Genomic DNA, 230,686 nt, shown 5'->3' with positions numbered 1-230,686 from the left:
GTTTAATTTATTTACCCAAGGCTTTTGCAAGATACTTGCATTATTATGTACAGATTGCTTCATTTTTTCTAATTCATCTTTATTTAATTGATGCCACTTCCAGTTATTCATTTTAATCCCTACTTATTAGATAAATTTGTTCATAGATTTACTAAATCAATGCCCGGATTTAATCGTTTTAAAACATTTACATTTAATAGAAATGTTTTGATCCTTTTAAAACGGGTATAAAAGATAAATAAATATAGCTTTTCCTTAAAGTAATTTTTAAAAAGAGGAGTGGTAGTAATGAAACGAACGATAGGTATGAAATCAATTGTGGCTTTAGGGATGGGAACTTCTCTTGTACTATGGGTATCATCAAAACCAAATAGAATTAAATTGGAAAATACATTTAGAGATTTGAAGCGAAAGGTTAAGCCTTCTGCGATTGACAAGAGTAATAGCCTTCCTGTTGAAAAAGGAGGACACCCAGACCCGCAGGATATAGAAGATAATAAGATGGTGAGTGAGGGTGCAATGTACTCGGTGAAATTTTACAATGAGAAAAAACAGTAATGGTTTAATAAAATGGTTGGGACTCTCAATGTCCCAACTATTTTTTTCCCTTCTTAAGGGGCAGTAAAAACTTTACTTCAAGATTCAAGATAAGCTAAGAAGAATAAGTGAGGAATAATTGTCTGTTGAAACTAATATATCTCAGCACCACCATCAGTGGAGGATGGACGTCCAGCTTCACCAAGTCCTTAAGTGAAATCGGCATTGTACATCCAGTATTTCGAAATCCCACTGATGGAAGTCTCACTTATGTTAAGAACAATCAAGGAGGGAGCAGGTTGGCTTTATTATTTTTACTAATCTATTTTGCGATCATCATGACGGTAATTGAAATCCACGTAATTTTATTTCAATTAACAGGACTCAAAAAGAAAGTATCAAGGTTTCAGGTCATTTCCATGATGACAGGCACAGGATTTACGACAGGTGAATCAGAATTCATCTTATCTCATCCATTTCGCAGAAAGCTTGGTATTTTTCTCATTTTATTTGGCGCCTTTTCCTTAGCGGTTATTATTTCTTCGGTAAGCAGTTTATTGGAGGATGAATTAAGAACAAGTAACATGATCTATATAGCTGTGTTTTTAATTGGTATCTTATGTATATTAAAACTGCCAATCATACAAAAATATTTGTTAGCTAGGCTGGAACATAATCAGGAAGAAGTTGAGACTTCTTATCCTTTGCCAATAAGGGAGGTAACCTTAAAGGAGCTAGATGGCCAATTAGTAGAGTACCAGATTAAAGCAGATTCTCCGCTTATTAACAATACGGTAACACAAATCATGGATAACCACGTATCCTCTGATTTTGTTATTTTAATGATTAAAAGAGGAGATGTAAGAATACGTAAAAATTTAGCAGAAGAGCAATTTCAATCAGGTGATCGGCTCTATTTCTTTGGACATAAACCCGACATTGAGGAAGCTATAAAAAATGAGATTGAATGATTGATTGAAGAAAAATAAGAGAATAAATAGTTTAGGTTTTCTAAGGAGGGGTAAATAAAGATCAAACATCATTAAAAAAAATCATTAAAAGGAGTGTTATAAAATGGAATTTCTTTGGGCTTTAATTATTGGAGGTATCATCGGATGGTTAGCAGGATTGATCGCAGGACGAGATGTTCCAGGCGGTGTAATTGGAAATATTATTGCAGGATTCATTGGAGCATGGCTTGGATCACTCATATTCGGTCAATGGGGACCTGAAGTTGGAGGATTTTATATCATCCCTGCGTTAATCGGTGCTATCATTTTAGTGTTCATCGTAAGCTTTATTATGAAGAACATGCGAAAACATGCATCATAAATGAATGAATGAATGATTGAAAGATGGGGAAGAGTTATTACTCTTCTCCATTTTTTTAATTCGAAAATTGCAGATAATCTGCGAAAATGGACAATTTATCTTCGAAATAAAGTGTACCTCTTTTCCGCTGCCCTACAATATTTCTTCTGCACACCTTCACGAATATCTGCAAAATCCACTATTCGACATAATACATCATTTTGTTGAAATATCAGGTAAAGAAATAAGGGAAATGTATATTTTTGCCGAAAAATGAAAGATTTATTCGGAAATTGCTATTGTAAGCACTTACAAAAAAAGTTTACAAGGCTAATTATTCGGAATATAATTAGTTTAATTGTTAAACTTAATGGGAGAAAAGGGGGAATTGCATCGTTTTTTTAATGTTTAGTAACATTTATTTGTTGCGTTACCTGAGGGTTCTATTAAACATTAAAGCTTGTGGAGAAGGAAAAGAGAGTATGTTTGCTCTTTTCCTCTTTTTTTACGTTTAAGGATGGATAAAATTAGTCTTTAGTTTGATTTTGGAGGTGAATAGCAATCAATACGATTGTTGAAATAAAGGACGTTGAACGAGTATATGGCAATGGCACTCAAAAGGTACGCGTATTAAACCAAATCAATCTTTCAATTAAAAAAAATCAGCTCATTGCTTTAAAGGGGAGGTCTGGTTCAGGGAAAACAACATTATTAAATTTAATAGGTGCACTTGATCGGCCTACGAAAGGCGAAATTTATTTTCATGGTCAGCCGCTAAGTCCGTTGACTTCTAAACAACAATCAGAATATCGGCGGACAAAGCTTGGATTTATTTTTCAGTCACATGGCCTTGTACCTTTAATGACGGTGGAAGAAAATGTTGAGTTTGGGCTTAGAGTTGCTGGTGTTCCAAAAGGAGAGTGGAACACAAGAGTGAAAGAAGCGATTGAAGTAGTCGGTTTAACAAACCGAGCAAAGCATCGTCCTTTTGAACTTTCTGGAGGAGAACAACAGCGAGTGGCAATTGCCCGGGCAATTTCTGCCCAGCCACCGCTTATTTTGGCAGACGAACCTACAGCTGAATTAAATAGTACAATGGCGTTTCAGATTGTGCAGGTATTTAAAAAACTGGTAAAAGAGAAAAAAACGACTATGATTTTGACGACCCATGATCCAGCAATTATGGAAATGCTTGATCATGTGTATACATTGGAGGATGGAAGAATTGAATGAAAAGAAAACATCTCGTTATGCTGCTTATTCCTTCTTATCTATTGCTTTAGTAATTCCTTTGTCAGCTTGTTCTTTACTTCCGCAAGAGGAACCTGTTCTTGCTCCTCCATTAGTTGAACCTGCAAAGATTGATTACGAGGTTGTAGAGGTGAAAAAAGGGGATGTTATTAAGCGGGTAAAGGGCTTAGGAACCGTTGAACCTGCAGAAAACAGACCGCTAGCATTTTCGCAGTCAGGCACCCGATTAAAAAAGATCAGTGTTAAGAAAGGAGAGCTTGTTAAAAAGGGTCAGTTAATTGCAGAAATAGAATCTGGCAGTCTTGCATTTGATTTGGAATTAGCGGAGATAGACTTAAAAAAAGCAGAGATTAAATTAAAGCAATTAAACGCGCAAAATGCTGATACATATTCAATTGATTTAGCAGAATTAGATCTTGATAGTTTACAATTGCGTGTTGAACATTTAAAAAATGAACTGGAGAAAACGAGAATTACTTCTCCGATTAATGGCATCGTTACTTTCATTACCGAAAAAAATGCCGGAGATGCCATTGAAGCATATGAATCCATTGTTCATGTTGCAGATACTTCAAAGCTTCAACTTGTTTACTCTGCCATTAGCGGAAATGAATTGGTTGATACCAAAATAGGGATGAAGGCTGAAATTACGATAAACGGGAAGAAAACTGCGGGCAAGGTAGTACAAACTCCATCAGAAGTTCCAGTTGAGAAGATTGAAGAGAATCCAGATCTATATCAAAGAAGTATTTTTATTGCCATTGAAAATCCACCAAAGGATGTTAAAGTAGGAGATTCGATTGACTTTGAAATTATTACAGGTAAACGGGAGAATGTGCTTATCATTCCGAAGAGTGCTTTAAGAAGTATGGCAGGCCGTGATTATGTACAAGTTTTAGAAGGTGAAGCAAAGCGTGAAATTGATATTGAAAAGGGGCTTGTATCAGATACTGAAGTTGAGGTTATAAGAGGATTGGAAACAGGAGACACTGTCATTTTAAAGTAAGGAGGTGAGAGAGTGTGGCACTTTTTAAGATCATCGTTCAAAAAATGCTGAATAATAAATGGTTGACTTGCAGCTTATTCCTCGGACTTATAATGACAGTTTCCCTTGTTTCAAGTATACCTACTTATACCTCAAGCGTGCTACATAAGTTGTTAGTAAAGGAATTAGAGCAGCATCAGTTAGATCATGATCAATTTCCGGGGGAATTTTCCTTTCTAACTAGTTTTTCTGACGGAAATGGCTCAGTTGAAACAACGGGAAAAATTGAAAAGATTAATCAGCAGCTAACATCTGATATCAACCTGCCTAAACTGGCGAATGCAACCGTTATAAGTACCGTCCCTTTTTCGATTTATAAAGAAAATGCAGAGGAAGCTGAAGAGGAGCATGGCAGATTCGTCAGTCTTACAAATATTAAGGAGCATATGACTCTTACAGATGGGCGGCTTCCAGAAAACAATAAGCAGGGAATTATTGAAGTATTAGTACCTGAAAGAACATTGAAAAAAAGGGGAATTGTTTTAAATAACCGTTTACGTGCAGTGGAAGAAAATCAAACCATTACCGTCATCCCAGTTGGTACCTTTCGGGCAAAAGACCAAAATGACCCTTATTGGTCTATTCCTCCAGAACGTTACACCGATGATTTTATTGTTTTGGAAGATTTGTTTCAAAGGGAGCTGTTAAAGGATGAGTTTCTTGGTTCTGTCCGCTTTTATACAGCATGGGATTATCATGCCATTGAAAATCATCAATTCACTGATTTGCTTCAGTTAGAGGGAAGAATAAAAGCTGAAATAAGTGACGTCATTGACACGGATGTTATCTCCAGCTTTCCAATTGCCGATATATTAATATCATACGACAAAAAAGAGGAACAATTAAAAACAATGCTTTGGTCCTTAAACATCCCTGTTCTTGTTATGCTTTCGCTATACCTCTTTATGGTATCCCGTTTAATTGTCAATCGGCAGCTAAATGAAATCGCCGTTCTATCAAGCCGCGGCGCTACAAGAATGCAAATTATGAAAATCTATCTTATTGAGATCGGGATATTAGGGGTCATTTCGTTTTTTATTGGTCCCCAGCTTGGGATACTTATGTGCAAGCTGCTGGGGGGAACTAATGGCTTTCTTCAGTTTGTGCAAAGGGAAGCATTGCCTATCCGTGCAGGAGCTGATTCCTATTTCTATGCTGCAATTGCATTATTAACTTCAATAGTGATGGTGATGATCCCAGTTTATCAAGGATCGAAGCAAAGTATTGTTCATCAAAAACAGAAGTCAGTTAAAGCCATGACAAAGACCAACTGGATAACGATGATTATTGGTGCCATTCTGCTTGGGATCTCAGTCTATGGGCTGTATGTGTTTTCTAATCGGAAGCAATCCTTGAATCAAGATGGATTTGTTGATCCTATGTTATTTTTCATTCCAGCTCTCTTTATTATTGGTCTCGGAGTAATATTGCTTTATCTATATCCATTTTTATTAGGCATTATTTATAAGCTTGGTAAAAGGTATTGGAACCTGTCGCTTTACAGTACATTTATTCAAGTAAGCCGGTCAATATCGCAATATCAATTTCTTATGCTGTTTCTTATCATGACGATTGGTGTCGGGGTGTTTAGTGCAAGTGCAGCAAGGACATTAAACGAAAATTTTGAGCGGCAAATACGCTATGAAAATGGAGCCGATCTTACCTTAGATGTGAAGTGGGAGAGCAATGAAGTACAATCTCCTCCTAGTGGTGCTGCGGCCGTACCGCCAACGGAATCTGCTCCATCATCAGGAGCGGCAGAAACGCCTGTTGCTGCAGTAGAGAAAGAAATTGTTTTTACTGAACCATCATTTGAACCATTTTTAAACATTAATGAGATCGAGCATGCAGCAAAGGTGCTGCGCGTAGATGGTGTTAAGGCTGAAGCGAAAGGAAAAAGTCTATATTCCTATGAACTGATGGGAATTGAACCGAAGGAATTTGGACAAACAGCTTGGTTTCATCCTTCATTGTTGCAACATCATTGGTATAGTTATTTGAATTTGCTCGCAAAGGAGCCTAGCTCTGTTTTGATCTCAAGATCTGTTGCCGCTTCACTCGGGGTGAAGGAAGGTGATTACATCAAGCTTAATGGCAATTCTTCAGTGACGATGGAGGTTGTCGTTTATGGAATTATTGATTATTGGCCAGGTTTTTTACCCGAAAAAGAAGAAGAGGATGAGGAGAAGCCAGCACTAATTGTTGGAAATTTACCTTATTTTCAAAATGCCATGGGATTAGAACCGTATGAGGTATGGCTAAAAATAAAGCCTGATGCCTCAAGGGCATCTTTATATAAACATTTGCAACAAGAAGGGATTCCTGTTCTTACCATGCAGGATGTTCATCCACAGCTTGTAGAATTAAAAAATAGTGCCTTTCTATTAGGATTAAATGGTTCATTAACCTTAGGGTTTATCATTTCTATTATGATTGCCTTTATTGGCTTTCTATTATTCTGGATTTTAACCATAAAGGCGCGTGTTCTTCAATATGGTGTCTACCGTGCAATGGGAATTCCGCTTCGGAAATTAATCGGCATCCTGTTATATGAACAACTATTTACTTCAGGTTTTGCCTGTTTACTAGGTTTGTTCATTGGGGGATTGACAAGCATTTTATTTGTTCCTTTATTTCATCTGTCTATGGATAGCCAGCTTCCATTCCATGTCTTGTTTGATGTTAGTGATGAACGGAAAATCTACTTCTTTGTCTCATTCATGTTAATAGTGGGATTAACGATATTAGTTATGCTTGTGAAGAAAATAAAAATCTATCAAGCAATTAAGTTGGGTGAGGATTAAGATGATTCAATGTAAAGATTTAGTGAAAATTTATAAGGTAGACGAAGAAAATGAAGTGATGGCTCTGCAAGGGCTTGACTTAGATGTACAAAATGGAGAATTAATGGGGATCATCGGATCAAGCGGCAGCGGAAAGTCAACATTATTAAATATGCTAGGCGGCTTAGATCGGCCTACAGCGGGAAAATGTCTCGTTGACGGTAAGGATTTATTAAGGATGCAATCGAATGAGCTTGTCAAATATAAGCTGGAAACGGTCGGGTTTGTCTGGCAAAATAATGCACGAAATTTGATCCCATATTTATCGGCAATTGAAAATGTTGAGCTTCCAATGCTGCTAAAAGGACGACATAAACGAGAAAGAGCAAAGGAATTACTGGAATTAGTCGGGATGGGGCATCGATATAACAATAAATTAACGATGCTTTCAGGTGGCGAGCAACAGCGGGTTGCGATCGCGATCGCACTTGCGAATAATCCTAATCTTCTATTGGCAGATGAACCGACTGGAAGCGTAGATTCAAAAACAGCTGATGTGATCCTCGGGGTTTTTAGGGAGTTAAATCAGTCTTTGGGAAAGACGATCGTGATTGTCTCCCATGATACGGAATTAACGAAAAAACTCGATCGTGTTGTTGCCATACGAGACGGAAAAACGTCCAGTGAGATTTTGCGGAAGACCTATTTTGAGGAACAACATAATAAGGAACAAGCAATGGAAGAGGAAGAAACACATGTTGAGCTTGCTGTTATTGATCGTGCTGGAAGAATTCAAATCCCTCGTGATTATCTAGACTCGATTGAGCTAGGAGACTCAAATAAGCTTAGAGTTGAGCTTGAGGATGGAAAAATTGTACTGGTAAATCCAAAGAATGTCGAGATGATCAAACAATGAATGTAATGAATGGCAAGTTTGGTATTTATCTTGTTTTAGTGAAAGCCAATGACTATATTTCTTTCTCAGCTTTAGTGCTGGTGGGTACTTTATTTTCATCTTGTGCCAAAAGGTTTTAAAAGGAAAGATTTAAGTAAATAAATGTAGAAAATAAGGCTGTTTTAATAGATTCATTAATCTCTTAAAGCAGCCTTTATTGTTGTGTTTTTTTAATGTAAAATTTGGAATAAAATCCATTTAATAGTAACATAGTTTATGAGAATTATTATTTGTATCAAAAGGAGGTAGTGTTGTTGAAGAAAATTTTGCTACATCGTTTACTTTTGTTTCTTTTAGGGGTAAGTCTATTTGCTGGAAACAGTACATATGCACTTGCTGGTGAAGAAGCAAAAAATGAAGAGAACTTTTATGTCATAGCATTTAAAGATGAATTGCCAAAGGATTATAAACAAATCATTCAAAAAGCTGGTGGAGTAGTTACGAAAGTGCTCCCCGAGGTTAGTGGATTGGAAGTGAAATCAAATCAGGCATCCTTCCTTTCTGATTTGGAAAAAATACCCTCTATTGTGGCAGCTAATAGAGAAATATCTTTGCAGATTAAACCGTCGGGAGCGATTCCTTATAATAAACAAATAACGATCATCAAACAGAGTGAAAAGGAAAGCTACTGGGAATCTCAATGGGATATTCAAAGAGTTACGAATAATGGGAAATCATATGCGATTGAAACAGGAGGATATATAAATGATGACGGAGAGATTACACATCGTGCAGTAGTTGGGGTAATTGATACCGGAATCGATCCATCCCATCCAGATTTAAAGAATAATCTAATTGGCGGACGTAATTTGGTTCCAGCTGGAATGGATGCAACTGAAACAGGTGATCCAAATGATATAAAAGACAGAAATGGGCATGGGACGCATGTGGCAGGGATTATTGCAGCAAATGGAAAAATAAAGGGCGTAGGACCAGATCTAGGGATTCGTGCATATCGTGTACTTTATTCGGAACTAGCTCTTGGTCAGCCATCTTGGATCATTGATGGAATTATTGCTGCGACAAACGATAATGTTGATGTCATCAATATGTCTTTGCGATTCTATTACAATACGAAAATGATCATAGAAGGTGAAAGTGAAAAAACGGTGGCCGAAACATTACTTTGGAAACGTGCGATCCAGTATGCAGTGAATAATGGAGTGACCTTAGTAGCAGGAAGCGGGAATGAAAGTTTAAACCTTGCTGACAAAAACGAGGTTAATGATTTCTTAACAAAGCTCTATGAACCTTACGGAATGAAAATCAAAGGTCCAGCAACTGTTGTTCCTGCACAGTTGCCAGGAGTTATTAATGTGTCTGCCTCAATAAAATGGTCAGATCAAGAGCTCGCTTTCTATTCAAACTATGGGAATGGAGCGATAGATGTTGCTGCCCCTGGAGGAGATTATGGCTCAAAATATGCTGAAACAAATGATCCTGCAACCGCCGATCCAAGCTATTTGATTATGAACACATGGCCATCCTATTTAGGATCTTTATATGCTTATAATGCCGGTACCTCAATGGCGACTCCTCAAGTTGCTGGTATAGCGGGTGTCATTAAAGCGGCAAACCCTGAATTTAAGCCTTCACAAGTTGCTGTACGTATTCAACAAACTGCGCTTGATTATGGAAAAACCGGGAAGGATCCTTTATTTGGTGCGGGAGAAGCGAATGCCTATCGCGCTTTGATGAATATTAAAAAGTAACAGTTAACTAAAAGTGATGGTGTCTCAAAAAGGGCTCTGCCCCTTTAACTTCAAAAAACACAATTTTGAGAAGGATGAACCTTAATATTGAGACAAAATGTTTTGGGGAGAGGTCAAGCTAATAAAGCACACAAAGTCAAAAATAAATTTCATTTTACCTGATAGGGATGATAAAGATGAAAGAAAGTCCAAAAGTAAGTGAATATGATGCCTATTTTGAAAAATATGTAAATCTTGTTCCTAAGGGGGATATCGTCCAGCAGCTAGAGGAGCAGCATAAGGAAACGGACAGCTTGCTTAACGAACTGACGGATGCTCAAGGATTATTTCGCTACTCTCCTGAAAAATGGAGCATAAAAGAAGTGATTGGTCACTTGATAGATACAGAAAGGATTTTGACTTACACTCTTCTTTGTACTGCGAGAGGTGAGCCAGTTCCCCTTCCAAGATATGATAAGGATGTTTACATTCAACATGCAGAATTTGATAAACAGTCGATGAAAGGTCTTTTAGCTCATTTTGCAACATCTCGAAAAGCGACAATGCATTTACTGCAGAGCTTACAATCAAAGGATTGGGTAAGAACAGGGATCGCTTTAAACTCTAAGGTTACTGTCCGTGCCTATGTATATATCCTTGCCGGTCATGAACTCCATCACCGTAAGATCATAAAGGGATTATATATCGGATCTTCAAGCTTTCCAGAATAGTGGGATCTTATAGATGTTTTAGTAAATTTACATGAATTTCACATTAACGAAATAACGATTTCATATTGATTTTCTATGATTATTTTGTATGCAAAAAATAATAAGGAGGAATTGATTTATGAAGAGGCCAGTTAAACAGCTTTTTTTCGTCATTTTAAGTTTAGTGTTTATTTGTAGTGGATTTATTGGATCATCAGAGATTTTAGCTACGGAAAAAGATGGACACGCTGAACAAAATGCTGTGTTCAAAAACGGTAAAGACAACAATGACTTAGTTCAACTTCAATTATTAAGTATAACGGACTTACATGGTTATCTTCAGCCATTCAATGACAAGGCAAACGGTCAAATCATAACAACAGAGGGACCACTTACTGTTGGAGGAGCTGCCTATTTGGCAACTCATATTAAGAAACTGAAGGACGGACATGAAAACTCATTGTTGTTTTCGGCCGGTGATGATTTTAGCGGCTGGCCTTTCGAAATTGCCTCTCACAGAGATGAGCCTACGATTGAATTTCTTAATGCTATTAATTTAGACTTTTCCGTTGCGGGCAACCACGAGTTTGATGTTTCAAAAGAGTTTTTAACAAACCATATGATGCAGGGCAAGTGCTTTGGGGTTCGTGATGTTGATAGCTGTTTTACTGATTCAGCAGGGAAGAAATTTAAAGGAGCAGATTATGACTATCTTTCTGCCAATATACGTGATGAGAACAAAGGTGAGCTTGTATTAAAGCCATACATAATCAAAAAGGTCAGCGATGGAAAAGGCGGCAAGATCCCTGTTGGTTTTATCGGCCTTACGACACCTACAACAGTAAAGGGGTCCACATCGTTTCAGGATGGAACATTAATAAATGATCCTCTTGTTGAATCTGCCAACCGATATGCAAAAGAATTGCAGGAAAAAGGGGTAGAAACAATTATTGCGGTTGTTCATGAGGGAGGTTCAACACAAAGTGACAGCTATGACATCAACGGTTGTGTCAGCCCTTTTGGTCCTATCTTTGATTTTGCAAAAGAGGCTTCACCAGCCATTGATGCCATCATATCAGGGCATTGGCATGCAAAATTCAACTGTTCCATTGACGATCCTGCAGGTAACCCAAGACCTGTAATAGAAGGTGCTAACCACGGACGTCTCCTTAGTGAAATAAATCTATCGATTGATCCTGAAACGAAGGACGTTGTTCGTCATTTAACAGCAGCAATAAATCATCCAGTCACACGTGATGTTCCTGCTGATAAAGAGATAGAAAAAATGGTTTCCTACTGGGTTGACCGGGGACAAAAGCGATGGGCTGAGCCGGTTGCAAAGCTTTCAGGTGATATCACTCGGGCACGCAATGCAAATGGTGAAAGTACACTTGCCAATCTTGCTGCAGATGTACATTATGAAGCAGGGAAAAAAGCAGCGAATCCAGCTGAATTCGCTTTGACCGCAGCAAGTCCTTTGCGAGGTGATCTACTATATAAAAAAGGAACAAATCCAGCCGATAGTGATGGTAAGATCCTATTTGGCGAGCAATGGCAAGCACATGGCTACGCAAACCCTGTCTTAGTTGTATCATTAAGCGGCCAACAAATAAAACAAATCCTTGAGGAACAATGGAGAAAAAAAGCAGACGGAACAGAAAGCTTCCATCCGCTCGCCGTTTCAAAAAATGTCTCCTTGCGTTATGATGACAGCAAACCGATAAATAACAGAATCGACCCGCAGCATGTTATGATAAACGGCAAGCCTCTTGATGTTAACAGATCCTATCGAGTTGCTGCATTAGCCTATTTGGTTATTGGAGCTGACGGATACCCGACTTTTACACAATATCGCGATCCAGTCAGGGTTGAAGGAGATTACTGGGCATTCTTACAGTATTTAAAGGAACAGAAAGTTATTGAACCACCAGCTTTAAACCGAGTATCATTGCAATAAATCAATGAACTTGAAAGGCACCATTCACTTATTAGGAATGATGCCTTTCTTTTTTTATTACCTGTAAAGTGAATAAACAATGTCAGATGGAACATTCTACATAGTAAAAAGCACAATAAAGGAGAAAGCATGTTGAAGCCGTACCGTATAACAGACATGATTATTGATGACAACTTTGATGGAGAAGAATCGGTAACAGTAGATTTTACCCTAAACAAAGATGTTCATAGTATTACTTTTAAGAAGTCAGATTTTGAAATCCTAAACTCCTGGATTTTTAAAAACGGAACTTCATTACCTGCGAATTTGTCAGAAAATATAGTAGAATCACTAAGAGAAGAGGTAAAAAATAAAATTTAGTCTATTAACGACTTCTGATTTTTTAGGCGTGGATTCTTAGGGGATTCACGCTTTAATTTTGTCTGTTGCCCCCCCTTTAAGTGAACCCCTTCCTTTCCGTTATTTTTTTTGTAAAGTATTCATTGCTTGGATTGAACTTAGAAGAAAGGTACAATTAATATATATATTATTGAAGAATGAGGTAGGAAACAATGATTGCAAAAACTGAAGAAGATTTTAGTGGTTTAAAGGAAATTGGCAAAATTGTTGCCAGTATTAGAAACGAATTAGTGCAAAGAACAGTACCTGGTATTACAACAAAGGAGCTTGATGAAATTGCCGGAGAGCTTTTTGAAAAGTCCGGTGCTATTTCTGCTCCTAAAGGTGAATACAATTTTCCAGGTTATACATGCATTAGCGTCAACGATGAAGTGGCACATGGCATTCCTGGAAAACGGGTAATTAAAGAAGGGGATCTTGTCAATATAGATGTTTCTGGTTCAAAGAACGGTTATTTTGCAGATACAGGTATTTCCTTTGTCGTAGGTGAAGGAGAAGAAATCAGCAAGAAAGTATGTGAAGTAGCACAACTGGCATTTGAAGCAGGTCTCAAGAATGCCAAACCAGGCTCTAAAAAAAGCAGAATTGGTAAAGCTGTTTTTCAAACGGCTAAACAGCATGGACTAACGGTAATCAAAAACCTGACAGGACATGGGGTTGGCCGTACAATTCATGAAGCGCCTGATCATATTTATAATTATAATGAAACCTTTGATGATGAGCTGCTAAAGGAAGGTATGGTCATCGCATTTGAGCCTTTTATCTCGAACCTGGAAGAGGAAGTATTTCAAAAAGAAGACGGCTGGACTTATGCTACCAATGAAAGCTATGTTGCCCAAGTTGAGCATACGATTATTCTTACAAAAAATGGCCCGATTATAGTAACCAAGTAAGTAAATCTATATGAAAAAAAGATTCATTCAAAGAAGAATGAGTCTTTTTTCATGTTTAATATCTAATTTAAACCCTTTCGTTTTATTAGGAATGAGAAATCTGATGCGTTGAATCATCAGCAATAATGTTTTACTTGATGGAAATGTATGATAAATATTAATTTATGTATAGATCACATGCCTGTTATTATTTAATTATTACCTGATGAAGGATCCAATTATTTATTCTATTAATTAGAAATATTTCATTGTAATTTCTGTGTTTATAATTGTTATAATAGGTAAAATGGCAGCGTATCCAAAATGTGCTTAAATTTAGGAAGTAGGGTCTTTTACTAGATTACTAGCTCCTTTTTAGACTACGTTATTATCGTTTTATTTGTGCTCTGCAAAAGCAACATTCATTTAAGAGGATTTCTTCAAAAGGAGGTTGTCAATTTGAACTATTCAAGTTCACCGAAGGCTCCGCTTTTTCGTGATCCAATATATGACGGTTCTGCTGATCCAACGATTATATGGAACGGTGAGGAAAAGGAATGGTGGATTATTTATACGAATCGTCGTGCAAATATACAATGTGAAGGGGTTTCATGGGTTCATGGCACAGATTTGGGAATTGCTTCGTCATCAGATGGAGGAAAAACATGGAACTACAGGGGTGTTATTCAGGGGCTTGATTTTGAAAAAGGCAGAAATACGTTTTGGGCTTCAGAAGTTCTGTACCATGGTGGCATCTACCATATGTATGTAAGCTATATACAAGGAGTTCCATCTGAGTGGAAAGGACATAAAAGACAGATCATCCACTAGACAAGTAAAAATCTCTGGGATTAGACGTTTGAATCAATATTAACATTAAGCTCAGATTATGTGATTGACGCTTGTGTACATTCATTACCTAATGGCCGTTTTCGTATGTGGTATAAAGATGAAGCTAAAGGTTCTCATACATATGCTGCCGATAGCGATGATTTATACAATTGGGAGTTTGTAGGACCAGTCATTACGGATTTTCCACATGAAGGACCAAATGTTTTTAATTATAAAGATTCCTATTGGATGATTATTGACAAATGGTCTGGTCAAGCAGTCTATCAATCTTCAGATTGTGAAAAATGGGTTCTTAATAATACTATTTTAAATAAGCCAGGTATTCGAAAGGATGATGGAACTATCGGTCTTCATGCAGATGTCCATGTTCAAGGAGACAATGCGTATATTTTTTATTTTACACATCCTGAACGAACTGAAAGTCTAAATGAAACATCATATGAATCTAAACGAACATCTATTCAGGCGGCAAAGCTGGACTTTGTAAATGGAAAGCTGATATGTGACCGGAATGCATCTTTTGAATTAAGCTTAAAATATGAGAGTGCCCAACAATGCTAAATGGAATAGTTATCGGTAAAAGTAGTTAGAATGAATAAACTCAAAATCCCGCCGGTTTTATTTAAGGGTTTTTGAGTTTTTTTATGCCCATTTGAATGTGATGTAAAACTGTCATTCAAATGGGTACTTTTTATTTAAGTAGTAACAAGGTTACTGGATAGTCAATACAATTTTCAATTCGTTGCAGAGCGTTTCATTAGGAAGAAACTTTTATTTCTCTTTACAATTATTTACCGATTCTTTACGTATTGAAAAAACTCACTTAACATTTCATCTTTATATTATTAGTTGTATACAAGTTGGATACCACGTGGAGTTAAAGAAAATCCAATCTTAGTTTTTAATTAGGTGAGAGGGAATTAGTAGGGTTGCTAATAGTTTAATGAAAGAAGCTAAAGATTTTTAGGTTTAAGAAGAGTCCAAGTAAGTACTCATTTAACATTTTTTATTAACTCTATGAAGGAGACAAACAAAATGATGAAAAAATTATCTAAATTCTTTTTAACAATAGGACTTGTATCCACTTTGGCAGCGTGTGGGAATGAAGCGAGTTCATCATCTGCAGCTTCTGAAGGAACAGAACACAAAGGGTGGCCGGAAGAACTGACATTGGTTCAAATGCCAAATGAAAACAATCCAAATGCAGCTTCTATGCATACAGCTTTGAGAGATCACCTATCTGAGGAATTAGGTATTGAAGTGAAAGAATTCGAAGGAGGAAGTTACGCTGTTGGAATTGAGGCCCTTGCAAGCGGGAATTTAGATATTATGCTCGCTAGTCCAATGAGCTATTACCAAGCAGACAAAAAAGCTGGAGCGGAATTGTTAGTTACTCCTCAAGTAGAGGGCTTTGAGTATTATACGGCTTTTATTACAAAAAAGGATAATAAAGAAATCAACAAAATGGAGGATTTAAAAGGAAAGAACTTTGCGTTTGTTAATGCAGCATCTTCTTCAGGCTATCTTTATCCAAAGGGAACCTTGGTTCAAGAGTTTGATTTAGATCCAGATTTGATCGAACAGTCAGGCTACTTTTTTGAAAATGTAACCTTTTCCGAATCCCACGCAAATAGTGTCATGGGTGTACAGATGGGTGACTTTGACGCAGCAGCAGTAGCTCAAGGTCAGCTTGATAGTATGATTGAGGCAGGAACGATTAAGGAAGATGAATTTAAAACGATCGGACGTACAGATGATATTCCTGATGCTTCTTATATTGTTCGTGAAGATTTACCAGAAGATTTTAAAGAAGCATTAAGAGATGCGTTTGTATCATTTGACGATGAGAAATATTTTGAAGCGGTCCATAATGATACAAAGGCTCGTTTTGTAGCGACTGAACAAGATTATTATGATCCTACGATTGAAATGCTTGATGCTATTAATGCTTTAGAGGAAGAAGCAAAATGAATCCATTATTATCAATAAAAAATTTAGTGAAGGTATATGGAAAAGAAACACGTGCTTTGAATGGAATATCTTTAGATTTTTACCCAGGTGAATTTATCGTTGTCATTGGCCCATCTGGTGCTGGAAAGTCCACTTTTATCCGATGCATCAATCGCCTTGTGGATCCGTCTGCAGGGGAAATTATTTTTGATGGGCAGCATTTGGAGAAACTGAGCGGGCGGAATCTACGAAAAGAAAGGTCCAAAATCGGGATGATTTTCCAGCATTATAACTTAGTTGGCAGAACGAATGTGATTAAAAATGTTCTCCATGGCCAATTAAGCAACATTCCTTTATACAAAAGTTTGCTCGGGCTCTATCGTTATGAAGATAAGAAAGAAGCGGTGGAACTTCTAAAAAAAGTGGGTCTTCAAGACCAAATTTATAAACGAGCTGATGAGTTTTCTGGAGGGCAAATGCAGCGGGTTGGCATTTGTCGAGCAATCTTGCAGCGGCCGAAGCTGCTGCTTGCGGACGAGCCGATTGCATCGCTAGATCCGCTTTCTGCCAATATTGTGATGCAGCAGCTTCATACGATTTCTCATGAAAAGAAATTAACTTGTATTGTAAATCTCCACCAAGTGGACTATGCCAAAAAGTATGCCACACGAATTATTGGGATTAAAAAAGGCAAGGTTGTTTTTGACGGCGCTCCCTCACGATTAACAGATGAATTGATTCTAGATATATATGAAGGAAAAGAATCGCAAATGACGCTTCAAGGTGTAAGCGGAACACAGTCAATGCAATTGGCGGTAGGACAAAACGATGAGTAAAAAAACGATTCCTAAGATCCCGCTTGATCATCGAGATTCTAAAAGAATCTATGCAGTTGTTGCAGCCATCCTTGCCGTGTTGATATTTTCCGTTTTTTATTTAGAGATTTCTTTTATAGAGATGCTGATGGGCTTACCAAGTTTTATTATGTTTTTCTTTGAAAAGTTCTTTCCGCCAAACGCAGATAATTTACAACGTTATATTCCAGCGGTGGTCGATACGCTAGGTTATGCGGTTATCTCAACCTACATTTCTACGATTATTGCCTTTATTTTCGGGATATTAATCTCGGAAAATACGAACAAATTTAAAACCTTGCGGGTGATTACCCGCGGTTTTGTATCAATCTTACGAAATATCCCTTTTATTATTTGGGGAGCCTTATTGGTTTATATTTTTGGAATAGGCGGGATTGTTGGCGTTTTGGCGTTAATTCTTGTGACTATCGGATTTTTAAGTAAAAGTTACGCAGAATCGATCGATGAAATTTCTGGAGACAAGCTTGAAGCGTTACGGGCGAATGGTTCCTCTTATTTTCAAATCTTGTTTCATGGAGTCATCCCCCAGTTTGTTCCAGCATGGATTAATTGGACATTATTTGCCTTCGAAATTAATGTCCGTGCGTCAGCTGTTTTAGGTCTAGTTGGAGCTGGCGGGATTGGCGTCTTAATTGATACAAATATTAATTTATTTAAATATGGAGAAGCGATTACGATTATTGCGGTCGTTGTCATGATTATTTTATTAACAGAGTTAGTAACCAATTCGATTCGTAAACGTTTCGTTTAATTAAAGTAAGGAGATTGAAGACATAATGGAGCACATTCGAGTCACTTCAAAAGGAAGTGTCGGCAAGTCGATTCTTCTTGTTCTTATATTGGGTGGTGTGTTTATTGCAGCTGTGAAGCTTATCAACTTAAATATGCAAAAATTTTATGAACGGTTAGAAAATGTTCCCGACGTCTTAAGTCGAATGATGGCTGTCGATTTTTCAATTGTTCCAGATGCTCTTTTGAATATTGTGACTAGTTTAGCATTGGCTTTGTTAACATTGGTTGTGGCTGTTTTTTTAGCTATGTTTTTAAGTTTTTTAGCAGCAGCAAATATTGCACCGAATCGTTATTTAGCGATTTTCATAAAAGGTTTTTTTGCCATCATTCGCTCCGTCCCTTCATTGGTATGGGGGTTAATGGTGATTGCGAGTCTAGGATTTGGCAATGTGTCAGGCTTTGTTGCCATTCTGATCTCTGCTGTCGGCTATCTGGTTAAAACGTTTACAGGGAGTATTGAAGAAACAGGCGGCGAGATTATTGAAGCGATGAAGTCAACAGGGGCATCATGGTTCAAAATTGTATATCACGGATTAATTCCGCTTTGTATTACCGCTTTTGTAGCTTGGATTACCGTTTGCTTCGAATCCAATGTTTCTGAATCCATCGGATTAGGAATCATCGGGGTTGGCGGCATTGGTCTTTTATTGACACAAGCAATAAATACGTATAACTATGCACAAACAACGACGATTGTCATTATGATTTGTTTCCTTATGGTGGTACTTGAACTGGTGATGACGAAAATTAAAAATAATATAAAATTTGGGAACTATTGATTTAGGAGGATACGTGGATGATGAAGAATGCAAAATTAAATTGGGTACGCTTGCCCATTAATAGTCTAGAAAACTGTCGGGAGTTAGGGGGGTACAGTACTGAATTTGGGCAACAAACAAAATGGCATTCCTTTTTAAGATCAAGTGATATGAGCAATCTCTCTAAAGAGGACATCGTCTTTTTAAAAGAGTATGGGGTGAAAACGGTCATTGATCTGCGAGGAGAAGATGAAATTGAAACACATAAAAATCCACTTGCAGAAGAGAATTTTTGCGGATACTATAACATCCCGTTTATAACCGAGCGCGTTTCTGATATTACTTTAACTTCATTTGAGACTACTATGGGAGACTTTTATATTGATTTAATGGAGCAAAACAATGATTCGATAAAGAGAATTTTTGATGTGATTGATCAGGCTGAAGAAGGCTGCATCGTCTTTCATTGCGCGGCCGGAAAAGATCGAACAGGGATCTTAGCCATGCTGCTGTTAGGCTTAGCTGGAGTAGAAAAGAAAGATATTATCTCAAATTATGAAGTAACCTATTCCAACTTGGAGTCAATTCATCAGATGAAAAGTCCGTATGGAAATATTCCCAAGGAGTACTTGTATTCAAATCGAGAATATATCCTAAGAGCCTATGAGTACATCCTTCATACCTATCATAGTATCGATCAATATTTGATGGCAAAAGGTGTAGGGCAGGATGTAATTGATCGAGTGAAGCGACGGTTTTTAACAATAGGTGAAACTGTTGCATTATAGAGATATTTATAAGGTAGAAGGAGAAGTGTTAGAGCACTTCTTTTTTTGTTCTCTCTATGTTGAAAATGATGAACAACAATATTCTAATGATGGTTTTAACCATTTAACTTACTATAGACAGCTAATTACTTTCCATTAAACCCGCTATGTAAGGGCAATTGTTCTTGCGGATAACTGTAGGGTAATTTAGAATTAGTGTGTGTAATTCTGTTTGAAAGGAATTGTAAAAATGACCCAAAACTCACTTGTTGACATAGCTTATACGACAATCCGTGAAAATTTAATTACTGCTAATTATATGCCAGGTCTGCTTCTATCGGAAAATGTATTAGCAAAAGAACTAAATATGAGCCGTACCCCTATTAGAGGCGCAATCTCCCGTTTAGAGTCAGAGGGATTTGTCACATCTATTAAAAACCGTGGAATTATTGTGAAAGAGATTTCTATGAAAGAATTGCTAGACATTTCGCAAGTGATCTTTTTTTTGCAAGAGTTTTCTGTTGATGAAGTAGAAGCAAGGGGACACAGCTTCGATCTTGATAATTTAAAAATGTATTTAGACCTGCAACTTGAGGCAGAAATGAATGATGACTATTATAAGTATATTCAATACCATCTTCTTTTTACTCGGTGTATGATTTCATCTGCAAACAATAAAACAATGCTAGAATTCATGGATTCGTTGAAAGATAAATTTGTACGAATGGCTATGGTGAATTGGAAATTAACCCCGAACCAAAAGCATTATTCTGCAAATCAATTAAATAAATTAATTTATGAAGCAATTTGTTCGCAGAATTACTCCGGCATTAAGCAGATTTGTAAAGAAACATTCTTAAAAAACCGAGAAAGAATCATATTGTCCACAGCATTTTAAGACGTTTTTGTCACAAAAAAGTTGATAGGGGCTTATATCCCCCTCTAAGACTATCTGAATGAATCAACCATGGTTCTTTTGTTAATGATGAAGCAAACACGGTTTGATTTTTAACTAAAATAACAAGTGATTAAAAAGGTATCAAAGCAATTCTCTAAATAGCTTTGGTGCCTTTTTTATATGTATTAATATTTGCCTTGATCGAAATTTTGGGAAGAGGTTTTAATTTTTTCGGAATTGCGTGAAATCAGGTAGTTACAATCATAACAAAGTTATATGTCGTTTATTTGATTAGAAAAGAATCGTTATCATTTGGTTAAGGCGTTTTTTATTATATCAAGAACTTACAATAAGGAAAAATATGTTAAACTAATGAAGGTAGTAATTAGAAAGAGACGCACTTCCTGTTCTTAATGGATGCTGTGAATGGAATATCTATTTGCAGATTGTATGAGATAAAATTCAATTAGGGGGAATTAGGAAATGAAAATTAGCAGCAAAAATATATTTGTCAGAACATTAGAACCCGATGATGCTAAGGCCTCCTTGCATCTTGAGCTGAACAATCGAGAATTTTTTCAAAAGTTTGCTTCACGCCGGGAGGAATCTTTTTATACGTTAGACGGCCAGCTGACGAGAATTAAGAAAAATAAAGAACTGCAGGAACTTGACCAATATTATTTTTTCGGAATCTTTTTAAATGAGTCAGAAAAACAAATTGGTTCCATCATGCTATCAGAAATATTGAGGGGGGCTTTGCAGAGCTGTTATGTCGGTTATTTTTTAGACCGAAACCATAATGGAAAGGGATATATGACAGAAGCCCTCCGTTTAATCGTAGATTTTGCATTTAATCAATTAAAGCTACATAGAATTGAAGCTGGTGTGATGCCGCATAATATTGGCTCCATCAGGGTTTTAGAGAAAGCAGGCTTTCACAAGGAGGGCGTCGCTAGGAAAAACGTTAAAATCAACGGGAAATGGGAAGACCATCAAGTACTGGCCATTATAAATGAGGATGACACAATTTAATTATCTATAAAGCAAGAATGAATAGAAAACGAAAATGAGATAAATGATGTTATACCCCCTTTTTCTTTTCATATACATAAATGAAGAATAAAAGGGGGTGTGCTGTGAGGACAAAAGATCTTTTCTTATTTAAGATTTTCTATGTTCCCGCATTGACCGTGATTTTTGTTTTCTGTTTAATTGGCCTTATTATTACGTTAAATGTGAGAGTTGATTCTAAAAATATTCAAAGAACCATTGGTGATTTTAGCACAGAGCAATTATTTGTTCATTTTCTCCAAGCTGAAAATCAATATTTCTACCAAAATCCCGATAACCCCTTATTTACCGCATCTAATATGTCAGCATTAGCTATCCAATTAGCAACAAGGATAAAACCAACGGATGTAAGAACGTTTTTAGGTAATGAATTGCCGGGATTGAAATTGTATGAAACAGAAATAGCTATTGCAGGGGAGGGGACAAATCTTAGTAATCTTCCCTATGAATCACCCCCGCCGACTGAGATTTTACTAAAGGAAAGACAAGTTGCGGAGGAGAAGCTTCAGGATAACCAAAGCCCAGAAAAAGATCAAAAACCTGTCATAAATCCTGAGCATAAAACCGTTTTTATTTATCAAAGCCATAGCTGGGAATCATTTTTACCGTTATTAAAGAATGCAAATAACCCAAATGATGCTATAAGCTCTGATCAAAGGGTAAATGTAATCGGTCTTGGAAATCGATTAGCGGAAAATCTCATGAAAAGAGGAATTGGTATCATTCATGATAAAACCAATATGACACAGGAATTGAGTAAGAAAGGGTGGAAATCGACCAAAGCTTATGCAGTTTCAGGTGTAATTGTTGAGGAAGCTGCAGCTGCGAAAAATGCCAGTCTAGACTTTTTTATAGATATTCATCGTGATTCCGCTCGAAGAAACATCACAACAAAAACAATTAGTGGAAAAAATTATGCAAGGGTTTATTTTGTCGTTGGTAAGGAACATGGGGATTATTTGGAAAATCTCGACTTAGCGAAAAAGCTGCATCAAAGACTTGAGGCTAAATACCCTGGGATAAGCCGAGGTGTGTTTCTTAAGTCTAAAAGTGACGGAAATGGAGTTTACAATCAGGATGTTTCCAATAATGCCATGCTTTTGGAAGTTGGCGGTGTCGATAATAACTTAGAAGAGTTGGGAAGAACAGTTGATGTTTTTTCAGATGTTCTCGCTGATTTCTATTGGGAGCAAAATGAAGCTAAAGAGGTAAATGGTGATGGGAAATGATTTCTCATCATCTTTATAAAGCTAAAGCCATTTATAAAAGGAACTTTTCTAATTTTTTTAAATAGATTCTTTCATGAAATCTGTTCCGAAAGCAAGCTTCTGTAGCGGAAATCAACCATTCTGCATTAGTGGTAATGAGCAATTAAGTATGCAAAAACAGCTGGTCAACCAAAAAATAAGGCTGACCAGTCTATAGGAAAACCTAATAATAACGAATCTTATTCTCAGGCTTCTTCCACCCTTTTTTCATTTTTAAGCAAACAAGGGCAATGATCACGACAAATAATATACTGACAAAGAAGCCTGGTCTAATGGCCTTTTCTAGTAAGGTTCCGCTGATAGCTGCAATAATTAAAACCATCCCCAAATAAGCAAAGATTTTATTCCATATTTTCAGCTGTAAATTTCGAAAGGCAGAAATGATAATAAAAAACCAGTTATATAATAATAAAATTCCGGCTGCAGTTGTAATATACTCATAAATTTTGCCTGGCAATAACAGGGCTGTAATAATGGATGCAAGCAAGCCCAATATTGCAAGCCCCAAAGAGGGGAGGGGAAGGCTTTTAAACTTTTTAAGCTTTTTTGCAAAGAATGAGGGTGCATCACCATCCTTTGCTAAGGTGACGAGTAAATTTGTTACTCCGTATAGGGATGCGGTCATGGTTGAAAATCCGGCAATGATGATGGCACCATTAAAAACATGCGGGAAAAATGCAAGGTTATAGTCCGCCAATGCGGTCACAAAGGGACTTTCTTTTTCATGGAAAACATTAACCGAAACCATTGTCGTAGCTAAACCCAATGATGCAATATAAACGAAAGCTAAAACAAAGAGCATAACAGATCCTGACTTAGGGGCATCTTCTTTCTTTTTAAGCTGCATCGCCATGATCCCGATGACTTCAATTCCTCCGTACGCATAAAAGGCATAAATTAGCGACGCCCAAAATCCTTTAAATCCTCCAGTAAATAGTTCATTTCCTGAGTTTGGAAGCCCGGGTGGATTTGCTTTTTCGCCATTTATCCATCCAAATAGGGCAGCAACAGCTAAAATAATAAACATCACAATTGCTGAAAACTTGACAATTGCTAGTAAATTTTCAATTTTATCAAACCCTTTTGTTCCGGAAATAACCACTAAAATTGAAAGAATGGCATAGCCTGCTGCGAAAATCCATAACGGAACCTTTGGGAACCAAAACTGTGAAAGGATGGCTAGTGCCGTCAGTTGACTGCCCATAATAAGAATATTAGAACACCAATAATTCCATCCGCAGCTAAATTCCGCCCATTTTCCAAAAGCCTTGCCGGCATAATAACAAAATGAACCTTCTTGAGGATCTTCAGCGGTCATCTTTGCCAAAACATTAAAAACAATATATGTTCCTAAGGCTGCTAAAAGAAAGGAAAAAACAATAGAGGGTCCTGTTATTTCTACACCAATACTCGAGCCAAGAAAATATCCGGTACCAATTGTGCAGCCAATACCAATCAACGATAGCTGCCACCATTTTAAATTTCCTTCTTTAGAACCTGTATTTGATCCTTGGTTGGAACCGCCCGGATTATTGCAACTTACATTACTCATTTTCTACCTCCTCTATACCCTGGTTATTATTGTTCGAAATGGATGCCGTGAATATGTATGAAATGTTAAAGGAGAAGAGGTATTCTTTTACATATCAAGTAAAAAAATCCCCAAACAATTTGGAGGGGATTTCCTTTTTGTAAAAATTAACTAAGTGAATCAAAAGAAAAGCCATCGATTGATGAAATTCTGCCTCTCCACCAGGTGCCATTAGGTGGTTGGTTTGCTTTACTATGATACTTGGCATGTTTTAAGTGAATGAAGGTTTTAGTACTTCCCTTCTGCTCCTGCTCGGCTTCCTCTTGTTTTTGTTTGGCGTAAGCTTCTTTTAAATCACCGAATTTTTTTGAAATGATTTTTGACATTGTGCTGTCAGGCAAGTTTTTGGATGCTTCTGTTACGCCTTCATAATAGGCGCTTGCTCCAATAAGTGTCCCAGAAATAATCGCACCTTGGATATTGAGGGTTACATCTACTTCGATTCCATCTTCTTCAACCAGATCTAAAAACATAAGAATAATGGCATCATCAGTGCCAGTTTGTTTTTCCTTATCGGCCATAACATCCACCTCATTATTGAAATTCGTATGTATATCATGCCCTTAATAGAAAAATTAAACCTTAGACCTATTCTTCGGAGTATTCTGTGAATAGAGTCAATTAGTCATAGCGGACAACTCTTCTCATATAATGTACAAGTTAAATAAACGGTGAAAAGAGTGGTTCTTTGAGTATCAGCATATTAATCAGTTATATTTTTTTAGGATTATCTTTAGCGGCACCTATAGGGCCGGTTAATTCCGCTCGGCTTGATAAAGGTCTTAAAAATGGATTTTGGCATGCGTGGATTGTGGGGGCAGGCTCAATGGCGGCTGACGCCTTATTTATGTTTTTGGTGTACTTAGGGATGGTTCAGTTTTTAGATATTCCAGTGGTGCAAATCTTTTTATGGCTGTTTGGCGGTTTTATCCTTATTTATTCAGGAATAGAAAGTATTTTGGGAGTACATAAGATTAATCTTACCTATAGCAGGAAAAAAGAATCGTTATCAAAATGCTTTTTAACAGGATTTTTCATGTCAAGTACGAGCCCGTTGTCAATCTTATTTTGGCTGGGGATTTATGGGTCAGTATTAGCGAAAACCGCCCAGACCAACAGTGCAAGTATGCTTTTGATTTACAGCTGCATGATTTTTGTTGGCTTAGCAGTATGGGATTTATTTGTCGCAGCTTTAACAACCGGTTTTCGCAATTTTTTAGATGATACAAGTTTAAAGGTTATTTCTATCATTTCAGGGGTTTCGTTAATTGGATTTGGAGTTTACTTTGGGTATCAAGGGTTAATGGCGTTACTAGGTAAATGATCATCCAGCTAACAGCTTTTTCTATTGTTTAATGATTCATGTGCTCGATAAATTCAATTAATTTCTCTTCGTTGATTATTTTTTGGTTGCATTCCATGCTATCTTGGCATATATATCTTCCCTTATTAATGTAGGTACCCTTTACAGAAGGTTTAGATTCAGTAATAAACATTCCTATTTGTCCAAGGGAATTGCATAATGAACAAATTCCTTTTTTATTGCTGTTTTTAAATGCCCCTTTTATTCCTACAAACTTATTTTCTTTTACAAAAACAAGATATTTTCTTTCCGAAGCTTGATCTGTCCAACCTAAATAGGAGATTTCTCTAAAATCGATTATTTCGAGATTTGGGAGCTTTAGCTTTTTTACCTTCGGAAATAAATTTTTCAAGAATTTATCATTTATGTCTTTAAAAGGAATAACATAAGGCTTTAATTCAAGTAAAAATGTTTCTGCTTGTTCTCTTTCTTTTATACTCTGAATGAAATTGAGTATTTGTTCTTGTTCCTTATCTATGTCAGGAAATAATTCAAATACTTTTTCGATTGCCAATAATTGAAGAGCATATAAAACATTAGGATCTTTTGTACTTACTTGACCATTCAAAAGTATTTGGGTTTGTTTTTTGATAAAATGGAATTGATAACTTTTTATAAAGGGTTCCATTGTTATCACTCCTTCTGTAAAAATATTAATGATATTACCTTTAATTTTAAAATCTTAGTCTGCAAATTAATAGGTGAAAAACAATTTAGAAATGAAATAGCCATATAAAAAAGCACTGTTTATGAATCAGTGCTTACGAATGGTATTCATTTTAATAGACTATTTTTTTTATCGTTTCGATAGAGAGAAAAAATTCATCAGCTAATTGGTCAATCGCATTCCCATTTTTGAATGAATTTTTTATTTTTGTATTTCGGTCATCAATTAATTGTCTACTGCCCGAGTTGGATCCCCATTTTTGATGATTCCTTTTTGGTTTAGGAATATAAACGGTTTCTCCTTGTACATACTTTTGGATTTCTTTAATCAATTCTTCAGGCAACACATGATTTGCATTAACATATTTCATTTTCCGCTCAGCTCCTTATTTTTTATAAAACAAAAAATAAGTGCAAAGCCGAAATATTAGTCAAGCATTTGATAAGTCTGGGGCGATATTTAATAATAAGATCGGCCCATGCAAAGAATCGCCTTCCTAATACCAGGCTTTGCATGGGCGTTTGAAGTCTTAGGTGAAGGTTTCATATTCACCATTTGAAATCACCTCTTTAAATCTTTTTATTCACTTACAACAGCTATTTTCCTATATTTGGTGAAAAAAATAAACAACAATTTTCTTTTGCTTTAGCAAAAATATATAGGTTCATAAAAAAGAGGCAATCAAATGATTGCCTAAAGTTTAACGAGAGTCATTATATGGTTCTTCCGTATTCTTACTTTCTTCATCATGTGTTGGATGTGCACCTGGGAATTGTCTTGGCATATCTTCGTGTAAGATACGGTTTTCGTATGCAAAATTACTATAATATTGTTGCCCATGCTGCCAAGGAGTATTTTTGTTTTCGACCTTTTTATTCTTGCCAATTGGTGAGCCGAAAGACCCTTCCGGGAATTCTTCAGCTGATAAGAAGTTTCTTTGGGTTTCAACGTTTGAAAAATCAGTATACTCTTCATCATTCGTTAACATTTTTAGCACCTCCATGATTTCTTTTTGGTTAGTTTGACCGCTATGGGAGAAATTATCCCATTCAACTATGCTCACTGATTGAGTCTAAAGAGGAGGTGGAAAAAGTGATAAGTCATGCTTTATGGAGCAGCTACATTTCTTGAGGCGCTTGAATACCTAGCAATCTAAGCCCCTCGTCTAATACGATCGTAACCGATTTTACTAAAGCAATACGCTGCGGTTTCTGAGCATCCTCTGCTAAAATTCTTACCAGGCCGTAGTATTTATTGAACTCTTGAGAAAGGTCAATCAAGTATTTGGCGATTTGTGATGGTTCATAAAGATTCATGCTCTTCTTAATAACATTTGGGAAGTCCATCAGCAGTTTAATTAATTCCCAGCATTCATCTCCGTCCAACCCTACAAAAGGAAGATTTGCCGCTTCATGAACCTTTCGCAGGATTGAACAAGCTCTTGCGTGCGTGTATTGTACATATGGCCCTGTTTCACCTTCAAATTTCAGCATATCTTGCAGTGAAAATTCAATATTATTTAATCGCTCATTTTTTAAGTCATGAAAAATTAATGCTCCAATTGCAACTTGCTTTGCTACCTTATCTTTATTTTGCAAACCTGGATTTTTTACTTCAATGTTCTTTTTAGCTAACGAAACTGCTTCACCAATGACATCCTCCAAAAGGACAACCTTGCCTTTTCTTGTCGACATTTTCTTGCCATCCTTTAAAATGAAGCCGAATGGAACGTGGACTAAATTCTTTGCCCAGCTGTATCCCATTTTTTCTAGAACGAGAAATACTTGTTTAAAGTGCAGGCTTTGTTCATGACCGACAACATAGATTCCTTTTTTGAAATGGTAGGTTTCTTGTCTATATAACGCTGCTGTTAAATCCCTTGTTGCATAAAGGGTTGCACCATCTGATTTTTTTAATAAGCATGGCGGTAGTTCATATTCATCTAAATGGACGACTTCGGCACCATCAGAGGATGAAAGTAATTCTTGAACTTTGAGTAATTGAATGGTTTTCTCCATTTTATCATTATAAAAAGCTTCACCATGATAGGAATCAAAGGTAATTCCTAATAACCCATAGATTTTTGAAAATTCCTGAAGCGATTCTGATCTAAACCATTCCCATAGCTTGGTTGCTTCTGCATTTCCATCTTCTAGCTTTTTAAACCAAATTCTCGCTTCCTCTTCGAGGTGTTTTTGCTGTTCAGCCTCATCATGAAATTCTACATAAAGGCTTAGCAGCTCCTTTATTGGGTTCTGTTTTACGCGCTGCTCATTTCCCCAAAGCTTATAGGCAACAATCAATTTACCAAACTGAGTTCCCCAGTCACCTAAATGGTTAATTCTAACGGCTTTAAAACCGCATTTTTCAAAAATATGAGCAAGAGAATTTCCAATAACCGTTGAACGCAAATGCCCCATTGAAAAGGGCTTTGCAATATTTGGCGATGAGAAGTCGATGGTAATGTTCTCGCCATTGCCAATCTGTGCTGAACCATAGTGCTCTCCCTGGTCAATAATGGAGGTAATCACTTCTTTACTGATCAGTTTCTTTTGAAAGAATCCATTGACATAAGGTCCATCTGCGACAACTTTTTCAAACATTGGATGATCGAAGCCGGTTGCAAGTTCATTGGCAATTTTATTTGGTGGTTTCTTTAAGATTTTTGCCAAAGTGAAGCATGGGAATGCGATATCACCTTGGCTGGCATATCTAGGCTTCTCGATTAGCTTGATAATGTTTTCATATGAGAGAATACCGTCTAAGCTTTTCGTTATTTCTTCTGCATAAATGGTTTGTAAATCCATCTTTATCACCTTTCTTTTTAAAATAAAACTGTTTTCGCAAGACTTGTTGTTAATAAGGCAAAGAAGTGATTTTAAGATTATCCTTGAAATACGAGGATAAAATGTTAGCTATAGTCTGCAAAAAACTGATTGTGCCTACGTAAACAGTTCTATGAACGTGACTGGGGAGACCAAGCAGACGCTAAGCGCTGAGGAGGCTCCCGGACCACTCTTAGTAAGCAAGCGCCTATAGGGGAAAATCAACAGACAAGTTTGACGTCTCTTACGTAAAAAACAACATTCTTTTAGATCAGACCAAAAATAAAAAAATCCCGCCTCTAAATTAGAGACGAGATTTGCCCGCGGTACCACTCTTGTTGTTCAACCTGAACCTTCTTTGCCCTTGATATCGGGGAGTACCCCGGCTGAACCTACTATGAATTCAGAACAGCATCTCAGAAGTGCGCTTCATTTTACATAATCCATTAGGCTCCCACCAACCCTAACTCGCTTTGGAATTTTTGTAAAATTACTCTCTTCGTCATCGAACGAAATGATCTTTTAAGCGATTATAAAGAATTTAGGAAAAGAAAGCAATGAAAAATTTACAAAATTAGGAGAAATATATTTAGTCATTGCTTTTCTATAACTAAAGTCCATTATTGAAGACATATGGTCATTATAGTAATATTTGCTTATCTTTTTTAAGTACATATGTCAGAAAAATCTAAAGATAAATAACTTAATATGAATATAGATTTAAAAGCGGCTCTAAAGGTCGCTTTTAAATTATGAAACATCAGTATATAATGTTTGTAATTTATAGACATTAAAGAAAAGGGGGAGGCAAATGTGTCAGCAATAATTGAACTTTCTAACGTATCGTTAAAAAGAAACGGACACTGGCTTTTAAAAGAAATAAATTGGACCATACATAAACATGAAAACTGGGTGCTCTACGGATTGAATGGTGCAGGAAAGACAGCGCTTTTAAACATGCTTTGTGCATACTATTTCCCTACAACAGGAAGTGTAACTGTTTTAGGTAAAGTGTTTGGAAAAGATTATTTAGCAGAAAAGCTGCGTCAGAAAATTGGATTGGTGTCTTCGAATTTACAGCAAAAGCTCTATCCCTCTGATACGGCATTTCAAATCGTTTTAAGCGGGGCTTTTGCTTCTATAGGTTTATATGAGGAACCTACAGATGAAATGAGACAAAAAGCAATTGGACTTCTGGAGGAACTTCATTGTTTGTCCTATGCTGACAGAGCCTATGAAACACTTTCACAGGGGGAGAGACAGCGGGTACTAATTGTCAGAGCATTAATGGCTGATCCTGAGCTATTAATTTTAGACGAGCCGACTACAGGCCTGGATTTTCTAGCACGTGAGCAGCTGTTGGCAGCATTAGAGACGATAAATAAACGTGAAAATGCCCCGACTTTCTTGTATGTCACACATCATATAGAAGAAATTCTACCCATTTTTTCTCATACGCTTTTGTTGAAAAACGGTGAGGTGTTCGCTTCTGGGTGTACGAATGAGATGATATCAGAAGAAAAGCTCTCACAGCTTTTTGAGCTTGATGTTTTCGTAAATTGGGAAAATGGACGAGCTAGTTTGAGGAGAAAACAGTAGATTCATTCTTAATAAGTTTTAGGAGTTGCAGAAATGAAGATTTATCTGGTAGCAAAAGATGGACTTGAAGCACAAGGGATACGCTGGATTATACAATCACATGTAACTGGAATCCAATTGACGTCATTTGAAGAGGTAAATGAACTTTCAAATGCAATTAAGCATGAGAAGCCAGACTTTGTCATCATAGATATGGATAAATGGGCTTTGAATGATGATCCTTTAAAAGAAGTGCTGCATAATAAACAAATTCGCTGGTTAGGGATCTCTTCAGAGAGAGTGTTTCAGGTTGCCTATCGCGGCCTAAGACTGCATGCGGAGGATATTTTGTTCCGGCCGTTTTCTCCTGCAGATTTAATTAAACAAATCCAGCAATTACGTTTTCAAATTCGTAATCATAAGCAAATTCCTGTTAGCAGTAATAAGGAGAAGGCTGATCAAGTTTATATCGATTATGCTGATTTTTTCTTGACTGACAAAATCCATCCGAAACCGGTTATCATGTCGGCATTTATAACTCCAAATGGGCATACATTGCCTTATGTATATGAAACACTCCAAGTGTTTCCGTTTACTGGAAAGTTTCGTTTTTTTGCCTTATCACAATCGATATTAGGGATTCATGAAACAGAGGAGCTGTCTTATTTTAAGGAGGAGTGTCGAGCATTTCTCGCAAGCTGGAAGGATCAAATGGATGAGCCCCTAGCCCTTGTGTTGAATTCGCCTGCTGGTAAGAGTACGTTAAAAGAAATCTATCGACAAACAATGGAATTAACTGAGCAAGTTTTTTTTGAAGGGTATGACATTATTTTGTCGGGAGATGAACGAGTAAGGTGGCGGGACATGGATCCTTTTCTGACACCGCTCGAACAGCGCCAGTGGATTGAAATGCTTGAAAAAAGGGATACTAAAGCGATTCGCGAATGGGTAGAGCATGAATTTTTTACCTATAAAAAACCTTATCCAAGCCCTGACATGGTACGAATCAGATTGACAAGTGTTTTGGCTCAAATCCGCAGGTATATGAAGGCATATAAAACAGATGAAGCGGACTGGGAAATAGCCTACCACAATGTCTTTCAGCAAATTATTCGAAATCCGGTCATGTATCAAATTGTTTCTGAACTGCTTACATTTGTCACTCATCTGCTTGCAGCAAGGAATGACAGTCTCCAGAAAGGTACAGAGACACTTGTCGAAAAGGTAAAAGACATGATGGAAGCAAATTTTTGGGATGCACAGTGGAATTTGGCTGCATGTGCTCAAGCACTCAGGATAAACAAAAGCACACTGAGCAGGCGCTTTGCTGCAGAATCTGGACAGTCGTTTCGAGACACACTGCATCAAATGCGGATTCGAGAAGCAAAACGGCTTTTGCACGATACCGAACTTTCGATAGAGGAAATTTCTCGGTTAACAGGCTATACACATCAAACATATTTTAATGCCAAGTTCAAACAGTTGGAACGCTGTACACCATTTGCCTATCGTTCAGGCATACAATAATTATTATCTGCATCTTTCACAAATACTGAGTCTTTTTCATATCATAGTGGAAGATATGGCACTTTAATCTTACCAGTTGTTAATAAGTCTCTGCACAACATGCAGCGGAATAAAAACCTCCCACAGAAGGAAGTCTCGATAGATCCCATCTAAACGGGCAATAAACCTGACTTCATAATTCAAGTAAAAGAACTGCCCGTAAAGATCTGATAAGACTCGCTTTACAAAAATATGGTTGACACTCTATTTTCAAGCGCTTACAATGAAACTAGTTATTAGCTATTAGAATATGTTAGATAAGTAGTAAGTGAGAAAGAGTTGTTTATATGGCATTGAATAAAGATCGTCGTATCGGTCGGCACGCCATACTTCTTTTACTATCCGATGATTCAACTGAACAGCTGGCAAAACTCGAGCAGTCGAATTGGAAGGGTTGTGTAGGGAAAGTGGGGTCGATGGATGCACATAAAGTAGTTGCTGCTATTGAAACAGCAGCAAAGAAAAATGAGATCATCCAGTCTGATGTTTATCGAGAATCACATGCATTATACCATGCAATAATCGAGGCGCTTCATGGTGTAACAAGAGGCCAGGTTCAATTAGGGTCCGTACTGAGAACGGTTGGCTTATCTTTTGCGGTATTGCGGGGGAATCCGTATGATAATGAGCAAGAGGGAGATTGGATTGCTGTTTCCTTATATGGCACAATTGGTGCACCGGTTAAGGGATCTGAGCATGAAACCATTGGTTTAGGCATTAATCATATATAATTTGCCCATAGTATTTTAGTAAATAGGGGGCTATATCTTGAAATCATGTTTGATTTCATTGATATAGCCCCCTTTTCTATTGCCTCTTTACTTAAATAAAGGATGTTGAAGGGAGAAATAAAGATGGTTATATTAACTGGTCAAACACTTACATTTTCTGAGCTTAAGAAAGTTCTTTTTGATGGTGAAAAGGTTGTGTATTCGGAAGAAAGTATGAGAAAAGTGCAAGAAAGCCGTAAAGCGGTGGATAAAATTGTTGCAGAAGGAAGAATTGTCTATGGGATTACAACAGGTTTTGGAAAATTTAGTGATGTTCTTATTGGCAAGGAAGATGTAGAGGCTCTGCAACTAAATCTCATTCGTTCCCATGCTTGCGGAATTGGCAAACCGTTTCCAGAGGTCGTTTCACGGGCGATGATCCTGCTTCGTGCCAACGCATTGCTAAAAGGCTTTTCTGGTGTCCGTCCAGTTGTGATTGAACGGTTATTAGACCTATTAAACACAGGGATCCATCCTGTTATTCCTCAGCAAGGATCACTTGGAGCAAGTGGTGATTTAGCACCGCTTTCCCATCTTGCCCTCGTTTTAATTGGCGAAGGTGAGGCTTTCTATAAAGGCAGGAGAGTACCTGCGATTGATGCCTTAACAAAAGAGTCGATTTTTCCAATCACATTAACAGCAAAAGAGGGGTTAGCCCTGATCAATGGAACACAGGCGATGACAGCAATGGGGGCTTTAGCCTATATAGAAGCTGAAAAACTAGCTTACCAAACGGAATTAATTGCCTCATTGACCATCGAAGGGCTCCGAGGAATTATTGATGCCTTTGATGAAGATATCCATCTTGCAAGGGGCTATAAAGAGCAAGTAGAAGTTGCAGAGCGAATTCGCGGACTTCTTAGTGATAGTCATCTAACGACAAATCAAGGAGAACTACGTGTCCAAGATGCCTATTCAATTCGCTGTATCCCTCAAGTACATGGAGCAACATGGCAAACGTTAAATTATGTAAAAGAAAAATTGGAGATTGAAATGAATGCAGCAACAGATAATCCATTAATCTTTGACAATGGTGATAAGGTTTTATCAGGGGGAAATTTCCACGGACAGCCGATTGCACTAGCAATGGACTTTTTAGCGATTGCAATGTCAGAGCTGGCTAATATTTCAGAACGACGAATTGAACGTTTAGTGAATCCGCAATTAAATGATTTGCCGCCATTTTTAAGTCCGGAGCCTGGTCTCCAATCAGGAGCAATGATCATGCAGTACGTTGCAGCATCACTTGTTTCTGAAAACAAAACATTGGCGCATCCAGCAAGTGTTGATTCCATTCCTTCCTCAGCAAACCAAGAGGATCATGTCAGCATGGGGACAATCGGTTCGCGGCATGCCTATCAAGTCATTACAAATACACGCAGAGTATTGGCGATTGAAGCAATTTGCGGGATGCAGGCAGCTGAAATACGCGGTATAGATAAAATGGCAACAGCAACAAAAGCATTTTTAGAAAAAGGCAGAAAGATCATCCCATTTATTAGTGAAGATCGAATTTTCTCTAAGGATATTGAAGCAATGAACGAATGGTTGAAAGAGGGAATTTTCCACTTTGATTATTTAGGAGAAAAGAAGACTCAAACAAAAAATTAAGTAGAGATATCAAGGGGACAGATCCATTTATTGTTAATGTGATGAGGTAAAGCTCTGTTCCCTTTCCATATAGTAATAACTCAAAATGTAATGCATTCGAAACGTTAGAAAGGATGATCAAATGGTAAGTGCAGTAGTAGTTTCAGTCATTGTAATGTCTGCATTGAGTCTTCTAGGTGTAAATGTCATGTTTGCAATTTTAATTGCAGCGGGTATAGCTGGTTTGATGGAAGGGCTGTCATTAGTGGAAGCGACAAATATGCTGATTTCGGGCATGGGAGGCCAGGCGAATACAGCATTAAGTTATATTATGCTAGGTATTTTTGCTGTAATGATTGGTTATTCGGGAATTACAGGCTTTCTAGTGAAAAGTCTTGTAAGCGCTTTAAATGGTAAACGCTCCATTTTGCTGTTGACAATCGCAGGAGTGTCTTGTTTATCTCAAAATATTGTTCCGATACATATTGCGTTTATTCCGATCTTAATTCCTCCTTTACTCCATTTATTTGACACGATGAAGATCGATCGCAGAGGTGTTGCTTGTGCATTAACGTTTGGAGTAGAGGCGCCTTATATTATGATTCCAGCCGGGTTTGGGCTAATATTTCATGGGATTATCGCAGACGAAATGAAAGCAAGCGGTATGGACATCCCGCTTTCATCTGTTGCATACTCAATGCTATTACCAGGACTTGGCATGATTATTGGAGTGTTAATTGCGATTTTTATCTCTTATGGAAAGGCTCGTGGAATCCCTGAACGTGATCATGTGTTCATTAATGAGGCAGCAGCGTCCGTAGAGAGCGGATTATCATTTACGAAACGTCATTTCTTTACAATTGTCTCTATTATGTGTGCGCTGATCGTCCAGCTAGTTTCCAGCTCCCTTGTATTGGGAGGCATAACAGGGATTATTCTCATGTTTCTGTTCACGGTTGTCCCATTTAAAGAAGGAGAAAATGTTGTTAATGAAGGGATTAAAATGATGGGAATGATTGCATTTGTTATGTTAATCGCTTCAGGATATGCGACAATTTTAAAGGAAACTGGTGCTATTGATGAGCTTGTGAAATACTCAACAGGAATATTGGGTGACAATAAATTTGTTATTGCTGTCGTAATGCTGCTAATTGGCTTGCTTATTACTATGGGAACTGGCTCTTCATTTGGAACAATCCCAATTATTGCTGCACTGTTCGTTCCGATTTGTGCAACAGTCGGATTTTCTCCAATGGCGACTGCTGCATTAATTGGAACTGCTGGTGCACTTGGGGATGCTGGCTCACCAGCATCAGATAGCACGCTAGGCCCAACCTCAGGGTTAAACGCAGATGGAAAACACCATCATATTTGGGATACATGTGTGCCAACCTTTTTGCATTTTAATATCCCTTTATTCGTCTTTGGCATTATTGCCGCAATGGTGCTTTAACTAAATTCGAACCAGGTATATCTGTGTAATAGGCCAGATACCTGGTTTTTCTATGATGTAAATACTCCCTACCCCACCTCGTTTTATGGCAAATAGGTTATATCCTTTATGCTCTCTGTCATATTTCTAAGTAAGAATTTCATTACATTAATATGAATCAAAAAAAGGAGGAAGATCCATGGTTTCGAATTTCTTTCAACCTACTTTAGATTTTGCAAAACATTTTGACAAAGAAGATAGTCTTCAACGGTTTCGTGAGGAGTTTTATGTAAAGCCTAACAGCATTTATATGGACGGGAATTCATTGGGCCTTCTTTCAAAAAGAGCTGAACGTACTCTGCTTGAATGTATAGACGATTGGAAGGAGCATGGAATCGATGGCTGGACTCAAGGGAAACAACCTTGGTTTTATTTATCAGAGAAACTAGGTAAAATGTGTGCCCCGTTAGTAGGCGCTTCTCCTGAAGAAGTGATTGTAACAGGCTCCACTACTGTAAACCTGCATCAGCTCATTGCAACTTTTTATAAGCCTAAAGGAAAGCGTACAAAAATTTTAGCTGATGAACTAACATTCCCTTCTGATCTATATGCCCTTCAAAGTCAGCTTCGCATTCGTGGATATGATCCTGATACCCATCTCATTTGTGTAAAAAGCAGAGATGGCCGATTTTTAGAAGAGGATGATATCATCGAGGCGATGACAAATGAAATTGCGGTCATGATTATGCCTACGGTACTTTATCGCAGCGGTCAAATCCTTGATATGAAACGGTTAACAGCAGAAGCGCATAAAAGAGGAATTCTAATTGGATTTGATGCATGTCATTCGGTCGGTGCCATCCCGCATTTGTTTAGTGAATGGGGAGTTGACTTTGCTTACTGGTGTCATTATAAACATATAAATGGAGGACCAGGCGCTGTTGGCGGTTTATATGTCAATAAAAAACATTTTGGAACTAATCCTGGACTGGCGGGGTGGTTCGGATCTAGAAAAGATAAGCAATTTGATATGGACCATATTTTCACTCCAGCTGAATCGGCAGGAGCGTATCAAATTGGAACACCACACATATTAAGCCTAGCCCCATTAATAGGTTGCTTGGAACTTTTCGCTGAGGTCGGGATAGAAACGATTCGGAAAAAGTCGCTAAACATCAATCAATATTTAATGGATTTAATTGAATATGAATGTGCAGATTGCGGTTTTTTTATTGGAAATCCAAGAGAGGATGAACGACGAGGAGGCCATGTATGTCTTGAACATAATGAGGCTGCCCGCATTTGCAAAGCTTTAAAAGATAACGGTGTCATTCCAGATTTCAGATCACCAAACATCATTCGGCTAGCACCTGTGGCCTTTTATACGTCATACGAGGATGTTTGGAAAGTGGTGCAAATTCTTAAGAAGATTATGTTAGAAAAACAGTATGAAAAATACGAGAATAAGCGTGAAGTAGTTTCGTAAAGGGAATATTTTTTACAAACCACTTTAAAAATAAATAGGAGAATGATTGGTTTTGAGATTTAGCAGGTAATCGGAGCATAGGTATGACAAAGGGGGAATCCAAAATGAGCGATAAAAAAAATGATTCAAACAGTGGAAAGGAGCTGGAAAAAGGAATTCGAACGGATTTCCAGCATGCAATGTCATATGGAGATTATCTGAAGCTTGATCAAATCTTAGCAAGCCAACATCGATGCTCAAGTCATCATGATGAAATGCTGTTTATTATTATCCATCAGACGAGTGAACTTTGGATGAAGCTCATTTTGCATGAGTTATCAGCAGCTATTCACTGCATCAGCAAAAATGAGTTAGAACCGTCATTTAAAATGCTGTCGCGTATTTCGAGAATTCAGCAGCAGTTGATTCAATCATGGAACGTACTTTCCACGTTGACGCCTGCAGAGTATATGGAGTTTAGAGATCAATTGGGGAGCTCCTCAGGATTTCAATCTTATCAAAATCGATTAATCGAATTTGCGCTGGGAAATAAGAATGCTCACACACTATCAGTCTATCAACATCAGACAGACCTATTTAAGAAAATGCAAAAGGCTCTTCAGAAACCAAGTATTTACGATGTGGCCATTCAAGCACTTGCTGCAAATGGATTGCCTGTCGATAAAAAAGTAATCGAAAGGGATTTCGCACAAAGCTATGAACCGAATGACAGCGTTGAAGCGGCATGGCTGACTGTTTACCGCAATGTTGATCATCATTGGGATTTATATGAGCTTGCTGAGAAACTTGTGGATATTGGCTATCATCAGCAAACATGGCGCTTTCACCATATGAGTACGGTAGAAAGAATAATTGGCCATAAAAAAGGTACGGGCGGTTCATCTGGCGTAACGTATTTAAAAAGAGTGCTGGAACAACAGTTCTTCCCTGAACTATGGAGTGTAAGAACGAAACTATAAGTGGAGATGGAGACATGAATAAATGGATTGATATATCACAAGCCTTGGATGAAAAGGTGCCAGTTTGGCCAGGTGACACACCTTTCTCTAACAAATTGATAACCAATAAAGAAGAAAGTGGATCAGTGAATGTTGGTCAACTTAATATGAGTACACACACGGGAACCCATGTTGATGCCCCTTTTCATTTTGATAATGACGGGAAAAAAGTGATTGACTTGGATGTAAACATCTTTATTGGAAAAGCAAAGGTCATTCACCTCCCAAATAAAAGTTATATTGGAGTAAAAGAATTATCTGGTTTAGACCTTAAAGGTGTCGTTCGTCTGTTAATACGTACGGATGCTTGGAAGGACCGGCAGAAGTTTCCTCAATCAATTCCTTATTTCCAGCCGGAGCTATCTGATTACCTTTCTGAAGTCGGAATTCGTCTTCTTGGTGTTGATTTGCCCTCAGTTGACCCATTGGAAAGTAAAGAATTGTTAATCCATCATCAACTTTCTGCCCATGGCATTCATATTTTAGAGGGGCTTGTCTTAACAAATGTGCTCCCTGGTGATTATGAAATGGCGGCTCTTCCCCTGCCGCTTGTTGAAGGAGATGGAAGTCCAGTACGCGCTGTCCTTAAAAAAATGACCTAGGGGTTATTCAACTAAAATTAAGCGGCCCTTTATCTTTTGATTAAAAATTGACAAGGTCGCTTTTTCTATGTTTTTTATGTGTGTTGAACATACCATGAAATAATTTATAAGAAATATAAATTAATAAAATATAGTGAAACAATTTATAAAATAATCAATAAACTATAAATTATTTTAAAGATGACTCAGTATAAAATGATAGTAACAACAAAAGAGGAGGAGAAAGAAATGAAGGCAATAACAAATAACAAGATTACACGTTTAAGAGGTTCAGATTTAAATACAAAAGGATGGCAGCAAGAGGCGGTACTTCGTATGCTGATGAATAATTTAGACCCTGATGTTGCTGAAAAACCGGATGAGCTTGTTGTATATGGGGGAATTGGAAAAGCTGCACGAAATTGGGAAGCGTTTGATGCCATTGTTCAATCAGTCAAGGAATTAGAAAATGATGAAACATTGCTTGTTCAATCAGGTAAACCTGTAGTAGTTTTTAAAACCCACAAGGATGCACCGCGTGTTCTTATTGCAAATTCAAATCTTGTGCCGGCCTTTGCTAATTGGGAAACCTTCCATGAACTTGATAAAAAAGGACTGATGATGTACGGCCAAATGACAGCAGGAAGCTGGATTTATATTGGTTCACAAGGAATTGTTCAAGGTACCTATGAAACGTTTGCGGAGCTGGCGAAACAGCATTTCAACGGTACTCTAAAAGGCACAATCACTGTAACAGCTGGTCTTGGCGGAATGGGTGGTGCACAACCGCTTGCTGTCACAATGAACGGTGGTGTCTGCATCGCAATTGAAGTGGATGAGACAAGAATTGATCGTCGAATTCAAACACGCTACACAGATGTGAAAGCGCAAACATTGGATGAAGCTATTCAATTGGCTACTGAAGCGAAACAGTTAGGGAAACCATTATCCATAGGTTTGTTAGGGAATGCTGCTGATCTTCTTCCAGAAATGATTGAAAGAAACTTTATTCCTGACGCTTTAACAGACCAAACATCTGCACATGATCCGCTTAATGGCTATATTCCATCAGGTATGTCGCTTGAAGATGCTGAAGCCCTGCGAAACAATGATCCTAATGAGTATGTACGACGCTCAAAAGCATCAATGGCAAAACATGTTGAAGCAATGCTTATCATGATGGAAAAGGGTGCTGTCACGTTTGATTATGGTAATAACATTCGCCAGGTCGCAAAAGATGAAGGAATCGAAAATGCATTTGCTTTCCCTGGTTTCGTTCCAGCATATATTCGTCCGCAATTTTGCGAGGGAAAAGGACCGTTTCGCTGGGTGGCCTTATCAGGTGATCCAGAAGATATCTATAAAACAGATCAAGCGATTTTACGAGAATTCAGTGATAACGAGCATTTATGCAACTGGATCCGATTGGCCCAACATAAAATTCAATTTCAAGGCCTGCCTTCCCGTATCTGCTGGCTAGGATATGGTGAACGTGCCCGTTTTGGAAAGATTTTAAATGACATGGTTGCAAGCGGTGAATTAAAAGCGCCGATTGTGATTGGACGCGATCACTTAGATTCAGGCTCTGTTGCATCGCCTAATCGTGAAACAGAGGCAATGAAGGATGGATCAGATGCTGTGGCAGACTGGCCGATATTAAATGCTATGGTAAATGCTGTTGGCGGCGCTACATGGGTTTCTGTGCATCACGGCGGCGGTGTCGGGATGGGCTACTCTCTTCATGCTGGTGTGGTCATTGTAGCGGATGGAACAAAGGAAGCGGAAGCTCGAATAGAACGAGTACTTACTACCGATCCAGGCATGGGAGTCGTTCGGCATGCTGATGCCGGATATGAGCTTGCCAAAAAAACAGCACGTGAAAAAGGTATTAAGATGCCAATGCTAGATAAAGGGGCTGATCAAGAATGAGTAGGCCAATTTGGGTAAAACATGCTGCTCAACTGGCAACATTAGCTTCTGATGTAAAAGGACCGCGTTCGAAAGAAGCAATGTCTGAACTTGGTTTAATAGAGGATGGCAGCTTATGGATTGAGAAAGGTGTGATTCAGGCTGTTGGTACAACAGAAGAAATAAAGGAAGCGTATGCTCACAAACTTGATGAAGCAGAAGTTGTGGATGCCTCGGGCCATTTGGTTACTCCAGGACTTGTGGATCCTCATACACATGTTGTTTACGGAGGAAGTCGGGAACGTGAATTTGAAATGCGCCTTGAAGGTGCTGCTTATATGGAGATTATGAATGCGGGTGGGGGAATTCATGCGACTGCCCGCATGACAAGAGAAGCTTCTGAAGAACAGTTAATGGAACAAACAATAGGCAGACTTGATTCCTTTCTCGCACATGGTGTGACAACGATTGAAGGAAAAAGCGGCTATGGAATGAACTTAGAAACAGAGCTTAAGCAGCTTCGAGTCATGAAAAAACTGCAGGAACAGCATGTGATCGAAATCGTGCCTACATTTATGGGGGCCCATGCTGTTCCTCCAGAATTTAAAGGCCGTGAAAATGAGTACGTTGAACATATAATTTTAGACATGCTCCCTGTGGTAGCAAAAGAAAAATTGGCAGAATTTCAGGATGTTTTTTGTGAAAAAGGTGTGTTTACACCTGAGCAATCAGAACGACTGCTGGAAGCAGGAAAACGTTTTGGGTTCATCCCTAAGATCCATGCCGATGAAATCGAGTCTTATGGTGGTGCTGAATTAGCTGCGAAAATAGGAGCCATATCTGCTGAACATTTATTGAAAGCCTCAGAGGCAGGCATTAAAGCAATGGCTCAATCAGGAACAATAGCTTGCTTGCTCCCGGCAACTGCCCTTTATTTACGAGAAACAGCAGCAGCGGGAAGAAAAATGATTGATGCGGGTGTGGCAGTGGCCATTTCAACGGATTGTAACCCAGGTTCTTCACCAACAACCTCCATGCCTCTAGTGATGAACTTGGCCTGTATCTCAATGCGTCTTACACCTGCCGAAGCATTAACAGCAGCAACTTATAATGCTGCATGTGCGATTAACCGCCACGATAAAATCGGTTCACTTGAGGTTGGAAAGCAGGCAGATATCGTCTTATGGAATGTGAAAAATTATCAGGAATTGCAATATTTATTTGGTGTCAACCATGTCAATTCGGTGTGGAAAAAAGGTGTAAAGGTGGTGTAGCAGCTTGAATGAACATTTTTTAAAGCAGCCTGAATGGTCGTGGAATGTACCGTTGAATGAAAAGCCGACATATGTTCATCATTGGGTTAAACCACTTAGCGAACATGACCAACCATTTGATTTTATCCTATACGGAGCACCAATTTCCCGGTCTTCAATCAGTGTATCAGGAGCTTCTTTATACCCAACAGAATTTCGCAGGATGTGGAAAAGTTTTGCAACTTATAATTTAGATGAAAATGTGGATTTGAGCTTCTTCCATGTAGGTGATGCGGGGGATGTTATGATGCATACCACTGATATTCTTTTATCACATCAGCGCATCCAAAGGTCAACTGCTTTTCTTGCCGAACACTATCCAAACACACGAACATGCATGATTGGCGGTGACCATTCAACAACAGCCTGTGCGGTTCGCGGGATAAAAGAGGCATTTCCAGAAGAGACGATTGGGGTGTTACAGCTTGATACGCATCTAGATGTAAGGGATCCAAACGAATTAGGACCAGCAAATGGAACACCGATCCGTCAACTCATTGATGGCCGCCATGTCATGGGTGAGCATGTTATCAATATTGGCCTGCATGGCTATTTTAATGCAAAACCGCTAATCGATTATGCAAATGATCATGGAATACAAATGGTAACTCTTAACCAAGCGCGCAGGCAGGGGTTAATAAAAACAATAAAGAGAGCATTAGACGACTTAGCAAAAAAAGTTGACCGAATTTATGTGACGGTTGATATGGATGTATTGGATATTTCTGTTGCACCTGGTGTACCTGCATCCACACCAGGAGGAATGTCTGCGATTGAACTTTTTGAAAGCTTATTAGAAATTGGAAAACACTCTGAAGTTAAGCATATTGATTTTGTTTGTTTAGACCCAAGCAAAGACTCGCATGTTTCTGAAACAGTAAAGATCGGTGTATATGCATGGCTGCAATTTATTACGGGCTCTATCCTGAAAACGAAATAAATTCCAACGTCTATTCGGTCGATGAAAAAGGGTGATAAAAAGCTTGTCATTTATTATGCTTGCTAAATAAAATAAAGAATAGTTTAATAGACTGTGTAGTAAAGATTAAAAGTGCCCACAAGTTAATTGCCTTTTAAGATAGTAGGGAAATCAGTGAGAATCTGATGCAGCACCTGTTACTGTATGTGTCGATGAAATTGTCATGCGATTGGAAAATAATTCAAGGAAGGGACAAAAGTAAGTTTTAGACACAAGTCAGGAAGATCGCTTTTAATTGTTTGCTTCCGACCTTCGGAGTGCGATGCAAAGAGAGTTTATGAAAATAGAACTGAAGAAGTCATGAAGAAAAAAAACATCATCACGCCCATCATTCTAGAAAAAATCAGTGTAATGTCTAATAAATTTTACTAAATAGAAGTTATCAAAAAATTCAAATTGGAAAGACGAGAGCTTTTGCAAGGCGTTCTAGATGAACGTCTTTTTTAGTCTGCCCTTTCCGAATTTATTAAAAAAAGGCAAATAAGAGAGGAGTTAATGTTTTTGCAAATATCTTATTTTTAAAAAAACATTATTAAAAATCCAAAAAGTCCGGTGGTGGTTTTCCTATGTTCACAAATGAAGAAAAAGAAGCGCTATTTAAGGTTATTTCAACAAGAAGAGATATTCGCACTTTTTTAACTGATCCCGTACCACAAGAGGCAATAGTAAGAATATTAGAAGCTGCTCACCATGCACCTTCTGTAGGATTCATGCAGCCATGGAATTTTATTTTGATTGAATCGAACGAAATCAAAGAGCAATTAGCATGGGCAGCAGATAAGGAAAGAAGAGCTCTTGCTATTCATTATGAAGCAGATAATCGGGCATCGAAGTTTCTGACACTAAAGATTGAAGGATTAAAAGAAGCCCCATTGACGATATGCGTAACATGTGACCCGACAAGAGGCGGGGCACATGTATTGGGTCGTAATTCAATTCCGGAAACGGATATCATGTCAACTGCGTGTGCCATACAAAACATGTGGTTAGCAGCTTGTGCTGAAGGATTAGCCATGGGATGGGTTAGTTTCTATAAAAAGTCAGACATTCGAGAAATTTTGACGATTCCTCCCCATATTGAGCCAGTAGCTTTATTATCCATTGGTTATACAAATGCATACCCAAAGGCTCCTTTGCTTGAAACAGCAAATTGGGAAAAAAGGAAGTCATTAAAAAGTCTAATTTATAAGGATAAATGGGGAGAATTGGCTGAAAAATGAATATTGAAAATAAAAAAAGTTCAATAGTTTTATAGATTAGATAGGTTAATTTCTTAATTATTAAAAAAGGATTTTTCAGATTAAGAATTTCTATACCCCTTGTCTTTTTCCTCTAGTTTAAGTAAACTACCTGTAAAATCAATTTTTTTCGGGTGCTGGTGGAAACCGGCTGAGATTGCAGTTATACCGCTGCTGACCGTTTGGAACCTGTTGGATAATGCCAGCGTAGGGAATGTGATTAGGGAAACTAAGAGCACTTTGCGTGAAGGCAAAGTGCTCTTTTTGTATGATTTTACACTTGTTATGAATCGATGGATCATGTGAAGGGAGCAAATTGAATTGAATAACGAGCAAATCAACACTGCGTTAGGAGCAGTAAGACAGCAAAATCCGCTTGTTCATAATATAACAAATGTTGTTGTTACAAACTTTACAGCAAACGGGTTATTGGCATTAGGTGCATCACCTGTTATGGCTTATGCGAAGGAAGAAGTTGCCGATATGGCAAAACTGGCAGGTGCATTAGTTTTAAATATTGGGACATTGACATCTGATGAAGTTGAGGCGATGGTGATTGCTGGGAAGTCAGCAAATCTTTATGATGTACCAGTTATTTTTGATCCAGTTGGTGCAGGGGCTACTGTCTATCGAACAGAAACTGCCCAGCGAATAGTCAAAGAATTAAAGATTTCAATTTTACGAGGAAATGCAGCTGAAATTGCCAATGTTATTGGGGAAACATGGACGATTAAAGGTGTTGATGCAGGAGAAGGTGCTGGCAATACAATTGAATTGGCGCAAATTGCAGCTCAAAAATTAAAAACACTTGTCATAATAACTGGTAAAGAAGATGTCATAACAGATGGACACCATACTTTTGTTGTATACAACGGTCACCAGCTGTTAACAAAAGTAACGGGAGCTGGCTGTTTATTAAGCTCAGTCGTTGGGGCATTTGCGGCAGTTGAAAAGGACTTGCTTCAGGCTGCAGTTGCAGCACTTGCGACATATGGGGTGGCTGCTGAATTAGCAGCTGAAAAAACGGCTCAAGCCGGACCTGGAAGCTTTCAAATTGAATTTTTGAATCAATTGGCAAATGTTTCACCAAAAGATGTAAATCAGTTCGCTAAAATCGAAAAACTGTAAATTAAGTTAAAGGAGACTTTGGAAATGGCTATAAAAAAAGCTTTAACTATTGCTGGTTCAGATAGCGGAGGTGGTGCCGGTATTCAGGCCGACCTAAAAACCTTTCAAGAACTAAACGTATTTGGCATGTCAGCCATAACCGCGGTTACCGCACAAAATACCCTTGGTGTTCATGGGGTCTATCCATTATCCGTTGAAGCCGTTGTTAATCAAATTGAAGCAATTGGGAATGACTTAGGAACAAATGCAGTAAAAACAGGGATGTTATTTAGCAGTGAAATTATCCAGTCTGTTGCTGAGGCAGTGAAAAAGTTTCAATGGGAGCATGTTGTGGTAGATCCTGTTATGATAGCTAAAGGCGGTGCGTCTTTATTGCAAAATGAGGCTGTAGCTGCGCTTAAACAATATCTTATACCATTAGCGATGGTCATTACTCCAAATATTCCTGAGGCAGAAGTTCTGGCTGATATGTCGATTCGAACTATGGAAGACCGGTTAGAAGCAGCTAAACGCTTGTATCGACTTGGTGCAAAGTATGTTGTAATCAAGGGCGGTCATGATGATGGGGAAGAATTAGTCGATGTCTTATATAATGGCAAAGAGTTTACTTATTATAAAGGCTTGCGTATTGCAACAAAAAACACTCATGGTACAGGCTGTACATTTGCTGCCGCCGTCACGGCAGAAATTGCAAAAGGTAACACGGTTGAACAAGCTGTTCAAACAGCCAAAAGCTTTATCCAGGCTGCAATTGAAGCGGATTTAGAAATTGGAAATGGCCATGGTCCTACAAACCACTGGGCTTATCAACAACAGCACGCAAAGATTCGTCAGTAAAGGGGAGATCGTGTTTGAACAGAATTTCAAGAATACAAATGAATGAGTTATTGCGTTTATATTTTATTATGGGAAGCAATAATTGTAAAATAGCCCCTCAAGCAGTGCTTGAACAAGCGATTAAAGGGGGGATTACACTATTTCAGTTTAGAGAAAAAGGATCAGGTTCTTTTACCGGTGATGAAAAAGTTCTCCTCGCTAAACAATTACAAGCTATATGTAAAAACTATTCTATCCCTTTTATCGTGAACGATGATGTTGAACTAGCCCTTGCCCTTAATGCTGACGGTGTTCATATTGGACAAGATGATGCATCAGCAATGGAAGTAAGACAGAAGATCGGAAACAGAATTTTAGGTGTATCCGCTCATAATCTTGAAGAGATTGAAAAGGCGATTGTTGATGGAGCAGATTATGCAGGGATTGGACCGATCTACACGACAAAAACAAAAGAGGATGCAAATACAGCCCAAGGAACAACACTTATTAAGGAGATCCGTGAAAAAGGTATCGATCTCCCAATTGTTGGAATTGGAGGGATTACTTCTGAAAATGCAGCACCAGTTATCAATAGCGGCGGTAACGGTGTTTCCGTCATTTCAGCGATTAGTCTTGCAGAAAATCCAACAGAACGTGCTAGCGAGCTAAGAGCTATTGTAGATCAGTTAATATAAAAAGATTAATTTATCATGATGAGGTTGTCTCAAAGAAAGCGGACTGCCCCCTCAAACATATCCATTGGTGGTTTGAGGGGGCAATTTCTATTGAGATTTCCTCATTTTTTTATGGAGGAATTAGATAAGTTAAGTAGAAGAATGATGAGGTATAAATACTTGATCTATATAAAAAAAGGGTGGAGCAATACTATGGAGTTATCTGCAATGCTACTAGATATTATTAAGAACAGTTATGGAACTGGAGACATTGTCGAATTCCACCGTTTAGAAGGCGGTTATTGGAATGACGTTTTTTCCCTTAAAGTGCAAAATAAAAGGTACGTATTACGAATAAGCCACCGTTCCACGAAAAAAGAAAGCATAGTATATGAACATATGTTATTGCATTATATGAACAAGCAGATAAAGGAAATTCCCGCTCCAATTATGCTCGTCGACGGGACAACATTCTTTTTCCATGAAGGGAGAATCATATCCTTATACCCCTTTATGGAAGGAGTAATTCCCGAAATAACGAAAGCAACAAGACACGCAGCCGCAGAAATGCTGGCAAAATTGCATATGGCAGCCCAACGATTTCCAAATAAAAAGAAAAATCCAGCTCATACATCAATTAAAAACCTCAATTGGAATCATAATCATATGTGGAATTGGGAAAAGCTTAAACAACAGTTAGAGAAGCATTCACAACAGCTTTTTACATCCCATCTTGATCATCCAGACCAGCATGGTTGTATTGCCAAATTGATTAAGATGAAAAACGAGATTGAACGACTAAAGGGTAACATTTCACAATGGACTGTTCAGCTAGCCAATGCAAATCCTGATTTACTTTTTGCCCCAACACACGGTGACTATTATCGCGGCAATTTATTAGTAGTAAATGATCAGATTTCTGCGGTAATAGATTGGGATGAGTGCAGACCAGATTGGCTGTCTTATGAACTGGCACGAGCGACCTGGGAACTTTGCAAGGATAAAAAGCTCCATACTCTGAATAGAGAATGGGCAATTGAATTTGTTCAAACGTATAAAAATGCAGGAGGTCCTGTTCCGGCAAATGAACTGCAGCTTCTGATTCCTTTTATTCGTTCAGTAAGAATGATTGAAATATTGTTTTATTTGGATCAAGGCTTTCAAGGCGAAGAGTGGGACCCGGAATATACCTTGCATAATTTGTACTCTTTGTTAAACCTGGCTAGTTACCAAGAGTTGTTTTAATTTAAAGCATCTTTTTAAAGAGGAAGGGATGAACACAAATGAAACTGCCAAACAAAATAGCTGAACTTGTTGAGGGCTGTACCTGGGAGAGAATTACGATTGGACAGTCAGAATCGAAAACATTTGTATTGCAAAGCGATAAAACAAATCAGTATCTAAAAATTCAATCATTAGCTGCAATTGAATGCTTAGCAGATGAAATGGAACGGTTAAAATGGCTGCAAGGAAAATTGCCGGTACCAGCTATTCTTTGTTATGAAAAGGACGTGGAAAATGAATACTTGCTTATTTCAGAAATAAGAGGGAAGGATGCCTCAAACAAAACCCATATAAGTGACCTTTCTAATTTAATGAAGCAGCTGGCTGCCGGTCTTAGAATGATGCATGAAATAGAGATAAAAGAATGTCCGTTTGATGAAAGAGCAGACAAAAAAATAGCTGAGGCACACAGACGAGTAAAAAATGGACTTGTGGATTTAGAGGATGTTGATGATTGCAGAAAGGAAGCATCTGCAGAGGCATTATTTAAACAACTTATTTCAAGTAAGCCAAAAAATGAGGATTTAGTCTTTACCCACGGTGACTATTGCCTGCCAAATATTATCATCGACAAAGGGCAATTTAGCGGATTTATCGATTTGGGGAGAGCTGGGATATCAGACAGGTATCAAGATTTAGCTTTGGCTGTTCGAAGCATAATTTATAATTATGGTGAGGAAATGGTGCAAATTTTCCTACAGGAATATGGGGTAGAGAAAGTGGATGAGGAAAAAATAGAATTCTATCAGTTATTGGATGAATTTTTTTAGTAGATTATTAGACGATCGTCGTAACTTAATAGAGTACATTTTTATCAGGTAAATAGAGATCATAACAAAGGAAATTGTTGAAGAAAGTTTACTTTAGGAAACTCTTTTGCCTGAGCATTACTAGTATAGAATAGTGAAACAAGATTGCTCTAGACTCACACGATTATTAATTGTTATGATGTTCAAGGAATTGAATTGTGGAGGCTAGATTGAATGGAACAAAAATATAACGACTTAAAATTAGGAGAACGAGGGGTTATCATAAGCATTATTGCTTATATATTCTTATCCTCGCTTAAATTATTTATTGGATACATAGCAAATTCAGAGGCACTAAAGGCTGATGGTTTAAATAATGCCACAGATATCATTGCTTCAGTTGCCGTATTAATAGGTCTTAAAGTATCACAAAAACCGGCTGATAAAGATCATCCATATGGACATTGGAAAGCTGAAACAGTCGCTTCTATGGTTGCATCATTTATCATGATTGTTGTTGGTATTCAGGTTTTATTTGGAGCGTTTCAATCTGTATTTGATAGCAAGCAGGAGGCACCAGATTTAATTTCCGCATGGACAGGAATCTTTTGTGCCATCATAATGTTTTTGGTTTATCGATACAATCGAAATTTAAGTAAGAAAATTAATAGTCAAGGGCTGATGGCAGCAGCAAAAGATAATCTTTCAGATGCGTGGGTTAGTATTGGCACTGTGATAGGGATTATCGGTTCACAATTTGCCTTGCCATGGCTGGATCCGTTAACTGCTTTTGTTGTAGGTTTGCTTATTTGTAAAACAGCATGGGATATATTTAGAGATGCTTCACATCATTTAACAGATGGATATGATACTGAAAAAATGGATGCTTACAAAGAAACCATATTATCTCAGTTCGGGGTAAAGGGTGTAAAGGACATTAAAGCAAGGAATTATGGGAATAATGCCGTGGTCGATGTTGTCATTCTCGTCAATTCAAACCTAGGGATTCGTGATGCACATGATATATCTACAGAGGTTGAAGAGGTTCTTAAGGATAAGCATGGAGTTTATGATGTGCATGTACATGTTGAACCAAATTAACTACATTATTGGAAAGTGGGAACTTGTGTTAAGTTGGTGCAAGTACTATTTATAGCTGGCATAAATTTTTAAGAAATGTGCACGATATGGATTAGGAATATTATTCATAATCGGAGGCTAGCATGTATGGAACAACAAAAAAATTTACAGCAAGCTCAGCAAGAGGTTCAAAAAGCACATCAGCTACTGCAAGCTAAAAATCAACAATTGTTACAAGCCCAGCAACTGGTACAAACGGAAATACACCAGTTAAAACAAGCCCAACAGAAAGTTGAGAAAGCACAAGAGGATGTCCAAATTGCTCAACAGAAACTTCAGGAAGCACAAAATGCAGCAATGATCTATCAAAATAATCTCCTATAGACGAGTAATATAACAAATTGTATGGATGATGAAGGGGCAATCCAGAATAGAGGATTGCCCTTTTTTACTTAAAAGGAAACCACAAGGTATTTATTTCATCTTTCAGTCAGCCTTTTTTACTAACCACCTTACCTTTTTTAAAATTTAGCTTCATACGAAATGGATATATATAGTTACAAACAGTAGTTATAAAAAGATATGATAACCTTCAAAAAGCAGTTTAGATTTTCGGTTTACCTTTTGAATTGGCTAGGGGAATAATATGAAAAATAAGTGTTTTTAAGTAACAGATATATGCAATTTGAATGACTGCTGCTAAATGCGTTTGTCATGCCCCTTTTTTACACTCCTTTCCTTATCGCATGTAACAGATTTACAAGTAAACTTGATAACAAAACGATCGTTGAATGAAAAAGGGTCAAACTTAAAAAAGCCTTTTGTATTTAAGAACACTGTTAACTTGGTCAAACATTAAGCAGGTATAAAAGCCTTTTTGTGGAATACATATAAAAAGGTCCCTGAGAGGTCGATACTTATTGTAAAATGTAAAGGTATAAAACAACAAGAGAAGGGAGGAATGAACATGGAAAACAAGGAAGCTCCTGCTCTTTGGACAAAATCATTTCTTTTACTTATCATAGGAAATCTCTTTTTATTTATGAGTTTTATGATGTTAATGCCTACAATGCCACCACAAGCAAAAGCACTTGGTGCATCTGATGTGCAAATTGGATTGGTCACATCGTTATTCGCCGTTGCTGCCATTATCGTACGGCCTTTTATTGGCTTTATGCTGGAATCCACCAGCCGTAAATGGCTTGTTGTTGTCGGGGCTGTTATTTTACTATTTTTAACAATCAGCTATACATATACATCGGTCATCTTGCTTTTCCTAGCTGTCAGATTTATTCACGGTTTTGCATGGGGGGTATCAACTACAGTTAATGGAACTGTTGCCGTTGAACTGGTACCGCAAAAGCGAATTGGTGAGGGAATGGGCTACTTCGGCTTATCGGTAACCATTGGAATGATAGTTGCACCGAGCCTAGGAATCTTTTTGTATCAAAACTTTGGTTTTGGAACACTGATCATTGGTTCAGTGATTTTAGGACTGATTGCTATTATCACTCTAGCGATGGGAACGTATCATACACCTAAAGCCGTTTTGGAAAAGCCTTTTAATCCCAAGGAATTTTCTTTCTTTAAATCATTAATCGATAAGGATAGCTTGTATCCCGCAGTCGTTACAATTCTTTCAACCTTTGGCTATGGTGCAATTGTGACGTTTATTGTCATTTTTGGCCAAGAACGGGGAATTGATCAAATCTTTCTATATTATTTCTGTAATGCCGTAATGGCCACCATCGTCCGTCCAATTTCAGGAAGATGGTTTGATGCAAGAGGACCTTGGTCATTGATTGTGGTTTGTGCCTTGCTAACGATAGCGGGCCTATGGGTTTTATCCTATACATATTCTGTTGGGATGCTTATTTTAGCCGGATCATTATTCGGAATAGGCTACGGCTCAATGATGCCTGCACTTCAAGCTTGGGTATTATCCAAAACAAAGCCTGAGCAGCGCGGGATTGCCAATGGGATGTTTTATTCATCGATTGATTTAGGTTTAGGTTTAAGTGCCATTATTTTAGGAGCGGTATCGGCATTTGTCGGGCTGGGTACTGTATTCCAGTTTTCAAGCATCTGCTTTGTTATCGTTATTTTTATGACACTGGTAGATTTTCGTAAACAAAGACAGGGGAAGAAAAAACAATCATCGATTGCCGTCTGAAAATTGTTTTTATGAAATGAGAGGATGATCAAGGAGATCATCCTCTCATTTCGTTTTATTACTTTTTTAATCAGGTATATTCCGAAGAAACTGAATGTTTTACGATTTGTTTAAACAATAGCTCTCTATTTATCTTAGGTGGATAGTAAGATTATTTGCTATTAAATCGTTAAAGGAAATGTACACAAAGAGAAAGAAATCAACATCGTTTATTTCAAATCTATGTGGTACAAATAAAAAACAGTCGAGCGACGTAATGACAAAAGAGAGATATTATGAATATTTTTAGGAGATATAGGATGAAATGCAAATATATTGTCTATTTTGAATGACAAAAAAACTAAAATTGGTTTAAAATGGCCAATCCAGTAATTTCGACCTGTTTTATCCCAATTATTCATTTTTCTGTGAAAATTTACATAATATTTACAATGGCTAAATATTATTATAGTAAGTTTAGACTAGATTGATAAACAATGAGGAGGAGAAAAATGGGTCACAAATACGCTAGGAGGATTTTATCCTTATTTTTGATTTTATCGTTGGTATTTCCTAGTATTCTATTAAATTTTACACAAAAAGCAAAGGCGCAAGAAGTGCCGCTAACTGTAGCCGAAGCAATAGCTAAAAATAATAGTGGAGAGAATGCGACGGTAGAAGGATATATCATAGGGCATACGGTCAGCTCTGCCTCAATTGATTTTGAAGCGCCATTTACTAATGATTTTAATTTTGCTATTGCAGATTCACCAAATGAAAAGGACGGAGAGAAAATCATGCCTGTTCAGTTACCATCTTCGTTTCGTTCCACATTTGGTCTTGCAGCAAATCCTGGTATCATCGGGAAAAAAGTAAGAATCGCTGGTAGTTTAAATGAATATTTTGTGAAACCTGGAATAAAATCTCCAACTGCAATTGAATTCACAGAAGGTACGGGCCCAGTGGATCCTGATCCCGTCATACCAGGTGACCCAATTTCTATTGCAGATGCGCGAACAAAATTAGGACAAGAGGTAACGGTTGTTGGGACGGTAACTGCTGATAACTCTGCTATTGGTGGCGGAAGATTGTCTACCTTTATTCAAGATGAAACAGCCGGTATTAATCTTTTTTCTATTTCTGCTGCCGGTTTTCCAGATTTGAAAGAAGGTCAGCAAATTAAAGTGACAGGTACGATTACATCTTATCGAGGCTTAACCGAAATTGAACCGAACACAGATGGGATTGAAGTCCTTTCAGAAAATAACCAATTACCTGCTCCGGCAGAAATGAGCTTATTAGATTTATCGAACGCTGAACTTGCAGAACCAAAAGAAGGCCAGCTTGTTAAAGCAAGCGGTTTTGTTCAAAGTGTTCCAAGCTCACCAGCAGGCGGGGGTTACAATGTAACCGTGATTGATGAAGCGTTTAACAGTACAACCATTCGCATCATGGAAGCAACAAATGCGATATCTGCTGTTGAAGCTGGAAAATGGTATGAATTTACCGGAGTATTGAGTCAATACGATTCCTTTCAGGTTATGCCACGCAAAACGAATGATATTAAATTACTGGATCCTCAGCCTGAAGCACCTCAATCTGCCGGGGAATATATCTCAACTGTAGCAAGTGTAGTTGACGGCGATACCATCCATTTAAAAACCCCAGTATTAGGGTCAACAAAAGTTCGTTATGTCAATATTGATACACCTGAAACCTATCATACACCCCAAAATGAAGCAGATCAAAACCAGTTAGATCATGGCAATAAGGCTAAAGCGTATCTGAATGAATTATTAAAGCCTGGTGATGAGGTAATTGTAAAACTTGGGAATAAAGCAACGGATGATTACGGCCGTTTATTGGCACAAGTTATTCGTAAACATGATGGTTTGAACACGAATTTAGAAATGGTGAAAAAAGGATATGCATCAACCTACTTCATTTGGCCGGTAGGTGATGAAGCAGATTATAACAAGTTCCAGGCTGCTGTTAAAGAAGCAAAAGATGCCGGACTCGGAATTTGGAATCCAGCCAATCCATTAATGGAGCTGCCTTTTGCCTTTCGTGCCAGAGATGAAGGGAAAGGCTTTACTAGATTTGTGGGGAATTCAGAAACAAAAACGTATGTAACTCCAGAAGAGTGGGAAGAGGTTCCTGTAGAAAAGAGGATTTTCTTTGCTAGTGTAAAAGAGGCGGAAGATAATGGCTATACCGCAGCTGGCATTATAGAAACTGACACAATCAGCGTTCAGTTATTAGGAGTAAATGACCTTCATGGAAAAGTGGACGTAACCGGAACTGTAAACGGAGTGAATTATGGACGTATGGATTATCTTGCTGCATACTTACGCGAGCGAGAAGCAGCAAACCCGAATACACTGATTGTTCATGCTGGAGATATGGTTGGCGGCAGCTCACCGGTTTCTGCTTTATTACAGGATGAGCCAACAGTTGAAATGATGGAATCAATCGGTTTTGATGTCGGAACTGTGGGTAACCACGAATTTGATGAAGGTGTTGATGAAATGCTCCGCCTTATAAATGGAGGAGATCATGCAAATGGAACACCGAATTATGACGGAATTGATTTTCCGATGGTTGCGGCAAATGTAGAGTATAAGAACTCAGGAAATTTAGTATTAGATCCATACGCCATTAAAGAAGTAAATGGTGCAAAAATTGGTTTTATTGGTGTAGCAACAACGGAAACCCCAAACATGATTATTGCAAAGGGTAATGAACATATCCGTTTTACCGATGAAGCAGAAGCCATTAATAAATATGTTCCAGAGCTTCAGGAGCAAGGTGTTGAAGCAATTGTTATCCTTGCTCACGTACCAGGGAACCAATCAGGGGATTCCGCTTCAGGTGACATTGCCAGTATCGCAACAAAAATAAATGATGCAGTTGACGTTATTTTTGCTGCTCACAATCATGTAAAACTAAATGCAGTTGTCGATAATAAATTGATAGTACAAGCTTGGGAATATGGAAAGGCATTTTCTGATGTTGATTTACAGATTGACCGTATTTCAGGTGACATTGTAAAAAAATCAGCAGAAATTGTTGATGTCATCCAAACAGAAACAGAACCGGATCAAGAGGTAAAAACAATTTTAGATCAATACCTGGATGCAGTTGGACCAAAGCTTAATGAAGTTGTTGGCGAAGCAGGTTCAGAAATGACTGGCGGTTATACACAAAAAGGATTAATTGGTGATAACGCATTAGGTAATTTAATTGCAGATGGTATGGCTGCTGCGATGGATAGTGATTTTGCTTTAATGAATGGCGGAGGAATTAGGGATGATTTAAACGCTGGAGATATTACATGGAATGAATTATTTAATATTCAGCCATTTGGCAATACATTAGTCAAGCTTGAAATTTCAGGCGCTGATTTGAGAGCTATTCTTAACAGCCAATTTAGCAGTTATGGTCCTGATGTTAGTATCTCAGGATTCAGCTATACATGGGACCATACAAAAGGTACGTATGGTGAAGTAATTGATATTTATTTACCAGACGGTTCAAAAATTGATCCCGGTGACACATATACTGTAACTGTTAATAACTATATGTACCCTCATAGCAGTGATAAATATCTTCTAGGCGAACTTGGTGTAAACACTGTTCAAGGACCAGAGGATTTACAAGCAACTGTTGATTTTGTAAAAGGATTTGATCATGAGATTTTCTATACAGCAGAAGGGCGAATTTCAGAGGATTTCACTGCTCCAGTCACAAATCACACTTTGTCACAGCCTGATAAAACAAATGGCGAGTACTCAAAGGAAGTCAAAGTCACCCTTTCTGCAACAGATGCAGGTGTTGGGGTCAATTATATTGAGTATAAGCTGAATGATGGTGAATGGCTGAAATACGAGCAGCCTTTAACTATTGCAAATGAAGGTGAATACACACTATCTTACCGAGCGAAAGATAAAGTTCATAACGTAGAAGAATTGAAAACAGTTCCTTTCACAATTAAACAATCATCTATAAAGGATATAGTAAACTTAATTTTAGAAAAGGACTTAAATAATGGTCTTAAGCGCTCCTACAAAAATCATCTTGAAAGGGCTGAAGGAACTCTTCCTGTTAACCCTAAACAAGCGATTTCTATTCTAAATGATGTGAAAAAGAAAATTGAACAACTTCCGAGTAAACAGGTGACAGATCAAGACAAGCAGGAGATAACAAAGCTTATTGAAGAAATCATATCTGGAATTAAGGTGAATTAGTATGTAATATTTGGCTGCTAGATTATGTCTAGCAGTCTTTTTGTTTTATAACAACTTTTAACAGTCTGAAAAAACATAATCGGCGTAAGGGGAGCTATGAAGATAAGATGGGATAACAGCCTGTAAAGATCCGAAAAGTCTCGCTAACTATCCTCAGATGGAGTCTCGCTTTATCCCATCTTAACGGGCAGTAAACGTTTCTTTAGATTCAAGGTAATCTAACAAGATAAGTGTTGTTAACTGTCCGTAAAGATCCGATAAGTCTCGCTAACCATCCTCAGATGGAGTCTCGCTTTATATCTGAAAGAATAGTTATGATCAAGTTTTAATAACTATAAATAAAGGGCATTTACAAAATGGAATAACCTTGCTTGAAAACGAGGTGGACTAGGGATGTTTTTGGAATCATTTGAAACAAAACAGATGTTAGAAGCGATTTTGGGAAGTATTGATGAAGCAATTCATGCTGTAAACTCAGAAGGGATTACGATCTATTATAATAATGTTGCAGCAATGCATGATGGAGTTGAAATTAATGAGGTGCTTGGAAAGCATGTTCTTGACGTATTTCCATCATTAACAAGGCAAACCAGCACCCTTTTGAAAGTGATTGAAACAGGCAAACCGATCTATCAACAATCCCAAACCTATAAAAATAGCAAAGGACAATTGATTGATACTGTCAATACAACGATTCCAATAAAAGAAGGAAATCGGATTGCAGGAGCGGTTGAGATTGCCAAGGATTTAACAAAAGTAAAGCAACTTTCAGAAAAACTGCTTGAGCTTCAGCAAAAAATGAATAATAAAAAAAGAAAACCTGTATCGTCATCTGGCGCTAAATATAATTGGGATGACCTCATTACAAATTGTGATTCAATGAAAAAGGTGATTAATCAAGGTAAAAGGGCTGCCATTAGTTCTTCACCTGTGATGGTTTATGGAGAAACCGGAACAGGAAAGGAGTTGCTTGTTCAGTCTATTCATAATGCCTCTTTACGTAAATCTGGTCCATTTATTGCTCAAAACTGTTCATCTTTGCCGGAGTCATTATTAGAGAGCATTTTATTTGGTACGACAAAGGGAAGTTTTACTGGTGCAGTTGATCGAGCAGGGTTGTTTGAACTTGCCCATGGAGGAACGCTTTTTCTTGATGAAATTCATACGATGCCCTTGGATTTTCAAGCAAAACTATTACGTGTTCTTGAGGATGGCGTTATCCGCAGAGTTGGTGGTACAGAGTCATATATTGTGGATGTTAGAATTATCGTTGCCATGAATGAACATCCTTACCACTGTATGGAAAAGAAGTTGCTGCGCTCTGATTTGTTTTTCCGTCTAAATGTCTTTTTTATTGAGCTTCCCCCATTAAGAGAGCGGGATGGAGATATCCCATTATTAGTCGGTCATTTTATTAAAAAATATAATTATTTATTTAATAAACTGGTCATCCATATCGATGATCAGGTGCTATCAAGGCTTGTAAAACATCAATGGCAAGGGAATGTACGTGAATTAGAACATACAATTGAGTATGCGATGAATATGGCTGAAGGTGATATCCTCACAATAAAAGATTTACCTGTTTTTTTAAAAGAAACATCGCAAGAAGAAGAAATAAACCTAAAACCATTAAAAGAGACGGTAGAAATGATAGAAGCAAAGTTAATTCAACAGGCATTAGTGCAGACAAAGGGGAATGTCCTCAAAGCCTCAGTAATCTTAGAAATTCCCAGACAAACACTTCAGTATAAAATGAAAAAATATAAAATAGTAGTAGAACCGACATCGTGAAAGGAGGATAAGAATGAATCCACCCTATGAAACGATAAACAAAAAAACCCCTTATTACACTCTCCAGTTTTATCTTGATTATTTTAATGAGCGCCTTCGTGTCGATCATTATCAGGGAAATATGTCACTGATTTTAGAAGAGCTTGATCAGCTGGTAAATAAGAACACGTTTACCAAGGTGATTTTTTTTGCAAGGCCTGAGCATTGGCTGCAGCTGTTATCAAAAGGGTTCGAATTAGAGGCGATTATAAAGGGTTATTTCAATGGCACTGACAGCTATATTATGACCTGTTATAAAGATGTCGAACGAAGAACTAGTAAATATTGGATTGAAGAGAATGAGGTTCTTCAAACGATCAAGAAAAAAAGTCCGAAAGATGCTGAAGTAATCCCTGAGCGATATCACTTCCGGAAAGCAGCTGAGCTGGATGCTGATAAGCTTGCAAAATTATATGGGACTGTATTTGCCATTTATCCAACACCTATGAATGACTCGGAATATGTCAAAAAAATGATTAGGTCAGGCACCATTTTTTATATTGTCGAATGTGACAATCAGCTAGTTAGTGCTGCCTCTGCAGATATCAACAAAACTTTCTCACATGCAGAACTTACAGATTGTGCGACATTGCCGAATCATAGAAAGTATGGATTGATGAAAAAACTCCTTATTCAGCTTGAAGATGAATTAAGGAATAACGGTATATTTTGTTCTTTTTCGATTGCCCGTGCCCTTTCTTTTGGGATGAATGCCGCTTTTTATCAGCTTGGTTATGAATACAACGGCAGATTAACAAACAACTGCTATATATTTGACAAGTTAGAGGATATGAATGTATGGGTAAAGGATTTATCAAAAAAGTGAAGTAACACATGATCTGCCGGTTTTTAAGCATAGTGCCGATTTCCTGGCGGGAGAAAGACAGATTCATCTTTTAGATATGCCAAAAATTCAGCAGTGAAACCAAGAATTATATCTGGTTATTGAAGATAATTGTAAAAAAGCATGAAGTAGCAATATTCCTAAAGGCCTTGCCCCCTTATATAGCTGTTGGCACGAAATTTGCAAGATAAATTGTGAACAGCAAAAAAGGGGGAATAATCATGCTACATGATTTATATAAACCGCAGCGCCATTGGAAAGACATTGAATTGTGGAAAGATGTACCCGAAGAGAAATGGAATGATTGGATATGGCAGCTTACTAATACCATTCGTACACTGGATGACTTAAAAAAAGTTATTGACCTCACACCTGAAGAAGAGGAGGGGGTGAGGATTTCTACAAAAACAATTCCGCTAAACATTACTCCTTATTATGCAGCCTTAATGAATCCCAATGATGTAAGATGTCCAATTCGGATGCAATCCGTTCCAATTGGAAAAGAAATTTACAAAACAAAATATGATTTAGAGGATCCGCTTGAAGAAGATGAGGATTCCCCTGTTGCAGGCTTGACACATCGCTACCCAGATCGCGTGTTATTTTTGGTTACAAATCAGTGCTCAATGTATTGCCGTTATTGTACGCGGAGACGTTTCTCAGGTCAGATTGGAATGGGCGTTCCTAAAAAGCAATTAGATGCAGCCATTGACTATATTCGAAATATACCTGAAGTTCGTGATGTGCTGCTCTCAGGCGGTGATGGGTTATTAATTAATGACAATATTCTTGAGTACATTTTAAAAAATCTCCGTGATATTCCTCACGTAGAAATTATCCGGATTGGAACAAGAGCACCGGTTGTTTTTCCGCAACGTATTACCGAAAATCTTTGTAATATCTTGAAAAAATATCATCCTGTTTGGTTGAATACACACTTCAACACGTCGATTGAAATAACAGAGGAATCAAAACGGGCTTGTGAAATGCTTGTTGATGCAGGAGTTCCTGTAGGAAATCAGGCCGTTATTTTGGCGGGGATCAATGATAGTGTTCCGATCATGAAAAAGTTAATGCATGATTTAGTAAAAATAAGGGTCCGCCCTTACTATATCTATCAATGTGATCTCTCCGAAGGGATCGGCCATTTCCGTGCACCGATTTCCAAAGGGCTTGAGATCATCGAAGGTTTACGCGGACATACAAGCGGCTATGCAGTACCAGCCTTTGTGGTTGATGCACCTGGTGGCGGCGGGAAAATTACCTTACAACCGAACTACTTGATTTCTCAAAGTCCGACAAAGACAGTTCTTCGTAATTTTGAAGGGGTTATTACCACCTATCCTGAACCGGAAAATTACGTTCCAGGTCGGGCGGATGATTATTTTCAATCCATTTATCAATCCCATGATCTAAAGCCATCTAAAACAGGAATCAGCGGTTTGTTAAACGATGAAAAATTTAATCTTGTACCAGAGACACTTGATCGTTATAACCGCAGAGAAAGCTTTAAACAAAGCCCAACCTTTTCAACCTTAAAAGAAAAACGGGAAAAGCGTGATGAACTGAAAGAGAAAAAATATCAGGCACAATTAAAAAAGGAAAATAGCAAAGAATGAATGAGCCGGTAAGGGGGTTTGTAAATGAATTGTGAATGGTGTGAGAAATCGGATGCTTTTGAAATCACCTGTACCGTCTATTGGGAGTTGCCAGACGGTACCCGCGCGATTGAAATAACAGAAACACCGGGGATGAAGTGTACGGCATGCGGAATGGAATATCAAACAGAAGAGACGATTCAGCAGCTCGAAGATCAACTCTTATTAATTGATACAACAAAGATTGGCAAGGGAATCACATACGAAGCATTAATGGCGCAGCCGAAATTTTTAAAAAGGAATTATTTTCGGTTTTAGCTAAGTGACATGGCCCGTATTAAAACGAAAGGAATCGGTGACTTGGATGAAACGTTCGTTGTTGATTAAACCGATGATGAAAGAGGCTTATCCAACTGCCACCCATGGTGATGGCATTTATTTATATGATGACACTGGTAAAAAGTATATCGATGGTTCCTCAGGTGCTGTAACAGCAAGTATTGGCCATCGGGTACCGGAAATCATTGAGGCCATGCAAGTTCAAGCAAAAAAAGTTTCGTTTGTGTATCGTTCACAGTTTACCTCGGAGCCTGCAGAGATGCTGGCCCAAAAACTAAATGAACTTGTAGATGCTGATGAAGATTACTGGTCATTTTTTGTCAATAGCGGATCAGAGGCAACAGAAACAGCGATGAAGATAGCGATTCAGCATTGGCAGGAGCAAGGAGATTACAGAAAAACAAGAATCCTTTCACGATTCATCAGCTATCATGGTATCACCCTAGGTGCATTATCAATGTCAGGCCATGTCAAGCGCAGAGAACGATTTGTACCGCTGCTGGAAGACTTTCCAAGTGCAGCGGCTCCATATTGTTACCGCTGCCCGTTTAACAAGACTTATCCTGACTGCCAGTTAAGCTGTGCCAATGATTTAGAAACAGCAATAAAGCGGATAGGTGCCGAGCATATAGCAGCCTTTATAGCTGAGCCACTCGTAGGTGCTGCAGGCGGGGTTATTGTACCGCCAGAAGGGTATTATCAACATATCTCAAAAATTTGTAAACAATATAATATTCTATTTATAGCCGATGAAGTGATGACAGGAATTGGGCGCACAGGGAAAATGTTTGGGATGGATCATTGGGGCATCAAGCCGGATATTATTGCACTTGGTAAAGGAATGAGTGCAGGCTATACCGCGATGGCAGCTGCCATTGCAAGTGAGAAGGTGATGACCCCAATATTAAAAGGGTCCGGTTCGATTATGAGCGGTCATACCTATAGTGCAAATCCTCAGTCTGCAGCTGTTGCTTTAGCAGTATTAGATTATATTGAAAAACATAGACTGATAGATAAGGTGAATGAAAACGGCAATTATTTACTGCAGAAATTGGATGGGATTTCCAAAGAACTTGACATAATAGGGGATGTGCGAGGAAAAGGGCTGATGATTGGTGTAGAGTTTGTGGCCAACCGAATGACGAAGCAATCATTCAGCCCAACTGAAACAGTCACAAGCCGAATTGTTGACAGAGCACGGGAGAAGGGATTGCTAATTTACCCTGCTTCAGCGGGTGATGGAGGAGTACATGGTGATGCAATTATTATTTCTCCGCCTTTTATTATAACAAAACAGGAAATTGATCAGCTAGTACATCTTTTAAAAGAGACAGTAGCAGAAATTCAAAAAGAATTAGGTTGATAGGGGGAAAAGACAGTGACAACTCCAAAAAAATCAATCAATAAAATAGCGTCCCTCCAAGAAGCATTATCACATATTCATAGTGGCTGTACCCTCATGTTTGGCGGTTTTGGAGGAATTGGGAATCCGCCATCATTAATCAATGGTATTCTCGATAAAGGGATAAAGGATTTAACTTTGATCGGAAATGATACCGGATTTCCTGATATCGGTATTGGACGTCTGGTAAGCCAAGGCAGAGCCAAAAAAATAATTGTATCCCATATCGGCTCAAATCCAATCGCAGGACAATTGATGATGGAAGGAAAATTAGAGGTTGAATTTTCTCCGCAAGGAACGTTAGCGGAACGAATTCGAGCTGGTGGTGTTGGTCTTGGCGGGATTTTAACCGATGTGGGCCTTGATAGCATGGTAGAGGAAGGCAAGCAAAAGGTAATGGTGAATGGCAAGGAGTTTTTACTGGAAACCGCGCTGAGAGCCGATATCGCCATCGTAAATGCTAAAAAAGCCGATACCTTTGGCAATCTTATTTATGAAACAAGTGCAAGGAACACAAACCCTTTAGTTGCCATGGCAGGAAGGTTTACAATCGCAGAGGTGGAAGAAGTCGTTGAGATGGGTGAAATTGATCCGGAAAAGATTGTGACGCCAGGGATTTATGTAGATCTTGTTGTTCAAAGCAATGGAGTTGATTGGAAGTGGGCTTGGGAGTAGCGAATTGTTGGAAAAGTGATGAGAAAAGAAACGATAACTTTTTGAACTAACTCCAAGGGGTATAGCTTCAGCAACTGCCTCTCTAGGGCTAAGCCACTCATGAGTTGAAAGCAAAGATCGCCTTCTATTCATGAGCGTTTAATTTGCCAAAGGCTAATCAAGGAGCTTGCGCTTTTATTTAATGAGGTGATTAGAGTGAGCATGGATAAAGAGATTAGAAACCGAATCGCTAAACGAGCTGCGCAGGAAATTCAAAATGGGATGATCGTTAATCTTGGAATTGGAATTCCCTCTTTAGTACCCAACCATCTCCCTGAAGATGTACATGTCATGTTTCATGCGGAAAATGGTATTCTCGGCATGGGAAAATCACCAGAAAAAGGAGAGGAGGATCCAACTTTATGTAATGCAGGAGGTTTTCCTGTAACCATAACCCCTGGAGCATCCTATTTTGACAGTGCTGCAGCATTTGGAATGATACGTTCTGGTTACTTGGATATTACGATTCTTGGCGGACTTGAAGTAAGTGAAAAGGGCGATTTAGCCAACTGGATTGTACCTGGAAAAAGAGTACCGGGAATAGGCGGAGCAATGGAACTGGCAAAAAAAGCGAAGAAAGTCATTGTTATTATGAATCATTGTAACAAAAAAGGAGAACCAAAAATTTTACAATCCTGTACATTGCCCTTAACAGCCAAGGAATGTGTCAGCATGATTATTACGGATATGTCTGTAATAGAAGTGACAAATCATGGTCTGCTTTTAAAAGAGGTGATGGCTCCGTTTACAGCAGAAGAAGTTGCTCAAAAAACTGGCGCCGCTTTAAATATTTCTGAAAATCTCATCGTGGTGAAATAAAAAGATAAGGGACATATAAAAGGGGATGAGTCGGTTGAGTGAGGAACGTAAGATGCTGAAATACCATATAAACCAATGGTTAACTGCTAATCGTGAACAAGGAATTAGGCTATTGCAAAAATTAGTAAAGGCCGCCAGCACACAAGGAAATGAGGTTCAAGCGCAAAAAATTGTCATGAAAACCTTGCATAAAATTGGCTTGAAGGTTGATGTTTGGGAGCCAGAAGGGGATGAAGTAATAAAGCATCCCTATTTTACTTCGCCGCGCAATGAATTTAAAGGGAGTCCAAATGTTGTAGGTTTGCTAAAAGGCATCGGCGGAGGGCGTTCCCTCATATTAAATGGTCATATTGATATCGTACCTGAAGGAGATCACCAGCAATGGGAATATGATCCGTTTAGCGGTGAAATCAGCAATGGAAGATTATATGGACGAGGAGCAACGGATATGAAAGGCGGTAATGTCTCTCTTTTATTAGCTTTGTCAGCTCTGCGTGCACTTGGAATTCCTTTGAAGGGGGATGTTATTTTTCAAAGTGTCATTGAGGAGGAAAGTGGAGGCTTGGGAACATTAGCTGCTATTTTACGAGGCTATAAGGCAGATGCGGCCATTATTCCTGAGCCCACAAACATGAGAATCTTTCCAAAGCAGCAAGGATCAATGTGGTTTAGAGCTCATGTGAAAGGACGCTCAGCTCATGGAGGTACAAGGTATGAGGGAGTTAGCGCAATAGAAAAAGCCCTGCTTGTTGTTGAACATATAGGAAAGCTGGAAAAGCGAAGAAATGAACGTATTACCGACCCGCTTTACAGTAAAATCCCAATACCGCTGCCCATAAATGTTGGGAAAATTGAGGGAGGAGATTGGCCATCATCTGTTGCAGATCTTGTTAAACTAGAAGGGCGGATGGGGATTTCTCCAGAAGAAACAATGGAGGAAGCAAAGCATGAGTTAGAAAGCTGGATGGACGAACTTAAGGAAATCGATTCCTGGTTTTCTGAGCATCCAGTTACAATTGAATGGTTTGGTGCAAGATGGGTTCCAGGTTCCATTGATATCGAGCACAAATTAGTCAAGTATTTATCAGCAAGCTTTCGTGAGGTATTGGGCCATGAACCTGTGATTGAAGCTTCTCCATGGGGGACAGACGGGGGATTGCTAACAAAGGTCGGATCTACCCCAACGATTGTATTTGGTCCAGGCGTTACAGAGAAAGCTCATTTCCCAAATGAGTATATTGAGATTGATAAGGTGTTTGAAGTCGCAGAAATTATTGCGCTAACGATCGTGGACTGGTGTGGAACACCTCCTGATTCTTGCAAAACATTGTCCCAAGCTAACGACATTAGTTCATAATAAAATAGGTTAATTGTTATTCCATCCATCTTCAAAAAGGAGGATGGTTCATTTTTTTGTTTCTCTTAAGGAATTTGTTTATTTTTTCAAAAAACAATCGATCTTCAATATTTCTTTCCAGTTCCACTTCTTATTTCCAAAAAATAGAGCAATCCCCTCATTTCATATCATGTTGATATTTTTGTGACATACCTTTTTCCTACTTTTAATGGATGAAAATAGTACTTATCATGTAAAGGGATTAAGGAAAATTGGTCCATATGTTGAATGGAAATACCCCTGTATAATATTACCTAAACCTAGTTAAATTTTAATTACCTAAAAAAATGAAAAATGTATAAGTATAGAAGGGAAAGGTACCTGTGAGGGTTTTTGAAGCAAAAAAATTAATTGAAGCAATGGAAGCAAGGGCCAAGCAGTACCAGGAACTTCGCGATAACCTTGAACAAGTAAAAAAGCAATGCTGGAATGTCGTGAATTTGGGAGAACATTTTAAGGGGGAAGGCGCTGAGGCCGTTAAAGGGTTTTATCAAGCTCAAATCGATGTAATAGAAGCGTGGCTGCGTCTTATCAATAAACGGATTGCTTTTTTTTGGGGTATTGAAGGAACGATAGAAGACCTAGATTTAGCAGGAAACACGGTCATCCATGTTCCATTTCTTGAAAATGAATTGCCAAACGGAGCAAATCTCTCTGAAGAAATTGTCTTAAACCAATATGTTGAATTAACAAAAATTCTTAAAAAGATAGAGGATTTAATTGAAATAGATGCATTCTCAAACAATCGTTTTGAAGAAAGTCAGGATCGTGCTGAAAAGCAGCGAAGAGAAACACTATCTTCATTAGATAACTTGGATCGTGAACTTATGAGCGAATACCATTTAATAAATGGAGACGAAGAATATGTGACTTCGCTTTTTCGGCAGCTCCAACAAGCCTCAAGTCAAGGAGTTCAGATCTCTCCCATACATTTCAATTCTAAAGCATACAAAGCAAGCAATGTATTCCAGTTAAAAAAAGATACTGAACAGCAAGCAAAGGAGTATCTCTCCTATAAAGAAGAACTGACCAATTTCAGGGATCAGTTAAAAACAGAAAAAGAAAAATGAAAGTAAAACCTTGAAAAGCTAATACTTTTTAAGGTTTTTTTCTATTTATGAAAAATAATGAGAAAAAGATCTTGAAAAGCGCTTACATCTATTTTATACTGTTTATAAACCGATTTACTAAACCGATTTATAAACAAACTGAAAGGAATTGCCCATGAATAATGTAATTGTTCCATTAAATGCTTTTAATAGAGATGAAGTGATTCAGAAAGGCCAGGCAGCATTTGTTAAAGATATTGCACACTCTGGTGCATACGGCATTGAGATCCGAAGAGAATTATTTCTTGAAGGGAATGGAGCCTTTGAACAAATAAGAAGGGAAATTGAAAACGAACAATTATTTACTGTTTTCTCTGCTCCTGTAGAAGTATGGAAAGCAGACCATACGTTAAATAAACTGCTTCTTCAAAGAACAATTGAGGAGGCGAAGCTTCTAGGAGCCAATTGGGTAAAAGTCTCATTAGGATATTATTCCCCTAAAAAATCGAACCTTAGTGATTTAAAGAATCTAGTAAGAAATGAATCTATCCAACTATTTGTTGAAAATGACCAAACGGAGCATGGAGGCAGAGTTGAAAGATTAAAATCCTTTTTTGAAAACGCTTTGAATCAAAATATATCAGTAAAAATGACATTTGACAGCGGAAATTGGTATTATGCAAAACAATCGATTCCAAAAGCTCTTGAACAGCTATCTCCATATGTAGGTTATCTGCATCTAAAGCATGTTGAAAATCATGGAGGTTCTCTCGTGACATTGCCGCTTATCGATACAAATGACGCAGAGTGGCGAAAAATAGTAAATTTTTTCCCGAATCATTTGCCAAAGGCATTGGAGTTTCCAATTGATCCAGTTTCAAAAACAAAGGATTTTATTAACTTGGTTCAAGAAGCAATATTTAGAGAAAGCGGGGTTATCATATGAATCAATTTGATGTTATTACATTTGGTGAAGCAATGGCCATGTTTATGGCTGATGAAAAAGGTCCGCTTCATGAAGTAAATCATTATACGCGAGGTCTTGCCGGTGCAGAAACAAATGTTGCGATTGGCCTTGCTAGATTAGGCCTTCATTCAGGTTGGGCCAGCAAGGTTGGCAATGATTCGTTTGGAAAATTTATTATTCAACGATTAAAAGAAGAGCATGTTAATATTGATCATGTTCTCGTAGATGAAATTCACCCAACAGGTTTTCAAGTGAAGTCAAAGGTAGCAGAAGGAGATCCTGAAGTACAATATTTTCGTAAAGGATCTGCAGCAAGTCATATGAGTGTAAATGACCTTCAGGAAGATTATTTTTTAAAAGCACGGCATTTGCATATGACCGGAATTCCGCTTGCATTGTCCAGCGAGACAAGGGAGTTTGCAAAACATGCACTTAACATAATGAAAAGCAATAACAGGAGTGTAACCTTTGATCCGAATTTACGACCGTCACTTTGGCAGTCTTCAGAAGAAATGGTGAAGGAAACAAATAAAATAGCGTTTCAAACAGACATCTTTTTACCAGGGAAATCTGAAGGTGAAATTTTAACCGGTTACAAGGCCCCTGAAGATATTGCTTCTTATTATTTAGATAAGGGCGTCAAGTTAGTCATAATAAAGCTTGGTGAAGAAGGGGCTTATTATAAAACAGCAAGCGATGAAGGAAAAATAAACGGATGTAAAGTTGAACAAATAATTGATACGGTTGGCGCCGGCGATGGGTTTGCAGTTGGGGTAATCAGCGGATTATTAAACAATACTTCAATCCCTGAGGCTGTAAGAAGAGGGAATGCCATTGGCGCTTTGGCTGTCCAATCACCTGGGGACAATGATGGTTATCCAACTAGTCATCAATTAGAGAAATATATGAAAAACCATTTACAGGGAGTGAAGTAAAATGGAGAACAAATTAGCCAAACAAAGATGGATTCGATTAATTCCTGTTGTTTTTATTACGTACAGTCTTGCTTATTTAGATCGTGCAAACTATGGCTTTGGTGCAGCAGCAGGTATGGCAGAGGATTTACAAATAACACCTGCTATCTCCTCATTATTAGGCTCCTTGTTTTTCCTTGGCTACTTTTTTTTCCAAATTCCTGGAGCCCATTATGCGGAAAATAAAAGTGCGAAAAAGCTGGTTTTTTGGTCACTAATTTTATGGGGCGGACTGGCAACTGCCACCGGCCTTGTTAGCCATATTGGTTGGTTAGTTGTCATTAGGTTTACGCTAGGTGTTGTTGAAAGCGCAGTGATGCCAGCTATGCTTGTTTTTCTTAGCCACTGGTTTACAAAAGCAGAGCGTTCTCGTGCAAATACCTTTTTAATATTAGGTAATCCGGCAACAGTTTTGTGGATGTCGATTGTTTCCGGCTACCTTTTGGAAGCATATGGCTGGAGATGGATGTTCATTATTGAAGGTCTCCCAGCAGTCATTTGGGCGTTTATTTGGTGGAAAGTCGTCAGTGATGAACCAAAAGAGGCAAAATGGCTTTCAAAACGTGAAAAAGCATTGCTTCAAGAAGAGCTTGAGAAAGAACAGCAAGGATTGAAACCGGTTAAAAATTATGCAGAGGCATTTAAGTCGAAAGCAGTTATTCTATTATGTGCTCAGTACGCGTTATGGAGTGTCGGAGTATATGGTTTTGTCATGTGGCTGCCATCCATTATTAAGGCTGCACCAAATATGGATATCGTTAAAACAGGCTGGCTTTCATCTGTCCCTTATATTTTGTCCATAATCCTAATGTTAACGGTTTCGCACTTCTCAGATAAATTGCAAAACAGAAAAGCGTTTGTTTGGCCGTTTTTATTAATTGGAGCACTGGCTTTCTATGGTTCCTATTTAGTTGGAACAAGCAACTTCTGGTTATCATTCGTCTTATTAATTATCGCTGGCGGTGCAATGTATGCTCCATACGGTCCGTTTTTTGCGATAATTCCAGAAATACTGCCGCGAAATGTAGCTGGCGGAGCAATGGCATTGATCAATAGCATGGGTGCACTTGGTTCGTTTGCTGGCTCCTATTTTGTCGGATATTTAAATGGAGCAACAGGAAGTTTTGGCGCATCATATATCTTTATGGCAGGATCGCTGTTGCTTTCATCACTGTTTACCATATGGGCGGTAAATGCGGCAAAAAAGCCACAGGATACAAAAAGCGGTAAGATAGTCGCTTCATAATCGACTAAAAAGGAATAGCAATTAAAAGAGGATGACCCAAAATGAAACTGTACCCCGATTGTTAGATGTATTTTACAATTGGGGTGCAGTTCACAGACGGATATCCTCTTTTTGTTTCTTTAACTTGCTTTACTATTAAAAGGATATAGTGCGGCTTGTCCGGTTTTTACGGCCAGTAATCCCTTTTTCCTCTTCGCTGTTCTAGAATCTGGAATTGGGGGTTTTACTGCCCGTTAAAGATGGGATAAAATAAAAGAATAAAAACAAAAAGAGGACGATTTCATGGCGATAACAATGGCGGATGTTGCGAAACATGCAGGAGTTTCAAAAAGCACGGTTTCACAATTTTTAAATAAACGATATGAATATATGAGTGAGGAAACTAGGTATAAAATTAGGGATGCAATTAAGGAGCTTGGTTACCAGCCAAATTATGTGGCAAGAAGCCTAAAGCAAAAACGAACATCGATGATCGGCATCATTGTCGCCAATATTATGCACCGTTTTTCAACTGAAGTTTGCAGGGCTTTGGAGGATTTTTTTAATGATTATGACATGAATGCGATCATTTGCAACGCAGATAATGACCCTGAAAAGGAACGTAAATATATTGAGATGCTTCGTGCCAAACAGGTAGATGGGTTAATCATTTTTCCAACCGGTCAAAATATAGAACTGTATCAGGAAATGATAAATGCTACATATCCAGTTGTTTTTATGGACAGGAAAGTAAAGGATCTAATCGTTCCAACAGTTGTAGTAAATAACAAGGAAGCAACCAAGAACGCGGTAGAGCACTTAATCCAGAATCAATATACAAAAATAGCTATTGCCACAGAAGAATTAACAATATCCACAAGACATGAACGGAGGCAAGGTTATATTGAAGCACTTCAGGACCACAATATGCCGATAATAGAAGAATATATGTTAAGTACTCCAATTCAATCGATGGCAAAAGAGCTTAAAAAGCTGTTTTCATTAGAAGAACCTCCATCTGCACTTGTTGCAGCAAATGACTTAGTATTTTTAGAAGTGCTTAAATTTGCGAAAGAAAACGATATCAATATCGGGAAGCAACTCGGATTAATTGTGTTTGATAATATTCCTTTTGCAAACCTGGTTAGTCCAACAGTTACAACCATCAGCCAGCCTGCTTATGATATGGGGAAAAAATCAGCAGAGCTGTTATTAAAGCTGATTAATAAAGAGGGAATAAACTCTCAGGATACTGTTTTTTCGTGTGAACTGTATGTAAGAGAATCGACAAATGGTCCAGGTGACTCCCGATAATTAAATAAATGAAAAAGCAGTGGATTCCATTTTGGAATTCACTGCTTTTATTTTTTTAGAGTTACTTTTTCAAATTAGCAGAAAAGTGAGTGCTATTAAAAAAATTTTATTAATTTACAAAATGTGACAAAATATCCATTTAATTAATAGTAAAATATAATCAATTTTGAGAATCTATTTTTTCTTAACGAGTAAATAATTCTTATTTCTGTTTTTGGAACACACCTAAAGAACTAGAATTTACTAAGGTGGGGGAATAGTAATTCTTATTTAAGTAAATAGTTAAATTATGTATATCTATCCCCTGCTATAAATGGAGGTGATTGACAATGGAAGGAAAACCGATGCATTACGATGGAAGTGTTCAACATGCTGAAGCTTCAAATGACTCAACAACAGAACCGTTTCTATTGACGGATGAAATGAGAAATGTAATTAGCAGTAACCCTTACTCTATGGAAAATAATCAATAGTTTGGAAAAAGGATTTGTCCAAATATGGGCAAATCTTTTTTTTGTTTATTGAATAATTGGCGAATAACCGATTAAATAAACGTAAACATTTTTATTAAAACTATGTTAAAACTTCTTTTTCTTTGTATATGTTGACTAGTATGGAGAAGAAGTGTGCAAAAAAACAAGGTGGTCCGAGAGCGGTGGAAAACAAAGCCTTCCTATTAAAAAACAAAAATATATAGAAGAAGCTTAAGCATAAAATTTGCTTGGAACAGCAATCTTTTATAAAATTACTTCGAATTAAAAAAATATTAATTCAATGTATTGAATAAACCATCATTTTTTGTGAAAAATATGATGGTCAATTAATTTGAAAGGAAAGGTATAAACATGACAAAAGTATTGTACATTACGGCTCATCCTCATGATGATACACAATCTTACAGTATGGCAGTAGGGAAGGCATTTATTGACACATATAAAGAGGTAAATCCAGATCATGAAATTGTCAATCTAGATCTTTACAAAGAAAATATTCCTCAAATTGATGTCGATGTATTTAGCGGATGGGGTAAACTTCAAACTGGAAAAGGGTTTGAGGAGCTTTCAGATGAAGAAAAAGCAAAGGTTGGACGTCTTTCAGAACTATGTGAGCAATTCATTACCGCAAATAAATATGTATTTGTAACTCCTATGTGGAATTTTTCGTTTCCTCCAGTTATGAAAGCATATCTTGATGCCGTGTCTGTAGCAGGTAAAACATTTAAGTATACGGCAGAAGGTCCAATCGGTCTTTTAACTGATAAAAAAGCCTTACATATTCAAGCACGTGGAGGCATTTATTCAGAAGGGCCAGCAGCTGAAATGGAAATGGGACACCGCTACCTTAATATTATGATGCAATTCTATGGTGTGCCATCATTTGAAGGCATATTTGTTGAAGGCCATAACGCAATGCCTGATAAAGCACAAGAAATTAAAGAAAATGCAATTGCACGCGCAAAAGATGCAGCTCATACGTTTTAAGGATTCTGAGAGTCAACCTTGATGGTTGGCTCTTTTTTTGTGTTATTGGATAATAGGAGGGCGTTGCAAGAGGGGATCACGCTGGGGAGAGGAAAAGCGTTTCGAGGAAGATAATCAGCGTTCCAAGGTAGAATAACAACGGCTTTCCAGTGCTAGCATATTGACTTTCACATTTCTTATTGTAAAGCCCTTTCATCTGCTATATAATAGATTCATAAATCGGTTTAGTAAAAGTTTTAATAAAGCTTTAGAGGAGAAAATATGTATATTCAACTAGCGTTAGACCGTTATTCCATTGATGAGGCGATTGTTATTGCAAGGACTTCGGAGGAATTTGTGGATTGGATTGAAGTGGGAACTTCCTTAATCAAAGAGTACGGAGTGGAAAGTGTAAGTAGGATAAAAAAAGCTTTTCCACATAAGGTGATTGTTGCCGATATAAAGACAATCGATAATGCATTGTACGAATTTGAGATGTGCTTTCGTGCAGGGGCAGATGTTGCCACAGTAATGGGAGTATCTCCAAATGCAACGATTAAGGCATGTGTCGAAACAGCTGAAAAAATGGGCAAGAAGGTAATGATTGATTTACTGAATACAAATGAAGAACAAAAAGAAGATTTGCTTAAATACAAACAAGCTATTTTTTGTGCACATGTCAGTAAAGATGAGCAGGAGATGTCTGGTAAAGCAGCAATTGATATTAGCCAAATGTATGACTGGACTGGAATGCTAGCGGTAGCAGGGGGAATAAATTTAGAAACAATTGAAAAATTTAAAGAATTACAGCCTGATGTAATGATTATAGGTTCAGCGATTACCAAGGCGCAGGATCAGCGCTTGGCTGCGGAACTGTTTAAGAATAAGATCAATCAATGGAGGGAGCAAGGATGAAAACAGCAGAAAGCATTTTATCAGAAATACAAGGTGTCATAACTCAAATCAGAGAGGAAAGCCTGAAAAGTATTGCTGTAAAATTAGCCAATGCAAACAGAATTTTTGTAATTGGTGAAGGGCGTTCAGGCTTTATGGGAAAATCATTTGCCATGAGACTGATGCACCTGGGTGCAACGGTTTATGCTGTAGGAGAAACAATTACTCCTTCTATTGCTGAGGGAGACCTTCTTGTTGCCGTTTCAGGATCTGGGAAAACAAAGAGTGTAGTTTCGACAGCAGAAAAAGCGATTGAGCTAAATTGCCAGGTTGTAACTCTCACAACAAACCTAGAGTCACCGCTTGCCCTTCATTCAACAAATGTGCTTCATATACCGGCATCAACTAAATATCGGGCGGAAGGGGAAACTCGATCCATACAGCCGCTTGGTTCTTTATATGATCAATCAGTTCACATTGTGTTTGATAGCATTTGCTTGCTTTATTCTAACTTGAAAGAGCGTGGTCATCAGGAGGCGTTTCGCCTTCATAGCAATTTAGAGTGAAAAAATGAGGAGGCTGTCTAAGCCTCCTCATTTTGTTATCGTATACTAGATAGGTCTCTTAATGGCTTAAGTAAATATTCATCAAAGATAATAATTTTCGAGGAGTAAGAAATATGCTCATTGTATGATAGCAGTAATTGATGATAAAAAGCCACCAACCGTTCAGCATGGTGCATATTCTCTTTTGTAAACAAACCTGAACGATTGATTAGTACATTCTCATATTTCTCAACGATTCTTCGTATTGGTTTAAATAATTTTTTTGCATCTCTCATTTGATAGACTTCCCGAAGCTGTTCTGCTAACAGTTTGGCATCTTGTTTTAAATGATACTCGAGTTTTTTATTGATAAGATCGGCATCATGTGGGAGCTCTTCTTCAAAGATAAATTGCTTCAGCATAATTAAATCTGATTGTACCGGCTCGTTTAGAAAGCTCAAATAAATCCTCAGGGTATTATAAGCATCATACATTGGGTGATGCTTTTCCCCGACAAATTTTAATCCATAGAAAGCTAAAGCATCTTCAACAGATACATTTTGTTTGGCAACTCTTTTTTTAAATATCTCCTGAAAATCAATATAACGTTTTTCAATCTTAGTAATGGTACGAAGAGGGATGTCGTGTTTATCTGCATCGATTTTCAAGCGAGATAAATCGCTTGGAGACCACGAAAAATAACGTGATTTTTTTACACCGCCGACCCAGTCAAGAAAATCTGCGAAAACGAGTTTAAAATTGCTAGCATTTTCTAAGTCAGCATCTTCGATTCCAGTAAGTGCTTTGCAAAATTCCGATAGCGGCTCCTGACTTTCCGGTTTAATCATACGATCAAAATAACTGATATCTTCAGTTTCAAGATCATATTTTACAGCACCTAAACGGATAGCTTCCATATTTTCAAAAGCCATACCGAAATTAGAACAAAGCATTTCAAAATCAAAAAAGACATATTGCTTTATTTCTGCCATGTTATTTCACCCTCCCCAACAGGTTATTATAATAGGGAATGAGTGAAAGGGGAAGTTCCAATTACTGGTTCCTTTACTTTTAGTTTCTGGATGTTCTTTTTATTAAGAATGAAACTCCTTAATTCAGCTTTAGATTAAGGAGCATTTTCTTGCTTTTATATTATTTCAAATTTGTATTCAACCGGAACGGGAGTTTCCCTTGAATGTTCAATAGCTAAAGTATCATGCCGTTTAATTTGATACACACTTGCTCCATTGAGAAGTTTGTCAGAGCATTCCAAAAAAAGGCTAAATTTGAAATTTGTCCTCTTGATGTTTTATGATAAAAGAAAAAGCTTTTATGGGAGACAGCAGTGATAAATTGTATAGCAGTAAGTCATAATCTAGAATTAATCATGAATTGCCCGCTAGATGAACTTAATCAAGAGCATATTAAATGGTTTTGGATTGATTTTAATAAACCGACTGATCAGGAAATCGAAGAGCTCGATCGTTCTTTGCATTTTCATCCGTTAGCAATTGAGGATTGTATTCACAAACTGCAAAGACCAAAATTGGATTACTATGAGGATTATTGTTTTTTTGTCACACATAGTTTAAATCCATATGAGATTGAGAAGGAGGAAATCAACTTTTTTCTAGGAAAAAATTATATTGTATCATTTCACCATCAAGAATCCAAGCCAGTCTATGATGTATGGGAACGTTTAAAAGCTGCTAAAAAGATAAGCAAATGGGACCAAATCCTCGTCCTTTATCATATTATTGATAACTTGGTTGATAATTATTTTCCAATCGTCTATCAATTGGAGGAAGCATTGGATCAAATTGAAAACAATACTGCAGAAAAATCGATGGAGCAGCTGCTTGAACAATTATTTAACACAAGGCACTACTTACTCAAGCTCAGGCATACTGTTATACCAATGAGGGATTTGCTTTATAGGATGTTAAATTCACATCGTTTAAAGGGAATCAAGCAAAAGCAGGAGTATTTTGCAGATATTTATGATCACTTGTTAAAGTTAACGGAAATGATTGAAGCAAATCGGGAATTAACAAACGACATTAGAGATAGCTACCTTTCATTAAATTCACATCAAACCAATCGAATTATGAGGGTGCTAACGGTTATTACAACGATTTTCATGCCCCTTACGTTTATTGCAGGGGTGTACGGCATGAATTTTGAAAATATGCCTGAATTAAGATGGGGTATTGGCTATTTCGTTATACTGTTTATCATGTTCGGCATTGGCATTGCTATGTTCTTTTGGTTTAAAAAGAAAGGCTGGTTTAATTAAAAAAAGGATGACACCATAAGTGGGTCATCCTTTTTTTATTAAAAGAACCGCTTCTTCCAGAAGATTATGGCTGTAATGCTTGATAAGACAAAAGAGATGGTAATCGCTACAAAAAAGGAGAATGGGTAATTCTGAAACGGTATCGGTACATTCATTCCGTAAAAGCTTGCCACCATAGTTGGCAATGCCATGATAATCGTAATTGATGTCAAAAACTTCATGACAATATTGACATTATTTGAAATGACTGATGCAAAGGCATCCATCATTCCACTTAAAATGGTCGTATGGGTTTCCGCCATCTCAATAGCTTGTTGATTCTCAACAATGACATCCTCAAGTAATTCCTGATCATCCTCATACATTTTTAAATAATTGCTTTTTAGCATTTTCTGCATCACTATATTGTTTGATTTAAGAGAAGTTGTAAAATAAACTAAGCTTTTTTGCAAATTTAATAAGGAAAAAAGTTCTTTATTTTTCATCGATTGGTGCAGTTCATTCTCAATGGTATCTGTCTTTTTGCTGATTTGTTTTAGATACTTCAAAAAGGATGTTGCCATCAAGTAGAGGATTTGCAGTGAAAATCTAGTTTTTTTGTATGTGAAGAATTGTTTCACTTTATTTTGTTCGAATAAATGAAAAATCGGATTGTCCTTTAAACAAACAGTAATAAAGCATTGTTTCGTGATAATCATTCCTAATGGAATCGTGTCATAGATTGGAATATCATTTTCATCCTGTGTTACTAATGGAATATTAACAATAATTAGCATATTGTCATCGTCTTTTTCGATTCTTGAACGTTCCTCTTCATCTAAAGGGTCTTTTAAAAAGTCCAAAGGAATCTGTAATTTATTAGCTACCTCACTAATTTCCTGTTCGGTTGGCGATACGAGATTTACCCAGCATCCATTGCAAATCTCGTTTGTTTCTTGATGAACTCCGTGTTCATTCGTTAAGTAAATTTTAATCATATAAACCTCCTCAATTTTTAGAGGAAGTCAAAAAAGGCCCTGTCATACATAAGGAGTTGAATTTTTATCAGCATTCACCCTTAAGAGGATTGGTTCGTTCATGACTTCCTCATTTGTCGATCCGGGCTCTGGTTCATTACAACATTGACTACTCATAAAATTTCAACTCCTTGTCGGGAAAATAATAATAAGAATCCCTTACATATCATACTCCGACTGCTCAAACTTGTAAACTTGAAGTTTTTTTGCCAAGCATAAAAAAGACTGTCTTAATGAAAAAATAACTTAAGACAGCCTTCATTATGGTTTTATCCAATCAAATTTTAATTGCTCTTGCTAATGCAAAGGCGGGAGTTAGAGGACCAACCCGCCGATAAGTAAAAAAGACACCATCCACAGCAGAATAGCATCTATTTTAGTCATTTTTTAGAGAAGAGCCATTTAATTAATGGATGAAGTTCCTTATCAACGATTTTTAATTCATCCATGATTAGTTTCTCTTCGTTGTCTGTAATCCAAGTTTTTAATTCTTTTTTATTATTAAATTGGGTATAGTATGTTTCTCCACCTTTTCCAACTGCATTGACAACATACCTGCAAGTATTCCCCATAGTGCTCACCCTTAAGATAATGTAATGTACTATATGCATTATAACAAGGTTATAAATTATTTCCAGTCTTTTTTAAAAAATAATTAGCCCCAAACTGCACATTTACAATTTGTTAAAAAACTTAATAAATATGAAAAATATAAGAATCTTAGAAAAAGTTAGAAGGATGTTATGCTAAAATAGTTGGAGAGAAGATTGGACAAAGGATGTGGCGTCATGAACCGCTTAAAAATCGTTATTCCGACTATGATTGCTGTTTTGATTATGGCTTAGTGGTTACTTGAAAAGGATCATTCAACTATACCAATACATTTACGTTTTTTCATTGCACTTGGAGGGGCGATTTTATCAGGTGCGCTAACCTTTATACTTATGAAGCAGGATGTTAGTCGCAATGATAAGTAACCTTATTAATAAAAATGGATTCGTTAAAAAGGAGGGATAATATGAATGTCAAAATTTTATTTATAAGTTTACTCATAACAATTATCATTTCTGCATGTTCAGGAAAAGAAAAGGTTGATGAAAAAGAGGACGAGCATACAACTCATCAAGAGCATGTGATTCATGATATACGTGAGGAAACAAAAAATAGTGATGAAATGCCGAAATTTTTAAAAGATAAACCAGAGGATATGCAAGTTCTCTATTTAGCAGCAGCAAAAAATAGAGAACTGCTTGAAAAAATTCCATGCTATTGCGGATGCGGTGAAACGGCAAACCATAAAAATAATTATGATTGTTTTGTGTATGAGAACAAGGAGAATGGTGCCGTCGTCTGGGATGATCATGGAACAAAATGTGGAGTTTGCCTTGAAATCGCTGCCCAATCCATCTTAGATTATCAAGATGGAAAAAGCATAAAAGAAATTCGCTCAAACATAGATACTATGTACAAAGAGGGGTATGCAAAGCCTACTCCAACTCCAGAGGTGTAAGGTATAGGTGCTGTCTTAAGCTTTAAGGCAGCACCTATTTTATTGGGTTTTTTAGATAGGGGGAATGATAATATTCATTGCTTATACTCGGCATTGTAGGAGTTCTCGCCTGAATGAACAGATAATAGGGTATCGGCATAGCCGACTAAGCGATTGACAATTTCATCTGCTAGCGCATAAACAAGACGATGCAATTTGCTCTTATGTAATGCAGGATCATCGAAAATGATCGTCGTGTTTATGAAGATATGTTTTGTATCGTAAAGATTGTAGTGAATAATCGTTTTCCCGGGAGCGCCTCCTGTAACTGGATCCTTAAAACTGGGCAAAAAAACATACCACTCTTCAGCGGTAGGAGAACGGAAATTTTTTGTAAAGATCATTCCTTTGATTTCTTCATCAATTTGTTTTTTTAATTCTTCATCGATAACATCAATAATTTTATCACTCATTCTAGTTTTCCTTTCTGTTTAATCTGCAGGATTTGCATCTACAGCAATTTCGTATGCATCAAGTAGTAATTTTGTTTTTTGAGGATCATCTATTCCTACGAGATACTGGCCGTCATCCTCATTTTCAACTTGCATGAGAATCGCATTAGTAAGATCATTTTTCGCTCTTAGTAATGCATATGTGCATTCCTCCATCGTTAATAGAGCCTCAACAGAAAACTGCATTTCAATGCCGTTTTCATCTTCTACGCTTATAACATCCCTTGTTTTACTATTATACATTTCTATACCCCTTTTCAGTTGTTAATGTTATTGTTACCTAAAAGGGAAGGAGAATGTACAATGATAAAACTCAGTTATTTCGAGCATTCCGATTTTAAACAGTTAATATCATGGATTGATTCACCAGAGTTTTTACTTCAATGGGGAGGACCTGGTTTTGATTATCCCTTAACAGAAGGGCAGTTAGAAACATACATAAAGAACGTGAATAGTGAACATGCCAATATGTTTGTGTATAAGGTCGTACAGGAGGAAACATCTGCTGTTCTTGGCCATATTTCATTAGGCCAAATTGATATGAAAAATAAATCTGCAAGAGTAGGAAAGGTGTTAATAGGGGATAAGCAGGTTAGAGGACAAGGATTCGGGCAACAAATGATGAATGAAGTTCTGAAAGTGGCGTTTAATCACCTTCACTTACACAGAGTGAGTCTTGGTGTTTTCGATTTTAATACAGCTGCGATTGCCTGCTATGAAAAAGTGGGATTTAAAAAAGAAGGCTTACTTAGGGATGCAAGAAAAATAGGTGATGAATATTGGAGTTTATGGGAAATGAGTATTCTTGAGGATGAGTGGTTTACCAGGAAAAATAAATAAGTGAGGGATGGTGAAACCCCCACTTATTCTGAGTTGCCTGTTAATTTTCTTTCCTAATGACAAGATAATCGCCGAAATGTAATTTTATTATATCTGCTTTAAGAGATATGGCGATATCTTGTGCCATTGCTTTTTGCTCTTCCTCATTTTGTGCTAATAATGATAATTGCTTTCCGCCCAGAATGCGGTCTTTATTTAAGGTGACGATTGCGAGGATATCTACTTTGTACAGACTGCCTTTATTTCCGCTCATTTTATTCTCTCCCAAACATGTTTGACTTTAAGACATCTTTATTCTTTTTTACACTTTCCAAAAGTGGGGTTTTTTTGACAGCTTCAATTAATTTATCAACATCACGGATAATCGGGACAAAAGTGATCACAACTCTTCCATTTTCAAAATCCTTTCGGGTAAAATGATAGCGTTTGAGACCGAGGGTTCTTGTCGCTTCAAATAATGCAGCCTGCCGCTGGCCGAAATGATCTAATGTAATCCGAAATCGTTGTTCATTAGGGGAAATCACCACAGCCAGGCCTTCATTTTGAAACAAATTTGCGGCTGTTTCTGAGCCAAGCTCATTTGTGACAAATAGTCCGTCTACATAAAGATCTGAATCTTTTACTTCAATCATTCCTTGTTCTACCTTTGCTATGTCACCGATTGTTTTGCCTTTTGAAAATCGTTTTAGAAAATAAAGAATAATTCCTCCAACGAATAATCCAGCGATGATATCGATATATATCTGTTTGCTATGTACAATTTGCATGGTAAGGGCAGAAAAAAAAGCTACAATTAGAGCAAAGTAATTTCTTGCTTCAAATGTTTTCGCGATTCCATCAATATAAGCATCTCCACGTTGAGCATATTCTGATTTTTCAAGGTCTTTTAAACTTTCTCTTTCGGCCTTCCTAACATCTCTGAATTGCTGGATGGCTAGGGTTAAAAAAGTCACGGCTACAAAATTTTTGGTCATGAGGGCAGGAATAGCAACAGCTCCTAATGCTGCAGCTACAAATCCTGTAACCAAATTTGTTAAATAGCCATTAGGATAGCTGGGATACTGCCTAAAGTCTTCTTTAACAGTCAAAATCCGCGCCAATGTTCCAATAATAATAGCCGTTACAATCATGACAATATGCTCAGTTGAAATCAATTCTGTATTCATAGGGACACATCCAACTTTTTTTTTCCAATCTATTATTTGTTATATTTTCATTTTGCATGCAATTATTAACCAGCTTTTCTTAACTCGTAATTTTAGCCTTTTTCAACTAGAAAATTAAGATTAGTTATAGGATATTTGTTACTCAAACAGAAGTTTACTAATTGTCTTAGTGAATTAATTTGTCTAGTGGTTATAGCATAAATCCAAACATCTCTGGAAAACGCAGAGAAAAATCTAATATTTATCATTTTGGAAAAACTTAACACTTTTAATAGACGGTTTACATTTTCCCGTTACCATTTTATATGAGTAAAAAACGATATAAGAGAGAATTCTGACACTGTTTTCCTAAAAACAGGTGGTAGAAAATGACTGGGAAAGGGAATGTAAAAAGGGTAAAGATAGAGGAACTCTAAGAATGAAACGGCACAGAAATTTACGAAACTCCTTTTACTTTACCAACTTTTTTAGCAGGAAGCATCATGTTCTGATAGGGCAAGAAAAAGTGCAAAGCTTTGTCATTTTCATAACAAGCTTTACACTTTTAAATGAGGAGTTAAAATTTTGATCTTATCGAATTCGTTTTTTACAAGGTTCGCATTCAACCTTTTTTTTCTTAAGTTTCTTTTTAACAGGTTCCACACATTCTAATTCTTCCATGATTTCACATGGATCACATAGTTCACGTTTCTTTTGTTTCATCTCAACTCGTTCTACACACTCACACGGGTCGAAACATCTGCAAAAATCGTTTACCATATTTGGTCGACAAAAATTGTTAAAATTACGATTCATGTTATTGTTTATAAAGTTTAATCTACAAAAATCGCAGCAAAACATAAAATGCCCTCCTTCTCTATTAAATTGTCTTACACTATACTATATGAATAATCTAGCAAGTAGTTTGGACATATATAATAGATAAAAAGTTGATTTTAGTGAGAGCACTTGGTTTTTCTGCTTATTTTGCCTGATAATAAATCTTCACTATGTCTTCTTGGTGCAGCTTTAAAAAGTTTCCTAATGGTCCGTTTTCTGTTCCTTTTTTAGCCATTTCTTCAAAATGTTCAGTATCGATATTAACCTCATGCAATCTCACTGGCATACCGATCGTCTGAAAGAAATGCTCAGTTTTATAAATTCCTGCTAAAGCTGTCTTTTCTAAATCATTTAAATCAATTTCAACATCCCATACACGATTTGCAAATTGAACAAAACGATTAAGATTATGTTTATAAACGTATTTCATCCATGCGGGGAATATAATCGCTAAGCCGGCGCCATGTGCAATGTCATAAATGCCGCTTAACTCATGCTCAATATCATGACTTGCCCAATCACCAATTCTTCCCGTTCCTAACAAGTCATTATGGGCAATTGTTCCTGACCACATAATTTCAGCCCTTGCTGCATAATTCGTTGGGTCTTTGATCACCGTATGTGCATTGCTAATGATTGTTTTTAAGGTTGCCTCACATAAGCGATCAGTTAAGTCGACGTGTTGTTCGTTCGTAAAATATCTCTCTAAAATATGTGCCATCATATCGGTAATCCCGCAGGCTGTCTGATAAGATGGCAATGTATATGTAAGCTCAGGATTTAAAATTGCAAATTGCGGCCGCATTGTTATATGGCCTGTTGCTCTCTTATACCAGCCGTCTTCATTTGTAATAACCGTCCCTGAGCTTGATTCGCTTCCGGCAGCAGGAATTGTTAGGACAACACCGAGCGGCAAGCAGTTTTTAACATTGCTTTTTCCATCAAAAAAGTCCCATACATCTCCATCATAATATACTCCTGCAGCAATCGCCTTTGCAGAGTCAATGACACTGCCTCCGCCCACAGCGAGAATTAAATCGATATGATGTTCCTTACAAAGTGAAATGCCTTCTCTCACAAGACTCACGCGGGGATTTGGCTTTACTCCTCCTAATTCAAAAATTTCGATCTGCTGCTCACGCAATGAGGAAATAACCCTATCATATAAGCCGCTCGTTTTTATACTTCCTCCACCATAGTGCAAGAGAATTTTTTTTCCGAATACGGCAGCCTCTTGTCCTACTAATTGTTCTTTATCTTTACCAAAAATGATTTTAGTACTGTTATGAAAGACAAAATCTTGCATAAAAATATCCCTCTCTCCCTAAAAGATCATACAGTTTTATTATAATCTTTTTTATCGGAAAGAAAAGTAATCGCTTTCAGGTCCTGCTTTTATTTTTTACAAATTCCCCTCTAAAGTATGATAAAATTCACAAAATATGTAACAAAGGCAAACCTTATTTCGTTATAAAAGTATTAAACTATTTTTTGACGATGATTAAAGGTGGAATGGGAGAATGAATGGGGAAAACAACATGAAAAGATCAAGGGCTCATCGAAAGAGGAGACGGTTAAAAAAATCTGTCAGACGCTTTGTGCTTGTGCTTTCATTATTCATTATCGGCAGTATGATATACAATTTAGTGGAGACTGAACCTGCTTCACAAGAGATACCTGAAAAGAAGGCCAAAACGGACTCATTAAAGGTTGCTAGTATGAGAACTCAATCAAAAGTATTGACTAAGGAACCTATAAAAGAAGCAGTGATAAAAATTAGTGCTGCCGGGGATTTTACCCTTGGGGCAGATGAGCGGTTTCAATATACCGATTCCTTTGTTGATGAAGCTTCAGCAAATGGCCTTGATTATTTTATAGAAGGATTGAATGGCATTTTTCAAAAGGATGATTTAACAACAGTTAACCTGGAAACGACGTTAACAAATGCAACTACAAGAGCTGATAAGAAATTTACATTTAAAGGAGACCCATCCTATGCCAAAATACTAGAGCAAGGAGGAATTGAAGCTGTAAATCTAGCAAACAATCATATTTATGATTATTTAGAAGAGGGATTTGAGGATACAATATCATCGTTAAACAAGGAGAAGATCGGTTATTTTGGCTATGATCATCAATTTGTTACCACGATAAAGGGTGTAAAAATCGGTGCATTAGGTTATGAAGGCTGGGAAGATACCCCTGAAATCCGTAACAAAGTTGAAGCAGATATAAACTCAATGCGTGAAGATGGGGTTGAGCTTGTTCTCGTTCATTATCATTGGGGAACGGAAAGACAGTACGTGCCGAATGATTCACAAAAGTCGCTTGCCCGCTTTACGATTGATAGCGGGGCTGATTTAATTCTTGGTCATCATCCACATGTTGTTCAAGGAATTGAAGAATATAATGGGAAATTTATTGTTTATAGTCTCGGAAACTTTATGTTTGGCGGAAACAGAAATCCAAGTGACAAGGATACATTTGTGTTCCAGCAAACCTTTTATTTGGAGAAGGGAGAATTGACGGATAAAAAAGAGATAAACATTGTTCCTTTTTCAATCTCTTCCGTGTCTGATCGTAATAATTACCAGCCAACCTTATTAAGTGATTCCGAATCTGGTCGGGTCATGCAGAAAATCATTAACGTCTCTAATGAAATTGAAGATTCCAGCTGGCTTGTTTATGAAAAGGATTACCAGGAAGCTAGTAATAATCAATAATACGATAAGAAAAATATCCCCATCACAAGCTTATGAAGCGATGATGGGGAACAAACAATTTAATTTACTTCAATCTTTCCGCTGCTAACATTTAAATTTAGAGCATGTTTATCGGAACCATGAATTCCTTCTAATTTGTTTTTTTCCTTTTTAGAATTGGTTAACGTAAAGCTAGTTGTAATAACTCCGCTGCCAATCTCTCCGTTTAATGCAAAGTCGGCATCTGATGGTAAATCAAGTGTTGTAAAGCCTGATTTCACGACAAGATCGATATCATCATTTAATTTTTCAAACTGCATATCTACTCTTCCTGACGATACTTGTGCAGAAACTTTACCTGAATAACCTTTAATATCTAATTTGCCTGAGCTCATGTTAAATGAAGAAGTGTTTGCTAGAAAATCATTGATTCCTATATAGCCGGAAGAGCCGACTTGTTCAAAATAATCAGTTGATATGTTGCTTAATTGAACATGTCCAGAAGTCATGTTTAAAGATAAGTTTTCAAGTTTAAAAGGCTCTTTTTTTGATTTTCCAGAAAAGGTAAGTCTGCCAGATCCGCTATTGATCAATATATCCCGATTATAATCCTCCGGTATAAAAATGGTTAAGTCTTTCTTTTTAAAAAGTGAAGGAAGGTTAAGCCAATTTTTTGAGGTGAACTCGACTTTTATCTTATCACCGCTCTCCTTCACAGTAACTTTTCCTTTTCCATTATATTCTGTGCTAACACTGCTTCTATTTTCAGGGATAATGGTTGTCCTTACTCCAGATACATCTATTTCTATAAGTTCGATTTTATCTGTCACTTTTGTTTGCTCTTTCTTTAGGCCAAATGGTAACCAAGACGTGTTTGTAATAATTAACAGAAAAAGACCGACAATAAAAAATAAAAGAACTAAAAGTTTTTTCAATGTAATACCTTCTTTCATCCTTGTTTTTACTAAATCCTTATTAATGGATCAACATAAATTGATTTTAGGTAATTTATGGTCTTCATACAATGAACTCAAGGTTTAATTGTTTCTAAGGCTTGAGACGTAATCTGTTTTGAAATACAGGAGATGTACCTCATAGTTCCTAATTAATAGAATTAGATAGTCTGGTCCAAGCCAAACTTTTAAATTTTCATATGCTAGTATGGAAACATCATCATTACTAGATTGGAGGAAGTATGTAGTGGTTAAAATTTATTTGGATCCTGGTCATGGGGGTACAGATCCAGGAGCACAAGGTAATGGACTAAGAGAAAAGGAAATCACGTTGGATATTGCCCTTAAGATACGAACAATTTTATTAAATCGATATCAAAATGTTGAAGTGAGGATGAGTCGAACAAGTGATACGTCAGTTAGCTTAGCACAACGAACAAGTGATGCGAATTCGTGGGGGGCTGATTTCTTCTTATCAATTCACTGTAATGCATTTAATGGATCTGCTGGGGGTTATGAGGATTATATTCATAATAGCCTCCAAAATACATCGACAGCTGCAGCTTATCAAGATGTTATTCATGCTGAAGCGGTAAAAGTCAATCAGCTGCAGGACCGAGGGCAGAAAAAGGCAAATTTTTATGTATTAAGAGAAACGGCCATGCCTGCGCTGTTAACGGAAAACGGGTTTATTGATAACAGCCATGATGCTGCTTTAATGAAAGATCACGCATGGCGTCAGAAGGCTGCGCAAGGTCATGTAAACGGATTGGCAAAGGCATTTAATCTTAAACCTAAACAAACAGAGAATCCTGAAACAGTTTATAAGATTGTTGCCGGCTCATTTCAGTCAAGAGAAAATGCTGAGGAACGTTTCGCCTATTTACGATCAAAAGGAATTGAGTCATTTGTTGATACGGTCACCATATCTGATGCTACTTGGTACCGTGTACAAGCCGGCGCTTTTTCGAATAGAGAAAATGCGGAGCAACGTCTAACAAAGGTTAAAAATGCAGGAATTCAGGATGCTTATATTGTTACTGAAGGCGGAGGCGCAAATCAAGTAACCGGATATACGGTCATGGGTGATATAGCTTTATCTGCAGAACAAATGAATCAATTTGCCAAATCCATAAACCCTAATGCATTAGAGCTTGCTCATTTTTATGCAAAGTATGGAGAGGTTTATGGTATAAGAGGAGACCTTGCCTTTGCTCAAGCATTGCATGAAACAAATTTTTTCCGCTTTACTGGTGTTGTTAAAGCAGGACAAAATAATTTTTGCGGACTGGGAGCTACAGGTCCTGAACAACCAGGGGCAAGCTTTGCTTCACAAAGTGATGGAGTATTAGCACATATTCAGCATTTATTCGCCTATGCGACCACTAACTCATTACCAAATGAGTACCCGCTGGTTGACCCGCGTTTTAATGTGGTAAAGAGAGGTATTGCTCCAACCTGGATTGCATTAAACGGTAAATGGGCTGTTCCAGGTACAAATTATGGACAGTTAATCTTAGAGGTCTATAAAAAGATGGTGAACTATACGATTCAACAATTAGAGGGGATCATTGAAGAAATTTAAGACTAATCTATCATTTTATTAGACCTTCGCCTTTTTTGCTAGTTTCTATACGTATTCATCATTCGCTCTCTTAATGTGTTGCGTACGATAAAGAGAACAATAAACTATTAAGAGAGGATGAATGTTATGTTAGGTTTATCCATGATTCAGCTCGTCCGCCGTATGGGCGGAAAACTTGATCGTGATATGCGCCAGGAGCTCGTTCAATTTTACCGTCCCTTTCGTAAAATCCCTTGTTTTTTACAGCGTCCCTATGAGTCGATGAAGAAAAAAACGAAAAGGCTGCCGGTGATTATTGAGTTTGAGCAGGATGCGTTTGATATTGGTATCAATGATGTGAAAAACACGAAATGCCGCTCCCTTCATCAATTCCCTTCGATGTCTAGTTGTTCTGCAAAGCTATCACTTGAAAAAATAGAGAAATTACTAGATAACTCACTTCATATCAAGAAAATTTACTATGATAAAAAGATTACAACACTTCTTGATACAGCTACTCCATCTATTCACTCAAACCAATTGCAACAAACCGGCCTAACCGGAAAAAATGTGACCATTGCGGTTGTTGATACAGGGGTGCATCCCCACCAAGATTTAGAAGGAAGAATCACCGGTTTTAAAGATTTTATTAATAATCGCACAGCTCCTTATGATGATAATGGCCATGGAACCCATTGTGCAGGAGATGCTGCTGGAAATGGTCTTTTATCTGGCGGAAAATATAGAGGGCCTGCACCTGAAGCAAACATTGTAGGAGTAAAGGTTCTTGATAAAATGGGCTCAGGTTCCCTTTCTACTGTCATTGCCGGAATTGATTGGTGTATTCAAAATAAAACTCAATTAAATATCAAGATTCTTTCATTATCATTAGGTTCAACAGCTACACAGCCAGCTTCTGAAGATCCAGTAGTAAAAGCTGTTGAAAAAGCATGGGATAATGGGTTGGTCATATGTGTTGCAGCAGGAAACTCTGGTCCTTCGCAAGGAACTGTAGCTAGCCCGGGAATAAGCCCTAAAGTAATTACTGTAGGGGCTGCAAATGACCATAATACCGTTGATCGTGCTGATGATGTGGTGGCAGACTTTTCTAGTCGCGGACCTACAATTGACGGGCTGGTAAAGCCAGATTTAATAACACCCGGAGTCAATATTATTTCGTTAAGGTCACCGCGTTCTTTTATTGATAAAACAAATGCTGGCGCTCGTGTCGACACAAACTATTTCTCACTATCTGGTACATCAATGGCCACACCTATTTGTGCGGGTGTTGCTGCACAACTTCTTCAAAAAGAACCTACATTAACTCCGGATCAGGTAAAACAAAGACTAATAAGCGCTTGTGATGATTTGGGACAACCGCCTAATATTCAGGGTCATGGCTATTTAAATGCCGCTAAATTGTTATAGGCAGTTTCTCTAGGGGGAAAGACGGTAACATTTTTTATGATGTTGCCGTTTTTTATTTAGGCTCTTTTATATGAGTTTATTGTTTTAAACAGGTTCAATGGCGAAAGCTGTTTAAGGTTGATTGGAGCTGGTTGCGAGCCCCTTGCTAGCAGCAGCGCAGGTGAAACTCATGCAGTCGTTTACTGCGAGGAAGCTCCCCGCACTACTTGGTAAATGTCATAAAGTTTGAAAAAACTGTCTTTATTTAATGAATGCACGCTTATAATTCGATCAATACTAATTAAAAAGGGAGGTGGAAAAATTGGATAAAAAGAAAAAAGGAAATAATAAAAAAGAAAAAAGGTCTACATCATACAGCTCAGCCAAGCAAGAAATGGTACATGAATTTTCAGAGGAACTGGCTGATGGGGGAGAACGAAACGAAATAATCGAAGAACAACAGGACTAGTGATCAGATTCTAAATTTAATAATATGACCTTGACAATGTTTTTCATCTAACATATTATTTATTTATCGATCAATAAATAAATAAAAAAGGATGATACTGTTGGCTGTCAAGGAAGATAAAAAAGAACGAATCATTGATAATGCTGTAGGGGTTTTCGCAGAAAACGGATACTATAAGGCAACAACTGCTATGGTGGCAAGAGCTGCTGGAGTTACACAGCCATATGTTTTTCATTTTTTTGCTAATAAGGAAGAATTATTTAAGGCTGTGATTGATCGTGCGTTTAGCCGGATTTATAAGACATTTGCAGAAGTTAATGCACCAGCTGATCAACTAATTAAAACGATGGGCCGTGCCTTTACGCAAATTATTCAAACCCACCGTGCTGAAATTTTGATGGTCATGCAAGCTCATGCGATATCAGAGACAGGTATAAGGGAACATGTACGCAGCTTATTTCACACCATTTTTGAATCATTAACATTAAAATTTGAGCGTGCTGGAATAACAAACGCAAAGGAAACAGCAGCAAATTTTATTGGCACAGGGTTACTCATTACGGTTTCAGAGGTGTTGAATTTACCGGAACTATGCCATGGGAAAGAAGCTGAAAATTGAAAAGAAAGTGATTAGGCTTTCTTTTTTTGCCCCGTTATTTATTGATTGATAAATAAATTAAAATGGAAGAGAGGGAATATTATGTTAAAAACCAGAGATTTTGATCATCAGTCAACTGAATATTTATTCAAAGGGGAAAGATACCTAATCATTACGGGGGTGCTCGGTTTTGTCCTTGCAGCAGGGATAGCCATTTATCTCTGTTTTCATGATCCAATTATTTTGCCAGAAGGAAATGTAAGGAATGCTTTTTCATTTAATGCGGCAATCGGAATCTTTATTTTATCAATTGCAGCTATTTTGCCATTTGCAGGACTAAGAAATCAAAATCGAAAGCTGATGAGGCGGTTATTAATTACAGCTTCTCTCTATTCTTATGGAGTTGAAACCATTCAAAACTTTCGGGGCCTTAATCCTCGTTTTTCCCAATATGGTACTGTTTCTGACAGCATTTCAGGAATGTTATTTGCCCTCGTCTCCTTGTTGCTTATCATCTTAACATGTTTGATGATGCTTCAATTTTTTCGAATAAAACCTCCATTTGAACGGCCATTACTTATTTTAGGGATTCGTTATGCATTTTTATCTGTTTTTATTGCCAATTTAGCTGGTATATGGATGATCCTGCTTCAAGGCAGATATACAGGTGATGCAGGGAATATCATTATTCTTCATGGAATAAGCTTTCACGCTTTACAAACTTTAGTTTTACTGGGGTGGCTTTTGGACAGAGTACAAGGTAAAACCACAATGAAAAAAGTGCTTCTCCATTCTGGCAGTATAGCTTGGATGCTGTCAATTATTATAATAGGCATTCATACTGCATTTGGCCATTCTGTTTTTGAGCTGACTCTGCTTCCGATCCTTACAGGAATCCTGTTACTAATATGGTTGGCTGCAATGATTATTGCTTTCATGCTATTTTTAGGGGAAACGAGGACATCTCCTTTGCAAGTTAATCAAAAAATAATTCAAAAATAGAGATTGCTCCAAGAAAAGATAAACGATTTAGATTTGGTCAAAATTCAATCCACAATTGACTCTTCCGCAAGCAAATGAGACTTGGCCTTTTTAACACACTTTAACGGAATGTACAACCTAAATCAGATTTAGAGAAACTATAAAGATAAGAATAGGACTAATTGCACGTAAAGTTCCCAGAAAGGCCAGGTTTTCCAAGTCAGGAGAGACATAAGGATATGATGGTATAAGTATGATAAGTCTGAGCTCAACCTTAAGTGGCTGCCGGCAAACTTTATCATTAGTATGTGGCAAAGTCTGCGCTTGAAGACCAATATTTCTAGAAAACCACCCGGAATCTCACTTTCATTCCATTATTTAAATAATTTATTGATTTCTTGTAAAGAATAAAAATCATAACGAAAATGTATCCCTTGGAGGAAGTATATCTATGACAGAGAATCATAAAATGCTGACATCTGCTGAAATTGCCTGTATTTGGACTGCTTTTATGAACGATAGTATGTCTAAGTGTATTCTAAGTTATTTTTTAAAACATGTGGAAGATGCGGAAATTCGTTCAATTGTTCAACTTACATATGACCTTTCATCAACCCATATTGAAAAATTAACAAGCTTATTTCAGGAGGAAGGAATTCCGTTACCGACCGGGTTTACAATTGAAAAGGACATAAATCATAATGCTCCCAGGCTTTATACCGATTTGTTTATGCTTACTTATATTAATCATATGGCAAAAGTAGGCTTATTTGCATATAGCGGATTTATTTCCATGAGTGCGAGAAAGGATATTAGATCCTATTTTAGAGAGGGATTACAAGAAACATCAAATTTGTATGATGAAAGTACAGATGTTTCCCTTTCAAAAGGAATATTTATACGTGCTCCTTATATCGCTTATCCATCCCAAACTGATTTTGTCGATAATAAAAAATATTTAAGCGGGTTTACAATATTTAGTAAGCAACGTCCGTTAAATACAATTGAAATTTCTCATTTATTCATGAATATCCAAACAAACGTGATTGGAAGTAAACTAGCCCTTGGCTTTGCCCAAATCTCTTCAGAAGAAAAAATTCAAAAATGGATGATCAGAGGCAGTGAAATTTCCAAAAAACATGTTCAAATATTTACAAAAGCCTTAATAAATAATAATATCCAACCACCTATTTCATCAGATATATCAATAACAGATTCAACCATAGCACCATTTTCAGATAAGCTGGCCATGTTTCATATGTCCCTGTTAAGCACTGCTGGAATTGGCAACTATGCAACAGCTGCTTCTGCAAGTCAAAGAAGCGATCTTGTTTTAAATTATGAACGTTTATCATTAGAAATTGCTCAATATGCCAAGGATGGCGCTGATATAATGATTCAAAACAATTGGTTGGAACAGCCGCCAGGAACGTTAGATAAAGAAAAACTTTCGAAAAAGAAAGAAGTATAAACTATTGATCTATTTCATATGTCGTTTTTTCAAATTCTAAGATAAAACGTACATTGATATTTGTTTAAGCAAGCATCTAGAAGATTGCCTTTTATGTTCTCTGTTGTATAATAATAGTAATTAATACAGAATACAATAAAAAGACCGCTGGTGCTGGAACACCGAACGGTCATGCAATAGACGGTTCCTTTTTTAAAGGAGTCGGCCAAATTGGTAGAAGAATCCACCTGAGCCACTAACTCAAGGGTGGATTATTTTTTTGAGTCAAATGATAGGATCGCTACGATTAGACTTGCAAACGCAATCGAAAACATCAATGATTCAAAAATCGTCAATCGGCCTCACCCCCTTTACTAGGAGTGTGCCGACACCCTTGAGAAAAACCTTCTATTGTCTATTTATTGTAACATGATAATGGATAGGGATGTTGTTCATTTGGACAATAAGTCTTTCTATCTACATAGCGTAAATTGAAGGAGGATTTTAGATGAATCCACATGAGTATGATGTTGATCAATTATTTCGTAAAAGAATCAGTTATCCAGAAAATGAAATGATTACCTTTGAAAAATTGGGTGAAATCCTTGAGAAAACAGCTACAGCTATCCCCTTTGAAAATTTATGTATCATTGCAAATGACACGAGCCAAATAACAAAGGAATCCTTGTTGAAAAAAATTTCCATAAAAAACGAAGGTGGTCTTTGTTATGAGCTAAATGCTTTTCTTTATTTCTTTCTTTTAGATAATGATTTTAATATCCGGTTAATTCGTGGCGTTGTCTATAATGATCATAAGAATAGCTGGAATTCTGTAGGACGAACTCATGTTGCAAACCTGCTTGAATATAAGGGGGAGACATACTTAATTGATACCGGCTTCGGGGGGAATTTGCCGTTAAAGCCCGTTCCGTTAAAAGGCAGGAGTATAGCCTCTAACAACGGGGAGTTTAGAGTAAGAAAACTAGTTACTGAGCATGGTGATTATGTTTTTGAAATGAAACGAAAGCATAAAGATCAAGAGTGGACATTCGGGTATGCTTTTGATTCTAACCAAACAGTTCACACCTTTTCAGAATTAAATGAGATCCAACAAACGATTCTTGAACATGAGGAATCGCCATTCAATAAAAGAAAGCTTGTGACAAGGTTAACGAAAAATGGAATGAAAATATTGACAGACACTTCATTAACAGAATGGAATGATGGGGTAATGAAAAAAACTGAAGTTGATGAACAAGGATTTAAAGAAGCAGCAAAGGAGCATTTTGGATTATTCAGATCTTGATTGTGTAACGAATAGAAAAGGAGGAAATTGGGGTGACAACTGAATTCATAGGAAAAGGTTCTTCGACACTAGTTATTGTTCTTCATGAAATTTATGGTATGAACCAATTTATGAAGGAAACATGCAGGTTGATATCAGAGTTAGGTTCAGATGTTGTTTGTCCTAATTTAATTGATCGTAAAGTTCCTTTTGATTATTCGGAAGCAGACGAGGCTTATCATCATTTTACTGAGAATATTGGATTTAGCACTGCAATCAAGAAAGTAAATTCAATTATTATGGACCACAACGCAAAATATGAAAAAATCCTTATAGTAGGGTATAGCATCGGTGCCACTATTGCTTGGCTTTGCAGTGAGGATGAAAAGATTGATGGAATCATTGGCTTTTATGGTTCCAGAATAAGAAATTATACAGAAATATCACCAAAAAGCCCAACATTGCTTTTGTTTCCGGAAACGGAGCATTCCTTTCAAGTGGATGAGTTAATAAAAAAATTAGAAAAGGAAAATGTCGAGGTCCTTAAACTCGAAGGATTGCATGGATTTAGTGATCCTTATTCTCCAAACTACCATCCAGTTTCTGCACAGGAGGGTTTCGACAAATTACTGGATGTAGTACAAATGGCAATAGATGGCTAACTCTCTGGATTTGCTTCAATCTATTCAAAGATAGGAGAACGTAACGTTAACGGCTCTATTAAAAGAGGCCGTTTTTTTATGTCGATAAAAATAATCGATATATATCTTGTATTCCTTCGATGTATCGATTATGATTATTCGTAATAAATCAATATGGAGGTTTTCATGGTGTCAGTTTTTAATAAACAGGATATTCTTACTATCCTAATACATATAAGCCGTGAGGATATGAGCAGGGAAAGATTACAAGAAATTTTAAAAAATGACATACCTATTGTAGATGAGGTTATTGATTTTTTGCTTCAGGAAGAAATCATCTTATCAAAGAAGAATATGTTGTCCTTATCTGAAAAAGGCTTGAAAAAGTCACGTCACTTTTTTGAAAAGCCAGCCCATTTAAGAGACAAAATGAAATCAAAATTTGCAAAAAGACGGGGGCTGATCCAACTAGCGATTCTCCAGCTTCTAAAGGAAGAGCCGAGACATGGTTATCAAGTAATGAAACAGTTGGAAGAGCGAAGTGGCGGGTTGTATTCCCCCAGTGCAGGTACTGTGTATCCTGCTTTACAGGATTTATTAGATAAAGAGCTGATATCAGTAAATGAACATGCTGATAAAAAGGTGTATTCCCTAAAACAGGAAGGCTTGAAATTTCTGGAAGATCTAGTTCAGGACGAGGCTCATGTATTTTGGGAGGAATGGCGGCTCCGTTTAATGTGGAAGCAGTCAAATGAAGCAGCAATGGTCAGAGAGGAAATGGATAAATTTCAGCTTGAATTTCATTATGCGATGAGAACTGTTTTAACAAATCCAGCATTAGCAAACGAGCTCGTAACAATTATTAGGAAGGGAAGAAACGAGCTCATTCAATGGTCAAAAGAAACCGATAAAAAGGAAAACTGATTGGTAGGAGTATAGACTATGAAATCTGTCAAAAAACTGTTATCGTTCACAAAGCCATATAAACTATTTGTCTTGTTTGCTCCGTTATTAATGGCATTGGAGGTCACAATGGATCTCCTGCAGCCAATGATCATGCAAAAGATAATTGATAATGGGATTGCCAACGAAGATATGAATTATGTCATAAGTATGGGCATCCTTATGATTGGTGCTGCGGTAATTGGTCTAGTTGGTGGTGCTGGCTGCACAATTTACAGTACACGCGCTGCGGTCAATTTTGCTTCTGATATTAGAAGAGATGTATTTAAAAAAGCAACATTCCTATCTAATGAAAATCGTGATCAGATTGGTGCTGGAAAATTAATCACGATTTTAACGAGTGATATTTCAGTTGTTCAGACAGCATTGATGATGACGCTCCGTGTTTTTGTCAGGGGTCCGCTGCTTTTTATAGGGAGTATTATCATCGTTTTTTTTCAGGCACGAGAGCTTTTTCCTCTTTTGTTAATTCTAGTCCCGATTCTGCTGTTTTTTATCATCTTTCTTTCAAAAAAGGCCGGTATCTGGTTTAAGCGGGTTCAAGAAGGAATGGATCACCTTAATACAAAGCTGCAGGAAAACATCGCAGGAATACGGGTTGTCAAAGCGTTTGTCCGTAAGGATTATGAGATTAGCCAGTTTAAGAGAGTGAATGATTCATTGACAAAAACAACAATACAAGCTGATCAAATCATTACTGTTCTTATGCCGATTTTGCTGCTCATCATTAATATCGGTATCGTAATTGCCCTTGTACTAGGTGTCATGCCATTCTATGGAGGAGGTCTTCAAGTTGGTGTGATCCTTGCGTTTATTAATTATTTGAACATTATCCTTATGGCTTTAATGTCAAGCAGTATGGTGTTAATGCAGCTAGTCCGCGCTGTCCCGTCGGCTGATCGGATTCAGCAAGTGCTGGATACAGAAAATAAGCTTGAAAACAATACAGCATTTAATAATGATTATCTAATTAATGGATCAATTGAGTTTAAGAATGTTTCATTTTCCTATAGTAAAAATGGCGAAAAGGTTCTTAGGAATATTTCCTTTGTTGCTCATGACGGGCAAAAGATAGGTATTATCGGTCCGACTGGCAGCGGAAAATCGACGTTCATGAAGCTTTTGCCAAGATTATACGACCCAGATGAGGGAGAGATTCTAATAGATGGAAAAAACATTAAAACAATGAATCTAGAAAATTTACGTGCTTCCATCGGATATATTTCTCAAAAACCATTTTTATTTTCAGGAAGTATCAAAAGTAACCTCAAATTTGGGAAAACATCTGCAACGTTTGAAGATTTAACAGCCGCATCAAAGGATGCATGTGCAGCTGAGTTTATTGAGAAATTAGATGGAGATTTTGACCACCAGTTAACACAAAGTGCGACAAATCTTTCAGGCGGGCAGAAGCAGCGGCTTTCGATTGCAAGAGCATTTATTCGGAAACCGGCAATTTTGATTTTAGATGATGCTACTTCTGCAGTTGACGCACGTTCAGAAGCCAGTATCCTGGAGGCATTGGAAATCGGATATCATCAAACAACAACCTTTATCATTGCCTCAAAGCTTTCATCAGTCATTCAAGCAGATAAAATTATTGTGTTGGATGAAGGGGAAATCGTCGGACTTGGAACACACCAAGAATTGCTTAGTAATTGCACTGTTTATCAAGAGATTTACCACACACAAGTACAGAAGGGAGGCGTAGTGAGTTGAGCAGTCAAGCCAACAGCATATCACGAATACAACAATCAACTGGTACAGGGCCAAAAGGAAGAATGACAGGACCAGCTGTTAAAACAAAGGACCCGAAAACTACCCTTTTGCGCGTGTGGAATTATATGGAGAGGCATAAAGCAGGATTGCTATTATCAGGAGTTTTCGTTATCATTTCCTCCTTGTTAAGCTTATTAGGTCCTTATTATATTGGTGTGATCATTGACCATTATATTATTCCTGTGGATGTGAATGGGACAATAAGGATAGCAGTGATGCTGTTAGGGATTTATATTGGTGCATCCCTTTTTACATGGCTGCAGGCGTATATGATGGTCAGTGTATCGGTAAAAACAATCGGGAACATGCGCGAAGATTTATTTACGAAGCTTCAGACGCTTTCCTTACATTTTTTTGATCGTCATAAGCATGGTGACTTGATGAGCAGGTTTACAAATGATATTGATAACCTGAATCAGGCATTAAGTCAAAGTGTAATCCAAATTATCTCTTCTATCTTAACTATAGCAGGAGTGACGATCGCCATGTTTTCATTGGATTGGATACTAGCGCTTGTATCCTTTGTGACGATTCCGCTTATGCTGTTTGTAACAAGGAAGATTATCGGGTTCAGCCGTGAAAATTTTTCAAGACGGCAAAAAGATATAGGGGAGCTGAACGGTTTTATAGAGGAATCGATTAGCGGCGGTGATGTGATCACATTATTCGGTAAGGAGGAAGAAACATTTACACAATTTCATTCAGTGAATGAACGGTTACGCCAATCAGCGATGCGAGCCGATATGTTCTCAGGCTTTCTTGGTCCGCTTAATAACTTTTTAAGTAATTTAGGATTAGGGCTAGTTATCGGAGTGGGGGCAATTATGGCATTAAAAGGGATGACAACGGTTGGGATTATCGCTTCATTTGTCACCTATTCAAGACAATTTACTCGGCCAATTAATCAGTTGTCAAATCTGCTCAATTCGATTCAAGCTGCTTTAGCAGGTGCCGAACGTGTTTTTGAAACAATGGACGAAGTTCCTGATCTAAAAGATAAGAAAGATGCACGATCAGTAAATCGATTTTATGGGGATATCTCATTTATTGATGTTGATTTTAGCTATCATAATGAGAATAAAATTCTTTCGAATATTAATTTTTCCGCAAAAGCAGGTGAAATGGTCGCCTTAGTTGGACCAACAGGTTCTGGAAAAACAACAATCATAAATCTGCTTATGCGCTTTTACGATATTCAATCTGGGGAAATTTTCATTGATGGCCGGAATATTAGGGACTATAGATTAAGAGAATTACGCAAAAGAATAGGAATTGTTTTGCAGGATCCTTATTTATTCTCTGGTACAGTGATGGAAAATATCCGCTATGGCAAATTAGATGCGACAGAGGAAGAGGTTATCAAGGCGGCGAAAACAGCATCAGCCCACGGGTTTATTAGACATTTGCCAGATCAATATAATACGGTGATTACATCAGGAGGATCAAATATTAGTCAAGGGCAAAAGCAGCTGCTTTCTATCGCAAGGGCCATTCTGTCTGATGCCGATATATTAATTCTTGATGAAGCAACGGCAAATATTGATACTCGAACAGAGGTAGAGATACAAAAAGGGCTTCGCAATCTGACTAAAGGAAAAACATGCTTTGTGATCGCACACAGGCTTAAGACAATTGAGCAGGCTGATCGGATATTAGTCATCAAGGATGGGGAAATCATTGAGCAAGGAAATCATGAGGAATTGCTGAATCAATTCGGGTTTTATCATGATCTATACGCAAATCAGTTGAAAATTTAAGTTTTTAAGATTTCTTGCATCATATTTTATAAAAAATTGAAAGGATGAAAGACATGTTTGTTAACACTGCAGTTTTTGAAATTGAACATGCTTATGAGGAACGACTTGTAAGAAAGCATGAAAAAGATAAATTAGAGCTTGGAAAGGCAAAAGGACTGCTTAACTTTGAATGCTGGCGCCGAGAAAACAAGGATACCGTAGAATTTGTTTATGTATCAAAATGGGAATCTCAAGACGCTTTTAAAGCTTGGATCTCACGGGAAGAACATGTGAACGAACACAAAGAAATAAACAAACGCAAGAAAGAAAACACACTAAAAGAACAAGTGAAAATGAAAAAAACAATACGGGGATACGAACTTTATGAAGGGGACAGTTCCTCACCAATTTAAAGTGGAGGGGGACTGTCCCCTCCGTTAAAAACCTTGTATACTAGTAAATAGTAAGAATATGGATTGAAAAGAAAAATAATGTATAGAAAGGTTTTTGTGAATGGAACTAGAAACAGTACAACAGGTTCGTCCAGGAAGGCGATACATACCACTCCCTTTTCTCGTGATTTTTATTGGGTATTTAGTCTTTGGCTTTTCTGAGAATATTAAGGGACCGGCAATTCCGAGAATACAAACGGATTTTGCGATTGATGAATTGCAGATCGGCATGCTTTTGGCGTTTAATTCACTTGGATTTTTGCTCGCATGCAGCTTTACAGGGATTTTAACTTCTAAGTATGGGATCAAGCTTTCGAGCTTATTAGCTTTTGGTTCAATGACTTTATCTGGATTTCTCATTTATTTTTCAAGTCATTATGCTATGTTTTCGCTTTCTTATTTCTTAATGTATATTGGCAACGGAATGCTTGAAATCGCTTTAGCGATCTTGGCTGCAAGGGTTTTTACGAAGAATACCGGATTTATGATGAATTTATCTCATTTCTTTTATGGATTAAGCTCAACCGCTGCTCCAATCATGGCTACAGGCCTAATGGGGATGCATCTTTTTGGCGGTGAATTAGGCTGGCGCGGGATGTATGTGCTAATGCTGTCCCTTTGTCTAATTCCAATGATTCCAGCTATTTTCAGCAGGTTTCCAGAGGATCATGCGAAAATTGAGGAAAGAATTCCCTTAAAAGTGTATATAAAAGACCCTGCAGCATGGTTAATCATCACAATCCTCTCCTTAGGGGTGATTGCTGAGTTATCAATTGCCGGCTGGCTTGTCAATTTTTTAGAGAAATCTTATCAGTGGAGCGCAACCTCTTCATCTGTTATGTTATCAGTATTTTTCCTATGCTTTATGCTGGGAAGGCTTTTGCTTGGGTTTGTGACCGATAAGATTGGCTTTATGACTTCACTGATCATCTTTTCTGCCCTTGCAGGACTTGCAACAATTCTTGCAACGTTAATTGGTTCAACTGCAGTATGGTTATTTGCCCTTGCAGGTTTCGGAATTGCACCTATCTATCCTACTGTGATGGCATTATTAGCAAAGCGCTATCCAAATGGTATTGATGCAGCGATTTCCTTTACAGTAACCCTTATGGGTATTGCAGTTGTAGTGGGGAATTTTCTGATTGGCGTCATTATCGATTTTTTCAAAGAATGGTATAGCGGCATCTATGGTGCGAAAGTTGGTTTAACCATAGGATTTCAGGCAGGTTTTATGTTTATTGGATTTTGCGCTTTACTTTGTTCAGTAGCGAGTGTGATATTATTTCGTTATTTGCAAAAAAGAAACGAAGTGTTGTAAAAAATTGATCGCACATGTGCTTTATTCCATCGTCAAATATTTATGAGAGGTGTTCATGATGAAGGTTAGCAAGGCCAAGTCAATTGCAGCTGAATGGGTCTTACAGAATACCAGTAAGGAAAAATGGTTTATGGGAGCGTATTTCAGCGGATCAACGGTGGTAATGTCTGAAGATGCAGATATGTCACCGTATTCGGATGTGGATGTTGTCGTGGTTACTTCCCAGGAGGAAATACCGCTTAAGCTAGGTAAATTTGTATATAAGAATGTATTGTTGGAAGTCACCTACTTATCATGGGACTTATTTGCTGCAGTCGAGGAGGTCTTAACCTCTTATCACCTTGCAGGCAGTTTCAGAGTGAATACAATTATTGCTGACCCAACAGGACATTTTCATAAACTCTATGCTGAAGTGGTTAAACAATTTGCTAAAAGGGAATGGGTAACAAAACGTTGTGAAAATGCGCGAAGTAAAATTGAAAATGGTCTTCGTGGGTTCGATCAATCTGCCCCCTTTCATGATCAAGTGACATCATGGGTGTTCCCGGCTGGTATCACTACGCATGTTATTCTTGTTGCAGCCTTAAAGAATCCAACAGTCCGACTTCGTTACCTTGCTGCACGAAAAGTCCTTATGGAATATGGATTTACCGATGTCTATACTGAATTATTGGAATTGCTCGGTTGTGCCCGTTTAACTCCGCAGCAAGTTGAAGGACACCTAGATCAGCTTGCTCAAACATTTGATCTAACAGCAGCAGTTTCAAAGACACCATTCTTTTTTAGCTCTGACATTACTCCTTCTGCCAGACCGATTGTGATTGATGGAAGCCGCCATCTTATTCGTACTGGCTATCATCGTGAAACGATTTTTTGGATCATAGCAACTTTTGCGCGGTGTCATAAAATTTTAGCCGCAGACGCACCGCCAAGTTTGCAACGTGAACAAACTCCAGCCTTTGAAGCACTCCTTGCAGATATCGGTATAACATCTACAAGTGATCTTATTCGCAGAGGAAATGACGTAAACCAGTTTCTTCCCAAGCTTTGGAAGACAACCGAAAGAATAATAGCAGCAAATAAATCTGTCTTTTAAAATAGAAAAGTTGAATAATTGGCCGTTAAAGATGAAATACTTTTTAGCGGCTTTTCAGTATGTAAAATTGAAATAATTTTAGGGGGATAATATTAAATCCAGCTTATCATAGACCTTACTATATAAAATGGGAGCATGGTACGTTCAATTAATTACTGTATTTTGATTGAATTTTACAAATATTTAATGAATCATTCTCATTTCGTTTATATTATGTTAAGATACTTTTGTGGAAGAGATATGGAAAAAAACTATCATTTTCATGTTGTCTCCTTATGTAAGCGGTTACAAATATATCCTAAATATATGTATGAACAAAATCAATCGCTAGTTTAAAAGATAACAATTTAGAGATGGGAATAATGGAGGGTCAAAAGGATACATTTTATTATTTGCCTTCGTCTTTATTTACATTGTTCAGCTAAAGTTCAGCAAATAGGAAGTATGAATTTGGCGCCCTAGAAAATACTGAAAGGCAGCTGCTTTTTTAGTTAAGGTTATTTAAAATTTGCAGTAGGTAGAGAATTAGAATAAATCAAGAGGATTCACAATCTGTGAAAAATGTTGCATAAACTACAAGGGGGGAGAACGAAATGAAATATAAATCTGCTTTTGATATTATCGGTCCGATTATGATTGGGCCATCGAGCTCACATACTGCTGGAGCAGCACGCATCGGCCGTGTTGCAAGAACATTATTTGGCTGTGAACCAAAGCGAGCAGTTATTTCTTTATACGGATCTTTTGCAAAAACATACAAAGGACATGGGACAGATGTAGCAATTGTTGGGGGGTTGCTTGACTTTGATACATTTGATGAAAGAATTCCCCAAGCTTTGCAATTAGCGAAACAAGCAGGAATTGAAATCGAATTTATCGTTGAAAATATTGTGACTGATCATCCAAATACAGTGAGAATTCAATTAACAAAGGGAGAACATATGCTAGATATCGTAGGGATTTCTATTGGCGGCGGTTCAATTGAAATTACAGAGTTAAATTCCTTTAAACTCAAATTGTCTGGCGAATATCCTGCGATTCTCGTTGTACATCAAGATCGATATGGAGCGATTTCAGGAGTAACAAATATCTTAGCAAAATATCAATTAAATATTGGACGGATGGAAGTATCCCGTAAGGAAAAGGGAAATATGGCGATGATGGTCATTGAAGTGGATCAAAAGATCGAAGACGTTGTCATACAGGAGATTGAAAGCTTGCCGAATATTACCCAAACGATCCGCATGGTTGAATAATGATAATTCTTTGGAGGGATTATAATGTTTAGGAACGCAGCAGAACTTGTTGCGCTTGCAGTAAGCAAACAAGTGAAAATAGCAGAAGTGATGATACAGCAAGAAATTGAAGTGACAGGTCTCTCAAGAGAAGAAATTATTGATAAGATGGATCGAAATTTAACGGTTATGGAGCAGGCAATTGAACGCGGACTTAAAGGTGTTCAATCCTTTTCAGGTCTTACAGGCGGTGATGCCGTCTTACTTCAAAATTATTTAAAAACCGGAAAAGCCTTGGCAGGGAATATTTTATTGGATGCGGTAAGCAAGGCTGTTGCAACAAATGAGGTCAATGCAGCAATGGGAACAATTTGTGCAACACCTACAGCTGGATCAGCAGGTGTCGTTCCAGGTACCTTGTTTGCCGTTAAAGAAAAGTTAAATCCGACACGAATGGAAATGATTGAATTCTTATTTACAGCAGCAGCCTTCGGGTTTGTCGTGGCAAATAATGCATCAATTTCAGGTGCAGCTGGCGGCTGTCAGGCGGAAGTGGGCTCTGCAAGCGGAATGGCAGCAGCAGCGATTGTTGAGCTTGCTGGCGGAACCCCTGCGCAATCTGCAGAAGCGATGGCGATTACGTTAAAGAATATGCTTGGTTTAGTCTGTGACCCTGTTGCTGGTTTGGTTGAAGTGCCTTGTGTGAAACGCAACGCGATGGGTGCTTCAAATGCAATTACAGCAGCAGATATGGCATTAGCTGGCATTAAAAGTAAAATACCTTGTGATGAAGTGATTGATGCGATGTATAGAATCGGCCAAACGATGCCGACTGCCCTAAAGGAGACAGCGGAAGGCGGGTTAGCAGCGACTCCAACAGGGAAGCGTCTCGCCAAAGAAATTTTTGGCTAAATTAAAAATCTGTCAACAATAAAACCAACTGTAATGATAAAAAAGCAGTTGGTTTTTTGTATTCTAACGAAATTTATTTTTTGTCAGATTTTTTTAGCTCTGTAAAATCTTCTTCTTCACCAAATTCTGTTCCAAACGCTAAAGAAGGATTTATCCCAGTATTTCTTCTTTCTGGAAGCGATCCTGAAATACGTTCCTGTAAAAATAAGTGAACAAAAACTTCAGCAGCTGTAATAATCACGGCAGATATAATGCTCCCCCAAGCAATTTGCATGTAGTTATCTAAGAGGATACTTCCGAAAATCCAAACACTTAAGTAAGTTAACACGAAATCTGCAACTGTTGCGGCTCGTCTCCCTATTTGCGGCAAAATAATACGATCTCCTAATACATACGAAACAATGGTAACAAATAAACTAAATGAAACGATATCCACCATTGTTGCATCAAAAAATAAATCTAAACCAAGCCCAAAAGCAATCATACATGTAACAAACTTTATAAGTAAAATCGTTAATTGTTTCATTTACATTACCTCCCTTAAGTTTAGTTTAACTAAAAACTAAATTGTTCATACATCTAAACATTAATTTGTTCTTGAAAAAATCAAGGGTAACCTGATGAAAAGCTATACTGTGAGGGCAAAATAAAGGTCAAAAACGCAATAATTTATTTAGTAAATTCGGTAATGAATTATATTGAATAAAATTGAAAAATATAGGAGCATTTAACTATAATAAAGTTAAAATTTACTTGACTAGAATACAATAAGATAGGAGGAATTTATTAGTAAAAAATAAAAAAAGTAGTTGTAAGCGTTTGATTTTTCTGTTAATCTCTAAGTATGAAGTAAAAATTAGTTAATAAATAGTAAAAAACATTAGTATTTAAGTTAACTTGTTAACCAATTTCATAACTAAGCATTTAAAGTGAATTTTTTGAAAAAAGGAAAAAATAGTATTGACTTGTTTCTCACCTTCGATTATATTCTTAGTTAAATAGATTAAAAGAAAACGTTTTCTCGAAAGGTGAAGAAATGAAATCAACGATAAAAGAAGTGGCTAAAAAGGCTGGTGTTTCTATTTCAACCGTTTCTCGAGTATTGAATAACAATCAAAAGGGTTATTCAATAAAAACAAAAGAAAAAGTTTTAAATGCAATTGCTGAATTGCAATTTTCACCAAATGCCATTGCCAGGGGACTTGTTAGGAAAAAGACGCAAACAATAGCTGTCATTATGCCTGAGCTCTCTTCTTTATTTTCCACAAAGGTCCTGCATGGGATTGAGGAAACAGCTAATGAGCATCATTACAGTGTCATTATTTGCAATACATCCCTGAACGGTGAAAGAACACTAAGATATGTTGAATTTTTAAAAGAAAAACAAGTAGATGGCATCATTTTTTTAAGTCAGAAATTAACGGATCATGTACACCAGGCACTTGAAAAAACAGACATACCAGTCATTCTTGTATCATCAATAAGTGAGGAATTTCCTTATCCATTTGTAAAAGTTGATGACTATCAGGCTGCTTATGATGCAACAAGCTACTTAATCAAAAAAGGTCACACTTCTATTGCCATGATAAGCGGAACGTTAAAAGATGCAATTGCTGGCAAGCCGAGGTTAAAAGGTTATCAACAGGCATTGGCTGATTATAAAATAGAGCTGAATGATGAGTTAATTGAATTTGGTAATTTTTCGTATCAAAGTGGAAGCGATTGCATGGAGGTATTATTGAATAAAAATAGTAAATTTACAGCTGTTTTTGCGGCAAGTGATGAAATGGCCGTCGGTGCTCTAAATAAAGCACATCAATTTGGCATAAGCGTACCAGAACAGCTTTCAATTATCGGCTATGATAACACACAGCTTGCCGAAATGTCGTTTCCGAGGCTAACAACGTTAACGCAATCATTAGAAAAGATGGGAGAAATAGCTGTAAATCATCTTATTGCCATCATGAAGGAAGAATCATTTAATCAAACCTGTATTCTCCCGCATTCGATTTTTGAAAGAGAGACTGTAAAATCTTTAGTTTAGTAGATTTATTTGTATGGTTTTATATGTACGATATGTTCGGTCTCTTTATGATAATTTACTAAAAATGAAAACGCTTTCCGTTGTTAGTAGCAGTTTAGGAGGTGAGGCACACTTATACATAAAGACTGAATCAACCTTGGAATGTTTCCAGAAAGTATCTAATCAATAGCTACCGAATGATAAAATAGGGGGTAAATGTATGAAGAAAACAAAACTTGCATTTTTATTTCTTGTACTATTGCTTGTAATGGTACCGGTTCTACAAGGGTGCAGTGATTCTAGCAGTTCTAGTTCATCTGATTCAGGCTCAAATGGTTCTGGTGATACGGTTAATTTGACATTTTCTGCTTGGGGAAATCCAGCGGAGATTAAAGTTTATCAAAAAGCTGTTGATGGTTTCATGAAAGAAAACCCAAACATCAAAGTGAAACTTGTACCAATCCCAAGTGATGGGTATATTCAAAAATTACAGACACAACTTCAAGGAAGTCAAGCCCCGGATGTTTTCTACGTGGGTGACGGTGATATTTCAAAAATTATTGAAACTGGAAAATTAGCTCCGCTTAGTGAATATATGAATAGCTCTGAAAGCTATGCAAAACCTGATGAATTTGCTGAAGGTTTATGGGGAGCTGCGAAAAAAGACGATGAGATTTATGGTATTACTGTTGACTGTAACCCAATGTTACTCTACTACAACAAAAAATTATTCTCTGAATTAGGTATTAAAACTCCACAAGAATATTTCGATGCTGGTGAATGGAATTTTGCCGCAATGGAGGAAGTTACGGATCAATTACGTGATGGCGGGAAATATGGATTTATCGCAGATAATGGCTGGGCTTCTTTATTTAGCTGGATTTGGGCAAATGGCGGAGAAATTTATAACAAAGAAACTGGTGACTTTGTTTTAGATCAAAATCCTCAAGGAATGGAAGCAATGGAATTCCTTGCAAAAATGGTTAAGGACAAAAACTTTACGTATACTGGATCTCTTCCAAAAGGTCAAGGTGCTGAAGCCATGTTTATGTCTGGCCAAGTAGGTATGGTTGCTGCAGGCAGATGGTTTACTCCATTGTTCCATGAAAACAAATCTTTAGAATGGGATTATATTTCTTGGCCTTCAAATACTGAGAACAAGACTGAGCCAGTGGGAATTCCAACAGCATATATGGCTGTAAATAACGATTCAAAAAATAAGGAAGCAGCAATGAAGTTTGCATCTTACTATACTTCTACACTTGGACAAAAAGATCGTCTGTCTGGTATCGGTAATGCGATTCCATCAATCAGCGGTATTGATGAAGCTGTGACTGAATCAAAAGTTCCTGAACACGTGGACGTAATCATTAATGCTCGTGAGCAAGGGTATGCGAACGCAATCCAATCTACTATACCAGGATTAGATAAAGAGGTTAATGACATTATGGACTTAATGTATCTTGGTAAGGACGATGCTCAATCAACAGTGGACAAACTATCTGAAAAAGCAAAATCAATGATTTCTGAACACAAAGGTGAGTAATTAGTCAATTAAGGTGGAGAGAACATTCTTTTCTCCACCTTCTTATCAATACAGAAGAAGGTGATACCATTGAGAAATCGTCAAAATCTCTGGGGTTATACATTTCTGGCACCTCAGTTAATTGGTTTATTAGCATTCTCATTAATTCCAGTTCTTTTTACATTAACGTTGAGCTTTATGAAATGGGACGGATTTGGAGCAAAAGAATTCGTCGGTCTGGCAAATTATAAAGATCAATTCACAGAACCTGATTTTTGGAAAGCATTAATCAATACTGCATACTACACAATTCTTGTTATTCCTTTTAGTATTGGAATATCTTTAGCTGTTGCCATTGCTTTAAACAAAATTAAAGGAAAAGACTTCTATCGTTTGTTTTATTTCATGCCAGTAGTAACAAGCTCTGTATCAATCGGTGTCATTTGGATGTGGATTTTAAACGGTGACTTCGGTATCCTCAACCAACTATTGGCAAATATTGGAATTGAAGGGCCGAAATGGCTGACAGATACAAAATGGGTTATGCCTTCAATTGCTTTATTAAGTATATGGTGGGGATTAGGTCATAACATGGTTATTTTCTTAGCGGGGCTCCAAGGGATTTCAAGATCCTATTATGAAGCAGCTGAAATTGATGGTGCAAATAAATGGCAGCAATTCTGGCATATCACATTGCCACTATTATCACCAACAACATTCTTTATCACAATCATGGCGATTATTTCATCCTTCCAAGTCTTTGACCAGGCGTTCGTCATGACAAGTGGTGGACCGGCTAAATCGAGTTATACATTCGTATATCACATTTATGAAGCGGCATTTGTGGACTTTAAAATGGGCGTGAGTTCTGCTGCTGCAATGATTCTATTCGTTATCATTTTATTGTTTACTTTATTCCAGTTTAAGATGTCACAAAGGTGGGTTCATTATGAAGACTAGTGATGTTCAAACGAAAACAGTTGTAGATCGAAATGTTTCAGTGAGCCTTGGTAAGAAGATTAGACCAACAGCGATTTTGCTTCACATTGTGTTAATCATCGGTGCTTTTTTAATGGTCGCGCCATTTTTGTGGACAATTAGCAGTTCACTTAAGGATATGTCACAAATTTTTCTTGTCCCGCCAAAATGGCTCCCAGACCCTGTGACATTCCAAAACTATCCGAATTCATTAACTGCCATGCCATTTGGTAAAGCGTATTTTAATAGTTTCTATATCACAGCTCTTGTCGTATTTTTAAATATCATGACTTGCTCTATGGCAGCGTATGCTTTTGCAAAAATTCGTTTCCGTGGATCAAATGTTTTATTCATCTTATTTTTAGCGACGATGATGATTCCAAAGCAAGTCACAATGGTTCCGCTTTATATTATCATGGATAAACTTGGATGGATTGATACTCACTTGGCTCTAATTGTACCTGCAGGATTATTTAATGCATTTGGTGTGTTCTTATTACGTCAATTTATTAAAGGGATACCAAATGAGTTGGAAGAAGCTGCTGTTATAGATGGGGCAAATCCATTACGTATTTATTGGAGTGTTATTTTACCGTTAATACGTCCAGCTTTGGCTGCGTTTGGTATCTTCTCTTTCATGGGGATTTGGAATAGTTTCCTGGAGCCTTTAATTTACTTATCAACACCTGAAAACTTTACAGTCCCATTATTATTAAATACATTTAAAGGTCTATATTTCACAGACTGGTCATTAATGATGGCAGGAACAACTATTTCCATTATTCCGGTCCTAGTCGTGTATGTCATTGCGCAAAGACAAATTATTGAAGGTATTGCTTTAACAGGTTCGAAGAGTTAATAAGGAATTATTGTGGAATGGGGTGGTTCATATGAATAAATTAATGAATATTTTTGATTGGATTTATCGCTTACTCTACCTAAATGCTTTGTGGGTTTTATTTACCATTGCGGGTTTGGGTGTATTCGGACTTTTCCCTTCCACAGTATCAATGTTCTATGTTGCAAATGAATGGGTAAGCGGAAATAAAGATATCCCAGTTTTTAAAACATTTTTCATTAAATTCAAGGAAGAATTTTTTCGTTCACAGCTGCTGGGGATTATCCTAACTGCAGCTGTTGGACTCCTTTATTTTGATCTTCAGTTCTTTTTTCAAAAAGAAGGAACATTCTTTTTCTTGCTTCGTTATCTTATGCTTACTGTAGGGTTTTTATTTGTGATCATGGTGCCGTTTATGTTCCCGCTTTATGTGCAAGCAAGATTATCGTTTGGAGAATTTTTTAAAAATGTTTTATTTATGAGTATTACAAGAATCTTTCAAAGTGCTGTAATGGTTGTTGGATGCATAACAATTTTTGTTGTATTTTCTAAATTTGCCGGATTGTTTATTTTTTTCTTAGGAAGCACTCTTGCTTTTTGGTTAACATGGAACACAAAGATTGCCTTTCATAAAATCCAACAAAAGCGTTCGTTATTTTCCAATCCTGAGGGGAAGAAAAAATTCACAACTTCCGAAAACTAAAAGTATAGACTCGTCAATTTGGCGGGTTTTTTGTTTGTCCAGTATTCATAAAATATTAAGCACAGACAAATAATGAAGATATAAAGAGCTTGAGAAGGGGCCATATAATGAAGGTATTCATTACTATCATCTTTGTCTTATTTCTATCGATTTCAACAAACATCATAATTGATTTGCTCTCAGGTTTTAAGCTTTCAAAAACAATGCTCAACCTGTTAAATCCGTTCTGGGTCATTGAGACTGGAGAGTATGTCATGCTTGTGATGATGTGCTTGATAATAATTGTTCAACAAATTTTTATGGTTATGAAAAATAAAGCTGATAATCAAAAGGGTTCTAATTAGCCTTATGTTTGAAACGGTTTCTAAGAAAAGTAACGGTCATCATGATGAAAGGAAAAATAATAAAGAAGAGGAAGACGGGATAGCGTAATCCTTTTTTTGCCTCTTCCATATATTCTGAAAAATTGGGGGTGATCATCATTGATGAAATGACAATAATTCCTCCGATCGGAAAAACGATTCGATGATGATTTTTTAGGTTAAATAGATCTACAATTCCAATTAGTGAAGCATACAAAAAGAGAGACGCTTTAAAGTATACTGTCATTAGCATAGTAAACACAACAATGGCATCGAGCCGTTGGATAAACTCAAGTAAATTTACCTTTCCAATTGTTGTTAATGTTGGAAAAGTAGCTCTTTCCATAACATTTACACCTAAAACCGTAATATTTAAAGCCGCTGTCCAGCTTAAGACAAGTCCGCTAAAAATGACGGCAGATAACCAGACTTTTTTTACAGACTTTTGTTTATTTAAATAGGGAAGGAGCATTGTAAACACAATCATTTCACCGAAAGGAAAATGCAATGTATCATAAAACGCTGTTGATATGATTGGCTTCCAACCATGCTCTAGAAATGGGCGTAAATGATTGATCTCAATATTCCCTGAAACAAGAACAAAAAAGTTTGCAGCTGCTCCAAATAAGAGTAAAATAACGATAAATACTTCCCCTGTTCTTCCAAGTACTTCAATACCAAGATAGAGTACATAACAGATCACTAACACAAATGATATGTGAATAGCTAATATAGGTGTATCCGTCATAGTGGAGGACACGAGCAATTCGCTAAAATCACGAACTTGTCTAGCAGAAATATACAAAAAATATTGGAGGTATAATATTCCAATAATCCAGCCAATGTATTTACCGAATATTTTTCTGGCATATCCTGTTAAAGGCAAATTTGGAAATTGACGATATAAATAATAGTAAATATAAAATAAGATAATAGCCATACACATACTAAGTAAGATGGCCAGCCAAGCATCCTTTTTGGCAGAAATTCCATAACTTACGACGATAGAGGTACCCATATTAAACATAAACATCAAAACAAATAGCTGAAGACCGCTAAGTTTTGCCTTTTCCATCCATAGAAGCCCCTTCTTATTTTATATTTTGTCTTATTTTATATAAGATTTTGACCTCATTCCACTGCGCCTGATTGCTGCATGCACATTAATGTTAATTTCCGTCTCAGGAAAAATTTCATTTTCCCATTTGTTTTTATTTTTTTTCCAATAAGCTTTATCTTCAATGTTGACATATTCGCCAAAACCAAAAAGATCACTTTTTTCTTCTTGAGTGGCTTTAATTGTTGAGAAAACCTCTTCTTTTATCTCTTTAGCAAGCTGTTCCTCCATTTTTTCAATGATATTACCTTTATCAAGCTCAATGGGACATTGAGTTTCTAATACCGATCCTTCAGCCTCAATGTCAATAAAAATAACAGGCTTTTCATTTTTTATTTGGACTTTAATATCTGATTGGGCACGCGCAACCTCGATGGCAAGAGCATCCTTTCTTTTTTTACAATCAAGGCTTATAACGGTTCGGCTTATTTGATCATTAATCCACATGAATCCACGGGCAGAATCTCCTTCCATCCATTTTTCAAGTTTCCCATTTTTTATAACGGATAATCCAATAATTTCTAATTTACTTTTTTCAGAAACCTGTTGTATGTTTGTTGTCTTGTTTCCGTTTTCTACATCTCCTATAATTTGGATTCCTGTTATTGCTAAACTTCCTTCTCCCAACTTTGCTATGGCCTGATCGGCACGAGTACTTGGATATTCACCCCATATTTTTTCAGCAGATTGAAGACTCTGTAAGACTTTTTGGGAAGGGATGGCAATTAATGGAGTTGTGATCTTAAGGGCATTCTCAGCCGTTTGCCCTTTTACAATCAAAACCGGAAACAGAACCCGGAAATGAGAATCGCGTTCGATCACATCAAAAATCTCCATAATCCCTTCCTTTGCGATTTCCTCACCGATAAGCATAACCTGGATATGTGGAAAAAAAAGCTCAGAAGGAGCCTCATGAGAAATTTTTCGTAATGATTCTGAAATCGTACTGCCAGTTGATGTATAGGTTGTTACAGGAGATGCTTGGACTTTACTCCCTTGTTGTCCGCCGGCTACTTGGCTGGGATTAATAATTTGGACGGTTGTTTGGTATCTGTTTTCGACATCATCACTGCCTTTGTCGATGCCAATACCCGAAATAATGCTAAGGTCCTGAAGCTCAGCACTGTCCCAGCATCCTGATAAACTAAAGAGAATAAAGAATAAAAAAAAGATCATAAATGGTTTATGTTGCATTTGGATCCCTCTTTGTTTTTTTGTTCTTTTTAGTGGCTGTTCTGTTAGTTCGATTTTGACTGATTAAACGCGGACGTTTAGACAAAAAAGGCTTAGGCAAACGTAAAATCGCATCCTCTTGATCTGTGATTATAAAAGGAGCAAAGGGAGCCAAATAAGGAATTCCAAAGGAACGTAAACTGACGGTGTGCGCAACCAATATAATTACCCCCAGCCCAATGCCATAAAGCCCAAATGTACTTGCTAATATCATCATAAAAAATCTTAGTAAACGGGAAGCATCTGTTAATGAAAAATGGGGGAGAGTAAAGCTGGCGATAGCTGTTGCTGCTACTACAATTACCATAGCACTTGAAACAATTCCTGCCATAACCGCTGCTTCACCTAATACAAGAGCACCAACAATTGAAACAGCTTGGCCAACCGGACGAGGCATTCGTACCCCCGCTTCCCTTAATACTTCAAAAGTTAACTCCATTAATAATGCTTCGACGATGATTGGAAAGGGAATCCCTTGTCGCTGTGCTGCCAGATTAATCAGCAAAGGAGTAGGAATTAATTCTGGATGAAACGAAACAAACGCTATGAAAAGTGATGGTCCAAGAAGTGTAATTAAAAAGGAAACTATTCGTAAAAATCTTAAAAAGCCAGCTACACTCCACCGCAAGTAATAATCCTCAGCCGTTTGCAAAAATTGGTTCCATGTAGCTGGTACGATCAAGGGAATTGGAGTTCCATCAACAAAAATGGCCACACGTCCTTCTAATAAATTCCCTGTCACAACATCTGGCCTTTCGGTTAAAAAAACAGTCGGCCAAGGTGTTAGATTATCATCGCTAATCCATTCTTCAATCGTATTAGAACCAATAACTTCATCCACTTCGATCCGATCAATTCGTTTTCTTACTTCTTCTAAGATTTTGTCATTAACAATCCCATTTAAATACATAATGCCAATCTCTGTTTGGGTAATCTTGCCAAGCTTTCTTGTTTCAAGCCATAAATTAGGACTTTTAATTCTTCTGCGAACCATCGCAGTATTTGTAATGAGTGATTCAGTAAAGCTGTCTTTTGGCCCGCGTACAGAAGGTTCTGCAATAGGTTCTGTAATGGACCGCAGCTCTCCGCCTTGTGAGGCGCATGCATACGCTTGGGCTAATCCATCAACTATTACAATGGTTTGACCTGACAAAAGAAATGAAAAAAGCTTATTTAGTTCCGTGACCTCCTCAACATGAGTAGTCGATAAAATACCATCTAAAATATATTGACCTAATTCAACTGGTGACCAAGGCTTTTCATGTTCAAGAACGGAAGCTTTATTGATTAGCTTTTCAATAATGAAGTTACCCATCAATTTTTTATCTGTTAATCCATTTATATAAATCGTTGCAACCTTTTGGTGAAAAGGCTCTCCCATATTAAACTGACGTATAATTAAATCACCGCTCCTGCCTAATGCTTCTTTAATTTTATGGATGTTACTTTCTAAAGTTTGGACAAGCAGTTGTTTGTTAAAAGCATCATCGGTATTATCATAAAATACCTTATGCTGCTCCTTTTTCTGTATATTAAATAAGCGGTTCCATGCACTCTTCATGTCTTATTCTCCATTTATTTAGGGGCTCTGATCTTGCAAGTTGTTTTTATACTTTCCTTCTTTATGGTTTTCATACACTATTTTCCTCTGACACAAGCTGAAAAAATCACATATAAAATGAAGGCAAATTATTTTTAGTCATGAACATACCATAGTAGAATGTTAAGTAACCGCCGATTGAATGCGTTTGCAAATATTAAATACAGTTATGAAAAAGGAGTTGTTACATATTGATTGAAGTGGAAAGCATTCACCATGTCAGTCTTTCAGTTACGAATTTGGAAAAAGCAAAGCATTTTTATGGGGATATGTTAGGTTTTAAAGAACTTGATCGTCCTGATTTTGATTTTCCAGGTGCCTGGTATCAAGTGGGAAATCAGCAGCTTCATTTAATCGTACAGCAGGAGTCTTCAACATTCCGATCTGATCCTGAAATAAATTCAAAGGAAGGCCATTTTGCAATTCGTGTAAAGGATTATGAGAAGACTTTGAAACACCTTAAAACTCTAGGGATAAAAATAATCGAAAAGCCAAATAGTATTAGTGGTTTTGCGCAAATATTTTGCATGGATCCTGATTTGAATTTGATTGAACTTAATGTCGATCAACAGGATCTTAAGTAGATTAGATGAAGTGTGATATTAATGGAATCGGGGTGGGGTAATTGGTGCCGATTAATTCAGAGGCATTGTTGGAGAAACTCAGGCAATGGATCGGAAGGAAGATTTATCTGCATCATGAGGTAAATCCTGGCGGTTATTTTCGTAACGGAAAAGCTACGTTATTTGATGTTCATGTAAAAGGAGATCAAATCTATAGGGTGTATTTAGAACTTGATCAGCAGCAATCAATTATTCAAGTTGATGGTTTAACACATATGATGTTGTCAGAGGAGTTAGTGGTGATCAGCAGCTTTGACCATGTTGACCGCTTAGCCCGGACACTAGAAATCAGCACTTCACCTTTTTCAATATGAGGATCTTTAAGGGGGGTACATATGGGGACAATTTTAGCGGTTTTTGCACATCCTGATGATGAAACATTTATATGTGGGGGCACGTTGGCAAAGTATGCAAGTGAGGGTCATCGTGTTGTGCTGTTATGTGCAACAAAAGGGGAAATGGGAAGGAGAATGGGCGTTCCTCCTGTTGCAACGAGGGAAAGTCTTCCTGTGATTCGGGAACAAGAATTAATCGATGCCTGCAAGGCTTTAAAAATAAGTGATTTACGTTTTTTAGGGCTTCGAGATAAGTTATTGGAAATTCAACCTATTGAAACACTTAAACAAATGGTTTTATCTCATATGACCGAGGTTATGCCTGATGCAATTATAACATTTCATGAAATATTAGGTGGTCATTCAGATCATTGTGCTATAGGACGTGCTGCGAAAGAAGCTTATTCTGTTTATAAAACGGAAAATCCTAGGGCCGACCTGTTTTACGTTTGCTGGTCAAATGTAGCTCAAGACCCAACGAGTTACGGCTTCTCCCAAGATCAGCTATTAAAGATTACGATTCGAAAATATTTTTTAGAGAAGCTATATGGTTTTCGAGCACACCAAACGCAATCTGCTATGGATGAATGGGTATGGGGAAATGACCAAAAAGCAATAAACCAATTTTCAGAATATGAATACTTTATTCAGGCAAACGGGCCATTTGGTATCAACAAAAACTCTATTATTTAGGCAAAGAAAGAGGCTGTCTAAAACCAAGGTTAGAACCTTCTTAGACAACCTCTTTCTTTAAGCTTACAATGTGAGTTTTAACATCTTTTAAAAATGATTATCACTTAGCAATAGTTGGAGCGGTAAGCAGCCAACTTAGTTTGTGCATTAACATACGTAAACGCTTTAAAGTTCGATAAACGTTAATTGTTAAAGACGGGCTTAAGTGAAAAAGAAACATTTTCAAAGTATATCCCTCCACATTGAAGTTTGTGGTGTCTTCCACCACTTTTATTATTCCCTCATTATCTACAGTTATTTCATTCATGACTAAATAAGTTGAATAGTTTTTTTAATAGAATAATAGAAAGAAGAAAAAGAATTCTCCAACGTTTTCAATCTATAAAAGTAAAAAGTTATGTGATAAATTAGTAGAGATAATAGTAGAAACTTTTATCATATAGTATTTGAAAGGTTGAATGTATATGTGGTTAAAGCTGGGAAAATACAATACATTGCGCAATCAAATCTTACTTGTTTTTTTAACTGTCATGATTATTGTCCTATGTTTTGTTGGGATTATGACCTATCACATTGTATCAAATTTATTAAAAGGCAACGCTGAAAAGCAAATTCAACAAACCGCTATCGAAGCAAGCGGAAGGATGGAATCATTATTTCAACAAATTGATATGCTGACTAAACAGGTGGCAACAAACTCTTATGTTCAACAGCTGCTTTTGGCTGAAACAAAAGGTAAGCTTGCAAGCTTTAGTGAGAGGCAAGCATTAATGCAGGTTGGTAACACCTTTCAAGTGTTTTCAAATGGAATAAATGCTTTTGAAATCTATTCTAAGGATTTTCGAAAACTCACCCCGCTAGATGGTGATGGGCTGTTTTCTCGGATTGATTATAAATGGATTATTGAAGCAGATCGTGCAGAAGGGAAGTTGGTATGGATTGGACAAGATCCAAAAGAGCCTGAGTTTCTTCTGGCAATCAGGCGGGTTAGTTTAGTGGATCGCTGGTTTTCAAATGGCGGTTATCTATTAATACAAATCCATTCAAAGTATTTTGAGTTTAACGACACCGGTAAGGCTAATGAATATATGATTTTGGTTGATCAAAATCGTCATCAAATTACATCAAATTATGAAGGAGATATCAGGCCGATTATCTCAGAAAAAACGAGTGTCACACCCATAAATGGAAACGATTTCATGCATGTTAAGGAAAAATCAGAGGTTACCGGATGGACGCTGCATATCTTAACACCTGTTGACACATTGATGAAAGGGACTCCAGTATTACGAACGGCTATCCTTTTATCTGGTGCACTTGGTTTTTTCATTTTTCTCATATCGTCCATCTTGTTATCTTCGATGATTACTAGTCCAATATTAAAATTAACCACGACGATGAAAAAGGCAGGAGATGGTGAGCTTAAGCTGAATCCAGAGATTGCCTCGACAATTGAGATTAATGAATTAAATAAAACCTATAACCAATTAGTAGAAAATACAAATCATTTAATCCAAGTTGTTTATGAAAAAGAAATCTTAAAGGGGCAGGCTGAGTTAAAAGCATTGCAATCACAAATTAATCCTCATTTTTTGTTTAATACATTAGATGCTTTATATTGGTCACTTGATGAAAAAGGAGAGGACGAATTAGCAGATTCCGTTATTGCCATGTCTGAGTTATTCCGTTACACAATCAGCAGAAATCATCAAGATGAATGGGTGATGATAAAACAGGAACTTGAGCATGTGGAAATGTATATGCAGCTTATGAAAATGCGCTTTGGAGATCGCTTTACTTGGAGCGTTGATATACCAAAACAATTTGAACATGTTAAAATTCCTAAACTATTAATTCAGCCAATAGTTGAAAATGCTATTTTACATGGAGTAGGAAACAAAGCGGGCAAAGGCTATGTACTAGTCAGTGTCCAGCCTTCAAGATCATCAGGCAATTTGGTCATATCTATAAAAGATAACGGTCCAGGGATGGATCAAGAAACGATTGACCGGATTATGACTGTCATTGATTCGGGAAAGGTGTCCTCTATTAAGGGAAATGGAATGGCTATTGCTAACGTAAACAAACGGTTACAGCTTTACTATAATGAAAATAATCTAGGGAAAATCGTTATTTCAAGTGAAGTAAATAAGGGAACTTGTTTAACATTTGAGGTGCCAATAAATGGGGGTAGCAGCTAATGCAAAAAAAGACGATTTTAATTGTTGATGATGAACCGAAAACACGGGAAGGATTAAAAAAAACACTTGAAGGATGGGCAAGTGTCAATTATGAAGTGATCAGTGCAGAAGGGGCAAATGAAGCCATTTCAATCCTGAAGGAAAGAGAGATTCATATTTTACTAACTGATATTTCAATGCCTGAGATAAACGGACTTGAAATGCTGAAGCTCTTAAAAGATCATCAGCAAAATCCAGTTGTGATAATCATTTCCGCTTATTCAGAATTTGAATATGCCCAGGAAGCTATACGATTAGGTGTTCTCAATTATTTATTAAAGCCTTTGAATAAACGAAAACTTATAGAAGCCGTAGAGCAAGCAGTTGAGGTAAAGGAACAAAGAGAGCGTGAAGGCAGAATCTATAAATTTGTTGATGAAAAGCTTGTTGATGTAGTAAAACAGGGGGACCGCAAGGAGGACACTCCTATTCAAATAGCATTGGTTTATATTGATAAACATATCGATCAGCAGCTCACGATGAAAGATGTAGCAAATTATGTACACTTAAATTCAAGTTATTTTAGTGTTCTGTTTAAGGAGCAGGTCAATATGACCTTTAGTGAATATTTGACAAGAAGCAGACTGCAAAAGGCAAAGAATTTATTATTAGAATCAAATTTATCTGTTACGGAAATTGCAGAGAAGGTTGGCTATAATACGTCAAAATATTTTATTAAACTCTTTAAAGAGTATGAAGGGCAGACACCAAGCCGCTTTCGAAAAACTAGCACAATTAGTGAGAGAGAAAACTAAAAAAAGTAGAACTTTCCCCAATCAGTGTTACCTTATTTCAGCATTATGCCGATGCTATAATGAGCTTGTAAATGCGAATACAGCATCTTGTATCAATTCAAAGGGGGATTTTTATATGAAAAGGAAAGCGATTACACTGCTATTTGCTCTAACCATGATCCTTGGATTAGTATTATCTGGCTGTTCAGAATCAAGTGAGACAGGGGGTGCAGGTGATTCAGGTGACAAAGTAACCGTTAAATTAATGCATTTATGGCCTGCTGGAAGCTCTAAACAGCATAATCAGATCGTAAACGATATTGCTGCAGAATATGAAAAGGAGAATCCGGGGGTCAAAATTGAGCAGGAAATTTTAAGTAATGAGCAATACAAGGAAAAATTAAAGGTATTATCAGCATCAAATGAACTGCCTGATGTCGGTATGACGTGGGCTGCCGGTTTTATGGAGCCATATGTCAAGGGAAATAAGTTTGCTCCGCTGGATGATTTGCTTGAAGGCGAGCTGGGAGATCAATTTATTTCTGGAACAACAGAAGCATTTGCAGTCGATGGTAAAACATATGGGTTACCGCTTGAGTTAAATATTGCTCCAGTCTATTATAATAAAGCTATTTTTAAACAATATAATTTAGAAGTACCAAAAACTTATGAAGAATTTAAACATGTTGTGGAAACACTTGCTGATAATGGTGTAACACCAATTACATTGGGAAACAAAGATCGCTGGACAGGATCTATGTGGTATATGTATTTAGCAGACCGTATCGGTGGTTCTGAAACATTAACAAATGCAATAAATCGTACAGGAACATTTGAAGAGCCTGCATTAACAAAGGCTGCCGAAGAGATTCAGAATTTAGTAGGAATGGATGCTTTTGTAAAGGGTTTCAATGGATTGTCAAATGATGAAGCGAAAGGCCCGTTTATGAACGGACAAGCTGCCATGTACTTAATGGGATCATGGGAATTACCAAACTATACAACGAACGAAGATGTTCCACAAGAGTTTAGAGACTCAGTTGGTTTCTTTAAATTCCCAACAGTTGAAGGTGGGAAAGGGAACATCAACAGCTTTGTTGGCGGTCCTGGTGTAGGATTATTCGTTTCAGAAAAATCAGAGGTTAAAGAAGAAGCGAAGAAATTTGTTGAATTCTTTGTGAAAAAATGGGGAGAACGCTCTGTAACAGATGCTGGAGTTATTCCTGCAACAAAGGTTGATACATCTAAAGTTGATTTACCGCAAATGTACATTGATGTATTAAATGAACTAAATTCTGCTAGCAATATTACGTTATATGCAGATGTTCAAATGAGTGCATCTGTTGCACAAGAACATTTGAATTTGATCCAAGCTTTGTTCGGAAAGGAAGTAACACCTGAAGAATTTACAAGCAAGCACGAAGAAGCGCTTGCAAATGAGGAGTAATATCTCAAGTTATCTTGTAAGGATGTAAAGATGAAAAGGACATATCGATAAATAAGGTGATATGTCCTTTTCTATGCCTAAAAAGATGAAAGTGGAAAGAAAGGGGGGGTCATCATGGATAAAGTGATGTCCAATAAACTGGTTATAACCTTATATGTATTACCTGCACTTCTATTAATCATGGTTTTAATCTATGTACCCATTCTATTAACTGGCTACTACGGCTTAATGAAGTGGGATGGAATTGGAGAAATGACTTTTATCGGTCTTGAAAATTATACAAAGCTCATTAAGGATGCGGAATTTTGGAAAAGTGCTTATCATTCGTTTTTACTTGCAATTTTTTCTGCAGTTAGTTTAATCGGTTATTTAGTTATATCGTTAATTCTTGCCGGAAAAATAAAAGGGGCAAATTTTTTAAGAAAGATTTATTTAATACCGATGCTGTTATCGTCAGTGGCAATCGCCCAGCTTTGGCTTAAAATCTACCACCCTTCAAACGGATTAGTAAATAGTTTATTACTATCTTTCGGCACAAAAAATCCGCCTGCATGGTTAGCAGAACCGAATCTTGTCTTAGCTGCGTTATTCGTACCAATTATCTGGCAGTATGCAGGCTTCTACATTTTGATCTATTATGCAGCTTTAAAGAATATTCCTGAGTCATTAATTGAGGCTGCTAGAATTGATGGTGCAAATGCGTTTCAAATTGCGTATAGAATAAAGGTGCCATTAATTGCAGGTGTAATTAAAGTGACGATTGTCTTAGCGATTGTTGGATCATTAAAATATTTTGACTTAATTTACGTCATGACAGGCGGAGGACCAAATGGCGCCAGTGAGGTTATGGCATCTTATATGTATCAAAAAGCCTTTGGAACCTATAACTTTGGCTACGGAAGCGCGGTTGGTTTCTTCCTATTATTAATTTGTCTTATTGTCACATGGCTGATCCGAAAATTAACAGCAACTGACGAAGAAATTCAATATTAAGAAAGGAGTAATAAAACATGAGTGTCATACAAAATCACCAAGCACAATCAAACATAACTACTCCTCTTTCAACTGGGAAGCAATCGAACAAAATGATAACTAGAATCGGATTTGGACTGCTCTATATAGCCTTAGGCTTGATTGCCATATTTCAGGTTTATCCGCTTATTTGGTTATTTTTTTTCTCATTAAAAGATAACCAGGAAGTGTTCAATAACTCTCCGTTTGCGTTACCGGTAAATCCAAAATGGGAAAATTATCTAAAGGTTTGGACGGAAGGAAATATTAGTCTATATTTTTTAAATAGTGTCTGGATTACTGTTTTATCGGTTATATTGACAGTGCTTTTAGCTAGCTTTGTCACGTTTGCAATTACGAGAATGAAATGGAAGTTAAGCAAACTGGTCCTTGGCTTGTTTATGGTAGGATTAATGATTCCAGTGCATTCTACCTTAATTCCATTGTTTAGCTTTTTCCAAAAAATTAATTTGATTGATCATCCTTTATCGGTTGTTGCGTCTTATACAGCCTTTAACCTTCCTATTACAATCATGATTTTGATAGGCTTTTATTATACGCTGCCGCGTGAGGTAGAGGAAGCAGCAATCATCGATGGGTGTTCAATACATCGGATCTTTTTTCAAATTACGCTGCCAATGACCACTCCAGTTTTGTCAACAACAGTGATTATCAATATGATTTACAACTGGAATGAATTTGTGTTCATCAATACCTTTATCAGTTCTGATAAGTATAAAACATTAACGGTCGGGATTCAAAACTTTATTGGTCAGTATATGACTGAATGGGGAGCAATCGGTGCAACGCTTATGATCAGTATCATCCCAATTTTAATTGCCTTCTTCTTCTTTAGTAATCGAATTGTTGAGGGAATTGCTGCTGGTTCTGTAAAAGGATAAATCATTCATTACCATATTAATATGGCAGAAAGGGGTAATATGATGGTTATAAATCAATTTTTTAATGCACATCACTCACCGATTGGAGCATTTTCCAGCTTCACACTAGGTTTTCCAGGGAACGGAGGCGGCTTGGATTTGGAGCTGGGTCGCCCACCCCGAAAAAATATCTTTATCGGTGTAGAGTCGTTACCTTATGAAGGAATCTATGAAGCACTTCCATTTTTTGATTATAGTGAAGACGAAAGTAAACGCTATGATATTGAAAATCCAGATCCGGACCCAAATAAGCCAAAAATCATAATTCCATTTGCAAAAGATGAGATAGTCCGTGAGTTCAAGCTTGGTACAGATACATGGAAAGCAGGGGATTTGACCTTTACTATTTATTCACAAGCACAGTCTGTACCAGATCCTTCATCTGCTTCTATAGAGGAGCTTATGCTAACACTTGTACCATCGGTCATCGCAGAGGTTACGGTTGATAATACAAAAGGAAGTAAAAGCAGGCGAGCTTTTTTCGGCTATGAAGGAAATGATCAATATAGCTCAATGCGAAGATTGGATGATACATGTGAAGGAATTTCCGGTGTTGGTCAAGGAAGAATCACAGCAATAGCATCTGCCAATCCTGATGTAAAGTCAGCATTGCACTTTAGTATGGAAAATATATTAACAACACCATTTGAAGAGAACTGGACGTTTGGTTTAGGGCCAATTGGGGCGATGATGATGGAGGTGCCGGCTGGAACATGCAGGACTTATCAATTTGCAATCTGTTTCCATCGTTCCGGGTTTGTAACTGCAGGATTGGATACAACTTATTTTTATACTCGTTATTTTAAAAATATTGAAGAGGTGGCCGCCTTTTCATTAGAGAACACTGAAGAAATCATTAAACGAGCACAAAAAGCAAATGAATTAATTGAACATGCTGACCATTTATCAGAGGATCAACGTTTTATGATGGCCCATTCCATCCGAAGCTACTATGGCTCTACACAACTGCTCGATGTGGAAGGAGAACCATTCTGGGTTGTCAATGAAGGTGAATATCGAATGATGAACACATTTGATCTTACTGTTGATCAGTTGTTTTTTGAAATGAAAATGAATCCATGGACAGTTAAAAATGAATTAGATATGTTTGTTAAACGTTTTAGCTATGAGGATGAAGTTCGTTTTCCAAATGACGAAACTGTTTATCCTGGAGGAATCAGCTTCACCCATGATATGGGTGTGGCGAATACGATCTCAAGACCTCACTTTTCCTCTTATGAATTATATGGTCTTGATGGCTGTTTTTCACATATGACTCATGAACAGCTCGTAAACTGGGTGTTATGTGCGGCTGTTTACGTAGAAAAAACAAATGATACTGATTGGCTGCAAAATAACCTGACGATTTTCATAAGCTGCTTTGAAAGCATGCTAAATCGGGATCATACGGATCCAAATGAACGAAATGGCATCATGGGTCTAGATTCATCACGGGTAATGGGCGGTGCAGAAATCACCACATATGATAGTTTAGATGTCTCACTCGGCCAAGCACGAAATAATATATACTTGGCTGGTAAGTGCTGGGCTTCCTATGTAGCATTAGAAAAACTATTTGCTGCAAATGGGTATCAAGACTTATCAAAACAAGCAGGTGTTCAAGCAGAAAAATGTGCAGCTAGCATTGTCAGCTACGTAACAGAAGATGGTTATATCCCTGCGGTTGTAGGAGAAAACAATGATTCAAAAATTATCCCTGCGATTGAGGGGTTGATTTTCCCTTATTTTACTAATTGTCAAGAAGCCCTTGACCAAAATGGACGTTTTGGTCCTTATCTCCAAGCATTGAAAAAGCACTTGAAAACGGTCTTGGTTGAAGGGATTTGCTTATTTGAGGATGGCGGCTGGAAAATCTCATCAACAAGTAATAACTCCTGGCTAAGTAAAATCTATTTATGTCAGTTCATTGCTCGAAAACTATTAGGAATTGAGTGGGATGAAAAAGGGGAAAGAGCAGATGCCGCTCATGTTGCCTGGTTAACGCACCCTACCTTATCAGTTTGGAGCTGGAGTGACCAAATTATTTCCGGTAAAATAACTGGTAGCAAGTATTATCCTCGAGGAGTTACTAGCATTCTATGGCTGGAGGAAAAAAAGGAAACCTTGTTATCAATGGAAAATGCTCAAGTAAGTAGTCGTTCTTAATAAGAGGATAATCCTCCTGCATGAGGATTATCCTTTTTATTATTTTCACGGAGTTAAAAAGGTTGATAAATGAAAGGTTTAGGAGAGCTTTTATGTGGAAACAATGAAAACAATTTCAATAAGTATAAATTTAAATAGATACATAAGAGCAAATAAAAAAATCTGAGGTGATGACATGGTATTCAAAATCTGTGAAGTTTGCGGAAAGATTGAAGAACATGATGAAGTAAAACACGATGTATATGGAATTTGTGAAGAATGCATTAAAGATGGAGAAAATAAGGACAACATAGTGTAGGATCTCTACAAGTTATCCTGGCTAGGAGGGGGTACTTGAATCTGCCGAAGAATTAGGTACCCGTGTTTTTCGTAAATAATGATGAAATTTTGAAGAAACACCATTCCCACAACACTGCGTATGGTAGCTGATATTGCTTTGTCCCATAAGACGGGGGATTGAATAACTTTAACAGTAATTAGATTTGTATTTTAACACCTGTTATGCAAAAATAAAACCTTGTTTAAAATTTTTATATAGGGACCTTAATTTATTTTTATTATTAATAATACCATCATATTATTTGAAAGATAATCATTTGACATATGTTCTAATCTATCGTATGATTATCTCGAATTAAAAATATATGGAATTGAGATTTATGGATCTATCTTGAATTAATAATTATTTAATTACACGCAATTGGTTTACTTAGGATGGAATAAGGGATAGATAGAAATAGATACGATTTATTTTAATAAGAAAGACAAATAATAGGAATGTAAACTGGTTCAAGTATTTGTTTTCTTAAAAAAGGATATGACCACCGTTAAGGAGGTGAAGTTCATTCCGTTAGAAAGATGAAATATGAGGTGAAAAAATGGGATTCTTAGATAAGTTATTTGGCAAAAACACAAATGAAAAGGAGTCGAATCAAATGGCAAATGTAAAATTAGCGGTAATTTACTATAGTTCTTCTGGTACAAACTATCAATTAGCGCAATGGGCAGAAGCTGGAGCAAAAGAAGCAGGTGCTGAGGTAAAAGTATTGAGAGTTCCTGAAACAGCACCCCAAGCAGCAATTGAATCTAATCCAGCTTGGAAAGCACATGCAGAAGCAACAAGCCATGTCCCTGAAGTGACGCTAAATGACTTGGAATGGGCAGATGCAATTATCTTTAGTGTACCTACTAGATTTGGGAATATGCCTTCGCAAATGAAAGCATTTTTAGATACAACAGGTGGCTTATGGTTTAACGGAAAGCTTGTGAACAAAGTAGTAAGTGCGATGTCTTCAGCACAAAATTCTCATGGCGGGCAAGAGGCAACGATTTTATCTTTATATACCACCATGTACCATTGGGGTGCTATTGTAGCTGCTCCTGGTTATACAGATCCAGTTACTTTTGGTGCTGGAGGAAATCCATATGGAACAAGTGTGACAGTTGACCAAAATGGAAAAATGGTTGAAGATGTTGAAGCTGCAGTTAAACACCAGGCGAAACGAACAGTAACTGTTGCTGAATGGGTGAAAAAAAGCAATCAATAAATAGAGACTTTTTCGAGAGAATTTTTGAATGCTTATATTTGAAGGGCTGCCTTTGTTTTGAGGCAGCCCTTTCCGTGATTATTACTATCTTATCCATTCGTTTACAGTGTGCAAAGCCCCTTTAACATCCTGTATAGATGCGCGCTTATTTCATGATTATACGTATAAAAACTTTACACAAACCGGATCTGGTACAGAAATCTCGGATTGTAACAATGTTAGCTTACCTGTTTCTCCATCTCTAGAGAATAAGACAAGATTTGAGCTTTCCTGGTTAGATGCAACAACAAATTTACCTGTTGGATCAATTGCAAAGTCACGCGGCCAGCTTCCTTCTGTTGATGTGTATTCAACAAAGGATAGCTCACCGTTATCTTGATTTACACTGAATACTGCTATACTGTCGTGACCGCGATTTCCAGCATAAATGAATCGACCGTCAGAAGAAATATGAATCGCGCTTCCTTGGCTGTTTTCGGTGAAATCTGCTGGAATCGTTGGGATGTATTGAAGTTCAGTGAAAATTCCATTCTCACCATTATAGCTTAACGCAATGACCTCATTACTAAGTTCTGTCATCACATAGGCAAACTTTCCATTAGGATGGAAGGCAATATGTCTTGGACCGCTGCCTGCTTTAACTAATAAGCTATGTGCTTCCGCCAATTCTCCGTTTGCATTTTTATAGGTAATGACCTTATCTATTCCTAAATCAACAGCAACTACATATTTTTCATCAGGAGTAAATCCTGAAAAATGTGTATGCGGTTTTTCCTGTCTTTCGTGTGGACCATTTCCGCTATGCTCAATAATAGAAGCAGGAGGATTTAGTGTGCTGTCTGGATTTACTAAGTAAGATTCAACTGTTCCTTTGTGGTAGTTTGCTGAAACAACTTGACGGTTTTGACTGTCAACACTCACATGGCAAGGTGATGCACCTTCAAGTAATTGGTGATTCAGCTTTGTTAAGTCACCAGTTTCATGGTTTATTGTGAAGGAAGCAACACCGCCATTAGAACCTTCTTTTACAACTGCATAAAGAGTACTGTTATCTTGACTAATGTTTACATAAGTTGGGTTATCCAATTCAGCAACAGCTTTTACATCGCCAAGCTTGGCATTATCAGTATCAAGTGTAAAGCTGTAAACACCTTTGCTATCACCTTTTGTGTATGTACCAATATATCCGATTAATTTTGACAAGAGTTTTGCTCCTTTCCTATTCGATACCTTTCATTATATCGTTTGTAATAAAAAATCAACAACATTTTCATATATTTTATTTCGTAATGCGAATATAATAGAATTTAAATAAAAGCTTTGTTAAGCCTTCTTGTTGTTTTTTTCCGAGATGTTAAATCAGAAGGGAATTTAACAAATAGTTTACCAGAGCCTAAATAATAAAAAGGAGAAACAAAAATGCTCAGGCGATTTTTTTCGTATTACATACCACATAAAAAGCTTTTTATTATTGATTTTAGCAGTGCTATCATTGTAGCTGTTTTAGAACTGGCATTTCCGCTTGCCGTCCAATGGTTTATTGATTCGCTGCTGCCGAGTGAAAATTGGTCTGCTATTGTATCTGTAAGTATTGGACTGCTGCTGCTTTATGTTTTTTCAACATTCTTACAGTTTATCGTCAACTATTGGGGGCATATGCTTGGTATTAATATTGAGACAGATATGAGAAAGCAGCTGTTTCACCATGTTCAGAAGCAATCATTTAAGTTTTTTGATAATACAAAAACAGGTAATATCATGAGTCGAATTACTAATGATCTTATGGATATTGGCGAGCTTGCCCACCATGGACCTGAGGATTTATTCATTTCGGTCATGACGTTCATCGGCGCTTTTTGGATTATGTTTTCCATTAATGCAAAGCTGGCATTAGTGGCATTGATTATATTGCCATTTCTTGGTTGGCTGATTGTCGTCAGCAATTTGAAAATGAATAAAGCTTGGAAGAGAATGTATAGTGAAATTGCTGATGTTAATGCAAGGGTCGAGGATAGTGTTTCAGGTGTTCGTGTCGTCCAGTCGTTTACAAATGAGAAATTTGAAAATAGCAGATTTCAGAATAATAATCAAAAGTTTCGTAAAGCAAAACTTGGCGGTTATAAGGTCATGTCCTTTAGCTTGTCAGGCATTTATATGATGACACGTTTTGTAACACTGGCTGTCCTTGTTGTCGGAGCATGGTTAAGCTATAAAAATCAGCTTTCCTATGGGGAACTTGTTGGTTTCGTTCTATATATTAATGTTTTGTTTAAGCCGATTGATAAAATTAGTGCATTAATGGAGCTGTACCCAAAAGGTATGGCAGGCTTTAAGCGATTTACAGAGCTGATGGATATGGATCCAGATGTTGTAGATGTAAAGGATGCTGTTGAAGTGGCTGAACTCCGCGGGGATATCGAATTTTCCGAAGTGACCTTCGGTTATGATGAGCATAAGCGGGTACTTGAAGGAATTGATCTTACTATTAAGGCAGGGGAAACCGTTGCATTTGTTGGTCCTTCTGGTGCTGGGAAAACAACGATATGTTCGCTGATTCCTCGTTTTTATGATGTTGATGCTGGTTCGATTAAGATTGATGGGATCGATATTCGCAATATGTCAAAGCAATCGCTTCGGAAACAGATCGGTATCGTGCAACAAGATGTGTTCCTGTTTACAGGAACATTAAGAGAAAATATTGCCTATGGCAAATTAGATGCAACACAAGAAGAAATAGAAGCAGCTGCAAAACGAGCCCATTTAGAGGGCTTCATTGATTCTCTTCCATTTGGGTATGAGACACAGATTGGTGAAAGAGGTTTAAAGCTGTCCGGAGGCCAAAAGCAACGGATAGCTATTGCAAGAATGTTCTTAAAGAATCCTCCTATCCTAATCTTGGATGAAGCAACATCAGCATTGGATACAGAGACAGAATTGATCATTCAAAAGGCATTGACAGAGCTTTCTAAAAATCGTACAACACTTGTGATTGCACACCGATTGGCTACAATTCGCAATGCAGACCGGATTGTGGTTGTAACCGAAAACGGTATAGCTGAAGAAGGAAAGCACGATGAACTAATCGAACAAAATGGTATTTTTGCAAACCTTCATCGCGTACAATTCCAAAGATAAGAAATGAATAAGAGGCTGTCTCAAGAGGATTACTGACCCTATTACACAATATATTCTAATCTAATTATTAGATCTGATATATTGTGTTGTGGGGTTTTTTCCCTTTTTACAGACAGCCTCTTTCTTATTCTTTATTTTCAATCTCTTCTACTTCGAGCCAGGTTTGGGACCATTTTTCAATATCACGCAATAGTGGTTCTAAAGATAACCCTTTCTCTGTTAGGGAATATTCGATTCGCACGGGTGTTTCTGGATAAACTTCCCTTTTAACGATGTTTTGATTTTCAAGATCCTTTAATCTATCTGAAAGAACTCTGCCTGTAATTCCTATTGCAGCTTCAATTTCGGAGAATCGCTGGGGGCCATTAAGCAATTGATAAATAACGAGTCCGGTCCATCTCTGGCTTAAAATGCCCATTGCCTTTTCGAACCTTGGACAAATTAGAGATTTATTCATGTAGTATCACTCCTTGTTTAAATGATATTATACCAAATTATTTCAAATAATATAATTGTGAAAGAACAATTAATTACTAAAAGTTATATATTTACAATAGTATAGTAACTTATGAAATAAGTTAAAGATTGAGCAATTTTGAACGAAAAAAATTTTTCTATAAGAATAAAAGAGACAACTGACTTTTTTGTTGGAACGAAGTTATAATAAGAAAATAAAAAATAAGATTAAAATATAAATATTGTTTATTTTGTTAGGGTGTTAAATGAAAAATTTATATTTTAGTAAAATGTTTTCTGAATAACTGTGAATATTTATACGTAAATATGTTCAGTTGAGTCATCCTTTAATCGTAAGATACAATTGTGTCATCAGCAAAGGGGGAAAATCACATGAGAAAAAAGCATATTTCAATTATTGGCGTACCAATGGATCTAGGACAATCAAGACGCGGGGTAGATATGGGGCCTAGTGCAATGAGGTATGCTGGAGTTATAGAGAGGCTGGAAAAGCTAGATTATGTGATTCATGATAAAGGAGATATAGAGATTGGCAGACCTGGTAAAAATGAAGAAGCTTCTGATGGAAATTTAAAATATTTGAAAGCGGTAACAAAGGCGAGTGAGGAACTTGCTGCTGCTGTAGATAATGTTGTAGAGGCCGGGTCCTTTCCTCTTATTCTAGGAGGCGATCATAGTATTGCAATAGGAACATTAGCAGGGGTTTCAAAGTATTATAAGAACCTAGGAGTAATCTGGTATGACGCACATGGCGATTTGAATACGGCTGAAACCTCGCCTTCTGGAAATATTCACGGAATGCCTTTAGCTGTAAGCATAGGGCTCGGCCACCCGGCATTAACAGCTATTGCGAACTATTCTCCAAAAGTGAAGCCTGAAAATATTGTCATCATTGGTGCTCGGTCCTTAGATGATGGAGAAAAAGAGTTAATTCGTGAGAAAGGCATTCGAGTATATACTATGCATGAGATTGATCGTCTGGGGATGGCGAAAGTAATGGAAGAAACGGTAGCCTTTTTAAAAGATAAAACGGACGGAGTTCATCTTTCTTTAGATTTAGATGGGCTTGATCCGAGTGATGCTCCGGGTGTGGGAACGCCTGTAATAGGCGGAATTAGTTACCGGGAAAGCCATCTGGCAATGGAAATTTTGGAGGAGGCAAATATCATTACTTCAGCTGAATTTGTTGAGGTAAATCCGATTTTGGATGAAAGAAACAAAACAGCTTCCGTTGCAGTCGCACTAATGGGCTCATTATTAGGAGAAAAATTATTATAAAGCGAGACTTCTAACAGTGAGGGGGGTACTTTATTTCCCACTGCTGGTTAGCGAGAATAATAGGATTTATAGTGGCAGTTATCTCAAATAATCTACTTAGTGAAGGTATACTGCCCATAAAGATGGGATAAGCGAGACTCCCTATATTGAGGCCTTTCTGTCTGCTAAGTTAGGTTAATTATCAAAGAAGGAGGAAATGTTGGATGAAGAATAAAACAGTAAGCATCATTACTCAAACGGAAAAGTATGGTGCAAATAACTATAACCCGCTTCCAATCGTCATTTCCAAAGCAGAAGGTGTATGGGTTGAGGATCCAGAGGGCAATCGCTATATGGATATGTTAAGTGCATATTCAGCGGTTAACCAAGGACATTGTCATCCGAAAATCATTCAGGCGCTAAAGGATCAAGCAGATCGGGTAACACTTACATCGCGAGCATTTCATAATGATCAATTAGGACCATGGTATGAAAAAATTACCAGAATAACTAATAAGGAAATGGCGTTGCCGATGAATACAGGAGCTGAGGCAGTTGAAACAGCGATAAAAGCAATAAGGCGCTGGGGCTATCAGGTAAAAGGGATTACTGACAATCACGCAGAAGTTATTGCATGTACAGGTAATTTCCATGGCCGTACGATGGCGGCTGTTTCCTTATCATCTGATCAAGAGTACCGCAAAAACTTTGGCCCTATGCTACCGGGCATCAAATTGATTCCATATGGGGATATAGATGCTTTAAAGGCAGCTATTACACCGAATACGGCTGGATTTCTTATTGAACCGATCCAAGGTGAAGCGGGAATTTTACTCCCGCCGAAAGGATTTCTGAAAAAAGCGTTTGAGTTATGTAAAACCAATAATGTTCTCTTTGTTGCAGATGAAATTCAAGCGGGTCTTGGCCGAACTGGAAAGATGTTCGCCTGTGATTGGGAAGATGTTGTCCCTGATATGTATATTTTAGGAAAAGCTCTGGGCGGTGGTGTGTTCCCTATCTCTTGTGTTGTTGCAGATCGTGAAATATTAAATGTGTTTAATCCTGGTTCACATGGTTCAACGTTTGGGGGAAATCCGCTTGCATGTGCCGTATCAATAGCTGCACTCGATGTTATTGAAGAAGAAAAGCTTGTGGAGCGATCACATAAATTAGGTAAGTTATTTTTAGACAGCTTAATAGAAATCAAGAATCCAAAAATAAAAGAGATTAGAGGAAGAGGATTATTTATTGGTGTAGAACTGACAGAAGCTGCAAGACCGTACTGTGAAAAGTTAAAGGAAAATGGGTTATTATGTAAGGAAACACATGATAATGTTATTCGTTTTGCGCCGCCTCTTATTATTACGGAAGCGGAGGCAGCTTGGGCATTAGAACGGATTAAGCGGGTTTTGGAAGAATCTGAACAATAAAAGGAAAACAATTTTGATATCCCTTGTCATTATAGAAAACCATACACAAAGTGTGTGGTTTTTTTATTGTGTAGCGTAACTATTAAATTCTCGAACTGTGGATAAGCGTTTCCGGTTCCAGCTACTGCGCCTAGCCCCTCTAGTAGTCGATATAGAATTGAAGGCAAAGAGCGCCTTCTATTCTATATCGACTAGTAGAACCAGAAGGCCTATTGAATAGATCGATAGAACCATGAGTGGTTGAACAAAGAAAATTTATCTTAGGTAAATATCATTAAATTTGCAAACAGCAATTGACTATGATAATCATTATCAATTAACATATCTTTGTAAAAGAAAATGAAAATCATTATCAATTATAAATTTTAATCATGATAAAGGAGCGGATCAAAATGGAAGCAGTTTTGACGACATCGATGGATAATCAATCATTATTGACTATGCAGGAAATAAGAGAATCAAATGCAAGGTCGTATCCAAGAAGATTGCCATTGGCCATAAAACGGGCAGAGGGAGTTTTTGTAACCGATATGGATGGCAAAACCTATATTGATTGTTTAGCAGGAGCAGGGACATTAGCTCTTGGTCATAATCATGCCGTAATCAGGGAAGCAATTGAAGAAGTCCTTGAATCATACTTGCCATTGCACACCCTTGATTTAACAACTCCGGTAAAAGAGGCATTTGTTAATGAGGTGTTTGAATCACTGCCAAAAGCTTTTGCAGAAAAAGCAAAAATTCAATTCTGCGGTCCTACAGGCGGTGATGCAATCGAAGCAGCTTTAAAACTAGTAAAAACAGCAACTGGAAATCGTGCGATTTTGGCGTTCCAAGGAGGCTACCATGGATCAACGCATGGAACCTTAAGTATAAGCGGTACATTAAGTCCTAAACAAAAGATTCACGCTCTTGTTCCAGATACGCATTTTCTGCCATACCCATATGAATACCGCTGTCCATTTGGAATTGGAAAGGATGGTCACAAAGTCAGCAGTACATATATTGAGAATTTATTAGATGATCCGGAAAGCGGAATCGTTCGTCCTGCGGGAATTATTGTCGAAGTCGTACAAGGTGAAGGGGGCTCGATACCCGCACCAATTGAGTGGTTAAAAGAACTGCGCAGGATCACAAAAGAACGAAATATACCTTTGATCATTGATGAGGTCCAAACAGGAATTGGCCGTACAGGAAAAATGTTTGCATTCGAACATGCAGGAATTGAACCAGATGTACTTGTTTTATCAAAAGCGATTGGCGGCAGTCTCCCGCTCTCTGTAATGATCTATGATCGCCGCCTTGATCAGTGGGAGCCAGGTGCACATATAGGAACCTTCAGAGGCAATCAAATGGCGATGGCAACAGGACAGGCAACATTAAAGTATATAAAAGAAAATCAATTACCAAATAAGGTTGAAGAAATTGGAGCCTACTTAAAGCAGCAATTACACTCGATACAAAAGAGTATGTCTTCTATAGGAGATATTAGAGGGCGCGGATTGATGCTTGGGATTGAAATCATTAACCCTGCAAAAACAGCCAATCATCTTGGAAGCTACCCGGCATTTCCTGAGCTTGCAAGTAAAATTCAACAGGAATGTTTTAACAGAGGTCTCATTTTAGAGGTGGGCGGCAGATTCAGTACAGTGATTCGTTTGCTTCCGCCGCTTATTATAACAAAAGAGCAGGTAGATGATGTACTCCAGCGGTTTTACGATGCAATAAAATGCGCGGAAGACCATTTCGGATTGCGATAGAAGGTGATAGATATGAAAAATGAATTTCAGCAGTGGTTCCTAAATTCCAGCGAGGAAAGTCAGCAGTTGTTTATGGATTTAATGGTTAGGACAGTAAAGCTACTTATTGAAGAAACTAACAGGGCCACCAATCCGTATTCAGGTGCAATTCGTAAAGACATCGAAGCAAGGGTAAAGGAAATCACGAATATAACCACTGGCGGCCAAAAGACAGAGGCTGTCTTGACCGAAATCCAAAAGACAGTCGTCAGAAACTCTTTATGGATTTCCAATCCTGCAGCGATGGCACATCTTCATTGTCCGCCTCTTTTACCCGCCATCGCTGCTGAAGTACTGATAAGCACGCTTAATCAATCAATGGATTCATGGGACCAGAGTCCTTCAGCTACCTATGTTGAAGAAGAGGTTCTGCAGTATTTCATAAAGAAAATCGGTTTTACGGAACATGCTGATGGCGTTTTTACAAGCGGAGGAACACAGTCTAATTATATGGGACTTTTGCTTGCAAGAAACCAGGCTTGTCAAAGGCATTTCTCAATAAACGTTCAGGAGCAAGGGCTTCCTTCTGATGCAGGGAGATTGAGGATTCTTTGTTCAGAGCATGCTCATTTCACAGTTCAGCAATCTGCGGCACAGCTTGGCCTTGGCATCCAATCAGTCGTCACGATAAAAACCAATGAAAAAAACCAGATTTGCCTGAAGGACGCACAACAAAAGCTAGCAGAATTACATGCGCAAGGACTTCTTCCATTTATGATCGTTGCTACTGCGGGAACGACTGACTTTGGAAGTATCGATAACCTAACGGAAATAGCTATGCTGGCACATGATTATCAATTATGGCTTCATGTTGATGCCGCATATGGCGGGGCTTTGTTGTTTTCCCAGCAATACCGGGATTTGCTTCATGATTTATCGTTAGCGGATTCTATCACAATTGATTTTCATAAGCTTTACTACCAATCGATTAGCTGTGGAGCATTCTTTGTAAGAGATCGTAAGTCGTTTCGTCATATTGCCTATCATGCAGAATACTTAAACCCTGAAGAGGATCGGAAGGATGGCATTATCAACCTGGTTGAAAAAAGTGTTCAAACGACAAAACGGTTTGATGCGCTAAAGGTTTTAATGACCTTTAAGCTTATTGGAACGGAGGTCTTTGGCAATATGATTGATTCTACCATTCAGCTTGCGAAGAATACTGCTGAGCTATTTCAGCGCAGTTCACAGTTTGAGGTCCTGAATGAACCGGTCATAAACGCTGTCTTATTTCGTTATCTTCCTGATCGGCATGCAGAAGATCACCTCTTTGTTGATGAAATCAATCTTGAGCTTCAGCGTTATTTTTATCAAAGTGGTGAGCTGATCATGGCTAAAACAAGGCAAAATGGAAAAGTTTTTTTGAAATTTACGATGTTGAATCCGTTAAATACACTTCGCAACATGGAGGTTCAGATCGAAAACATGAAAAAGATAGGCGAAATCATAACAAAGAAGAAAGGAGAGAGAAGCAATGAATATTCCGTTCATTTCTAATCATCTTACTATGCAAAATCTGCTTAATTGTTACATAAAGGAAACGGGTAAAGGTGTGCTGAAAGAAGCAGCAGAAATCCCTTTTCTTTTAGATGATCCTGAATGCAAGAATGTATTTGTCATTACCTTGAAAAGTCAGGCGGTTACCTTATACGTTCCTGTTCGCTATTACTCTATTACAGGAAGGCATTTATTTTCACATTCTCTGTTTTATCAATGGAAAAGTGATGAAGTTAAGTCGCTTGATTATTTAACATTGGTTATTTATTTGCAAAAGGATTTAGTTGAAGCAGCCGAAAAACCTATCGATTCTGAAGAGCTTATTCTAAGAACGATCTTAAGCTATCAAAATATGAAGGGCATCCTTTCGCACCATATTGAGGATTATGAAGAATGTTATCAAGCGGAAAAGAATTTTTTGCAATCTGAACAGTCCCTTTTAATTGGGCATCAAGTTCATCCTACTCCGAAAAGCAGGCAAGGGATTGATAATGAAGAGGAGCATATCTTTGCTCCTGAAAGAAAAGGATCGTTTCAGCTTCATTATTTTCGAGCAATAAATGACATTGTGGAAGAGGACTCGATCCATTCCAAAACGGCAGCAGCACTTATCAAGGAAGAAATGAAGAAAGATCCTGATGTGTCTGAATCCTTTAAAGTGAAGTATTGCCAGGAAGATGGTTATTCTTTGATTCCTGTTCATCCATTGCAGGCAAGAAAGCTGTTGGGAAAAGAAGCTGTTTGTCAGCTGATTCAAGCTGGCAAACTAACCTATCTTGGTCCGCACGGCAGAAACTATTACCCAACGTCTTCAGTGCGTACTGTTTATCATCAAGATGCTGACTTTATGTATAAATTTTCGATTCCGGTGAAGATCACAAACTCACTAAGGATCAATAAACGAAAGGAGCTTGATCGCGGAGTGGAGGTTAGCCGTATTTTAGGGCTGGTGCTAAAGGATAAACTATCAGCTCTTCACCCTAACTTTCAAATTGTTCAAGATCCTGCCTATATCACGGTTAAGCTTGACACAGAAGAATCAGGTTTTGAAGTGGTTATTCGTGAAAATCCATTTCAGCATAACGAAGGAGCAAGAACAACTTTGCTTGCAGGTTTATGTCAGGATCATATTAACGGAGGTGCATCCCAACTTGTAAATCTCATTCATGCCTTAGCTGAAGTTGAGCAAAAGACAGTTACAGATGTGTGTGAAGAGTGGTTCCGCCGTTATTTGACCATTAGTCTGCGGCCGCTTTATTGGATGTATACGACATATGGTATTGCCCTTGAAGCACATCAGCAAAATTCACTTGTTACTTTCGATGAAAAGGGATATCCTGAGACGTTTTATTACCGTGATAACCAAGGATATTATTTCATGGAATCGAAAGCAACAGAATTAAGGAAAGTGCTCCCGGATTTAAACGAAAAGAGCAACACCATATGTGCGGATGAAGTTGCAGAAGAACGTTTTCGCTATTATTACTTTTTTAACCACTTATTCGGTCTGATTAATGCTTTTGGCGTCAACCGTTTAATTGATGAAGAACATTTATTGCAATTGCTTAAGAATGAATTACAAGGTTTACAAAATGAGTATGGCGATTCAACAAATTTATTGAACTCCTTATTAAACAAGGAAAACCTGCCGTGTAAGGCCAATCTGTTAACTAGGATTCATGATTTGGATGAACTTGTCGGCTCCCTTGAAACACAATCAGTATACACTAGGGTACAAAATCCTTTGTTCAATATTGTAGGTGAGCTGCATGGTGTCTAAACTAACAGCTAAACCTTCCTACCCATTTATGAACAATGATCCTATTACTAACAGAAAGTTTTCTTTTCGCCATGTAAGCTATAACGACGATGTTGCTTTACTGCATTCATGGATGCATGAAGAGCATGTCATCCCTTTTTGGAAGCTTAATATTTCATTAGAAGCATATAAGCTTCATTTACAGAATTTTTTGAATGATCAGCATCAAACGTTATTAATTGGCGAGGTCGATGGAGTACCTGTTAGTTATTGGGAGTCATATTGGGTGGAAGGAGATATTATTGAAAGATTTTATGAGTTTGAACCTTTTGACCAGGGTATTCACCTGCTCATTGGAAATAAGGACTATCTGGGAAAAGGGTTTATTTATCCCTTGCTGTTAACGATCTTATTTCATAAATTTCAAGTTTATCAAACAAATAAGGTAATAGCAGAACCAGATATCCGTAATGAAAAAATGATTCATGTCTTTAAAAAATGCGGCTTTACCTCAATAAAGGAGGTAGTGCTTCCTGATAAAACAGGACTTTTGATGTTCTGTGAACGGGAAAATTTCGAAAGGAGATGGGCCGATTGGCTTCAAAACAAATTTTAGATGTGATTGGCATAGGGATCGGTCCTTTTAATCTTGGATTAGCGGCATTGCTTGAAAAAACTGATTGCCAAGCATTGTTTTTTGATAAAAAGCCGCGATTTGATTGGCATCCAGGTATGCTGATTGAAGGGACGACCTTACAAGTGCCTTTTATGGCTGATGCTGTAACAATGGTTGACCCAACGAACCGATTTAGCTATTTAAATTATTTACATGAGCATAAGCGATTATATAAGTTTTATTTTTTAGAAAGATTTCATATACCGCGCAATGAGTATAATCATTATTGCCAGTGGGTTGCTGAACAGCTGCCACATCTTCAGTTTGATCATGAGGTGGAAACGATTGAAAAAACGGAAGAAGGCCATTATCGGGTGACGGTCCAATCTCAAAGTAATGCTATCAAAAAAACATATGAAACGAAGCATGTTGTTATAGGAATTGGAACAAAACCGTATATGCCAGAAAGGTTTTCTGGTGTTAGCGATCGAATCATCCATTCTTCTCACTATTTAACAAGACGTGAAGATGCCCTGCAAGCTAAATCAGTAACCATAATCGGATCGGGACAGAGTGCTGCGGAAATATTTTATGACCTGCTCTCAAGGGAGCCTGATCATAACTATCAATTGTCATGGTATACAAGATCAAAAGGGTTTTATCCAATGGAATATTCTAAGCTGGGTTTAGAGCATTTCTCGCCAGATTATACAAATTACTTTTACCATTTGCCTGCAGAAAAGAAGAGAGCAGTTCTTAAAAATCAGGCATTGCTTTATAAAGGGATTAGCTTTTCAACAATTGAGGATATTTATGATCTATTGTATGAACGATCCATTGGCACAAACAAACCTAACGTACATTTGCAGGCATTAACTGAGCTTGTGGCAATCGAAGGTTGGGAGGATACTTTGCGTCTATCACTCTATCAAATTGAACAAGAAGCAGGCAAGCAGACAGAGAGTGATCTTGTTATTCTTGCTACAGGATATCAGCCATATATACCTAAATGCTTAAAAGGGATTGAGGCATTGCTGGAATGGGATGATAACGGACAATTAATGATTGAGGAAGACTATAAGCTGAAGACAAAGAATAACACCAAGAACCATGTATTTATTCAGAACGGTGAGCTTCATACACATGGTGTAGGTGCACCGGATTTAGGGCTGGGTGCATTCCGAAGTGCGGCAATCATCAATCAGCTTGCAGGAAAAAAGGTATACAAAACTTATGAGCATAATGTATTTCAGAATTTTGGAATGTAGCTAATAACGAAAAGGAGTTGGATATCGTGAAAATTTGTGATACACCATTAACCATGTTAACAAAGGAAAATTGGAAACTAGCTGATCAGCAATTAATCGCAAAGATGCTTCAAGAATTTATGTATGAAGAAATTATTAGCCCTCAGCTAAAAACTGAACAAAACGAAATTGGGCACTATGAATGGAAAAGTCGTGATGGAAGAATTTATCGATTCCAAGCAAAGAACCGGCTATTCGATAGTGTTTCTGTCATCCCTGAAACGATTGTTGTAATCCCGTGTGAAGAGCGCATCCCTTTATCGCTTACGCTTTTAATCAGCATCCAAGGCGAAGGGAATATGTCGGGATCAACGGCGGGCCATTTGGTTCGGGAATATTTGCACACATTGGTTGCAGATACACATATACAAGAACGCTCAAATTCATCTGAGGAGTTAGTTAAGCTTGATTATGCAGAACTTGAAGGAGAGATGACAGGCCATCCATGGATTACCTATAATAAAGGACGGATTGGATTTGGCTATGATGATTATACCCAATTTGCTCCCGAGCAAAAGAAGCCGGTGAAGTTATCCTGGATTGCTGTACATAAAAATTTGGCAACCTTTCATTCTGTGGAAGAATTGAATTATCACAAGGTGATTGAGCAGGAGCTGGAAGAGAATGCTCATACTCAGTTTATTAATCGTATAAAATCGTTGAATCTGCAGTCTGAGGATTATTATTTTATGCCAATTCATCTATGGCAGTGGAATCATTCAATTGTCACCATGTTTGCCGCAGAGATTGCAAAAAACGAGTTAATTCCGTTAGGGGAAGCAGATGATCTTTACCTCCCGCAGCAATCGATCAGAACCTTTGTGAATGTCACAAATAAAGAGAAATATCATGTGAAATTGCCGATGAGCATTTTAAACACATTAGTCTATCGCGGATTGCCTGGCGAGCGAACGGTCATTGCACCTGAAGTAACCGCATTTATGAAAAACATTCTCGACAAAGATCCGTTTTTAAAGGATGAATGCCGCCTAGGGTTATTAGGAGAAGTAGCAACGATGAATGTTGATCATTCAGTATTTAAGAATGTTAAAGGCACACCATATCAATATCTTGAATTACTTGGTGTTGTCTGGAGAGAGAGTATTTATAATCAATTAACGAGTCGTGAGCAAGCCATCACACTTGCAGCATTAGTGCATGTCGATCATGAGGGAACGCCATTTGTCTCAAAGCTTATTGAAAAGTCAGGTTTGACGGTCGAAGAATGGGTGAAAAAATTAGTAAAAGCGATTCTGCCGCCATTGCTTCACTACATGTATCAATATGGGACTGTCTTTTCACCACATGGACAAAATACAGTGCTTGTTCTGAAGGACTATGTACCAGAACGTACCATTATGAAGGATTTTGTTGATGATGTAAATATTAGTGATCAACCGCTGCCAGAGCTTTCTGTTCTTTCAAAGAATCTGAAAAGCGTGTTGCGCAGTGAACCTCCGGAAGGGTTGACACAGTTTATTTTTACTGGCTTATTTATTTGCCACTTCCGTTATTTAAGCAGTCTTCTTGAGGATAAAGAAGCATTTAGCGAACATCGTTTTTGGGAAATTGTCCGCGAGGAAATCATATTGTATCAGCAAAGATTCCCGCATTTAAAAGAACGATTTAAGCTGTTTGACCTTCTGCGCCCGACATTTACGAAATTAACACTTAATCGTAACAGGATGTTTGATTATGGTTATGATGATGGAGAAGATCGTCCACATGCAAGTGAATATGGGGTGGTTTCCAATGCTCTTTATGCAGTAACAGCTGAGAAAACTCTATCGGATTGAAGAAAAAACTAAAGGAGAGGCTGTCTTTAGGGGAATGCCCCTTTGCGGACAGCCTCTTCCTTTTGAAAGAATCAATCATTTCTAGACTTTCTTTATGTTAACTTAATTACAAAACTAGTTGACATATAATCTTTTTTGCCTATAAAATGAACTAGAAACTTGTTGTGCTAAAAATAATTTGGAGGTCTAGAATGAAAGTACATGAAATGACATACATAGCGTTATTTACAGCCGTAATGGGGGCGTTAGGACTTGTTCCGCCGATCATGCTCTCGTTTACACCGGTTCCAATTACCCTTCAGACATTAGGAGTCTTACTTTCTGGCGGAGTGCTAGGTGCTAGATTAGGAGCTTTGAGTCAAATTTTATTTTTATTGCTCGTTGCTGCAGGTATACCGCTTTTATCAGGTGGACGCGGCGGAATTGGTGTTTTCTTTGGACCAAGTGCCGGATACTTGGTGGCCTATCCTATAACAGCGTTTATCATTGGCTATTTGCTCACTAAATTCCGAACGCAATCAATACAATCGATATTATTTATTAATCTTACAGTAGGGATTTTATTGATTTATTGCATTGGCATACCCATACAAGCGTTTATAATGAAACTCTCACTTATTCAAGCAATAAAACTAAGTCTTATCTATATTCCAGGTGATGTTTTGAAGGCAATCTTTGCTTCCTATTTGGTCTATCAATTAAGGAAATCCCCAGTCATTTCCAGGAAACTAGCTAAATCTAGTGAGACACTTTAATGTCTCACTTTTTTAGTATATAGAAAGGAGTAGAAATATGTCAATCACCGCTGCCTATGAAAAGAATGCACAACAATTTCCGGAAAAAGTTGCGTTACAAACAGAGGATGAAAGCATAAGTTACCGAAATTGGTATCAACTTATTTGTCAAACTGCTAATTGGCTTGCATCTATAAAGAGGCCAAATAATGTTGTTGGGGTTTTTATGCAAAATGGCTTGCCCTTTTTACAGCTTTTTTCATCTGCATCGGAAGCAGGGCTAGTGGTCGTCCCTTTTGATGTAAAATGGACAACGACAGAAATTAAACGACGTATAAAACTTTCTCAGCCATCCATGATCATTACAATGAATGATAAATACCAAAAGATAAAGGAAATCGATCAAAATGTCATAGTATGGGAGGAGTGTTTAGGTGAGATTAAAAGGATGCCGGTTTATCGAGAAACAGAAATGAAGGAAGATTTGCCCTTTTATATGGGCTTTACTTCTGGATCAACAGGTGAACCGAAGGCTTTTATTCGCTCTCATGAATCATGGGTTCAAAGCTTTGCCTGTACTCAGTTTGATTTTCACATCAGTAAGGATGATCATGTACTTATTCCAGGATCACTGATCCACTCGCATTTTTTATTTGGCGCAATCAGTACGTTATTTTTAGGTGGCTCTGTCTATTTACTAAGTAAATTTTCACCTGCACAATCGCTAGAATTTATCGAGACTAAGCCGATTACCGTTATTTATGTCGTTCCTACCATGCTGGAGGCGTTTTTAAAGGATGGATGTCAGACGAAAAAACAACTAAAAATAATCTCCTCTGGTGCAAAGTGGGAGGAATTCACAAAACAGAGGATTAAGGAAATGTTCCCAAATTCATTTATGTATGAATTTTATGGTGCAAGTGAGCTAAGTTTTGTGACGGTCTTAACAGATGATGACAATAAACGAAAACCTGGTTCAGTCGGAAAGCCATGTCATAACGTAGACGTTCAAATACGCACATCAACAGGCGATGTTCTTGCACCAAATGAAATTGGAAAAATTTTCGTCAGAAGCAACATGCTGTTTAGCGGTTATCTTCAGGCGAATAAGTTAGGCATTCACCCATTCCTGACTGAAAATGGCTGGATGACGGTTGATGATATGGGATATATTGATGCCGAGGGTTTTTTATATATTATTGGACGAGAAAAAAACATGATATTATACGGAGGAATAAATATTTACGCTGAGGAGGTTGAGGCTGTACTGGCTTCACACCCTGAAGTTTATGCTGCAGCTGTAGTCGGAACTTCTGATCCATATTGGGGACAGGTCGTTTCAGCTGTGATCCAGGGAAGAGCAAAAAAAGCGGAATTAAGAAGGCTATGTAAAATGAAATTATCGCCATATAAGATCCCTCGGAAATGGTATTTTCTAGATGAGCTTCCTCTGACAACAAGCGGAAAAATTGCCCGGCCGAAAATAATCGAGATGTTGGAAAGGAAGGTGAATGGCGATTAACAAAGCGGTCATCGTAGAAGCGAAACGAACTCCTATTGGCAGGAAGAATGGGATGCTGCATCGGTTTGGACCACATGAATTACTTATCCCCCTCCTTAATCATGCAGCAAAGATGTCAAATAATAAAATAGATGATGTGATCATCGGAAATGTGGTTGGACCAGGGGGAAATGTATCGCGTTTAGCTGTCTTAGAGGCAGATCTCCCCGTTAGCATTCCAGGACTAACCCTTGACCGGCAATGCAGTGCTGGATTAGAAGCTATACGAATTGCCTGCTGTTTTATTCAAGCGGGAGCTGGTAAATGCTATATTGCGGGTGGAGTAGAAAGTACGAGTACATCTCCATTTCTATCAAGAGCAAGGTTTTCTCCTGATAAAATAGGTGATCCTGATATGGGAGTTGCCGCAGAAAATGTTGCCAGAACATATGGTATTACGAGGGAACTCCAGGATGAGTATACACTATTAAGCTATGAACGCAGTTTTCATGCATTTAAACAATCTCTGTTTGCAAAAGAAATCCTTGCTGTAAACGAATATAACCAGGATGAGGAATTTTTGAAAGAGCGTGACATCGAGAAACTGGTAAGGCGGGCGAGACCGGTTTTTAAAAAAGAAAGTGGAACTGTTACAGCTGCGAACAGCTGCGGCATTAATGATGGAGCAAGTACAGCATTAGTAATGGAAGAAGGGCTAGCAAGAGAAATGGGCCTGCAGCCTGTACTGCGTTATTTAGATAGTGAAGTATGCGGGGTACACCCATGTTTTCCTGGAATTGGTCCTGTCCCAGCAATTCAGCAATTACTTGAACGAAATAAATTAACAATAGCGGAAATTGATTTAATTGAATTGAACGAGCCCTTTGCCGCAAAGATTGTCGCTTGTTCAAAAGCCTTATCAATTCCGTATAGCAAGCTGAATGTCCATGGCGGTGCATTAGCAATTGGACATCCATATGGTGCATCTGGTGCAATATTGATTACCCGATTGTTTTATGAAGTGCAAAGGAGAAAAAATTGTACTTATGTTTTAGCTGCGATTGGCAGCGGGGGCGGAATTGGTCTGGCGATTTTGTTTGAAGTGATAGGAGAAGACTAAGAAAAAGAGAATTAATTAGTGGGGCTTCTAAATTTATAGGGCTTGCAACGCGCTGATCTAAGCCTCAATGATCAATAAAACAACAACCAATTGGATCTTCAAAAAAGATAGGTTGACACTTACAACTTATCAATCTACTCTTTTTAGTAAGGAATACATAATTATTAGAAGGATGTGAATAAGCGTGCAAAAGCTTTATAGAAGCGGTAAAGCTTTAATGAATGAGGTTTTAGAAACAAAGTTAATGGATCAAACCATTGCATTTTGGAGCCTAGGACAAGCAGGAGTCTTAATAAAAGGGCAACAGGAAGATGGTTGGATTTGTATAGATCCATATTTGACAGCAATTATTGAAGAAGCAGAACCACAATCGGAGTTTAAAAGAGCATTTCCTCCTGTTATTGAACCTGCTATGTTAAAAAATATTGATGGGGTGCTTATTACACATGATCATGGTGACCATCTTGATTTAGGGACATTAAAGGAACTTGACCTAGTGGCTGAAAAGACTAGCTTAATTGTCCCGGCACCTTGTAAAGCTTCTGTTACTAATGAAGTGGGACAAATGAAACTTCACTTAGCTAAAGCAGATGAGCCCTTGACAATTAAAGGTTTTACTATTACACCAGTTCCGGCAGCACATACAGAATATGTAGTAGATGAAAATAATGATCACGCTTTCTTGGGTTACTTTATTGAAGCTAATGGTGTCAAACTATACCATAGCGGTGACACAGTTATCACTCCTTTGCTTATCGAAAAGGTAAAAGCGTTTAAACCGGATGTTGCATTCCTGCCCATTAATGGGGGAGATTACTTTCGGACGTCAAGAGGAATTGTTGGCAATATGAGTTTCCGTGAAGCTGCTGACTTTTCAGCAGCTGTAGGAGCAGACCTTGCCATACCGATTCATTTTGATATGTTTCCAAATAACAGGGATAACCCTGCTTATTTTGTTGATTATCTCTTTCATCATTATCCAACACAAAAATTTCATATGATGGTTCCAGGTGAAAGGTTTATTTATTTTAAGTAAATAGTTAAATTAAATTCTGCTAGAATAAAATAATGATTATGGATTCCTAGTGAATCGGCATTCCTCGAAATATAGAATTTTCCATGTACGTATTTATTTGAATGAAATATACGTACATGGAAAATTCGCAAATAATTTATTCGTAACTACTAAACGATTTTCTAAGAAAAATTCTCCTATTCTACAACTGACATTTCTTTCCTTTCTGATTCAACCTTCTCTTTATCGTTAGAATAATAGAGTCTAAATATGATATCTTGATTGTAATTTCCAAATCCGGAGCCAAATAAAGTTACTCCACCAACATGCTCTGCATCTTTTTCAACAGCAATCCGGAATGTCCATTGCTTTTCACGAATTCCAACCTTATCAATTGTTACTTCAGATATTTTATTTCCATCTAGATAGGTGCCATTTGCAGTAATTCGCAAAGATTTTAATATGCCATATTGATTGATTTCACTTGGCCACCAGGCGGGGGTAAATTTCCCCTTATAATCACCAAAATCTCCAGGGCTGGTCCATATCCCTAAAAAAACGTTATTTAAATAAAAAGAGATATCAGATGGCCAATTTTTGTTAAATTCAGGGGCTTCTGAAGACAATTCCATCGAAATTTCCAGATCTTCTGGACAGTTGCTAGTGTGTAAAAAATTTGGAACCTTATATTCGATATAACCTTTACCAAACCACAGAATATTTGCATTAACTCTTTCAGAATCAAGAAAATACCTGGGTTCATCTAATTCTCCAATAAATTTCTTTGTTGTTGCCAGACCGCATGTTGGTTCAACATGAAAATCTGTATAGTGACCTATCGAAACATCGATTTGTTGAAATTCCCTAATATGATTTTTAGTAGGAAATTTGATTTCAATTCTATCTATATTAAGTACACATAATTTCTGCAACCCTGCTTTCCCAGGAATAAGATCAGTACGGATAAGTCCAGCCTTTTCAAGTTTTTTCACATGCTTTGTCATGATTGCGCTGCTTAATTCCGCTGCTTCCGCTAATTCACTAACATTCATCGATTGTTGTGCCAATAATTGTATAATTTTAATTCGAACCGAGCTTGCAAGTGCTTCATAAATAAGTAAATGTTCTTTTGATGTGTTGATATTCATCTAAAATAATCCCCCATATTCCGATTCGCTTTACTTATAATATATACTTTTATTAATAATTAAACAAATATATTAACAACTTTAGTGAAATTTGTTGATTTTCTTAAAGAATTAGGATTATAAACATATAATTAATGAAAAATCTTCAGGGAAACATGATTGAAATCCCTTATTTCCGTCTAGTGATTAAGAAATAAATTAATGATAATTTCTTTATATTGATTAAAATACATAGTTATTTCCATAATTTGTTGATTTTAGGGCATGAAAACGGATAAATCCTGCTGATTTAATTTTTAATGTTTATATTAATAAGTTAACGAAAAAGTATTGACAGGTTGTTCGATCATAAATATACTATCAATTAGTAATATAATTATTAATCACCGGCAATTATATTAATAATTATGTTAAGGATAATAGAAAAGTAATTTTGTTAAAATTGGCTAGAGAATGATTAGGAAAAGTGATGTGGTTTTTATGTAATAAGTCATATGGTAGATCAAATGTTTTGTAGAAAAAAATTTTTTTAATTTGATTGAAAGCGCTTAATAACTAAATCATGAGGGGGATTACTATGTTTATTAAGAAAATAGCTACACTTTCGCTTGCTCTTTTACTTATTGTAAGTTTAATCGGATGTTCAGCATTTAATGGATCTGCACCTGAAACACAATCAGGAAAAAATGAAGATGGAACAACAACAATCGGAATCTCAACTTGGGGATCTCCAGACGAGGTGAAAGTATTTAAAGAGCTGATTAGCAATTTTGAAAAAGACAACCCGGACATTAAAGTGAAAATTACTCATATCCCGGATGATTATGCTGGAAAGATGAACACTATGTTAGCTGGAGGAACAGCACCTGACGTCGTTTTTGCAACTGATGGAGATTTTGGTCGCTGGGTATCTGCAGACCTTTTCTTAAATATGCAAGAGCTAGTAGATAATAGTGATATTAATACGGAAGATATGTGGGAATCAGCATTAGGCAGATATAAATATGATGGAAAAGTTTTAGGACAAGGTGATTTGTACGCCTTGCCAAAAGATATCGGACCTTCTGTTATTTATTACAACAAAGAGTTATTTGATAAAGCTGGAGTTCCATATCCATCACCTGACAAGCCAATGAGCTTTGACGAGTTTGTAGAGACGGCTAAAAAATTGACGATCGATGAAAACGGCGATGGAAAACCAGAACAATATGGAGTAGGTTCTATTTGGTGGGAAGGATTATTATGGTCAAATGGCGGAAACGTTTTAAGTGAAGATAAAAAGGAATTTGTCCTAAATAGCCCTGAAGCAGTAGAAGCAATGCAATATGTAGCTGACCTAACAAATGTCCATAAAGTTGCTCCTGACTCAAGAGCCTTAGAAGCAATGAATGCGGATCAAATGTTTGAAACTGGAAAAGTGGCAATGGTATTCAATGGCCGTTGGATGGTTCCTACGTATCGTAAATTAAACTTCGATTGGGATGTAGCACCATATCCTGCAGGTAAAACAGGAGTAGCATCAGGTTGGTCCGGATCAGTTGGCTATGCGATTAATAAGAAAACAAAATTTGTTGACGAGTCATTTAAATTAATTGAATACTTGGCCGGTGAAGAAGGTCAGAAGATACAAACAGAATTAGGCTTTGCGATTCCAACCTATAAATCACTGTCAAATACAGATGTATTTTTACAGCCAGGTCAAAAACCAGAACATGCAGAAGTGTTTATCCAAGCTGCCGAAAATCAACGCCCTGGTCCTTGGACACTTACAACAAATAATAAATGGTTGGATACTATGAACCAAAAGTTAGGTGACCTTTGGAATGGTAAGAAATCTGCTGAGGAATTATTAGATGCAATTAAACCTGAAATTGATAAACATTTAAAAGAAGGTAACCCTGCAATTTTTGAATAAAAATTGAGTTTTTATAAAAGGGGCTTTTGAGCCCCTTTCAATTTTCCATAAGGTAAGAATCAAATCCTATATTTGAAAAGGGTGAGACAATGAATACTCAGACTGCTTCTGCCAAGACTAGCAAAACTGCTACTGATGTAAAGAAAAAGCGTAAATTCAAATCAGAGTATATGTGGGGATATATATTTGTAGCTCCACCAATTTTAGGCTTCCTCTTTTTTGCCTTAATACCCATGTTATTCTCTGTCTATGTTAGTTTTACTCAATTTGATTTATATACTCCAGCACAATTAAATGGCTTAGATAACTATAAAAGATTGTTCTTTGAAGATGATTTGTTTTGGAAAACGGTTATTAATACCTTTTATGCATCAATAGGAATTCCGTTTGGAATGGCATTATCTTTGTTAATAGCGATCGCTTTGAATCAAAAAGTTAAGGGACTTGCCCTTTTTAGAACAGCGTTCTTTTTACCTACTGTCTGTTCAATTGTCGCGATTTCATTACTTTGGAGATGGATTTTTAACTCAGATTTTGGTTTGTTAAACGTATTGCTCGGATATGTAGGAATTTCTGGTCCTTCATGGTTAAGTGATGAAAATTGGGCAATGCCGGCGATGATTATCCAAGGAGTCTGGGGCGGCTTGGGAATTAACATGATATTATATCTTGCAGCATTGCAATCAGTGCCTAGAAGTTTATATGAGGCAGCAGATATTGATGGTGCAAATGGCTGGCAAAAATTAAGATATGTTACCATCCCGTCAATTTCACCGACAACGTTTTTTATTTTAACCACATCAATCATTGGAGCCTTGCAAGATTTCCAACGCTTTATGATCATGACCGAGGGTGGACCTGATTATTCTACAACAACTGTTGTTTATTACCTATTCCTGAATGCATTCCGTTATATGGAAATGGGTTATGCTTCCGCTATGGCCTGGGTGCTGGGAATCATCATCTTAATTATCACATTTATTAACTTCAAACTAAGCAAGCGTTGGGTCCATTACTGATAAAGGAGTGAAAACATGTCTACTACAAGCATTTCTTGGAACAAAAATATGAAAAATATCCAGCTTATCAAAAAAATAAGTGCCTATGCCTTTCTTATTATCGGCGGACTCATTATGGCTGTTCCATTTTTCTGGATGCTGTCAACATCACTTAAACCTGAAGGAGCCGTTTTTGAAATGCCGCCAAAATGGCTTCCAGAGAAGTTTGTTTGGGAAAATTATTGGATTGTTTTAACAGAAGCAAACCTATTAAGAGGGTTTATTAATACCTTTTTGGTCATTATTCCTCCAACAATTGTCGGATTGTTTACAAGCTCACTGGCAGCGTTTGCATTTGCTAAATTAAAATTTCCAGGCAGGGACAAACTGTTTTTCTTATTGCTTGCAACAATTATGCTTCCTGGTGTTGTAACCATGGTTCCTACTTTTATCATTTTTAGGGATTTAGGCTGGCTTGATACATGGAAGCCATTGATTATCCCGGGTATGTTTGGGGCTGCAATGACTGTGTTTTTCTTAAGACAATTTTTTATGACAATACCTGATGAATTAATTGAGGCAGCAAAAATAGATGGTCTAAGTTATTTTGGGATTTTCTTAAGAATTATGTTTCCTTTGGCAAAGCCTGCAATTGTTACCCAAGGGATTCTAGGATTTTTGGCGGGCTACAATGACTTTATGGGACCGTTAATTTATATAAATACACCTGAAAAGTTCACACTGCAATTAGTATTAGCTTCATTTAATGGTTATTACACATCAGAATGGACGTTAATTATGGCAGGATCGGTCTTAGCCTTGATTCCTACGATTCTATTGTTCTTCTTTGCACAAAAACAATTTATTGAGGGAATTACAATGACAGGGGTCAAAGGATAATAGTAACAAATTTTATTAGACATTTCACAAATGAGGAGACAGGATATGGACCAGAATTATTTATACAAAAACCCGATAATCGAACAACGTGCAGATCCATGGATTTATAAACATGTTGATGGATACTACTATTTTACAGCTTCTGTACCAGAGTATGATCGAATCGAGCTTCGAAGATCTGCAACCATTCAGGGCCTGGAAAGTGCTGAACCGGTAATTGTATGGAGAAAGTATGATACAGGTCCAATGAGCGCTAATATTTGGGCTCCAGAAATTCATTTTATTGATGGGGCATGGTACATCTATTTTGCAGCAGCAAGGACGACTGAAACAAATGAAGGATTATTTGATCATCGTATGTTTGTACTTGAAACGAAATCCGCAAATCCGTTAGAGGGTGAATGGGTGGAAAAGGGTCAAATCAAAGCAAAGTGGGAATCATTTTCGCTTGATGCGACAACTTTTGAACATAATGGGGAAAGATACTTAGTTTGGCCGCAAAAAGATCCTAATATTAAGGGGAATTCGAATCTTTATATTTCAAAAATGAGCAACCCTTGGACCTTATCCGGGGAACAGGTGATGATCACAACTCCAGAATATGATTGGGAAAAAATCGGATATTTAGTAAATGAAGGACCTGCGGTTTTAAACCGGAATGGGAAAATAATCATTACGTTTTCAGCCAGCGCAACAGATCATCATTATTGCATGGGATTATTGTATGCTTCTGACTCCGCTGATTTACTTAATCCTGAGTCTTGGACTAAGCTGCCAGAGCCAGTGTTTAAAACGAGTGAGAACATGGGACAATATGGCCCTGGACATAACAGTTTTACAGTATCAGAGGATGGATCGAAAGATATTATTGTTTATCATGCAAGGAATTATAAAGAAATTGAAGGGAACCCACTTTATGATCCGAACCGACATACTCGGGCTCAAGAATTTACTTGGGGGGAAGATGGACTTCCTATCTTTGGTGAGCCTGTTGCTGATTCAAAACAACTCATCAAGTAAATCCGTTCGGTAATAATTGTGTAGCTCTCTTAGATTCAAAGATTAGTATATTGATATTATTTCATACTTTAAGGTTTGAGAAAGGATGATAAAAAATGACAGTGAAAGCAACAATGACAATTGATAAAGAATTTAGAATTGGACAAATCGACGAGAGAATTTATGGTTCATTTATTGAACATTTAGGAAGAGCTGTATATGAAGGAATTTACGAGCCTGATCATCCATCTGCTGATGAACAAGGTTTTCGAACAGATGTGATCGAATTAGTCAAACAATTAAGAGTGCCGTTAGTTAGATATCCAGGCGGTAACTTTGTATCAGGGTATAATTGGGAAGACGGAGTAGGTCCGGTTGCCGACCGTCCTAGAAGGTTAGATCTCGCATGGAGAACAACTGAAACGAATCATATTGGTACAAATGAATTCATGGATTGGGCAAAAAAGATTAATGCAGAAGTAAATATGGCTGTTAACTTGGGGACTCGCGGCATTGATGCTGCACGCAATTTATTAGAATATTGTAACCATCCATCAGGTTCTTACTGGAGTGACCTCCGCATCTCTCATGGTTATAAGGATCCACATAAAATTAAAACATGGTGTCTGGGAAATGAAATGGATGGTCCTTGGCAAATTGGTCATAAAACAGCTGCTGAGTATGGGCGTCTTGCAGTTGAAACAGCTAAAGCGATGAAATGGGTTGATCCGACAATTGAATTAGTAGCATGCGGCAGCTCGAATCGTCATATGCCTACATTTGCGGAGTGGGAAGCAACTGTTTTAGAACATACGTATGATCACGTTGATTATATTTCCCTGCATACTTATTATGGGAATCGTGACAATGATTTAGCAAATTATTTAGCTCAATCATTAGATATGGATCAATTCATTTATTCTATCATCTCAACTGCGGATTACATCAAAGCGAAAAAGCGCAGCAAGAAAACGATCAACTTGTCATTTGATGAGTGGAATGTTTGGTTCCATTCAAATGAAGCCGATAAAAAGATTGAACCTTGGTCTATTGCACCTCCGCAGCTTGAAGATATTTATACATTTGAGGATTCCTTATTAGTAGGAAGCATGTTAATTTCGATGCTAAAACGTGCAGACCGTGTGAAAATTGCCTGTCTTGCTCAGCTAGTAAACGTTATTGCGCCAATCATGACTGTAAAAGGCGGGGAAGCTTGGAAACAAACAATCTTCTATCCGTACATGCATGCATCGATCTTTGGCAGAGGAACTGCTTTACATTCAATTGTATCCTCACCAAAATATGACAGTAAGGATTTCACCGATGTTCCATATCTTGATACGGTTTCTGTTTACGATGAAGAAAATGAAACATTAACAATTTTTGCTGTTAACCGTCATCAAACAGATACACTTAATCTTGATGCGGATGTTAGAAGCTTTGAGGGCTATAAGGTTGTCGAACACATCGTCCTTGAAAATGATGATGTTAAAGCAACAAATCAGTATGATCGATCCAATGTTACACCACATAGCAATGGAGATGCGAGTATGGACAATGGACGTTTATCTGCGAATCTTTCTAAGCTTTCATGGAATGTTATTCGCTTGGCGAAATAAGCCTACTAACAAAAACCTTTCCTAGTAAATAGGGAAGGTTTTTTCTGATTTAAAAGTAAAAATGGTTTATATGGTATACAATATAACAATAAACAGCGAATAATTTTTAATATGCAGATTGTACGTACATGTGTATAATAGGTTAAACATACCCAGCCTTTAGGCCATAGTTATAATTTTTCATTAGAGGTGATGACATGTGAAAAAGCTTTTACTTGTCTATGTCATTTTATTTTCGATCTTTTCCATTTATCTATATAACTATTACTTAAAAGAATCCTTTTTATATCCTTTTGGAAAAAATGAAGAGCAATTACAAGGAGATATGGGAGAAAAATATGTAATGGTTACGTTTTTAGCAGGGATTGATTACTGGAAAAGTGCTATCAAAGGATTCGAAGATGCGGCCAATGAGTTGAATGTATCAGTTGAATACCGTGGCGCAACCCAGTATGATTCCCATGAACAAATTACAGTTTTGGAACAAGTCATCGCTAAAAAGCCGGCGGGAATTGCGATATCAGCAATAAATCCATATGAATTAAACACAACGATTAATAAAGCGATTGAAGCAGGAATTCCTGTTGTTTTGTTTGATTCCGATGCTCCTTCAAGCAAGGCACTATCCTTTTTGGGAACAAATAATTATGTTGCGGGTGAGACTGGAGCTCATAAAATGGCTGATTTATTGAATCGTAATGGAAAAGTAGCGGTTATCACCCTGCCAGATCAGCTGAATCATCAGGAAAGAACAGATGGTTTTGTTGAGACCATTGAGGAAGAATATCCTCGTATGGAGGTCGTAGAAATAAAAGATGGCAAAGGTGATCAATTGCGTTCAGAACAAGCTGCATTAGATATTATTAAAGAACATCCAGATATTCAGGGGATTTTTACAACAGAAGCAAATGGCGGTGTTGGTATTGCTCAAGCAACAGAATCGTTAAAAAAGGAACAACAAATAAGAATTATTAGTTTTGATACGGATAAACGAACTCTTGATAAAATAAAGGAAGGCGCTATTTCGGCAACATTGGCTCAAGGCACCTGGAATATGGGTTATTGGTCCATGCAGTTCCTTTTCCAGCATAATCATGGAACTTCTTCATTTTCCCCAACACAGCAAGGCGAGCAATCAGCGATATTACCTGAATATGTGGATACAGGGATTTCGGTTGTCACGAAAGAGAATATTGAAGAGTATTATGCAGACTAAAAACTTCAAGAGGACGAGAGTTGAAGTATGATGAAGAAACCAGTCTTTAAACTTAATAATTTTCCAATTCGCTATAAAATTATTACGCTCCTTCTATTAATCAGTATTCTGCCTTCTATGGGGCTTGGTTTATTAACCGGTTTTACAGTAGAGAGGATTATTGACAACCAAGCAACACAGCATACGCTGCAGTTAATCGGACAAGTGAATAAAACATTGGAAACCTATGCAAGCAATATGCAGAATATAAGTTATTTGCTCTCAATGGACCCTGAAATAAAAACTTTCTTTTCTCAGAAACAACCAACTACCAATCAATCAGAGGATGAGGTATACTCAATTCGGAAATTCATGCAAGGGCTTTCAACTTTGTATCCTGAAGTTGCTGGGATTTTAGTCGTTAATAGCCACGGAGATTATATAAGTAACGAACTTTACTCAAGATCTAACGAGAATTTAACTAAAGAATCATGGTATAAGGAAGCCGTTCAAAATGAAGGGATTTTTAAAATAATCGGCCATCCGGCTAATCGTGCAATTACAAGTCATGTTAATTACAAAAACAGTGAAGTAGTTACTGTTGTCCGTTCCATTATTGAACCTGAAACCCAAGAGGTGAGAGGTGTAGTTTTAATTGATTTAAAGCTCCGGGTGATTGCCGAAGCGACAAAGAATGTCAGATTGGGAAAATCAGGATATTTAATGGTTATTGATGAAAATGGCGAAGAAATTTATTCGCCGGCAAATCCATTAGTGAAGGAAATACCTAAGCGGTTGCTTAACAGCGAGGAATCTGGTTATTTCTCAGAGGAGCTGGAAGGAAACACCTTGCAGTTTATTTATCAAAAACAGCCATTTACGAATTGGACGACGGTTGGTATTTTTTCGACCGATGAATCAATTATTGAAGTAAAAACGATTCATTTATATGTCATTTCGTTTGTCTTTTTTGTTTGTTTATTTGGGATCACAGCTTCATACTATCTTTCTAACTCAATGTCAAAGCCAATTGTCCAGCTGATGTCATTTATGAGAAAAGTAGAATCAGGAAATCTCTCGATCCGTTATAAAGGTGATCGAAAAGACGAAATAGGGATGCTAGGGAGAAGCTTCAACCATATGATCGTTAAAGTCAATGATCTTATTTCACTAACTGAACAGCAAGAACGCCAAAAAAGGGAAGCAGAACTTAGGAGTCTTCAAGCACATATCAAACCTCATTTTCTTTATAATACATTGGACACGATCAATTGGATGGCCAGAAAACGAGGTGCTGATGATGTTTCAGAGGTTGTTGCCTCATTATCAAGATTGTTTCGAATTGGTCTGAGTAAAGGAAATGACATTATTTTATTGACAGAAGAAATAACCCATATCCAAAGCTATTTGAGTATTCAAAAAGCAAGATATCGTGATAAGCTCAACTATTCAATTAAGCTGGAACCAAAAATCCATGATGTCACAATACTTAAGCTTGTTCTCCAGCCTATTGTGGAAAATGCCATATATCATGGAATTAAAGAAAGAAAAGGACCTGGTCATATTCATATCCATGCAAAAGAAGAACAAGACCGATTAGTTATAAAAGTAACAGATGACGGCAAAGGCATTCCATCGGATAAACTTGATGCTTTAAGGGAAAAAATGGACAGCCTCTATAAGGTAAAAGAGGAGAATGGAAAACGGGTAGATTTTGGTTATGGAATGATGAATGTCCAAGCGAGAATAAAATTAACGTACGGAGACCAATATGGCTTAATAATTGACAGCATACTTGGTGAAGGGACTGTTGTTATGATTAATCTGCCAATCCAAAGAAATAGTATAAAAAGGTAAAAGTCAAGGGGGGAACGTGATGAACAAAACCACTTGGAAGGTATTAATTGCTGATGATGAGCCTGTAATTCGTGAAGGGATTCGGGATTCTGTTGATTGGTCATCACTTCAAATGGATGTAAAAGCTGAGGCTGAGGACGGTGAGGAGGCGTTAGAGCTGGCATTAGAGCACTCTGTTGATATTCTTTTAGCAGATTTAAATATGCCGATTATGAATGGGATTACTTTAATAAAGGAAATACGTGAAAAGCTGCCACATTGTAAAATAGTCATTATTACTGGACACGATGAATTCTCTTATGCGCAAGAAGCTGTAAGATTAAATGTCACAGACTACATTTTAAAGCCGGCTGATCCAGATCAATTAAAACAAGTATTGGAGGGTGTACGAAATGAACTTGAAAAGACAGTAAAGCAGGATGAATATTTAAAAATGGCTTCCAACCAAATATCAAAGAATCTTTCAATATTAAGGGAAAGGTTTTGCCGGGAATGGGTAGAGGGACGATTAAAAGAATCAGATATTTTAAAGCAATTAGAATTTCTGGAATTACCTTTAGAAAGTCCAAAGCTGTTCGCAATCATGCAAAGTCCAGAATACTTCGCGAATAAACCATTATTAAACGATAAAGACAAGCAGATGTTTTTCTTTTCAATTGAAAATATCATACTGGAAATACTTGAATCCTATATTCCTGTCATTTTTCGAGACGACACTGGAAGAATCAACTTGATCGTATGGAAAGAAGTTACTGAAACCTTGGTTAAAAAAGTGGAAGAAGCGATTAAAGAATGCCTGAAAATGACTGTCCATTTGTACGTGGAAACGATTGATGGCAACTTGGAAACTATTCCTGAAGTGTATAGACTTTGTAAAGAGGCAGTTGATCAAGAGTCCGTTATCTCTCCTGTTGTTCGACGGGCAAGGCTATTTATTGAAGGGCATTACACAGAGCCCTCTATTACATTGGAAGCTGTCGCACAAACCTTACAAGTATCACCTGTTTATTTAAGTCGAGTAATAAAACAGGAACTTGGCATGTCTTTTGTAAATTTGGTAACCAATTTGAGAATAAAAAAGGCGATCCAACTACTAAATTCTACAGATTTACCAATTGTAGAAATATCAGAGCAAGTTGGCTATGATACACAGCACTATTTTAGTACTGCTTTTAAAAAGGTGATGGGCGTATCTCCGATTAAATATCGGAAAGGGTTAGTGGAAGATAAGTAAAAAGGACTATCCCTCCAGTTATAATTGGTGTTTGGAGGGACAGATTCTTTGTTTTGAAAGGATCGCTTAAATTAGCCTTTTACTAAAGATTCATTTCCATCTTCGTTTTAAAATTGAACGAAAGGGAAATTCCCCACTCCATTTTATTCAATTTACTTGCAAATCTGTCCTCATCGTTTCATATCTTTTTCAATGTCCTCACATTCAAAGACTAAGATGCTTTCATATACTCTGATCCGTTCATTATGGATTTAGAATAAATAACTAAACATTACTCGGCACCTTATGGGGAAACTTCTAGCCTATATGCATGTCGGCCTATATGCCGTTACCTCATAGCCTGCCTTATCCGTCCAAAAAGATTTATCCTTTTGTTGATCCTCTACATAAACTGCATCAGTTGATATTCGCTTCATCATGCTTTAAAGCCTCTGAATATGTTATAGTAATTTATCCCAATTTGAACAGTTAAACTCCCGCTAATGGAAGTTATACCGGTATTTTGCCCTAATGAAGGCGATTCCATTGATAGGTAGAAAAAAAGGAATGATAGTAATTAATTGACCACAATTTGAATAAAAATTATAATAATGATAAATTCATTTTTGATTCCTTCTAAAGGGGAGTAGCTGTACAGGAAAGTCGTCAATACGGGTTATACTTACCTCGGCTTTGCTGGCAACAATCGTTGTTTGCGAGACCTTTACCACTTATTTGGTGAGGTCTTTTTTATATTCATCTAGCAAGCTGATGATCTATTAAAAATATGGTTCGATCTATTCTCCTGAAAGGAGTAGTATAAATGACTAGTTATGATTATGCTAAAAGTATTGTATTTGAAATGAACAAAGGAAAAATTCATATAAAACAACACCATCAGGATCTTAAACTAATCGGAACAGGAAGAAGTGCCTGTGTTTTTAAAATAAAAGATTCTGATAAGGTAATAAAAGTATTTCCGCCCCAGTTTACTCATATAGCGAAGGAAGAAATAGAGATTTATCATAAGATCCCGCATATTCCCTATTTTCCTGCTGTTTATGAATCTGGAGAAAATTTTATCACGATGGATTATATAAATGGAAATACCTTATTTTCTTGTTTAACGAAAGGAATCATTATTCAGGAGCATCATATTAAGGAAGTCGATCATATATTGGATTTAGTTAGAAAAGTTGGACTGAATCCATCAGATATCCACCTGCGAAATATCATTATTACTCCTGACAATCATATAAAAATGATTGATGTGGCAAGATTTAAACAAAAGAAGGATTGCACGCAATGGCGTGACTTGAAAAATGCCTATTACCGTTTTTATCGCCATCCCCTTTTTCCGAAGAAATTACCAGAAGGTATACTAAATGGGATAGCGGCATTGTATAAGCGGCAACTAATCTCTTTAAATGTTTCTGCAAAGAAAAAGGTACCAAATGAATATTAATTTAAAAGTTAAAAGGGTCTGCCCTCTACAAACCATGATGTATAGAAGCTCTCTACATTGTGGTTGAGGGGCAGACTTTTTTTCATTTTAGCTTTGGTGTCTAGCTCCGGCGCCTAGCGACTAATGAACTTCCCCCTCCTTACGCTAAGTCAACATCGAATCGCTTACGCTCTTTCCTTTATCTCATACGGAGTGCTCTTTTTTCTACGTCGCTGAGCAAGGCTCTTCCGCTTTTTGATGTAAGCGGTTTAAATTAAGTTAAATTTTTATAAAAATAGTTGTTTTATTAAAAAGACGGTTTTTTTTTATAGTGTTATATTTTTAGTACTAATTCCTTAATTGAATTGGCCATGTGAGAAATAAGAAAGGGGGACAACTAGATGAAAAGGAAATCGTTTACACTTTTTCTTTTAATCGTACTGGTAGTTGCTTTGGCCGGATGTGGTGTCAAAGAGACGAGTGGAGAGTCTAAAGGTTTTATCGGGATATCAATGCCAACAAAATCATCTGAAAGATGGGTGAATGATGGCCAAAATATGAAAAAGCTTTTTGAGGAGCTGGGATATAAAACAGATTTACAATATGCAGAAGATATCATTGAAAACCAAACGGCACAAATTGAAAACATGATTACAAAGGGTGTTGATGTATTAGTTATCGCGCCAATAGATGATCGTTCAGGGTTAACAAGTGTTTTAGAAAGAGCAAATAAACAAGGGATTAAGGTAATCTCTTATGACCGTTTAATTCAGCACAGTGAATATGTCGATTACTATGCAACCTTTGATAACTTTCAGGTAGGGGTATTACAAGGAACGTATATTGAAGAAAAATTAGGGCTAAAAGAAGAGGAAGGTCCGTTTAATATTGAGATATTTGCAGGATCTCCAGATGACAATAATGCCTATTTCTTTTTTGATGGGGCGATGTCAATCCTTGAGCCATATATCAAATCAGGAAAGTTAGTTGTTCGAAGCAATCAGACAAAGTTTAACCAAGGTGCCACACTTAGATGGGATGGAGCACTGGCACAATCAAGAATGGATAATCTCTTAAGTGCCTATTATTCCTCAGAACGAGTGGATGCTGTTCTTTCTCCATATGATGGGATAAGTATTGGGGTTATTTCCTCATTAAGAGGTGTAGGCTATGGAAGTGAAGATAAACCGATGCCGGTCATAACTGGCCAGGATGCTGAGCTTGCTTCTATCAAATCGATTATTAATAAACGACAAACACAAACTGTATTTAAAGATACACGCGAGCTGGCTAAAAAGGCTGTTGAAATGGCGGATGCCTTATTAAATGGAGAAAAAGCTGAAGTTAATGATACGAAGACGTACAATAACGGCAAGAAAATCGTACCCGCTTATTTATTAAACCCTGTTTCTGTTGATATAACAAACTATGAATCTGTCTTGGTTGACAGCGGTTACTATACGAAAGAACAGCTTGGACAAAAATAATGGATTTCTAGAATTCTAGTTAAAACGACGAATGTAGGTGTGGTGAAAAAATGTCAAACATAATACTAGAAATGCGGAAGATAACAAAGGAATTTCCAGGTGTAAAGGCTCTTGAAAACGTTAATTTAAAGGTGAAGGAAGGAGAGATCCATGCCTTATGCGGTGAAAATGGGGCAGGAAAATCTACGCTAATGAAGGTGCTTAGCGGGGTCTATCCATATGGCTCTTATACCGGAGATATTTTGTTTAATGGTCAAGTTTGCAGCTTTAAGGATATTAAGCAAAGTGAAGAACTAGGGATTGTCATCATTCACCAGGAGCTTGCGCTTATACCGGAATTATCAATTGCTGAAAATATATTTCTAGGCAATGAAATTGCAAACAACGGTGTCATCAATTGGAATCTAACTACGATCAAGACGAAGGAGCTTCTAGAAAAGGTAGGTCTTAAAGAGTCTCCAAATACAAAGGTCGATGCCATTGGTGTAGGAAAGCAGCAATTAGTCGAAATTGCTAAAGCGCTGTCAAAGAAAGTAAAGCTCTTAATCTTAGATGAACCAACAGCTTCTCTAAATGAAGACGATAGTGAGAACCTATTAAATCTATTATTAGAGTTTAAAAAGCAAGGAATGTCTGCGATTATCATCTCCCATAAATTAAATGAAATTGAAAAGGTTGCAGATTCCATTACGATTTTACGCGACGGCCAAACAATTGAAACACTCGATATGAAGAAAGACAATGTAACAGAGGACCGCATTATTAAGGGAATGGTCGGAAGGGATTTGACAAACCGCTATCCTGATCGAACTCCTAAAATTGGCAAGACCTTCTTTGAGATAAAAAATTGGAATGTGTATCACCCGTTGCATTCAGATCGCAAAGTGATTGATGATGTGAACCTTCATATCCGCAAAGGTGAAATTGTGGGGATTGCCGGTCTGATGGGTGCTGGCCGAACGGAACTTGCGATGAGTGTCTTCGGTAAATCTTATGGCAAAAAAATAAGCGGGGAAATCATCAAAGATGGACAAGGCGTTCAATTCCATGATGTCAAAACAGCAATCGACCATGGAATGGCCTATGTTTCTGAGGACAGAAAAGGAAACGGTCTCATATTAATGGATGATATTAAACAGAACATCACGCTGGCAAGTTTAGAAAAAATTTCAAAGCAAGCGATTTTAGATAAAAACAAAGAAATGATCGTAGGGGAAGAATACCGAAAAAAATTAAGAATTAAAACACCAAGCATCTTTCAAAAAGCAGGCAATCTAAGTGGGGGAAATCAACAAAAGATCGTTTTAAGCAAATGGATTTTCTCAGAGCCTGATATTTTAATTCTTGATGAGCCGACTCGGGGGATAGATGTAGGGGCAAAATATGAAATTTACTCGATTATTAATGACTTAGCGATGGATGGCAAAGGAATCCTCATTATATCTTCAGAGCTTCCAGAGCTGCTTGGAATGTGTGACCGTATTTATGTAATGAATGAAGGCAGCATCACTGGTGAGGTAACAAGAGAAGAAGCGAGTCAAGAAAAACTGATGACGTATATGACCAAAAGTAAGGTAAGGAGGTAGTTCATTATGCAAACACAGATACAAAATAATCAAACTAGCTTGAAAAAAGAATCAGCATTCAAATCAATGATTCAAAATAATATGCGGCAATATAGCATGGTCATTGCCCTTATTTTTATTATGGTGCTGTTTCAAATTTTAACAAACGGTCTGTTATTACAACCTTTAAATATTACGAATCTTATTTTGCAAAATAGTTATATCCTGGTTTTAGCAATAGGAATGGTGCTCGTTATCATTACCGGCCATATTGATCTCTCAGTTGGTTCGGTCGCGGCATTTGTAGGAGCAATATCTGCCATCCTGATGGTAAACTATGAAATGCCAACATTCTTAGCAGTTATTATCTCGTTATTAGTAGGTGCCATTATTGGTGCTTGGCAAGGATTTTGGGTTGCATATGTCAAAATTCCAGCGTTTATCGTAACATTAGCAGGAATGTTATTATTTAGAGGGTTAACCATGATCGTTCTAGAGGGGAAATCAATAGCGCCATTCCCTGAATCTTTCCAAAAAATAAGTTCAGGTTTTATCCCTGATGTATCGAGCGGCGGATCACTTCATCTATTAACGATTATTATTGGACTTGTTTTATCGGTTATTATTATTTTCACTCAGGTGAAAAATAGACGAACTCAAGTAAAATACAACTTTGATGTTGAAGCAAGCGGCATGTTTGTCTTAAAACTTATCGGTATGATCGCGTTGCTGAATGTCTTTACGTATGTTTTGGCTTCATATGAAGGAATTCCAAATATTTTAATCATACTTGGAGTTTTAATTGTCATTTATACTTTTGTAACAAACAAGACGAAAGCAGGACGTCATGTTTATGCGATTGGCGGTAATGAAAAAGCAGCACAATTATCTGGTATTAAAACGAAACGAATGACTTTTTGGGTATTTGTCAATATGGGTGTTCTTTCAGCATTATCAGGCTTGCTATTTGCAGCACGTTTAAATGCAGCAACACCTAAGGCTGGTAATTTGTTTGAATTAGATGCGATTGCAGCTTGCTTTATCGGCGGTGCATCTGCATATGGCGGTATCGGTACTGTTCCGGGAGCAATCATCGGCGGGCTGGTAATGGGGATCATGAATAACGGAATGTCCCTGCTAGGATTAGGAGTGGACTGGCAGCAAGGTATTAAAGGGTTAGTATTATTAGCAGCTGTTGCATTTGATATATATAATAAAAACAAAGCTTCATAAATGCTAATACGGAAACAGGGTTGACGAAAAACACTCGTCACCCTTTTTTTGTGTGGAGGTAAGTATTTGGTTAACGTTCTTGTATTTTGATATAATTTCAGAAGAAATTTGTTAAAAGGAACGAATAGAGGTGGTATGTGTTTGCTTTTTTCAGAACGGGTTCAAAAATATGAATATAAATTAAATGACACAGACGATCAGATAGTCGAATATATCATGCAAAATAAAAATGATGTGACAACCATTTCAATTCAAGCCTTAGCTTCCCTTTTGTATACTGTTCCTAATACGATTACAAGGTTGTCGAAAAAATTAGGATATGATGGTTACTCCCAGTTAAAAAATAGTTTGAAAGAAGAAATTAACAAGACGGTAAATACACAAGAAGATAGCTTTTATTTTACTATTAATAAAACCATTTCCCTAATTGATATGGAGATCATATCGATTGTTGCAAAAATGCTTCAACGTGCAAGAAGAATTATTTTTTTTGGTGTAGGAGATACAGCGCCTTTTTGTGAACTGATGGTAAAAAATACGCGAATCGTTGGAAAACAAGCAGATTATTATGTCCATCGCCACGAAATTCTGTACGGGATTAACCAGCTTGAAAAACAAGATGTTGTATTTTTTCTAAGTTTATCAGGAGAAACGAAGGAAGTATTGGAAATGGCCCAGCTTGGAAAGGAAAGAGAAGTACAAACGATTTCCCTTACACATTTTAACCGAAACTCTTTACAGCAAATAACCGATGTTAATTTGTATTGCTACTCTCCTCGAAAGAATGTTAACGGATACAACGTTACAGATAAAACACCGATGATGATTATATTGCAAAGATTATCAGAATATTTTTGGGAGATATCAGAATAATTTGTGTATAAATACACATGAAAACGCTATCTAGCATCTTTGCCGTGGAAAAATAAGAAGAAAACTCTTCTTATTTTTTTTTATGCTAACATAAACACATCAGTTGGTCATAATAAGCCAAGGAGGTTAGAACATGTTGTTGAAAACTCTTACATCGACACAATTACTGTTTACAAAACAGAGCTTTCAGTCGAAAGAAGAAACCATTAGATTTTTAATAAAAAAGCTTTCTGAAGAAGGTAAATTACATTCTGAAGAAGATTTTTATAATGCGGTTATGGATAGAGAAAGCTTATCTCCTACTGGATTTGAAGGCGGCCTGGCTATTCCGCATGGCAAATCGGCTACGGTAAAAGAAGCCGCATTTGCGATTGCAACACTTCAAAAGCCATTATCAGATTGGGAGAGCATTGATCCGAATAATCAAGTTGAACTTGTTATTTTGCTAGCAATACCAGAAAATGAATCAGGCTCAACACATCTCTCATTACTGTCTGAATTTGTAACGAGATTATCAAATGAAGAATATAAAAATCGTTTGTTAAAAGCTAATTCAAACGAAGCGCTATTTGAAGCATTAGATCATGTAAATGAAAATGAAGAAAAGAGTGAAGAAGCAAGTACCACGGATAAAACTGTTTTAGCTATTACTGCTTGTCCGGCGGGAATCGCTCACACGTATATGGCAGCAGAAGCTTTAGTAAAGGCTGGAAAAGAATTAGGTGTAGAAGTCTTTGTTGAAAAGCAAGGAGCAAATGGTATTGAAGATCGTCATACAAAAAATCAGCTCCTTAAGGCAGATGCTGTCATATTTGCCGTCGATGTGGCTGTAAAAGACGAAGAAAGGTATTCTCATCTTCCTAAAGTGAAAACAACTGTTGCACAACCACTTAAAAATGCAAAAGGGATCTTAACACAAGCATTAGAAAAAGCTGAAAAAAGCCCGAAGCAAGCGTATACTGCTTCAAAAAATAATACAGATGAAGAAATTGATCATGATAAAAAATCGTTTAAAACAGAAATCAAAGATTCTATTTTGACAGGGATTTCTTATATCATTCCGGTTATTGTAGCTGGTGGTATGACATTAGCATTCGCGGTCCTTGTTTCACAAGCATTTGGCTTGCAGGATGTGTATGCAGAAGAAGGCTCATGGCTGTGGTTATTAAGGCAATTGGGCGGAACACTTTTGGGGACTTTAATGGTGCCAATTCTTTCAGCATATATGGCTTACTCCATAGCTGATAAACCAGCTTTAGGACCAGGCTTTGCAGCAGGGGTTGCTGCTAACCTGATTGGCAGCGGTTTCCTAGGTGGTATGCTTGGAGGGATTTTAGCAGGTTATTTCCTTAAATTTTTGAAACATAAAGTGAAGCCAAGAGGAACATTTGCAGGCTTTATTAGTTTCTGGGTTTATCCGGTTGTCGGAACACTTGTAGTTGGTTCAATTATGCTGTTTGTTGTTGGAAAGCCGCTTGCATTTCTAAATGAAGGTTTAGTTCACTGGCTTGAAGGTCTTTCAGGGACGAATGCAATCATTTTAGGAATCGTTTTGGGAGCAATGGTTTCATTTGATTTAGGCGGCCCTGTTAATAAAGCTGCTTATACATTCTGTATTGGAGCGATGGCTAGTGGTAATATTGTTCCTTATGCAACGTTTGCTTCCGTAAAAATGGTTTCAGCCTTTTCCGTAACGGGAGCTACAATAGTAGCGAAAAAATATTTTACAAAGGAAGAGCAAGAGGTAGGCAAGCAAACATGGTTGTTAGGCTTAGCCGGTATTACTGAAGGAGCCATTCCGTTTATGATGAATGATCCTTTCCGTGTCATTCCGTCACTAATTGCCGGTTCTGCGGTTACTGGTGCAATCGTTGCGTACTTCAATATCGGACTGTCGGTTCCAGGAGCAGGTATCTTCTCACTTGCCTTAGTAGAGGGACAACCATTGTTAATTGCAGCAAGTATTTGGTTTGGTGCAGCTCTTATAGGTGCATTCATATCCATGGTTTTATTAATTATTACACGTAAAGCGAAATTAGCAAAAGAGAAGCGTGACCGTATAGAGAAGGCAGCATAACTAGTTAGAAGAATTGCTGGAACTGATAGAGGAGAAAAGTACTACGTGCGCCATATTCTTGGCTGCCTAGTACTTTTCCTTCTTAATTGCTTCATTTATTAAGTAAACAATACGAAAACAACAGGAGGTCAACATGAAAAAGGTTCATATTGTACCACATATGCATTGGGATCGTGAATGGTATTTCTCAACAGAAGAATCGAGAATTTTATTAGTAAATAATATGGAAGAAATAATGGAGATGCTAGAAAACAACCCGGATTATCCCTATTATGTTTTAGACGGGCAAACATCTATTTTAGAAGATTATTTTGCAGTTAAGCCTAAGAATCGGGAACGAATTAAAAAGCTTGTCCAAGCTGGAAAGCTAATCATTGGGCCTTGGTATACCCAAACAGATGAAATGGTTGTCGGAGGCGAATCCATTGTCAGGAACCTATTATATGGAATAAAGGATAGTGAAGAATTTGGAAGCTATATGAAAATTGGCTACCTGCCTGATTCATTCGGACAATCAGCGCAAATGCCGCAAATTTTAAATGGATTTGATATTAAACACTCCATTTTTTGGAGAGGGACATCTGAACGGCATGGTACAAATAAGACAGAATTTTATTGGGAATCAGACGACGGCTCGAAAGTGCTTGTCCAGCTGTTTCCATTAGGTTATGCAATTGGAAAATATTTGCCGGAGGATGAAGAAAAGCTTAAACAACGGATGGATAAATATTTTCCTGTTTTAGATCGCGGTGCAACCACTGAACATATCATATTACCAAATGGTCATGATCAAATGCCGATTCAAAAAAATATCTTTACTATTATCGAAAAACTTCAAAAGCTATATCCTGATCGGGAATTCTTTTTAAGCAAGTATGAGGATGTTTTTGATCAACTAGAAAAGCAAAATCTGCCTGCCTTACAGGGTGAGTTTTTAGATGGAAAATATATGCGTGTCCACCGCAGTATTTTTTCAACTCGCATGGACATTAAAGCAGCAAATACAAGAATTGAAAATAAAATAACCAATATTTTAGAACCACTGGCATCTATTGCATACAGTCTTGGTTTTGAATATCCGCATGGGCTAATCGAGCTTATTTGGAAGGAGATCATGAAAAATCATGCTCATGATAGTATTGGCTGCTGCTGTTCAGATAAAGTGCATCAAGAAATCTATAATCGTTTCTTCATTGCCGAGGAAAAAGTTGATGAACTGATAAAATTTTACAAGCGTAAAATTGTTGATTCAATGGATACTGAATTAAATGTCGATCGAGTAGCAGCTTTTAATTTACTTCCATACGAACGTAAAGAGGTTATTACAACATCCATTATTTCTAAGCTCAAATCCTTTCATTTAATTGACGATGCTGGAAATAACATTGATTTTGAGGTCATCGCTCAAGAAATCATAGATCCGGGATTAATTGATCGTCAAATTGTACATTATGGAAATTATGATCCATTTATTAAATATACCATTCAATTAGAGGATCATCTTCCTTCTCTAGGTTATAAAACGTATTTTGTAAAAGAAGATCAAAAAGAGCTGAACCATACAATTGTTTCAAAAGACGTTGTTGAAACTAACTTCTATAATATAACAGTTAATTCAAATGGCTCCTTAAATATATATAATAAGCAGCTTGATAAAGAATTTAAAAATGTGCTGCTTCTTGAAAATTCCGGTGATGATGGTGATGAGTATGATTTTTCACCACTGCCAAATGATCCTATCCTCTATAGTGACAAGGTAAAAGCAAAGGTTGAAATGAAACAAAATAAATATGCAGCTACCATTGATATCAAATATACACTAGAGGTACCAGCTAATTTAACAGATCGAAAAGAGCAAAAAATGAATAGCACAATTGATATTCGTCTAAAGTTATCAATTGCTAATCATAAACCAATTATTGAAGTGAAATTTGATATTGTTAACCATGCTGAAGATCATCGGTTAAGAGCTCTTATTCCAACTGGTATCGCATCTTCCTTCTCGTTTTCTGATAACCAGTTTGGTTTAATTAAGCGTGATGTATATGATGCTGCGATGGATGTGTGGGAAGATGAAGGCTGGGATGAGCGTCCAGACTCTATTTACCCTATGTTAAGCTTTGTCGGGTTATCAACAGACGAATACGGTGTGGGTGTTTTAACTAATAGTACAAGAGAATTTGAAATTATTGGCGAAAACTATGACACAATCGCTGTTACACTGTTCCGCAGTGTTGGGGTATTAGGAAAGGAAGAGCTGTTGAGAAGACCAGGTCGTCCGTCCGGGATAAAACTACCGACTCCTGATTCACAGATGCTTGGCAACCTATCATTCGAATTTGCCATCGTCACCCATGAAGAATCAACAGAAAAGGCAAATATTGGCCGCATGGCGAAGGAATATTTAACACCGATTCATCTATATAATAAAATTCCATATGACGCAATGAAGCTAAATAAGGCCCAAATCAAAACACCGCTAAGCTTTAGCTTCTTACAGGAACTACATTCGGATACGGTATTAAGCACGTTAAAAAAATCTGAAAAGGAAGATCAATTTGTATTGCGTTTTTACAACCCAACGAATAAAGAAAAAACGGCTTCATTTAAATTAAATCGTACGATTTCAGCTGCTTTTTTGGCTAACTTAAATGAGCTGCCAATAAATAAAATAGAGATTGCAGACAATGAAATTTCAATTGATATTAAGAAAAATCAAGTAAGAACTATCATTTTTTAGTTGAATGGTAGTAGTCATAACACCATTCTTTTCATCAGGACGAACGTTTTACTAATGAAAAGGGTGGTGTTTTCTTTGTATAAGTGGATCCCATGAGGAGGAAAAAGGATGAAGGTTGTGATTGCCACTGATTTATTTAAAGAAAGCTAATCAACTATAGAAGTTTCAAAAGCAATCGAAAATGGCTTTAAAGAGATCTTCCCTGAAGCGGAATATGTAAAGCCTCTAATAGCATGGAGGGGAAGGAGCAGTGCAATCATTTTGTAGATTCCACAACTGTTGAAAAGCGCATAATCGGTCCATTTGTAAAACTCCATTTTGTATTTTTTGAATTGACTATGGAAAAACTCAACGTGATTAAAAAAGATTACTATAGGAACCACTCGAACACAACTTATTCCTTATCCAAAGTGGTCGAGTGGGTTATCCATTTCATTTTTGATTCTTCAATTGCTGCTCAGCCATCTTCACCATTTCTCTGACCATATTCCCCCCGAGATTGCCGCCAATTTTCCCTGCTTGTCTGGAGGTTAAGCCTCCGTTATAGCCATCCTGAAGCGGAACACCTACTTCTTTTGCGACTTCAAACTTTGCCTCTTCAGGCTTTTGGGTGTTAGCGACCTTTGCCTTTAATTGATCTACCCCATCTCTTGCTTCTGGTACAAGTAATTTATTTCTTCTTCTTGCCATGAAACAATCCCTCCTTACCTTTAGTTTTTCAGATTAGTACAAGTTTTATCCCAATCTTAATGTACAGAAAAAACTAACTGATGTAGTCTCGCTGTATGCCAGCACATTTTTTTCATTGATAAAGAAACAATAAAAGAAAGTAAGGAGGAGTTAAAAGTGAAGAATTGTCACGAATTTTTAAAAAGCAAAAGATGGCTTGATCATGATTTAGATGGGAGATATATCAACATTCATCATCCATTTGCAATCTTGATTTCTGATACAGAAGGACAAATTACGTTTCGAGGAAACACAGGTTTTGACAACGGCCAAAATGGAGAAGAAATCTTTAGCTTTACATCTGTAAAAGACCTACAAGAATGGTTTGAAAACAATATTGGTGAGTAAATCGTGTTATCCTTTATGCTATAGTAAAGTTAAAATGATGTATAAAGGAGTGGGGAAATGGTATCTGAAAAATTATATTATCAAGACTCATATTTGCGTTCATTTACGACCAAGCTTGCAAGACAGGACATGGACCAAAAGGGACGCTATTATGCAGTGTTAGACAAAACTGCTTTTTATCCTACTGGCGGCGGACAACCTCATGATATTGGAACAATAAACGGCGTAAATGTTCTTGATGTAGAGGAAATTGATGGCGAAATTCGGCATTTTATCGAGGTGCCATTGAATGGTGAGGATCATGTCACTGGAGAATTAAATTGGGAACGCCGTTTTGATCATATGCAGCAGCACGCCGGACAACATATTTTATCTGCTGCTTTTGAGAATAAACATGGCTTTAAAACAGTAAGTTTTCATTTAGGGAATGAGATTTGTACGATTGATCTCGAGATTGCCAATCTTACTGAACATGAGGCAAGAACAGCGGAGGAAATGGCCAATCATATTATCATAGAAAATCGGCCAATAGAATCGAAATGGGTAACAGAAGAAGAGCTTTCCAAGTATTCTCTAAGAAAAGAGTTGTCCGTATCAGACGATATACGTCTTGTCATTATACCTGATTTTGATTATAACGGCTGTGGCGGAACACATCCTGCTTCAACTGGGCAGGTAAGCTCAATTAGCATCTTGAATTGGGAGAAACAAAAGAAAAATATTCGCGTTCATTTTGTTTGCGGAGACAGAGTGTTAAAGCAGCTTCGTGAAAAACAACGGGTTATTCAAGGGTTAACTACCATATTAAATGCCCCTCAAGAAAAAATGAAGGAAGCTGCGGATCGGCTTTTACAGAATTCTAAAAGATTAGAAAAGGAAGTAGAGGAGTTAACCTCTCAGCTAATAGAGCATGAAGCAATCAGATTGATTGATAAGACGGACAAAAATGGCGGCATTAAAATGATAAAATCACTATTTAAGAACCGTCCAATTTCTGACTTACAGCCATTAGCAAGAATGATAACAGCAAAAAATAACGAGTGTGTTGTCTTATTTGTTACGGAGAATGAAAGCAAGTTACAACTTGTATGTTCAAGTAATCAAGCATTAAATATGAACCAATTAGTCAAAAAGGTATTGCCTTTGATCAATGGGAAAGGAGGAGGAAACGAATCTTTTGCCCAAGGCGGGGGTGAAAAAATCGTTACTGGAGAGCATTTGTTGATGGAGTTGGAAAGGCAATTACAACATGAGTTGTTGGAACAATAAAACAAACAATCTTTTTAAACATTCAATTGAAAGACCATTTTAAATTTGTATGTACATAGTGTATAATCAATATAGTTGTACGAATAAGTTTGATTAGTAACATACAAGCTGAAAGTGGTGACATAATGGCTCAACAAACAAAAGCCAGTATGGTTAAACAAAAAATTAAAGACTGGATTACCGAGGGAACGGTTTCTCCTGGTGAAAAAATATATTCAGAAAATGAACTTGTAAAATTGTTTCAGGTTAGCAGGCATACTGTCCGCCAAGCTGTCGGTGATCTTGTTCATGAAGGCTGGTTATATAGAGAGCAGGGCGCAGGTACGTTTGTAGCAAATAGAACGAATCAAGCTCAAATAAAACCAATGCGTTCAGCGGGAAAAAACATAGGAGTTATAACAACTTATATATCTGACTATATTTTCCCTTCGATTATAAAAGGAATTGAATCATATTTATCCTCACACGGTTATTCTTTGACATTTGCTTGTACGGATAATGATCCTGAAAAAGAAAAGCAATGTTTAGAAGCGATGCTGAATCGGAATATCGATGGGCTGATTGTAGAACCTACGCGAAGCAGCAGCTATAACCCAAATCTCCATTATTACCTGGAAATGGAACAGAATCATATTCCATATTTAATGATTAATCAATATTATCCGCAATTAAATCCGCCAAATATTATTTTAAATGATGAAAAAGGCGGGTTTATTGCAACGGATCACTTAATTAAGCTAGGTCATAAAAAAATAATTGGTCTGTTTAAAAGTGATGATATCCAAGGATTAAACCGGATGCAAGGTTTTATCAGGGCCTTTAGGGAAAATCAGATCCCCTTTTTTCCTGAGATGATCGTTACGTTTACAACTGAAGAAAAAGAGACGGGATTGCTGCACAAGATAAAACATCTTTTAATGTCAAAAGATAATAGACCTACAGGAATTATTTGCTATAACGATGAAATTGCCATCAATGTATTGAATGTATTAAGAGAGCTTGAAATTAAAGTGCCTGAAGATCTTTCCATTGTCGGCTATGATGATTCCTATTTAACTGAGGCTTCAGAAATTAAAATTACTTCTGTTACACACCCAAAGATGGAAATGGGAGTTGAAGCGGCAAAATGGATTGTTGCTGCTGTAGAAAATAGAGACAATGAGTTAGTTGAAAACAGGCAGAAGCAGTATGAGCCAGAGTTAGTTATAAGGAACTCAACAAGTGAAGTGAAAGAACATCATTCAAATATTACACATGGTATATAATCTCACATTGCATCAGGGTAATGAGGTAACACGGATTGTGGTCTACCTCATTTTAATGGCAGCTATTGTGAGTGATATATAGGTAGTTTAAAAGTTTACTAGGCAGTATTTTACCAATAAGGAGGAAATATCAATGATCGCTTTAAATGAATTATCAAACCTGTCCGAAGCATGTACATGTGGAAACCAGCATTATAAGATTTCGATTGAAGAAATTGTGATCAGCCATATGGCATTAAAAGAAGCGGTTGCTTATTTGCAGAAAAAATTGTTTCGCAAGGCAGCCATTATCGCGGACCAAACTACCTATGATATCGCTGGAGAAAGACTTTCAGCCCTTTTAGAAGAAGATAAGATTAACTTTGAGGTTGTGATCATCCAACCTAATGAACAAAATGATGTTGTAGCAGATGAAGCAGCGCTAATAGAGGCAATGTTAGGTATTTCGCAGGATACGGATGTGGCTATTGCAGTCGGTTCCGGAACCATTCACGATATTACAAGATTTGCAAGCTTTAAGATGGGAAAACCGTTTATCTCCATTCCGACTGCACCTTCTGTTGACGGATTTAATTCAATGGGAGCCCCTGTTGTGATTAAAGGAATAAAAACAACCTTTCAAATGCAGTCGCCAATTGCATTATTTGCTGACATCGGGATTTTGCAAAAAGCGCCGCGGGAATTGATTGCTGCTGGCTTTGGAGATATGATAGGCAAATACACATCGTTAGCAGATTGGAAGTTTTCGCATCTTATTGCAGGTGAACCTTATTGTCCGCTCTCTGCCAAATTAACTGAAGAAGCATTGGAAAAATGTGTGAGGCATATTGAACAAATTTCGGCAGCAGATGAGGAAGGAATAAAAATCTTAATAGAAGCCCTTATTCAATCAGGACTAGCTATGCTATTAGTTGGACATTCTTCACCAGCTTCGGGCGGGGAGCATCATTTATCCCATTTTTGGGAAATGGAATTTTTAAAGCAAAACAAACCCCAAGTACTGCACGGAGCTAAAGTTGGCGTTTCAGCACAATTAATTTTAGATTTATATAAAAATGATGTGTTACAGCTCGTATCTAATTCAGTGCAATTAGAGGAGCTGAAACAAGAAACAAGGGAAAAGCTTGATATGGTAATCCAACAGCAGCAAGCTGTTCTCGAAGTGTTACATTCACTGCCAGAAGCAAATATGCTCTCTGATTTATTACAAAAATTAGATGGTCCTGTCCATCCTTCTCATCTTGAAATTAGCACAGACCTTGTACGGAACAGCTTAAGCGAAGCACACTTATTAAGGAAAAACCGATATACTATGCTTGCATTTTGGAATGAGCATGTAGGGAATCATCACTATGCTTAATTGCAAAGAGATTGAGGCTGTTTTCTTTGATTTGGATGACACTCTATATGATCAATTATCACCTTTTCAACTGGCTTTGGAATATTGTCAGATTGAGGCATCATCCATAAACATCGAGGCGTTATTCAAGAGGGTACGGCATTTTAGTGATGTTCTTTGGAAGCTTCACACGAAGGGACAAATCAGTCTGGAAGCATTAAGAGTTGAGAGATTAACAAATGCTTTTAAAGATTTTGAACATAATATAACAACAGAACAAGCATTGGCAATACAGGAACGCTATGAACTTGAGCAACGACAGATACATGCTTTTCCAGGAGTAATTGAAATGATAAAAGATTTACAGAAAAGTAAATCTGTTGTCGGCATATTAACAAACGGTCCTGTTAATCACCAGATGAATAAAATAATTGCTTTAAAACTTGATCAGGTGATACCGGCGGAGCTGATTTTTATCTCTAATGGAATAGGAATTGCTAAGCCTGACAAAAGAATCTTTGAATATGTGGACAGACAAATACAGATCGAGCCTGATAAATGCTGCTATATAGGTGATACATGGGAAAATGATATTGCACCGTCGATTGAGGCAGGATGGAATTGTATTTGGTTTAATCATCGAAATCGAGAAGCGGAAACTACTCATACTCCAAATAAAATAATTACAGATTACCGTGGTGTTTTTTCATAGAGGGAAGAAAGAAAAGAGACTGATTCAAAATCGTTAGGAATTCCTCAACATTTAAGACAATGTATTCAGAGGAGCTTTAAACGTTTGATCCAGTCTCTTTTTACTCTTAGCCGATTAATATTAATCATAGATTATATATTTTAAATAAATCGGCATGGTTGACAAATTTCCCCTAAATATGCTGCTCATCAAAGAGTTTTGCATCCCCTTATTCTTCTACATCTTCCAAAGATTCACCCACAAAAAAAGACCACTAAACAATGACTAATGACCGGAAAAAATTAACTTTAAAACAATAAAACCAACTTGTAAGGATGAGTTAGGCGGCGAATAAATAAAAAGTACAAATTTGCGAAAATAAATCTGAAATTTGTATTGAAAAAAATGAGAGAAGTGCTAAAATGAACTTAAGGTTATACGTATAAGTTGAGTGATTTTTAAGATATTTACGGAATGAAAGCGGATTTTTGTTAATGATTGTTAATTACTTCTCTAACTTGTACGGATAATGCAAAATGAAACTAATTATAAATGAAGATTAATTGATTAATAGAAAAAGGCTGGGGGGATTAAAATGGCAAAGTATTCAATTGGTGTAGACTATGGAACACAGTCTGGAAGAGCTGTTCTTGTTGAAATTGGTACTGGAAAAGAGATTGCTACTGCCGTTAAACCATATACACACGGAGTGATGGATGAATTTTTACCAGATGGTGTAACAAAGCTTGAAAATGATTGGGCCTTACAGCATCCAACAGATTACATGGAAGTGTTAGAAATAACGATACCGGAAATATTAAAACAAGCAAATGTTTCTCCAAATGATGTAATCGGCCTTGGAATTGACTTTACGGCTTGTACCGTTTTACCGATTAATCAGCATGGAACACCTTTATGCTTAACAGAAGAATTTAAAGATCATCCACATGGCTATGTTAAGCTCTGGAAGCACCATGCAGCACAGGATGAAGCTAATCGCTTAAACGAAATCGCTGAAACAAGAGGGGAGAAGTTCCTGCAAAGATATGGCGGAAAAATCTCTTCTGAATGGCTCGTTCCGAAGCTTTGGCAAATTCTTAATGAAGCGCCGGAGGTTTATGAAGCGACAGACCAATTTGTTGAAGCAACTGATTGGGTTATCTCTCAATTAACTGGTGATTTGAGAAGAAATAGCTGTACGGCTGGTTACAAGGCGATCTGGCATAAGCAAGAAGGATATCCAACGAAAGAGTTTTTTAAAGCTTTAGATGAACGCTTAGAAAATGTAGTAGAAGAAAAGTTATCAAATGAAATCTTCCCAATTGGATCAAAAGCGGGGGAGTTAACTTTGCAAGCTGCGAAGTTACTTGGTCTTAACCCAGGAACTGCAGTGGCAATTGCAAACGTTGATGCGCATGTTGCGGTTCCAGCTGTAGGTATTACGGAACCTGGAAAACTGCTAATGATCATGGGAACATCTACTTGCCATATTTTATTAGGTGACGAAGAAAAGGTTGTTCCTGGTATGTGCGGAGTCGTTGAAGATGGTGTCATCCCTGGATTAATGGGGTACGAAGCAGGTCAATCTTGTGTAGGAGATCACTTTGAATGGTTTACTGAAAATTGTGTTCCTGCTAGCTACTACAAAGAGGCAGAGGCAAAAGGAGTAAACATTCACCAGTTGTTGACAGAAAAAGCAGCCCAGCTTGAGGTTGGTGAAAGCGGTTTAGTCGCTTTGGATTGGTGGAATGGAAATCGTTCAACATTAGTTGATGCTGATTTAACAGGTGTTTTACTTGGAGCAACATTACTCACTAAGCCTGAAGAAATTTATCGCGCACTTATTGAAGCAACAGCGTATGGAACACGTACAATTGTTGAAGCTTTCAGAAATAGCGGGGTTCCGATTAATGAAGTTTATGCCTGCGGCGGTATTGCTGAAAAGAATGCGCTAATGATGCAAATTTACTCTGATGTTTTAAATATGGAAATTAAAATCTCAGCCTCTTCACAAACTCCTGCTTTAGGATCTGCTATGTTTGGGGCTGTTGCAGCTGGTAAAGAGCGCGGCGGCTACGATGATATAAAAGATGCTGCAAAAGAGATGGCTAGATTAAAAGATGAGGTTTATCAGCCAAAACGAGATAATGTAAACGTTTATGATCAATTGTTTGCGGAGTATACACGTTTATATGATTATTTCGGCCGCGGCGAAAATAACGTCATGAAGAACCTGAAGAAAATTAAGAAAGCGAGTTCTTCTAAAACTCAAGAAAAAATAGAAGTTTCACAATAATAAATGACAGAGACAATCCTAATCGAGACGGTGGAGCAAAAGATCATTCTGATCGATTGTCCCACCTTATAAAGAGGGGAGATGAAAAAATGCTTGAAACATTGAAAGAACAAGTACTTAAAGCAAATTTACTTTTACCAAAATATGAAATGGTCACCTTTACTTGGGGGAATGTAAGCGGCATTGATCGAGAAAAAGGTCTTGTAGTCATTAAGCCAAGCGGGGTTGCTTACGATGAGTTAAAGGCAGAGGATTTGGTTGTTGTTAATCTTGAAGGAGAAATTGTGGAAGGTGATTTGCGACCTTCATCAGATACTGCTACTCATTTAGCGTTATACAAAGCATTTCCTAAAATAGGTGGTGTCGTTCACACACATTCACCATGGGCAACAAGCTGGGCACAAGCTGGTCGTGCAATTCCTGCATTAGGCACAACACATGCTGATTATTATTATGGGGAAATCCCATGTACAAGACCTTTAACTGAGGAAGAAATAACTCGTGCTTATGAGTTGGAAACAGGAAATGTTATCATCGAAACATTTGAAAAGGCAGGACTTGATCCAGCAGCTATGCCTGGTGTGCTAGTATCAGGTCATGCACCATTTTGCTGGGGAAAAGATGCCATGCAAGCCGTCCATAATGCAGTGGTGTTAGAAGAAGTGGCAAAAATGGCTTTACACACGTTTCAATTAAATCCGAGTGTCCAGCCAATTGACCAATTTCTATTAGATAAGCATTATCTACGTAAACATGGTGCTAACGCATACTATGGCCAAACAACTTCAAAGATAAATTTATAATCATAATCATATCTCAAGGGGGAAACCAACATGTTAACAGTAAAACCTTATGAATTCTGGTTTGTCACAGGAAGTCAAGACTTATATGGAGAAGAAACAATTAAAGAGGTTGAAGCAAATTCAAGAGTTATTACAGAAGCGCTTGATCGTGATCCTGCAGTTACGTACAAATTGGTGTTTAAATCAGTATTAAAAGAGGCTGATTCCATCCGCAGATTATGCTTAGAAGCAAATGCAGATGAAAACTGTGCGGGTATCGTTACTTGGATGCACACATTCTCTCCCGCAAAAATGTGGATCGCAGGCCTTACTGCCTTACAAAAGCCAATGCTGCATTTACACACACAATTTAATCGTGATATCCCTTGGGATAGCATTGATATGGATTTTATGAATACCAATCAATCTGCGCACGGTGACCGTGAATTTGGTTTCATGGCAACTAGATTAAATGTTAAACGTAAAGTAGTTGTTGGACATTGGGAAAATAGCGACGTTAGAAGCAAAATCGGCAGCTGGATGCGTACAGCAGTCGCATTCTCTGAAAGCCAGCATCTAAAAGTTGCTCGTTTTGGTGATAACATGAGACGTGTTGCTGTTACAGAAGGCGACAAAGTAGAGGCGCAAATTAAGCTAGGCTGGACTATTAATGGATACGGTATCGGTGATTTAGTCCAACGTATGAATGATATTTCTGAACAACAAGTAGATGATTTAATGAAGGAATATGAAGAAGAGTATGAGATTGTTTCTGAAGGACTTGTTGATGGATCAGTCCGTGAGTCAATTCGCTATCAGGCAAGAATTGAGCTGGGGATGAAGGCATTTTTAGAGGAAGGCAATTATACTGCATTTACAACTACTTTTGAGGATCTTCATGGTATGAAGCAATTACCAGGTCTTGCCGTTCAACGTTTAATGGCTCAAGGTTATGGTTTTGCTGGTGAAGGTGATTGGAAAACGGCTGCACTTGTTCGTATCTCTAAAATCATTGCTGATAATGAAGACACTTCATTTATGGAGGATTATACGTACCACTTTGAGCCAGGAAATGAACTTGTGCTTGGATCACATATGCTTGAGGTTTGTCCTACTATTACAGCAACAAAACCGAAAATTGCTGTGTATCCATTAGGTATTGGCGGAAAAGAAGATCCAGCTCGCCTGATCTTTGACGGTAAAAGCGGTGCTGCCCTTAACGCTTCAATCATTGACCTTGGCCATCGTTTCCGCCTTGTTGTAAACGAAGTTGATGCGATACAGCCTGAAATTGAATTGCCAAATTTACCAGTTGCAAGAGTATTATGGACTCCACAGCCTTCTTTAAGTGAGGGAGCTGAGAATTGGATCATCGCCGGCGGTGCCCACCACACAGTCTATTCATATAAAGTGACAACAGAACAACTAAGAGACTGGGCTGACTTAGTAGGAATTGAGTGTGTACTTATTAATAATGACACAAACAAACATGCATTCATTAATGAATTACGTTGGAACGATGTTATCTATAAATAATTAGCCAAAAAACAGCGAGGTTGACTAAAGCGATGGAAATAAACACAAAAGTCTATGAAAATAGCAGAGCTTTGGTTCAACCTCGTTTTCTTATAATCTTTTGTAAAGGATGATCAGAATTGAAAAATTCAATCGTAATTAATGCAGATGTTGAAAAAGGAACGATTAACCGTAATATTTATGGTCATTTTGCAGAACATTTAGGTCGTTGTATTTATGAAGGAATTTGGGTAGGCGAGGATTCACCAATCCCGAATACTAATGGAATTCGCAATGATGTTTTGGAAGCGCTAAAACAAATTCAGATCCCGGTTCTTCGCTGGCCAGGAGGCTGCTTTGCTGATGAGTATCATTGGAAAGATGGCGTTGGGCCGAGAGAAAATCGTAAACGCATGGTAAATACACACTGGGGCGGCGTTGTTGAAAATAACCATTTTGGCACACATGAATTTATGATGCTATGTGAAATGTTAAATTGTGAGCCATATATTTGTGGTAATGTAGGCAGTGGTACTGTTCAAGAAATGTCTGAATGGGTAGAATATATGACATTTGATGGCGAATCTCCAATGGCAAACTGGCGTCAAGAGAATGGCAGACAAGAGCCTTGGAAATTAACATACTTTGGAGTTGGAAATGAGAACTGGGGCTGTGGCGGAAACATGCGCCCTGAATATTATGCAGATCTTTATCGCCGTTACCAAACATATGTAAGAAACTATGGTGACAACAAAATCTATAAAATTGCCGGTGGAGCAAATGTAGATGACTACAATTGGACAGAGGTACTTATGCGTGAGGCTGGCCGTTTCATGGACGGTCTTAGCCTTCATTATTACACAATCCCAGGAGACTTCTGGTTAGGCAAAGGTTCAGCGACCAATTTCCCAGAAGATGAATGGTTTATCACCATGAAAAAAGCTCTTCATATGGACGAGTTAATTACAAAGCATAGCACAATTATGGATAAATATGATCCTGAAAAACGAGTAGGTATGATTATAGATGAATGGGGAACATGGTTTGATGTTGAAGAGGGAACAAACCCAGGATTCCTTTACCAGCAAAATTCAATTCGTGATGCATTAGTTGCTGCGGTTCACTTCCATATTTTCCAAAAGCATAGTGATCGTGTGCAAATGACAAACATTGCACAAACTGTAAACGTACTGCAAGCAATGGTGCTGACAGAAGGAGAAAAAATGATTCTTACTCCAACATATCATGTATTTGATATGTATAAGGTTCATCAGGACGCGACAAATTTAGCAGTTGAAGCAGCTGTTGGTACTTTTAAATACAATGATCAAGAGCTTCCGCAAGTAACCGTTTCTGCATCAAAAGACAAGGATGGCAAAATTAACATTAGCTTGTGTAATATCGATCATAAAGAATCTGCATCTCTTTCAATTCAGCTGCGCGGATTAAAAGAACAAGTTTCAAGTCTATCAGGTAAAATTCTTACAGCTGATACAATTGATGCTCATAACACGTTTGAACAGCCAGAGGTTGTAAAGCCAACTGAGTTTACTCAAGCATCAATTGAGAATGAACAATTGGATGTTACATTACCGCCAATGTCTGTTGTGTTACTTACAATTGAATAATTAAGAAGTTTTTACGAAGTAAGGGTCTGTCTATAAATAGTGTAAGACTTCCAACATTGGGGTTTTACTGCTCACCAAGATTGGGATATAAGGGCAGACCTTTTTTAATAGTAAATATTAATTTTTAACATAGTTTTTGTTTTTGTGACTAGCTCCGGAGCCTAGCCCCTCTAGGGTCTTAATCAAATTGGAATTGAAGGCAAAGGACGCGCCCTCTAATTCAATTCATCTTATTGCCCGAGGCTAGGCAAGACGCTTGCGCTTTTCTTATAAGGGGTGACCTTCAATGAGAGATAACACGACGATTTGTAAGGGATGTACGAGAAATGTTATTGTAAAAAGGCAAGAAGTGGATCAGATCCTTTCAAAGAGCAAAATTAACCCAACTGTTATGGTGACAAAAACCATATACGACCAGAGAGTTAATACTTGTACAGCCTGTCCATCGTTGGTCTATGGCACTACCTGTTCACATAGTGGATGTCTTGTTGAATATAGGGCGAAATTTTCTGCTAAAACATGTCCGAATCCAAATGGTTCTAGGTGGTAATCAGCATTTATCTAAAAAACACGATGATTATGACATTAGCTTTAGGAGATTTCCCTATTGCATTTATTGCATTAATCTAGTATTATAACAATACAAGCTGCGCTGTACGCATTTTTTATAAAGTTTTAACCTTTAAGCTGAAATAGGGAGTTTTACATTGAAGACGGAATATCAAGCCTCCACATGTAGAGGAAGATACGAAAGCTTCTGCGAACACCCACTTGTAGGAGTGGTGGTCTAAAACTCTATAATGATGATGCGGCAATCGCGGCACCTTATCTCAATAATTAATCCGGTCTCCTATATGGATGCCGGATTTTTTATGCTTTTTGAAATGATAAAATTTTAAAACTATGGAAAAGCGCTCCACAACTTTGGAACGCAAACGTGAGACTCCTGTGAGAGATAAAGGGCAGGAGAGACCTAACTAAGCGTCCAGAGTGCAAAGGCATTGGAACCACACATTAAGATGAGTGCTTGTAGCAGAAAGAACAGGAAAGTTTCACAGTGGTTTAAGATAAAAAAGCTGGTTTCATTGTCACAAACCAGCCGCAAATTTTAGTACTCCTTTAATTCTCGATTAATAAAGCCCTCTGCTGTAAAGGCAGCAACACCTAGAGCAGCTGAATGGGTTAAGTGCTTAGCGAAGCTAATTTGCAGGTCTTTTTGTTGAAATGAAAGAGCACGAGAATAAACGATTTCTAACAGTGGCTGCTCAATCCATTCTTTTGCCATTGCTAAGCGGTTTCCAATAATAATTTGTTCAGGATTAAAGGTGTTAATAATATTATTTATTCCAAATCCTAAATATTGACCGATTTCTTTAAATAATGAAATCGCATGTTTGTCTTTCTTCTTGGCTAATTCAATCAATGACTCCAGTGTCTGTTCATCTTCTGCCCTGTTTAGCAGGGCATGCTCAGATGCATATACTTCCCAGCAACCATTGCTTCCACAGCTGCATGGAGCGCCATTCGTTTGAATAACCATATGTCCCATTTCACCTGAAAAGCCATTTACACCTTGGTATAACTGGTTATTTAAAATCAGTCCTACACCAATCCCGATACCTGCGCTAACATAGATAATATCATGGAAAGATTGCCCTGCACCAAATTGCTTTTCACCATAGGCCCCAGCGTTTGCTTCATTTTCAATAATGACAGGAAGATTAAATTCCTCTTCAATTGTTTGTTTGATTTCACAATTCTTCCAGCCTAAATTTGGCGCAAGCAGTACTTTTCCTTTTTTATCAACGATACCAGGTATGCCGATCCCAACTCCAATAATTCCATAAGGGCTTTTAGGGACATCCTTTATTAAGGTTTTAATAATCGTTTTTACTTGGTCAATTACTGATTCAAAAGAAGAATTTTTCATCCGTACATGGTGTTCAGTAATGATTTTTCCCTTTAAATCCGTTACAACCCCTAAAATATAATTTACTCCTACATCAATTCCGATTGAATATCCTGCAACACGATTATAGTGGAGGAGTACTGGTCGGCGGCCGCCGCTGGATTCTCCCGGTCCAGATTCATATACAAGCTGCTTTTCCAGCAATTCATTGACAAGTGAGGAAACAGTAGCTTTATTTAAGCCGGATTGTTGAGCAATATCAGCCCGCGAAATTGGTTCTTGCTGTGTGATGGTTTGAAAGACTAATGATGTGTTGTTTTTCTTTACTACCTGCTGATTCCAAGTTATTGATTTCAAATACGTCACCTAATTTCAACATGTCATTTTATTTTTTAGTAGAGCAAATTATTTCTTATGAGGTATTCCTTCATTATAAACGTTCTCATTAAAAGTATAAACTTAGTTTATTGGATAGACAAACATTTTTCCCAATGATATAATTTTAATTAGTTTTCTACAAATTATAGTAACGTTAAATACTAGATTCAGATTTTAAAAACAATTTATTTGTAAGGGTTTACTTTCAGGATCTGTCTAAGCGCAAATCCTTATCTTTTATCATAAGGGGTTTTGAGAATGAAATATGTGATTGGGATTGATTTAGGTACAAGTGCGGTAAAAATTTTATTAATGGATAAAAATGGGGATGTTGCTCATGAAATTTCCAAATCCTATCCTTTAATCCATGAGAAATCTGGGTATAGTGAACAGGAACCGGAACAATGGGTAGATAAAACACGTGAAGGTCTTGGAGAGCTTATAAAAAAATTTACAGGTGATGTAAATGATATTGAGGGCATAAGTTTCTCAGGACAAATGCACGGACTTGTTTTATTAGATCCATCACATCATGTTTTACGAAATGCTATCCTTTGGAATGATGTGAGAACGACTCCTCAATGTAAACAGATTTATGATGTTGTTGGTCAGGAAAGATTACTTGAAATTACAAAAAACCCGGCATTAGAGGGCTTTACCTTGCCAAAAATATTATGGGTAAAAGAACATGAACCACATATTTTTGAACAAGCATCAGTATTTTTGCTTCCAAAGGATTATTTGCGTTTTCGAATGACCGGAGAAATACACAGTGAATACTCTGATGCAGCCGGAACATTATTATTAAATGTCGGAGAAAAAGAATGGAGCAGGGAAATTTGCGATCTTTTTGAAATCAAGCATGATTTTTGTCCGCCGCTCGTCGAATCACATGAATGTGTAGGAACGTTAACAGAACAATTTGCAAATGAAACAGGACTTTCTCCTGCCACAAAAGTTTTTGCTGGAGGAGCAGACAATGCCTGCGGAGCAATTGGTTCTGGTATTTTATCAGAGGGAAATACGCTCTGCAGTGTTGGAACATCTGGGGTTGTTTTATCTTATGAAGAGAGGAATAATCGTGATTTCGCTGGAAAGGTTCATTATTTTAACCATGGTAAAGAAAATGCTTTTTATACAATGGGAGTCACGTTAGCGGCAGGATATAGTTTAAGCTGGTTTAAAGATGTGTTTGCTGAAAATGAGACATTTGAAGCATTATTGGATGGGATCGAAGAAGTTCCGGTTGGCTCAAATGGATTATTATTCACACCTTATTTAGTTGGAGAAAGAACACCATATGCTGATCCAACTATTCGTGCCAGCTTCATCGGTATGGAAGGTTCTCATACAAAAAAGGATTTTGTTCGTGCCGTATTAGAGGGAATTACATTCTCCTTACATGAATCCATTGAAATTTTCCGTGACAGCGGCAAGAAAATCGAGACGATTACTTCCATTGGCGGCGGTGCAAAAAATGAAACATGGCTTCAAATTCAAGCGGATATCTTCAATGCAAAAATTATTAAATTAAAAAGCGAGCAAGGGCCAGGCATAGGAGCCGCTATTCTTGCAGCATACGGTGCTGGTTGGTCAAGCTCGCTTCAAGAAATAGCTGATCTCTTTATTCATCCGGCTAAAACATATATGCCAATTCAAGAAAACGTTGAAAAGTATCAGGAACTTTTTACTCTATATAGAGAAGTTTATCAACAAACTAAAGGCTTGAATGAAGGCTTAGCGAAATTTAGAAAATGAACTAATGAAAAGGGTCCAGACACGATGATCGTTAAGCACTATTTACGTCTTAAATAAGTGTTTGTGGCGGAACCCTTTGATTTAGTTTCAGTTATTTAAAAATGCCCTAATGAGGATCTTTGTTCACTTGTTCTTCTTTAGGCAAAGTATCTGGTGCACTTGGTACCTCTCGTTTAGTATCCGAAAAAGAATCGGAAGAGAGAATGACAATGATTAACTGGCCCCCGATTACTTTTGAGCGGATTAGCAGAGGCTGGTTGTGTAGGTTTTTAAAGACAAAATCCGGACCATACCAGCTTACTGTTGCATCCCGATTTGGCGGAACATAAGGCACTCTTCTGCTATGTGAATAACGTTCGAGAATTTTTACCCCTGCTCGATCTACTGCGTTAAACAGGGTGGAGGAAACCTGGCATATTCCGCCGCCCACACCTTCCGATAATTCTCCTCTTACAATCACAGGTGCTGGCAGGTACCCTTTTTCAACTGTCCGTTTTCCAACAACAGCATTAAATGAAAATGTTTCTCCCGGAAACACCACATAGTTATTGATCGCATTAGACGCTAATTGGATATTGTGTGAGCGTTCTTTGTTTCTACTATTAAAAAAGGTAATATATTGGCTGATTTTTTTTGAGCTAATGCTTGTTAATAATTCACTGTCAACCTTCGGGTAGATCGTTCTGACAGGGATTTCTATAGAAGTTGTTCCTTCATTAAAAAAAGACTGATAAAATGCTTCTTTGAATTTCTCTCGGTTAAGCTGATAGCCCATTTTTTCACTCACTAAATGTCCATGTTCGTCAATGGTTGCATCTGTTGGTTTTTTAAAAACTGATGTTTCCAGTTGTTTTTCGAGTTGACTATATTTTTCCTGATCGATCACGGATTGGCCAAAAGGGGGCAGAGCATACTCTGAGCGATGTATGCTGTGTATTTTTTCACCCTCATAGGTTAATGATATATCCTCAGAAATATTGGCAGGCTGTAAAGCCAGCAATAATAGCACTAAAATCATCTTCATATATGCCCTACCCCTTTTCCGTTTCTTAATATTAGTTAATTGTAGTTAGCAATGGATCAATATTAACTTTCCATGGTGAAAGAGGTGAAGTTCTCACTAATGTAAAAACAAGGTTTGCTTTAACAGCTCCATTTTCCTTAATAAACATTTTTACCTCAACAGGAATTTGAGTGACTATTGAATAGTGAGACTCTTCTTCATTTGTTTGTGAAATTGTCCACTGAATGGCTTCAATCTGTTTAATAGTACTAAGCTTATTTTTCCATTTTTTTTGATTACTTATTGATAGCTTTGCTGCTAATTCGTTATCGTGGTTTTTAATCGTCACTAGAAAAACATTTAATAATTGTTCTGCTTGAAGGTTTGTGAAATAATCGTCAATTTTCCCTGCGGCTTTCAATATCATCACATGGTGAGATAGATCGGCTTTTCCTGAGCGATGGGTTGTGCTTCCAGGGAAATGAATACAGAAATGGCCGGGAAATCCATTTTGAAGCGCTCCCGCACCGTGCGGCATGCCGTGCATTGAGGCAGGGATTAAACTGTCATTGGCAAGAATCAAGACAGCTTTTCTTCGCCAGCTCCATCTTCCATCATAGATTTCTTTCATAATCTTCGTGTCTTTTTTGGTAATGGGCTGAACATCTGCATGTCTGCTGCCGGCCCTTCGCTGTACATCAAAGCTTTTACCAGTTTCTACATCAATAACTGTAAAGATTGATTTCCTGGGCAAAATCTTGTTAACAGCTTCCCAATTTTGAAGGGTTATTTGGAAACTTATTGGAGTTTGTCTATTTTCATTAGAAGCAGCATATGTAAATTCGTTCCAAAAACAATTCATAAAAATGAATAATCCAATGGTAACAATAAAGCTTTTCACAATAACATGTCATCTCCGTAACTCATTTTTTTAATAATGATAGTTTGTGCTTAGTTAGAAAAAACATTACTTGAATTAAAATGGAAAATTGAAGAAGAAAATGAACATGCTGGTCTAAATAAAGTTTCAACAGGATAAGTTTAAACCTACTGATTAGAGTGATGAAATTAAATTGACTTACATTTCTAATCGTCTTACAATATACATATAAAATATTCCCAACTATTTTAATAAACTGGGGCAAGACTAACTTTTCCAACAAAGCAAATTTATATTGGAAAATTAACAGGATTTCCAAGACATTCTTCGTGAAAAATATAAGGATATAAAGGGTTAATAATTTTTGTGTTAGTTTTCCCTCTAATCTTCCAGGGAGGCTTACATTGACATTATCAGTCATTTTATCAATGTAGTCTGCAATTCAATTGACGATTAATTTTTTTCGTGTAACAACAGTAAACGATAAAAAAAGTAGCTCTTCTTTAAGGAATAATGAGGCTACTTTTTTTAAGTTATTGTGTTAAAATTTATGTAAAGAAATATTCACTAAGGGAAGGAAAATACAAAAGAATTCAGAATTTTCCTTAAATAATTGGTTCTATTTTAGAATAGGAGAATGCGTAATGCTTCAAACATTTAATCGGCAGCTTGAAAGATTTATGCCATTCCTTACACCTGTAAGCGTCATATTGGGTGTGATCTTTGCTAATCATTTATCGTCTTTATCATTTTTAATCCCTTGGATTTTTGCTATAATAACTTTCTCAGGTAGTCTTAACTCAAACTTTTCTTCCCTTAAAGGTGCACTAAAAAGTCCGCTTCCCTTACTTATTATTTTATTTGTTTTGCATTTAGGAATGCCTGTCATTGCATGGGGGGCAGGACATCTAATCTTTGCAAATGACCCTTTTACATCGACCGGACTTGTGCTTGCTGCTGTTATTCCTACTGGCATAACCAGCTTCATTTGGGTAACGATTTACAAAGGCAATATTGCATTGGCCCTTTCGATTATTTTGCTTGATACGATCTTATCTCCGTTCCTTGTGCCTCATACTCTTTCTTTTCTTGTTGGGCAGAAAGTAGAAATTAGTATATTATCGATTATGTACGGATTGTTATATATGGTCGTTTTACCATCTATATTAGGTATGACGCTGAATCATTTTTCTAAAGAGAAAAGTGTTCAAGCAGGGAAAGCATTAGCCCCATTTTCTAAACTTGGTCTTGGTTTGGTTGTTATGATCAATGGAGCTGTTGTAGCCCCTTATTTATCAAATATAACGGCGAAGCTTGTTATAATAGCTGTGACTGTTTTTATTCTTGCTTTCTTCGGATATTTACTAACTTGGATGGTAGCGAACTGGTTAAAAAGAGATCGGGAAACAAAAGTAGCGATGATCTTTACTGGCGGAATGCGCAATATTAGTGCTGGAGCTGTTATAGCCGTTCAATATTTTCCAGCTGCTGTCGCAGTCCCTGTAATTATCGGAATGCTGTTTCAGCAAGTCCTGGCATCCATATTTGGTTATTTGTTTAAACGATATGAGGACCGTATCATTCATTCAAATAAACAGCTTGTGGACAATGTGAGTGGATTATAAAGCCTTGCGTAATTTAATTCTGTTGCCAAAAAAGATAGATTGTGTTAAAAATAATATAATCAATGATTGAAATGATTGTAGCATAATTTAATAGAATTCACCGCTAGGGGAGCTTTTAAAAGCTGAGAGAGGCATGAAGCCTTGACCCTTATTACCTGATCTAGATAATACTAGCGTAGGGAAGAGGTGTTTGAAAATATTTGATAAACGTCGGAAAATATTATTGTTTTGGATGTTTATACATAATTTTGTATGTTCAAACCACTTCTTCAAATGAGAAGTGGTTTTTTCATTTCTGAAAAAAGGATGGGGAGGCAAAACAATGGCAGCAGATCATATTCAGCAATTAGTAGAACAAGTTGATTCCCGAAAAGATGAGCTGATTGAATTGCTTAAAAGGCTAATCGAATATAAAACACCAGCACCGCCTGCAAGAAACACTAAGGAAGCCCAACAATTTGTTGCTGATTTTTTAAGTGAAAAAGGCTTCACGATTGATATGTGGGATGTTTATCCCAATGATCCGAATGTTGTTGGAGTTCGTATTGGGACTGCTTCAGATCGCTTTAACAGCTTAATCATTAATGGTCATATTGATGTAGCAGAAGTCAGTGAGGATGAAGAATGGGAGGTGCACCCTTTTTATCCTGTTGTAAAGGACGGGAATATTATCGGTCGAGGTGCTGCTGATATGAAAGGCGGTTTAGCCGGTGCATTGTTCGCTATACAGTTAATACATGAAGCAGGGATTGAACTCCCTGGTAATTTAACCTTCCAGTCGGTCATTGGTGAAGAGGTCGGCGAGGCTGGGACATTGGAATGCTGCAAAAGGGGATATACTGCAGATTTTGCTGTTGTAGTTGACACAAGTGATTTACATATTCAAGGTCAAGGCGGTGTCATTACAGGATGGATTACGGTAAAGAGCCCGCAAACCTTTCATGATGCAACACGTAGACAAATGATTCATGCAGGAGGAAAGTTATTTGGTGCAAGCGCAATCGAGAAAATGACAAACATTATTCAGGGGCTGCAAGAGCTTGAACGGCATTGGGCTGTGACGAAATGTTATCCAGGGTTTATGCCAGGGACAAACACAATAAATCCTGCAGTTATTGAAGGGGGACGGCATGCAGCTTTTATAGCTGACGAATGCAGGCTATGGATTACGGTTCACTATTATCCAAATGAAACGTATGAGCAAATCATAAACGAAATTGAAACACATATACAAAATGTGGCGAACGCTGATCCTTGGCTTAGAGAAAATCCGCCTACTTTCGAATGGGGCGGGAAATCAATGATTGTTGATCGCGGAGAAATCTTTCCTTCACTGGAGGTTGATCCTGATCATCTCGGAGTGAAGCAATTAGCTTCAGCACATCAGGCCATATTAAACGATCAGGCGATTGTCGATGTCTCTCCTTCAGTAACAGATGGCGGCTGGTTAGGTGAGGCAGGAATTCCTACAGCGATTTATGGACCAGGAAACTTACAAAATGCGCATGCCATAAATGAGAAACTTCCAATAGAACAGCTTATTTCTTATACAAAGGTTATTTTGGCGTTTATTTATGACTGGTGTCATACAGAACGAGCTTGACTCGATTTGTTAAAGAAATTTAGGAGGGAAAAGGATGAAACTTAGTCAAAGGCTTTATGATAAGGTACTGCCAATATGGAATCGAAATCATGCCCATCCGTTCGTTCAGAAAATGGGAAATGGTACATTGGAGAAGGAAAAGTTCCGATTTTACATGGTACAGGATTACTTATATTTAATTGAATATGCAAAGGTTTTTGCTTTAGGTGCTGTAAAAGCGACAGACCTAGAGACGATGGGGAAATTTGCTAAATTACTAGATTCAACGCTTAATGAAGAAATGGAGCTTCATCGCCAATATGCGAAAAAATTTGAAATTACTGATGAGGAGCTGGAAACAGCAAAACCTTCACCAACAACACTTGCATACACACATTATATGTTACATGTAAGCCAAAATGGTACGCTTGCAGAGCTTGTTGCCGCATTGCTTCCTTGCATGTGGAGCTATTGGGAGATCGGCAAAGAGCTTAAAAAAATCGAAGGGGCAAGTGAGCATGTGTTTTATGGAGAATGGATAAACATGTATGCTTCAGATGAATTTGGGCAGCTTGCAACATGGTGTATAGAGTTAATGGATCAAGTAGCAGAGGGTAAGCCTGAAGCGGAGCTGGAAAAATTGGAGGAGATTTTTCTTAATACCACACGATTTGAATACATGTTTTGGGATATGGCTTATAACGAAGCGATGTGGCCAATCGATGAGTAATTCAGTATTGAAGTTTCAACATGTATCCTTTCACTATGAAGAAGGAAAAACGCCAATTTTAAAAGATTTTGATATTCAGGTAAATGAAGGGGAGTTCGTTAGTATCATTGGTCCAAGCGGATCTGGCAAAAGCACATTGTTTAAATTGGTGACAGGTCTGGAACAACCAACAGAAGGTGAAATCTTTTTACGGAATAAATTAGAATCAAACCGACTTGGGAAGGTCGGTTATATGCCTCAGCAAGATTTGCTGCTGCCGTGGCGAACAATTGTCGAAAATGCTGCACTTCCTTTAGAAATAAATGGGGTTAACAAAAAAGAAGCACACAAGCGGGTCCTGGGTCTACTTGAAGAATTCGGACTGAAAGGTGTGGAAGACTGCTTCCCTAGTGACTTATCCGGCGGGATGAGACAAAGGGTGTCTTTTCTGCGCACGATATTAAGCGGTTCAGAGGTTCTGCTTTTGGATGAACCATTTAGTGCCCTTGATGCCATTACAAGAATTTCCTTGCAAGAGTGGCTCCTATCCAAATGGGAAAAACGCAAGGAAACGATTCTTTTTATTACACATGATGTCAACGAAGCTCTGTTTTTATCAGATCGAATCTTTATTTTTACAGATATGCCGTCAAGCAAACTTGAGGAAGTTAAGGTTCCACTTGAGCGCCCGCGAGAGTTAAAGGATTTAAATAAGCCTGAAGTGATTAAGCTGAAGGATTATTTAATTGACCAGCTTCGAGCTAGGAGGAAATCATGAAGTTTTTCCAAAAGTATGCTGCTGCAAGTCTTCTTGTTATCGGCTTTCTATTCATTTGGGAATTCTGCGCAAGAATTGTTGATTTGGGATTTATTTTACCGGCCCCATCCGATATTGTTTATAAGTTATGGGAAATAAAAGCTCCCTTATTTTTCGAACATTTACCGGCAACATTATTAATCATTGTGATTGGCCTTATAATTTCGATTGTTTTTGGAGTTGGCCTAGCTGTTTGGATGAGCCTAAGTAAAACGGCTGAAAGAACCTTTTATCCGATCATCATCTCGTCACAAACCATTCCAATCATTGCTCTTGCTCCAATCTTTGTCCTTTGGTTTGGTTATACGATCTGGAGCAAGGTTGTTGTAACTGTCCTTATCACATTTTTCCCAATAACTGTTAATACATATGATGGGCTTCGCTCAACAAACAAGGAATACCGGGATTTATTATTAACAATGGGTGCGAGTAAAAGAGATTTATTCTTTAAACTTCAAGTTCCAGCAAGTGCGCCGCATTTCTTTTCCGGATTAAAGGTTGCCGTTACTCTTAGTGTCATTGGGGCTGCTATAGGTGAATGGATCGGTGCTCAAGCAGGGTTAGGTTATTTTAGCCGGAGAATGATGACACAATTTGATGGAGCTGGTGTTTTTGCTCCGATCATTTTGTTATCAGCAGTAGGGGTTTTACTTTTTCTGCTAGTCGGCTGGATGGAAAGAAGAACACTAAGATGGAGGAAAACAAAATGAAAAAATATTTATTGCTATTATTATGCATGATGCTTGTGCTGCTGACAGCATGTTCTGTCGGAGAGAACAGCACATCAAAGCAAACTGCGAGCAGAGAAAAAGAAATAAAAGAGTTAAAGGATATAAGTATTATGCTGGATTGGTATCCTAATGCCGTTCACAGTTTTTTATATGTGGCACAGGAAAAAGGCTATTTTGAAGAAGAAGGCTTAAATGTTGATATTCAATTTCCAGCTAACCCGACAGATCCTATTAATTTAGCCGCTGCCGGTCAAGTGACATTAGGCATTTCCTATCAGCCAGATGTCATTATTGCACGTGCAAATCAAGATGTGAACATTAAATCTGTAGGGGCAATTGTCCGTTCCCCTTTAAATCGGGTTGTTTTTCCAGAGGATAGCGAAATTCAATCACCAAAGGATCTAGAAGGAAAAAAAGTAGGGTATCCTGGAATTCCGCTTAATGAATCTCTTATTCAATCAATGGTGAAAGCAGATGGCGGAAATCCAGAAAGCGTAGAAATGATTGATGTTGGCTTTGAGCTAGGATCATCCATAGTTAGTAAAAAGGTAGATGCCGTCGTTGGGGCTTATATTAATCATGAGGTACCTGTATTAAAACATGAAGGCCATGCAACTCGTAATATAAACCCAACAGATTATGGTATCCCAAGCTATAATGAGCTTATCGCAGTAACGAGTGATAAAACCTGGGAGATAGAACAAGAAAGTATTAAAGGTTTTTGGCGTGCTGCAACAAAGGGATATGAATTTACTGCAGAAAATCCAGAAGAAGCGTTAAACATCTTATTAACGAATCAAGATGAAGCAAACTTTCCATTAGTAGAAGAAGTAGAGACGGAAAGTTTGGACATTCTATTACCGCTTATGAAGTCAGAGGAAGGCTTTGGCAGTCAAAGCCAAGAACAATGGGAAGAAACCATTAGCTGGATGAAGGATGCTGACTTAATTGAAAAAGAACCTGCTGTAGATGATATTTTTGTTAATATTGCGGAGTAAGAATAAAAGTTCAGAGCGCCTTAGTCAGTACGGACAAATAAGATAATTTTGTATTGAAGGCTATTTTGTCTAGAATCTAGAAGGGCTAGGCACCGGCAGTCAAAAACGCGACGTTATTTGCCCTGACAGTGCTCGTCCTTTGCTTCGAAGCTGAATGACGTCCGCTTGCTCACAATAAGAATTTTTCTAAAACAAGAAAGGACGTGCATCCTATGGAGCACGTCCTTTCTTTATTTTTTAAATTTTTAACTCAACTTTTGCCCCTTTGCGAAGCTCCTCGACTTTTGCAGCAAGTTTTTCTTGTGTTTTTTGCTGTTCAAGTTGCAGTTTCAGCTGTTCTTTTACATCTTCGTATTTTGGTGTCTCGGTATCTTTTCCAGCCTGACTAGCCATTGAATCATAATATTCCTTTAACTCTTTTTCGGTTACTTCTTCAATATTTAAGTCCTTATCTATATATTGACCATATTTTACCTTATCGGAAATCTGCACTTTCAACTCATCAAGTGTGAGATTGTTTTGTTTTAAAGCTTCATTAAAAGCTTTTTCATCTTTATACTGAGCCTTTAATGTCTCTAAATCCTTGTTAATATCCTCATCCGTTGCTTTATAACCTTTTTTTTCAATTTCTTGCATCAGCAGGGTTTGGCCAACAAGGCTTTCAAGTGTATAATCTTTCAGTTGTTTAGCAATGTCCTCTGAGGTTGGGTCTTGTCCCATTGATTGAAACTGAGTTTGAGAAATACTTAAGGCGTCATTGTACTCAGCCCCTTTTATCTCCTGTCCATTAACAATCGCTACAACAGTATCTTCTTTTACTTTCTGGGCTTCAAGCTTTTTTTGCATTTCTTCTGCATCAGCAGCAGCTTGTTTTTCGTCAGTTTTCTCCTCAGCTTTTTCCTCAGCTTTCTCCTCAGTTGACTTATCAGTGTTTGCAGAGTCTTTTTTGTCTTCATCATTATTGCAGGCAGCTAGTGAGAATGCGAGCAGCCCAATAAATAATGTAAGCAGAAATTTTTTCATGTGTTGTTCTCCTTTCGCTTTTAGGAAGAAATGGTCCTATAAGGCGTGCATAGTTGGAATTGTATAACAGTTAGTAGAAAAATGAAAGGGGAAAGAAGAAAGATAGCATAAAATAACTATTCGATCTTCTTTACAATTTTCCTGTTTTTATTTATCCATTTTAGTCTCACCTTATTTTGGATAAGCCATCCGCCACAATCCGATATCGTTAAAACCGAGCCTTTTATAGATCCGCCCGGCCATTGGATTATTATAAAATAAGGACAGAGTTTTCCCTTCATTTAAAACCTCGTTACAAAGTTCTTGCATCACAAGTGATGCAAGTCCTTTTTGACGCTCGGCAGGATGTGAGCAAACGCCAACAATCATGCCAGAGTACTGATTTTCCGCTGTTGTTGAGGCTATAGAAATCACCTCTCCCATAGCATTTTCAATATAGAACGAACGTCCAGTTCCCGTCTCAATAGTTCTTTTATAGCTTTGTTTTGAAAAGGAATTGAAATCAAATTCGCTAATTTGCTCCTTAAGTAAGCAAATTCTTTCAACATCCTCTAATGCTGCCTTCTTTACTTCATATTCAGGGGAGGAATTTTGAAGTTCTTTATTTAGCTCTTTGTTGTCTTTTAACTCGGCAAAGTATGTTAGCTTTGCTCGTCTTAAAGGGGTAAGTGTTTGGATTCTTTTAACGATATCATTTTTTCCAGATACCATCACAAGCTCAGGATCTGTCGAAATGACGTTTGCCATTTTTGTTAGATCAATTTCCGATTTCGCATATGGAATATAAGTATGCTGATAACGCAGTAAGACACCTTCAATTTCTCCATTTTTGTTATATTGAGCATATATGTCCTGAAAATCAGCATCATAACCGAAATTTTCAATATCACCGATAATAAAAAGATTAAATGCCTTTTCTTCTAGTAAAAAGTCCATAACCTGTTTTTGATCAGCCGATGTACATTTATTAAACATGCCCAAACATCCTCTCCGTCACTGTTTTTAGAGGTTAATTATACAATCGTTTTCAAAAAGTTCAATCCTTTTTTGAGAGCTTTTTATTATTAGTTTCTTCTTGAAATGCGTGTTGAGTAATAGGACTTTATGTGATCTGCATAAAAGATTGCCTTAAATTAGATCTATACTTGTCTTAACCAATGTTAAATTTCCTCTGAAGTTTATACTCTATATAATATTGAATGGAGTTGAAGGCACGGTACTCCTTCGGAAGCAATGGACAGGGAGGGCCTAAGCAGAAGCATGCGACAGACAAATTTTTAAGCCATTATCTTAAAAGTGCTCTCCATTAAATATAAATTGAATAAAAATTTACAAATAACGGTAAACATGATCATTGAAAATAAGGGATGAGGAGCGTTTAAACAGTATGAGAAGCGTTTAAGAACATATAACTGCTAATGGTGACGCTTACACTTACTAAATGGAAGAATTACACGCAACATTTCGATAAGACCTTGAATATGAAACTCATCATGTTACTATTAAATCGTTAATAAAAATACGAACAAAAATACGAACGTATTGGAGAGATGAGATGTTAAACAATAAAACCATTGCCTTTCTAGGTGCAGGTTCGATGGCAGAAGCAATGATTTCCGGAATGGTTAAATCAGGGAAAGTCCAATCGGAACAAATTATTGCAACCAATCGTTCCAATGAAGAACGATTAGCTTACTTGCAAGCTAAATATGGAATTAAGGCAATGAAACATAAAAATTTACAATTTGATCAAATAGATATATTCGTTTTGGCAATGAAGCCAAAGGATGTAGATAAGGCATTAAACGACATTAAAAGTCATATAAGACCAAATCAACTCATATTATCTGTTTTAGCAGGGATTACAACTTCATATCTAGAGAAAAACCTTCATAAAGGCCAGCAAGTAGTTCGAGTCATGCCGAATACGTCAAGTATGATAGGCGAATCAGCTACAGCCATTTCCCCAGGCCTTGAAACAGCCGATGAAAATATTAAGTTAACGGAAAGTATGCTTACATGCATTGGAGAGGTATTCAAAATTGATGAAAAAGATATGGATATTTTTACAGGCTTAGCTGGAAGCGGGCCAGCATATTTCTATTATTTAATGGAGCATATGGAACAGCAAGGTGTTCTTGCTGGTTTAGATATTGCAGCAACAAGACAAATTATTGCCCAAACGATTGTCGGTGCAGCAAAAATGATACAAGAACAGGATCAATCGCCAGCTGTTTTAAGAGGGAATGTTACATCTCCAAATGGCACAACAGCTGCCGGGCTGGCTGCGCTTGATGAAAATGGCGGAGGGAACGCGATTGCACAGGCTGTTGAGCATGCTGCTAAGCGTTCAAAACAAATTAGCGAAGAAATTCAAGAGAGCTTATTAGCAGAAGCTGTAAAATAATAGCCAGTTTAAAGCTCATCATTGATTATGCATCGTTTTGATTGGAGTATTAAAAGAGCAAAGAGACTCCTGCGGGATAAACAGGATAGGGGAGACCTAAGCTGTCGCATAGATAACGCAAAGAGACTCCAAGACCACCTGCTAAAGATAAGCTTTTGGAGCGAACTTTAACAGATATGCTTAACTGAACCCAGATCACTATGAAAGTTAAGTTTAATTAAGAAGCAAACCACAAATAGAGAGAAAACATATTCGGGAGTGATAGAATGCCGACCCTGCAAAATAAGAAAAAACGGGTTGTAATAAAGGTAGGAAGCAGTTCGTTAACAAGTCGACATGGAGAAATAAGTCGGCGGAAACTAGAGAAATTAGCTGATGAAATTGCTTTATTAAAGGATGAAGGATACGAAATCGTATTTGTATCTTCTGGGGCGGTTGCTGCCGGCTACAGAAAGCTGGGGTGTATTGAGCGGCCAACCTCATTACCGGAAAAACAAGCTGCAGCTTCAATTGGTCAAGGCTTATTAATTGAAGCCTATTCGGAAATCTTTTTATCACACGGTTATGTTGCATCACAAATTTTGATTACTCGCAGTGATTTTTCGGATGAATATCGTTATCACAATGTTCGAAATACATTAAATGTATTATTGGAACGAGGAATTATTCCTATTGTTAATGAAAATGATACGGTGACAGTTGACCTATTAAAGTTTGGTGATAATGATACATTATCTGCTAAAGTAGCTGGGCTTGTTGAAGCTGACCAATTGATTATCTTATCTGATATTGATGGACTATATGATTCTGACCCTCGCAAAAACGAAAAGGCAAAATTGCTAGAAAAGGTATATGAGATCACACCAGAAATTGAAGAAGGGGCTGGAGAATCAGGCAGCAATGTTGGAACTGGCGGGATGAAATCGAAAATTGATGCTGTGAAAATTGCAATGGCTTCAGGAATTTCGACTTTTTTAGGCAAGGCAAGCATTCAGAATATTTTAGGTGATGCGGTTAATGGAATAGCGAGAGGGACTTACTTTGAAGTAACAAATGAGACAATTAATTTAAATCAGAAAAGACAATGGATTGCCTTCCACTCTGGACCAGAAGGTGAGATTGTGATCAATCAAAATATAAGAACATCAATTGCTGATCACAAGCATAGTATTTTTTCTTCAGATATAATCCGGGTTAAAGGACAATTTGAAAAAGGTGCCGTTATTCGAATTGTTGATCAAGATGGAGTAAGAATCGGCTTAGGTGTAGTTAATTATTCAAATGAAGATTTAGAAAGATTAAATAAAATTTCAGGTAAAGATGTAGAAAGATTAGAGGTAGTCCATTTCGATGACCTTGTATGTGAACTTGAATTATCTTTGCCTGTAGGAGTATAAAGGGAGGAATTGGATGTCTGTTACAAAAGTTATAACAAATGTTAAAGCACAAGCAATTGCAGCAAAAAAAGCAGCGAAAAAGTTAGGATTATTAACAACAGACGAAAAAAATGAAGCCTTACACATTATAGCTGATGAGTTAGTAAAGAGTGCAAATATGATATTGACTGCAAATGAGCAGGATTTACAAGCAGGCCAAGAAAAAGGCTATGATGAAGCTTTTATGGACCGTCTTGCCCTTTCATTGGAACGGATTGAAGACTTTGCAGAAGGACTGCGTCAAGTAGCTGCCTTAGAAGACCCGATTGGAAAGATTCAATCAAGTTGGACACTTGAAAATGGACTGCTTGTTGAAAAGGTAACTGTACCTTTAGGTGTGATCGGGATGATCTACGAAGCACGTCCAAATGTAACCGTAGATGCTGCAGGTCTTGCGCTTAAATCAGGCAATGCAATTGTGTTAAAAGGTGGTTCCTCTGCTTTATCATCAAACAAAGCAATTGTTCAAATTATGCACGAGGCCTTGAAAAAAACAAAAATTTCTGAGGATGCTGTACAATTTATTGAAAGTATAGATCGTGAAGCAACACAGCAGCTATATACCATGAAGGAGCATATTGATGTGCTAATTCCAAGAGGCGGAAGCTCATTAATTAATGCTGTAGTAAATAATGCAACAGTACCTGTACTCGAAACAGGTGTCGGAAACTGCCATTTATTTATAGATAAGGAAGCAGATCTTGAAAAAGCGTTAAATATTCTGATCAATGCAAAAACAGACCGTCCGGCAGTCTGTAATGCTCTAGAAACGATGATTATCCATAAGGAATGGCTTAGGAAAAATCATGAAGTGTTACATGCGGCCTTCAAACAGTATGGGATTACAATCCATGGGGACGAAGATGCACGATCCTTCCTTCCTGATGCAATCTTAGCAAATGAAGATGATTGGGCAAATGAATATTTAAGTTTAGATCTAGCTGTAAAAGTTGTAGGGAATGTAGAGGAAGCGATTGACCATATTGAAACATATGGTACAAAGCATTCTGAAGCAATTGTTACTGAAAATCGTGAAACAGCAAAGATATTTATGAGTTTAGTGGATGCATCTGCACTTTATCATAATGCGTCAACACGGTTTACAGATGGGGGAGCACTTGGCTTTGGGGCTGAAATTGGCATCTCAACACAAAAGCTACATGCTAGAGGACCAATGGGGCTGCCCGCATTAACAACTGTAAAATTTATGATGTCAGGCAATGGCCAAACACGATAATAGAATAAGATTGATGAAAAGGCTGTTTCACAAGATTCTGCATTTGTGAAACAGCCTTTTTTTGCGCAAAAATGCATTGTATTATTTTTCTAAAAATTTTCACAATAAAAACTGTTGACTCTTTTACTGTTAATGTTATAATTTTTAACATATTAATGTTAGAAAAGCTAACAATACTGAAGGTGATAAAGATGAAGAAGATTGAAGCGATTATAAGGCCTCAGAAAATTACCGATACAATAAAGGGATTAAAAACAATCGGAATCACTGGATTTACTGTTTCTCAAGTTGTAGGAAGAGGGAAGCAGAAGGATACGAAAGGTGTTTATCGCGGTAAAAATTATCATGTCACCCTCCATCCGAAAATCAAGCTTGAAATTGTTTTGTCAGATCATATGGTTGACAGAACTATCAATACAATTATTTCGACTGCGCAAACTGGGGAAGATGGTGACGGAAAAATATATGTTTATCCTATTCTTGAAGCATATAACATTCGAACAGGTGAACCTGACATAACTATTGATGATCTTTCTGTTAAGGAGGGTGAGTAAGGTGGAGCTGATTCATTTAAATACAGTATGGATTGTCATTGCAGCCGCGATGGTTTTGTTTATGGAAGGCGGCTTTAGCTTATTAGAAGCTGGATTAGTACGAACAAAAAATGCCGTTAACGTAACGATGAAAATTTTTGTAGACTTAACGATCGGCGCTCTTGTATTCTGGATGATCGGATTTGGAATTATGTTTGGTCAAGATGCATTCGGCTTTATTGGGACAAGCCTGTTTGGAAGTCCTGAAAAAATCTCATTAAATATGGAACTTCCAAGCGAAGCATTTGTTCTTTTTCAAATGGGCTTTGCAGTAGCGTGTATATCAATCATATCTGGGGCTGTAGCTGAACGAATGAATTTTAAAGCGTATATTATCACTGCCGCTCTTGTTACACTTATCATTTACCCATTATCTGGACATTGGATTTGGAATAGTGATGGCTGGCTTGCGCAGCTGGGGATGAAAGATTTTGCTGGATCTGCAGCCATTCATGCAGTTGGCGGTTTTGCTGCGTTAGCAATGGCCAAACTATTAGGGGCAAGGAAAGGGAGATTTAACACTGATGGCAGTGTGAATGTATTTGCACCTAGTAATATCCCACTCGCATCGAGTGGAGCTTTTATTTTATGGTTTGGGTGGTTTGCTTTTAACAGCGGAAGTACATTGGATGCGTCAAATGCCTCTTTAGCTTCAATTGCTATTAATACCATGCTTGCAGGAGCTAGCGGGGGAACAGTTACATTATTACTGACAATGAAAAAATTTGGAAAAGCCGATCCGAGTATGACGATTAATGGTGTTTTATCAGGATTAGTAGCGATCACTGCCGGATGTGCCTTTGTAGATCAATGGAGCGCGATTATCATAGGTGGTATTAGTGGAGTTATTGTCATTTACGCAACTCTTTTGATCGACAATATGAAAATTGATGATCCGGTTGGTGCTGTTGCTGTTCATGGTTTTAATGGTGTGTTTGGAACCATTGCTGTTGGGTTATTTGATTCAACAGCAGGATTAATAACAACAGGGCAAGTTTCCTTGTTTGGTGTACAGCTTTTAGGTGCAGTTGTTGTGGCTGTCTGGGGGATAATCGGTGGAGCGGTTATTGGAAAGATAGCGGAAGCAACGGTTGGATTGCGTGCAACAGAAGAAGACGAAGAAGAAGGTCTAGATATGTCCTATCATGGCATCCCTGCCTATAATGAACTAGAACGCTTTACTGATTTACCAACCAGTCTTTATAATTTTGAAGAGTCAACGGGAATTACCATTGCCAAAACTGAGCAGAAAAAAGTTATTGAAAAGGTATTTGTTGATTAAAATTTCAGGGGTAATAGAATTAGACGAGTGCTATTATTACTGAGGCTGACTCCTGGTGGAGTCAGCCTCAGCTCATGTAATAACTATTTTTCAAGAAATCAGGTTTTATTTGCTTTGATTTAATTTACTGTTCCGTCTTGCATATGCAAAGTAAATAATCAATCCAATGCAGATCCAAATGACAAAAGCGACCCATGTAATTGAGGGAAGGCTTGTCATTAAATAAATACATAAAAGTGCGCTGATAGCCGGAAGAACCGGAACAAACGGCACCTTGAAAGCCCGTTTTAACTCAGGGTGTGTTTTTCTAAGGATAATCACGGCTATTGAGATTAACGTAAAGGCGGCTAACGTCCCCATATTTACAAGATGAGCTAATGTTGTTAAATCAACAAAACCTGAAATGATCGCTGCGATACTTCCGGTTATCCAAGTATTTTGAAACGGTGTTTTAAAGGTTGGATGAATTTTAGCAAATCTTTTAGGTAACAAACCATCTCGGCTCATGGCATAAGAAACCCTGACTTGTGCATACATCATAACAAGCAGAACGGTTGTTATCCCTGTGATCGCTCCAACGGAAATAATACCTGCGAGTGAATGTTGACCGACAAACTGCAGGGCAAATGTTACTGGGTCTGCTACATTTAGTTGTGTGTACGGCACCATTCCAGTCAAAATGAGGGAAACAATCATATACAAGGACGTGCAGACTGCTAAAGAAGCAATGATGCCAATCGGTACATCACGCTGTGGGTGCTTGACTTCTTCAGCCGCAGTAGCAACTGCGTCAAATCCAATATAGGCAAAGAAAACAGTGGCTGCACCAGTTAGAATTCCTTCAAAGCCAAATGGTGCAAACGGAGTCCAGTTTTCAGGTTTAACATAAAACATCCCAGCTAAAATAAAAGCAATAATAACCGCTAGTTTTATAAATACCATAATGTTATTAACACGTGTGCTTTCTTTTACACCCTTTGATAATAAAGCTGTAATAAGAAAGATTATGATTACTGCAGGCAGGTTAATGAATCCGCCTTCACCTGATCCGGGAGCTGAAGTAAGGCTTGCAGGAAGCACAACCCCAAACCCTTCAAGAAGCGCTTGGAAATAACCGGACCATCCCGTGGCAACGGCTGCTGTTGCTAGTAAATACTCAAGCATTAAGTCCCATCCGATTAAAAAGGCAAAAATTTCTCCAAGAGTTGCATAGGTGTACGTATAAACACTGCCGGAGATGGGAACGGTTGAAGCGAACTCGGCATAACAGAAGGCGGCCAGAGCGCAGACAATCCCCGATAAAACAAACGAAAGGATTAGTGCAGGTCCTGCTGTTTCTGCTGCTACTACTCCCGTTAAGACAAAAATACCTGTACCAATTATTGCACCAACACCGAGTAAAGTTAAGTCTAATGAACTAAGGGTTCGATTAAGTGATTTTTGTTTACTTTGTTGGATTAGCTGTGAAATTGATTTTTTTCGAAGTAGTGAACTCATAAATCCTCCAAAATGAAAATGTTTAAGTCTTTTCTTTAAAAACGCACAAATTGTAGTATATTGTCGAATATTTCAAATGTCAATACTTATCTGACAATTAACATTAACTTTTTACTATATTTAAATAATAAACATCAAAACGTAAGGTTTTTTGTAAAGCCGCACAATAAGAATTTAATAATTTCTTTAAACCAGAAAAAAAGGAAGTGTACATGTAGTATGCTTCCTTTTTTATTTACTATTATCCCCTTGTCATGAAAGCTAAACCCTATCCTATACTGACCGACAACATTAAGCCGAGGTATGCTGCGAAAATAAAGAGAATACCAAAGCCTAAAGGAATCCAGGCGGATACCTTTTTGTAAAAGCTAATGATGATCAGAGCCAAAAATAATAAGGCTATACAAAGTAAGAGCATTCCATCAAACCCGGTACTAAGGTTAACGGTAAGAGGTGCTGCGATGTCATGGCCGATTATGTATTCAACCCAAAATGCAGCACCTTCCTGAATAACCGTGGCATTTACCTGGTGGGGAGGGGTCAAGGTTCCTAAGACTCCGGTTATAAAAAAGATAATCATGAGAATAACAGTCTCTGCTTGTATCCATTTTTTTGCATCAAACGTTGAATCTTTTTTAGCTTTTCTAGATAAAATTCCATTTACAAATGCAAACATTAACACAGGGATAATACTTAGATGCTTTAATAAAAGCATCTGACCATAAGGCAAAACCCAAGCATTAACATAATCATTTGGCTGAACGACAAAAAACATTAATAAGATTCCTGTTACTGTTGTGATCAAAAATAATACAATTGAGAGCGGGGTGAACCATCGTAAAAAAACTTGCCAGTCTTCAATGTTTTTGGCAATCCACCCAATATGAATCAGAATGCCGACCCATATTGTGATTGTTAAAAAATGAATGGAATGGGAAAGGAGTCCTGGCCCGAAATCAAGTGATGCAGAGTGGCTGGCATAACCAATCGAGATCATCATCAAGAGAAGAAAAAAAGCCTGCAAATATTTTGAACCCTCTACATACATAACCATCCATAAAAAAACAGCAAAGAAACTTCCATAAAGCCAAGAAATACCAACTTGAAATTCGGTAAGAATGGCATATGCACTTAAACTAAATAAACCTTCAGTCGAAAAGTATGAAATGACCTGAAGGACAGGGAAAAATGTGAAAATAATTATACCTAATACGGATAATAGTAAACTGCTTTTAGAAACCTGGATGGTCGGTTTTTTATCCGCTGGTATAAATTTCAATACCACATGGCCTGTTAAATAGGAAAAAAGCATGTATGTTATATATTCAGTAATTGGTATTAATTGGGTCATACCTTACCTCTTTTTACGTAAAAGAATCCAAACTCCAACTAAAAGAAGGATTACTAATACTATGATAGATATTGTGGAAATAATTGAACTGTTATCTGTAACTTCTTCTGTTGCAGTATCTACTTTAGTATTTTCATAAGCTAGTTCGGCCTTATTCTCTTGGCTATCAGACGTTTGGTCACTTTCCTCTGGAGTAATTTCTTGGTTTTCTTCTTCTGGAAGATCTACTGAAAATGAAATATCTCCAGATAAAACATGTCCATCCGTTGAAGCAATCTTCCAGGTTAACGTGTAATTCCCATCTTCTAATGGTTTTGCTAAAGTTCCTACAACTTGTTTATCTCCAACTGTGATCGAATCGAACTGAATATTTTGCTGGTCCTTCATTAATGTTAATGTACTTTGATTTTCTATTTCTCCAGCAAACTCGACTTTAAGTTCGCTCAATTCCTCCGTTATTGTATCTCCTTCACTTGGAGTTGAGGAGGTTAATGTTGTATGTGCGGATGCAATAATTGGCATGGTTAAAATTAGCCCTAATATAAAAATAATTTTCTTCAATATTCTCATCCTAACTGTTTAATATTTTCTTCTTTTACCGTCTCATTTTATCATTAACAGCTTTCTTTTTTATAATGCTTTCTTACAATTTAGCAAACAAATAAGCGTTTGAAAAATTTTTGAAAAAAATGAAAAATTCCTAGGAACTGTGCGAACGCCCTTACGGACAAGAACCTATTTTCATATTGTAGTATTACAACGAAAGAAAGGTATTGTAAATGAGTGAGTTTCAGTGGTGGATTTGCTTTTATCGTTGTACTATTTATCCTGCTAATTATCTTACGAACTGCTTTCGTTGTTACTAAAAATACAGTTATTTTTAGTAAATTTTATTTTTAAGGAGGAATTTCAATGGGCTACGGATATGGTGGCTGGGGCCACGGCTGCGGCGGTTATGGATATGGCGGTTATGGATATGGAAAAGGCTTTGCGTTAATTGTTGTATTGTTCATTCTTTTAATTATTGTTGGAGCGGCTTTCATTGGTTACTAAAAATAAGGAAAGATAAGGGGCTGATTATCAGCCCTTTTTATTTTTGGCTCTGTTTAACTTGCTTGTTGACTTACTCCGGAAAGAGCAAACTTGCTTTGGTGTGTTTTGAAAACCACAGGAAACAATAAAAATCTCCCTGAAAACAACATAATACAAAATCTTTACATTGGCTTCACACTTTCTTTACATTGTGGATTTATATTGTATTTATAAAATGAAAACATAAGAAAGGGGAGAAAAACAATGAAAAACCACATTTCAAAATTATTGATTCTCTTACTATCACTTTTTGTATTAGCCGCTTGCGGTCAAAAATCAAGTCAGACTTCAACTGCAAATCCAAATGGGGGATTATCTGGAGAACTAACAGTCTACACAGCAATAGAAGAAGAATTAGTTCCTCAATACTTAGAGTCATTTAAAGAAAAATATCCTGATGTTGAATTGAATATTGTTAGGGATTCAACCGGGATTATCACAGCTAAGCTTTTATCTGAAGGAAAAAACACACAAGCAGATGTTGTATGGGGACTGGCAGCATCAAGTCTTCTCGCACTTGATCAAAAAGATATGCTTGCTGGATATATACCTAAAGAAAGTGACAAAATTCTTCCTTCTTTCAAGGATTCAAATGAACCTCATAAATGGGTTGGAAACACTGCATTTATGACTGGAGTTGTTGTAAACAAAGAGGAGTTGAAGAAAAAGAATCTGCCAATCCCGCAATCCTACGATGATTTAGTGAAACCAGAGTATAAGGATATGATCGTAATGCCGCATCCTGCTTCATCTGGGACAGGCTTTCTAACGGTATCAGCATGGCTGCAAATGATGGGTGAAGATAAAGGATGGAAATTCATGAACGATTTACATGAAAATGTTGCTACATATACCCATTCTGGTTCAAAACCAGCTAAATTAGCAGCTACAGGTGAATATGCAATCGGCATTTCCTTAGTTTATAGCGGTGTTCAACTCAAGCAAGAGGGAGCACCAGTAGAGGTCATCTTATCTTCTGAAGGTCTTGGTTGGGAAGTTGAAGCTAATGCCTTAATTAATAAAGAAGATTCAAAGAATGAAAAACTAGCAAAAGCCTTTCTTGATTGGGCAATTTCTGATGAAGTTATGAAGAAATACTATGAGGCAAATGGATTCTCTTCGATGAAAAATGATTTTACATTGCCTGAAGAATTCCCAAAAGGTGTAGAAGATAAAATGTTTTCAGATAATGATTTGAATTGGGCAGCTCAAAATCGTGACGCCATCTTAAAAGAGTGGGATTCTCAATTTAATTCTAAGGCTGAACCAAAAGAATAATAATGTAACCTACTGTCAATGTAGGAATGATCACCCCAGTTCTTACATTGACGCTTACTATATATGCATTTTTCATTAAATTTTAAGGAGGAGTGTCCTCATGAAACAACAACCATTTTTAGAAATAAGTCACATTTCAAAAGAATTCAGCTCATTTAAAGCACTTGATAATATTAGTTTTACAATTAATAAAAATGAATTTGTTTGCTTGTTAGGTCCAAGCGGTTGTGGAAAAACGACCTTGTTAAGAATTATTGCTGGATTAGAAACACCTAGCAATGGGTTAATTCGACTGGAAGGTAAGGACTTAACAAGTTTACCTCCAGCAAAACGGGACTTTGGAATTGTCTTTCAATCGTATGCTTTATTTCCAAACTTAACTGCATATCAGAATGTTGAGTATGGCTTGAAAAATAGAAAAATAAAGAAAAAAGAAAGGCAAGATAGAGTGAGAGAAGCACTTGAGATGGTTGACTTATTGCATATACAAGATAAGTATCCGGCACAATTATCAGGAGGACAACAACAGCGCGTTGCGTTGGCAAGAGCAATTGCTTTGTCACCAAAGTTTCTGCTTTTAGATGAGCCTTTGTCTGCACTGGATGCAAAAGTAAGAGACAAGCTGCGTTATGAAATTCGTTCAATTCAAGAAAAAATCGGCATTACCACGATAATGGTTACTCATGATCAAGAGGAAGCATTAACGATGGCAGATAAAATCGTTGTTATGAACAATTCAAAAGTTATGCAAGTAGGCAGCCCGCAGGAAATTTATAATCAGCCGTGCCATCCATTTGTAGCAGATTTTATCGGATCTATAAATATGTGGAAGCCTGAAAAACAAATGTCCGGAAAAAACAGGATTGTTGGGATTCGGCCAGAACATATTCAGCTTTCACATACTGAAGGAGTAAATGCACGAATCGAAAACCTCGAATTTAGAGGGTCGATCTATCGCCTTCAGTTGAGCGTGGAAGACAGTTTATCCTCTTTGAATAATCAAATTATAAAAGCTGATGTTTCGGCGGCAATTATTAGTGAATATAGACTTACGAAAGATGCAAATGTATACATACAATTCCCTGAGCCCCATTTATTAACCTATGAAGAACAGGTGGTTATATAAAATGGATTTAACCTCAGCTACTGTGTTAAGAAGAAGGCTAAAGCAAAAAGATAGTTTAAACGAGAGACTGCAAACATTTTTGATCATCCTTATATTGTTAACCTTCATAGCATTACTAGTTTTACCGTTAAGTGCACTATTTTCACAGACAGTCTTTGATCATCAGGGGAAGTTTGTCGGACTGCAAAATTTTATTGCCTATTTTCAAACTGCTTCACTTGTTACATCATTGCAGAACACTTTATTTATCTCATTAATGACGATGATCATTTCAGTAAGCTTAGCCTTTTTTTATGCGTATTCGCTAACTAGAACTGAAATAGCAGGGAAAACAATTTTCAGGTATTCTGCACTATTACCTTTGTTTGCACCAACTATGATGCATGGAATTGCATTAATGTACTTGTTTGGTAATCAAGGAATTATTACTAATGGATTCTTTGGCTACTTACCAGGCATAGATATTGAGTTATATGGTGCAACAGGCATTATTATCGCAGAAGTGATTTATACCTTTCCGCAAGCCTTTCTAATTTTGTTCATCACACTGCAACAAACAGATTATCGTCTATATGAAGCTGCTGATTCTCTTGGGACAAAAAAAGGTAAGCAATTTCTAACCATCACTTTACCAAGTGCAAAATATGGGCTGATTAGCTCTATGTTTATTGTTTTCACTTTAAGCTTTACGGATTATGGAGCACCTAAAGTAGTAGGCGGACAGTACAATGTGCTTGCAACAGATATTTATAAGCAAGTGGTAGGTCAGCAAAACCTATCAATGGGTGCTGCTGTAGGCGTTCTTTTAATGCTGCCAGCATTGCTTGCTTTTCTAGTTGATCAACTAACACAGCAAAAACAGTCATCCTATTTATCAGCAAAATCAATTCCATATAAAATAGTAAAAAACAAATTAAGAGATCGATTTGCCTTCTTTTATTGCATGATCATCTCAGGATTTTTCTTGCTGATGTTTCTGGCAGTCGTGATCGCGGCTTGTACAAAAATGTGGCCATATAACTTAAGCTTTACACTTGACCACTTCACTTTTACCAGTTTGTCAGGAGATGGATTAATAGCGTTTAAGAATAGTTTAATTGCATCGGCTTTAACAGCAGTATTTGGAACGATTATTACCTTTATTTTTGCTTATGTAATCGAAAAATCAAGAAAACATCAAAGTTTAAGAAAAGTTGGAAACCTTTTTTCTATCATTCCGTTAGCACTGCCAGGATTAGTTATTGGGATAAGCTATATCTTTTTCTTTAGTAAACCTGAATTTTCAATATTTGGCATGACAATTGGGAATCCATTGCACTTCTTATATGGTTCAATTGCGATTATCGTGATCGCGAACATTTTGCATTTCTACTCTGTTGCCTTTGTTACAGCAACAACTGCTTTAAAAAAGTTGGATAAAGAGTTTGAGCTAGTATCAGAATCAATGGGTGTCCCATTTTATAAAACCTTTTTTAGAGTAACAGTTCCGATGTGTATTCCTGCAATACTGGAAATGGGAATGTATTACTTTGTTAATTCAATGGTGACAATTTCAGCTGTTGTATTTTTATACACAGCAGACTTTAAGCTCGCCGCTATTTCAATCGTAAATATGGATGATGCCGGAAATTTGGCATCGGCCGCAGCAATGAGTGTTTTGATTGTTTTAACAAATATTTTAGTTAGAGTCTTGTATGAAATAGCTGTAAAAAGAATGAAATCAAATTCGAAAAATCGCAAGTATCAGGAAGCGGCTTAAGACCGGAAAGGATGAGTGAAATGAATAAAATTGAAGGTATTATTTTTGATTGGGCAGGGACGACAGTTGATTATGGTTGTTTTGCTCCCTTACATGTTTTTCTCAAAGTATTTGAGGACAAAGGTGTCAAGATTACATTAGACGAAGCGAGAAAACCAATGGGATTATTAAAAATCGAACATATTCGGGCAATTATGAAAATGCCTCGAGTAAGACAGGAATGGGAAAAGGTACATGGGGCAGCGCCAACAGATGAGGATGTTCTTGATATGTATCCAAAATTCGAGGAAAAGCTTTTTGAAAGCTTAGAAACTTTTACTACTCCTATACCTGGAGTATTACAAGTTATTGATCAATTACGCAGCAAAGGTCTAAAAATCGGTTCAACAACTGGTTACACAGCAGAAATGATCGAGATTGTTGCAAAAAATGCGAAAGAGAAGGGTTATTCTCCTGATGTAATCGTCACATCTGATCTTGTTAAAGAGGGAAGACCTTATCCTTGGATGTGCTATTACTGTGCAATGGAATTAGGGATATTTCCTATGAAAAAGCTCGTAAAAGTTGGGGATACAACGACAGATATGCAAGAAGGCCGAAATGCGGGTATGTGGACAATTGGAGTTGTGTTAGGCAGCAGTACTCTTGGACTAACAGAAGAAGAGGTTCTTTCAATTGATCCGCAACTTTTGGCAGAAAAAATGGAAACAGCTAGAACAAAATTGTCTGAAGCAGGGGCCCATTTTGTTATAGATTCAATCAATGAGCTGCCTGAATTAATCGAAAAAATAGAAGAGAGCGAACAAGAAGTTCTTGTTTAACCATATGGAGGTCCAGTTATGAAAAATCCATACTTATTATTAACACCAGGTCCATTAAGCACATCTGAGTCTGTAAGGGAAGCAATGAGAAAAGATTGGTGCACATGGGATCATGAATATATGCTTTTAGTTCAAAAAATACGGCAACATTTGGTAAACCTTGCGACACATCAACGCCACGAATATACGTCCGTTTTAATGCAAGGAAGTGGAACGTTCACAGTTGAGTCGGTTATCGGGTCTGTTATTCCGCGCGAACATTCAAAGCTGCTTGTTGCTACAAATGGTGCATATGGAAACCGAATTGCGCAAATGGCAGATATTCTCGGAATTAAGACGGTGATAAGCCGAACAAAGGAGAACGAACCGACAAACCTTTATGAAATCGAACGGTACTTACAAACAGACCCAACAATTACACATGTGGTTGTTGTTCATTGTGAAACAACGACAGGTATTCTAAATCCAGTTGAAGCCGTGTGTAAATTAGCAAAAATATATAACAAAAAAACAATTGTCGATGCAATGAGCAGTTTTGGCGGAATTGAATTGGATGTACATGAATGGAAAATTGATTTCTTAATCAGCAGTGCTAATAAATGTATCCAAGGAGTTCCTGGTTTTGGATTCGTCATTGCCAAAACAGAAGAACTTGAAAAATGTGAAGGGATTTCCCACTCCTTATCACTAGATTTGTATGATCAATGGAAAACAATGGAGGAGACAAATGGGAAGTGGAGATTTACATCACCTACCCATGTGGTAAGAGCCTTTTACCAAGCTCTTATCGAATTAGAAGAAGAGGGCGGAGTGAAAGCAAGGAATAAACGGTATAGTGAAAATCAGACAATCTTAGCTGAAGGAATGAGAGAGTGTGGTTTTACATCATTCGTTATGCAAGAATATCAATCTCCAATCATTACATCCTTTTTATATCCAAATGATGATTTTGAGTTTAATCCTTTTTATCAGCACCTCAAAAAGGAAGGGTTTGTTATTTACCCTGGAAAGGTATCAGAAGTTATGACATTTCGGATTGGAACGATTGGTGAAGTGGATAAAAACGATATCAAGCGCTTGATCAAATCAATTAATAAAATAGAAAAGTTAAAAGGAGAGTCAATAAAATGAAGGTATTTTGTTTAGGAGGTGCAGGGAAAATTGCAAGGGAGGCGGTATTAGATTTAGTAAAGTTTTCAAACTTTGAAAAAATTACAGTTGCAGACTACAATGAAGAAGAAGGCCGCAAAGTTGTGGAGTGTCTCAATGACAGCAGAGTAAACTTTGTCAAAGTTAATGTTCATGACCATCATGATACTGTTGAAAAAATGAAGGGCTATGACATTGTTATGGATGGAACAACAATTACCTTAAATCGCAAAACAACCGCATGTATTGCTGAAGCGGGCTGCCATGGCATCAATTTAAATGGGTTTGGTGAGGAGGATGCTTACCACGAAACATTTAAAAAAAATAGAAAAACATGTTTGCCAGGCTTTGGTATGACTCCGGGCTTAACACAGCTTATGGCCATGCATGCAGCGAATCAACTCGATTCAGTTAAAAGTGTAAGAGTCAGTCACGGCTCCTACCGTCCAATTGCTTTTTCGAAATCAATAACAGAAACGACGACCTATGAATATGACCCTGATTTGCCAGGGAGGATTGTATTTGAAAATGGAAAGTTTGTTCAAGTGCCTCCTTTTGCAAGACCAAGAGAAATTGAGCTGCCAGAGCCTTATGGAAAAGGAGTTCAATATATTATTCCCCATGCTGAGACTAAAACCTTGGCTAAGGCCTTACAACATAAAGGTGTCCGTTTAATTGAAGTGCGCGGTACATGGCCAGAACAAAATATGAGGCTAGTAAGAGCATTATATGAATATGGGATTTTACGTAATGAAAAAATTACGATTAATGGTTCTGAAGTAGGGATTATGGATTGTATTTCACAGTATTTATATGAATCAAAAGAAGGCTCAGAAACAGAGCTCTATGGCTATGCTCTTCACATTGAAGTCATTGGTGAAAAAAATGGTCAAAAAATGAAGCATGTTCTCACCCATACCCATCCTAGATCAGATGGCTCTGTAGAAGGATGGGAAGGCTTGCGTGCTTATACCAGAAATGTAGCGATACCATTTGCAATTGCCACAGATATGATTGCGAACCACAAAGTGGAGAAAACCGGTATCGTTATTCCAGAAGAAGCCTTTATTGAGCCTGAAAGCTTTTTTAAGGAGCTAAAAAAACGTGGTATACTTGTACATGAAAAAATTGATATGTTACAGGAACCCGCTGCAGTTTAATTTTTGTTATTAGGGGGACAGTCATGTCTTTATTAGCTGAGGAAAGAAAAAGGATCATTCTTGGTTTGCTTGAAGAAAATGAAAAAGTAAAGGTTGCTGATCTTGCCGATCAATTTGAAGTTTCAACAGAAACCATCCGCCGTTACTTAGAAGAACTGGAATCAGAGAAGAAACTGAAAAAGGTATATGGCGGTGCCGTGAAAATTGCAAAAGCAAATGAAGAGCCATCGTTATATGAACGAGAAATACTGCGTGTTGAAGAAAAAAAGCGGATTGCACATACAGCATTATCGTTTATAGAAGACGGTGATGTCATTGTAATTGACGAAGGAACTACCACCTACCAAATGGTTAATGGACTTTGTGAGAAAAATGGAATAACTGTCATTACCAATTCATTCCCTGTTTCTTCTTTATTAATCTCACATGCGAACAGGCAATTGTTTAATGGCGAGCTAATTTTCATTGGAGGAAAAGTCCAATTTGATCATTATCGGTCCTCGAGCTCATTATCTGAAAAAATGGCGAAAGAATTTTTTCCTGATAAAGTATTTTTATCTGCTGATGGACTACTGCCAAAGAAAGGCGTTATGAGCTATAATATGGAAAAAACGGTTCTTTCGCAAATCTACCTGGAAAACGCAACGAAGAGCTTTTTGTTACTGGACCATTCAAAGCTTGGTATAAAAGCGAGTTATCGTCTTGCTAGTATACACGAGATTGATTATATATTGAGTGATGTGCCAATGCCAGAAGAATGGACTATAGAAGGAATTTCTGTCGACAAGTGGATCTACTGTGAGTGATGTATTGAATATTTTGCTTTCCATTAGTTGGGTTTAGTCTCTTGTCAAGATTAGAAATAAACGAACCTGTTCTGCTTAAAACAATAGGAAAGGGACTGTCTAAAACTTTGAAACAGTCCCTTTGTGTTACTTAGGAAGTTCTTTTCTCGTTCTCATCAATATGAATTAATGAGTTTCTTTTAATCCAGTATTGAAAGCTGTCCAAAGGAAAGACACCTCTCCTTTTAGAGTTGTTCATCTGGATTACAACACTTTTTCCGGTCACTTCTAAAATTTTTAGCTTATCTGAATTACTGATATTTGGAATAAAGCTTCCTTTTAGTTTAAACTCCATATTATCGTATAGTTCCATGCTAGCTATCCTCCATTTAGAAATATGCATCTTTAAATTTCCCTGATTTTCATAATTTATCCATTTTTTTAGGATTATTTAGGAGGATAACTAAGAATTTGGTACACTATAGATAGTCATGTTTTTATTAAGGGAGGAGTTTTTTCATGACAAAGATGATTGAAACAATCCAGCTAATAAAGGAGCTTGTCGAAATACCAAGTCCCTCAGGCAATACGAACCAGGTGATCACGTTTGTTGAAAACTTTATGAGTCATTTTCAATTTGAGATGAAACGAAACAAAAAAGGAGGCTTAATCGTTACGATTCCTGGTCATGATAAAAGTCAGCACAGAATGCTGACGGCACATGTGGATACATTAGGAGCAATCGTGAAAGATATTAAAACAACAGGCAGATTGATGATTGATCTAATAGGAGGCTTTAATTATAACTCAATTGAAGGTGAATATTGTCAAATAGAAACTGCAAGCGGCAAAATCTATACTGGTACAATTCTGATGCATCAAACATCAGTCCATGTGTATAAAGAATCAGGAAAGCTTGAGCGTAATCAAAAAAATATTGAAGTAAGAATTGATGAAAAAGTACATAATGCAGAGGATGTGCGTCAGCTTGGAATTGAGGTCGGGGAATTTATTTCGTTCTACCCGAGAGTTGAAGTTACACCAAGTGGATTTATAAAATCTCGCCATTTAGATGATAAAGCAAGTGTCGCGCTATTGATGCAGCTTATTAAACGTATTTCTACGGAAAAAGTTACCCTGCCTTATACGACCCATTTCCTTATTTCAAATAATGAAGAAATTGGTTATGGGGGAAATTCAAATATTCCTCCCGAAACGGTTGAATATTTAGCGGTAGATATGGGAGCGATTGGGGATGGGCAAGCAACTGATGAATACACAGTATCCATATGTGCAAAGGATGCAAGTGGACCATATCATTATGGGTTGCGAAAAAAATTAGTACAAATTGCACAAGAAAACAATATCGACTATAAAATAGACATCTACCCGTATTATGGATCAGATGCTTCAGCAGCCATTCGTGCCGGAAATGATATTGTCCACGGACTAATCGGGCCAGGTATAGATTCATCACATGCATTTGAGCGTACCCATGCCTCCTCATTAGAGAATACTGCAAGACTACTGTATTACTATGTACAATCGGAAATGACTTGGTAAGAGGTGAGGCGAGGCAACCCCTTTGAACAACTAAGTAAGAATAAATATTTACTTGGTTTTGGTTAGTTCTTGGTGCCACAAGCATAAGCAGAGGAGGTGCAAGTACAGTTAAGAGATAAGAACAGCCTAGTTTATGATTATGCTTGTCGCAAAATGCTTAGCACCTAAGCGCATTTCTTATCATCGATTGACAAGTTTGTAGGTTAAAAATGTACCTCCCAAAAGCAGGAGTGACAAGAGTAAAACAAGAGGAAAGCCAATGTTATCTGAAATCGTGAAAAGATAGACGATAAGAACAATATCCGTAAAAATTGAGCCGATAAAAAATAATTTTGGTGAACGCATTTTTTTCTCCTTTCTTATCATTATAAACAACAAAGGGTCTGTCCTCTCTTAAAACACGAATATATGGATTAGAATCCTGCATATTGTGTTTATGTGGACTGACCCTTTGTTTAGTTTTGTAAATGTAGATGTGCAAGTGAAGTCAGGGCGAAAACTTCGCATTTTTTGACTGCCAGCATCTCGGGCCTCTAGGTGGTATTGCCAATTTGGAATTGAAGGCAATGAACTCCTTTTCGATTCTAAAACGTCTTCTTTGTCCTAGGTCGAGCAAGGCGCCCAGAGTTTTTGTTCGCCAACACTTTTATTTTACGTAAGCAATAACGCCTTCTTCATCATCAAGAACAAGTTCGAGTGCTGCAGAAAAAGGATCAATTTTCATTACAGTATCAAGCCAAAAGCGTATCGCTTCGATGATATTTGCTGTAATGAGAATTTGTTTGCGGTCATTCACATAGGCTTCAGCGGAAAATCCGTAATCATCATCATACATTAATTCGATTTCTATTTCCTGAGGTGTGATTTGTCTTTTGTGAGCAATGTGTAAACAAAGTGCGTTTACAATGTCCTGCTCAGTTATTTTTATTTTCCCCATACTGTTTCATCCTTATGCTTGCGTTTATTTTTGAAAAAAGTATACAGTTTGCGAATGATAAAAATAACAGCAACAATAGCAAAGATATTGATAAATAAGCCGATAATTGAACCTAAAATACCTAAATTGCTAAGCAATCCGCCAAGTAATAAACCAGCTAGTCCACCTAAAAATAAACCTTTCATAATGCTTCCAGCCTTAGGTTTAGTGGTTGTACTGCTTTTTGTGGCTGTAGATGATTTTTGTTGGGAATCTTCCTTTTTAAAAAGGGAAGGACTATTGGTCGTATTTGAATTTGAATTAAAAGATTTTTTACCAGATTTATAGCCTTTTGCACTTACAGTAGTCACCTGATCACCGATTAAAAAGCCGCTGATAGGTGTGAAAAGCAAAGTAAGTACAAGCAGTGCTGAAAATAGTTTTTTGAACATGGTGCAAATTCCTCCTAATATTCTATGTCATCATGTAATACGTAAAGCAGAGAAAAAGGTTTCAAAAAATCTGCTATTTTTTAAAACTTTTAGTAATACTCATGGTTGATTATAGCACTATTATGATTAGAGAGATAACAGGGAAGTTTATTGGGCTATAAAAAATAGATCATTTTGAATAAGTTGAAGACGGAACTAATTCAAAATGATCCATTTATTATCTGTTACATATCCATTTTATCTCACCAGATTTATCCTGATAATCGATATCTACTTCAAAATCTTGCTTTTCATAGAAATGCACGAGACGCTCTACATGGTCCCAATCTCTTTCTGCAATGTCACCTGTAATCTCAGGAATATTTTGTTCGACTGCAAGCTCCTTTAGGTAATCCATGCAAATGGAACCATAGCCTTTATCCGCTGGACCTTTAATATCACCAATATGAATCGTTTTGTCTTCAGTATAGGTTGCTTGGATGGAAAAATCCCATTGCCCATTGTAGGAGCTTTCGCAATCACTTAACATGATTTTACAAGATTGGCTGTCTTCTGGTGTATAGACAATAACTAGTTTATCGTCTTTAGTATGGTCAACACCTAATACCTTGCTCTTTTTGGCAATTTCTTTTAGATTATCTTGCAGGCGAAATACCTGGAATTCTAATTCTTCTAACTCCTTCTTTATTTCCCCAGAGCTGCGTGAATCTTTTTCAAGTAATTGATAAAACATAATAAACTCCATTCTTCTATTTTTTCACATTGCTATACTTGTTGTTGATTTTCGCAATAGGCTCCTGCTTTTATGTAACTGGTTCGGATCCTTTATATCAACATGACAGCCAATTATTTATGACTTTTTCATAGCTGGTGAATTTTGCAGCAAACAGTCTAATATTATACAGGATATGTTATTTTTTTCAATTTGTTTCAAAATATCAATTGAGTAATTTATTGTTTTGCCATCTTTAGGAAAAATATCCCTTAAGATATACGGCTATTAACCTATACCAAAAATAAAATTTGGTCCTTAGGACCTTTTTTTTATTGGTTCTTATATAATATGCTTATTTTAAGGAAAATTGTATGATTTTGTCGGTTGCTTGGAAAAAGAAGGATTGGAAGCCTATTAAAATCTTTTTGGAGAAAGTTCACGTACTGTTGGAGGGGAAGGAATGATTGAAGAACACACGAGATATTCTCGTCTTGCCCAAACTACTAAGCTTATAAATACAAAATTAGAGTTACAAGAAGTGTTAGAACACGTTGTGACTGCCATTTCTGATGAAATATTTCGCTGTGATTCCGTAGGGATTTATTTGCCGCAAGGAGATGGAACATATCGTGGTTATGTAGGCAAACCGGATGTTATAAATGGAATGACTCTTAACATGATGGTCATAAATCCGGAAACTGACTTATTAGCTAAAGAGGTTCTTGAAACAAAAGAAAGCATTTATATTCCTGATACCTCAAAAGATCCCAGGCCAGACCCAGGTCCTATAAAGGCATTTAAAATTAATTCTTTATTCGTTTTACCGATTAATTATGAAGATGAGGTATATGGTCTTGTCTTTCTATTTAATCACGGTTTTCGTATGAATTTAACAAAAGCTGAAATTCAATCAGTAGAAGCATATGTAAATATGGCTGCTGTTGCCATTCGTAATACGAAAAATTTAACGAGAAAAGAGAATCTAATCTCAGAAAAACAATTATTATTAGATGTTACAAGAGAACTTTCCTTATGCTCAACCATGAATGAGGTTCTTGATAAATGCTTCTATTATGTTGGCAGGGTATTAAAGAATACAAACATTGGAGCGCATTTATTAGATCCGGTTGCTGGTAAACTGTTAAAGCCTGTAAGCTTAAGCAAGGAAAGTGATTGGACGGAAGAAGCCTGGAAGAAGACACATAGCATCATTAGAATTGATCAAACGACAGATCGCTTGTTTCAAGAAGTGATTAGAACGAAACAGGCTGTGTTAATTCCAGATGTAAGTTCAGATCCTCGTCCGAATCATAAGGCTTGTCGAACGTTTGGGATTAAAGGGGTGCTTATGCTTCCTATTGTTACGATGGGAGAGATATTAGGTCTTTTAGCCATTGTTAATTTAGATAAAAAAAATCATATATATCCACATGCTGATATCCAATTGGCGCAATCAATTGTAGAAGCGACTGCAGCAGTATTATCAAATATCGTTTATATGGAAAAACAGGAGCTAATCATAAAGGAACGGACGATGGAGCTAACTGAGAAAAATCAGGAGCTTGAGGATGTGATAGGTGAATTGCAACGCTTAAGTCGTGAAAAAGAGTTAATTTTAAACTCTGCTGGTGATGGCATTGTTGGGTTGGATATGGAAGGGAATATCACATTCTGCAATCCTGCAGCTAAAACGATTTTAGGTTATATATCGGAAGACTTAATCGGTAAATCTTACAGATCCTTTTATTCTTTTGAAAATTTTCATCAGGCTTCCTTTCTTAAAGGCCCAGAAAAAAATACCATTTATACGGATGAAACTTTTATTCGTAAGGACGGAACAGAATTTCCGGCTGAGTATGCGATTACTTCAATTAATGAGAAGAATCAAATAATTGGTTATGTCGTTACCTTTAAAGATATCACCGTACGAAAACAGATGGAAGAAAAAATAAACTACCATGCTTATTATGATAGTTTAACAAATTTACCTAATCGCCTTTTATTACATGACCGTTTAAATCAAGGCTTGGCTTATGCGCAGCTCCATAGGGAACAGCTGGCGGTTTTATTTCTTGATTTGGATCGTTTTAAAACAATTAATGACACCTTAGGACATAGTTATGGAGATCTTCTGCTTCAAAAGGTTGCTGAACGTTTAAATGAATGTGCATATAAAGGATGTACCGTTTCTCGTCAAGGTGGAGATGAATTTACAATTATTCTACCAATTGTCAGATGTGAGAATGAAGTGAGGACTTTTTCGGAACGAGTCATTGCTGCGTTTGAAGATCCGTTTGATTTAAAAGGGAATGAAGTCTTTGTAAAAACCAGTATCGGGATTAGCATGTATCCCCAAGATGGTGAAGATGCGGAGGATTTAATTAAAAAAGCTGACACTGCTATGTATAAAGCGAAGGAATTAGCAGGAAATGACTATCAATTTTACACATCCGCAATGGATCATCGTTCACTTGAACATGTAAAACTTGAAAATTCCTTATATAAAGCATTGGATTTAAATGAACTGCAAATTTATTATCAGCCCCAGTATGATATAAAGAATAATCAGATTTTTGGTGTTGAGGCGCTGCTCCGTTGGGATCATCGTACAAAGGGGATGATTTCGCCAGGGGAATTTATTCCTCTTGCAGAGGAAACAGGGTTAATTGTTCCAATTGGTGAATGGGTGCTTAGAAATGCTTGCAAGCAAATAAAAGAATGGCAATTACAAGGATATCCTGATATTAAAGTTTCAGTAAATGTTTCAGCCCAACAATTTAACAAACCTAATTTTGTCAATATGGTAAAAGAGGTCATTGAAGAGACGGAGTTATCACCTCAATATTTAGAATTAGAGCTAACTGAAAATTTAATCATCCAAAATACGGAAGAGACCCTTCATAAAATGTCAAGATTAAAAGATTTAGGGATTAAAATATCGATAGATGATTTTGGTACAGGCTATTCCTCTTTAGGTTATTTGAAAAATTTCCCGATAAACACCCTGAAGATTGATCGTTCGTTCATCAATGAAGTTTGCCACGACCCTAAAAATGCTGCGATCACCAATACCATTATTACGCTTGCCCATAATTTAAATCTCCATGTCATTGCAGAAGGCGTAGAGACGATCGAACAAATTGAATTCTTATCTTCAAATAACTGCTACCGTATACAGGGGTATTATTATTCACGCCCAATTAAGCCTGATGATTTAGTAGCAAACTATTTTTAATAGGTTTATATAGATGCGAGATTCAATCTAATAAACAGGAGGCGTTAATAGTGAAAGCAATACGTGCAGTACTGAATTATTTGAAAAGTGGCGGAGTGAAATATGTCTTTGGGATTCCGGCAGGTTCTGTAAATGCCCTTTTTGATGAACTATATGATATGCCGGAAATTACACCGGTAGTGACAAAACATGAGGGTGCCGCTTCATATATGGCGGCTTCCTATGCAAAGTATTCAAAATCATTAAGTGTTTGTATTGGTTGCAGCGGCCCTGGCGGTACGAACTTAGTTACAGGTGCTGCAAATGCCATGCGTGAGCATTTACCAATCTTATTTATAACGGGTGCTGTTCCAGTTCAAACAAAAGGCCTTAATGCATCACAGGAGCTTAATGCCCAACCAATTTATGAGACTGTCACCAAATACAGTGCAACTGTAGAAAAATCTGCAGAGTTGCTGGAAACGATTGTGAAAGCAGTGGAGATTGCATTAAGCGGGATACCGGGACCTGTTCATGTTGCCATTCCTATTAATATTCAGCTTGATTTGATTGAAGATGCAGAAATTCCGGCGTTTCCAAATGTAACGAAACATGAGCCTGATTTAACTGCAATACTTAAAGCGGCGGATCAACTCATCAACCAAAAGGATGGAATCATCTTTATCGGACAAGGAGCAAGGGAAGCAGTTGATGAAGTGATTGAATTAGCAGAGTTAGTAAATATGCCGATAGTGACAACCCCGCAAGCAAAAGGGCTAATCAGGGATGAACATCCATTATTTAAGGGAGTATTTGGCTTTGCGGGTCATGAGCAAGCATCAAGATTAATTAATGAGGGTCACGGAGAAACGCTGCTTGTCATTGGTTCAAGTCTTGGTGAAACGGCAACAAATAATTGGAATATTAATCTGACAAAAAATCGTTATTCTATTCAAGTGGACATTGATCAGTCTGTATTTAACCGAAAGTACCAGGTAGATCTCCCGATTTTTGGGGATGCAGGTCTTAGTATAAAGGCTCTTATTGCTGAAGTGAAAAAAAGGGTGACAGATAGACATCTTTATTTTCCAAAAGTAGAGACTTTTATTGATGATGAGGAAAAGAAGGAGTTTAATACACAAAATGTTTTAAGTGCTTTGCAAACTCTGCTGCCTGACACAACGCGATACACTGTAGATATTGGCGAGTTTATGTCCTATGTCATCCATTATATGAAAGTAAAAGCCCCTCATACATTTGATATCAATGTTCATTTTGGTGCCATGGGAACGGGAATAGGTTCTGCAATAGGAAGTAAGCTTGCTGAGCCCGAACGTGATGTGATATGTATTACAGGGGATGGGTGCTTTTTTATGCACGGAATGGAAATATTGACGGCAAAAGAGTATCAGCTTCCGATCATATTTGTTGTGATGAATAATGCCCGTTTGGGAATGGTCTATCATGGGCATAACCTCCAATATCAACGCTCGCATGCTTGCTTTGAACAGCAACCTGTTAATATTTCTGCTATGGCAGAGTCACTTGGTATTCGATCCGCTCGAATCCAACAATTAGAGGATATTAATCCGCTTCTTATTGAATATCTTCGTGCAGATGGCGGACCAGCTGTTTTAGAGGTTGAGTTGGTCGATCAAAACATACCGCCAATGGGAGACAGAGTAAAATTTCTTTCGTCATTTGGGAAATAATAAATTTACTATGAGGTCACTTTCTTGAGGCTGTCAAGGTCTGACCCCTACATAAACACTATTATATTTGATTTCTTACTCTATTAAATCTTATATATATTGTGTTAGAGGGGTCTGGCCTTTTTATTTTTGAGGGAACCTTTTTTCCTAGGAAACATTAATTATTCTTACTATACCTTTAACTGGTGCCTTTTTGTGGCTTTGTGATAAGCTCTGCCTCAATGATGTAGCGCTGTGGCGCAGGACCGATGAAACTAAAAGGATAGCAGGTTGTTAATGTTAAAGTGCTCCTTGGTTTAGGAACAATGACGGTTCTATCATCTTTATCAACGATTCGTATTTTTTTGATTTTGTAAAGATAATTTGTTCCAGATCTATGAACGATCACTTTATCGCCTTGTTCTAATTGCTCCAATTTACGGAAAAAGGTATCTCTATGTCCGGCTAATACAGAGTTGCTTTCTTCTCCAGGCAATGCTGTGCCTTTAACATGGCCAATCCCTTTTCTTAAAATGGTTTCATTATCGCCGTGAAAGATCGCAAAATTTTGCTTAAGTTTTGGGATGGAGAGGGTTCCGATTGTTTCTCCTTCCTCTGGCATAGGAGCGGCAACAGGCAGAAAAGGATCCCCATTTTTTGGAGAGGCAATATAGGATTTCTCAATTGTAATATCATTGGTCGAGCGCATCCCTATCCATATCCAATAAGCATGGTAACTAAATAAGCTTAAGCCGAACAATAGAACAATAATGGAGAGGTAAGGTAAAGTGCGTCTTATCAATTACTTAACCTGTAGAATTTTCTCGAGAAATGGAGTCCGATAAAACCTAATCCAATCGCTATTAGACCATAAAGCATGTTTGTCCATAGAGATGATGCTGTGTCAGGTAAACGATTATGGAGCTGTGTCGTAAGTTCACCTGCTAAATCTCCAACCTCAGCAAATTCGATACCTGAATTCACGATAAAATCAGAGGTTAGCATATCTTCAGATAGCTGCATATCTAAAAGCAATTCGCCATTTGTATTATAAAGCTGAACCAATAACTCATTCCCATATAATTCTTCCATACCCATTAGTTCTTTAAAGGTAACTGCTGTTTCGACTCCATTTCTATCTACCAAATAAAAGCGAGGATCAAGTTGTAAAATATTCATCATGTCTTGTAAAACGGAAATAAGCTCATCCTGCTGTGCTTCTGTTAACTTTGTTGTATCTTCAATCATCAAGAAAGGATCCAATCGAGTGATGATATTTTCCATTTCCTGCTCTAGTTGTTTTTCATCAAGATTCATAAAATGAGTAAAAAGGGAATCCATTTCTGCCTCAGTTAAACCGATTAATGCCAAAAACTCTTCAAGGTCAGCCATTTCTTCATCATGACCTAAATAAAAGCTTAGGGCAATATCAAGGTCTTCAATGAAATAATAATCTTCAAGATTCTCGCCAAACTCTGCTAATAACTGATCTAGGTCTGCTCTTGTAATTTCGTATTGGGCAAGCAGCTCGGCTAAATTTTCGTCGTTAATAGGTGTACCTAACATACTTTTAAGATCATCAATCGTTTCAAAATCATCGATTGTTAGCTCATAGTAGTCAAGATATTCCGTTAAATCTTCATTTGTCCAACCTAGTTCAGCAAGCACTTGGTCCACCTCATTTTGAGGAGGTGCTGCAAAGGCAGACTGATTCATGACAAAGAATAAGATAAGACTTAAAAAGATACCTTTTTTCATGTGTTTTCCTCCAGGTTTGTAAGTTATTGATCATGTTGGTATTATTTGTGGTTATTTCCTTTTTATTCAGAGGATTTTGCTTGAAAAAAGACCTTTAAGCAGACAACTTTCCAATTGTTTGTTTCCGGCATAATAAGAAATTATTCCTAATTTTTGTTTAATGGAGGGATTTGAATGGGATTTATTATAGGTGCCGTAAAACCTCATCATGCCCATCTAATTGTCGCAAAAACATCTGTTAGTCATAATCATTTTCACATAATTAACAGTTTTACAAGATCTGTAAATGGTAATAGCTTTGATCGGCATTTTCATCTGTTCAGAGGAGTTACATCATATGACAACAAGCATTTTCATCGTTTTTATGGGAAAACAGGACCTGCAATTCCACTGCCTGATGGCAGTCATTACCATGTGTTTGAAGGGGAGACGTATGTAAACCTCGATGAACCGCTAAAAATTACTTTAGGAGAGCAAGAGGAAATGGATGCACTTTATCCGAAACATAATCATCGGTTTAGCGGGAAAACTTCTGATATTGTAGGGGAGGATCCTTTTGTGAACGGTAAATCTACCATGAATAAAAGCAGTGGATTTAAATAACATCGCACTGCTTTTATAGAATTTTTTGTATGATTAATTAGTCGCTTCCGATTAAAAAATATGGTTCAGCTCAAAATAGAATAGTATAAGTTTATCTATCATTGTTATCGATAAATGGCAGAGCCGCCTTCGACAAACTCCTGAGACTTTACTCTCATACCCTTATTAATTTCTTCTTCTGAGAAATTCTCTTCAAATGACATTTGTCTAATGTCTTGTGAGATTCTCATCGAACAAAATTTTGGACCGCACATTGAGCAGAAGTGAGCGGTTTTTGCTCCCTCTGCAGGCAATGTTTCGTCATGGTATTCTCTTGCTCTTTCAGGATCCAGTGAAAGATTGAATTGGTCATGCCATCTAAACTCAAAGCGTGCTTTTGACAGAGCGTCATCTCGAGTTTGTGCTCCTGGATGACCTTTTGCCAAATCAGCAGCGTGTGCTGCAATTTTATAGGCGATAACTCCTTCGCGTACATCCTCTTTGTTTGGCAAACCTAGATGTTCTTTTGGTGTAACATAGCAAAGCATTGCTGTGCCAAACCAGCCAATCATAGCAGCGCCGATCGCAGATGTAATATGGTCATAGCCTGGAGCGATATCAGTTGTTAATGGCCCTAATGTATAGAATGGAGCGTTTTTACAAATTTCTTGTTGTTTTTCAACATTTTCTTTAATTAAATGCATTGGGACATGGCCGGGTCCTTCAATCATGACCTGTACATCATATTTCCAAGCAATCTCTGTTAGTTCACCTAACGTTTCAAGCTCGCTGAATTGTGCTTCGTCATTAGCATCTGCTATAGAACCAGGTCGTAAACCATCTCCCAAAGAAATGGAAATATCATATTTTGCAAGAATTTCGCAGATTTCATGAAAATGTGTGTATAAGAAATTTTCTTGGTGATGGGCGAGGCACCATTGCGCCAAAATTGATCCGCCTCGTGAAACAATTCCTGTTGTCCGCTTAGCAGTCAGCGGGATATATCTGAGCAGAACACCAGCATGAATCGTAAAATAATCCACACCCTGTTCAGCCTGTTCGATCAATGTATCGCGATAAACTTCCCATGTTAAATCTTCGGCTATGCCATTGACCTTTTCTAAAGCTTGATAAATTGGAACAGTACCAACAGGAACAGGGGAGTTACGGATGATCCATTCCCTCGTTGTGTGAATGTCCTTACCAGTCGATAAGTCCATTATTGTATCTGCTCCCCATCGTGTTGCCCAAGTCATTTTTTCTACTTCTTCTTCAATTGATGAGGATACAGCAGAATTTCCAATATTGGCGTTGATTTTCACATGGAAGTTCTTGCCGATGATCATTGGTTCGCTTTCCGGGTGGTTGATATTTGCAGGGATAATCGCTCGTCCTGCAGCTACCTCCTGGCGGACAAATTCAGCATCCATCTGTTCTCTTATCGCAATAAACTCCATTTCTGGAGTGATGATTCCGCCGCGTGCATAGTGTAGCTGGGTCACTCTTTTTCCATCCTTTGCTTTTAATGGCTTAATACCTTGTGATGGAAATACCTCGATATCGGATTGTTTGCTTACGGTTTTATAACCGTTATCCTCTGGCTTAACGGTACGCCCTGCATAGCCTTCAACATCGTTGCGTGCCAAAATCCAGTTTTCTCTGACTCTTTGCAGGCCTTTTCGAATATCGATTTCGGCATTCTCATCCGTATAGGGACCGCTGGTATCATACACTTTGATTGGGGGATTTGACTCTTCACCATATGAATTCTTTGTTATTCCTTGAGAAATTTCTCTAACGGGTACTTGGATATCTGTTGTGCTTCCTTGGACATAAACCTTTTTACTTCCTGGAAATGGTTGTTTGATGTTAATCTTCATAATTCTCCTCCTCTAGATAAATGAACAAGAATTCTTTCAGATCACAGCTGAAGGCAAATAAAAAACGGGCTCTGAATATCAGAACCCGATTAATGAAGGTAATAATTGTAAGGTGTTTATATGAGAAGAACTCCTTATCAACTGTTACTACTTCCCTACGCTGGTATCATCCAGATCAGGTTCAAAGGGTCAAGGAACTTCAAACGCGTTCCTCTCTCAGTCCAGGCTATTGGACTCCCCTAGTAGAAATTGGTAATACTATTAAAATCAGTTTTAACTATATCATAATGTAAAAACTAGTCAATCATTATTTTATTCTGAATTCGATTTGATTATTTTGGACTAGTTCAATTGTGAAGGAAATTATAAAATTCTTTTAATGTGGATAAACGATTCGACATGCTGAACCGAGGAAACACTTTCTATCATGAACATCTATATGCTCTAGTCTGACCAAGTCGTTTGCTCTTTTGATGCTTGTTTTGAAAGTAATTGATTATATAGCTTTATTAAGCGTTTTTTCCATTCAAGTGACAATTCATTTATAGAGAGAATTGTTTCAATTTGCGAGAGATCCTGTTTATGAAAATATGTATGGTGAATGTGTGCGATCGACACTTGCTTAGGATGCTTTTCAAGCAGTTTTATGTCAGATTGGACAGTGATAGTCCCTTCTTTAAGCACACGAAAAAAATAGCCCGTAAAGCCCATTTCGATCATTTTATTTAGAATTGTGTTAATGTTAGTATGTTTGTTGATTGTTGCACACGGAAACCGGCCCTGTGCAACCTGTAAAACGGCATCACCGATTTGATACACATCACCAATACAAACATTAGCTTCCAGCATCCCTTTGGCGGTAAGATTCTCACCAAAAGCTGCTTTTCGTAATGTTGTTTGGTAGGTGCTTTCCCAATATTTGTAGTGTTCATAAGGATATAAACATACAACTCGATCAGCTCCGCCGTGAAATTCGTGGTTTTCTACATCATCACCAGAAACACGCTCAAAATTACATTTAAAGCATTCAACTTGGTCTTTTGAGATACCTGATCGATATTCTCTTCCTTTATGAAATAAGGTTTTTGGTTTTCCTTTACTTAACCAGATGATTTCATTCTTCATTTCTTCACATCCAATTCCAATGGTTCAAAACAAAGGGTCAGTCCCAAATAAGTTGTGAGTCAGACCCTATTTAATCAATATCATAGGTGTATTTAATCATACTAATATTTTTTTCAAATACGTTTTTTTGATCTTCACTCATTTTTATATTTAATAGCTGATCTAGGTTTTGGCTTGCAATTAATGTTGGATGCGAGTCTATCCCATTTTCTTTTGCGATGATAAACATTCTTTTTCGATATTCTTCGATAACTGCATCAATTGATTCCATAAAACCACCTCGCATTAGGCTTTACTAGGTGGAAAAGTCCTAGTACTTCTATTATCGGATATTTTTTCCTATTGTAAAGTATTTAGGATGTTTTTTTCTGATTTTTATAAAAAATTGAGTAAAAAATACTATATTTTGTGTTTGGGTAAACGGAGAGATGATATATTTTGTGGTGAAACGTTTTAATAAACTTTGTGTTTAAACAAGTTTAATTAAAAATTTAAATGTGATAATGGGCTCGCAAAACTTTTACAATATTCTTATGAAACTATTGATAAGCTTATTTTTTCTGAAATTTAGTAAGTGAAGACCTATTTCTCGGAGAACTTTGTGAGGAAAGGGTGAACACTGCAGCACAAAAGAGGAGAGGGATGCTGCAGCATTACATTAATTTCTGCCTTTGCCAAATCTGAACTGAGCATTTAATTGACCTTGAAGCATTTTTTTCTTTACATCTGCCTCGCTTTCACGCTGTTTTTCTTTTAACCTCATTTCCTTTAATATTTCAGTCGTTTGAACACCATCCTCGCGCTTATTAGCAATATCCATTAATGTCTCAATATCGTTAAATGAGTATTTTCTTGTACCTCGGTCATTCCGATACGGAGCAATTAATTTCCGTTCCTCATAATAACGTATTTGTCTCAAGGTGAGCCCGGTTAATTCGCTAACTGTCCCAATTGATATTACCTTCTTATCCTTATAAGAGCGGTCTTGCTGATTCATTCTTCCACCCCTTGTTCAAGAAACTTATTGCTTCAAGTGTAACTTTATATGTGAGATTTTGCCTTATTTTTGTCAGGAAATCTAACATGATTTATCAGATGTAAGGAATATGTTAGGTTTCTTTACATTTAAAATATATAATAAAGGTGGAGAAATAACAACAAAAAATTGAGAATATTTCAAATTATTAATTATGTGAAAGAAAAAAATTATAATGCTTTTGCTTGAGGACTTCTTAGTTGGTTCAAAAGCTGGTGGGAAAGGCTGAGTAAGAAAGATTGTGAAAATAAACATGTTACATCTTCGAACATATTTGATTTTAGGTTGTATACGGTTAGAATGTTCATGACTGAATCATCCATAATAGCCATGTATAATTGCTGATGCTTAGGCTCTGTTAAATTTAAAAAATAAATCTTTGTCGCCTTACCGTGATCCTTTTTGGCTACTACTCTTATATTCACTAGTTTCAACTCCTTTAAAAGTTAAAAACTAGTGTCGACATTTTTTCAATTGTTTAAACAACTTCAAACAAACTTAATAACTCGAAAGAAAATCTTAACATTAAGTTAACTCTTCGCTAACAATTATAAGGTAAGTTAGAGGTAGAAAATAATAAATGGAGTTGAACGCCATGAGCAGAATGTTGCAAAATGCTCTGGATGAGCAAAGAAAATATTACTCTCAAAAATTACTTGCAATCGGTGTATATGATGTCCAAGTATTGACGAACATGACTTTAACTGAATTAAAGAATGAATATAATTATTTTTATCATAATGTCCCCAAAGTAACACGAAAAAAAGCAACATCTAGCAGAAATGCAATTTAACTTTGGAGGAGTCTGCTATTAGTAAATGCTTCCTTTACAAGCGGGTAATTGGTAAAATACAGGTAATAGCTTAAGGGCAAAATCAAATGGATTTTGTCCTTTTAATCATAATGTTTAGGTGATTTTGGCTATGCCGTTTAGTTCAGAATTTTAGCAGCTGTTAATTGAGATGCTGAGTTTCTGCCGGGAAAAATAAAAACTTAATAAGAGGGAAGAATAGCCATTAAGAGTGTTTAAAGAGCAGGTGGTTATTATGAAGAAAAAAATATTCGAGATTCTTAAGCAAATTGAAATAGAAAAAGATATTAAAATAGTATATGCATGTGAAGCAGGATCTAGGGCATGGGGGTACTCCGATGAGAACAGTGATTATGATGTTCGTTTTATTTATATTCATCGCCCATGTTGGTATTTAAAGATTGATCATCATAGGGACGTTATAGAATTACCTGTTAATGAAATTCTGGATGTGAATGGGTGGGATCTGCAAAAATGCCTAAAGTTATATCGAAAATCGAACCCATCCCTCTTAGAATATATATATAGTCCTTTGCAGTACATGCACGGTTTCTCAACCGTTGAAAGATTAAGAAAACATACACATAATATTTTCTCGCAGAAAGCATGTTTATATCACTATCTTCATATGGCTGAAAAAAACACTAAAAAACAAATGGTAAGCAATGAAGTAAAATATTATATAAATATACTTAGACCGTTGCTCGCAGCAAGGTGGATCGAAACTTATAAAGAATTTCCTCCTGTGGATTTAGCCAAACTTATTGAGAATACTGCATTAGAGCAACTTATAAAAGAAGAAATAGCATCAATCTTTACTAAAAAAAGAAGTGGGGAGAAGAAAGTTACTAATATTTCATTACTTCAAGAATTTTTTGAAAGTGAGATTAACCGCTTAGATGAATATACTAAAAATCTATATGAAACCATTGAAAATTCGACTGCTTTGTTAAATGGAATTTTTTTAGATACTTTGTATGAAGTATGGGGGATGAAGCTTTACTAATGGCTGCATAACTATTAAAGATTGCAGCAAGAGACCCAATCCAATCCTAACTTTTATCTAAAATCTAAACTGGCAATTAAACACCGCTCCAAGATTCAAATAAAGCAAAAAAGATAATTGGGGAAGACTGCTTGAAACACTTGGTAAAGGGTTGTCATCCAATGCAGGCGAAACATAAGGTCGTGGCGTTTAAACGAGATAAGTTTCGCTAATCATCTTTGAGGGTGGAAACCATCCTCATTTATTAAAGTCTCATTTTATTATTATTTTCAAATTATTATAGTTAAAAACCTTCAAATATTTTAAAATTCATAGTAAAATAAAATTTGCACTAAATAAATTTAATGGTTTTAATGGCAAAAAGTTTATCTTTGAATAATTTTGAATACAAGAGGGCGATGGAATGAGATCATACACGGAAGAAGAATTACAAAATGCGTTAGATTTGTTTCGAGTTTTTGCAAGGGCTTTCAAAAGCGTCTCAGAGCATTCTATACGTGATAGTAAGGAACATGGGTTTAACCCGACAGAGTTTGCTGTATTAGAATTACTTTTTACAAGGGGACCGCAAAAACTGCAGCAAATTGGTTCAAGGCTATTATTAGTAAGCGGCAATGTTACATATGTCATTGATAAGCTTGAGAAGAACGAATTTATTTACAGAGAACAAGATCCAAAGGATAAACGTTCTGTTTATGCAAAACTAACGGAAAAAGGTCAAGCATACATGGATGAGATCTATCCAATTCACGCAATTCGTATGGCCCGGGCATTTTCCGGTCTGACTGATGAAGAGCAAAAAGAATTGAAAGCGCTATTAAAAAAGGCGGGTATTCATAGTCAACATTTGTTATTTAGGTAGATTCATAGAAAAGTATGAAGGGGAATGCTTTTCTAATAAAGAGGAGCCGTCTCAAAATTCTTTTTGAGACGGCTCTTTAAGTGCGCCCAGCATGGGTGTAATCTATAGGGTGAAAGTCCCGAACTGTGAAGACAGAAGTAACAGTTAGCCTAACACAAGGGTGTCTATGGTGACATGGAATCTGAAGGAAGTGAGCGGC

The 230,686-nt window shown here is 37.3% G+C and carries 207 protein-coding genes, 1 other RNA gene, 2 pseudogenes, 4 riboswitches and 1 other annotated feature (1 of these 215 cut by a window edge); of the genes and pseudogenes, 166 read left to right on the top strand and 44 right to left on the bottom strand.

The genetic code is table 11. The features are described 5' to 3' along the window. Window positions 1–111: the 5' portion of a magnesium transporter CorA family protein gene (locus tag WQ54_RS01020; protein WP_046510771.1), read on the bottom strand. It extends 819 nt beyond the left edge of the window; the window shows 111 of its 930 coding nt (coding positions 1–111); its start codon is at window positions 109–111; its stop codon lies off the left edge, out of view. Between the two features lie 177 nt (window positions 112–288). Between WQ54_RS01020 and WQ54_RS01015 the strand changes: the two genes are divergently transcribed. The 22 genes from WQ54_RS01015 (at window position 289) to spoIIP (ending at window position 22,703) form a co-directional block, all read left to right on the top strand. Then, window positions 289–558, top strand: a complete 270-nt coding sequence (locus tag WQ54_RS01015) for a hypothetical protein (RefSeq protein ID WP_046510768.1) — start codon at window positions 289–291, stop codon at window positions 556–558. A 278-nt stretch (window positions 559–836) separates the two neighbouring features. Continuing rightward, window positions 837–1,508 carry a TrkA C-terminal domain-containing protein gene (locus WQ54_RS01010; RefSeq protein ID WP_046510765.1) on the top strand — a complete coding sequence of 224 codons (672 nt, stop codon included), beginning with the start codon at window positions 837–839 and terminating at the stop codon, window positions 1,506–1,508. A 103-nt stretch (window positions 1,509–1,611) separates the two neighbouring features. Next, on the top strand, window positions 1,612–1,869 hold the full coding sequence (locus WQ54_RS01005; RefSeq protein ID WP_046510763.1) for a GlsB/YeaQ/YmgE family stress response membrane protein: 258 nt from the start codon (window positions 1,612–1,614) through the stop codon (window positions 1,867–1,869). Window positions 1,870–2,403: 534 nt separating this feature from the next. Further along, on the top strand, window positions 2,404–3,081 hold the full coding sequence (locus tag WQ54_RS01000; RefSeq protein ID WP_331434666.1) for an ABC transporter ATP-binding protein: 678 nt from the start codon (window positions 2,404–2,406) through the stop codon (window positions 3,079–3,081). Further along, complete coding sequence (locus WQ54_RS00995) at window positions 3,074–4,105, top strand: efflux RND transporter periplasmic adaptor subunit (protein WP_052737608.1); 1,032 nt, start codon at window positions 3,074–3,076, stop codon at window positions 4,103–4,105. The genes WQ54_RS01000 and WQ54_RS00995 overlap by 8 nt, the downstream gene beginning before the upstream one ends. Before the next feature lie 14 nt (window positions 4,106–4,119). After that, window positions 4,120–6,948: an FtsX-like permease family protein gene (locus tag WQ54_RS00990; protein ID WP_046510755.1), complete on the top strand. Its 2,829-nt coding sequence runs from the start codon at window positions 4,120–4,122 to the stop codon at window positions 6,946–6,948. 1 nt (window position 6,949) lies between these two features. Then, window positions 6,950–7,843, top strand: coding sequence for an ABC transporter ATP-binding protein (locus WQ54_RS00985; protein ID WP_046510753.1), 894 nt, complete (start codon window positions 6,950–6,952; stop codon window positions 7,841–7,843). 293 nt (window positions 7,844–8,136) lie between these two features. Further along, window positions 8,137–9,594: a S8 family serine peptidase gene (locus WQ54_RS00980; protein WP_046510748.1), complete on the top strand. Its 1,458-nt coding sequence runs from the start codon at window positions 8,137–8,139 to the stop codon at window positions 9,592–9,594. Window positions 9,595–9,770: 176 nt separating this feature from the next. Next, a complete protein-coding gene (locus WQ54_RS00975) occupies window positions 9,771–10,304 on the top strand; it encodes a DinB family protein (protein WP_046510747.1) in 534 nt (177 codons plus the stop codon). A gap of 118 nt (window positions 10,305–10,422) precedes the next feature. Beyond that, on the top strand, window positions 10,423–12,240 hold the full coding sequence (locus tag WQ54_RS00970; RefSeq protein WP_046510744.1) for a bifunctional UDP-sugar hydrolase/5'-nucleotidase: 1,818 nt from the start codon (window positions 10,423–10,425) through the stop codon (window positions 12,238–12,240). Window positions 12,241–12,369: 129 nt separating this feature from the next. After that, on the top strand, window positions 12,370–12,600 hold the full coding sequence (locus tag WQ54_RS00965; protein ID WP_231597423.1) for a hypothetical protein: 231 nt from the start codon (window positions 12,370–12,372) through the stop codon (window positions 12,598–12,600). A gap of 191 nt (window positions 12,601–12,791) precedes the next feature. Further along, the gene (gene map, locus WQ54_RS00960; RefSeq protein ID WP_046510738.1) at window positions 12,792–13,532 is read left to right on the top strand and encodes a type I methionyl aminopeptidase; all 741 of its coding nucleotides are present in this window, start codon (window positions 12,792–12,794) and stop codon (window positions 13,530–13,532) included. Between the two features lie 438 nt (window positions 13,533–13,970). Further along, the gene (locus WQ54_RS34525; RefSeq protein ID WP_231597422.1) at window positions 13,971–14,342 is read left to right on the top strand and encodes a hypothetical protein; all 372 of its coding nucleotides are present in this window, start codon (window positions 13,971–13,973) and stop codon (window positions 14,340–14,342) included. Between the two features lie 105 nt (window positions 14,343–14,447). Beyond that, entirely contained in the window at window positions 14,448–14,924 is a 477-nt protein-coding gene (locus tag WQ54_RS34520) for a hypothetical protein (protein WP_231597421.1), read from the top strand. A 474-nt stretch (window positions 14,925–15,398) separates the two neighbouring features. Continuing rightward, a complete protein-coding gene (locus WQ54_RS00950) occupies window positions 15,399–16,334 on the top strand; it encodes a phosphate/phosphite/phosphonate ABC transporter substrate-binding protein (protein ID WP_052737607.1) in 936 nt (311 codons plus the stop codon). Beyond that, entirely contained in the window at window positions 16,331–17,149 is an 819-nt protein-coding gene (phnC, locus tag WQ54_RS00945) for a phosphonate ABC transporter ATP-binding protein (RefSeq protein WP_046510735.1), read from the top strand. Before WQ54_RS00950 ends, phnC begins: the two co-directional genes overlap by 4 nt. Then, entirely contained in the window at window positions 17,142–17,939 is a 798-nt protein-coding gene (gene phnE / locus WQ54_RS00940; protein ID WP_046510733.1) for a phosphonate ABC transporter, permease protein PhnE, read from the top strand. Before phnC ends, phnE begins: the two co-directional genes overlap by 8 nt. Window positions 17,940–17,964: 25 nt before the next feature. Beyond that, a complete protein-coding gene (locus WQ54_RS00935; RefSeq protein WP_046510730.1) occupies window positions 17,965–18,759 on the top strand; it encodes an ABC transporter permease in 795 nt (264 codons plus the stop codon). Window positions 18,760–18,776: 17 nt separating this feature from the next. Then, on the top strand, window positions 18,777–19,526 hold the full coding sequence (locus WQ54_RS00930; protein WP_046510728.1) for a tyrosine-protein phosphatase: 750 nt from the start codon (window positions 18,777–18,779) through the stop codon (window positions 19,524–19,526). Window positions 19,527–19,755: 229 nt separating this feature from the next. Then, on the top strand, window positions 19,756–20,403 hold the full coding sequence (locus tag WQ54_RS00925; RefSeq protein ID WP_046510724.1) for a GntR family transcriptional regulator: 648 nt from the start codon (window positions 19,756–19,758) through the stop codon (window positions 20,401–20,403). A gap of 483 nt (window positions 20,404–20,886) precedes the next feature. Continuing rightward, the gene (locus tag WQ54_RS00920; protein ID WP_046510722.1) at window positions 20,887–21,435 is read left to right on the top strand and encodes a GNAT family N-acetyltransferase; all 549 of its coding nucleotides are present in this window, start codon (window positions 20,887–20,889) and stop codon (window positions 21,433–21,435) included. A 104-nt stretch (window positions 21,436–21,539) separates the two neighbouring features. Beyond that, window positions 21,540–22,703 carry a stage II sporulation protein P gene (gene spoIIP, locus WQ54_RS00915; protein WP_046510719.1) on the top strand — a complete coding sequence of 388 codons (1,164 nt, stop codon included), beginning with the start codon at window positions 21,540–21,542 and terminating at the stop codon, window positions 22,701–22,703. Between the two features lie 202 nt (window positions 22,704–22,905). Here spoIIP and WQ54_RS00910 read toward each other — a convergent pair whose 3' ends face one another. Further along, window positions 22,906–24,294 (bottom strand): amino acid permease, encoded by a 1,389-nt coding sequence (locus tag WQ54_RS00910; protein WP_046510717.1) that lies wholly within the window; start codon window positions 24,292–24,294, stop codon window positions 22,906–22,908. Window positions 24,295–24,440: 146 nt separating this feature from the next. Then, window positions 24,441–24,854 carry a gas vesicle accessory protein GvpU gene (gene gvpU, locus WQ54_RS00905; protein ID WP_046510715.1) on the bottom strand — a complete coding sequence of 138 codons (414 nt, stop codon included), beginning with the start codon at window positions 24,852–24,854 and terminating at the stop codon, window positions 24,441–24,443. A gap of 167 nt (window positions 24,855–25,021) precedes the next feature. On the opposite strand from gvpU, the gene WQ54_RS00900 reads away from it, so the two are divergent. After that, window positions 25,022–25,657: a LysE family transporter gene (locus tag WQ54_RS00900; RefSeq protein ID WP_046510714.1), complete on the top strand. Its 636-nt coding sequence runs from the start codon at window positions 25,022–25,024 to the stop codon at window positions 25,655–25,657. A 28-nt stretch (window positions 25,658–25,685) separates the two neighbouring features. Here the strand turns inward: WQ54_RS00900 and WQ54_RS00895 are convergent, their stop codons facing one another. The 4 genes from WQ54_RS00895 to argS form a co-directional block, all read right to left on the bottom strand. Then, window positions 25,686–26,324, bottom strand: a complete 639-nt coding sequence (locus WQ54_RS00895; protein WP_046510712.1) for a FusB/FusC family EF-G-binding protein — start codon at window positions 26,322–26,324, stop codon at window positions 25,686–25,688. Window positions 26,325–26,475: 151 nt separating this feature from the next. Next, a complete protein-coding gene (locus WQ54_RS00890) occupies window positions 26,476–26,733 on the bottom strand; it encodes a CD3324 family protein (protein WP_046510709.1) in 258 nt (85 codons plus the stop codon). A 330-nt stretch (window positions 26,734–27,063) separates the two neighbouring features. Further along, complete coding sequence (locus tag WQ54_RS00885; protein ID WP_046510707.1) at window positions 27,064–27,351, bottom strand: hypothetical protein; 288 nt, start codon at window positions 27,349–27,351, stop codon at window positions 27,064–27,066. A 130-nt stretch (window positions 27,352–27,481) separates the two neighbouring features. Next, the gene (gene argS, locus WQ54_RS00880; protein ID WP_046510706.1) at window positions 27,482–29,170 is read right to left on the bottom strand and encodes an arginine--tRNA ligase; all 1,689 of its coding nucleotides are present in this window, start codon (window positions 29,168–29,170) and stop codon (window positions 27,482–27,484) included. A 321-nt stretch (window positions 29,171–29,491) separates the two neighbouring features. Further along, window positions 29,492–29,703 (bottom strand) — a binding site (T-box leader). Between the two features lie 298 nt (window positions 29,704–30,001). On the opposite strand from argS, the gene WQ54_RS00875 reads away from it, so the two are divergent. The 38 genes from WQ54_RS00875 (at window position 30,002) to hxlB (ending at window position 74,151) form a co-directional block, all read left to right on the top strand. Beyond that, entirely contained in the window at window positions 30,002–30,787 is a 786-nt protein-coding gene (locus WQ54_RS00875; RefSeq protein WP_231597420.1) for an ABC transporter ATP-binding protein, read from the top strand. A 33-nt stretch (window positions 30,788–30,820) separates the two neighbouring features. Beyond that, on the top strand, window positions 30,821–32,293 hold the full coding sequence (locus WQ54_RS00870; RefSeq protein WP_046510704.1) for a response regulator transcription factor: 1,473 nt from the start codon (window positions 30,821–30,823) through the stop codon (window positions 32,291–32,293). A gap of 326 nt (window positions 32,294–32,619) precedes the next feature. Beyond that, a complete protein-coding gene (gene hutP, locus WQ54_RS00865; RefSeq protein WP_046510702.1) occupies window positions 32,620–33,063 on the top strand; it encodes a hut operon transcriptional regulator HutP in 444 nt (147 codons plus the stop codon). A gap of 123 nt (window positions 33,064–33,186) precedes the next feature. Continuing rightward, window positions 33,187–34,713: a histidine ammonia-lyase gene (gene hutH, locus WQ54_RS00860; protein WP_046510700.1), complete on the top strand. Its 1,527-nt coding sequence runs from the start codon at window positions 33,187–33,189 to the stop codon at window positions 34,711–34,713. Between the two features lie 121 nt (window positions 34,714–34,834). Next, entirely contained in the window at window positions 34,835–36,145 is a 1,311-nt protein-coding gene (locus tag WQ54_RS00855) for a Na+/H+ antiporter family protein (RefSeq protein WP_046510698.1), read from the top strand. Between the two features lie 178 nt (window positions 36,146–36,323). Next, the gene (gene kynU / locus WQ54_RS00850) at window positions 36,324–37,610 is read left to right on the top strand and encodes a kynureninase (protein ID WP_046510696.1); all 1,287 of its coding nucleotides are present in this window, start codon (window positions 36,324–36,326) and stop codon (window positions 37,608–37,610) included. Window positions 37,611–37,714: 104 nt separating this feature from the next. Then, window positions 37,715–38,569: a tryptophan 2,3-dioxygenase gene (kynA, locus tag WQ54_RS00845; RefSeq protein WP_046510694.1), complete on the top strand. Its 855-nt coding sequence runs from the start codon at window positions 37,715–37,717 to the stop codon at window positions 38,567–38,569. A 14-nt stretch (window positions 38,570–38,583) separates the two neighbouring features. Next, complete coding sequence (kynB, locus tag WQ54_RS00840; RefSeq protein ID WP_046510692.1) at window positions 38,584–39,210, top strand: arylformamidase; 627 nt, start codon at window positions 38,584–38,586, stop codon at window positions 39,208–39,210. 228 nt (window positions 39,211–39,438) lie between these two features. Further along, window positions 39,439–41,118 carry a urocanate hydratase gene (gene hutU, locus WQ54_RS00835; RefSeq protein ID WP_046510690.1) on the top strand — a complete coding sequence of 560 codons (1,680 nt, stop codon included), beginning with the start codon at window positions 39,439–39,441 and terminating at the stop codon, window positions 41,116–41,118. Continuing rightward, window positions 41,115–42,371 (top strand): imidazolonepropionase, encoded by a 1,257-nt coding sequence (hutI, locus tag WQ54_RS00830; RefSeq protein WP_046510688.1) that lies wholly within the window; start codon window positions 41,115–41,117, stop codon window positions 42,369–42,371. Before hutU ends, hutI begins: the two co-directional genes overlap by 4 nt. Window positions 42,372–42,375: 4 nt before the next feature. Next, complete coding sequence (locus WQ54_RS00825; RefSeq protein ID WP_052737606.1) at window positions 42,376–43,350, top strand: agmatinase family protein; 975 nt, start codon at window positions 42,376–42,378, stop codon at window positions 43,348–43,350. A gap of 92 nt (window positions 43,351–43,442) precedes the next feature. Continuing rightward, a riboswitch (cobalamin riboswitch) is annotated at window positions 43,443–43,637 on the top strand. Window positions 43,638–43,955: 318 nt separating this feature from the next. Further along, on the top strand, window positions 43,956–44,609 hold the full coding sequence (gene bluB, locus WQ54_RS00820; RefSeq protein WP_046510686.1) for a 5,6-dimethylbenzimidazole synthase: 654 nt from the start codon (window positions 43,956–43,958) through the stop codon (window positions 44,607–44,609). A 138-nt stretch (window positions 44,610–44,747) separates the two neighbouring features. Continuing rightward, window positions 44,748–44,858: riboswitch (TPP riboswitch) on the top strand. Between the two features lie 90 nt (window positions 44,859–44,948). Next, window positions 44,949–45,755: a hydroxyethylthiazole kinase gene (thiM, locus tag WQ54_RS00815; protein ID WP_046510684.1), complete on the top strand. Its 807-nt coding sequence runs from the start codon at window positions 44,949–44,951 to the stop codon at window positions 45,753–45,755. Between the two features lie 24 nt (window positions 45,756–45,779). Further along, window positions 45,780–46,592, top strand: a complete 813-nt coding sequence (gene thiD, locus WQ54_RS00810) for a bifunctional hydroxymethylpyrimidine kinase/phosphomethylpyrimidine kinase (RefSeq protein ID WP_046510682.1) — start codon at window positions 45,780–45,782, stop codon at window positions 46,590–46,592. A gap of 14 nt (window positions 46,593–46,606) precedes the next feature. Beyond that, window positions 46,607–47,266, top strand: a complete 660-nt coding sequence (thiE, locus tag WQ54_RS00805; RefSeq protein WP_046510678.1) for a thiamine phosphate synthase — start codon at window positions 46,607–46,609, stop codon at window positions 47,264–47,266. Between the two features lie 90 nt (window positions 47,267–47,356). Beyond that, on the top strand, window positions 47,357–48,490 hold the full coding sequence (locus WQ54_RS00800) for a phosphotransferase (RefSeq protein ID WP_046510677.1): 1,134 nt from the start codon (window positions 47,357–47,359) through the stop codon (window positions 48,488–48,490). A gap of 38 nt (window positions 48,491–48,528) precedes the next feature. After that, window positions 48,529–49,299: an APH(3') family aminoglycoside O-phosphotransferase gene (locus tag WQ54_RS00795; protein ID WP_046510676.1), complete on the top strand. Its 771-nt coding sequence runs from the start codon at window positions 48,529–48,531 to the stop codon at window positions 49,297–49,299. A gap of 213 nt (window positions 49,300–49,512) precedes the next feature. Beyond that, window positions 49,513–50,379, top strand: a complete 867-nt coding sequence (locus tag WQ54_RS00790) for a cation diffusion facilitator family transporter (RefSeq protein WP_046510674.1) — start codon at window positions 49,513–49,515, stop codon at window positions 50,377–50,379. Between the two features lie 126 nt (window positions 50,380–50,505). Beyond that, the gene (locus WQ54_RS00785) at window positions 50,506–50,742 is read left to right on the top strand and encodes a hypothetical protein (RefSeq protein ID WP_046510672.1); all 237 of its coding nucleotides are present in this window, start codon (window positions 50,506–50,508) and stop codon (window positions 50,740–50,742) included. A gap of 583 nt (window positions 50,743–51,325) precedes the next feature. Beyond that, window positions 51,326–52,531, top strand: coding sequence for an MFS transporter (locus WQ54_RS00780; protein ID WP_331434631.1), 1,206 nt, complete (start codon window positions 51,326–51,328; stop codon window positions 52,529–52,531). A 491-nt stretch (window positions 52,532–53,022) separates the two neighbouring features. Next, entirely contained in the window at window positions 53,023–56,757 is a 3,735-nt protein-coding gene (locus WQ54_RS00775; RefSeq protein ID WP_052737605.1) for a 5'-nucleotidase C-terminal domain-containing protein, read from the top strand. A gap of 399 nt (window positions 56,758–57,156) precedes the next feature. Then, window positions 57,157–58,551 (top strand): sigma-54-dependent Fis family transcriptional regulator, encoded by a 1,395-nt coding sequence (locus tag WQ54_RS00770; RefSeq protein ID WP_156177604.1) that lies wholly within the window; start codon window positions 57,157–57,159, stop codon window positions 58,549–58,551. Between the two features lie 13 nt (window positions 58,552–58,564). Continuing rightward, window positions 58,565–59,416, top strand: coding sequence for a putative beta-lysine N-acetyltransferase (ablB, locus tag WQ54_RS00765; protein WP_046510667.1), 852 nt, complete (start codon window positions 58,565–58,567; stop codon window positions 59,414–59,416). A 239-nt stretch (window positions 59,417–59,655) separates the two neighbouring features. Then, entirely contained in the window at window positions 59,656–61,053 is a 1,398-nt protein-coding gene (ablA, locus tag WQ54_RS00760; protein WP_046510665.1) for a lysine 2,3-aminomutase, read from the top strand. Between the two features lie 24 nt (window positions 61,054–61,077). Then, a complete protein-coding gene (locus WQ54_RS00755) occupies window positions 61,078–61,350 on the top strand; it encodes a YokU family protein (protein WP_046510664.1) in 273 nt (90 codons plus the stop codon). Window positions 61,351–61,396: 46 nt separating this feature from the next. Further along, a complete protein-coding gene (locus WQ54_RS00750) occupies window positions 61,397–62,734 on the top strand; it encodes an aspartate aminotransferase family protein (protein WP_046510662.1) in 1,338 nt (445 codons plus the stop codon). A gap of 15 nt (window positions 62,735–62,749) precedes the next feature. Next, window positions 62,750–63,448 (top strand): CoA transferase subunit A, encoded by a 699-nt coding sequence (locus WQ54_RS00745; protein WP_046510660.1) that lies wholly within the window; start codon window positions 62,750–62,752, stop codon window positions 63,446–63,448. 195 nt (window positions 63,449–63,643) lie between these two features. Continuing rightward, the gene (locus tag WQ54_RS00740; protein WP_046510656.1) at window positions 63,644–64,306 is read left to right on the top strand and encodes a 3-oxoacid CoA-transferase subunit B; all 663 of its coding nucleotides are present in this window, start codon (window positions 63,644–63,646) and stop codon (window positions 64,304–64,306) included. Window positions 64,307–64,340: 34 nt separating this feature from the next. Further along, window positions 64,341–65,663 carry a peptidase gene (locus tag WQ54_RS00735; RefSeq protein ID WP_231597419.1) on the top strand — a complete coding sequence of 441 codons (1,323 nt, stop codon included), beginning with the start codon at window positions 64,341–64,343 and terminating at the stop codon, window positions 65,661–65,663. A 362-nt stretch (window positions 65,664–66,025) separates the two neighbouring features. Then, window positions 66,026–66,772 (top strand): T7SS effector LXG polymorphic toxin, encoded by a 747-nt coding sequence (locus tag WQ54_RS00730; RefSeq protein WP_046510906.1) that lies wholly within the window; start codon window positions 66,026–66,028, stop codon window positions 66,770–66,772. A gap of 154 nt (window positions 66,773–66,926) precedes the next feature. Further along, a complete protein-coding gene (locus tag WQ54_RS00725) occupies window positions 66,927–67,697 on the top strand; it encodes a sugar phosphate isomerase/epimerase (RefSeq protein ID WP_046510652.1) in 771 nt (256 codons plus the stop codon). Beyond that, window positions 67,694–68,653 (top strand): sugar kinase, encoded by a 960-nt coding sequence (locus WQ54_RS00720; protein ID WP_046510650.1) that lies wholly within the window; start codon window positions 67,694–67,696, stop codon window positions 68,651–68,653. The genes WQ54_RS00725 and WQ54_RS00720 overlap by 4 nt, the downstream gene beginning before the upstream one ends. A 1-nt stretch (window position 68,654) precedes the next feature. Beyond that, window positions 68,655–69,938 (top strand): MFS transporter, encoded by a 1,284-nt coding sequence (locus tag WQ54_RS00715; RefSeq protein ID WP_046510648.1) that lies wholly within the window; start codon window positions 68,655–68,657, stop codon window positions 69,936–69,938. A 282-nt stretch (window positions 69,939–70,220) separates the two neighbouring features. After that, window positions 70,221–71,231 (top strand): LacI family DNA-binding transcriptional regulator, encoded by a 1,011-nt coding sequence (locus WQ54_RS00710; protein ID WP_046510646.1) that lies wholly within the window; start codon window positions 70,221–70,223, stop codon window positions 71,229–71,231. Between the two features lie 329 nt (window positions 71,232–71,560). After that, complete coding sequence (locus WQ54_RS34155) at window positions 71,561–71,704, top strand: hypothetical protein (protein ID WP_197089513.1); 144 nt, start codon at window positions 71,561–71,563, stop codon at window positions 71,702–71,704. 372 nt (window positions 71,705–72,076) lie between these two features. Then, entirely contained in the window at window positions 72,077–72,712 is a 636-nt protein-coding gene (locus WQ54_RS00705) for an FMN-dependent NADH-azoreductase (protein ID WP_046510644.1), read from the top strand. 261 nt (window positions 72,713–72,973) lie between these two features. Next, the gene (hxlA, locus tag WQ54_RS00700; RefSeq protein ID WP_046510642.1) at window positions 72,974–73,606 is read left to right on the top strand and encodes a 3-hexulose-6-phosphate synthase; all 633 of its coding nucleotides are present in this window, start codon (window positions 72,974–72,976) and stop codon (window positions 73,604–73,606) included. Further along, window positions 73,603–74,151 (top strand): 6-phospho-3-hexuloisomerase, encoded by a 549-nt coding sequence (hxlB, locus tag WQ54_RS00695; RefSeq protein WP_046510639.1) that lies wholly within the window; start codon window positions 73,603–73,605, stop codon window positions 74,149–74,151. The genes hxlA and hxlB overlap by 4 nt, the downstream gene beginning before the upstream one ends. 35 nt (window positions 74,152–74,186) lie before the next feature. On the opposite strand, the gene WQ54_RS00690 is transcribed toward hxlB, so the two are convergent. Further along, complete coding sequence (locus WQ54_RS00690; protein WP_046510637.1) at window positions 74,187–75,122, bottom strand: 3'-5' exonuclease; 936 nt, start codon at window positions 75,120–75,122, stop codon at window positions 74,187–74,189. Window positions 75,123–75,475: 353 nt separating this feature from the next. Here WQ54_RS00690 and corA point away from each other — a divergent pair, with 353 nt between their 5' ends. Then, on the top strand, window positions 75,476–76,426 hold the full coding sequence (gene corA, locus WQ54_RS00685; RefSeq protein ID WP_046510635.1) for a magnesium/cobalt transporter CorA: 951 nt from the start codon (window positions 75,476–75,478) through the stop codon (window positions 76,424–76,426). Window positions 76,427–76,464: 38 nt separating this feature from the next. On the opposite strand, the gene WQ54_RS00680 is transcribed toward corA, so the two are convergent. Both WQ54_RS00680 and WQ54_RS00675 read right to left on the bottom strand, forming a co-directional pair. Next, window positions 76,465–77,403: a magnesium transporter CorA family protein gene (locus WQ54_RS00680; RefSeq protein WP_046510634.1), complete on the bottom strand. Its 939-nt coding sequence runs from the start codon at window positions 77,401–77,403 to the stop codon at window positions 76,465–76,467. A gap of 419 nt (window positions 77,404–77,822) precedes the next feature. Then, window positions 77,823–78,014: a hypothetical protein gene (locus WQ54_RS00675; RefSeq protein WP_046510632.1), complete on the bottom strand. Its 192-nt coding sequence runs from the start codon at window positions 78,012–78,014 to the stop codon at window positions 77,823–77,825. A 446-nt stretch (window positions 78,015–78,460) separates the two neighbouring features. On the opposite strand from WQ54_RS00675, the gene WQ54_RS00670 reads away from it, so the two are divergent. Further along, window positions 78,461–78,952 carry a PCYCGC motif-containing (lipo)protein gene (locus WQ54_RS00670; protein ID WP_046510630.1) on the top strand — a complete coding sequence of 164 codons (492 nt, stop codon included), beginning with the start codon at window positions 78,461–78,463 and terminating at the stop codon, window positions 78,950–78,952. Between the two features lie 74 nt (window positions 78,953–79,026). On the opposite strand, the gene WQ54_RS00665 is transcribed toward WQ54_RS00670, so the two are convergent. Continuing rightward, on the bottom strand, window positions 79,027–79,404 hold the full coding sequence (locus WQ54_RS00665; RefSeq protein WP_046510628.1) for a hypothetical protein: 378 nt from the start codon (window positions 79,402–79,404) through the stop codon (window positions 79,027–79,029). Window positions 79,405–79,422: 18 nt separating this feature from the next. Further along, window positions 79,423–79,686: a DUF1292 domain-containing protein gene (locus tag WQ54_RS00660; RefSeq protein WP_046510626.1), complete on the bottom strand. Its 264-nt coding sequence runs from the start codon at window positions 79,684–79,686 to the stop codon at window positions 79,423–79,425. Window positions 79,687–79,746: 60 nt separating this feature from the next. Between WQ54_RS00660 and WQ54_RS00655 the strand changes: the two genes are divergently transcribed. Further along, a complete protein-coding gene (locus WQ54_RS00655) occupies window positions 79,747–80,283 on the top strand; it encodes a GNAT family N-acetyltransferase (RefSeq protein WP_046510624.1) in 537 nt (178 codons plus the stop codon). 40 nt (window positions 80,284–80,323) lie between these two features. On the opposite strand, the gene WQ54_RS00650 is transcribed toward WQ54_RS00655, so the two are convergent. The 3 genes from WQ54_RS00650 to WQ54_RS00635 all read right to left on the bottom strand — a co-directional run bounded on the left by WQ54_RS00650 (window position 80,324) and on the right by WQ54_RS00635 (window position 83,574). Continuing rightward, window positions 80,324–80,536 carry a hypothetical protein gene (locus tag WQ54_RS00650; RefSeq protein WP_046510622.1) on the bottom strand — a complete coding sequence of 71 codons (213 nt, stop codon included), beginning with the start codon at window positions 80,534–80,536 and terminating at the stop codon, window positions 80,324–80,326. 1 nt (window position 80,537) lies between these two features. Then, a complete protein-coding gene (locus tag WQ54_RS00645; RefSeq protein ID WP_046510620.1) occupies window positions 80,538–81,449 on the bottom strand; it encodes a YIEGIA family protein in 912 nt (303 codons plus the stop codon). A 961-nt stretch (window positions 81,450–82,410) separates the two neighbouring features. Continuing rightward, window positions 82,411–83,574: an iron-containing alcohol dehydrogenase gene (locus tag WQ54_RS00635; protein WP_046510616.1), complete on the bottom strand. Its 1,164-nt coding sequence runs from the start codon at window positions 83,572–83,574 to the stop codon at window positions 82,411–82,413. A gap of 232 nt (window positions 83,575–83,806) precedes the next feature. Here WQ54_RS00635 and WQ54_RS00630 point away from each other — a divergent pair, with 232 nt between their 5' ends. Beyond that, complete coding sequence (locus tag WQ54_RS00630; RefSeq protein ID WP_231597418.1) at window positions 83,807–84,991, top strand: CapA family protein; 1,185 nt, start codon at window positions 83,807–83,809, stop codon at window positions 84,989–84,991. A gap of 59 nt (window positions 84,992–85,050) precedes the next feature. Here WQ54_RS00630 and WQ54_RS00625 read toward each other — a convergent pair whose 3' ends face one another. After that, window positions 85,051–85,905, bottom strand: a complete 855-nt coding sequence (locus WQ54_RS00625; protein ID WP_046510615.1) for a DUF4097 family beta strand repeat-containing protein — start codon at window positions 85,903–85,905, stop codon at window positions 85,051–85,053. A gap of 265 nt (window positions 85,906–86,170) precedes the next feature. On the opposite strand from WQ54_RS00625, the gene WQ54_RS00620 reads away from it, so the two are divergent. The 16 genes from WQ54_RS00620 to sdaAA all read left to right on the top strand — a co-directional run bounded on the left by WQ54_RS00620 (window position 86,171) and on the right by sdaAA (window position 103,809). Continuing rightward, a complete protein-coding gene (locus WQ54_RS00620; RefSeq protein WP_197089512.1) occupies window positions 86,171–87,508 on the top strand; it encodes an N-acetylmuramoyl-L-alanine amidase in 1,338 nt (445 codons plus the stop codon). 126 nt (window positions 87,509–87,634) lie between these two features. After that, window positions 87,635–88,915, top strand: a complete 1,281-nt coding sequence (locus WQ54_RS00615) for a S8 family peptidase (RefSeq protein WP_046510611.1) — start codon at window positions 87,635–87,637, stop codon at window positions 88,913–88,915. Window positions 88,916–89,216: 301 nt separating this feature from the next. Beyond that, entirely contained in the window at window positions 89,217–89,363 is a 147-nt protein-coding gene (locus tag WQ54_RS33310) for a hypothetical protein (RefSeq protein ID WP_156177596.1), read from the top strand. A gap of 100 nt (window positions 89,364–89,463) precedes the next feature. After that, the gene (locus WQ54_RS00610; RefSeq protein ID WP_046510609.1) at window positions 89,464–89,982 is read left to right on the top strand and encodes a TetR/AcrR family transcriptional regulator; all 519 of its coding nucleotides are present in this window, start codon (window positions 89,464–89,466) and stop codon (window positions 89,980–89,982) included. A gap of 81 nt (window positions 89,983–90,063) precedes the next feature. Then, window positions 90,064–90,963 carry a hypothetical protein gene (locus tag WQ54_RS00605; protein WP_046510607.1) on the top strand — a complete coding sequence of 300 codons (900 nt, stop codon included), beginning with the start codon at window positions 90,064–90,066 and terminating at the stop codon, window positions 90,961–90,963. 430 nt (window positions 90,964–91,393) lie between these two features. After that, window positions 91,394–92,413, top strand: coding sequence for a DUF3231 family protein (locus WQ54_RS00600; RefSeq protein ID WP_046510605.1), 1,020 nt, complete (start codon window positions 91,394–91,396; stop codon window positions 92,411–92,413). A 487-nt stretch (window positions 92,414–92,900) separates the two neighbouring features. Next, window positions 92,901–93,698 (top strand): arylamine N-acetyltransferase, encoded by a 798-nt coding sequence (locus tag WQ54_RS00595; protein WP_046510603.1) that lies wholly within the window; start codon window positions 92,901–92,903, stop codon window positions 93,696–93,698. Between the two features lie 32 nt (window positions 93,699–93,730). Further along, entirely contained in the window at window positions 93,731–94,339 is a 609-nt protein-coding gene (locus WQ54_RS00590) for a dienelactone hydrolase family protein (RefSeq protein ID WP_231597417.1), read from the top strand. Window positions 94,340–94,504: 165 nt separating this feature from the next. Continuing rightward, window positions 94,505–95,242, top strand: a complete 738-nt coding sequence (locus WQ54_RS31705; protein WP_052737604.1) for a PadR family transcriptional regulator — start codon at window positions 94,505–94,507, stop codon at window positions 95,240–95,242. A gap of 18 nt (window positions 95,243–95,260) precedes the next feature. Next, window positions 95,261–97,000, top strand: coding sequence for an ABC transporter ATP-binding protein (locus WQ54_RS00580; protein ID WP_046510601.1), 1,740 nt, complete (start codon window positions 95,261–95,263; stop codon window positions 96,998–97,000). Between the two features lie 62 nt (window positions 97,001–97,062). Continuing rightward, window positions 97,063–98,817: an ABC transporter ATP-binding protein gene (locus tag WQ54_RS00575; protein WP_046510895.1), complete on the top strand. Its 1,755-nt coding sequence runs from the start codon at window positions 97,063–97,065 to the stop codon at window positions 98,815–98,817. A gap of 53 nt (window positions 98,818–98,870) precedes the next feature. Beyond that, window positions 98,871–99,209, top strand: coding sequence for an antibiotic biosynthesis monooxygenase (locus tag WQ54_RS00570; RefSeq protein ID WP_046510599.1), 339 nt, complete (start codon window positions 98,871–98,873; stop codon window positions 99,207–99,209). A gap of 100 nt (window positions 99,210–99,309) precedes the next feature. Further along, complete coding sequence (locus WQ54_RS00565; protein WP_084821773.1) at window positions 99,310–100,566, top strand: sugar MFS transporter; 1,257 nt, start codon at window positions 99,310–99,312, stop codon at window positions 100,564–100,566. 55 nt (window positions 100,567–100,621) lie between these two features. Beyond that, window positions 100,622–101,662, top strand: coding sequence for a hypothetical protein (locus WQ54_RS00560; RefSeq protein WP_231597416.1), 1,041 nt, complete (start codon window positions 100,622–100,624; stop codon window positions 101,660–101,662). A gap of 593 nt (window positions 101,663–102,255) precedes the next feature. Beyond that, window positions 102,256–102,918, top strand: coding sequence for an L-serine ammonia-lyase, iron-sulfur-dependent subunit beta (sdaAB, locus tag WQ54_RS00555; RefSeq protein ID WP_046510596.1), 663 nt, complete (start codon window positions 102,256–102,258; stop codon window positions 102,916–102,918). Between the two features lie 24 nt (window positions 102,919–102,942). Then, window positions 102,943–103,809: an L-serine ammonia-lyase, iron-sulfur-dependent, subunit alpha gene (sdaAA, locus tag WQ54_RS00550; RefSeq protein ID WP_046510594.1), complete on the top strand. Its 867-nt coding sequence runs from the start codon at window positions 102,943–102,945 to the stop codon at window positions 103,807–103,809. Window positions 103,810–103,882: 73 nt separating this feature from the next. On the opposite strand, the gene WQ54_RS00545 is transcribed toward sdaAA, so the two are convergent. After that, window positions 103,883–104,335, bottom strand: coding sequence for a YndM family protein (locus WQ54_RS00545; protein WP_046510593.1), 453 nt, complete (start codon window positions 104,333–104,335; stop codon window positions 103,883–103,885). A gap of 510 nt (window positions 104,336–104,845) precedes the next feature. Between WQ54_RS00545 and WQ54_RS00540 the strand changes: the two genes are divergently transcribed. The 6 genes from WQ54_RS00540 to WQ54_RS00515 all read left to right on the top strand — a co-directional run bounded on the left by WQ54_RS00540 (window position 104,846) and on the right by WQ54_RS00515 (window position 110,220). Next, window positions 104,846–105,853 (top strand): LacI family DNA-binding transcriptional regulator, encoded by a 1,008-nt coding sequence (locus WQ54_RS00540; RefSeq protein WP_046510591.1) that lies wholly within the window; start codon window positions 104,846–104,848, stop codon window positions 105,851–105,853. 199 nt (window positions 105,854–106,052) lie between these two features. Then, a complete protein-coding gene (locus tag WQ54_RS00535; protein WP_084821772.1) occupies window positions 106,053–107,378 on the top strand; it encodes a sugar ABC transporter substrate-binding protein in 1,326 nt (441 codons plus the stop codon). A gap of 69 nt (window positions 107,379–107,447) precedes the next feature. Beyond that, window positions 107,448–108,317, top strand: coding sequence for a carbohydrate ABC transporter permease (locus tag WQ54_RS00530; RefSeq protein ID WP_046510589.1), 870 nt, complete (start codon window positions 107,448–107,450; stop codon window positions 108,315–108,317). After that, complete coding sequence (locus WQ54_RS00525) at window positions 108,307–109,194, top strand: carbohydrate ABC transporter permease (RefSeq protein ID WP_046510586.1); 888 nt, start codon at window positions 108,307–108,309, stop codon at window positions 109,192–109,194. The genes WQ54_RS00530 and WQ54_RS00525 overlap by 11 nt, the downstream gene beginning before the upstream one ends. Window positions 109,195–109,225: 31 nt before the next feature. Then, window positions 109,226–109,876, top strand: a complete 651-nt coding sequence (locus WQ54_RS00520; protein WP_046510584.1) for a YesL family protein — start codon at window positions 109,226–109,228, stop codon at window positions 109,874–109,876. A gap of 107 nt (window positions 109,877–109,983) precedes the next feature. After that, window positions 109,984–110,220, top strand: coding sequence for a hypothetical protein (locus WQ54_RS00515; RefSeq protein WP_046510582.1), 237 nt, complete (start codon window positions 109,984–109,986; stop codon window positions 110,218–110,220). Here WQ54_RS00515 and WQ54_RS00510 read toward each other — a convergent pair. From WQ54_RS00510 to WQ54_RS00500, 3 genes are read right to left on the bottom strand one after another with little or no spacing between them, the layout of a single operon-like run. Then, on the bottom strand, window positions 110,213–111,313 hold the full coding sequence (locus tag WQ54_RS00510) for a GerAB/ArcD/ProY family transporter (RefSeq protein ID WP_046510580.1): 1,101 nt from the start codon (window positions 111,311–111,313) through the stop codon (window positions 110,213–110,215). The two genes, WQ54_RS00515 and WQ54_RS00510, sit on opposite strands and share 8 nt — an antisense overlap. Window positions 111,314–111,346: 33 nt before the next feature. After that, entirely contained in the window at window positions 111,347–112,549 is a 1,203-nt protein-coding gene (locus tag WQ54_RS00505) for a Ger(x)C family spore germination protein (protein ID WP_046510578.1), read from the bottom strand. Further along, window positions 112,539–114,149, bottom strand: coding sequence for a spore germination protein (locus WQ54_RS00500; RefSeq protein WP_052737603.1), 1,611 nt, complete (start codon window positions 114,147–114,149; stop codon window positions 112,539–112,541). The genes WQ54_RS00505 and WQ54_RS00500 overlap by 11 nt, the downstream gene beginning before the upstream one ends. 230 nt (window positions 114,150–114,379) lie before the next feature. Between WQ54_RS00500 and WQ54_RS00495 the strand changes: the two genes are divergently transcribed. From WQ54_RS00495 to wrbA, 11 genes are all read left to right on the top strand, one after another. Next, entirely contained in the window at window positions 114,380–114,772 is a 393-nt protein-coding gene (locus tag WQ54_RS00495) for a VOC family protein (protein WP_046510576.1), read from the top strand. A gap of 44 nt (window positions 114,773–114,816) precedes the next feature. Continuing rightward, entirely contained in the window at window positions 114,817–115,125 is a 309-nt protein-coding gene (locus WQ54_RS00490; RefSeq protein WP_046510574.1) for a DUF1806 family protein, read from the top strand. Window positions 115,126–115,146: 21 nt separating this feature from the next. Next, window positions 115,147–115,839: a PIG-L family deacetylase gene (locus tag WQ54_RS00485; RefSeq protein ID WP_046510572.1), complete on the top strand. Its 693-nt coding sequence runs from the start codon at window positions 115,147–115,149 to the stop codon at window positions 115,837–115,839. 464 nt (window positions 115,840–116,303) lie between these two features. Beyond that, the gene (locus WQ54_RS00480; RefSeq protein WP_046510571.1) at window positions 116,304–118,040 is read left to right on the top strand and encodes a sensor histidine kinase; all 1,737 of its coding nucleotides are present in this window, start codon (window positions 116,304–116,306) and stop codon (window positions 118,038–118,040) included. Further along, window positions 118,040–118,834: a response regulator gene (locus WQ54_RS00475; protein WP_046510569.1), complete on the top strand. Its 795-nt coding sequence runs from the start codon at window positions 118,040–118,042 to the stop codon at window positions 118,832–118,834. The genes WQ54_RS00480 and WQ54_RS00475 overlap by 1 nt, the downstream gene beginning before the upstream one ends. 115 nt (window positions 118,835–118,949) lie before the next feature. Continuing rightward, complete coding sequence (locus WQ54_RS00470) at window positions 118,950–120,260, top strand: extracellular solute-binding protein (protein WP_046510567.1); 1,311 nt, start codon at window positions 118,950–118,952, stop codon at window positions 120,258–120,260. Between the two features lie 114 nt (window positions 120,261–120,374). After that, window positions 120,375–121,253 (top strand): carbohydrate ABC transporter permease, encoded by an 879-nt coding sequence (locus WQ54_RS00465; protein WP_046510565.1) that lies wholly within the window; start codon window positions 120,375–120,377, stop codon window positions 121,251–121,253. A 92-nt stretch (window positions 121,254–121,345) separates the two neighbouring features. After that, window positions 121,346–122,173 carry a carbohydrate ABC transporter permease gene (locus WQ54_RS00460; protein ID WP_231597424.1) on the top strand — a complete coding sequence of 276 codons (828 nt, stop codon included), beginning with the start codon at window positions 121,346–121,348 and terminating at the stop codon, window positions 122,171–122,173. A 42-nt stretch (window positions 122,174–122,215) separates the two neighbouring features. After that, window positions 122,216–124,378, top strand: a complete 2,163-nt coding sequence (locus WQ54_RS00455; RefSeq protein WP_046510563.1) for a glycoside hydrolase family 52 protein — start codon at window positions 122,216–122,218, stop codon at window positions 124,376–124,378. Window positions 124,379–124,553: 175 nt separating this feature from the next. Beyond that, window positions 124,554–124,676: a hypothetical protein gene (locus WQ54_RS35175; protein ID WP_269431541.1), complete on the top strand. Its 123-nt coding sequence runs from the start codon at window positions 124,554–124,556 to the stop codon at window positions 124,674–124,676. 580 nt (window positions 124,677–125,256) lie between these two features. After that, window positions 125,257–125,925, top strand: a complete 669-nt coding sequence (gene wrbA, locus WQ54_RS00450; protein ID WP_046510562.1) for an NAD(P)H:quinone oxidoreductase — start codon at window positions 125,257–125,259, stop codon at window positions 125,923–125,925. Between the two features lie 156 nt (window positions 125,926–126,081). Here the strand turns inward: wrbA and WQ54_RS00445 are convergent, their stop codons facing one another. Then, window positions 126,082–127,128, bottom strand: a complete 1,047-nt coding sequence (locus tag WQ54_RS00445) for a lactonase family protein (protein WP_046510560.1) — start codon at window positions 127,126–127,128, stop codon at window positions 126,082–126,084. A 216-nt stretch (window positions 127,129–127,344) separates the two neighbouring features. Between WQ54_RS00445 and WQ54_RS00440 the strand changes: the two genes are divergently transcribed. Further along, the gene (locus tag WQ54_RS00440; RefSeq protein ID WP_046510559.1) at window positions 127,345–129,060 is read left to right on the top strand and encodes an ABC transporter ATP-binding protein; all 1,716 of its coding nucleotides are present in this window, start codon (window positions 127,345–127,347) and stop codon (window positions 129,058–129,060) included. A 124-nt stretch (window positions 129,061–129,184) separates the two neighbouring features. Here WQ54_RS00440 and WQ54_RS00435 read toward each other — a convergent pair whose 3' ends face one another. Continuing rightward, window positions 129,185–129,517: a helix-turn-helix domain-containing protein gene (locus WQ54_RS00435; protein WP_046510557.1), complete on the bottom strand. Its 333-nt coding sequence runs from the start codon at window positions 129,515–129,517 to the stop codon at window positions 129,185–129,187. Window positions 129,518–129,909: 392 nt separating this feature from the next. Here WQ54_RS00435 and rocF point away from each other — a divergent pair, with 392 nt between their 5' ends. The 12 genes from rocF (at window position 129,910) to WQ54_RS00375 (ending at window position 145,386) form a co-directional block, all read left to right on the top strand. Beyond that, complete coding sequence (gene rocF, locus WQ54_RS00430; RefSeq protein WP_046510555.1) at window positions 129,910–130,815, top strand: arginase; 906 nt, start codon at window positions 129,910–129,912, stop codon at window positions 130,813–130,815. Window positions 130,816–131,018: 203 nt separating this feature from the next. After that, on the top strand, window positions 131,019–132,224 hold the full coding sequence (locus WQ54_RS00425) for an ornithine--oxo-acid transaminase (protein ID WP_046510553.1): 1,206 nt from the start codon (window positions 131,019–131,021) through the stop codon (window positions 132,222–132,224). Window positions 132,225–132,616: 392 nt separating this feature from the next. Then, window positions 132,617–133,981 (top strand): aspartate aminotransferase family protein, encoded by a 1,365-nt coding sequence (locus WQ54_RS00420; protein WP_046510551.1) that lies wholly within the window; start codon window positions 132,617–132,619, stop codon window positions 133,979–133,981. A gap of 12 nt (window positions 133,982–133,993) precedes the next feature. Next, a complete protein-coding gene (locus WQ54_RS00415; protein WP_046510549.1) occupies window positions 133,994–135,517 on the top strand; it encodes an aspartate aminotransferase family protein in 1,524 nt (507 codons plus the stop codon). After that, complete coding sequence (locus WQ54_RS00410) at window positions 135,495–137,297, top strand: IucA/IucC family siderophore biosynthesis protein (RefSeq protein ID WP_046510548.1); 1,803 nt, start codon at window positions 135,495–135,497, stop codon at window positions 137,295–137,297. Before WQ54_RS00415 ends, WQ54_RS00410 begins: the two co-directional genes overlap by 23 nt. A 28-nt stretch (window positions 137,298–137,325) precedes the next feature. Then, the gene (locus WQ54_RS00405; RefSeq protein ID WP_046510881.1) at window positions 137,326–137,892 is read left to right on the top strand and encodes a GNAT family N-acetyltransferase; all 567 of its coding nucleotides are present in this window, start codon (window positions 137,326–137,328) and stop codon (window positions 137,890–137,892) included. Next, entirely contained in the window at window positions 137,862–139,160 is a 1,299-nt protein-coding gene (locus WQ54_RS00400; RefSeq protein ID WP_046510546.1) for a lysine N(6)-hydroxylase/L-ornithine N(5)-oxygenase family protein, read from the top strand. The genes WQ54_RS00405 and WQ54_RS00400 overlap by 31 nt, the downstream gene beginning before the upstream one ends. A 26-nt stretch (window positions 139,161–139,186) precedes the next feature. After that, on the top strand, window positions 139,187–140,995 hold the full coding sequence (locus WQ54_RS00395) for an IucA/IucC family siderophore biosynthesis protein (RefSeq protein WP_084821768.1): 1,809 nt from the start codon (window positions 139,187–139,189) through the stop codon (window positions 140,993–140,995). 191 nt (window positions 140,996–141,186) lie between these two features. After that, window positions 141,187–141,750, top strand: a complete 564-nt coding sequence (locus WQ54_RS00390; protein WP_046510544.1) for a biotin transporter BioY — start codon at window positions 141,187–141,189, stop codon at window positions 141,748–141,750. Window positions 141,751–141,787: 37 nt separating this feature from the next. Further along, entirely contained in the window at window positions 141,788–143,251 is a 1,464-nt protein-coding gene (locus WQ54_RS00385) for an AMP-binding protein (RefSeq protein WP_046510543.1), read from the top strand. Further along, on the top strand, window positions 143,247–144,350 hold the full coding sequence (locus WQ54_RS00380) for an acetyl-CoA C-acyltransferase (protein ID WP_197089517.1): 1,104 nt from the start codon (window positions 143,247–143,249) through the stop codon (window positions 144,348–144,350). Before WQ54_RS00385 ends, WQ54_RS00380 begins: the two co-directional genes overlap by 5 nt. A gap of 184 nt (window positions 144,351–144,534) precedes the next feature. Beyond that, window positions 144,535–145,386: an MBL fold metallo-hydrolase gene (locus tag WQ54_RS00375; RefSeq protein ID WP_052737602.1), complete on the top strand. Its 852-nt coding sequence runs from the start codon at window positions 144,535–144,537 to the stop codon at window positions 145,384–145,386. Window positions 145,387–145,562: 176 nt separating this feature from the next. Here the strand turns inward: WQ54_RS00375 and WQ54_RS00370 are convergent, their stop codons facing one another. Then, entirely contained in the window at window positions 145,563–146,513 is a 951-nt protein-coding gene (locus tag WQ54_RS00370; RefSeq protein ID WP_046510539.1) for a transcriptional regulator, read from the bottom strand. A gap of 577 nt (window positions 146,514–147,090) precedes the next feature. On the opposite strand from WQ54_RS00370, the gene WQ54_RS00365 reads away from it, so the two are divergent. The 16 genes and pseudogenes from WQ54_RS00365 to WQ54_RS34515 all read left to right on the top strand — a co-directional run. Next, the gene (locus WQ54_RS00365) at window positions 147,091–148,428 is read left to right on the top strand and encodes a sugar ABC transporter substrate-binding protein (RefSeq protein WP_046510537.1); all 1,338 of its coding nucleotides are present in this window, start codon (window positions 147,091–147,093) and stop codon (window positions 148,426–148,428) included. 89 nt (window positions 148,429–148,517) lie between these two features. Then, a complete protein-coding gene (locus tag WQ54_RS00360; protein WP_046510535.1) occupies window positions 148,518–149,447 on the top strand; it encodes a carbohydrate ABC transporter permease in 930 nt (309 codons plus the stop codon). A 15-nt stretch (window positions 149,448–149,462) separates the two neighbouring features. Further along, window positions 149,463–150,326 carry a carbohydrate ABC transporter permease gene (locus tag WQ54_RS33305; protein WP_052737601.1) on the top strand — a complete coding sequence of 288 codons (864 nt, stop codon included), beginning with the start codon at window positions 149,463–149,465 and terminating at the stop codon, window positions 150,324–150,326. 45 nt (window positions 150,327–150,371) lie between these two features. Further along, window positions 150,372–151,346 carry a family 43 glycosylhydrolase gene (locus WQ54_RS33300; RefSeq protein ID WP_046510533.1) on the top strand — a complete coding sequence of 325 codons (975 nt, stop codon included), beginning with the start codon at window positions 150,372–150,374 and terminating at the stop codon, window positions 151,344–151,346. Between the two features lie 95 nt (window positions 151,347–151,441). Continuing rightward, entirely contained in the window at window positions 151,442–152,944 is a 1,503-nt protein-coding gene (locus WQ54_RS00345; protein WP_046510531.1) for an alpha-N-arabinofuranosidase, read from the top strand. Between the two features lie 199 nt (window positions 152,945–153,143). Beyond that, window positions 153,144–154,160, top strand: coding sequence for a substrate-binding domain-containing protein (locus tag WQ54_RS00340; protein ID WP_046510529.1), 1,017 nt, complete (start codon window positions 153,144–153,146; stop codon window positions 154,158–154,160). Between the two features lie 27 nt (window positions 154,161–154,187). Continuing rightward, complete coding sequence (locus WQ54_RS00335) at window positions 154,188–155,996, top strand: sensor histidine kinase (RefSeq protein ID WP_331434594.1); 1,809 nt, start codon at window positions 154,188–154,190, stop codon at window positions 155,994–155,996. Between the two features lie 19 nt (window positions 155,997–156,015). After that, window positions 156,016–157,230, top strand: coding sequence for a response regulator (locus WQ54_RS00330; protein WP_046510528.1), 1,215 nt, complete (start codon window positions 156,016–156,018; stop codon window positions 157,228–157,230). Between the two features lie 802 nt (window positions 157,231–158,032). Continuing rightward, window positions 158,033–158,674, top strand: a complete 642-nt coding sequence (locus tag WQ54_RS00320; RefSeq protein WP_046510526.1) for a serine/threonine protein kinase — start codon at window positions 158,033–158,035, stop codon at window positions 158,672–158,674. Between the two features lie 380 nt (window positions 158,675–159,054). Then, window positions 159,055–160,140 (top strand): multiple monosaccharide ABC transporter substrate-binding protein, encoded by a 1,086-nt coding sequence (gene chvE, locus WQ54_RS00315; protein ID WP_046510524.1) that lies wholly within the window; start codon window positions 159,055–159,057, stop codon window positions 160,138–160,140. Window positions 160,141–160,190: 50 nt separating this feature from the next. After that, a complete protein-coding gene (mmsA, locus tag WQ54_RS00310) occupies window positions 160,191–161,726 on the top strand; it encodes a multiple monosaccharide ABC transporter ATP-binding protein (protein WP_046510522.1) in 1,536 nt (511 codons plus the stop codon). Window positions 161,727–161,732: 6 nt separating this feature from the next. Next, window positions 161,733–162,938 carry a multiple monosaccharide ABC transporter permease gene (mmsB, locus tag WQ54_RS00305; RefSeq protein ID WP_046510521.1) on the top strand — a complete coding sequence of 402 codons (1,206 nt, stop codon included), beginning with the start codon at window positions 161,733–161,735 and terminating at the stop codon, window positions 162,936–162,938. Between the two features lie 141 nt (window positions 162,939–163,079). Then, window positions 163,080–163,811 carry a MurR/RpiR family transcriptional regulator gene (locus WQ54_RS00300; RefSeq protein WP_046510519.1) on the top strand — a complete coding sequence of 244 codons (732 nt, stop codon included), beginning with the start codon at window positions 163,080–163,082 and terminating at the stop codon, window positions 163,809–163,811. 133 nt (window positions 163,812–163,944) lie between these two features. Continuing rightward, window positions 163,945–165,888: a PTS 2-O-a-mannosyl-D-glycerate transporter subunit IIABC gene (gene mngA / locus WQ54_RS00295; RefSeq protein WP_046510517.1), complete on the top strand. Its 1,944-nt coding sequence runs from the start codon at window positions 163,945–163,947 to the stop codon at window positions 165,886–165,888. Window positions 165,889–166,021: 133 nt separating this feature from the next. Next, a complete protein-coding gene (gene mngB, locus WQ54_RS00290) occupies window positions 166,022–168,628 on the top strand; it encodes a mannosylglycerate hydrolase (protein WP_046510515.1) in 2,607 nt (868 codons plus the stop codon). A gap of 156 nt (window positions 168,629–168,784) precedes the next feature. Next, window positions 168,785–168,903: pseudogene (locus WQ54_RS34515) on the top strand (glycerate kinase); the annotation flags it as partial. Window positions 168,904–169,060: 157 nt separating this feature from the next. Here WQ54_RS34515 and WQ54_RS00285 read toward each other — a convergent pair. Further along, entirely contained in the window at window positions 169,061–169,318 is a 258-nt protein-coding gene (locus WQ54_RS00285; protein ID WP_046510513.1) for an alpha/beta-type small acid-soluble spore protein, read from the bottom strand. Between the two features lie 156 nt (window positions 169,319–169,474). Here WQ54_RS00285 and WQ54_RS00280 point away from each other — a divergent pair, with 156 nt between their 5' ends. The 11 genes from WQ54_RS00280 (at window position 169,475) to ssrS (ending at window position 181,318) form a co-directional block, all read left to right on the top strand. After that, window positions 169,475–169,705: a hypothetical protein gene (locus tag WQ54_RS00280; protein ID WP_046510511.1), complete on the top strand. Its 231-nt coding sequence runs from the start codon at window positions 169,475–169,477 to the stop codon at window positions 169,703–169,705. 57 nt (window positions 169,706–169,762) lie between these two features. After that, entirely contained in the window at window positions 169,763–170,974 is a 1,212-nt protein-coding gene (locus WQ54_RS00275; RefSeq protein WP_046510509.1) for a serine-tRNA(Ala) deacylase AlaX, read from the top strand. Between the two features lie 125 nt (window positions 170,975–171,099). Beyond that, window positions 171,100–172,239, top strand: coding sequence for a GntR family transcriptional regulator (locus tag WQ54_RS00270; RefSeq protein WP_046510507.1), 1,140 nt, complete (start codon window positions 171,100–171,102; stop codon window positions 172,237–172,239). A 133-nt stretch (window positions 172,240–172,372) separates the two neighbouring features. Continuing rightward, window positions 172,373–173,599, top strand: a complete 1,227-nt coding sequence (locus tag WQ54_RS00265; protein ID WP_046510505.1) for a sn-glycerol-1-phosphate dehydrogenase — start codon at window positions 172,373–172,375, stop codon at window positions 173,597–173,599. Next, entirely contained in the window at window positions 173,592–174,290 is a 699-nt protein-coding gene (locus WQ54_RS00260) for an HAD family hydrolase (RefSeq protein WP_046510503.1), read from the top strand. The genes WQ54_RS00265 and WQ54_RS00260 overlap by 8 nt, the downstream gene beginning before the upstream one ends. A 574-nt stretch (window positions 174,291–174,864) precedes the next feature. After that, on the top strand, window positions 174,865–176,565 hold the full coding sequence (araB, locus tag WQ54_RS00255; protein WP_046510501.1) for a ribulokinase: 1,701 nt from the start codon (window positions 174,865–174,867) through the stop codon (window positions 176,563–176,565). Between the two features lie 89 nt (window positions 176,566–176,654). After that, on the top strand, window positions 176,655–177,368 hold the full coding sequence (araD, locus tag WQ54_RS00250; RefSeq protein WP_046510499.1) for an L-ribulose-5-phosphate 4-epimerase: 714 nt from the start codon (window positions 176,655–176,657) through the stop codon (window positions 177,366–177,368). A gap of 30 nt (window positions 177,369–177,398) precedes the next feature. Further along, window positions 177,399–178,883 (top strand): L-arabinose isomerase, encoded by a 1,485-nt coding sequence (araA, locus tag WQ54_RS00245; protein WP_046510497.1) that lies wholly within the window; start codon window positions 177,399–177,401, stop codon window positions 178,881–178,883. Between the two features lie 119 nt (window positions 178,884–179,002). Then, window positions 179,003–180,490, top strand: coding sequence for an alpha-N-arabinofuranosidase (locus WQ54_RS00240; RefSeq protein ID WP_046510495.1), 1,488 nt, complete (start codon window positions 179,003–179,005; stop codon window positions 180,488–180,490). A 286-nt stretch (window positions 180,491–180,776) separates the two neighbouring features. Next, complete coding sequence (locus WQ54_RS00235; protein ID WP_046510492.1) at window positions 180,777–181,040, top strand: DUF6171 family protein; 264 nt, start codon at window positions 180,777–180,779, stop codon at window positions 181,038–181,040. Window positions 181,041–181,131: 91 nt separating this feature from the next. After that, window positions 181,132–181,318, top strand: a non-coding RNA gene (gene ssrS, locus WQ54_RS32350) — 6S RNA. 280 nt (window positions 181,319–181,598) lie between these two features. On the opposite strand, the gene WQ54_RS00230 is transcribed toward ssrS, so the two are convergent. Beyond that, entirely contained in the window at window positions 181,599–182,756 is a 1,158-nt protein-coding gene (locus WQ54_RS00230) for an ROK family transcriptional regulator (protein ID WP_046510490.1), read from the bottom strand. A gap of 279 nt (window positions 182,757–183,035) precedes the next feature. Between WQ54_RS00230 and xylB the strand changes: the two genes are divergently transcribed. Then, on the top strand, window positions 183,036–184,535 hold the full coding sequence (gene xylB / locus WQ54_RS00225; RefSeq protein WP_046510489.1) for a xylulokinase: 1,500 nt from the start codon (window positions 183,036–183,038) through the stop codon (window positions 184,533–184,535). A 106-nt stretch (window positions 184,536–184,641) separates the two neighbouring features. On the opposite strand, the gene WQ54_RS00220 is transcribed toward xylB, so the two are convergent. Together WQ54_RS00220 and WQ54_RS00215 are read right to left on the bottom strand one after the other, a co-directional pair. After that, window positions 184,642–185,559, bottom strand: coding sequence for a VanW family protein (locus WQ54_RS00220; RefSeq protein ID WP_046510486.1), 918 nt, complete (start codon window positions 185,557–185,559; stop codon window positions 184,642–184,644). Between the two features lie 31 nt (window positions 185,560–185,590). Further along, entirely contained in the window at window positions 185,591–186,439 is an 849-nt protein-coding gene (locus tag WQ54_RS00215; RefSeq protein WP_052737600.1) for a hypothetical protein, read from the bottom strand. 623 nt (window positions 186,440–187,062) lie between these two features. On the opposite strand from WQ54_RS00215, the gene WQ54_RS00205 reads away from it, so the two are divergent. The 6 genes from WQ54_RS00205 to WQ54_RS00180 all read left to right on the top strand — a co-directional run bounded on the left by WQ54_RS00205 (window position 187,063) and on the right by WQ54_RS00180 (window position 192,880). Further along, entirely contained in the window at window positions 187,063–188,043 is a 981-nt protein-coding gene (locus WQ54_RS00205; protein WP_046510483.1) for a bile acid:sodium symporter family protein, read from the top strand. Window positions 188,044–188,138: 95 nt separating this feature from the next. Further along, window positions 188,139–188,242, top strand: a riboswitch (TPP riboswitch). A gap of 123 nt (window positions 188,243–188,365) precedes the next feature. After that, the gene (locus WQ54_RS00200; protein ID WP_046510481.1) at window positions 188,366–189,646 is read left to right on the top strand and encodes an acetylornithine deacetylase; all 1,281 of its coding nucleotides are present in this window, start codon (window positions 188,366–188,368) and stop codon (window positions 189,644–189,646) included. A gap of 34 nt (window positions 189,647–189,680) precedes the next feature. Then, window positions 189,681–190,355, top strand: coding sequence for a thiaminase II (tenA, locus tag WQ54_RS00195; RefSeq protein WP_046510479.1), 675 nt, complete (start codon window positions 189,681–189,683; stop codon window positions 190,353–190,355). Beyond that, window positions 190,348–191,112, top strand: coding sequence for an ABC transporter ATP-binding protein (locus tag WQ54_RS00190; RefSeq protein WP_046510477.1), 765 nt, complete (start codon window positions 190,348–190,350; stop codon window positions 191,110–191,112). Before tenA ends, WQ54_RS00190 begins: the two co-directional genes overlap by 8 nt. Continuing rightward, on the top strand, window positions 191,109–191,861 hold the full coding sequence (locus WQ54_RS00185; protein WP_046510475.1) for an ABC transporter permease: 753 nt from the start codon (window positions 191,109–191,111) through the stop codon (window positions 191,859–191,861). Before WQ54_RS00190 ends, WQ54_RS00185 begins: the two co-directional genes overlap by 4 nt. After that, complete coding sequence (locus WQ54_RS00180; RefSeq protein ID WP_046510473.1) at window positions 191,858–192,880, top strand: ABC transporter substrate-binding protein; 1,023 nt, start codon at window positions 191,858–191,860, stop codon at window positions 192,878–192,880. Before WQ54_RS00185 ends, WQ54_RS00180 begins: the two co-directional genes overlap by 4 nt. Before the next feature lie 237 nt (window positions 192,881–193,117). On the opposite strand, the gene WQ54_RS00175 is transcribed toward WQ54_RS00180, so the two are convergent. Both WQ54_RS00175 and WQ54_RS00170 read right to left on the bottom strand, forming a co-directional pair. Further along, entirely contained in the window at window positions 193,118–193,903 is a 786-nt protein-coding gene (locus WQ54_RS00175) for a SurA N-terminal domain-containing protein (RefSeq protein WP_046510471.1), read from the bottom strand. Between the two features lie 171 nt (window positions 193,904–194,074). Further along, window positions 194,075–194,878, bottom strand: a complete 804-nt coding sequence (locus WQ54_RS00170) for a GNAT family N-acetyltransferase (RefSeq protein ID WP_046510469.1) — start codon at window positions 194,876–194,878, stop codon at window positions 194,075–194,077. Window positions 194,879–195,458: 580 nt separating this feature from the next. Here WQ54_RS00170 and proC point away from each other — a divergent pair. The 5 genes from proC to WQ54_RS00145 all read left to right on the top strand — a co-directional run bounded on the left by proC (window position 195,459) and on the right by WQ54_RS00145 (window position 200,858). Further along, window positions 195,459–196,310, top strand: a complete 852-nt coding sequence (gene proC, locus WQ54_RS00165; protein WP_046510467.1) for a pyrroline-5-carboxylate reductase — start codon at window positions 195,459–195,461, stop codon at window positions 196,308–196,310. A gap of 275 nt (window positions 196,311–196,585) precedes the next feature. Beyond that, window positions 196,586–197,707: a glutamate 5-kinase gene (gene proB / locus WQ54_RS00160; RefSeq protein WP_197089516.1), complete on the top strand. Its 1,122-nt coding sequence runs from the start codon at window positions 196,586–196,588 to the stop codon at window positions 197,705–197,707. A gap of 13 nt (window positions 197,708–197,720) precedes the next feature. After that, window positions 197,721–198,983, top strand: coding sequence for a glutamate-5-semialdehyde dehydrogenase (locus WQ54_RS00155; protein ID WP_046510463.1), 1,263 nt, complete (start codon window positions 197,721–197,723; stop codon window positions 198,981–198,983). A gap of 191 nt (window positions 198,984–199,174) precedes the next feature. After that, on the top strand, window positions 199,175–199,537 hold the full coding sequence (locus WQ54_RS00150) for a P-II family nitrogen regulator (protein ID WP_046510461.1): 363 nt from the start codon (window positions 199,175–199,177) through the stop codon (window positions 199,535–199,537). A 1-nt stretch (window position 199,538) separates the two neighbouring features. Continuing rightward, complete coding sequence (locus tag WQ54_RS00145; RefSeq protein WP_197089511.1) at window positions 199,539–200,858, top strand: ammonium transporter; 1,320 nt, start codon at window positions 199,539–199,541, stop codon at window positions 200,856–200,858. 105 nt (window positions 200,859–200,963) lie between these two features. Here the strand turns inward: WQ54_RS00145 and WQ54_RS00140 are convergent, their stop codons facing one another. From WQ54_RS00140 to WQ54_RS00130, 3 genes are all read right to left on the bottom strand, one after another. Further along, on the bottom strand, window positions 200,964–202,355 hold the full coding sequence (locus WQ54_RS00140; protein WP_046510458.1) for an amino acid permease: 1,392 nt from the start codon (window positions 202,353–202,355) through the stop codon (window positions 200,964–200,966). A 268-nt stretch (window positions 202,356–202,623) separates the two neighbouring features. Beyond that, on the bottom strand, window positions 202,624–203,706 hold the full coding sequence (locus WQ54_RS00135; protein ID WP_046510455.1) for a copper resistance D family protein: 1,083 nt from the start codon (window positions 203,704–203,706) through the stop codon (window positions 202,624–202,626). A gap of 3 nt (window positions 203,707–203,709) precedes the next feature. Further along, on the bottom strand, window positions 203,710–204,267 hold the full coding sequence (locus tag WQ54_RS00130) for a copper resistance protein CopC (RefSeq protein ID WP_046510453.1): 558 nt from the start codon (window positions 204,265–204,267) through the stop codon (window positions 203,710–203,712). A gap of 222 nt (window positions 204,268–204,489) precedes the next feature. On the opposite strand from WQ54_RS00130, the gene WQ54_RS32345 reads away from it, so the two are divergent. The 9 genes and pseudogenes from WQ54_RS32345 to WQ54_RS00095 all read left to right on the top strand — a co-directional run bounded on the left by WQ54_RS32345 (window position 204,490) and on the right by WQ54_RS00095 (window position 212,897). Further along, entirely contained in the window at window positions 204,490–204,606 is a 117-nt protein-coding gene (locus WQ54_RS32345; RefSeq protein ID WP_084821765.1) for a YjcZ family sporulation protein, read from the top strand. Between the two features lie 54 nt (window positions 204,607–204,660). Continuing rightward, window positions 204,661–204,759 (top strand): annotated as a pseudogene (locus tag WQ54_RS34510) (YjcZ family sporulation protein); the annotation flags it as partial. Between the two features lie 243 nt (window positions 204,760–205,002). Then, entirely contained in the window at window positions 205,003–206,076 is a 1,074-nt protein-coding gene (locus tag WQ54_RS00125; protein WP_046510452.1) for a putative 2-aminoethylphosphonate ABC transporter substrate-binding protein, read from the top strand. 100 nt (window positions 206,077–206,176) lie between these two features. Then, on the top strand, window positions 206,177–207,202 hold the full coding sequence (locus WQ54_RS00120) for a putative 2-aminoethylphosphonate ABC transporter ATP-binding protein (protein ID WP_046510449.1): 1,026 nt from the start codon (window positions 206,177–206,179) through the stop codon (window positions 207,200–207,202). Beyond that, on the top strand, window positions 207,180–208,961 hold the full coding sequence (locus WQ54_RS00115) for a putative 2-aminoethylphosphonate ABC transporter permease subunit (RefSeq protein ID WP_046510447.1): 1,782 nt from the start codon (window positions 207,180–207,182) through the stop codon (window positions 208,959–208,961). The genes WQ54_RS00120 and WQ54_RS00115 overlap by 23 nt, the downstream gene beginning before the upstream one ends. Before the next feature lie 20 nt (window positions 208,962–208,981). Continuing rightward, complete coding sequence (gene phnX, locus WQ54_RS00110; protein WP_046510445.1) at window positions 208,982–209,782, top strand: phosphonoacetaldehyde hydrolase; 801 nt, start codon at window positions 208,982–208,984, stop codon at window positions 209,780–209,782. 18 nt (window positions 209,783–209,800) lie between these two features. Then, window positions 209,801–210,913 (top strand): 2-aminoethylphosphonate--pyruvate transaminase, encoded by a 1,113-nt coding sequence (gene phnW, locus WQ54_RS00105; RefSeq protein WP_046510442.1) that lies wholly within the window; start codon window positions 209,801–209,803, stop codon window positions 210,911–210,913. Beyond that, window positions 210,910–212,091, top strand: a complete 1,182-nt coding sequence (locus WQ54_RS00100) for a saccharopine dehydrogenase family protein (protein ID WP_046510440.1) — start codon at window positions 210,910–210,912, stop codon at window positions 212,089–212,091. Before phnW ends, WQ54_RS00100 begins: the two co-directional genes overlap by 4 nt. A 23-nt stretch (window positions 212,092–212,114) precedes the next feature. Further along, window positions 212,115–212,897 carry a DeoR/GlpR family DNA-binding transcription regulator gene (locus tag WQ54_RS00095; protein ID WP_046510438.1) on the top strand — a complete coding sequence of 261 codons (783 nt, stop codon included), beginning with the start codon at window positions 212,115–212,117 and terminating at the stop codon, window positions 212,895–212,897. A gap of 130 nt (window positions 212,898–213,027) precedes the next feature. Here the strand turns inward: WQ54_RS00095 and WQ54_RS00090 are convergent, their stop codons facing one another. Further along, complete coding sequence (locus tag WQ54_RS00090; protein WP_046510436.1) at window positions 213,028–213,249, bottom strand: hypothetical protein; 222 nt, start codon at window positions 213,247–213,249, stop codon at window positions 213,028–213,030. Window positions 213,250–213,395: 146 nt separating this feature from the next. Between WQ54_RS00090 and WQ54_RS00085 the strand changes: the two genes are divergently transcribed. Next, window positions 213,396–214,439 (top strand): M42 family metallopeptidase, encoded by a 1,044-nt coding sequence (locus WQ54_RS00085; RefSeq protein ID WP_197089509.1) that lies wholly within the window; start codon window positions 213,396–213,398, stop codon window positions 214,437–214,439. A gap of 180 nt (window positions 214,440–214,619) precedes the next feature. Here the strand turns inward: WQ54_RS00085 and WQ54_RS33295 are convergent, their stop codons facing one another. The 4 genes from WQ54_RS33295 to WQ54_RS00070 form a co-directional block, all read right to left on the bottom strand. Then, window positions 214,620–214,784, bottom strand: a complete 165-nt coding sequence (locus WQ54_RS33295; protein WP_156177590.1) for a hypothetical protein — start codon at window positions 214,782–214,784, stop codon at window positions 214,620–214,622. A 301-nt stretch (window positions 214,785–215,085) separates the two neighbouring features. Further along, a complete protein-coding gene (locus tag WQ54_RS00080; RefSeq protein WP_046510435.1) occupies window positions 215,086–215,376 on the bottom strand; it encodes a YxcD family protein in 291 nt (96 codons plus the stop codon). Then, window positions 215,364–215,807: a hypothetical protein gene (locus WQ54_RS00075; protein WP_046510433.1), complete on the bottom strand. Its 444-nt coding sequence runs from the start codon at window positions 215,805–215,807 to the stop codon at window positions 215,364–215,366. The genes WQ54_RS00080 and WQ54_RS00075 overlap by 13 nt, the downstream gene beginning before the upstream one ends. Window positions 215,808–216,024: 217 nt before the next feature. Beyond that, window positions 216,025–216,540 carry a hypothetical protein gene (locus WQ54_RS00070; RefSeq protein ID WP_046510431.1) on the bottom strand — a complete coding sequence of 172 codons (516 nt, stop codon included), beginning with the start codon at window positions 216,538–216,540 and terminating at the stop codon, window positions 216,025–216,027. Between the two features lie 442 nt (window positions 216,541–216,982). Here WQ54_RS00070 and WQ54_RS00065 point away from each other — a divergent pair, with 442 nt between their 5' ends. Together WQ54_RS00065 and WQ54_RS00060 are read left to right on the top strand one after the other, a co-directional pair. Further along, on the top strand, window positions 216,983–219,757 hold the full coding sequence (locus tag WQ54_RS00065) for an EAL domain-containing protein (protein WP_046510429.1): 2,775 nt from the start codon (window positions 216,983–216,985) through the stop codon (window positions 219,755–219,757). A gap of 50 nt (window positions 219,758–219,807) precedes the next feature. Beyond that, the gene (locus WQ54_RS00060; RefSeq protein WP_046510428.1) at window positions 219,808–221,448 is read left to right on the top strand and encodes a thiamine pyrophosphate-binding protein; all 1,641 of its coding nucleotides are present in this window, start codon (window positions 219,808–219,810) and stop codon (window positions 221,446–221,448) included. A gap of 178 nt (window positions 221,449–221,626) precedes the next feature. Here WQ54_RS00060 and WQ54_RS00055 read toward each other — a convergent pair whose 3' ends face one another. Beyond that, the gene (locus WQ54_RS00055) at window positions 221,627–222,136 is read right to left on the bottom strand and encodes a class D sortase (RefSeq protein ID WP_052737599.1); all 510 of its coding nucleotides are present in this window, start codon (window positions 222,134–222,136) and stop codon (window positions 221,627–221,629) included. Window positions 222,137–222,225: 89 nt separating this feature from the next. Beyond that, window positions 222,226–223,185: a processed acidic surface protein gene (locus WQ54_RS00050; protein ID WP_046510424.1), complete on the bottom strand. Its 960-nt coding sequence runs from the start codon at window positions 223,183–223,185 to the stop codon at window positions 222,226–222,228. A gap of 174 nt (window positions 223,186–223,359) precedes the next feature. Here WQ54_RS00050 and WQ54_RS00045 point away from each other — a divergent pair, with 174 nt between their 5' ends. Beyond that, window positions 223,360–223,788 carry a YmaF family protein gene (locus WQ54_RS00045; protein WP_046510422.1) on the top strand — a complete coding sequence of 143 codons (429 nt, stop codon included), beginning with the start codon at window positions 223,360–223,362 and terminating at the stop codon, window positions 223,786–223,788. A gap of 104 nt (window positions 223,789–223,892) precedes the next feature. Here WQ54_RS00045 and thiC read toward each other — a convergent pair whose 3' ends face one another. The 5 genes from thiC to WQ54_RS00020 form a co-directional block, all read right to left on the bottom strand. Then, entirely contained in the window at window positions 223,893–225,647 is a 1,755-nt protein-coding gene (gene thiC, locus WQ54_RS00040) for a phosphomethylpyrimidine synthase ThiC (protein WP_046510420.1), read from the bottom strand. A gap of 135 nt (window positions 225,648–225,782) precedes the next feature. Then, a riboswitch (TPP riboswitch) is annotated at window positions 225,783–225,898 on the bottom strand. A gap of 193 nt (window positions 225,899–226,091) precedes the next feature. Beyond that, window positions 226,092–226,772, bottom strand: a complete 681-nt coding sequence (locus WQ54_RS00035) for an MOSC domain-containing protein (protein ID WP_046510419.1) — start codon at window positions 226,770–226,772, stop codon at window positions 226,092–226,094. 70 nt (window positions 226,773–226,842) lie between these two features. After that, window positions 226,843–227,043: an aspartyl-phosphate phosphatase Spo0E family protein gene (locus tag WQ54_RS00030; protein WP_046510417.1), complete on the bottom strand. Its 201-nt coding sequence runs from the start codon at window positions 227,041–227,043 to the stop codon at window positions 226,843–226,845. 387 nt (window positions 227,044–227,430) lie between these two features. Beyond that, window positions 227,431–227,769 (bottom strand): MerR family transcriptional regulator, encoded by a 339-nt coding sequence (locus WQ54_RS00025; RefSeq protein ID WP_046510415.1) that lies wholly within the window; start codon window positions 227,767–227,769, stop codon window positions 227,431–227,433. 209 nt (window positions 227,770–227,978) lie between these two features. Beyond that, window positions 227,979–228,233 (bottom strand): hypothetical protein, encoded by a 255-nt coding sequence (locus WQ54_RS00020; protein ID WP_046510414.1) that lies wholly within the window; start codon window positions 228,231–228,233, stop codon window positions 227,979–227,981. A gap of 170 nt (window positions 228,234–228,403) precedes the next feature. On the opposite strand from WQ54_RS00020, the gene WQ54_RS00015 reads away from it, so the two are divergent. From WQ54_RS00015 to WQ54_RS00005, 3 genes are all read left to right on the top strand, one after another. Further along, window positions 228,404–228,601: a Fur-regulated basic protein FbpA gene (locus tag WQ54_RS00015; RefSeq protein WP_046510412.1), complete on the top strand. Its 198-nt coding sequence runs from the start codon at window positions 228,404–228,406 to the stop codon at window positions 228,599–228,601. 253 nt (window positions 228,602–228,854) lie between these two features. Then, window positions 228,855–229,625: a nucleotidyltransferase domain-containing protein gene (locus tag WQ54_RS00010; protein WP_046510410.1), complete on the top strand. Its 771-nt coding sequence runs from the start codon at window positions 228,855–228,857 to the stop codon at window positions 229,623–229,625. A 403-nt stretch (window positions 229,626–230,028) separates the two neighbouring features. After that, window positions 230,029–230,487, top strand: a complete 459-nt coding sequence (locus tag WQ54_RS00005; protein WP_046510408.1) for a MarR family winged helix-turn-helix transcriptional regulator — start codon at window positions 230,029–230,031, stop codon at window positions 230,485–230,487. The last annotated feature ends 199 nt before the right edge of the window (window positions 230,488–230,686 follow it).

Source organism: Bacillus sp. SA1-12, assembly GCF_000981385.1.
Classification (GTDB): domain Bacteria; phylum Bacillota; class Bacilli; order Bacillales; family Bacillaceae; genus Metabacillus.
The sequence above is the reverse complement of the archived record's forward strand: the minus strand, read 5'-3'. Positions and strand labels throughout refer to the sequence as shown.

Bases quoted from the DNA above. Each gene is read 5' to 3' on its own strand.
- WQ54_RS01015 (WP_046510768.1), top strand. From the start codon at position 289: ATGAAACGAACGATAGGTATGAAATCAATTGTGGCTTTAGGGATGGGA.
- WQ54_RS01005 (WP_046510763.1), top strand. From the start codon at position 1,612: ATGGAATTTCTTTGGGCTTTAATTATTGGAGGTATCATCGGATGGTTA.
- WQ54_RS00985 (WP_046510753.1), top strand. From the start codon at position 6,950: ATGATTCAATGTAAAGATTTAGTGAAAATTTATAAGGTAGACGAAGAA.
- WQ54_RS00975 (WP_046510747.1), top strand. From the start codon at position 9,771: ATGAAAGAAAGTCCAAAAGTAAGTGAATATGATGCCTATTTTGAAAAA.
- WQ54_RS00970 (WP_046510744.1), top strand. From the start codon at position 10,423: ATGAAGAGGCCAGTTAAACAGCTTTTTTTCGTCATTTTAAGTTTAGTG.
- WQ54_RS00965 (WP_231597423.1), top strand. From the start codon at position 12,370: ATGTTGAAGCCGTACCGTATAACAGACATGATTATTGATGACAACTTT.
- map (WP_046510738.1), top strand. From the start codon at position 12,792: ATGATTGCAAAAACTGAAGAAGATTTTAGTGGTTTAAAGGAAATTGGC.
- WQ54_RS34520 (WP_231597421.1), top strand. From the start codon at position 14,448: ATGTGGTATAAAGATGAAGCTAAAGGTTCTCATACATATGCTGCCGAT.
- WQ54_RS00950 (WP_052737607.1), top strand. From the start codon at position 15,399: ATGATGAAAAAATTATCTAAATTCTTTTTAACAATAGGACTTGTATCC.
- phnC (WP_046510735.1), top strand. From the start codon at position 16,331: ATGAATCCATTATTATCAATAAAAAATTTAGTGAAGGTATATGGAAAA.
- phnE (WP_046510733.1), top strand. From the start codon at position 17,142: ATGAGTAAAAAAACGATTCCTAAGATCCCGCTTGATCATCGAGATTCT.
- WQ54_RS00935 (WP_046510730.1), top strand. From the start codon at position 17,965: ATGGAGCACATTCGAGTCACTTCAAAAGGAAGTGTCGGCAAGTCGATT.
- WQ54_RS00930 (WP_046510728.1), top strand. From the start codon at position 18,777: ATGATGAAGAATGCAAAATTAAATTGGGTACGCTTGCCCATTAATAGT.
- WQ54_RS00925 (WP_046510724.1), top strand. From the start codon at position 19,756: ATGACCCAAAACTCACTTGTTGACATAGCTTATACGACAATCCGTGAA.
- WQ54_RS00920 (WP_046510722.1), top strand. From the start codon at position 20,887: ATGAAAATTAGCAGCAAAAATATATTTGTCAGAACATTAGAACCCGAT.
- WQ54_RS00910 (WP_046510717.1), bottom strand. From the start codon at position 24,294: ATGAGTAATGTAAGTTGCAATAATCCGGGCGGTTCCAACCAAGGATCA.
- gvpU (WP_046510715.1), bottom strand. From the start codon at position 24,854: ATGGCCGATAAGGAAAAACAAACTGGCACTGATGATGCCATTATTCTT.
- WQ54_RS00895 (WP_046510712.1), bottom strand. From the start codon at position 26,324: ATGGAACCCTTTATAAAAAGTTATCAATTCCATTTTATCAAAAAACAA.
- WQ54_RS00890 (WP_046510709.1), bottom strand. From the start codon at position 26,733: ATGAAATATGTTAATGCAAATCATGTGTTGCCTGAAGAATTGATTAAA.
- WQ54_RS00885 (WP_046510707.1), bottom strand. From the start codon at position 27,351: ATGTTAACGAATGATGAAGAGTATACTGATTTTTCAAACGTTGAAACC.
- argS (WP_046510706.1), bottom strand. From the start codon at position 29,170: ATGGATTTACAAACCATTTATGCAGAAGAAATAACGAAAAGCTTAGAC.
- WQ54_RS00870 (WP_046510704.1), top strand. From the start codon at position 30,821: ATGAAGATTTATCTGGTAGCAAAAGATGGACTTGAAGCACAAGGGATA.
- hutP (WP_046510702.1), top strand. From the start codon at position 32,620: ATGGCATTGAATAAAGATCGTCGTATCGGTCGGCACGCCATACTTCTT.
- hutH (WP_046510700.1), top strand. From the start codon at position 33,187: ATGGTTATATTAACTGGTCAAACACTTACATTTTCTGAGCTTAAGAAA.
- WQ54_RS00855 (WP_046510698.1), top strand. From the start codon at position 34,835: ATGGTAAGTGCAGTAGTAGTTTCAGTCATTGTAATGTCTGCATTGAGT.
- kynU (WP_046510696.1), top strand. From the start codon at position 36,324: ATGGTTTCGAATTTCTTTCAACCTACTTTAGATTTTGCAAAACATTTT.
- kynA (WP_046510694.1), top strand. From the start codon at position 37,715: ATGAGCGATAAAAAAAATGATTCAAACAGTGGAAAGGAGCTGGAAAAA.
- kynB (WP_046510692.1), top strand. From the start codon at position 38,584: ATGAATAAATGGATTGATATATCACAAGCCTTGGATGAAAAGGTGCCA.
- hutU (WP_046510690.1), top strand. From the start codon at position 39,439: ATGAAGGCAATAACAAATAACAAGATTACACGTTTAAGAGGTTCAGAT.
- hutI (WP_046510688.1), top strand. From the start codon at position 41,115: ATGAGTAGGCCAATTTGGGTAAAACATGCTGCTCAACTGGCAACATTA.
- bluB (WP_046510686.1), top strand. From the start codon at position 43,956: ATGTTCACAAATGAAGAAAAAGAAGCGCTATTTAAGGTTATTTCAACA.
- thiD (WP_046510682.1), top strand. From the start codon at position 45,780: ATGGCTATAAAAAAAGCTTTAACTATTGCTGGTTCAGATAGCGGAGGT.
- WQ54_RS00795 (WP_046510676.1), top strand. From the start codon at position 48,529: ATGAAACTGCCAAACAAAATAGCTGAACTTGTTGAGGGCTGTACCTGG.
- WQ54_RS00790 (WP_046510674.1), top strand. From the start codon at position 49,513: ATGGAACAAAAATATAACGACTTAAAATTAGGAGAACGAGGGGTTATC.
- WQ54_RS00785 (WP_046510672.1), top strand. From the start codon at position 50,506: ATGGAACAACAAAAAAATTTACAGCAAGCTCAGCAAGAGGTTCAAAAA.
- WQ54_RS00780 (WP_331434631.1), top strand. From the start codon at position 51,326: ATGGAAAACAAGGAAGCTCCTGCTCTTTGGACAAAATCATTTCTTTTA.
- WQ54_RS00775 (WP_052737605.1), top strand. From the start codon at position 53,023: ATGGGTCACAAATACGCTAGGAGGATTTTATCCTTATTTTTGATTTTA.
- ablB (WP_046510667.1), top strand. From the start codon at position 58,565: ATGAATCCACCCTATGAAACGATAAACAAAAAAACCCCTTATTACACT.
- ablA (WP_046510665.1), top strand. From the start codon at position 59,656: ATGCTACATGATTTATATAAACCGCAGCGCCATTGGAAAGACATTGAA.
- WQ54_RS00755 (WP_046510664.1), top strand. From the start codon at position 61,078: ATGAATTGTGAATGGTGTGAGAAATCGGATGCTTTTGAAATCACCTGT.
- WQ54_RS00750 (WP_046510662.1), top strand. From the start codon at position 61,397: ATGAAACGTTCGTTGTTGATTAAACCGATGATGAAAGAGGCTTATCCA.
- WQ54_RS00725 (WP_046510652.1), top strand. From the start codon at position 66,927: ATGAATAATGTAATTGTTCCATTAAATGCTTTTAATAGAGATGAAGTG.
- WQ54_RS00720 (WP_046510650.1), top strand. From the start codon at position 67,694: ATGAATCAATTTGATGTTATTACATTTGGTGAAGCAATGGCCATGTTT.
- WQ54_RS00715 (WP_046510648.1), top strand. From the start codon at position 68,655: ATGGAGAACAAATTAGCCAAACAAAGATGGATTCGATTAATTCCTGTT.
- WQ54_RS00710 (WP_046510646.1), top strand. From the start codon at position 70,221: ATGGCGATAACAATGGCGGATGTTGCGAAACATGCAGGAGTTTCAAAA.
- WQ54_RS34155 (WP_197089513.1), top strand. From the start codon at position 71,561: ATGGAAGGAAAACCGATGCATTACGATGGAAGTGTTCAACATGCTGAA.
- WQ54_RS00705 (WP_046510644.1), top strand. From the start codon at position 72,077: ATGACAAAAGTATTGTACATTACGGCTCATCCTCATGATGATACACAA.
- hxlA (WP_046510642.1), top strand. From the start codon at position 72,974: ATGTATATTCAACTAGCGTTAGACCGTTATTCCATTGATGAGGCGATT.
- hxlB (WP_046510639.1), top strand. From the start codon at position 73,603: ATGAAAACAGCAGAAAGCATTTTATCAGAAATACAAGGTGTCATAACT.
- WQ54_RS00690 (WP_046510637.1), bottom strand. From the start codon at position 75,122: ATGGCAGAAATAAAGCAATATGTCTTTTTTGATTTTGAAATGCTTTGT.
- WQ54_RS00680 (WP_046510634.1), bottom strand. From the start codon at position 77,403: ATGATTAAAATTTACTTAACGAATGAACACGGAGTTCATCAAGAAACA.
- WQ54_RS00675 (WP_046510632.1), bottom strand. From the start codon at position 78,014: ATGGGGAATACTTGCAGGTATGTTGTCAATGCAGTTGGAAAAGGTGGA.
- WQ54_RS00670 (WP_046510630.1), top strand. From the start codon at position 78,461: ATGAATGTCAAAATTTTATTTATAAGTTTACTCATAACAATTATCATT.
- WQ54_RS00665 (WP_046510628.1), bottom strand. From the start codon at position 79,404: ATGAGTGATAAAATTATTGATGTTATCGATGAAGAATTAAAAAAACAA.
- WQ54_RS00660 (WP_046510626.1), bottom strand. From the start codon at position 79,686: ATGTATAATAGTAAAACAAGGGATGTTATAAGCGTAGAAGATGAAAAC.
- WQ54_RS00655 (WP_046510624.1), top strand. From the start codon at position 79,747: ATGATAAAACTCAGTTATTTCGAGCATTCCGATTTTAAACAGTTAATA.
- WQ54_RS00650 (WP_046510622.1), bottom strand. From the start codon at position 80,536: ATGAGCGGAAATAAAGGCAGTCTGTACAAAGTAGATATCCTCGCAATC.
- WQ54_RS00645 (WP_046510620.1), bottom strand. From the start codon at position 81,449: ATGAATACAGAATTGATTTCAACTGAGCATATTGTCATGATTGTAACG.
- WQ54_RS00635 (WP_046510616.1), bottom strand. From the start codon at position 83,574: ATGCAAGATTTTGTCTTTCATAACAGTACTAAAATCATTTTTGGTAAA.
- WQ54_RS00630 (WP_231597418.1), top strand. From the start codon at position 83,807: ATGAAAAGATCAAGGGCTCATCGAAAGAGGAGACGGTTAAAAAAATCT.
- WQ54_RS00615 (WP_046510611.1), top strand. From the start codon at position 87,635: ATGTTAGGTTTATCCATGATTCAGCTCGTCCGCCGTATGGGCGGAAAA.
- WQ54_RS00605 (WP_046510607.1), top strand. From the start codon at position 90,064: ATGTTAAAAACCAGAGATTTTGATCATCAGTCAACTGAATATTTATTC.
- WQ54_RS00600 (WP_046510605.1), top strand. From the start codon at position 91,394: ATGACAGAGAATCATAAAATGCTGACATCTGCTGAAATTGCCTGTATT.
- WQ54_RS00595 (WP_046510603.1), top strand. From the start codon at position 92,901: ATGAATCCACATGAGTATGATGTTGATCAATTATTTCGTAAAAGAATC.
- WQ54_RS31705 (WP_052737604.1), top strand. From the start codon at position 94,505: ATGGTGTCAGTTTTTAATAAACAGGATATTCTTACTATCCTAATACAT.
- WQ54_RS00580 (WP_046510601.1), top strand. From the start codon at position 95,261: ATGAAATCTGTCAAAAAACTGTTATCGTTCACAAAGCCATATAAACTA.
- WQ54_RS00575 (WP_046510895.1), top strand. From the start codon at position 97,063: ATGACAGGACCAGCTGTTAAAACAAAGGACCCGAAAACTACCCTTTTG.
- WQ54_RS00570 (WP_046510599.1), top strand. From the start codon at position 98,871: ATGTTTGTTAACACTGCAGTTTTTGAAATTGAACATGCTTATGAGGAA.
- WQ54_RS00565 (WP_084821773.1), top strand. From the start codon at position 99,310: ATGGAACTAGAAACAGTACAACAGGTTCGTCCAGGAAGGCGATACATA.
- WQ54_RS00560 (WP_231597416.1), top strand. From the start codon at position 100,622: ATGATGAAGGTTAGCAAGGCCAAGTCAATTGCAGCTGAATGGGTCTTA.
- sdaAB (WP_046510596.1), top strand. From the start codon at position 102,256: ATGAAATATAAATCTGCTTTTGATATTATCGGTCCGATTATGATTGGG.
- sdaAA (WP_046510594.1), top strand. From the start codon at position 102,943: ATGTTTAGGAACGCAGCAGAACTTGTTGCGCTTGCAGTAAGCAAACAA.
- WQ54_RS00545 (WP_046510593.1), bottom strand. From the start codon at position 104,335: ATGAAACAATTAACGATTTTACTTATAAAGTTTGTTACATGTATGATT.
- WQ54_RS00540 (WP_046510591.1), top strand. From the start codon at position 104,846: ATGAAATCAACGATAAAAGAAGTGGCTAAAAAGGCTGGTGTTTCTATT.
- WQ54_RS00535 (WP_084821772.1), top strand. From the start codon at position 106,053: ATGAAGAAAACAAAACTTGCATTTTTATTTCTTGTACTATTGCTTGTA.
- WQ54_RS00525 (WP_046510586.1), top strand. From the start codon at position 108,307: ATGAAGACTAGTGATGTTCAAACGAAAACAGTTGTAGATCGAAATGTT.
- WQ54_RS00520 (WP_046510584.1), top strand. From the start codon at position 109,226: ATGAATAAATTAATGAATATTTTTGATTGGATTTATCGCTTACTCTAC.
- WQ54_RS00515 (WP_046510582.1), top strand. From the start codon at position 109,984: ATGAAGGTATTCATTACTATCATCTTTGTCTTATTTCTATCGATTTCA.
- WQ54_RS00510 (WP_046510580.1), bottom strand. From the start codon at position 111,313: ATGGAAAAGGCAAAACTTAGCGGTCTTCAGCTATTTGTTTTGATGTTT.
- WQ54_RS00505 (WP_046510578.1), bottom strand. From the start codon at position 112,549: ATGCAACATAAACCATTTATGATCTTTTTTTTATTCTTTATTCTCTTT.
- WQ54_RS00500 (WP_052737603.1), bottom strand. From the start codon at position 114,149: ATGAAGAGTGCATGGAACCGCTTATTTAATATACAGAAAAAGGAGCAG.
- WQ54_RS00485 (WP_046510572.1), top strand. From the start codon at position 115,147: ATGGGGACAATTTTAGCGGTTTTTGCACATCCTGATGATGAAACATTT.
- WQ54_RS00480 (WP_046510571.1), top strand. From the start codon at position 116,304: ATGTGGTTAAAGCTGGGAAAATACAATACATTGCGCAATCAAATCTTA.
- WQ54_RS00475 (WP_046510569.1), top strand. From the start codon at position 118,040: ATGCAAAAAAAGACGATTTTAATTGTTGATGATGAACCGAAAACACGG.
- WQ54_RS00470 (WP_046510567.1), top strand. From the start codon at position 118,950: ATGAAAAGGAAAGCGATTACACTGCTATTTGCTCTAACCATGATCCTT.
- WQ54_RS00465 (WP_046510565.1), top strand. From the start codon at position 120,375: ATGGATAAAGTGATGTCCAATAAACTGGTTATAACCTTATATGTATTA.
- WQ54_RS00460 (WP_231597424.1), top strand. From the start codon at position 121,346: ATGATAACTAGAATCGGATTTGGACTGCTCTATATAGCCTTAGGCTTG.
- WQ54_RS00455 (WP_046510563.1), top strand. From the start codon at position 122,216: ATGGTTATAAATCAATTTTTTAATGCACATCACTCACCGATTGGAGCA.
- WQ54_RS35175 (WP_269431541.1), top strand. From the start codon at position 124,554: ATGGTATTCAAAATCTGTGAAGTTTGCGGAAAGATTGAAGAACATGAT.
- wrbA (WP_046510562.1), top strand. From the start codon at position 125,257: ATGGGATTCTTAGATAAGTTATTTGGCAAAAACACAAATGAAAAGGAG.
- WQ54_RS00440 (WP_046510559.1), top strand. From the start codon at position 127,345: ATGCTCAGGCGATTTTTTTCGTATTACATACCACATAAAAAGCTTTTT.
- WQ54_RS00435 (WP_046510557.1), bottom strand. From the start codon at position 129,517: ATGAATAAATCTCTAATTTGTCCAAGGTTCGAAAAGGCAATGGGCATT.
- rocF (WP_046510555.1), top strand. From the start codon at position 129,910: ATGAGAAAAAAGCATATTTCAATTATTGGCGTACCAATGGATCTAGGA.
- WQ54_RS00425 (WP_046510553.1), top strand. From the start codon at position 131,019: ATGAAGAATAAAACAGTAAGCATCATTACTCAAACGGAAAAGTATGGT.
- WQ54_RS00420 (WP_046510551.1), top strand. From the start codon at position 132,617: ATGGAAGCAGTTTTGACGACATCGATGGATAATCAATCATTATTGACT.
- WQ54_RS00415 (WP_046510549.1), top strand. From the start codon at position 133,994: ATGAAAAATGAATTTCAGCAGTGGTTCCTAAATTCCAGCGAGGAAAGT.
- WQ54_RS00410 (WP_046510548.1), top strand. From the start codon at position 135,495: ATGAATATTCCGTTCATTTCTAATCATCTTACTATGCAAAATCTGCTT.
- WQ54_RS00405 (WP_046510881.1), top strand. From the start codon at position 137,326: ATGAACAATGATCCTATTACTAACAGAAAGTTTTCTTTTCGCCATGTA.
- WQ54_RS00400 (WP_046510546.1), top strand. From the start codon at position 137,862: ATGGGCCGATTGGCTTCAAAACAAATTTTAGATGTGATTGGCATAGGG.
- WQ54_RS00390 (WP_046510544.1), top strand. From the start codon at position 141,187: ATGAAAGTACATGAAATGACATACATAGCGTTATTTACAGCCGTAATG.
- WQ54_RS00385 (WP_046510543.1), top strand. From the start codon at position 141,788: ATGTCAATCACCGCTGCCTATGAAAAGAATGCACAACAATTTCCGGAA.
- WQ54_RS00370 (WP_046510539.1), bottom strand. From the start codon at position 146,513: ATGAATATCAACACATCAAAAGAACATTTACTTATTTATGAAGCACTT.
- WQ54_RS00365 (WP_046510537.1), top strand. From the start codon at position 147,091: ATGTTTATTAAGAAAATAGCTACACTTTCGCTTGCTCTTTTACTTATT.
- WQ54_RS00360 (WP_046510535.1), top strand. From the start codon at position 148,518: ATGAATACTCAGACTGCTTCTGCCAAGACTAGCAAAACTGCTACTGAT.
- WQ54_RS33305 (WP_052737601.1), top strand. From the start codon at position 149,463: ATGTCTACTACAAGCATTTCTTGGAACAAAAATATGAAAAATATCCAG.
- WQ54_RS33300 (WP_046510533.1), top strand. From the start codon at position 150,372: ATGGACCAGAATTATTTATACAAAAACCCGATAATCGAACAACGTGCA.
- WQ54_RS00345 (WP_046510531.1), top strand. From the start codon at position 151,442: ATGACAGTGAAAGCAACAATGACAATTGATAAAGAATTTAGAATTGGA.
- WQ54_RS00335 (WP_331434594.1), top strand. From the start codon at position 154,188: ATGATGAAGAAACCAGTCTTTAAACTTAATAATTTTCCAATTCGCTAT.
- WQ54_RS00330 (WP_046510528.1), top strand. From the start codon at position 156,016: ATGAACAAAACCACTTGGAAGGTATTAATTGCTGATGATGAGCCTGTA.
- WQ54_RS00320 (WP_046510526.1), top strand. From the start codon at position 158,033: ATGACTAGTTATGATTATGCTAAAAGTATTGTATTTGAAATGAACAAA.
- chvE (WP_046510524.1), top strand. From the start codon at position 159,055: ATGAAAAGGAAATCGTTTACACTTTTTCTTTTAATCGTACTGGTAGTT.
- mmsA (WP_046510522.1), top strand. From the start codon at position 160,191: ATGTCAAACATAATACTAGAAATGCGGAAGATAACAAAGGAATTTCCA.
- mmsB (WP_046510521.1), top strand. From the start codon at position 161,733: ATGCAAACACAGATACAAAATAATCAAACTAGCTTGAAAAAAGAATCA.
- mngA (WP_046510517.1), top strand. From the start codon at position 163,945: ATGTTGTTGAAAACTCTTACATCGACACAATTACTGTTTACAAAACAG.
- mngB (WP_046510515.1), top strand. From the start codon at position 166,022: ATGAAAAAGGTTCATATTGTACCACATATGCATTGGGATCGTGAATGG.
- WQ54_RS00285 (WP_046510513.1), bottom strand. From the start codon at position 169,318: ATGGCAAGAAGAAGAAATAAATTACTTGTACCAGAAGCAAGAGATGGG.
- WQ54_RS00275 (WP_046510509.1), top strand. From the start codon at position 169,763: ATGGTATCTGAAAAATTATATTATCAAGACTCATATTTGCGTTCATTT.
- WQ54_RS00270 (WP_046510507.1), top strand. From the start codon at position 171,100: ATGGCTCAACAAACAAAAGCCAGTATGGTTAAACAAAAAATTAAAGAC.
- WQ54_RS00265 (WP_046510505.1), top strand. From the start codon at position 172,373: ATGATCGCTTTAAATGAATTATCAAACCTGTCCGAAGCATGTACATGT.
- WQ54_RS00260 (WP_046510503.1), top strand. From the start codon at position 173,592: ATGCTTAATTGCAAAGAGATTGAGGCTGTTTTCTTTGATTTGGATGAC.
- araB (WP_046510501.1), top strand. From the start codon at position 174,865: ATGGCAAAGTATTCAATTGGTGTAGACTATGGAACACAGTCTGGAAGA.
- araD (WP_046510499.1), top strand. From the start codon at position 176,655: ATGCTTGAAACATTGAAAGAACAAGTACTTAAAGCAAATTTACTTTTA.
- araA (WP_046510497.1), top strand. From the start codon at position 177,399: ATGTTAACAGTAAAACCTTATGAATTCTGGTTTGTCACAGGAAGTCAA.
- WQ54_RS00235 (WP_046510492.1), top strand. From the start codon at position 180,777: ATGAGAGATAACACGACGATTTGTAAGGGATGTACGAGAAATGTTATT.
- xylB (WP_046510489.1), top strand. From the start codon at position 183,036: ATGAAATATGTGATTGGGATTGATTTAGGTACAAGTGCGGTAAAAATT.
- WQ54_RS00220 (WP_046510486.1), bottom strand. From the start codon at position 185,559: ATGAAGATGATTTTAGTGCTATTATTGCTGGCTTTACAGCCTGCCAAT.
- WQ54_RS00205 (WP_046510483.1), top strand. From the start codon at position 187,063: ATGCTTCAAACATTTAATCGGCAGCTTGAAAGATTTATGCCATTCCTT.
- WQ54_RS00200 (WP_046510481.1), top strand. From the start codon at position 188,366: ATGGCAGCAGATCATATTCAGCAATTAGTAGAACAAGTTGATTCCCGA.
- tenA (WP_046510479.1), top strand. From the start codon at position 189,681: ATGAAACTTAGTCAAAGGCTTTATGATAAGGTACTGCCAATATGGAAT.
- WQ54_RS00190 (WP_046510477.1), top strand. From the start codon at position 190,348: ATGAGTAATTCAGTATTGAAGTTTCAACATGTATCCTTTCACTATGAA.
- WQ54_RS00185 (WP_046510475.1), top strand. From the start codon at position 191,109: ATGAAGTTTTTCCAAAAGTATGCTGCTGCAAGTCTTCTTGTTATCGGC.
- WQ54_RS00180 (WP_046510473.1), top strand. From the start codon at position 191,858: ATGAAAAAATATTTATTGCTATTATTATGCATGATGCTTGTGCTGCTG.
- WQ54_RS00175 (WP_046510471.1), bottom strand. From the start codon at position 193,903: ATGAAAAAATTTCTGCTTACATTATTTATTGGGCTGCTCGCATTCTCA.
- WQ54_RS00170 (WP_046510469.1), bottom strand. From the start codon at position 194,878: ATGTTTAATAAATGTACATCGGCTGATCAAAAACAGGTTATGGACTTT.
- proC (WP_046510467.1), top strand. From the start codon at position 195,459: ATGTTAAACAATAAAACCATTGCCTTTCTAGGTGCAGGTTCGATGGCA.
- WQ54_RS00155 (WP_046510463.1), top strand. From the start codon at position 197,721: ATGTCTGTTACAAAAGTTATAACAAATGTTAAAGCACAAGCAATTGCA.
- WQ54_RS00150 (WP_046510461.1), top strand. From the start codon at position 199,175: ATGAAGAAGATTGAAGCGATTATAAGGCCTCAGAAAATTACCGATACA.
- WQ54_RS00140 (WP_046510458.1), bottom strand. From the start codon at position 202,355: ATGAGTTCACTACTTCGAAAAAAATCAATTTCACAGCTAATCCAACAA.
- WQ54_RS00135 (WP_046510455.1), bottom strand. From the start codon at position 203,706: ATGACCCAATTAATACCAATTACTGAATATATAACATACATGCTTTTT.
- WQ54_RS00125 (WP_046510452.1), top strand. From the start codon at position 205,003: ATGAAAAACCACATTTCAAAATTATTGATTCTCTTACTATCACTTTTT.
- WQ54_RS00120 (WP_046510449.1), top strand. From the start codon at position 206,177: ATGAAACAACAACCATTTTTAGAAATAAGTCACATTTCAAAAGAATTC.
- WQ54_RS00115 (WP_046510447.1), top strand. From the start codon at position 207,180: ATGAAGAACAGGTGGTTATATAAAATGGATTTAACCTCAGCTACTGTG.
- phnX (WP_046510445.1), top strand. From the start codon at position 208,982: ATGAATAAAATTGAAGGTATTATTTTTGATTGGGCAGGGACGACAGTT.
- phnW (WP_046510442.1), top strand. From the start codon at position 209,801: ATGAAAAATCCATACTTATTATTAACACCAGGTCCATTAAGCACATCT.
- WQ54_RS00100 (WP_046510440.1), top strand. From the start codon at position 210,910: ATGAAGGTATTTTGTTTAGGAGGTGCAGGGAAAATTGCAAGGGAGGCG.
- WQ54_RS00095 (WP_046510438.1), top strand. From the start codon at position 212,115: ATGTCTTTATTAGCTGAGGAAAGAAAAAGGATCATTCTTGGTTTGCTT.
- WQ54_RS00090 (WP_046510436.1), bottom strand. From the start codon at position 213,249: ATGGAACTATACGATAATATGGAGTTTAAACTAAAAGGAAGCTTTATT.
- WQ54_RS00085 (WP_197089509.1), top strand. From the start codon at position 213,396: ATGACAAAGATGATTGAAACAATCCAGCTAATAAAGGAGCTTGTCGAA.
- WQ54_RS33295 (WP_156177590.1), bottom strand. From the start codon at position 214,784: ATGCGTTCACCAAAATTATTTTTTATCGGCTCAATTTTTACGGATATT.
- WQ54_RS00080 (WP_046510435.1), bottom strand. From the start codon at position 215,376: ATGGGGAAAATAAAAATAACTGAGCAGGACATTGTAAACGCACTTTGT.
- WQ54_RS00075 (WP_046510433.1), bottom strand. From the start codon at position 215,807: ATGTTCAAAAAACTATTTTCAGCACTGCTTGTACTTACTTTGCTTTTC.
- WQ54_RS00070 (WP_046510431.1), bottom strand. From the start codon at position 216,540: ATGTTTTATCAATTACTTGAAAAAGATTCACGCAGCTCTGGGGAAATA.
- WQ54_RS00065 (WP_046510429.1), top strand. From the start codon at position 216,983: ATGATTGAAGAACACACGAGATATTCTCGTCTTGCCCAAACTACTAAG.
- WQ54_RS00055 (WP_052737599.1), bottom strand. From the start codon at position 222,136: ATGCGCTCGACCAATGATATTACAATTGAGAAATCCTATATTGCCTCT.
- WQ54_RS00050 (WP_046510424.1), bottom strand. From the start codon at position 223,185: ATGAAAAAAGGTATCTTTTTAAGTCTTATCTTATTCTTTGTCATGAAT.
- WQ54_RS00045 (WP_046510422.1), top strand. From the start codon at position 223,360: ATGGGATTTATTATAGGTGCCGTAAAACCTCATCATGCCCATCTAATT.
- thiC (WP_046510420.1), bottom strand. From the start codon at position 225,647: ATGAAGATTAACATCAAACAACCATTTCCAGGAAGTAAAAAGGTTTAT.
- WQ54_RS00035 (WP_046510419.1), bottom strand. From the start codon at position 226,772: ATGAAGAATGAAATCATCTGGTTAAGTAAAGGAAAACCAAAAACCTTA.
- WQ54_RS00030 (WP_046510417.1), bottom strand. From the start codon at position 227,043: ATGGAATCAATTGATGCAGTTATCGAAGAATATCGAAAAAGAATGTTT.
- WQ54_RS00025 (WP_046510415.1), bottom strand. From the start codon at position 227,769: ATGAATCAGCAAGACCGCTCTTATAAGGATAAGAAGGTAATATCAATT.
- WQ54_RS00015 (WP_046510412.1), top strand. From the start codon at position 228,404: ATGAGCAGAATGTTGCAAAATGCTCTGGATGAGCAAAGAAAATATTAC.
- WQ54_RS00010 (WP_046510410.1), top strand. From the start codon at position 228,855: ATGAAGAAAAAAATATTCGAGATTCTTAAGCAAATTGAAATAGAAAAA.
- WQ54_RS00005 (WP_046510408.1), top strand. From the start codon at position 230,029: ATGAGATCATACACGGAAGAAGAATTACAAAATGCGTTAGATTTGTTT.